This is a genomic window from Gymnodinialimonas sp. 57CJ19 (assembly GCF_038396845.1).
Lineage (GTDB): Bacteria > Pseudomonadota > Alphaproteobacteria > Rhodobacterales > Rhodobacteraceae > Gymnodinialimonas.
The window spans coordinates 470,001-693,084 of sequence record NZ_CP151587.1 but is presented as its reverse complement, the minus strand read 5'-3'; the positions used below and the strand labels follow the sequence as shown (position 1 = coordinate 693,084).

226 protein-coding genes and 2 tRNA genes (2 of these 228 only partly in view) are annotated in these 223,084 nt (G+C 61.6%); 95 read left to right on the top strand and 133 right to left on the bottom strand.

Features of this window, described 5'->3' with window-relative positions:
- A protein-coding gene (gene leuD / locus AADW23_RS03465) for a 3-isopropylmalate dehydratase small subunit (protein WP_341863136.1) crosses the window boundary here: on the bottom strand, positions 1-132 show its 5' portion. It extends 474 nt beyond the left edge of the window; only the first 132 of its 606 coding nucleotides appear in the window; it begins with the start codon at positions 130-132; its stop codon lies off the left edge, out of view.
- A 99-nt stretch (positions 133-231) separates the two neighbouring features.
- Positions 232-1,038, bottom strand: a complete 807-nt coding sequence (locus AADW23_RS03460) for a DUF4198 domain-containing protein (protein WP_341863134.1) — start codon at positions 1,036-1,038, stop codon at positions 232-234.
- 17 nt (positions 1,039-1,055) lie between these two features.
- Between AADW23_RS03460 and AADW23_RS03455 the strand changes: the two genes are divergently transcribed.
- Both AADW23_RS03455 and AADW23_RS03450 read left to right on the top strand, forming a co-directional pair.
- On the top strand, positions 1,056-2,183 hold the full coding sequence (locus tag AADW23_RS03455; RefSeq protein WP_341863133.1) for a HupE/UreJ family protein: 1,128 nt from the start codon (positions 1,056-1,058) through the stop codon (positions 2,181-2,183).
- The gene (locus tag AADW23_RS03450) at positions 2,180-3,403 is read left to right on the top strand and encodes an MFS transporter (RefSeq protein WP_341863131.1); all 1,224 of its coding nucleotides are present in this window, start codon (positions 2,180-2,182) and stop codon (positions 3,401-3,403) included. Before AADW23_RS03455 ends, AADW23_RS03450 begins: the two co-directional genes overlap by 4 nt.
- Before the next feature lie 43 nt (positions 3,404-3,446).
- On the opposite strand, the gene AADW23_RS03445 is transcribed toward AADW23_RS03450, so the two are convergent.
- Positions 3,447-4,466, bottom strand: coding sequence for an extracellular solute-binding protein (locus AADW23_RS03445; protein ID WP_341863130.1), 1,020 nt, complete (start codon positions 4,464-4,466; stop codon positions 3,447-3,449).
- 165 nt (positions 4,467-4,631) lie between these two features.
- Between AADW23_RS03445 and AADW23_RS03440 the strand changes: the two genes are divergently transcribed.
- Positions 4,632-5,807, top strand: a complete 1,176-nt coding sequence (locus AADW23_RS03440) for an MFS transporter (protein WP_341863129.1) — start codon at positions 4,632-4,634, stop codon at positions 5,805-5,807.
- Between the two features lie 24 nt (positions 5,808-5,831).
- Here AADW23_RS03440 and AADW23_RS03435 read toward each other — a convergent pair whose 3' ends face one another.
- Positions 5,832-7,148 (bottom strand): DEAD/DEAH box helicase, encoded by a 1,317-nt coding sequence (locus tag AADW23_RS03435; RefSeq protein WP_341863128.1) that lies wholly within the window; start codon positions 7,146-7,148, stop codon positions 5,832-5,834.
- Between the two features lie 363 nt (positions 7,149-7,511).
- Between AADW23_RS03435 and AADW23_RS03430 the strand changes: the two genes are divergently transcribed.
- Entirely contained in the window at positions 7,512-8,534 is a 1,023-nt protein-coding gene (locus AADW23_RS03430) for an aspartate-semialdehyde dehydrogenase (RefSeq protein ID WP_341863127.1), read from the top strand.
- A 245-nt stretch (positions 8,535-8,779) separates the two neighbouring features.
- Positions 8,780-10,453 (top strand): mucoidy inhibitor MuiA family protein, encoded by a 1,674-nt coding sequence (locus AADW23_RS03425; protein ID WP_341863126.1) that lies wholly within the window; start codon positions 8,780-8,782, stop codon positions 10,451-10,453.
- Here the strand turns inward: AADW23_RS03425 and AADW23_RS03420 are convergent, their stop codons facing one another.
- The 3 genes from AADW23_RS03420 to AADW23_RS03410 all read right to left on the bottom strand — a co-directional run bounded on the left by AADW23_RS03420 (position 10,454) and on the right by AADW23_RS03410 (position 12,337).
- Positions 10,454-10,981 carry a hypothetical protein gene (locus AADW23_RS03420; RefSeq protein ID WP_341863125.1) on the bottom strand — a complete coding sequence of 176 codons (528 nt, stop codon included), beginning with the start codon at positions 10,979-10,981 and terminating at the stop codon, positions 10,454-10,456. It lies immediately after the preceding gene.
- A 45-nt stretch (positions 10,982-11,026) separates the two neighbouring features.
- The gene (locus AADW23_RS03415; protein ID WP_341863124.1) at positions 11,027-11,557 is read right to left on the bottom strand and encodes an SRPBCC family protein; all 531 of its coding nucleotides are present in this window, start codon (positions 11,555-11,557) and stop codon (positions 11,027-11,029) included.
- 129 nt (positions 11,558-11,686) lie between these two features.
- Complete coding sequence (locus AADW23_RS03410; RefSeq protein ID WP_341863123.1) at positions 11,687-12,337, bottom strand: carbonic anhydrase; 651 nt, start codon at positions 12,335-12,337, stop codon at positions 11,687-11,689.
- A gap of 170 nt (positions 12,338-12,507) precedes the next feature.
- On the opposite strand from AADW23_RS03410, the gene AADW23_RS03405 reads away from it, so the two are divergent.
- The 3 genes from AADW23_RS03405 (at position 12,508) to AADW23_RS03395 (ending at position 15,182) form a co-directional block, all read left to right on the top strand.
- Positions 12,508-12,912 (top strand): hypothetical protein, encoded by a 405-nt coding sequence (locus AADW23_RS03405; protein ID WP_341863122.1) that lies wholly within the window; start codon positions 12,508-12,510, stop codon positions 12,910-12,912.
- Positions 12,913-12,975: 63 nt separating this feature from the next.
- Positions 12,976-14,349 carry a leucyl aminopeptidase family protein gene (locus AADW23_RS03400; RefSeq protein WP_341863121.1) on the top strand — a complete coding sequence of 458 codons (1,374 nt, stop codon included), beginning with the start codon at positions 12,976-12,978 and terminating at the stop codon, positions 14,347-14,349.
- Positions 14,346-15,182 carry a C40 family peptidase gene (locus AADW23_RS03395; protein WP_341863120.1) on the top strand — a complete coding sequence of 279 codons (837 nt, stop codon included), beginning with the start codon at positions 14,346-14,348 and terminating at the stop codon, positions 15,180-15,182. Before AADW23_RS03400 ends, AADW23_RS03395 begins: the two co-directional genes overlap by 4 nt.
- A gap of 81 nt (positions 15,183-15,263) precedes the next feature.
- Here the strand turns inward: AADW23_RS03395 and AADW23_RS03390 are convergent, their stop codons facing one another.
- The 3 genes from AADW23_RS03390 to AADW23_RS03380 all read right to left on the bottom strand — a co-directional run bounded on the left by AADW23_RS03390 (position 15,264) and on the right by AADW23_RS03380 (position 17,100).
- The gene (locus tag AADW23_RS03390) at positions 15,264-15,620 is read right to left on the bottom strand and encodes a DUF2794 domain-containing protein (RefSeq protein ID WP_341863119.1); all 357 of its coding nucleotides are present in this window, start codon (positions 15,618-15,620) and stop codon (positions 15,264-15,266) included.
- A 90-nt stretch (positions 15,621-15,710) separates the two neighbouring features.
- Positions 15,711-16,112, bottom strand: coding sequence for a GFA family protein (locus AADW23_RS03385; RefSeq protein ID WP_341863118.1), 402 nt, complete (start codon positions 16,110-16,112; stop codon positions 15,711-15,713).
- Between the two features lie 121 nt (positions 16,113-16,233).
- On the bottom strand, positions 16,234-17,100 hold the full coding sequence (locus tag AADW23_RS03380; RefSeq protein WP_341863117.1) for a branched-chain amino acid aminotransferase: 867 nt from the start codon (positions 17,098-17,100) through the stop codon (positions 16,234-16,236).
- A 169-nt stretch (positions 17,101-17,269) separates the two neighbouring features.
- Between AADW23_RS03380 and AADW23_RS03375 the strand changes: the two genes are divergently transcribed.
- Together AADW23_RS03375 and AADW23_RS03370 are read left to right on the top strand one after the other, a co-directional pair.
- The gene (locus AADW23_RS03375) at positions 17,270-17,779 is read left to right on the top strand and encodes a MarR family transcriptional regulator (RefSeq protein ID WP_341863116.1); all 510 of its coding nucleotides are present in this window, start codon (positions 17,270-17,272) and stop codon (positions 17,777-17,779) included.
- Positions 17,776-18,486 (top strand): response regulator, encoded by a 711-nt coding sequence (locus AADW23_RS03370; protein ID WP_341863115.1) that lies wholly within the window; start codon positions 17,776-17,778, stop codon positions 18,484-18,486. Before AADW23_RS03375 ends, AADW23_RS03370 begins: the two co-directional genes overlap by 4 nt.
- A gap of 55 nt (positions 18,487-18,541) precedes the next feature.
- On the opposite strand, the gene AADW23_RS03365 is transcribed toward AADW23_RS03370, so the two are convergent.
- A complete protein-coding gene (locus AADW23_RS03365) occupies positions 18,542-19,915 on the bottom strand; it encodes an NAD-dependent succinate-semialdehyde dehydrogenase (protein WP_341863114.1) in 1,374 nt (457 codons plus the stop codon).
- Positions 19,916-20,036: 121 nt separating this feature from the next.
- On the opposite strand from AADW23_RS03365, the gene AADW23_RS03360 reads away from it, so the two are divergent.
- The 4 genes from AADW23_RS03360 to dxs all read left to right on the top strand — a co-directional run bounded on the left by AADW23_RS03360 (position 20,037) and on the right by dxs (position 24,149).
- Complete coding sequence (locus AADW23_RS03360) at positions 20,037-20,960, top strand: histone deacetylase family protein (RefSeq protein WP_341863113.1); 924 nt, start codon at positions 20,037-20,039, stop codon at positions 20,958-20,960.
- Complete coding sequence (locus tag AADW23_RS03355) at positions 20,950-21,192, top strand: exodeoxyribonuclease VII small subunit (protein WP_341863112.1); 243 nt, start codon at positions 20,950-20,952, stop codon at positions 21,190-21,192. Before AADW23_RS03360 ends, AADW23_RS03355 begins: the two co-directional genes overlap by 11 nt.
- A 39-nt stretch (positions 21,193-21,231) precedes the next feature.
- Positions 21,232-22,062 (top strand): polyprenyl synthetase family protein, encoded by an 831-nt coding sequence (locus AADW23_RS03350; RefSeq protein ID WP_341864268.1) that lies wholly within the window; start codon positions 21,232-21,234, stop codon positions 22,060-22,062.
- A 167-nt stretch (positions 22,063-22,229) separates the two neighbouring features.
- Positions 22,230-24,149: a 1-deoxy-D-xylulose-5-phosphate synthase gene (dxs, locus tag AADW23_RS03345; protein ID WP_341863111.1), complete on the top strand. Its 1,920-nt coding sequence runs from the start codon at positions 22,230-22,232 to the stop codon at positions 24,147-24,149.
- Between the two features lie 30 nt (positions 24,150-24,179).
- Here dxs and AADW23_RS03340 read toward each other — a convergent pair whose 3' ends face one another.
- From AADW23_RS03340 to AADW23_RS03310, 7 genes are all read right to left on the bottom strand, one after another.
- Entirely contained in the window at positions 24,180-24,968 is a 789-nt protein-coding gene (locus tag AADW23_RS03340; RefSeq protein WP_341863110.1) for an ion transporter, read from the bottom strand.
- A 17-nt stretch (positions 24,969-24,985) separates the two neighbouring features.
- Entirely contained in the window at positions 24,986-26,212 is a 1,227-nt protein-coding gene (locus AADW23_RS03335; protein ID WP_341863109.1) for a class I SAM-dependent RNA methyltransferase, read from the bottom strand.
- Positions 26,213-26,352: 140 nt separating this feature from the next.
- On the bottom strand, positions 26,353-28,209 hold the full coding sequence (locus tag AADW23_RS03330) for an ABC transporter ATP-binding protein (protein WP_341863108.1): 1,857 nt from the start codon (positions 28,207-28,209) through the stop codon (positions 26,353-26,355).
- Positions 28,206-30,062, bottom strand: a complete 1,857-nt coding sequence (locus tag AADW23_RS03325) for an ABC transporter ATP-binding protein (RefSeq protein WP_341863107.1) — start codon at positions 30,060-30,062, stop codon at positions 28,206-28,208. The genes AADW23_RS03330 and AADW23_RS03325 overlap by 4 nt, the downstream gene beginning before the upstream one ends.
- Before the next feature lie 80 nt (positions 30,063-30,142).
- Positions 30,143-31,255: a CCA tRNA nucleotidyltransferase gene (locus tag AADW23_RS03320; RefSeq protein WP_341863106.1), complete on the bottom strand. Its 1,113-nt coding sequence runs from the start codon at positions 31,253-31,255 to the stop codon at positions 30,143-30,145.
- Between the two features lie 20 nt (positions 31,256-31,275).
- On the bottom strand, positions 31,276-31,875 hold the full coding sequence (locus tag AADW23_RS03315) for a CoA pyrophosphatase (RefSeq protein WP_341863105.1): 600 nt from the start codon (positions 31,873-31,875) through the stop codon (positions 31,276-31,278).
- Entirely contained in the window at positions 31,859-32,860 is a 1,002-nt protein-coding gene (locus tag AADW23_RS03310) for an Hsp33 family molecular chaperone HslO (protein WP_341863104.1), read from the bottom strand. The genes AADW23_RS03315 and AADW23_RS03310 overlap by 17 nt, the downstream gene beginning before the upstream one ends.
- 172 nt (positions 32,861-33,032) lie before the next feature.
- Here AADW23_RS03310 and AADW23_RS03305 point away from each other — a divergent pair, with 172 nt between their 5' ends.
- A complete protein-coding gene (locus AADW23_RS03305) occupies positions 33,033-34,283 on the top strand; it encodes a glycosyltransferase family 4 protein (protein ID WP_341863103.1) in 1,251 nt (416 codons plus the stop codon).
- 64 nt (positions 34,284-34,347) lie between these two features.
- Here the strand turns inward: AADW23_RS03305 and AADW23_RS03300 are convergent, their stop codons facing one another.
- Positions 34,348-35,469 carry a polysaccharide biosynthesis/export family protein gene (locus AADW23_RS03300; protein ID WP_341863102.1) on the bottom strand — a complete coding sequence of 374 codons (1,122 nt, stop codon included), beginning with the start codon at positions 35,467-35,469 and terminating at the stop codon, positions 34,348-34,350.
- A 218-nt stretch (positions 35,470-35,687) separates the two neighbouring features.
- Here AADW23_RS03300 and galE point away from each other — a divergent pair, with 218 nt between their 5' ends.
- From galE to AADW23_RS03280, 4 genes are all read left to right on the top strand, one after another.
- Positions 35,688-36,713: a UDP-glucose 4-epimerase GalE gene (galE, locus tag AADW23_RS03295; RefSeq protein ID WP_341863101.1), complete on the top strand. Its 1,026-nt coding sequence runs from the start codon at positions 35,688-35,690 to the stop codon at positions 36,711-36,713.
- Positions 36,710-37,708 carry an NAD-dependent epimerase/dehydratase family protein gene (locus tag AADW23_RS03290; RefSeq protein ID WP_341863100.1) on the top strand — a complete coding sequence of 333 codons (999 nt, stop codon included), beginning with the start codon at positions 36,710-36,712 and terminating at the stop codon, positions 37,706-37,708. The genes galE and AADW23_RS03290 overlap by 4 nt, the downstream gene beginning before the upstream one ends.
- A gap of 51 nt (positions 37,709-37,759) precedes the next feature.
- On the top strand, positions 37,760-39,064 hold the full coding sequence (locus AADW23_RS03285; protein ID WP_341863099.1) for a UDP-glucose/GDP-mannose dehydrogenase family protein: 1,305 nt from the start codon (positions 37,760-37,762) through the stop codon (positions 39,062-39,064).
- Between the two features lie 194 nt (positions 39,065-39,258).
- Positions 39,259-39,561 (top strand): hypothetical protein, encoded by a 303-nt coding sequence (locus AADW23_RS03280; protein WP_341863098.1) that lies wholly within the window; start codon positions 39,259-39,261, stop codon positions 39,559-39,561.
- Between the two features lie 67 nt (positions 39,562-39,628).
- Here AADW23_RS03280 and AADW23_RS03275 read toward each other — a convergent pair whose 3' ends face one another.
- Positions 39,629-40,594, bottom strand: coding sequence for a KpsF/GutQ family sugar-phosphate isomerase (locus AADW23_RS03275; RefSeq protein ID WP_341863097.1), 966 nt, complete (start codon positions 40,592-40,594; stop codon positions 39,629-39,631).
- An 80-nt stretch (positions 40,595-40,674) separates the two neighbouring features.
- Between AADW23_RS03275 and AADW23_RS03270 the strand changes: the two genes are divergently transcribed.
- On the top strand, positions 40,675-41,118 hold the full coding sequence (locus tag AADW23_RS03270) for an NUDIX hydrolase (protein ID WP_341863096.1): 444 nt from the start codon (positions 40,675-40,677) through the stop codon (positions 41,116-41,118).
- Here AADW23_RS03270 and AADW23_RS03265 read toward each other — a convergent pair.
- Positions 41,115-42,404, bottom strand: coding sequence for a fused response regulator/phosphatase (locus AADW23_RS03265; protein WP_341863095.1), 1,290 nt, complete (start codon positions 42,402-42,404; stop codon positions 41,115-41,117). The two genes, AADW23_RS03270 and AADW23_RS03265, sit on opposite strands and share 4 nt — an antisense overlap.
- A gap of 150 nt (positions 42,405-42,554) precedes the next feature.
- On the opposite strand from AADW23_RS03265, the gene AADW23_RS03260 reads away from it, so the two are divergent.
- Positions 42,555-42,881: an Hpt domain-containing protein gene (locus AADW23_RS03260; protein ID WP_341863094.1), complete on the top strand. Its 327-nt coding sequence runs from the start codon at positions 42,555-42,557 to the stop codon at positions 42,879-42,881.
- Positions 42,882-42,887: 6 nt separating this feature from the next.
- Here AADW23_RS03260 and ilvA read toward each other — a convergent pair whose 3' ends face one another.
- Complete coding sequence (gene ilvA, locus AADW23_RS03255) at positions 42,888-44,135, bottom strand: threonine ammonia-lyase IlvA (RefSeq protein ID WP_341863093.1); 1,248 nt, start codon at positions 44,133-44,135, stop codon at positions 42,888-42,890.
- Positions 44,136-44,187: 52 nt separating this feature from the next.
- Positions 44,188-45,003 (bottom strand): hypothetical protein, encoded by an 816-nt coding sequence (locus AADW23_RS03250; protein ID WP_341863092.1) that lies wholly within the window; start codon positions 45,001-45,003, stop codon positions 44,188-44,190.
- 80 nt (positions 45,004-45,083) lie between these two features.
- Between AADW23_RS03250 and AADW23_RS03245 the strand changes: the two genes are divergently transcribed.
- The gene (locus AADW23_RS03245; protein WP_341863091.1) at positions 45,084-46,304 is read left to right on the top strand and encodes an argininosuccinate synthase; all 1,221 of its coding nucleotides are present in this window, start codon (positions 45,084-45,086) and stop codon (positions 46,302-46,304) included.
- A gap of 251 nt (positions 46,305-46,555) precedes the next feature.
- Here AADW23_RS03245 and AADW23_RS03240 read toward each other — a convergent pair whose 3' ends face one another.
- The 5 genes from AADW23_RS03240 to AADW23_RS03220 form a co-directional block, all read right to left on the bottom strand.
- Positions 46,556-46,927: a hypothetical protein gene (locus AADW23_RS03240; protein WP_341863090.1), complete on the bottom strand. Its 372-nt coding sequence runs from the start codon at positions 46,925-46,927 to the stop codon at positions 46,556-46,558.
- A 30-nt stretch (positions 46,928-46,957) separates the two neighbouring features.
- Entirely contained in the window at positions 46,958-47,731 is a 774-nt protein-coding gene (locus AADW23_RS03235; protein WP_341863089.1) for a DUF6478 family protein, read from the bottom strand.
- Positions 47,732-47,797: 66 nt separating this feature from the next.
- Positions 47,798-48,514 carry a hypothetical protein gene (locus tag AADW23_RS03230; protein ID WP_341863088.1) on the bottom strand — a complete coding sequence of 239 codons (717 nt, stop codon included), beginning with the start codon at positions 48,512-48,514 and terminating at the stop codon, positions 47,798-47,800.
- Positions 48,501-50,234 carry a dihydroxy-acid dehydratase gene (ilvD, locus tag AADW23_RS03225; protein WP_341863087.1) on the bottom strand — a complete coding sequence of 578 codons (1,734 nt, stop codon included), beginning with the start codon at positions 50,232-50,234 and terminating at the stop codon, positions 48,501-48,503. Before ilvD ends, AADW23_RS03230 begins: the two co-directional genes overlap by 14 nt.
- Before the next feature lie 123 nt (positions 50,235-50,357).
- The gene (locus tag AADW23_RS03220; protein ID WP_341863086.1) at positions 50,358-50,654 is read right to left on the bottom strand and encodes a hypothetical protein; all 297 of its coding nucleotides are present in this window, start codon (positions 50,652-50,654) and stop codon (positions 50,358-50,360) included.
- Between the two features lie 146 nt (positions 50,655-50,800).
- Between AADW23_RS03220 and AADW23_RS03215 the strand changes: the two genes are divergently transcribed.
- The 5 genes from AADW23_RS03215 (at position 50,801) to AADW23_RS03195 (ending at position 55,368) form a co-directional block, all read left to right on the top strand.
- Positions 50,801-51,682 (top strand): CPBP family intramembrane glutamic endopeptidase, encoded by an 882-nt coding sequence (locus AADW23_RS03215; protein WP_341863085.1) that lies wholly within the window; start codon positions 50,801-50,803, stop codon positions 51,680-51,682.
- A 73-nt stretch (positions 51,683-51,755) separates the two neighbouring features.
- Positions 51,756-52,730, top strand: a complete 975-nt coding sequence (gene accD, locus AADW23_RS03210; RefSeq protein WP_341863084.1) for an acetyl-CoA carboxylase, carboxyltransferase subunit beta — start codon at positions 51,756-51,758, stop codon at positions 52,728-52,730.
- A 121-nt stretch (positions 52,731-52,851) separates the two neighbouring features.
- Positions 52,852-54,117, top strand: a complete 1,266-nt coding sequence (locus AADW23_RS03205; protein WP_341863083.1) for a folylpolyglutamate synthase/dihydrofolate synthase family protein — start codon at positions 52,852-52,854, stop codon at positions 54,115-54,117.
- Positions 54,118-54,187: 70 nt separating this feature from the next.
- Complete coding sequence (locus AADW23_RS03200) at positions 54,188-54,742, top strand: hypothetical protein (RefSeq protein ID WP_341863082.1); 555 nt, start codon at positions 54,188-54,190, stop codon at positions 54,740-54,742.
- Positions 54,742-55,368 (top strand): chloramphenicol acetyltransferase, encoded by a 627-nt coding sequence (locus tag AADW23_RS03195; RefSeq protein WP_341863081.1) that lies wholly within the window; start codon positions 54,742-54,744, stop codon positions 55,366-55,368. Before AADW23_RS03200 ends, AADW23_RS03195 begins: the two co-directional genes overlap by 1 nt.
- A gap of 10 nt (positions 55,369-55,378) precedes the next feature.
- Here the strand turns inward: AADW23_RS03195 and zapE are convergent, their stop codons facing one another.
- On the bottom strand, positions 55,379-56,464 hold the full coding sequence (gene zapE, locus AADW23_RS03190) for a cell division protein ZapE (protein ID WP_341863080.1): 1,086 nt from the start codon (positions 56,462-56,464) through the stop codon (positions 55,379-55,381).
- 142 nt (positions 56,465-56,606) lie between these two features.
- Here zapE and AADW23_RS03185 point away from each other — a divergent pair, with 142 nt between their 5' ends.
- Positions 56,607-57,854, top strand: a complete 1,248-nt coding sequence (locus AADW23_RS03185; protein ID WP_341863079.1) for an MFS transporter — start codon at positions 56,607-56,609, stop codon at positions 57,852-57,854.
- Positions 57,855-57,960: 106 nt separating this feature from the next.
- On the opposite strand, the gene AADW23_RS03180 is transcribed toward AADW23_RS03185, so the two are convergent.
- The 4 genes from AADW23_RS03180 to AADW23_RS03165 all read right to left on the bottom strand — a co-directional run bounded on the left by AADW23_RS03180 (position 57,961) and on the right by AADW23_RS03165 (position 61,364).
- The gene (locus tag AADW23_RS03180) at positions 57,961-58,869 is read right to left on the bottom strand and encodes an ornithine cyclodeaminase (protein ID WP_341863078.1); all 909 of its coding nucleotides are present in this window, start codon (positions 58,867-58,869) and stop codon (positions 57,961-57,963) included.
- Positions 58,866-59,489 carry an HAD family phosphatase gene (locus tag AADW23_RS03175; protein WP_341863077.1) on the bottom strand — a complete coding sequence of 208 codons (624 nt, stop codon included), beginning with the start codon at positions 59,487-59,489 and terminating at the stop codon, positions 58,866-58,868. Before AADW23_RS03175 ends, AADW23_RS03180 begins: the two co-directional genes overlap by 4 nt.
- The gene (gene fghA / locus AADW23_RS03170; RefSeq protein ID WP_341863076.1) at positions 59,489-60,322 is read right to left on the bottom strand and encodes an S-formylglutathione hydrolase; all 834 of its coding nucleotides are present in this window, start codon (positions 60,320-60,322) and stop codon (positions 59,489-59,491) included. The genes AADW23_RS03175 and fghA overlap by 1 nt, the downstream gene beginning before the upstream one ends.
- A 103-nt stretch (positions 60,323-60,425) precedes the next feature.
- Complete coding sequence (locus AADW23_RS03165; protein WP_341863075.1) at positions 60,426-61,364, bottom strand: AEC family transporter; 939 nt, start codon at positions 61,362-61,364, stop codon at positions 60,426-60,428.
- Between the two features lie 142 nt (positions 61,365-61,506).
- On the opposite strand from AADW23_RS03165, the gene AADW23_RS03160 reads away from it, so the two are divergent.
- Positions 61,507-62,127 carry a TetR/AcrR family transcriptional regulator gene (locus AADW23_RS03160; protein ID WP_341863074.1) on the top strand — a complete coding sequence of 207 codons (621 nt, stop codon included), beginning with the start codon at positions 61,507-61,509 and terminating at the stop codon, positions 62,125-62,127.
- On the opposite strand, the gene AADW23_RS03155 is transcribed toward AADW23_RS03160, so the two are convergent.
- The 4 genes from AADW23_RS03155 to AADW23_RS03140 all read right to left on the bottom strand — a co-directional run bounded on the left by AADW23_RS03155 (position 62,124) and on the right by AADW23_RS03140 (position 64,154).
- Positions 62,124-62,579 (bottom strand): GNAT family N-acetyltransferase, encoded by a 456-nt coding sequence (locus tag AADW23_RS03155; RefSeq protein ID WP_341863073.1) that lies wholly within the window; start codon positions 62,577-62,579, stop codon positions 62,124-62,126. The two genes, AADW23_RS03160 and AADW23_RS03155, sit on opposite strands and share 4 nt — an antisense overlap.
- Positions 62,579-63,298 (bottom strand): NYN domain-containing protein, encoded by a 720-nt coding sequence (locus AADW23_RS03150; RefSeq protein WP_341863072.1) that lies wholly within the window; start codon positions 63,296-63,298, stop codon positions 62,579-62,581. Before AADW23_RS03150 ends, AADW23_RS03155 begins: the two co-directional genes overlap by 1 nt.
- Before the next feature lie 54 nt (positions 63,299-63,352).
- Positions 63,353-63,535, bottom strand: a complete 183-nt coding sequence (locus AADW23_RS03145) for a hypothetical protein (RefSeq protein WP_341863071.1) — start codon at positions 63,533-63,535, stop codon at positions 63,353-63,355.
- 190 nt (positions 63,536-63,725) lie between these two features.
- A complete protein-coding gene (locus AADW23_RS03140) occupies positions 63,726-64,154 on the bottom strand; it encodes a hypothetical protein (RefSeq protein ID WP_341863070.1) in 429 nt (142 codons plus the stop codon).
- A gap of 583 nt (positions 64,155-64,737) precedes the next feature.
- On the opposite strand from AADW23_RS03140, the gene AADW23_RS03135 reads away from it, so the two are divergent.
- The 5 genes from AADW23_RS03135 (at position 64,738) to infB (ending at position 70,781) form a co-directional block, all read left to right on the top strand.
- Positions 64,738-65,112, top strand: a complete 375-nt coding sequence (locus tag AADW23_RS03135; protein ID WP_341863069.1) for a hypothetical protein — start codon at positions 64,738-64,740, stop codon at positions 65,110-65,112.
- A gap of 152 nt (positions 65,113-65,264) precedes the next feature.
- Positions 65,265-65,864 (top strand): ribosome maturation factor RimP, encoded by a 600-nt coding sequence (rimP, locus tag AADW23_RS03130; protein ID WP_341863068.1) that lies wholly within the window; start codon positions 65,265-65,267, stop codon positions 65,862-65,864.
- A 3-nt stretch (positions 65,865-65,867) separates the two neighbouring features.
- On the top strand, positions 65,868-67,640 hold the full coding sequence (gene nusA / locus AADW23_RS03125) for a transcription termination factor NusA (RefSeq protein ID WP_341863067.1): 1,773 nt from the start codon (positions 65,868-65,870) through the stop codon (positions 67,638-67,640).
- A gap of 22 nt (positions 67,641-67,662) precedes the next feature.
- Positions 67,663-68,295 carry an RNA-binding protein gene (locus AADW23_RS03120; RefSeq protein WP_341863066.1) on the top strand — a complete coding sequence of 211 codons (633 nt, stop codon included), beginning with the start codon at positions 67,663-67,665 and terminating at the stop codon, positions 68,293-68,295.
- On the top strand, positions 68,292-70,781 hold the full coding sequence (gene infB / locus AADW23_RS03115; RefSeq protein ID WP_341863065.1) for a translation initiation factor IF-2: 2,490 nt from the start codon (positions 68,292-68,294) through the stop codon (positions 70,779-70,781). Before AADW23_RS03120 ends, infB begins: the two co-directional genes overlap by 4 nt.
- A gap of 146 nt (positions 70,782-70,927) precedes the next feature.
- Here the strand turns inward: infB and AADW23_RS03110 are convergent, their stop codons facing one another.
- Positions 70,928-71,254: a hypothetical protein gene (locus AADW23_RS03110; RefSeq protein ID WP_341863064.1), complete on the bottom strand. Its 327-nt coding sequence runs from the start codon at positions 71,252-71,254 to the stop codon at positions 70,928-70,930.
- Positions 71,255-71,636: 382 nt separating this feature from the next.
- Positions 71,637-73,580: a lytic transglycosylase domain-containing protein gene (locus AADW23_RS03105; RefSeq protein WP_341864267.1), complete on the bottom strand. Its 1,944-nt coding sequence runs from the start codon at positions 73,578-73,580 to the stop codon at positions 71,637-71,639.
- Positions 73,581-73,730: 150 nt separating this feature from the next.
- Between AADW23_RS03105 and dapA the strand changes: the two genes are divergently transcribed.
- The 7 genes from dapA to arfB all read left to right on the top strand — a co-directional run bounded on the left by dapA (position 73,731) and on the right by arfB (position 79,321).
- On the top strand, positions 73,731-74,603 hold the full coding sequence (dapA, locus tag AADW23_RS03100) for a 4-hydroxy-tetrahydrodipicolinate synthase (protein WP_341864266.1): 873 nt from the start codon (positions 73,731-73,733) through the stop codon (positions 74,601-74,603).
- 59 nt (positions 74,604-74,662) lie between these two features.
- Positions 74,663-75,139: an SsrA-binding protein SmpB gene (gene smpB, locus AADW23_RS03095; protein ID WP_341863063.1), complete on the top strand. Its 477-nt coding sequence runs from the start codon at positions 74,663-74,665 to the stop codon at positions 75,137-75,139.
- A gap of 159 nt (positions 75,140-75,298) precedes the next feature.
- Positions 75,299-76,162 (top strand): 3-mercaptopyruvate sulfurtransferase, encoded by an 864-nt coding sequence (gene sseA, locus AADW23_RS03090; RefSeq protein WP_341863062.1) that lies wholly within the window; start codon positions 75,299-75,301, stop codon positions 76,160-76,162.
- On the top strand, positions 76,159-76,716 hold the full coding sequence (locus AADW23_RS03085) for a GNAT family N-acetyltransferase (RefSeq protein ID WP_341863061.1): 558 nt from the start codon (positions 76,159-76,161) through the stop codon (positions 76,714-76,716). Before sseA ends, AADW23_RS03085 begins: the two co-directional genes overlap by 4 nt.
- The gene (locus AADW23_RS03080) at positions 76,713-77,900 is read left to right on the top strand and encodes an amino acid aminotransferase (protein WP_341863060.1); all 1,188 of its coding nucleotides are present in this window, start codon (positions 76,713-76,715) and stop codon (positions 77,898-77,900) included. Before AADW23_RS03085 ends, AADW23_RS03080 begins: the two co-directional genes overlap by 4 nt.
- Positions 77,901-77,984: 84 nt before the next feature.
- On the top strand, positions 77,985-78,602 hold the full coding sequence (locus AADW23_RS03075; RefSeq protein ID WP_341863059.1) for a queuosine precursor transporter: 618 nt from the start codon (positions 77,985-77,987) through the stop codon (positions 78,600-78,602).
- A 299-nt stretch (positions 78,603-78,901) separates the two neighbouring features.
- Positions 78,902-79,321 (top strand): alternative ribosome rescue aminoacyl-tRNA hydrolase ArfB, encoded by a 420-nt coding sequence (gene arfB / locus AADW23_RS03070; protein WP_341863058.1) that lies wholly within the window; start codon positions 78,902-78,904, stop codon positions 79,319-79,321.
- Positions 79,322-79,328: 7 nt separating this feature from the next.
- Here arfB and AADW23_RS03065 read toward each other — a convergent pair whose 3' ends face one another.
- The 3 genes from AADW23_RS03065 to AADW23_RS03055 form a co-directional block, all read right to left on the bottom strand.
- Entirely contained in the window at positions 79,329-81,014 is a 1,686-nt protein-coding gene (locus AADW23_RS03065; protein WP_341863057.1) for an AIPR family protein, read from the bottom strand.
- 27 nt (positions 81,015-81,041) lie between these two features.
- Complete coding sequence (gene pncB / locus AADW23_RS03060) at positions 81,042-82,334, bottom strand: nicotinate phosphoribosyltransferase (RefSeq protein ID WP_341863056.1); 1,293 nt, start codon at positions 82,332-82,334, stop codon at positions 81,042-81,044.
- A gap of 61 nt (positions 82,335-82,395) precedes the next feature.
- Positions 82,396-83,115 carry an NAD(P)H-dependent oxidoreductase gene (locus AADW23_RS03055; RefSeq protein WP_341863055.1) on the bottom strand — a complete coding sequence of 240 codons (720 nt, stop codon included), beginning with the start codon at positions 83,113-83,115 and terminating at the stop codon, positions 82,396-82,398.
- Between the two features lie 232 nt (positions 83,116-83,347).
- Between AADW23_RS03055 and AADW23_RS03050 the strand changes: the two genes are divergently transcribed.
- Both AADW23_RS03050 and AADW23_RS03045 read left to right on the top strand, forming a co-directional pair.
- Positions 83,348-84,469: a class I SAM-dependent RNA methyltransferase gene (locus AADW23_RS03050; protein WP_341863054.1), complete on the top strand. Its 1,122-nt coding sequence runs from the start codon at positions 83,348-83,350 to the stop codon at positions 84,467-84,469.
- 59 nt (positions 84,470-84,528) lie between these two features.
- Positions 84,529-85,527 (top strand): mechanosensitive ion channel family protein, encoded by a 999-nt coding sequence (locus AADW23_RS03045; protein ID WP_341863053.1) that lies wholly within the window; start codon positions 84,529-84,531, stop codon positions 85,525-85,527.
- Here AADW23_RS03045 and AADW23_RS03040 read toward each other — a convergent pair whose 3' ends face one another.
- The 5 genes from AADW23_RS03040 to AADW23_RS03020 form a co-directional block, all read right to left on the bottom strand.
- Positions 85,528-86,052 carry a YetF domain-containing protein gene (locus AADW23_RS03040; protein ID WP_341863052.1) on the bottom strand — a complete coding sequence of 175 codons (525 nt, stop codon included), beginning with the start codon at positions 86,050-86,052 and terminating at the stop codon, positions 85,528-85,530. It abuts the gene before it with no gap.
- A 121-nt stretch (positions 86,053-86,173) separates the two neighbouring features.
- On the bottom strand, positions 86,174-86,746 hold the full coding sequence (locus tag AADW23_RS03035) for a DUF2585 family protein (protein WP_341863051.1): 573 nt from the start codon (positions 86,744-86,746) through the stop codon (positions 86,174-86,176).
- 8 nt (positions 86,747-86,754) lie between these two features.
- The gene (locus AADW23_RS03030) at positions 86,755-87,864 is read right to left on the bottom strand and encodes a serine/threonine protein kinase (RefSeq protein ID WP_341863050.1); all 1,110 of its coding nucleotides are present in this window, start codon (positions 87,862-87,864) and stop codon (positions 86,755-86,757) included.
- Between the two features lie 66 nt (positions 87,865-87,930).
- The gene (locus tag AADW23_RS03025; RefSeq protein WP_341863049.1) at positions 87,931-88,350 is read right to left on the bottom strand and encodes a group III truncated hemoglobin; all 420 of its coding nucleotides are present in this window, start codon (positions 88,348-88,350) and stop codon (positions 87,931-87,933) included.
- Positions 88,347-88,502, bottom strand: a complete 156-nt coding sequence (locus AADW23_RS03020) for a hypothetical protein (RefSeq protein ID WP_341863048.1) — start codon at positions 88,500-88,502, stop codon at positions 88,347-88,349. Before AADW23_RS03020 ends, AADW23_RS03025 begins: the two co-directional genes overlap by 4 nt.
- An 81-nt stretch (positions 88,503-88,583) precedes the next feature.
- On the opposite strand from AADW23_RS03020, the gene AADW23_RS03015 reads away from it, so the two are divergent.
- Complete coding sequence (locus AADW23_RS03015; RefSeq protein ID WP_341863047.1) at positions 88,584-89,027, top strand: Rrf2 family transcriptional regulator; 444 nt, start codon at positions 88,584-88,586, stop codon at positions 89,025-89,027.
- On the opposite strand, the gene pncA is transcribed toward AADW23_RS03015, so the two are convergent.
- Positions 89,024-89,626, bottom strand: coding sequence for a bifunctional nicotinamidase/pyrazinamidase (pncA, locus tag AADW23_RS03010; protein WP_341863046.1), 603 nt, complete (start codon positions 89,624-89,626; stop codon positions 89,024-89,026). The two genes, AADW23_RS03015 and pncA, sit on opposite strands and share 4 nt — an antisense overlap.
- Positions 89,627-89,705: 79 nt before the next feature.
- On the opposite strand from pncA, the gene AADW23_RS03005 reads away from it, so the two are divergent.
- Positions 89,706-90,605, top strand: a complete 900-nt coding sequence (locus AADW23_RS03005) for a rhodanese-related sulfurtransferase (RefSeq protein ID WP_341863045.1) — start codon at positions 89,706-89,708, stop codon at positions 90,603-90,605.
- A 75-nt stretch (positions 90,606-90,680) separates the two neighbouring features.
- On the opposite strand, the gene AADW23_RS03000 is transcribed toward AADW23_RS03005, so the two are convergent.
- From AADW23_RS03000 to mutM, 12 genes are all read right to left on the bottom strand, one after another.
- Positions 90,681-91,859 (bottom strand): MFS transporter, encoded by a 1,179-nt coding sequence (locus AADW23_RS03000; protein ID WP_341863044.1) that lies wholly within the window; start codon positions 91,857-91,859, stop codon positions 90,681-90,683.
- 229 nt (positions 91,860-92,088) lie between these two features.
- Positions 92,089-92,454 carry a hypothetical protein gene (locus AADW23_RS02995; protein ID WP_341863043.1) on the bottom strand — a complete coding sequence of 122 codons (366 nt, stop codon included), beginning with the start codon at positions 92,452-92,454 and terminating at the stop codon, positions 92,089-92,091.
- A gap of 81 nt (positions 92,455-92,535) precedes the next feature.
- Complete coding sequence (csgH, locus tag AADW23_RS02990; protein ID WP_341863042.1) at positions 92,536-92,946, bottom strand: curli-like amyloid fiber formation chaperone CsgH; 411 nt, start codon at positions 92,944-92,946, stop codon at positions 92,536-92,538.
- Between the two features lie 162 nt (positions 92,947-93,108).
- Positions 93,109-93,543, bottom strand: a complete 435-nt coding sequence (locus AADW23_RS02985) for a hypothetical protein (RefSeq protein WP_341863041.1) — start codon at positions 93,541-93,543, stop codon at positions 93,109-93,111.
- Between the two features lie 778 nt (positions 93,544-94,321).
- A complete protein-coding gene (gene gyrB, locus AADW23_RS02980; protein WP_341863040.1) occupies positions 94,322-96,739 on the bottom strand; it encodes a DNA topoisomerase (ATP-hydrolyzing) subunit B in 2,418 nt (805 codons plus the stop codon).
- A 73-nt stretch (positions 96,740-96,812) separates the two neighbouring features.
- Positions 96,813-97,439: a LysE family translocator gene (locus AADW23_RS02975; protein ID WP_341863039.1), complete on the bottom strand. Its 627-nt coding sequence runs from the start codon at positions 97,437-97,439 to the stop codon at positions 96,813-96,815.
- Between the two features lie 22 nt (positions 97,440-97,461).
- Positions 97,462-98,553 carry a DNA replication/repair protein RecF gene (gene recF, locus AADW23_RS02970; RefSeq protein WP_341863038.1) on the bottom strand — a complete coding sequence of 364 codons (1,092 nt, stop codon included), beginning with the start codon at positions 98,551-98,553 and terminating at the stop codon, positions 97,462-97,464.
- A gap of 47 nt (positions 98,554-98,600) precedes the next feature.
- Complete coding sequence (gene dnaN, locus AADW23_RS02965) at positions 98,601-99,719, bottom strand: DNA polymerase III subunit beta (protein WP_341863037.1); 1,119 nt, start codon at positions 99,717-99,719, stop codon at positions 98,601-98,603.
- A gap of 125 nt (positions 99,720-99,844) precedes the next feature.
- Positions 99,845-101,266: a chromosomal replication initiator protein DnaA gene (gene dnaA, locus AADW23_RS02960; RefSeq protein WP_341863036.1), complete on the bottom strand. Its 1,422-nt coding sequence runs from the start codon at positions 101,264-101,266 to the stop codon at positions 99,845-99,847.
- 539 nt (positions 101,267-101,805) lie between these two features.
- Complete coding sequence (gene rpsT / locus AADW23_RS02955) at positions 101,806-102,072, bottom strand: 30S ribosomal protein S20 (protein ID WP_341863035.1); 267 nt, start codon at positions 102,070-102,072, stop codon at positions 101,806-101,808.
- A gap of 185 nt (positions 102,073-102,257) precedes the next feature.
- On the bottom strand, positions 102,258-103,034 hold the full coding sequence (locus AADW23_RS02950) for an enoyl-CoA hydratase (RefSeq protein ID WP_341863034.1): 777 nt from the start codon (positions 103,032-103,034) through the stop codon (positions 102,258-102,260).
- A 65-nt stretch (positions 103,035-103,099) separates the two neighbouring features.
- Entirely contained in the window at positions 103,100-103,951 is an 852-nt protein-coding gene (gene mutM / locus AADW23_RS02945; RefSeq protein WP_341863033.1) for a bifunctional DNA-formamidopyrimidine glycosylase/DNA-(apurinic or apyrimidinic site) lyase, read from the bottom strand.
- Positions 103,952-104,039: 88 nt separating this feature from the next.
- Between mutM and ubiE the strand changes: the two genes are divergently transcribed.
- Together ubiE and ubiB are read left to right on the top strand one after the other, a co-directional pair.
- Positions 104,040-104,786: a bifunctional demethylmenaquinone methyltransferase/2-methoxy-6-polyprenyl-1,4-benzoquinol methylase UbiE gene (gene ubiE / locus AADW23_RS02940; protein ID WP_341863032.1), complete on the top strand. Its 747-nt coding sequence runs from the start codon at positions 104,040-104,042 to the stop codon at positions 104,784-104,786.
- Positions 104,787-106,316, top strand: a complete 1,530-nt coding sequence (ubiB, locus tag AADW23_RS02935; protein ID WP_341863031.1) for a 2-polyprenylphenol 6-hydroxylase — start codon at positions 104,787-104,789, stop codon at positions 106,314-106,316. It abuts the gene before it with no gap.
- A gap of 3 nt (positions 106,317-106,319) precedes the next feature.
- On the opposite strand, the gene AADW23_RS02930 is transcribed toward ubiB, so the two are convergent.
- Complete coding sequence (locus AADW23_RS02930) at positions 106,320-106,988, bottom strand: flagellar hook capping FlgD N-terminal domain-containing protein (protein ID WP_341863030.1); 669 nt, start codon at positions 106,986-106,988, stop codon at positions 106,320-106,322.
- 10 nt (positions 106,989-106,998) lie between these two features.
- Positions 106,999-109,020 carry a flagellar hook-length control protein FliK gene (locus AADW23_RS02925; protein ID WP_341863029.1) on the bottom strand — a complete coding sequence of 674 codons (2,022 nt, stop codon included), beginning with the start codon at positions 109,018-109,020 and terminating at the stop codon, positions 106,999-107,001.
- Positions 109,021-109,132: 112 nt separating this feature from the next.
- Between AADW23_RS02925 and AADW23_RS02920 the strand changes: the two genes are divergently transcribed.
- Positions 109,133-109,435: a rod-binding protein gene (locus AADW23_RS02920; RefSeq protein ID WP_341863028.1), complete on the top strand. Its 303-nt coding sequence runs from the start codon at positions 109,133-109,135 to the stop codon at positions 109,433-109,435.
- The gene (locus tag AADW23_RS02915) at positions 109,432-109,776 is read left to right on the top strand and encodes a hypothetical protein (protein ID WP_341863027.1); all 345 of its coding nucleotides are present in this window, start codon (positions 109,432-109,434) and stop codon (positions 109,774-109,776) included. The genes AADW23_RS02920 and AADW23_RS02915 overlap by 4 nt, the downstream gene beginning before the upstream one ends.
- Before the next feature lie 53 nt (positions 109,777-109,829).
- On the opposite strand, the gene AADW23_RS02910 is transcribed toward AADW23_RS02915, so the two are convergent.
- The 10 genes from AADW23_RS02910 to AADW23_RS02865 form a co-directional block, all read right to left on the bottom strand.
- Positions 109,830-110,084, bottom strand: coding sequence for a hypothetical protein (locus AADW23_RS02910; protein WP_341863026.1), 255 nt, complete (start codon positions 110,082-110,084; stop codon positions 109,830-109,832).
- A gap of 54 nt (positions 110,085-110,138) precedes the next feature.
- The gene (locus AADW23_RS02905) at positions 110,139-111,077 is read right to left on the bottom strand and encodes a cyclic nucleotide-binding domain-containing protein (protein ID WP_341863025.1); all 939 of its coding nucleotides are present in this window, start codon (positions 111,075-111,077) and stop codon (positions 110,139-110,141) included.
- Positions 111,078-111,143: 66 nt separating this feature from the next.
- Positions 111,144-113,384 carry a molybdopterin cofactor-binding domain-containing protein gene (locus tag AADW23_RS02900; RefSeq protein ID WP_341863024.1) on the bottom strand — a complete coding sequence of 747 codons (2,241 nt, stop codon included), beginning with the start codon at positions 113,382-113,384 and terminating at the stop codon, positions 111,144-111,146.
- 3 nt (positions 113,385-113,387) lie between these two features.
- The gene (locus AADW23_RS02895) at positions 113,388-113,846 is read right to left on the bottom strand and encodes a (2Fe-2S)-binding protein (protein WP_341863023.1); all 459 of its coding nucleotides are present in this window, start codon (positions 113,844-113,846) and stop codon (positions 113,388-113,390) included.
- 69 nt (positions 113,847-113,915) lie between these two features.
- Positions 113,916-114,485 carry a TetR/AcrR family transcriptional regulator gene (locus AADW23_RS02890; RefSeq protein WP_341863022.1) on the bottom strand — a complete coding sequence of 190 codons (570 nt, stop codon included), beginning with the start codon at positions 114,483-114,485 and terminating at the stop codon, positions 113,916-113,918.
- A 54-nt stretch (positions 114,486-114,539) separates the two neighbouring features.
- Complete coding sequence (locus AADW23_RS02885) at positions 114,540-114,896, bottom strand: Lin0512 family protein (protein ID WP_341863021.1); 357 nt, start codon at positions 114,894-114,896, stop codon at positions 114,540-114,542.
- Positions 114,893-115,243, bottom strand: coding sequence for a Lin0512 family protein (locus tag AADW23_RS02880; RefSeq protein WP_341863020.1), 351 nt, complete (start codon positions 115,241-115,243; stop codon positions 114,893-114,895). Before AADW23_RS02880 ends, AADW23_RS02885 begins: the two co-directional genes overlap by 4 nt.
- Positions 115,244-115,320: 77 nt before the next feature.
- Positions 115,321-115,809, bottom strand: a complete 489-nt coding sequence (locus tag AADW23_RS02875) for an isoprenylcysteine carboxylmethyltransferase family protein (RefSeq protein WP_341863019.1) — start codon at positions 115,807-115,809, stop codon at positions 115,321-115,323.
- Positions 115,806-116,870: a type III polyketide synthase gene (locus AADW23_RS02870; RefSeq protein WP_341863018.1), complete on the bottom strand. Its 1,065-nt coding sequence runs from the start codon at positions 116,868-116,870 to the stop codon at positions 115,806-115,808. Before AADW23_RS02870 ends, AADW23_RS02875 begins: the two co-directional genes overlap by 4 nt.
- A 121-nt stretch (positions 116,871-116,991) precedes the next feature.
- Entirely contained in the window at positions 116,992-118,230 is a 1,239-nt protein-coding gene (locus AADW23_RS02865) for an NAD(P)/FAD-dependent oxidoreductase (protein ID WP_341863017.1), read from the bottom strand.
- A gap of 21 nt (positions 118,231-118,251) precedes the next feature.
- Between AADW23_RS02865 and AADW23_RS02860 the strand changes: the two genes are divergently transcribed.
- The 4 genes from AADW23_RS02860 to AADW23_RS02845 all read left to right on the top strand — a co-directional run bounded on the left by AADW23_RS02860 (position 118,252) and on the right by AADW23_RS02845 (position 121,893).
- Positions 118,252-118,386, top strand: coding sequence for a hypothetical protein (locus AADW23_RS02860; RefSeq protein WP_341863016.1), 135 nt, complete (start codon positions 118,252-118,254; stop codon positions 118,384-118,386).
- Positions 118,387-118,812: 426 nt separating this feature from the next.
- Entirely contained in the window at positions 118,813-119,607 is a 795-nt protein-coding gene (locus AADW23_RS02855) for a methyltransferase domain-containing protein (RefSeq protein ID WP_341863015.1), read from the top strand.
- A complete protein-coding gene (locus tag AADW23_RS02850; RefSeq protein WP_341863014.1) occupies positions 119,600-120,289 on the top strand; it encodes an acyl-homoserine-lactone synthase in 690 nt (229 codons plus the stop codon). Before AADW23_RS02855 ends, AADW23_RS02850 begins: the two co-directional genes overlap by 8 nt.
- Positions 120,290-120,480: 191 nt before the next feature.
- Positions 120,481-121,893, top strand: a complete 1,413-nt coding sequence (locus tag AADW23_RS02845; protein WP_341863013.1) for a HAMP domain-containing sensor histidine kinase — start codon at positions 120,481-120,483, stop codon at positions 121,891-121,893.
- Between the two features lie 253 nt (positions 121,894-122,146).
- On the opposite strand, the gene AADW23_RS02840 is transcribed toward AADW23_RS02845, so the two are convergent.
- From AADW23_RS02840 to AADW23_RS02820, 5 genes are all read right to left on the bottom strand, one after another.
- Positions 122,147-122,551, bottom strand: a complete 405-nt coding sequence (locus tag AADW23_RS02840; RefSeq protein WP_341863012.1) for a response regulator — start codon at positions 122,549-122,551, stop codon at positions 122,147-122,149.
- Between the two features lie 327 nt (positions 122,552-122,878).
- A tRNA-Thr gene (locus AADW23_RS02835) sits at positions 122,879-122,954 on the bottom strand.
- Between the two features lie 44 nt (positions 122,955-122,998).
- Entirely contained in the window at positions 122,999-124,522 is a 1,524-nt protein-coding gene (locus AADW23_RS02830) for a heme biosynthesis HemY N-terminal domain-containing protein (RefSeq protein ID WP_341863011.1), read from the bottom strand.
- A gap of 55 nt (positions 124,523-124,577) precedes the next feature.
- Positions 124,578-125,978, bottom strand: coding sequence for a hypothetical protein (locus AADW23_RS02825; protein WP_341863010.1), 1,401 nt, complete (start codon positions 125,976-125,978; stop codon positions 124,578-124,580).
- Positions 125,979-126,079: 101 nt separating this feature from the next.
- Entirely contained in the window at positions 126,080-126,775 is a 696-nt protein-coding gene (locus AADW23_RS02820; RefSeq protein ID WP_341863009.1) for a uroporphyrinogen-III synthase, read from the bottom strand.
- A 63-nt stretch (positions 126,776-126,838) separates the two neighbouring features.
- Here AADW23_RS02820 and tsaD point away from each other — a divergent pair, with 63 nt between their 5' ends.
- From tsaD to AADW23_RS02800, 4 genes are read left to right on the top strand one after another with little or no spacing between them, the layout of a single operon-like run.
- Positions 126,839-127,903: a tRNA (adenosine(37)-N6)-threonylcarbamoyltransferase complex transferase subunit TsaD gene (gene tsaD / locus AADW23_RS02815; protein WP_341863008.1), complete on the top strand. Its 1,065-nt coding sequence runs from the start codon at positions 126,839-126,841 to the stop codon at positions 127,901-127,903.
- Positions 127,900-128,823: an NAD(P)H-dependent glycerol-3-phosphate dehydrogenase gene (locus AADW23_RS02810; RefSeq protein ID WP_341863007.1), complete on the top strand. Its 924-nt coding sequence runs from the start codon at positions 127,900-127,902 to the stop codon at positions 128,821-128,823. Before tsaD ends, AADW23_RS02810 begins: the two co-directional genes overlap by 4 nt.
- Before the next feature lie 7 nt (positions 128,824-128,830).
- Entirely contained in the window at positions 128,831-129,103 is a 273-nt protein-coding gene (locus AADW23_RS02805; protein ID WP_341863006.1) for a YciI family protein, read from the top strand.
- Positions 129,103-129,516 carry an EVE domain-containing protein gene (locus tag AADW23_RS02800; protein ID WP_341863005.1) on the top strand — a complete coding sequence of 138 codons (414 nt, stop codon included), beginning with the start codon at positions 129,103-129,105 and terminating at the stop codon, positions 129,514-129,516. Before AADW23_RS02805 ends, AADW23_RS02800 begins: the two co-directional genes overlap by 1 nt.
- Positions 129,517-129,674: 158 nt before the next feature.
- On the opposite strand, the gene AADW23_RS02795 is transcribed toward AADW23_RS02800, so the two are convergent.
- The 6 genes from AADW23_RS02795 to ahcY all read right to left on the bottom strand — a co-directional run bounded on the left by AADW23_RS02795 (position 129,675) and on the right by ahcY (position 134,288).
- Entirely contained in the window at positions 129,675-129,983 is a 309-nt protein-coding gene (locus AADW23_RS02795; protein WP_341863004.1) for a hypothetical protein, read from the bottom strand.
- A 435-nt stretch (positions 129,984-130,418) separates the two neighbouring features.
- Entirely contained in the window at positions 130,419-130,616 is a 198-nt protein-coding gene (locus tag AADW23_RS02790; RefSeq protein WP_341863003.1) for a DUF1272 domain-containing protein, read from the bottom strand.
- A 69-nt stretch (positions 130,617-130,685) separates the two neighbouring features.
- On the bottom strand, positions 130,686-131,027 hold the full coding sequence (locus AADW23_RS02785) for a DUF2853 family protein (RefSeq protein ID WP_341863002.1): 342 nt from the start codon (positions 131,025-131,027) through the stop codon (positions 130,686-130,688).
- Positions 131,028-131,208: 181 nt separating this feature from the next.
- Positions 131,209-131,952: a hypothetical protein gene (locus tag AADW23_RS02780; RefSeq protein WP_341863001.1), complete on the bottom strand. Its 744-nt coding sequence runs from the start codon at positions 131,950-131,952 to the stop codon at positions 131,209-131,211.
- Positions 131,952-132,827 (bottom strand): hypothetical protein, encoded by an 876-nt coding sequence (locus tag AADW23_RS02775; protein ID WP_341863000.1) that lies wholly within the window; start codon positions 132,825-132,827, stop codon positions 131,952-131,954. Before AADW23_RS02775 ends, AADW23_RS02780 begins: the two co-directional genes overlap by 1 nt.
- A gap of 75 nt (positions 132,828-132,902) precedes the next feature.
- On the bottom strand, positions 132,903-134,288 hold the full coding sequence (gene ahcY, locus AADW23_RS02770; RefSeq protein WP_341862999.1) for an adenosylhomocysteinase: 1,386 nt from the start codon (positions 134,286-134,288) through the stop codon (positions 132,903-132,905).
- Positions 134,289-134,568: 280 nt separating this feature from the next.
- On the opposite strand from ahcY, the gene AADW23_RS02765 reads away from it, so the two are divergent.
- Entirely contained in the window at positions 134,569-135,165 is a 597-nt protein-coding gene (locus AADW23_RS02765) for an HD family hydrolase (protein WP_341862998.1), read from the top strand.
- Positions 135,162-135,641 carry a GNAT family N-acetyltransferase gene (locus AADW23_RS02760; protein ID WP_341862997.1) on the top strand — a complete coding sequence of 160 codons (480 nt, stop codon included), beginning with the start codon at positions 135,162-135,164 and terminating at the stop codon, positions 135,639-135,641. The genes AADW23_RS02765 and AADW23_RS02760 overlap by 4 nt, the downstream gene beginning before the upstream one ends.
- A 72-nt stretch (positions 135,642-135,713) precedes the next feature.
- On the opposite strand, the gene AADW23_RS02755 is transcribed toward AADW23_RS02760, so the two are convergent.
- On the bottom strand, positions 135,714-135,875 hold the full coding sequence (locus AADW23_RS02755) for a hypothetical protein (RefSeq protein WP_341862996.1): 162 nt from the start codon (positions 135,873-135,875) through the stop codon (positions 135,714-135,716).
- Between the two features lie 95 nt (positions 135,876-135,970).
- Between AADW23_RS02755 and AADW23_RS02750 the strand changes: the two genes are divergently transcribed.
- Together AADW23_RS02750 and AADW23_RS02745 are read left to right on the top strand one after the other, a co-directional pair.
- A complete protein-coding gene (locus tag AADW23_RS02750) occupies positions 135,971-136,876 on the top strand; it encodes a LysR family transcriptional regulator (RefSeq protein ID WP_341862995.1) in 906 nt (301 codons plus the stop codon).
- A 14-nt stretch (positions 136,877-136,890) separates the two neighbouring features.
- Positions 136,891-137,286 (top strand): hypothetical protein, encoded by a 396-nt coding sequence (locus AADW23_RS02745; protein ID WP_341862994.1) that lies wholly within the window; start codon positions 136,891-136,893, stop codon positions 137,284-137,286.
- On the opposite strand, the gene AADW23_RS02740 is transcribed toward AADW23_RS02745, so the two are convergent.
- From AADW23_RS02740 to regB, 10 genes are all read right to left on the bottom strand, one after another.
- A complete protein-coding gene (locus tag AADW23_RS02740) occupies positions 137,283-137,651 on the bottom strand; it encodes a hypothetical protein (protein ID WP_341862993.1) in 369 nt (122 codons plus the stop codon). The two genes, AADW23_RS02745 and AADW23_RS02740, sit on opposite strands and share 4 nt — an antisense overlap.
- Positions 137,648-138,208, bottom strand: coding sequence for an ActR/PrrA/RegA family redox response regulator transcription factor (locus AADW23_RS02735; RefSeq protein ID WP_341862992.1), 561 nt, complete (start codon positions 138,206-138,208; stop codon positions 137,648-137,650). Before AADW23_RS02735 ends, AADW23_RS02740 begins: the two co-directional genes overlap by 4 nt.
- A gap of 154 nt (positions 138,209-138,362) precedes the next feature.
- The gene (trxA, locus tag AADW23_RS02730; RefSeq protein ID WP_341864265.1) at positions 138,363-138,710 is read right to left on the bottom strand and encodes a thioredoxin; all 348 of its coding nucleotides are present in this window, start codon (positions 138,708-138,710) and stop codon (positions 138,363-138,365) included.
- Between the two features lie 36 nt (positions 138,711-138,746).
- Positions 138,747-142,127, bottom strand: coding sequence for a double-strand break repair helicase AddA (gene addA / locus AADW23_RS02725; protein ID WP_341862991.1), 3,381 nt, complete (start codon positions 142,125-142,127; stop codon positions 138,747-138,749).
- On the bottom strand, positions 142,120-145,095 hold the full coding sequence (gene addB, locus AADW23_RS02720) for a double-strand break repair protein AddB (protein WP_341862990.1): 2,976 nt from the start codon (positions 145,093-145,095) through the stop codon (positions 142,120-142,122). Before addB ends, addA begins: the two co-directional genes overlap by 8 nt.
- Positions 145,085-145,765: a nucleotidyltransferase family protein gene (locus tag AADW23_RS02715; RefSeq protein ID WP_341862989.1), complete on the bottom strand. Its 681-nt coding sequence runs from the start codon at positions 145,763-145,765 to the stop codon at positions 145,085-145,087. The genes addB and AADW23_RS02715 overlap by 11 nt, the downstream gene beginning before the upstream one ends.
- Positions 145,762-146,688: a phosphotransferase gene (locus AADW23_RS02710; RefSeq protein WP_341862988.1), complete on the bottom strand. Its 927-nt coding sequence runs from the start codon at positions 146,686-146,688 to the stop codon at positions 145,762-145,764. Before AADW23_RS02710 ends, AADW23_RS02715 begins: the two co-directional genes overlap by 4 nt.
- Positions 146,685-147,203 carry a tRNA (adenosine(37)-N6)-threonylcarbamoyltransferase complex ATPase subunit type 1 TsaE gene (gene tsaE, locus AADW23_RS02705; RefSeq protein WP_341864264.1) on the bottom strand — a complete coding sequence of 173 codons (519 nt, stop codon included), beginning with the start codon at positions 147,201-147,203 and terminating at the stop codon, positions 146,685-146,687. Before tsaE ends, AADW23_RS02710 begins: the two co-directional genes overlap by 4 nt.
- A gap of 56 nt (positions 147,204-147,259) precedes the next feature.
- Positions 147,260-148,912, bottom strand: coding sequence for a PAS-domain containing protein (locus AADW23_RS02700; protein ID WP_341862987.1), 1,653 nt, complete (start codon positions 148,910-148,912; stop codon positions 147,260-147,262).
- Between the two features lie 120 nt (positions 148,913-149,032).
- The gene (gene regB / locus AADW23_RS02695; protein WP_341862986.1) at positions 149,033-150,457 is read right to left on the bottom strand and encodes a sensor histidine kinase RegB; all 1,425 of its coding nucleotides are present in this window, start codon (positions 150,455-150,457) and stop codon (positions 149,033-149,035) included.
- Positions 150,458-150,557: 100 nt separating this feature from the next.
- Here regB and AADW23_RS02690 point away from each other — a divergent pair, with 100 nt between their 5' ends.
- Positions 150,558-151,190, top strand: a complete 633-nt coding sequence (locus tag AADW23_RS02690; RefSeq protein ID WP_341862985.1) for an SCO family protein — start codon at positions 150,558-150,560, stop codon at positions 151,188-151,190.
- An 85-nt stretch (positions 151,191-151,275) separates the two neighbouring features.
- Here AADW23_RS02690 and AADW23_RS02685 read toward each other — a convergent pair whose 3' ends face one another.
- From AADW23_RS02685 to AADW23_RS02675, 3 genes are all read right to left on the bottom strand, one after another.
- Positions 151,276-151,455, bottom strand: a complete 180-nt coding sequence (locus tag AADW23_RS02685) for a CsbD family protein (protein WP_341862984.1) — start codon at positions 151,453-151,455, stop codon at positions 151,276-151,278.
- A 197-nt stretch (positions 151,456-151,652) separates the two neighbouring features.
- On the bottom strand, positions 151,653-152,960 hold the full coding sequence (locus tag AADW23_RS02680; protein ID WP_341862983.1) for an ammonium transporter: 1,308 nt from the start codon (positions 152,958-152,960) through the stop codon (positions 151,653-151,655).
- A gap of 27 nt (positions 152,961-152,987) precedes the next feature.
- Positions 152,988-153,326, bottom strand: a complete 339-nt coding sequence (locus AADW23_RS02675; RefSeq protein ID WP_341862982.1) for a P-II family nitrogen regulator — start codon at positions 153,324-153,326, stop codon at positions 152,988-152,990.
- Between the two features lie 306 nt (positions 153,327-153,632).
- Between AADW23_RS02675 and AADW23_RS02670 the strand changes: the two genes are divergently transcribed.
- A complete protein-coding gene (locus tag AADW23_RS02670; RefSeq protein ID WP_341862981.1) occupies positions 153,633-155,927 on the top strand; it encodes a transglycosylase domain-containing protein in 2,295 nt (764 codons plus the stop codon).
- 67 nt (positions 155,928-155,994) lie between these two features.
- Here AADW23_RS02670 and AADW23_RS02665 read toward each other — a convergent pair whose 3' ends face one another.
- The 3 genes from AADW23_RS02665 to AADW23_RS02655 all read right to left on the bottom strand — a co-directional run bounded on the left by AADW23_RS02665 (position 155,995) and on the right by AADW23_RS02655 (position 158,890).
- Positions 155,995-157,563, bottom strand: coding sequence for a gamma-glutamyltransferase family protein (locus AADW23_RS02665; protein ID WP_341862980.1), 1,569 nt, complete (start codon positions 157,561-157,563; stop codon positions 155,995-155,997).
- A gap of 433 nt (positions 157,564-157,996) precedes the next feature.
- A complete protein-coding gene (locus tag AADW23_RS02660; RefSeq protein WP_341862979.1) occupies positions 157,997-158,464 on the bottom strand; it encodes an ATP-binding protein in 468 nt (155 codons plus the stop codon).
- Positions 158,465-158,542: 78 nt separating this feature from the next.
- A complete protein-coding gene (locus tag AADW23_RS02655) occupies positions 158,543-158,890 on the bottom strand; it encodes an STAS domain-containing protein (RefSeq protein WP_341862978.1) in 348 nt (115 codons plus the stop codon).
- An 88-nt stretch (positions 158,891-158,978) separates the two neighbouring features.
- Between AADW23_RS02655 and AADW23_RS02650 the strand changes: the two genes are divergently transcribed.
- Both AADW23_RS02650 and AADW23_RS02645 read left to right on the top strand, forming a co-directional pair.
- On the top strand, positions 158,979-160,142 hold the full coding sequence (locus AADW23_RS02650; RefSeq protein WP_341862977.1) for an acetyl-CoA C-acyltransferase: 1,164 nt from the start codon (positions 158,979-158,981) through the stop codon (positions 160,140-160,142).
- A 33-nt stretch (positions 160,143-160,175) separates the two neighbouring features.
- Positions 160,176-160,628 carry a GAF domain-containing protein gene (locus tag AADW23_RS02645; RefSeq protein WP_341862976.1) on the top strand — a complete coding sequence of 151 codons (453 nt, stop codon included), beginning with the start codon at positions 160,176-160,178 and terminating at the stop codon, positions 160,626-160,628.
- Between the two features lie 88 nt (positions 160,629-160,716).
- Here the strand turns inward: AADW23_RS02645 and rmuC are convergent, their stop codons facing one another.
- From rmuC to AADW23_RS02600, 9 genes are all read right to left on the bottom strand, one after another.
- Positions 160,717-161,880 carry a DNA recombination protein RmuC gene (gene rmuC / locus AADW23_RS02640; protein WP_341862975.1) on the bottom strand — a complete coding sequence of 388 codons (1,164 nt, stop codon included), beginning with the start codon at positions 161,878-161,880 and terminating at the stop codon, positions 160,717-160,719.
- Complete coding sequence (gene mutL, locus AADW23_RS02635; RefSeq protein ID WP_341862974.1) at positions 161,877-163,721, bottom strand: DNA mismatch repair endonuclease MutL; 1,845 nt, start codon at positions 163,719-163,721, stop codon at positions 161,877-161,879. The genes rmuC and mutL overlap by 4 nt, the downstream gene beginning before the upstream one ends.
- Before the next feature lie 153 nt (positions 163,722-163,874).
- On the bottom strand, positions 163,875-165,221 hold the full coding sequence (locus tag AADW23_RS02630; RefSeq protein ID WP_341862973.1) for a pitrilysin family protein: 1,347 nt from the start codon (positions 165,219-165,221) through the stop codon (positions 163,875-163,877).
- Positions 165,218-166,603 (bottom strand): pitrilysin family protein, encoded by a 1,386-nt coding sequence (locus tag AADW23_RS02625; RefSeq protein ID WP_341862972.1) that lies wholly within the window; start codon positions 166,601-166,603, stop codon positions 165,218-165,220. Before AADW23_RS02625 ends, AADW23_RS02630 begins: the two co-directional genes overlap by 4 nt.
- 202 nt (positions 166,604-166,805) lie before the next feature.
- The gene (locus AADW23_RS02620; RefSeq protein WP_341862971.1) at positions 166,806-167,315 is read right to left on the bottom strand and encodes a DUF3035 domain-containing protein; all 510 of its coding nucleotides are present in this window, start codon (positions 167,313-167,315) and stop codon (positions 166,806-166,808) included.
- Positions 167,316-167,384: 69 nt separating this feature from the next.
- Entirely contained in the window at positions 167,385-167,858 is a 474-nt protein-coding gene (gene lspA / locus AADW23_RS02615) for a signal peptidase II (protein ID WP_341862970.1), read from the bottom strand.
- Between the two features lie 73 nt (positions 167,859-167,931).
- Positions 167,932-169,518, bottom strand: a complete 1,587-nt coding sequence (gene purH / locus AADW23_RS02610) for a bifunctional phosphoribosylaminoimidazolecarboxamide formyltransferase/IMP cyclohydrolase (RefSeq protein ID WP_341862969.1) — start codon at positions 169,516-169,518, stop codon at positions 167,932-167,934.
- Positions 169,519-169,551: 33 nt separating this feature from the next.
- A complete protein-coding gene (locus AADW23_RS02605; protein WP_341862968.1) occupies positions 169,552-171,195 on the bottom strand; it encodes a heparinase II/III family protein in 1,644 nt (547 codons plus the stop codon).
- Positions 171,196-171,342: 147 nt separating this feature from the next.
- On the bottom strand, positions 171,343-172,575 hold the full coding sequence (locus AADW23_RS02600; RefSeq protein ID WP_341862967.1) for an RsmB/NOP family class I SAM-dependent RNA methyltransferase: 1,233 nt from the start codon (positions 172,573-172,575) through the stop codon (positions 171,343-171,345).
- A gap of 74 nt (positions 172,576-172,649) precedes the next feature.
- On the opposite strand from AADW23_RS02600, the gene AADW23_RS02595 reads away from it, so the two are divergent.
- Positions 172,650-172,823, top strand: a complete 174-nt coding sequence (locus tag AADW23_RS02595) for a DUF1674 domain-containing protein (RefSeq protein WP_341862966.1) — start codon at positions 172,650-172,652, stop codon at positions 172,821-172,823.
- Positions 172,824-172,928: 105 nt separating this feature from the next.
- Here AADW23_RS02595 and dapB read toward each other — a convergent pair whose 3' ends face one another.
- Entirely contained in the window at positions 172,929-173,750 is an 822-nt protein-coding gene (dapB, locus tag AADW23_RS02590) for a 4-hydroxy-tetrahydrodipicolinate reductase (protein ID WP_341862965.1), read from the bottom strand.
- A gap of 114 nt (positions 173,751-173,864) precedes the next feature.
- On the opposite strand from dapB, the gene rbfA reads away from it, so the two are divergent.
- The 4 genes from rbfA (at position 173,865) to AADW23_RS02570 (ending at position 176,618) form a co-directional block, all read left to right on the top strand.
- The gene (gene rbfA, locus AADW23_RS02585; protein WP_341862964.1) at positions 173,865-174,293 is read left to right on the top strand and encodes a 30S ribosome-binding factor RbfA; all 429 of its coding nucleotides are present in this window, start codon (positions 173,865-173,867) and stop codon (positions 174,291-174,293) included.
- Positions 174,290-175,045 (top strand): phosphodiester glycosidase family protein, encoded by a 756-nt coding sequence (locus tag AADW23_RS02580; protein WP_341862963.1) that lies wholly within the window; start codon positions 174,290-174,292, stop codon positions 175,043-175,045. The genes rbfA and AADW23_RS02580 overlap by 4 nt, the downstream gene beginning before the upstream one ends.
- 33 nt (positions 175,046-175,078) lie before the next feature.
- Positions 175,079-175,984, top strand: coding sequence for a tRNA pseudouridine(55) synthase TruB (gene truB, locus AADW23_RS02575; RefSeq protein ID WP_341862962.1), 906 nt, complete (start codon positions 175,079-175,081; stop codon positions 175,982-175,984).
- A 124-nt stretch (positions 175,985-176,108) separates the two neighbouring features.
- Positions 176,109-176,618 carry a DUF1643 domain-containing protein gene (locus AADW23_RS02570; RefSeq protein ID WP_341864263.1) on the top strand — a complete coding sequence of 170 codons (510 nt, stop codon included), beginning with the start codon at positions 176,109-176,111 and terminating at the stop codon, positions 176,616-176,618.
- Positions 176,619-176,651: 33 nt separating this feature from the next.
- On the opposite strand, the gene AADW23_RS02565 is transcribed toward AADW23_RS02570, so the two are convergent.
- A complete protein-coding gene (locus AADW23_RS02565; protein ID WP_341862961.1) occupies positions 176,652-178,280 on the bottom strand; it encodes a calcium-binding protein in 1,629 nt (542 codons plus the stop codon).
- A gap of 456 nt (positions 178,281-178,736) precedes the next feature.
- On the opposite strand from AADW23_RS02565, the gene rpsO reads away from it, so the two are divergent.
- Positions 178,737-179,006, top strand: a complete 270-nt coding sequence (gene rpsO / locus AADW23_RS02560) for a 30S ribosomal protein S15 (protein WP_341862960.1) — start codon at positions 178,737-178,739, stop codon at positions 179,004-179,006.
- Positions 179,007-179,109: 103 nt separating this feature from the next.
- Here the strand turns inward: rpsO and AADW23_RS02555 are convergent, their stop codons facing one another.
- On the bottom strand, positions 179,110-180,354 hold the full coding sequence (locus AADW23_RS02555) for a sodium:proton antiporter (protein ID WP_341862959.1): 1,245 nt from the start codon (positions 180,352-180,354) through the stop codon (positions 179,110-179,112).
- 174 nt (positions 180,355-180,528) lie between these two features.
- Between AADW23_RS02555 and AADW23_RS02550 the strand changes: the two genes are divergently transcribed.
- Entirely contained in the window at positions 180,529-181,248 is a 720-nt protein-coding gene (locus AADW23_RS02550) for a sterol desaturase family protein (RefSeq protein ID WP_341862958.1), read from the top strand.
- Positions 181,249-181,255: 7 nt separating this feature from the next.
- On the opposite strand, the gene AADW23_RS02545 is transcribed toward AADW23_RS02550, so the two are convergent.
- Complete coding sequence (locus AADW23_RS02545; protein ID WP_341862957.1) at positions 181,256-182,407, bottom strand: HWE histidine kinase domain-containing protein; 1,152 nt, start codon at positions 182,405-182,407, stop codon at positions 181,256-181,258.
- A 327-nt stretch (positions 182,408-182,734) separates the two neighbouring features.
- Here AADW23_RS02545 and pnp point away from each other — a divergent pair, with 327 nt between their 5' ends.
- Complete coding sequence (gene pnp / locus AADW23_RS02540) at positions 182,735-184,855, top strand: polyribonucleotide nucleotidyltransferase (RefSeq protein ID WP_341862956.1); 2,121 nt, start codon at positions 182,735-182,737, stop codon at positions 184,853-184,855.
- Positions 184,856-184,936: 81 nt separating this feature from the next.
- On the opposite strand, the gene ftrA is transcribed toward pnp, so the two are convergent.
- Positions 184,937-185,938: a transcriptional regulator FtrA gene (gene ftrA / locus AADW23_RS02535; RefSeq protein ID WP_341862955.1), complete on the bottom strand. Its 1,002-nt coding sequence runs from the start codon at positions 185,936-185,938 to the stop codon at positions 184,937-184,939.
- A 67-nt stretch (positions 185,939-186,005) separates the two neighbouring features.
- Here ftrA and AADW23_RS02530 point away from each other — a divergent pair, with 67 nt between their 5' ends.
- The 3 genes from AADW23_RS02530 to AADW23_RS02520 all read left to right on the top strand — a co-directional run bounded on the left by AADW23_RS02530 (position 186,006) and on the right by AADW23_RS02520 (position 187,695).
- Positions 186,006-186,452, top strand: a complete 447-nt coding sequence (locus tag AADW23_RS02530; protein ID WP_341862954.1) for a rhodanese-like domain-containing protein — start codon at positions 186,006-186,008, stop codon at positions 186,450-186,452.
- A 36-nt stretch (positions 186,453-186,488) separates the two neighbouring features.
- Entirely contained in the window at positions 186,489-186,869 is a 381-nt protein-coding gene (locus AADW23_RS02525) for a VOC family protein (RefSeq protein WP_341862953.1), read from the top strand.
- A gap of 205 nt (positions 186,870-187,074) precedes the next feature.
- Positions 187,075-187,695, top strand: a complete 621-nt coding sequence (locus AADW23_RS02520) for a L,D-transpeptidase (RefSeq protein ID WP_341862952.1) — start codon at positions 187,075-187,077, stop codon at positions 187,693-187,695.
- Between the two features lie 128 nt (positions 187,696-187,823).
- On the opposite strand, the gene AADW23_RS02515 is transcribed toward AADW23_RS02520, so the two are convergent.
- On the bottom strand, positions 187,824-188,477 hold the full coding sequence (locus tag AADW23_RS02515) for a peroxiredoxin (RefSeq protein ID WP_341862951.1): 654 nt from the start codon (positions 188,475-188,477) through the stop codon (positions 187,824-187,826).
- A gap of 218 nt (positions 188,478-188,695) precedes the next feature.
- On the opposite strand from AADW23_RS02515, the gene AADW23_RS02510 reads away from it, so the two are divergent.
- Complete coding sequence (locus AADW23_RS02510; protein ID WP_341862950.1) at positions 188,696-190,129, top strand: aldehyde dehydrogenase family protein; 1,434 nt, start codon at positions 188,696-188,698, stop codon at positions 190,127-190,129.
- Positions 190,130-190,204: 75 nt separating this feature from the next.
- Here the strand turns inward: AADW23_RS02510 and AADW23_RS02505 are convergent, their stop codons facing one another.
- The 10 genes from AADW23_RS02505 to AADW23_RS02460 all read right to left on the bottom strand — a co-directional run bounded on the left by AADW23_RS02505 (position 190,205) and on the right by AADW23_RS02460 (position 198,421).
- Positions 190,205-191,200 carry a porin gene (locus tag AADW23_RS02505; RefSeq protein ID WP_341862949.1) on the bottom strand — a complete coding sequence of 332 codons (996 nt, stop codon included), beginning with the start codon at positions 191,198-191,200 and terminating at the stop codon, positions 190,205-190,207.
- Positions 191,201-191,322: 122 nt separating this feature from the next.
- Positions 191,323-191,979, bottom strand: coding sequence for a pseudouridine synthase (locus AADW23_RS02500; protein WP_341862948.1), 657 nt, complete (start codon positions 191,977-191,979; stop codon positions 191,323-191,325).
- Between the two features lie 5 nt (positions 191,980-191,984).
- On the bottom strand, positions 191,985-192,182 hold the full coding sequence (locus AADW23_RS02495) for a hypothetical protein (protein ID WP_341862947.1): 198 nt from the start codon (positions 192,180-192,182) through the stop codon (positions 191,985-191,987).
- A 165-nt stretch (positions 192,183-192,347) separates the two neighbouring features.
- Positions 192,348-193,061 carry a methyltransferase domain-containing protein gene (locus AADW23_RS02490; protein WP_341862946.1) on the bottom strand — a complete coding sequence of 238 codons (714 nt, stop codon included), beginning with the start codon at positions 193,059-193,061 and terminating at the stop codon, positions 192,348-192,350.
- Positions 193,062-193,169: 108 nt separating this feature from the next.
- Positions 193,170-193,835: a ChrR family anti-sigma-E factor gene (locus AADW23_RS02485; RefSeq protein ID WP_341862945.1), complete on the bottom strand. Its 666-nt coding sequence runs from the start codon at positions 193,833-193,835 to the stop codon at positions 193,170-193,172.
- Between the two features lie 24 nt (positions 193,836-193,859).
- Positions 193,860-194,414 carry a sigma-70 family RNA polymerase sigma factor gene (locus AADW23_RS02480; protein ID WP_341862944.1) on the bottom strand — a complete coding sequence of 185 codons (555 nt, stop codon included), beginning with the start codon at positions 194,412-194,414 and terminating at the stop codon, positions 193,860-193,862.
- A 151-nt stretch (positions 194,415-194,565) separates the two neighbouring features.
- Positions 194,566-195,621 (bottom strand): saccharopine dehydrogenase, encoded by a 1,056-nt coding sequence (locus AADW23_RS02475; RefSeq protein ID WP_341864262.1) that lies wholly within the window; start codon positions 195,619-195,621, stop codon positions 194,566-194,568.
- Positions 195,618-195,779, bottom strand: a complete 162-nt coding sequence (locus AADW23_RS02470; protein ID WP_341862943.1) for a hypothetical protein — start codon at positions 195,777-195,779, stop codon at positions 195,618-195,620. Before AADW23_RS02470 ends, AADW23_RS02475 begins: the two co-directional genes overlap by 4 nt.
- Before the next feature lie 33 nt (positions 195,780-195,812).
- Complete coding sequence (locus AADW23_RS02465) at positions 195,813-196,514, bottom strand: response regulator transcription factor (protein WP_341862942.1); 702 nt, start codon at positions 196,512-196,514, stop codon at positions 195,813-195,815.
- Positions 196,511-198,421: a PAS-domain containing protein gene (locus AADW23_RS02460; RefSeq protein WP_341862941.1), complete on the bottom strand. Its 1,911-nt coding sequence runs from the start codon at positions 198,419-198,421 to the stop codon at positions 196,511-196,513. Before AADW23_RS02460 ends, AADW23_RS02465 begins: the two co-directional genes overlap by 4 nt.
- Positions 198,422-198,620: 199 nt before the next feature.
- On the opposite strand from AADW23_RS02460, the gene AADW23_RS02455 reads away from it, so the two are divergent.
- The 8 genes from AADW23_RS02455 (at position 198,621) to AADW23_RS02420 (ending at position 207,702) form a co-directional block, all read left to right on the top strand.
- Positions 198,621-200,594 (top strand): AMP-binding protein, encoded by a 1,974-nt coding sequence (locus AADW23_RS02455; protein ID WP_341862940.1) that lies wholly within the window; start codon positions 198,621-198,623, stop codon positions 200,592-200,594.
- 81 nt (positions 200,595-200,675) lie between these two features.
- Positions 200,676-201,494, top strand: a complete 819-nt coding sequence (locus AADW23_RS02450; protein WP_341862939.1) for an ABC transporter ATP-binding protein — start codon at positions 200,676-200,678, stop codon at positions 201,492-201,494.
- Positions 201,487-201,966: a hypothetical protein gene (locus AADW23_RS02445; RefSeq protein WP_341862938.1), complete on the top strand. Its 480-nt coding sequence runs from the start codon at positions 201,487-201,489 to the stop codon at positions 201,964-201,966. Before AADW23_RS02450 ends, AADW23_RS02445 begins: the two co-directional genes overlap by 8 nt.
- A gap of 3 nt (positions 201,967-201,969) precedes the next feature.
- On the top strand, positions 201,970-202,956 hold the full coding sequence (locus AADW23_RS02440; RefSeq protein WP_341862936.1) for a branched-chain amino acid ABC transporter permease: 987 nt from the start codon (positions 201,970-201,972) through the stop codon (positions 202,954-202,956).
- Between the two features lie 3 nt (positions 202,957-202,959).
- Positions 202,960-204,045, top strand: a complete 1,086-nt coding sequence (locus AADW23_RS02435) for a branched-chain amino acid ABC transporter permease (protein WP_341862935.1) — start codon at positions 202,960-202,962, stop codon at positions 204,043-204,045.
- Between the two features lie 107 nt (positions 204,046-204,152).
- A complete protein-coding gene (locus AADW23_RS02430) occupies positions 204,153-205,433 on the top strand; it encodes an ABC transporter substrate-binding protein (RefSeq protein WP_341862934.1) in 1,281 nt (426 codons plus the stop codon).
- Positions 205,434-205,556: 123 nt separating this feature from the next.
- Positions 205,557-206,393 (top strand): ABC transporter ATP-binding protein, encoded by an 837-nt coding sequence (locus AADW23_RS02425; protein WP_341862933.1) that lies wholly within the window; start codon positions 205,557-205,559, stop codon positions 206,391-206,393.
- Between the two features lie 94 nt (positions 206,394-206,487).
- On the top strand, positions 206,488-207,702 hold the full coding sequence (locus AADW23_RS02420) for a phenylacetate--CoA ligase family protein (protein WP_341862932.1): 1,215 nt from the start codon (positions 206,488-206,490) through the stop codon (positions 207,700-207,702).
- Positions 207,703-207,726: 24 nt separating this feature from the next.
- Here AADW23_RS02420 and AADW23_RS02415 read toward each other — a convergent pair whose 3' ends face one another.
- Positions 207,727-208,035 carry a hypothetical protein gene (locus AADW23_RS02415; protein WP_341862931.1) on the bottom strand — a complete coding sequence of 103 codons (309 nt, stop codon included), beginning with the start codon at positions 208,033-208,035 and terminating at the stop codon, positions 207,727-207,729.
- A 230-nt stretch (positions 208,036-208,265) separates the two neighbouring features.
- Between AADW23_RS02415 and AADW23_RS02410 the strand changes: the two genes are divergently transcribed.
- Positions 208,266-209,984 (top strand): peptidoglycan-binding domain-containing protein, encoded by a 1,719-nt coding sequence (locus AADW23_RS02410; RefSeq protein WP_341862930.1) that lies wholly within the window; start codon positions 208,266-208,268, stop codon positions 209,982-209,984.
- On the top strand, positions 209,981-210,520 hold the full coding sequence (locus tag AADW23_RS02405; protein WP_341862929.1) for a DUF4329 domain-containing protein: 540 nt from the start codon (positions 209,981-209,983) through the stop codon (positions 210,518-210,520). The genes AADW23_RS02410 and AADW23_RS02405 overlap by 4 nt, the downstream gene beginning before the upstream one ends.
- A 3-nt stretch (positions 210,521-210,523) precedes the next feature.
- Here the strand turns inward: AADW23_RS02405 and AADW23_RS02400 are convergent, their stop codons facing one another.
- From AADW23_RS02400 to AADW23_RS02390, 3 genes are all read right to left on the bottom strand, one after another.
- Positions 210,524-210,673 carry a hypothetical protein gene (locus AADW23_RS02400; RefSeq protein ID WP_341862928.1) on the bottom strand — a complete coding sequence of 50 codons (150 nt, stop codon included), beginning with the start codon at positions 210,671-210,673 and terminating at the stop codon, positions 210,524-210,526.
- A 202-nt stretch (positions 210,674-210,875) separates the two neighbouring features.
- The gene (ykgO, locus tag AADW23_RS02395) at positions 210,876-211,001 is read right to left on the bottom strand and encodes a type B 50S ribosomal protein L36 (RefSeq protein WP_008562923.1); all 126 of its coding nucleotides are present in this window, start codon (positions 210,999-211,001) and stop codon (positions 210,876-210,878) included.
- A gap of 238 nt (positions 211,002-211,239) precedes the next feature.
- Positions 211,240-211,314 (bottom strand) — tRNA-Val (locus AADW23_RS02390).
- A 168-nt stretch (positions 211,315-211,482) separates the two neighbouring features.
- Between AADW23_RS02390 and AADW23_RS02385 the strand changes: the two genes are divergently transcribed.
- Positions 211,483-212,340: an N-formylglutamate amidohydrolase gene (locus tag AADW23_RS02385; protein ID WP_341862927.1), complete on the top strand. Its 858-nt coding sequence runs from the start codon at positions 211,483-211,485 to the stop codon at positions 212,338-212,340.
- A gap of 131 nt (positions 212,341-212,471) precedes the next feature.
- Here AADW23_RS02385 and AADW23_RS02380 read toward each other — a convergent pair whose 3' ends face one another.
- Positions 212,472-213,764, bottom strand: a complete 1,293-nt coding sequence (locus tag AADW23_RS02380) for a DNA polymerase IV (protein WP_341862926.1) — start codon at positions 213,762-213,764, stop codon at positions 212,472-212,474.
- A gap of 96 nt (positions 213,765-213,860) precedes the next feature.
- Between AADW23_RS02380 and AADW23_RS02375 the strand changes: the two genes are divergently transcribed.
- Positions 213,861-214,166: a hypothetical protein gene (locus AADW23_RS02375; RefSeq protein WP_341862925.1), complete on the top strand. Its 306-nt coding sequence runs from the start codon at positions 213,861-213,863 to the stop codon at positions 214,164-214,166.
- On the opposite strand, the gene AADW23_RS02370 is transcribed toward AADW23_RS02375, so the two are convergent.
- Positions 214,146-214,604 carry a GNAT family N-acetyltransferase gene (locus AADW23_RS02370; RefSeq protein ID WP_341862924.1) on the bottom strand — a complete coding sequence of 153 codons (459 nt, stop codon included), beginning with the start codon at positions 214,602-214,604 and terminating at the stop codon, positions 214,146-214,148. The two genes, AADW23_RS02375 and AADW23_RS02370, sit on opposite strands and share 21 nt — an antisense overlap.
- 125 nt (positions 214,605-214,729) lie before the next feature.
- Here AADW23_RS02370 and AADW23_RS02365 point away from each other — a divergent pair, with 125 nt between their 5' ends.
- The 3 genes from AADW23_RS02365 to AADW23_RS02355 are packed head-to-tail and all read left to right on the top strand — an operon-like array spanning position 214,730 to position 216,673.
- Complete coding sequence (locus AADW23_RS02365) at positions 214,730-215,620, top strand: SPFH domain-containing protein (RefSeq protein WP_341862923.1); 891 nt, start codon at positions 214,730-214,732, stop codon at positions 215,618-215,620.
- Positions 215,620-215,892, top strand: a complete 273-nt coding sequence (locus AADW23_RS02360; protein WP_341864261.1) for a hypothetical protein — start codon at positions 215,620-215,622, stop codon at positions 215,890-215,892. Before AADW23_RS02365 ends, AADW23_RS02360 begins: the two co-directional genes overlap by 1 nt.
- The gene (locus tag AADW23_RS02355) at positions 215,885-216,673 is read left to right on the top strand and encodes a hypothetical protein (RefSeq protein WP_341862922.1); all 789 of its coding nucleotides are present in this window, start codon (positions 215,885-215,887) and stop codon (positions 216,671-216,673) included. Before AADW23_RS02360 ends, AADW23_RS02355 begins: the two co-directional genes overlap by 8 nt.
- 2 nt (positions 216,674-216,675) lie before the next feature.
- On the opposite strand, the gene pyrF is transcribed toward AADW23_RS02355, so the two are convergent.
- Together pyrF and AADW23_RS02345 are read right to left on the bottom strand one after the other, a co-directional pair.
- Positions 216,676-217,365 carry an orotidine-5'-phosphate decarboxylase gene (pyrF, locus tag AADW23_RS02350; RefSeq protein WP_341862921.1) on the bottom strand — a complete coding sequence of 230 codons (690 nt, stop codon included), beginning with the start codon at positions 217,363-217,365 and terminating at the stop codon, positions 216,676-216,678.
- Between the two features lie 55 nt (positions 217,366-217,420).
- A complete protein-coding gene (locus AADW23_RS02345; RefSeq protein WP_341862920.1) occupies positions 217,421-217,618 on the bottom strand; it encodes a hypothetical protein in 198 nt (65 codons plus the stop codon).
- A gap of 412 nt (positions 217,619-218,030) precedes the next feature.
- Here AADW23_RS02345 and clpB point away from each other — a divergent pair, with 412 nt between their 5' ends.
- From clpB to msrP, 3 genes are all read left to right on the top strand, one after another.
- A complete protein-coding gene (gene clpB, locus AADW23_RS02340) occupies positions 218,031-220,646 on the top strand; it encodes an ATP-dependent chaperone ClpB (RefSeq protein WP_341862919.1) in 2,616 nt (871 codons plus the stop codon).
- Between the two features lie 226 nt (positions 220,647-220,872).
- Positions 220,873-222,363 carry an FMN-binding glutamate synthase family protein gene (locus tag AADW23_RS02335; protein ID WP_341862918.1) on the top strand — a complete coding sequence of 497 codons (1,491 nt, stop codon included), beginning with the start codon at positions 220,873-220,875 and terminating at the stop codon, positions 222,361-222,363.
- A 172-nt stretch (positions 222,364-222,535) separates the two neighbouring features.
- Positions 222,536-223,084 carry the 5' portion of a protein-methionine-sulfoxide reductase catalytic subunit MsrP gene (gene msrP / locus AADW23_RS02330; protein WP_341862917.1) on the top strand. 357 nt of this gene lie beyond the right edge of the window, so only the first 549 of its 906 coding nucleotides appear in the window; it begins with the start codon at positions 222,536-222,538; its stop codon lies beyond the right edge, outside the window.

Genomic DNA, 223,084 nt, shown 5'->3' with positions numbered 1-223,084 from the left:
GTCGAACAGGTTCACCCCAAGGCCCGAACGCTTGATCGTCTTCAGGAATTGCTTGGGAATAATCATGTCGGTATCGACGTTGATCAGCGGCATAGGTGCTGCGATGCCAGTCAGTTTGGTGAACTTGTCCATGGGCGCTCTCCTTCGTTCAAAGGACGGATTAGCGCCTCGCCCCGGTCAGGGCAAGGCGTAGGGCCGGAGTTCATCGGCCGTTTGCAGCGCCGCCGTGGTTCATGGCGCGGTGGAGAACGTCATATTGGCCCAGTGGGTGACCCAGATGGCATCCCCGTCCTCGGCAGGTTCGACAGCTTCCAAAAAGACCGCGTCGGCCATGTAGCTCATGCCCGGTTCAATCGGCAGAAGCACGACGCCGTCGGCATCTGTGCGGTGATAGGTGATTGTCACCTCGCCCTCGGCGTTCTCTGCAAACAGTTCGACCTGATAATCGGCCTGTAATGCGTCATCGTACCAAAGCTGCATCGGCATCCCCCCAGAGATGTCGTCCGTATAGGGATTGGCCAGCGCCACCAGTTCCGTGCGCATCCCCACGCGACTATCTGCGCCGGCGCCATCGCCGATGGCGACCAGGGACTTGGCGTAGCGGATGTAATCTTCGGTCACGTTTTCCTGGCTCAGGCCCCGCTCTGCGTGCATCGCGGTGACATCGCCCAGATCTTTGTGGACGGCGAAGTTCAGGAACCGTTCCCACGTGGACCACGTAAGTTGGTTGGCTGTTGTCTGGTGCACGATGACGGCAAGCCCTTCGGCCAGATCGCCCATCCGCAATGCAGGGATATCGCCGAAACGGCCTTCCGCCTGTAGTGCCTGGCCGCCGTTCATCACCTCGAAACGATCAAAATTGCGAGGCAGAAAGCTCATCGAGGCGCCTGAAAACTCTTGCCCGACCCGAAGATCCGCCAGAAGTGCCTCCCCAATTTCGACCGTGAAATCTTGCGGGTCGATCCAAAATTCGTGAGCAAAGCCCTTGCCGGGGATGGCCAGAGCCGCAATTGTCGCGAACAGATATACGGGTTTCATCAAGAGGGTCCTTCAATATGATTGGTTTAACCATGGTCCGGCGCATCGCGCTGTCAATGGCGCTTGTCTTCACGGTTCTGCCAGCTTGGGCCCATGAGATACGCCCAACCATCGCAGATATCGAAGTGGGCGAGACGGAAGTCACCATGGCCCTGCGTGCGACGTTAGAGGCGTTGATCGCTGGCATCGACGTCAGCGCGGTGGAAGACACAGACGCCGCGCCGGAAGCAGAAACCTACGACCGCTTGCGGGCAATGGACCCGGCAGAACTTGAGGCCGAGCTTCGCGCGGCGTGGGACCGTATCGCCCTTGGCTTCATCATCGAGGTGGACGGAGAACGGCTGGAGTCGCAGATCATCGCCGTGGACATCCCCGAGGTGGGCGACCCAGAGCTACCGCGCGATTCCCTGCTGACCGTGGGCGCGACCTTGCCCGAAGGGGACGCCGGCGTGCAGGTCGGTCTGTCGCCGCAGTTCGGCACATTCGTTCCGCGCCAGGTGGGCGGCGGCGATGATGCCTACGAGGGCTTCCTTGATGGTGGTGAGTTGACGCCAGAACTGCCCCGCGCGGAAATCCTGACCGAAGGCGCGATGGAGGTCTTTGTGCGCTACGTCGTGTCGGGTTTTGATCATATCATTCCCAAGGGGCTCGATCACATCCTGTTCGTACTTGGCCTGTTCTTCTTTGCCACCCAGATGCGCCCCCTGCTGTTGCAGGTCACGGCCTTTACGGTGGCCCATACGATCACCTTGGCCTTGGCGGCCACCGGCGTCGTTTCCATCCCCGGTAGCGTGGTGGAGCCGCTGATCGCCGCCTCCATCGTCTATGTCGCGGTGGAAAACATCCTTGGGATCGGCAACACCAAGTGGCGCACGATATTTGTGTTCGGTTTCGGTCTGCTGCACGGCTTGGGCTTCGCCAGCGTTCTGGGTGATTTCGGCATCGCCTCGGGTCGGTTCATCGAGGCGCTGATCGGCTTCAACATCGGCGTCGAACTGGGCCAATTGGCCGTGATCGCCATCGCCTTCGCTTTGGTCGGCTGGTTCATGAAGAAGGACTGGTATCGCACCGCTATCGTGATCCCGGCGTCCTTGGTAATCGCCGCGATCGGCGCATGGTGGGTGGTTGAACGGACCCTTCTTTGAGCTTCGTCCGAGAGAATGCCCGGTGGCTCGCCACCGGGTTGCTTCTCAGTCTCGGATCGTCGTTTGGGCAAACCTATTTCATCTCGATCTTTGCGGGTGAAATTCGGCTGGCCTATGGGCTGACGGATGGTCAGTGGGGGGGCATCTACACGGTTGCAACGGTGTCGTCGGCCTGCCTGCTGATCCTGTTCGGAGGGCGTGCCGACACCGTGCCGCTGTCGCGGCTGGCGCTGATTGTGACCAGCTTCTTGGCGCTCGCCTGCGTCTTGATGGCGTTCAACTCATCGGTTTGGGTGCTGCTGATCACGGTCTTTCTGCTGCGCTTTTGCGGCCAAGGCATGATGACCCACATAAAGGCCACCGCGATGGCACGGTGGTTTGTGGCGACAAGAGGCCGCGCCATGGCGCTGACGAACCTTGGCTATCCCGTGGGCGAAGCAACGCTGCCCATCGTCACCATCCTGATCATCGCGGGCATCGGGTGGCGGGCCACATGGGCCGTTGCGGCGGCGGTCATTGTGCTGGCCCTGATCCCCGCGCTCATGTGGCTTCTGGCCCAAGACCGTGCGCCCGCCGGATCAAACGGTGGCCAAGGCGCGCCGGGCATATTTGGCAAGCATTGGACCCGAGGAGAGGTGCTGAGCCATCCATTGTTCTACGCCCTCGTGCCCCTGCTTCTGACGCCGGGGTTCATCGGCACTGTGGTCTTCTTCCACGCCGTTCATGTGGCCGAGGTGAAGGGCTGGACCCTGACCGCCATGGCCCCGAGCTATGCGGCCTATGCGGCGGCCAGCGTGGCGACGGGGCTTGTGGCGGGATGGGCCTCGGACAGGTTCGGACCCGCTCGGCTGATGCCGATTGTGCTGGTGCCCATGGGCCTTGGCATGTTCCTCATCGGCCCATCGGAAACGCCCCTTGGATGGGCTGTGGCATTGGCTCTGGTGGGGGTGACCCAAGGCACGGCGGCGGCGCTATCGGGCACGCTGTTGCCCACCTTGTTCGGCACCAATCACCTTGGCTCTGTCCGCTCTATTGCGACCGCAATCATGGTGTTCGCCACGGCGATCGGGCCGGGGATTACCGGGTGGTTCATTGATCGGGGTGTCACTTACCCGGAACAGGGTGTCACCCAAGGCGTTTGGTGCCTGGTGCTGTCGCTGGTCTTGGTGCCGGTAATGCTGTGGTCCGAGCGGTTGCAAACGCAAAAGGCGCCCGGTTAGGGGCGCCTTTCAGTTGTGCATTCAGAGAGGGGAGGACGAGAGATTATTCCCAGCCCGCCTCGTTGAAGATCTGCTGAGCAAGGGGCAGGTTACCCGCCACTGCGGCAAGGCTCACGTCGTCGGCTTCAAACGCGCCCAATTCCTGTGCCGAGGCCGCAATCGCCACGCCTTCCACAACGGGATATTCGTCGTTGCCGGCGCTGAAGTATTCCTGCGCTTGGTCAGAGGCGAGGTATTCCATGAACGCAATCGCTGCATCCAGATGCGGCGCATTTGCCGCCACACCGCCGCCGGACAGGTTCACGTGGGCGCCGTTGCCACCTTGGTCAGGGAAAACCCAACCGATGTTTGCACGGTCTTCCGCGCTCAGGCCTTCCACATCGCGGCGGATGGAGCGTGCCATGTAGTAGGTGTTCGAAACAGAGATATCGCATTCGCCGGAAACCAAACCGCGCAGCTGGTCGGTATCGCCGCCCTGTGGATCACGCGCCATGTTGGCCACAACGCCTTCGGCCCAATCGCGCGCGGCTTCCTCGCCGTGGTTCTCGATGAGAGAGGCCAGAAGCGTCTGGTTGTAGGTGTTTGTGGAAGACCGGATACAGATCATGCCCTCGTAGGCAGGATCGGCGAGGTCAAGGTAGTTTAGGGGCGGATTTTCGACACGCTCGGTATCATAGAAGATGATGCGGGCGCGTTGCGAGAAGCCAAACCACATGTTGTCGTCGTCGCGCAGGTTCGCGGGGATGCGCTCGGCCAGCACGTCGCTTTCAATCGCCTGAAGCACGCCCATATCGGCGGCCCGTTGCAAGCGCGAGGTATCAACCGTCAGGAACACATCAGCAGGAGAGTTCGCACCCTCGGCCGCCATCCGCGCGATCAGCTCGTCGGCATTACCTTCGATGCGGTTGATGGCGATGCCGGTCAGTTCCGTGAAGTCGGAATAGAGGCGTTCGTCCGTTTCATAGTGGCGCGAGGAATAAAGGTTCAACTCTTGCGCCTGAGCGGCCAGAGCCGTGGACATGAAGATGGTGGTGCCTAGAAGGGCGGACAGTGTGCGAGTCATCAGAGGCTCCTTGGATAACCTTACTAAAACAGTCAGGTGCTTTCAATCGGAGACTCCCCCTGCCGTCAAGATGTATCCGACAGAAACTATCAGAAACGGAGCCCCTTGCGGCTGCGAGGAGGGAGCGTAAGGTCCCGACGAGTGGTGAGAGGGAGGAAGCTAACCATGCGCGCAGGCTTGTCTTTTTTGATCGTCGCCTACTGCCTCAGCCAATTTTTCCGCGCTTTTCTGGCGGTCTTGGCTCCGGTGCTTCGGGGTGAACTTGGCATGACGACTGAAGATCTCGCCACGGCCTCGGGCCTTTGGTTTGCGACGTTTGCCGTGATGCAGCTTCCCGTTGGATGGGCGTTGGATACCCTTGGGCCGCGCCGAACCGCTGCCAGCCTGTTCCTGCTTGGGGCGGCGGGTGGTTGCGTTGTGTTTGCCTTGGCGCAGGGTCCGGGCGGCATCATTCTCGCCATGGGCCTGATCGGCATCGGCTGCTCGCCCGTGTTGATGGCGACCTATTATATTTTCGCCCGTACCTTCTCTGCCGCGATGTTCGGCACCTTGGCGGGCGTCACTGTTGGCGTCAGTTCCCTCGGCAACCTCTTGTCCGCCGCGCCGTTGGCCTGGGTTGTTGAGGCCGTGGGCTGGCGCGAAACCCTGTGGATCGCCGCCGCTTTCACCGGCCTCATCGCCGTTGGGGTTCTGGCCTTCGTGCGCGACCCGGCCAAACCCGACGGCGAGGCGAAGGGCAGCTTCCTTCAACTTCTGCGCATTCGTGCTCTCTGGCCTATCTATGTGGGGATGCTGGTGTGCTATGCGCCCACGGCGGGTATCCGAGGGCTATGGATCAGCCCCTATGTCAGCGATGTCTTCGGGGCCACGTTGCAACAGATCGGGGTCGCGACACTGGCGATGGGTCTGGCGATGGTGGCGGGTAACTTCTTGTACGGTTTCGCGGATCGGCTGTTTGCCAGCCGCAAATTGACGGTTCTGGTGGGGAATGCGGCCGTTGCCCTGCTGTGCCTCTCGTTCTTCCTGCTTCCGCCCGTAAGCTACGCAATTTCCGTGGCTCTGTTCGTGGCCATCGGCACGTTTGGCGCATCCTATCCGGCGGTCATGGCCCATGGCCGCACGTTTCTGCCCCACCACCTGACAGGGCGTGGGGTGAGCTTGATGAACCTGTTCGGAATTGGCGGCGCGGGCGTCATTCAGTTCGCTTCGGGCCCGATCCACGGCGGGTTAAGCACCACCATGGGGGCAAACGTGGCCTATGGCGCGTTGTTTGCGATTTTTGCGGCGGCGATCCTTGTGGGGCTCGCCGCCTACGCGTTTTCTAAAGAACGGCCTGATTAGGCCGCTTTACTATGGCGCGACAGATTAGGCCGCTTTGCTGCGGCGGGGCCGCCGAGGTTTGCGGGCCTGGCCATTGCCGCCGCCGCCACCATTGCCGCCGCCGCTTTTGCCCTGAGGCTTGCGACCGCCGCCGCCACCGCCACCGGGACGACCACCACCACCGCCGCCACGACGCCGCCCACCGCGCTGAGGTTTCTCAACCTTCACCGCTTCGGGCCGTGTGCCAGAGGCTACGGGGATAGTGATCTTCATCAGCTTCTCAATCTGCACCAACAGATCGACTTCTTCGGCGGAACAGAACGCAATCGCTTCACCCTCACGACCGGCACGGGCCGTCCGGCCAATGCGGTGCACGTAATTGTCGGGCGTGTCGGGAAGCTCATAGTTGATGACATACGCCACGCCGGGGATGTCGATGCCCCGTGCGGCCACATCGGTCGCCACAAGGATCTTGATCTGACCATCACGGAACGCCTTGATCGCGCGGTCGCGCTGACCTTGGCTTTTGTTGCCGTGGATGGAGGCGGCGTTGTAGCCGTCTGCCACAAGGCCCTTCATCAGCTTTTCACAGCCATGCTTGGTGCGACCGAAGACCAGCACCAGCGCATCGGGATCCTGGTCCAGCACTTCGCGCAGCTTCGCAGGTTTCGCGGGCTTGGGCATGAAATGCACCGACTGCGTGACCTTGTCCGCGGCCTTACCGGGAGGTGAGACCTGAACCCGCTTGGGGTTGTTCAGATAGGCACCGGCAAGTTCTTCCATCTGCTTGGGCATGGTAGCCGAAAACAGCATGGTCTGGCGTGGTGTCCCAAGAGCGGGCGCAATTTTGCGCAGGGCATGGATGAATCCCATGTCGAGCATCTGGTCCGCTTCATCCAGCACAAGGTGCTTCACGGTCGAAAGATCAATCGCGCGACGGTCCATCAGGTCCATCAGGCGGCCGGGTGTGGCGACAAGAATATCGGTGCCGCGTGACAGAACGCTGATCTGGCGGCCAATGCTTTGGCCCCCCACAACGGTCGTGATCTTTACCGGTGTGCTGTTGGAGAACACGCGCAGGTTGTCGGCGATCTGGTTCACCAGCTCTCGTGTCGGAGCAAGGATCAGGGCGCGGGCCGTCTTCGGCTCGGGCTTGCCGTGCAGAGACAGAAGATGCTCCATCAACGGAAGGCCAAATGCCAGCGTCTTGCCGGTGCCGGTTTGGGCAAGGCCCATGATGTCGTGACCATCCAGGGCGATTGGAATGGCTTGGTTCTGGATTGGTGTAGGCTCTTTAAAGCCGGCCTCTTTCAGGGTCTTCGCAAGGATCGGCTTCAAGCCGAGCATATCAAAATCGAACAAATCGTATCCTTCGTAACGCGAACCGAAGGCACGCGCGGAATGCACCACAGAACTGTGGCGCGGCTAGGGTGCGACCGGGCGGCTCATCCGCCGATCGTCAGAGCCCTGCGTGATGGGGGTCTTGGAAAAGTATGTCGGTGCTGTGGGCCCGTTTCCCGCGAAGGGCGTAGGCGACTGCTCACGCGGCAGTGCAGCATCCGTAGGGTGCAGATGGGGCAGTTGGCCCCTTAAGTCAAGCTTTGTGAACATCGGGCCAAATCACGGGCAATGATGCAACCGTTCAATAAACTTCACGCCAAGTACCCTTCCCTTGAGATTAGGCATCCATTATGTGCCGCAACATCCAACCAAAGGATTAAGGCAATGGGTTATAGAGTCGTCGTTGTGGGTGCCACCGGGAACGTGGGCCGCGAAATGCTGAACATTCTGGACGAGCGCCAGTTTCCAATTGAGGCGATCGAGGTTCTGGCCTCCCGTAAATCTATCGGGACGGAATGCTCTTTCGGCGACAAGACCCTGAAGACAAAAGACCTCGACACCTTCGATTTCACCGGCTGGGACATTGCGCTGTTCGCCGTGGGTTCGGAAGCCACGAAGAAATACGCACCCGTCGCCGCCAAGGCGGGCTGTATCGTGATCGATAACTCCTCGCTCTACCGCTACGACCCCGACGTGCCACTGGTGGTGCCAGAGGTGAACCCCGAGGCGGTTCATGATTATGCCAAGAAGAACATCATCGCGAACCCCAACTGCTCTACCGCGCAGATGGTCGTGGCGCTGAAGCCCCTGCATGACCGCGCCAAGATCAAGCGCGTCGTGGTCAGCACGTATCAGTCTGTCTCCGGCTCTGGCAAAGAGGCGATTGATGAGCTGTGGAAGCAGACCAAGGGCATCTACGTGCCCGGCCAAGAGGTCGCGCCCGAGGTCTACACCAAGCAGATCGCCTTCAACGTGATCCCGCACATCGACGTGTTCATGGACAGCGGCGACACGAAAGAAGAATGGAAGATGGTGGCCGAGACGAAGAAAATCGTCGACCCCGCCATCAAGGTCACGGCCACCTGCGTGCGTGTCCCGGTTTTCGTGGGGCATTCCGAGTCTATCAACATCGAGTTTGAAGACTTCCTCGACGAAGATGAGGCCCGCGATATCCTGCGTGAAGCCCCCGGCATCATGGTTGTCGATAAGCGCGAAGACGGCGGCTATGTCACGCCGATCGAATGTGTCGGCGACTTTGCCACGTTCATCAGCCGTATCCGTCAGGACGTGACGATTGAAAATGGCCTGAACCTGTGGTGCGTCTCCGACAACCTGCGCAAGGGCGCGGCCCTGAATGCGGTGCAGATCGCCGAGACCCTGGGCAACCGGGTGCTGAAAAAAGGCTAACACCTTCAGCCGTTTAGACTGACATCGAGAAAAATTCTGACGCAGGCCCAAGGAATCCCCTTCGGCCTGCGTCTTATTTTGTAGAACTGGCCGGGATCGGTCGGGTTTTCCGCCCTTGGCAGAGGCGGCGTTCCTGAGTGAGATTGGCTGTGACCCATCGTGCAAGGGCGGCCCCCCGTTTGCCCATCTCGTTACTGAAGGACTGACTTCCAGCCCTGTCGCTCCGCCATATGAGGACCAATTTTATGAAACGTATTCTTCTGACCACCGCGCTTTGCGCCACTCTTCCTTTCGCGGCCCATGCCGATGATATCGTGATCCGTGCTGATCTGGCCGAGGCGACAGTCTTTGGTTCCGGCGCCGAGGTGTCGCGGGCTGGCACCGCGGTTATCCCTGCTGGACGCCATCGCCTGCTGATCGCGGTGCCTGATCTGGATTCCATTTCGCTACCGCAGATCGCCGGCACGGACGGCGTGCGTTTCGGGCCGCCAACGCCGCTTTATAACCATCCCATCGCAGAGGGTGCGCTGGATACCGCCGCCCAAGCCACAGCCCGCGAGGCCGTAGAAGCGGCGGAAGACGCCATGGCCGAGGCGCAAGATGCGCTGACCCAAGCCGATGCCGAGCTTCGCGCGATTGAAACGCAACAGGGCTACATTGCCGCCATCTTGCGCGGTGGGGAAAATGGCGTGGCGATGCCCGACGACCCCGCTCAGGTGGCGCTGTTCCTGTCCACCCTGGGCGCAGAGACCGCTCGGTTGGCAGCCGAGGCCCTTGATGCCCAAGTCGCACGCCGGGATTTGGTGGAGGCGCTCACCGACGCGCAGCGCGCCTATTCCGACGCCGCCCGCGCCTTGCAAGCGTTGTCGCCATTCGGCCAGCAGATCAACGCGATTTCCGTGGATATTGTCGCCGCGGAGGAGACTGACATCGACGTGGTGCTGGCGTACTTCACCCCCAACGCCGGCTGGCGTCCAAGCTACGAGCTGGATCTCGATACCGAGGACAGCACCTTGGCGATTGATCGTTTCGTGACCTTGCAAACCTACGGGCCCGCCCGTTGGCAGGACGTTGACGTGATATTCTCCACCGCGTCGCCGGACCGGGCGCGGGAACCCTCTGCTCTGGCGTCTCGTCCAGCGCGGTTACAGGAACCTGTCATTGCGCAAGGCGGGGCCCTCAGCCGCTCGATGGAAATCGCAGATTCGATCCCCATGCCTGCCCCTATGGTGACAGGTTTCTCCGCTGGCGCCCCCGTAGTGACGGTTGAAGAGGTTGCCGTAACTGCCGCTTTTGAAGGGTTGTCCGTGTCCTACGCCTACCCCGAGCCGATCAGCGTATCGGCCACGGGCGAGGTTCTGCTGGCGTTCGATACCGTCGATTTGGTCGTCGAGCAGGAAAACCGCGCAGTTCCGCGGTGGGATGAAACGGCCTTCCGTATTGCGATGGTGGAAAATGACAGCGGCGCCCCGATCCTGCCCGGTGACGCCCGATTCTACCGTGACGGCGCGTTGATGGGCGAAGGGGCCTTGCCGCTGATTCCCGCAGGGGCCGATTCCGAAATAGCCTTTGGGGCGCTCGATCACCTGCAACTGACGTGGATTGATCGGTCTTTGGCCGAGGGGGACAGGGGGTTGTTCGTAACCTCCTCCACCCAAGCGCGTCAGATCGCGTTCGGTGTGGAAAACACCGGGACCGAAGCGGAAAGCGTGCGCATCCTCTATGCCACACCGTTTGCCGAGCAAGAGGATTTGGACCTCGACCTGACCCTCAGCCCGCGTCCGTCTGAAGAAGATATCGACGATCAACGCGGCGTCCACGCCTGGGATATGACACTGGCTTCCGGCGCAGAGCAGTTGATTGAAATGGAAGTGGAGTTCACCTTCCCCGAGGGTCAGATTCTGGACTGGCGCCCCTGATCATTCATCCTCAAACAAGATGAGGTCATCGTCATCGGTGCCCGCAAAATCATCCGAGTCTGAAAACAGGCTTGGGTGTTTTGATGTCTTGGGAACGGTGCGTCTTAGAACCCTCTGCGCCACGTGGGTGTGGGAATGGCCCGGAAAGGGCGCATCGAAACGGCGGATCAGATCGGCGTAGGACCACCCGAGGGAGGACGCCTTGCATATCCGTGTCGCGGTGGTTGTGGAATAAAGCGCCAAGCCGCCGCCCCGCTCGCGGAAAGTGTAGCCGTGAGTTGCAAGACGGTCCTGCAAGTCGGCCCATCCCTTGGCTTGTGAAAGATCAGCTGCGAGGAGCGCCCGCAGGGGCGCGAGGAGGTCAGACGGCTCCTCCGCCCGAAAGGGCGTCTTCGCCGCTTCAAGACGCAGGCTTTTCGATATCAGACGAGCAGCGTGATCCGCCGGTGCCATGCCCGCCGCCCGTGCGCCTTGGCGCAGGGCGTGCAGCATTTCTGGCGGCAGATCAATCACGAGGGGCGCGGTCATATCCATGACCCAAGACTTGCCGATTCTAGTTGATGGAAGGTTAACCTAGCCCTCGACCGTTTCTTGCAGTCGTGCCAACCCGCGTTCGTAATCGGCACCGACCCACTGGTCCATCATCAGACCAAACCAGCGCCCAACCGGCCCGCTGCCCATGTCGGCGGTCAGGCCCCACACAACCCGGGTCCCGTCGCCTTCCGGCGTTAGCCGCCACCAGGCTTCCGCCGTGCCCATGTCCCCAAAATCAAGCGCGGTGCGCACGCTCTCATTCTCCACCACTTCCAGAATCTCTTGCCGCCCGTTGCCGACGTTGGGATGATCGGATTCCCAGACCATCACATTGCCGACGCCTGTCTCGGGGCCCGAATAGGTGACTACCATCTCCGGGTCGATATCGCCCCATGGGGACCATTCCGAAAAGGATTGCAGCGAATTCACGTGGGGGAACACGGCCTCGGGGGCGGCGTCTACAATCACATCCCGTTCCACCGAAACGTAGCGGGGCAAGAACATGCCCACGATGGCTACAACGGCGACAAGGACCACCAATCCAATCAGGATGTTTCGGATCAAGCGCATGGTGTCCTCCGTTTATCGCCACTGTGCAATTGCCCAAAGACTACCACGGATTGGCCGAATCGTTTGGATAAAATTGGCCCTTCGCCCCCGAACGTACCACCTGCGTCGGAGACCAAAGGTCTTTTTGGTTCAGGTTGGCTTGAAGCGGCCAACGCTGCCGTCGACGGTTTCAAGGTCCATATCTGCGATATCGGCCCATAGGCCGTGCAAAGTGAGGGTGCCAGCGTCCACGGCATCCTGGACGAAAGGATAGGTAAGCAGGTTCTGAAGGCTGACGTGGATGCCCTCTTTCTCCAACGCCTTTTGGCGTTGGGCAGATTCTTCGATATGGGACACCGCGTCGAAGCCGGGGCGCAGAACGTCCAGCCAACGACCGATCAGGCTGTCTTGTTCATCGAGCTCGGGCGCGTTGCCTTCACACATGGAAATACACCCGGCCACGCCACCGCAATTGGAATGGCCCATTACCAGAATATGCTGCACCTTCAAGTGCTTGACCGCATACTCTACCGCTGCACCGGTGCCGTGGTGGTTGCCATCGGGCGTGAAGGGCGGCACCAGATTGGCGATGTTGCGGTGGGCGAACAACTCTCCGGTGCGCTGCCCGAAGATGGAGTTGACCGCCACGCGACTGTCGCAGCAGGCAATGACCATTGCGCGGGGGTGCTGGCCCTCCGTGGCCAATTTTCGGAACCAATCCTTGTGCTCTGGAAAGGTGTTAATCTTCCAGTGGTTGTAACGCTCCAACAAATATTCGGGCAGGGAGTGTACGCGATGCATTAATCTACCTTCTGGCTGGTGTGGTTTCCTTCCTTAACCTGCATTCGCCGCGAATTGGAGATGCTTTTGCCTTCGGAGTAAATCACTTCTTCAGCACAACCGCGCATACCCTCCTCCAATATCCCAATGGTGGGCGTCCTGTGGTGGGGGCGAACGAAGTGGAGTGAGAAATGCTGCTTACAGCTAGGGCCGAACTGTGCCCGACGATCGCAACAATTGCGCCCGAAGAACCGGCGCGATTCAATCCTGAATGTCTGGAAGAACTTTGCCTGAAAATAGGGGAGGTCCGTGCCGAGGCGGAAGTCGCCCTTGCGCTGCACCGCATATCGGAAGTGCTGCCGACGCTTGATGCCACGTGCCGCCGCAGCGGGCGGGAATTTGTGGTCGCGTTAGAGCATCTTTGCAAGGACGCGGACCTGATCGGGATGGCAACACTGGCGCGGGTGGCGCGGGATGTGCTGGAGACCTACATCGCCGGGAACGAGGTCGGTTTTTCCGCAACCATGGCCCGGCTGGACCGTGTCGGGGAACGCTCTATCCATGCGGTCTGGGATCTGGAGGATCTTTCCGGCTGATCTGGCCTTGCAGAGCAGGCTCTGACCTATAGGCTGGCGCCAATTAACAACGGTGCGCTCCCTATGACGATGACGTTTGCTCAGGCCAGCTCGGCGGCCCTTCCCATTCTGCTGACCAGCCCGGAAGATTGCGAAGATACCCTGGCTGGATTACCCGAAGCGCAGGCACAATGGGCCGCGTTTCATAACTTCACTGGCGCGTTGGGGCAAAGCCTGGTTCTGCCCGGTGACGCGATGGCGCGTGTCCTGATTGGGACAGGCACCGCCGCTGATCGGGCCCGCAAGCGGTTTGCCATTGGCGCGGCGATTGCCGCCCTGCCAGAAGCGACCTACGCCCTAAGCGCACTGCCCGCTGGACAGGGTGAAGAGATCGCCCTTGGCTATCTGTTGTCCCTCTATCGTTTTGACCGTTATCGCAGCCAGCCGCGCCCAAAGGCTCGGCTTGTGGCGCCCGATGGGATCGACGCCGATCGCCTCTTGCTGATCGCGCAATCCGAGGCCCTGACCCGTGACCTGATCAACACACCGGCGGAAGATATGGGCCCCGATGCCTTGGAAGCCGCCGCGCGCGCGCTTGGGGCTGAGTTCGGAGCCGATGTGCGCACCGTTGAAGGAGCAGACCTGCTAAAGAAGAACTTCCCGTTGATCCACACCGTGGGCCGCGCCGCAGCGATATCGCCGCGTCTGATCGAGATGACATGGGGCGACACCGGTCCAACCCTGACCTTGGTGGGCAAGGGTGTGTGCTTTGATACCGGCGGGTTGAACCTGAAGCCCGGCGCGTCGATGGGGATCATGAAGAAGGATATGGGCGGCTCGGCCAACGTCTTGGGCCTCGCCCGGATGATAATGGCGAGCGGTATGGCCGTGCGGCTGCGCGTGTTGATCCCGGCGGTGGAGAACAACGTCGCCGGCAATTCCTTCCGCCCCGGTGATATCTTTACCGCGCGCAACGGGCTGACGGTTGAGATCAACAATACCGACGCAGAGGGACGCTTGGTTTTGGCCGACGCGCTGGCCTATGCTTCCGAAACGCCACCGGATCTGTTGATCTGCATGGCGACCCTGACAGGCGCGGCGCGGGTGGCTGTTGGCCCCGATATCGCGCCGTTTTTCACCGATGATGACCCGCTGGCCTTGGCGCTCTCAGCGTCCAGCGCCGCTGTCGCGGACCCGTGCTGGCGTCTGCCATTCCACGATGCTTATGAGCCGATGATCGAACCGGGTATAGCGGACCTCGACAATGCGCCGGCGGGGGGCATGGCGGGGGCAATCACGGCGGCGCTGTTCCTGCGACGCTTCGCGCCCGTGCCCCGGTTTGCACATTTTGACATTTACGGCTGGCAACGCACCAACGCCCCCGCCCGCCCCAAAGGCGGCGTCGGCCAAGGTATTCGCGCGTTGTTCAATGCCCTACCCGAGGTTCTGTCCCAATGAACGATCCCCGTACGACCCCCTACAATGGCCGCGTTGCCCACACCTCTTTGAACGGAACGGTCGAGGCCGAACGTTACTCGGAAGGACGCTGGATGATGGTGCAGCAGCCCATTGCCAACCTGACCGACAAACCCCGCGGGGCGCGGGCGTCACAGCTGGTGTTTGGTGAGCGATTTCTTGTGCTCGACACCGAAGATGGTTTCGCCTTCGGCCAATCCGAGCGGGACGGCTACGTCGGCTACATCTTGCAAGGGGCCCTAACGGGAGCGGAGCCTGCGACCCATTGGGTGATCTCCCCCGCGACGCATCTGTATCCAAAGGCGAATTTGAAGGTGTCGCCGGATGTGTGCCTATATTTCGGAAGCCAGGTGAAGGTGACCGGGGAAAGCGGTGACTATAAGCGCATCCACACCGGGCACTTCATGCCGTCGCAGCATCTGATGCCGATCAAGGCACGGTTCGCGGACCCGGTAGGAATTGCGGACCTGTTTCTGGGCACCCCCTATCTTTGGGGCGGCACCAGCCGCTGGGGGATTGATTGCAGCGGGTTGGTGCAGGCCTGTCTGATTGCCTGCGGTGTCGATTGCCCCAGAGACAGCGATCAGCAAGAGGTGGCACTGGGGGAGGACATCCCCAGCGATGAGACATTGAAGCGCGGAGATATTATTTTCTGGAAGGGTCACGTGGGCTTGATGGCCAGCGACCGCATGTTGCTGCACGCGAATGCGCACCACATGGCGACGGCCTACGAACCACTGAAGGACGCTGCCGCGCGGATCGAGGCCAGTGAGTATGGGCCGATTACATCGCGCAAGCGGTTAACGCTGGGGTAGGGTGTTTGCGGCGGGCCGACCCTCCGGGGGGAGGTGTATTTGCCAAGATGAAGGAGGGAGCGCGGTTGCGGTGGTGTGGATTTAATCCACGACCCGGATCATTTTGCGCTCCAGGACCCGAAGGACGGTCTTCAGGTCGTGGCCTCGTTTCAGGATGCGGCCATCCATGCCGATGACAGCGTATTGGCCCTGTTTTTCGCGCAGTTTGGGGCGTTTTTCGATCCGGTAGATCGGGTTTTCAGCCGTGCGTTTGAAGATGGAGAAGACGGCGACGTCTTGCAGGTGGCTGATCCCGTAGTCGCGCCATTCGCCCGCGGCGACCATGCGACCGTAGAGGCCGAGAATGGGGCCGAGTTCGGTGCGGTGGAACGCCACTTGGGTCTGGGTGCCCGAACCTTGGTTGTTTTTCGGCCCGGTGGGCTGGAACTGGATTGCCATGGAGCGATGGTGGGGTTTGGTGCTGGTGGGGTCAAGCGGTGGCGCGTGAAAAACCTGCGTGGCCTAGCGGAAAGGCGGCATCCGCCTACCTCAGTCAGGTAACCCGTCGATGCGGGGTATCACGTGCAACGCATCGTCCCAGCCGGCTCGTGAGCCAGTGCAGATATGCGCCGCGGGCCGCAAGGTCAGCTCTGTATCGATGGCGCCGGCGGGAACCGACAGAAAGCCCTTTTGCATCACAGGCATGGCCGAGCCGCAGCATGTGCAGAATGCCTTCACATGGCGCGTTTTCGGCAGTTGGAAGACCGCGACAAGATCTGCGCCCGCCAGCCATTCGAGCTGTGCCGAGGTGGAGAAAAGGTTCGCTGAATGGGCCGAGCCGCTGTCCTTCCGGCACCGCGTGCAGTGGCACAGGAAGAAATGCTCGAACGCGCCGTCGATACGAAAGCGTACCGCGCCGCAAAGGCATGCGCCATTCGCCGTCTCGCCCATTTCTTGCCTCCTACGTCGGATTGTTCTTGCGTGTGCAGCTTGAACCGACCGGGCGGAGGGCTTCAAACGAAAAAGCCCCACACGGCTGGGTGCGGGGCTTTCGGTGTCCTGGAGTGGCAGTTTACGCCCGCACGAGCTTCTCGTAGCTCTCTGCGATGTCGCGGGTCAGGGCACCGACTTCGAAGTTGTAGTCGGCGATGCTGCCCACGGGTGTTACCTCGGCTGCGGTGCCGGTTAGCCAGCACTGCTCGAAGCTTTCCAGCTCTTCCGGCATGATGTGGCGCTCGTGCACCTTGATCTGCTTCTCTTTCAGCATGCCAATGACCGTCTGGCGGGTGATGCCGTTCAGGAAGACGTCCGCCGTTGGGGTGTGCACCTCTCCGTCCTTCACGAAGAAAATGTTCGCGCCCGTCGCCTCGGCCACGTAGTTGCGGTAATCCATGAACAGCGCGTCGGAGCAGCCCTTGGCCTCTGCCGCGTGCTTGGAAGTGGTGCAGATCATGTAGAGGCCCGCGGCCTTGGCGTGGACGGGGATCGTCTCGGGTGAGGGGCGTTTCCACTTGGAGATGTCCAGCTTCGCGCCCTTCATCTTGGCGTCACCGTAGTAGCTGCCCCACTCCCATGCGGCGATGGCAAAGCGAACAGGGTTGCGTGCCGAGCTGACGCCCATGTCCTCGCCCGCGCCGCGCCAAGCAATTGCGCGGATGTAGGCGTCGGTCAGGTTGTTGGCCTTCATGACCTCATATTTCGCGGCCTCAATTTCATCCACCGTGAAGGGGATTTCAAAATCGAGGCAAGAGGCGGAATAGCGCAACCGTTCGGAATGCTTGCGGCTTTCGAAGATCTTGCCGTTATAGGCGCGCTCGCCCTCGAACACGCTGGAGGCGTAGTGCAAGGCGTGGCTCATCAGGTGGACATTGGCAGAGCGCCAGTCGACGAGATTGCCGTCCATCCAGATCACGCCGTCCCTGTCGTCATATGTTGCCATTGGTCTCGTCCTTCAATGTTGCCCAGATCATAGGCCGTATTTTCAAAAGTTGCGTGATTTGGGTCCGTTTCGGACATAAAGTTACGCAATTCGTCCATTTTGCTAGCAATTGATTCTTGGAAAGTCAACAAGGCTGACTTAAACTGAAGCTTATACGAAAGGGGGGCTCATGTCAGATCGAGGCGCAGCCATGGGGCGTGGGGATAGTTTGCTATTTCTCACCGACGAACAATTGCGCCGCGGCAGTGAGGCGATGTTTTTTGCATATCGGGGGTTTACCGCCGATCCTGACCTGATCCTGGCAGAGCGTGGCTATGGCCGTGCCCACCACCGGGCGATCCACTTCATCAACACGACGCCCGGGACGACGGTGAACAACCTGCTGTCGATCCTTGGGGTGACGAAACAATCCCTGAACCGGGTTCTACGTGCCCTGATCGAAGACGGCTTGGTCGAGGCCCGCGTTGGCACCCGAGACAAGCGAGAGCGGCACTTGTTCCTGACCTCAGAGGGCGAAACGCTGGAACGCGCCCTGAGTGAGGCACAGCGTAATCGGTTAAGGGCCGCTTTTCGCAACGCCGGGCCCGATGCCGTGTCAGGTTTTCGCGCTGTCTTGGAAGAGATGATGGACCCGGACATGCGCCGCCACTACCTTGAGGGTGTGGAACAGAACCAATGACAGATATCGGCGCCCATCTTCTGATCGTCGATGACGACGAGCGTATTCGCACGCTTCTTCAGAAGTTCCTGATGCGTAACGGTTTTATGGCCACAGGCGCCCGCAACGCTGCGCAAGCGAGGGTGCTGTTGGCGGGGTTGAGCTTTGACCTGATCGTGCTGGACGTGATGATGCCCGGCGAGGATGGGTTGAGCCTGTGCCGTGATATTCGCACGACGGCGGCCACACCGATCCTGCTGCTCACCGCCAACGGGGAATCTGGCGACCGGATCGAAGGGTTGGAGGCGGGGGCCGACGACTATCTTGCCAAGCCGTTTGAGCCGAAAGAGCTGCTGCTCCGCATCAATGCAATCCTGCGGCGGATGCCTGCCCCGGTAGAGGATGCGACGGTGCCGCAAGTCCTCCACCTCGGGCCGGTGCGCTATGATATTGAACGTGGAGAGTTATGGCAGGGCAAAGACCCCGTCCGACTTACCGCGACCGAGGCGGCGTTGATGCGCATCTTCGCCCACCAACCCACTGAAGCCCTGTCGCGCGGAGAGCTTGTGAGCCTGCTGAACCGAGACAAGGTCGGTGGAGAACCGGTGCAGGAACGCGCGGTCGATGTGCAGATCACGCGATTGCGCCGCAAGATCGAGATGAACCCGAAGCAGCCTCGCTATCTGCAAACCGTGCGAGGCGCGGGGTATATGCTGGCCCCGGATTGACGCCATTGGGTCTGGTCCCGCAGCAGAGGTCCGGCCCCCGCTGCGGTCTTGACGATCAGGGCAGGAAGACGGCTTTGGCATTCACGAACTCTCGCACCCCAAAGCCGCCGTGTTCACGGCCGTATCCCGAGTTCTTCACGCCTCCGAACGGCATGTTGGGATGTGCCGCACCAAAGCCGTTGATCCGCACCATGCCCGTATCGAAATGGGTGCGTGCCAGCTCGATCGCGCGATCCTCGTCTTTCGAGAAGATCCCGCCCCCCAAGCCATAGCGACTGTCGTTGGCGATGCGCATCGCGTCGGCATCGTCCTTGGCACGGATCACCGCAGCCACCGGCCCGAAGATTTCATCGTCGTATGCAGGCATGCCCGGCGTGACATCGCCCAGAACCGTGGCGGGGTAATAGGCCCCGTCGCGATCCGCGACCTTCCCGCCGCAAAGTAGAGACGCCCCGCATCTCACGCTCTCTTCAACCTGTTCGTGGACTGTATCGAGTTGACCCTGGCTGCTGAGAGGGCCCAATTCGGTTGCCTCGTCGGTCGGATCGCCAAGCGTGATGCCCTCCATCGCCTCCACAAAAGCCGACACGAACTGGTCATAGACCTTGTCAGTCACGATGAATCGCTTGGCGTTCACACAGGTCTGGCCGTTGTTGTAAAGACGGCCCTGAACAGAGGTTTTCACGGCGAGTTCCACGTCGGCGTCCTCTAGGACCAGGTAGGCGTCGTTCGAACCCAACTCCAACACTGTCTTCTTCAAGGCGGCTGCGGCCTTTCCGCCGATATGGCGGCCAGCATCGTCCGAACCGGTCATGGTCACGCCACGCACACGGTCATGGGCAATGATCTCGTCCGAGGTATCGTGGTCGATCACCAGCACCTGAAACAGATCTTCCGGGAAGCCGGCCTCGATACACAATTCCCGCAGGTGCAGGGCGCTGCCGGTGCAGAGGGACGCATGTTTCAGAACGCATCCGTTTCCGGCCATGACGGCGGCGGCCAACACGCGAAGTGGCTGGTAGATGGGGAAATTCCAGGGCTGGATCGAGTAGATCACACCGATCGGCTGATACGTGACCAAACCCTCGGCCCCGTCACCCAGATCGCGCTTTTCGTCCGCGAGCAGTTTAGGGCCGGTTTCGGCGGTGAATTCACAAATCGCGGCGCACAACGCGACCTCGTCTTGCCCGCCCGAAATCAACTTACCCGTTTCGCGGGTCATCAGCTGCGCGAGGTCGTCGGCGTTGTCACGCAGGACTTCAGCCAATCTGCGCAGGACTGGCGCGCGGTCTTCTGGCGATTTCTTGCGCCACTCAAGATGTGCGGCATGACAAGCCTCGACCGCTGCGAAGGCAGTGTCGCGGCTCATCATTTCATATTCGGCGATTTTCTCGGCCGTGGCGGGATTGATGGTCTCGATCTTTGACATTGAACAGGGTCCTCTAGATACACTAACCAACAAACGCCCGGCGCGTGTGCCAAGTTCCCCGGGGGCGTGACCGCACCTCGTGGCGGGCGCCGCGAAACCCAGCAATGACGGATGATCACACATGCTTATCATCAATAACCCCAGCGGCCTTCAGCACGAGATGCCCGACGGCCATCCAGAGCGTATCGCCCGTTTAGAGACTGTTTTCGCCGTCTTGGCTGAAGTAGAAGCCGATCGGGTAGAGGCGCCTTTGGCCACCGAAGACGACATCGCCCTGTGCCACCCGCAAAGCTACATCGACGCCCTGCGCAATGCGATGCCCGAGGCCGGGATGGTTCAGATTGACGCCGACACCAGTGCCTCGGCGGGCACGTGGGAAGCGGCGCTGCGCGGTGTCGGCGGCTGTCTTCTGGCCGTGGACCGTGTCCTGTCTGGTGCCCACAAGCGTGCCTTCGTGGCCACGCGGCCGCCCGGTCACCACGCCGAAAAGACCCGTGCCATGGGGTTCTGCCTGTTCGGCAATATCGCGATCGCCGCCCGTCACGCGCTGGAACGCCATGGGTTGTCCCGTGTGGCTGTGGTTGATTTTGACGTACACCACGGCAATGGCACCCAAGACATCCTGTGGGACGAGGCGCGGGCGTTGTTCATTTCGTCCCATCAGATGCCGCTCTACCCCGGTTCGGGCGCGGTGCATGAGCGGGGTGCCTCTGACAACGTGATGAATCTGCCGCTGTCCCCCGGCTCGGACGGACAAGCGATGCGCTCGCGCTACGAAAGCCATGTGTTCCCGCGCCTGCGCGAATTCGCGCCTGAGTTGATCCTGATCTCTGCCGGGTTTGATGCCCATACCCGTGACCCCCTCGCCAACCTGAACTGGGAGGACGAGGATTTTGCCTGGGTCACGCGCGAACTGGTGAAGGTGGCTGAAGAGGTCTGCAAAGGCCGCATCGTCTCGACTTTGGAAGGCGGGTATGATCTTCAGGGGCTCGGCGACGGCGTGCTTGCCCATGTGACAGAGTTGGAGGACCACGATGACCGATAAACCCATCGAGGAAATGAGCTTCGAGGATGCGATCCGCGAGTTGGAGCAGGTCGTGACCCAGCTGGATCGGGGCGACGTGGCGCTGGAAGATTCCATCAAGCTTTATGAACGTGGCGCGGCCCTGAAGGCCCGCTGCGAAGCGAAGCTGAAAGAGGCCGAAGAAAAGGTCGCGCAGATCACATTGGATGCCAGCGGCCAACCGAAAGGTGCGACCCCAGTTGAGGGTCTGTAACGCGTGTTCGAGACGACCCTGAGCGATGCGCAAACGCGCATTGGCGACTTCCTGACAGAGCAATTGGCGCAGTTCGGTGATGACGATATCGCCCACGGCATGCGTTATGCCGTTGGTGGCGGTAAGCGCCTTCGTGGGTTCTTGGTATTGGAAAGCGCGGCGCTTTTTGACGTGCCCCAAGAGCGTGCGCTTTATGCGGCGGCGGCGGTGGAATGCCTGCACGCTTACAGCCTTGTCCACGACGATCTGCCCTGCATGGACGACGACGACCTGCGCCGGGGCCAGCCCACGGTGCACAAGAAATGGAACGAGGCGACGGCCGTTCTGGTCGGCGATGCGCTTCAGACCTTCGCGTTCGAGTTAATAAGCGGCGAGGACGCCGGCACGGCGGAGGAGCGGGTGGCCCTGTGCGCGAGCCTCGCGAAAGCGAGCGGTGCGCAGGGGATGGTTTTGGGTCAAGCTCAAGATATTGCAGCGGAAACTGCCGGCCGCCCACTGACGCTAGAAGAAATCACCGACCTGCAAGCCAACAAGACGGGCCGCCTGATCGAATGGCCCGCCCTTGCGGGCGCGGTGCTTGGCCACGCTGATTCCGCGCCGTTGCGGGCTTACGCCCGTGCCATTGGCCTCGCGTTTCAGATTGCCGATGACATTCTGGACGTCGAAGGCGATGCGGCGCTTGCGGGGAAGGCTCTGCGCAAGGACGCTGATGCAGGAAAGGCGACGTTCGTGTCCCTCCTCGGGCTTTCCGCGGCCAAGGCCCGCTCCCAAGCCCTCCTCGCAGAGGCCACTGCGGCGCTTCAGCCCTATGGCGATAAAGCGCAGAGTCTTCGCGATTTGGCGCACTATATAGTGACTCGAGATAAGTAACTCCGCTCAAGTAGCCAAAGGCGATAGCGGATAAAGAAGCACCCCGCTCAAGTAGCCGAAGGCGGTAGCGGATAAAGAAGCACCCCGCTCAAGTAGCCGAAGGCGGTAGCGGAAAAAGAAACACCCCGCTCAAGTAGCCAAAGGCGGTAGCGGAAAAAAGGAATGTTATGAGCGAGCGCCCAACGACCCCATTGCTGGACAAGGTGAACTCTCCCCATGACCTCAAGGGGTTGAGCGATGCTGATCTGAAGCGTCTGGCCGATGAACTGCGGGCCGAGATGATTTGGACCGTCAGCCAAACCGGCGGCCATTTCGGGGCAGGGTTGGGCGTGGTGGAAATGACCGTCGCGCTGCACGCGATCTTTGATACGCCCCGTGACAAATTGATCTGGGATGTGTCGCATCAATGCTACCCCCACAAGATCCTGACGGGGCGGCGCGAGCAGATGCTGACGATCCGCCAGAAAGACGGCCTGTCGGGTTTCACCAAACGCTCAGAATCTGCTTACGATCCGTTCGGCGCGGCGCATTCGTCGACCTCGATTTCTGCGGCCCTCGGTTTCGCCGTCGCCCGTGATCTGGGTGGAGATAGCGATACTGGCCATGGGGACGCAATTGCGGTGATTGGCGACGGGGCCATGTCCGGCGGCATGGCGTTTGAGGCGATGAACAACGCGGGCCATCTGGGCAAGCGTCTTATCGTGATCCTCAACGATAATGAGATGTCTATCGCGCCGCCAACAGGCGCAATGTCTTCCTATTTATCAAGGCTTTACGCAGGCGCCCCGTTCCAAGAATTCAAAGCCGCCGCCAAGGGTGCCGTATCCCTTCTGCCCGAACCTTTCCAAGAAGGTGCCCGCCGCGCGAAGGAGCTTCTGAAATCCGCCACGGTCGGTGGCACCTTGTTTGAGGAGTTGGGCTTTTCTTACGTCGGGCCGATTGATGGCCACGATATGGAGAGCCTCCTGTCAGTCCTGCGCACTGTGAAATCTCGCGCCGATGGGCCGATTCTGATCCATGCGATCACCAAAAAGGGCAAGGGATACTCGGAACATCGCGCCGATCGCGGCCACGCCACAGCCAAGTTCAACATCGCCACCGGAGAGCAGGTTAAAGCCCCCTCCAACGCGCCAAGCTATACCAAAGTTTTCGCGCAATCCCTGATTGCCGAGGCCGAAGACGATCCCAAAATCGTCGCTGTCACCGCCGCAATGCCCGATGGAACGGGCCTTGACCTGTTCGCAGAGCGGTTCCCAAGCCGTTGTTTTGATGTAGGAATTGCCGAGCAACACGGGGTGACCTTCGCCGCGGGTATGGCAGCAGGCGGGCTGAAGCCGTTCGCCGCGATCTATTCGACGTTCCTGCAACGGGGCTATGACCAGATCGTCCACGATGTGGCCATTCAACGCCTGCCGGTGCGCTTCGCGATTGACCGGGCGGGGCTTGTGGGGGCCGATGGCTGCACCCACGCGGGCAGCTACGACATCAGCTACATGACCAACCTTCCTGGCATGGTGGTGATGGCCGCTGCCGATGAGGCCGAGCTGCGCCATATGGTGCGCACCGCGCTGGAGATTGACGACCGCCCCAGCGCCTTTCGGTTTCCTCGTGGGGAAGGTGTCGGCGTCGAATTGCCGGAGCGTGGCACGGCCTTGGAGATCGGAAAAGGTCGCATGATTTCAGAGGGTTCTCGGGTTGCGATCCTCAATTTCGGCACCCGGCTGAAAGAGGTGCAAGAGGCCGCAGAAACCCTAACGGCGCGCGGCATCACCCCCACAATTGCCGACGCGCGTTTCGCCAAGCCGCTGGATGAGGAGCTGATCCTGCAACTCGTTCGCCATCACGAGGCGTTGATTACCGTCGAAGAAGGCGCTGTGGGTGGCTTCGGCTCTCATGTCGCGCAATTGCTGGCGGAAAAGGGCGTGTTTGACACTGGAATCAAGTACCGGTCCATGGTGTTGCCCGACATCTTTATCGACCAGGCCAGCCCACGCGATATGTACGCGATTGCGGGGATGAACGCTGAGGATATCGTGGCGAAAGTTCTCACCACTTTGGGTGTGGAAGTGCTGAGCCAGCGGGCCTAATGCGCGCCCCATGGGTATATCAATGGTATATCAATCGGGTTTTGACCGTGCCCGATCCAACTTCTCTTCGATGGCCAGCAACCTCTCCATCACTTCATCACGATAGGCATCCGTTGCGGCATTGCTTTCTTCGGCGTGGGCGTCCTGCATCGAGTTCACGACAAGGCCCACGATCAGGTTCACCACGGCGAAGGTCGTGACCATGATGAACGGTACGAAGAATAGCCAGGCGTAGGGGAAGACCTCCATCACCGGGCGGACGACGCCCATGGACCAGCTTTCCAGCGTCATGATTTGGAATAGCGTGTAGAGCGACAGGCCGATGGTGCCGAACCATTCGGGGAATGGGTCCGCAAATAGTTTCGTCGCCATGACCGCGCCGATGTAGAAGATGATCGACATCAGCAGGAAGACCGATCCCATGCCGGGCAGTGCCGTCAGCAACCCCTCCACCACACGGCGAAGTGAGGGGACGGCCGAAACGACTCGCAACACCCGAAGGATGCGCAACGCCCGCAGGACCGACAGGCCTTGGGTTGCGGGGAACAGGGCGATGCCGACGATGATGAAATCGAACAGGTTCCAGCCGTTGCGGAAGAAGCGAAAGCCTTGGGCCACCAGCTTCAGGGCTATTTCGATGATAAAGATGCTTAGGCAGAGTGTATCGAGAAACTCGATCAGCGGGCCGTAAGACGCCATGATGGGCGCGGAAGTTTCCAGCCCCAGGATGATCGCGTTGAAGATGATAACGCCGATGATGAAATTGCCGACAGAAGGCCGCGCAAGCCAATGTGCAAGGCGGGTGCGAAGGTCGGACATGGGGGCGCTCCTTTGGGTCAGCCGCTCATATGGGCAAGGGAGAACCGCGCTGCAAGTTCCACGTGAGGCGACCAGCGGAATTGGTCCACCGGTTGCACCCAGTCCAGCGTGTAGCCAGCCTCTATCAGAATCGCAGCATCACGGGCGAACGTGACGGGATTGCAGGAAACCGCCGCGATAACAGGGACTTGCGCTTTGGCGAGTTCGATTGTCTGCGCCTCGGCCCCGGCGCGGGGCGGGTCAATCACGATGGCGTCGAACGTTGCCAGTTCGTCCGGCAAAAGAGGGCGGCGAAACAGGTCGCGTTTTTCCCAGGTGATCGGTTTCAGGCCCGTGGCAAACCGGGTGGCGTGGTCGAGCGCGTCCAACAGGTCGGGGGCTGCCTCCACCGCATGAACCGGTGCGGATTGGGCAAGGGGCAGGGCGAAGGTGCCGATGCCGCAGAACAGGTCCGCGACGTTTTTGGCGCCCTGCACGGCCTCGGCCACAGCACCTTGCAGCGCCGCTTCGCCGTCTTGCGTGGCTTGCAGAAACGCGCCCGGAGGCGGCACAGCGCGGGCCGAGCCAAGGGTCAGGCGCGGCGGGGTTTCCGTGAACACAGGCTCGTCCCCCCAAGTCAACCGCGAGAAGCGGCCGCCTGCCACTTGTGGCAAGGCCGCGCGGAGCGGTCCGTCGAGTGGCTTTGCCCCGGTCACCAGTAGGTCGATGCCGGTTTCCGTCAGCGTCACGGACAGGCCCAGAGTGGCCGAGCGCGACGCCCCGGTTTTTACGATCTCCTCAAGTGCAGGGATCGTATCCAGCAGCGCAGGCTCTAGCAATAAACAGTCTCTAATCGGCACGATAGTGCCTGATTTACGAGCATGAAACCCGATCATCGCGCCTTTCTTGGTCCGCGTCCCTGCAAGGGTCGCTCGGCGGCGCGACCGGGGGGCAGATGTCACGATGGGGCGCAGGGGCACGGGGAGATCGTGGGCCTGCAAAGCCTTTGTGATCACATCTTCTTTCCAAGTCGCCACGAAAGGGTCAGAGGCATGCATCAGGCTGCACCCGCCGCAGGATTTGTAGTGCGGGCAGGGGGCTTTCACTCGGTCCGACGATGGCGTGACAATGGCGGGCGCGGCCATTCGGTCGCCGTCCACCTCGCCCGAGACCACTTCGCCGGGCAGGGTGAGGGGCACGAAAACCGGGCCGTCCGCGATGCCGTCGCCATGGTGGCCGAGGCGTTTGATCGTCAGCTCAACCATGGGCCACCGCCAGTCCGCGCGATGCGCGAGGAAGGAAAGGGAAACGATCGAAGTGCGGGCGGCCGAAACGGGCGGCGAAATGGCTGGCATAGGTCATGGGGGAGCTTTGCGACAAAGCACGCGGCGGGACAAGTCCCGCGCTAGGCCGTCGCCGCGTCGTCCAGCCCGATAAACCCGCCCGATTGACGGTTCCAATACCGCGCATACAGCCCGTCCTGCGCCAAAAGCGCCTCGTGGGTGCCGTCTTCGACGATCCTGCCGTTATCGAGCACGATGATCCGATCCATCGCGGAAAGGGTAGACAGGCGGTGGGCGATGGCGATGACGGTCTTTCCCTCCATCACGCTGTGGAGCGTGTCTTGAATGGCGGCTTCAACCTCGGAATCGAGCGCGCTTGTGGCCTCATCCAGCACCAGAACCGGAGCGTCTTTGAGGAAGGCGCGGGCGAGGGCCACGCGCTGGCGTTGTCCGCCCGATAGCTTCACGCCGCGTTCGCCCAAAAACGCCTCGTACCCCTTGTTGTCACGATGGTCGCGCAGGTCCTGGATGAAGTCATGCGCCTCGGCCCGTTTGGCGGCCTCGACTACCTCGGCCTCGGTGGCATCTGGGCGTCCGTACAGGATGTTGTCCCGTGCCGTGCGATTGAACATGGCGGTGTCTTGGGTGACCATCGCAATCTGTTGCCGCAGGCTATCTTGGGTGACGCTGCTTACATCTGTGCCGTCCAGCAAAACACGACCCTGTTCTGCATCGTAGAGCCGCATCAGAAGGGCCACGAGGGTCGACTTCCCGGCCCCGGAAGCCCCGACGACACCCAGTTTTTCGCCGGGGGCAATCGTCAGGTCGATGGCATCAATCCCACCGGTCCGCTGCCCATAGGCGAAAGACACGCCGTCGAACTCGATGGCTCCCGACAGGCGTGGCAACGTGGGGGCATCATCGGCATCGGTCAGCCCATGGGACGGGGTAAGGGTGCGCATCCCGTCCTCCAGCTCACCCAGGTTGGCGTAGATCCCCATCAGGGTGAACGACACCCAGCCTGTCATCTGCGAAATACGCATGGAAATAGCGCCAATCGCGGCAATATCGCCGGGGGTGGCCTGGCCACTTTGCCAGAGCGAGACACCGCTGAGCACCAGAACAACGGGTAGCAATCCGGCGGTGGTCATCAGGGCGAAACGGAACCCGGTCGAGAGGGTCCCGAACCGCAGCGCGGCGGCGCGGTAATTGCCCATCGCCTCGGTCGCGGCGGCGTCTTCGTGGTCGGTATGGCCAAACAATTTGACGGTCTTGATGTTGGTAATCGTATCAACAACCTGCCCCGTCACATTCGCCCGCGTGGCGGCTCGGGCCTTGGCGCGCACCCGAATGCGCGGCAGATACCAGCGGATCATCACCGCATAAATCCCACACCAAGCCAGCAGCAAGACAGCGATCCGCCAGTCGATCGCCACCAGCAAAACCACCGTCCCCATCAGCGTAATGATGGCGTAAGCGGCGGCGTTAATCACCTCGGTCACGATGTTTACAAGCGCGGTGGCCGCCTGCATTTGCTTTTGCGCGATCCGGCCCGCAAAATCGTTATCGAAGAAGCTGATGTCGTGGCCCAAGGTCCAGCGATGCAGCCGGGATTGCACCAATGGCGCGATGTTGGGCGGCAGAACGATGCCGGTAAACGCGGCGGAGGAGCCGAAGAACAGCGGCCGAATCATCAGGTAGAACAGGATGTAGCCCGCGACCAGCAACCCATGGGTGCCAAGGTAGTCCGCCGTGGGCCCGGTAGTCGTGTCGATCAACGCGCCCAGGTACCAAGCGGCGGCGACCTCCATCAAGCCGGCAAAGCCTGAAAATAGCGCCGCGATGAACATGATCGGCCATGCGCCCGATAGGCACCATTTGATGAAAGGCCAAAGGGTTTGGGGCGGCGGGCCATCGGCTTTTGCAAAGGGGGGCACAAGGCTGGAAAGCCAGTCTACAACGCGCGTTAGAGTATTCACTTGGCGGTTTCCTCTGTATCCGTGTCGGCGCCGATGAAGCCACCTGACTGCCGCGCCCAGAAGCTGGCATATAGGCCACCTTGCGCCAAAAGCACCGAATGAGGGCCGTCTTCCACCACGCGGCCGTCGTCCAGCACCACGATCCGATCCATCTGCGCGATGGTCGACAGGCGGTGGGCGATGGCGATGACAGTCTTGCCCTGCATCACCCCGTAAAGCGTTTCTTGAATCTGCGCCTCGACCTCGGAATCGAGCGCGCTTGTCGCCTCATCCAGCACCAGAATCGGGGCGTTCTTCAGGATCACACGGGCCAGCGTCACCCGCTGCCTCTGCCCGCCCGAAAGCTTCACGCCTCTTTCCCCCACATGGGCGTCATAGCCTTTGCGGCTCTGGGGGTCTTCCAGATCAAGGATGAACTCATGGGCCTCGGCCCGTTTGGCAGCTTGGATCATCGCCGCATCCGAGGCACCGGGCGCCCCGTAAAGGATGTTATCGCGGACTGATCGGTGCAGCAGGGAGCTGTCTTGTTGCACCATACCAATCACCCCGCGAAGGCTGTCCTGCTGAACCCGCGCGATATCTTGCCCGTCGATCAAGATACGACCCTGTTCGGCATCGTAGAACCGCAACAACAGCTTCACGAGTGAAGACTTTCCGGCCCCCGACCGCCCCACAAGCCCCACCTTCTCGCCCGGCTTGATCGTCAGCGAGATGCCATCCAGCCCGCCCGCCGCGCGCCCATAATGGTGGCTGATTCCATCCAGCGTGATTTCACCCTGCGTCAAGAGCAGGGGTTTGGCGTCCGGGTCATCGACCAGCTCGATTGGTACGGTAATCGTCTCCATCCCTTCGGCGACAACGCCGAGGGCGCGGAAGAACGTGGAGACCGCCCACATGATCCAACCGGTCATGGCGGACAGCCGCAGCGCCAAGGCCGTCGCCGCCGCGACCACCCCGACAGAGGCCGCACCTTGGGACCACAGCAGAATACCCCACCCCACGACCGCCACGATGAGGAAGCCATTCAGCGTGACCAACATCACGTCCATGGTGGTGAAAATCCGCATCTCTTTGGCGAAGGTCCGGCGGGTGAACTCGATGGCTTCTTTCGCGTAGGCCAGTTCCGAGTCGTTATGGGCGAACAGTTTCACCGAATGGATGTTGGTGTAGCTGTCCACGACCCGCCCCGTGGTCATCGAGCGGGCATCGGATGCGGCTTTGGATGCGGGACCAACGCGTTTCATCGTCCAGCGTAAAAGCAGCGCGTAGAGGGTGAACCAGACCACCAAGGGCAGCGCCAAACGGGGGTCTGATCCCATCAGCAAAATCGCCGCCCCCACCAGATACGCGAGAGAGAAGGTGATCGCGTCAAACACCTGAAAGATCGCGTCCCCCGCACTACCCGGCGTTTGCATGATCCGGTTGGCAATGCGGCCGGCGAAGTCGTTCTCGAAGAAGCCAACAGATTGACGCAGTACCTGTTTATGGGCGCGCCACCGCACCAGTGCGCCGAACTGCGGCAAGATCGCGTTGTTCAACAGCGCCACGTCGATGCCTTGCAAAACGGGCCGGATCGTCAGGATGAAAACAGCGGCCAGCGTCAGTTCCAGCCCGTAGTCGGACAAAACCGTGGCGGGCTCACCTTCGGTCATCAGGTCCACCACACGGCCCATGTACCAGATCAACCCGATCTCGATCGCGGCGACGACGACAGACATGAAAGCGGTCAGCGCAAAGAGCCCCTTGAAGGGCTGCGAATAGTCCCAAAGGAAGGGCCAAAGACGGCGAGGCGGCTGATCCTGGTTGGCGTGGGCTACGTAGGGATCGACCAGATTTTCAAATATCTTGAACATGACAATTCCCGGTCAGGACTGAGGTATAGCGCCCTGTCGGGGAAATGGCCATGCATGGGAGGGCTTGGCAGAGGTGCCCTTCAGGGGCGGAGCAGTTCTGCTTTGGTCAGGGTGAAATCGCTGGCAATCCACCGCGTTTCCAACGCCTTCAGGTGATCGCCCAAGGCTTTGCCCTGCAATGCCGGCAGGTCTGCGGCTTTCACGGGGAATACGGCTTGGGCGCCTTGTTCGGCCAGCCGAAGGGCCTCTGCGCCGGGGGGCTGTTCCGCGATCAACCCACGTAGCAGCAAGATATCACGGGTGGCCACCGCGCCGTGGTGGTACCCCAACGCGCCGGGGGGGGTGAGCGTGCCCATCTCATCGCGGAACAGGGCAAGTTGCTTGGCTTCAGCCTTGGATAGACGAAGGTTACCGGGGTCGCCGCCCAAAGCCGCCAGGCGTCGGATCGCAGCGGGCGCAACGTCGCCTTCCAGCCCCGTCAAAAGGGTCAAAGAAGGCGCATGGGCCCCCGGCAGAACCGCGGCGAGGACGCCTGACTGATCCATCGCCGCGACAGCAGGCGCGGGATCAGGCGCGCGGAGGAGCGTTTTGACCTCGGCCCCGATCCGTTCGCGCGAAAGTTTGGCGATCCCGTCCACCCCGTGCGCACAGGCGGCCAGCCCATCGGCGTCGATACCGCCGGCAGGATCGGCGTACCAAGCGTGGAACCGGAAGAACCGCAAGATGCGCAGGTGGTCCTCGGCAATGCGGGCACTGGCATCGCCAATGAAGCGCAAACGCCGCGCGGCCAAATCTTCCAGGCCCGCGCCATTGGGGTCCAGAACCGTCCCGTCGCGGGTCGCGTAAAGCGCGTTCATGGTGAAATCCCGCCGCGCGGCATCCTGCGCCAGTTCTCGGGTAAAGGCGACAGAGGCATGGCGTCCGTCCGTCTCTACATCGCGGCGTAGGGTCGTAATTTCATAGGGCGTGCCATCGGCCACCACCGTCACCGTGCCGTGGTCGATGCCTGTGGGGATGGTCTTCAACCCGGCCCCTTGAGCCAGTTCCATCACCTGTTCAGGCAGCAGCTCCGTGCAAATGTCGATATCCGCGACGGGAAGACCCAACAGACCGTTGCGCACGCATCCGCCGACAAACCAAACACCATGACCTTGCAGCGCCTCAAATACCGCGACAGTGCCCGCATCGGTCAAACAAGGCGCCTGCAACCGCATTACGCCACCCGATCCGCAAGAGCCTTCAGCATCCGGGCCGTTGCGCCCCAGATGTAATAGGGGCCGTAGGGCACCACAAAGAACTCGCGCCGCATGCCGCGCCATCGGCGACCTTCGACGACGTAATTGGAGGGGTCCATCAGGAATGAGAGCGGGACGCGGAACACCTCGGCCACTTCGCCGGGTTCTGGCTTGGGGGTGAAGTTAGCCTCGATCCGCGCCAGAAAGGGTGTCACGTTGTAGGAGGTGACCGTTTCATGGGGCGACAATTCCGCAAGAATAGTGACGTTTTCCGGCGCCAGTCCGATTTCTTCCTGGGCCTCGCGCAGGGCGGCCTGGGCGGGGGTCTCGACGCCGTCCACCTTGCCACCCGGAAAGGCGATTTGGCCGGGGTGATGCTTGAGGTTGGACGAGCGTTTGGTCAGCACCACCTCATCGCCCAATACCCCGATCAGCACGGCAGCGGGCCGCAAGACACGGTCGGCGGGCAAGGTCACGCCGGGGTTCAGATCATAATCCGACGACCCCGAACCAATGGGCCGCGCCAGAGGTGTCTCCAACGCGGCCGTCATTGTATCTAGATCAAACAGGCGACCCATCGGGGGCCCTTTCGGCCTCGAACCCTAACGAGAGGGGGTCAAAGTCATAGTGGTTGCCGCAGAACTGGCAATCCGCCGTGACCCGGCCTTCCTCGGTCGTCATATGGGCAATGTCCTTGGCCGAATAGATCGACAAAGACTGTCGCACGCGATCCTCGGAACAGGTGCAGCCAAAGCCCACGGGCAACGCGTCGAAGACACGAGGCTGTTCCTCGTGGAAGAGACGCACGAGCAGGTCCGTCGGGGACACATGGGGCCCGATCAGCTCCATCTCGTCGGCGGTATCCATCAGGATGTTGGCGCGGGACCAATCCTCGGCTTTATCGTCGGACACCAGATCGTTAGCAGTCAGCGTGCCTTCATCACTTGTGGGCGGCTCGGCCGCTTCCAGCGAGGATTCCGGCATCACCTGGATCATCATGCCCCCGGCACGCCAGCCCTCGGCCTGACCGGGTTCCTGCGCCTTGCCATAAGACAGCTTGAACGCCGTAGGAAGCTGCTCGGATTGCGCAAAATAAGTCTCTGCACAGGCGGATAGAGACTCCCCACCGATCGGCGTGATGCCTTGATAGGGTGTCATATCCTGGCCCTGGTCGATCAGGATCGCAAAGTACCCAGAGCCGATCTGCGGGAAGGCAGGGGCGGTCAGGTCCAACCGATCTTCATCATAAGAGGCATAGGCGCGGATGCGCGCGGGCTCTCCCTCGGCCTCGGGGGCAAGGAAATCGGTCGCAATCAGGCGGATCGGCCCGTCGGAGCGTACCTGCAACGACAGTTTCCAACGCAGCTTCATGGTCTGCCCGATCAGCGCCGTCAGCAGGGCCATTTCAGCCACCATCGCCTCGATCGGGGCGGGATAATCGTGCTGAGACAGGATCTGGTTCAGCGTCGTGTCCAACCGCGCCACACGGCCACGAATGTCCGAGCGATCCAGTTGGAATGGCAATACCGTGTCGTCCCACGCGAGTTTTGTGGTCATAGTCATGGGGGGCACCCCCTTTTTTGCGAAATTTTCAAAGTCTGGTCCCATATAGGGAGTGCTGTCGCAACACCAAACCCCCCTGTTGCCGCAGTTCTGCCTTGCGCCTGCCGCATGGGATTGGGACATCAGGGTTAATCAGGGGCAAATCCCGAAAAGACACAGGCGTAGCGTGACGATGAAAATCCTTTTTGTGCATCAGAACTTTCCCGGTCAATACCGAGAGCTTTTCACCTGGTTAAGAGAGCAGGGAAAGCATGAGCTGGTGTTCCTGACCCAACGCAAGGATGTCCCGGGGATGGAAGGCGCGCGGGTCGTGACCTACAAGACCCACCACAAGCCCGCCAAGGACGCCTACGCCCTGACCCAATATTGGGAGGAATGCACTGGCAACGGGTTCGGTTGTGCTCAAGCGGCCGCCAAGCTGCGGGCAGAGGGGTTCACCCCCGATATCATCATCGGTCACGTGGGTTGGGGAGAGTTGACGTTCCTGAAAGAGATTTGGCCAAACGCGCCGATCATCGGCTATTTTGAGTATTACTTCCTCGCCAAGGGCGGCAGTGTCGGGTTTGACCCCGAATTTCCCGCCAGCCCCCATGCGCCGTTCACCATGCACGCCCGTAACGCGGTGAACTTTGCCAACATCCAGACCGTGGATCAGGGCCATTCCCCCACCGGCTGGCAACGCGACACGTTCCCTGACAGCTTCAAGGAAAAGATCTACGTCAAGCACGACGGCATCCGCACCGACAAGTTGATGCCCGACCCGAAGGCCGAAGTTGCCTTGGGGCGTCTTGGGCGATCCGTCACCAAGGACGATGAAATTTTCACCTATATGGCCCGCAACATGGAGCCGACACGCGGCTTCCACAGCTTCATGCGCGCGCTGCCCCATATTCTTGATGCACGCCCCAACGCACGGGCACTGATTATCGGTGGATCGGATGTGTCCTACGGCAAGAAATCAGGCTCTGAAGGCGGGTATAGAGCCGAAATGGAGAGGGAAGTTGGCGACGCCGTTGACTGGTCCCGCGTCCATTTTCTGGGGCGGGTGCCCTACGAGGATTACCAGAAGATCGTTCAAGTCAGCCGCTGCCACATCTACCTGACGGTACCGTTTGTGCTGTCGTGGTCGTGTCTGGAGGCGATGTCGATGGGGGCGACGATTGTGGCGTCCGATGTGGCCCCGGTGCGCGAAGCGATCGAGCACGGCAAGACCGGCTTGCTTGCTGATTTCTTCGACCCCAAGGATATCGCCCGCAAGGTTGTGGATGTGTTGGAACGCCCCGGCACCTACGCCCACCTTGGACCGGCGGCACGGGCCCATGTGGTGAAGAACTACGATTTCCAGAAGGTGTGTCTGCCCGAACATCTGCGCCAGATTAATGCGCTGGTCCCCAAGGCAAAGCGGATGGCCATCCCGGGCTGAAGCCCGGTCTACGATGCCCCTTCCCCGGTAGACCGGGCTTCAGCCTGGGGCCGGACCGCGTCGCCTAGTCCGCGATGTTGCTGGCCGCGCCCACCAGTCCAAAGGCCGAGCCGATCAGGCCGAATATCGTTTGCACGCCTGTCACCGGGCTTTCTGTTACCAACACCAGATCACCGGGAAAGATGCGAAAATTGCGGGCCGAAAACAGCCCATCGGCATTGGTCATGTCCAGCGCGAACACAACGCGCGACTGATCCGGCCCCCGCGCGTCGGCCCGCACGGCCGAGGCGGGATATTCCCGCAGCACCAGGATACCGCCCGGATCACCCCGACGGCTTTCCACCCCGCCGATCAGCGCCATGGCATCCAGCGCGGTCACGCGATCGTGCGGGAAGGCGTGTTGGTTCTGTTCCCCCGCCGCCCCCAGAGACAGGAAGTAGCGACGGTCTTCCTCGACGATCACCCGGTCTCCGCCCCGCAACAGGGTATCCAGCCCCGGTTCCGCAAACAGCCGATCAATCGACGTGCCATAAATGGCGCCCGCCCGGATCAGCCGGATCTGTGGGTTTTCCAGCCCCGCGCTGACCCCGCCCGCATCGGCAATGGCGTTGAGCACGGTGTAGTTCCGGTCCGGCATCGGCAAGCGTCCCGGCGCGCCCACACCGCCCACCAGATCGACGGAGTTCGTCCGCCCCTCGACCAGCTCCAGCTGAACCTGTGCGGAAGGGGCGACCACGTCGATTTCCTCTTGCAAGCGTTGCCGCGCCAGCTGCGTGGTCATGCCGGACACCTGCACATTGCCCACATAGGGCACGAAAATGGTGCCGTCGGGGGCCACCGTCAGGGCATCAATCACGGTAGAGGCGTTGTTTTCCGTCAGGAGGCTGTCATTGGCGCTGTCCCATACGGTCAGCTCCAACCTGTCGCCCGTGGCGATCACTTGCGTCCGCGCACCGCCCGAGGTGGGTATCCAGTTCAGGTGACGCGCGCCGGTGGCGGGCCATTGGGCAACCGTGGGAAGAAAGGCGCGGGTCACGGGGTAGACCGAGAAATCTGCGATCTCGCCACTGGCCACTTCAACCACTTCACGTTCCACCGGAGCGCTGCGGGGCAGGGCATCGCAAGCCGCCAAGGCAAGCATCATCGCGGCAAGCACCACGGCATTTCGAAGCGGCAAACGGGCCATTTGTGCCAAAGATCCCCCCAGATCAGGTGACAAATCCATTTCCGCGAGAGGTTTACAGGGTGCTTGCGTTGCGTCAACGCGCCTGACGCTCTTTCACCAAGGGGCGGTGCATATTTACCCAAGGCAAGCTTTCTGAACATGGGCTTTGACGTCAGGGGCCGTTCCGTGGCAATCGGGGGACCAACGGAAGACGGCAAGTCGAGCAAGGCACACCGCGGATGGCAGAGCATATTCTTTTGACAGGCGGGGCCGGGTATATCGGGTCACATACCTATGTGGCTTTGATCGAGGCTGGATATGACGTCACCATCCTGGACAATTTCCAGAACGCCAGCCGTTCAGTCGTGGACCGGCTGGAAAAACTGACCGGCAAACCCGTGAGCCTGGCTGAAGCCGACGTGCGCGATGCCACCACCCTTGGCAGCCTGTTTTCGGAACATCAGTTCGACGCAGTCGTGCATTTTGCGGCTCTGAAAGCGGTGTCAGAGTCGGTTGAACGCCCGCTCGACTACTTTGATGTGAACATCAGCGGGCTGATCAACCTGCTGCGGGTCATGGATGCGGCAGGGTGTCGGAAGATCGTGTTTTCCTCTTCGGCCACGGTCTACGGCGTGCCAGATGAGACGCCGACGCCAGAAACCGCCGAGTTCCGGGCGATGAACCCCTATGGCCAGACCAAGATTTCCGGCGAGCAGATCCTCAACCAACTGGCGGCCGCCGATGACCGGTGGAACATCGGCATCTTGCGCTACTTCAATCCCGCCGGCGCCCACGAGAGCCACCTGATCGGGGAAGACCCACGCGACATTCCCAACAACCTGATGCCATATATCGCCAAGGTTGCCGCCGGAGAGCTGGATGAGTTGCAGGTCTTCGGCGACGATTATGACACCCCTGACGGCACTGGGGTGCGCGACTATATCCACGTAGAAGACCTTGCCCGCGGCCATGTCCTGTCGCTTGGGGCGCTGTTGGGGGATGACCAAAGCCACTTGGTGAACCTTGGCACCGGCGTCGGTAATTCCGTGATGGAAGTTGTGGCCGCGTACAAGCGGGCCTCCAACCGCGATATCGCCCACCGCATTGTGGAACGGCGTGCCGGGGATGTTCCGATCTACGTGGCGAAGGCCGACAAGGCCGAGGAAATTCTGGGCTTCCGCACGGTAAAGGCCTTGGACGATATGTGCGCCTCTAGCTGGGGTTGGATCGTCGGGCCGCATTCATCGGAGGAGCCCGAGCAATGAGAACGGCGCTTGTCACCGGCTCTGCCGGGTTCATCGGCTACCATCTGTGTGCCCGTCTTCTGGCGGATGGCTGGCGGGTGGTCGGCATCGACGCGATGACCGATTATTACGAGGTCGCGCTGAAGGACTCGCGCCTTGCGATGCTGATGGAACACGACACCTTCGCCCCCGTAAAGGCAAGGATCGAGACGCCCGGCGTGCTGCACGACCTGTTTGAAACCCACCGCCCCGCGGCGGTCATCCACCTCGCCGCACAAGCCGGTGTGCGCTATTCAATCGAGAATCCGGAAAGCTATGTGGAAGCCAACCTGATCGGCACCTTCCGCCTGCTGGAAGCCATGCGCGCCTTCCCGCCCGCCCATTCACTTCTGGCCAGTACATCGTCCGCTTACGGCGCGAACACGCAAATGCCTTACGCCGAAACGATGCAGGCCGATCATCAGATGTCGTTTTACGCGGCCACGAAGAAATCGAACGAGGTTATGGCCCACTCCTACGCCCACCTCTACAATCTGCCGATAACGATGTTTCGCTTTTTCACCGTTTACGGCCCCTGGGGTCGCCCGGACATGGCGCTGTTCAAGTTCACCAAGGCGATCCTCAACGACGAGCCGATCGACGTCTACAACCACGGCGATATGAAGCGTGACTTCACCTATGTAACGGACCTTGTGGACGGTATCTTGCGTCTGATCGAGGCCGTGCCGGGCTCCGACGGCGTGGAAGGCGATAGCCTGTCCCCCGTCGCGCCGCACCGGATCGTGAACATCGGCAATTCCAACTCGGTGCAATTGCTAGACTATATCGAGGCGATTGAGGCGGCCACGGGCCGCACCGCCGAGAAGAACATGATGCCCATGCAACCGGGCGACGTGCCTGCCACATGGGCCGATGCCAGCCTGTTGCAGCATCTAACCCAATATAAGCCGAAGACCCAAGTCACCGAGGGCGTCGCAAATTTCGTCGCGTGGTATCGCGATTATTACAATGTCTAGACCCGCCTCTACGCGGTGCGAAGCGCGGTAGGGCAAGGAAGGGATTTCTCCATGCGTATTACGATGATTGGCACGGGCTATGTTGGTCTTGTCTCTGGTGTTTGTTTCTCGGACTTCGGGCACGACGTGATCTGCGTCGACAAGGACCCTTCGAAGATCGAGATGCTGAACGCGGGGCAGGTTCCGATCTATGAGCCGGGCCTTGATGCGTTGATGGCCAAGAACGTGGAGGCAGGGCGCCTGTCTTTCACCACCGATCTGGCCAGCGCCGTGGATGGAGCCGATGCGGTGTTCATTGCCGTCGGTACGCCGACGCGCCGGGGCGATGGCCATGCGGACCTGACCTATGTGATGGCAGCCGCCGAGGAAGTCGCCCTCGCGATGACGGGCTATGGCGTGATCGTCACCAAATCCACCGTTCCCGTGGGCACCAACCGCAAGGTGAAACAGGTCGTCCACAAGGCGCGCCCTGATCTGGAATTCGACGTCGCCTCCAACCCCGAATTCCTGCGCGAAGGGGCGGCGATTGACGACTTCATGCGCCCTGACCGCGTCGTTGTGGGTGTTCAGACGCCCCGCGCGTCCGAAGTGATGGACGAAATCTACCGCCCGCTTTTCCTGCGTGATTTCCCCGTCGTGACGACGGACCTCGAATCCGCGGAGATGATCAAATACGCCGCCAACGCCTTTCTGGCGACGAAGATCACCTTCATCAACGAGATCGCGGCGCTGTGCGAAAAGGTCGGCGCGGATGTGAAAGAGGTCTCCAAGGGGATCGGCATGGACGGGCGTATCGGCAACAAGTTCCTGCACGCGGGCCCCGGCTATGGCGGCTCTTGCTTCCCGAAAGACACCAGCGCGCTGGCCCGGATCGGCCAGGATCACGCCGTGCCGCAAAGCATCGTAGAGACGGTCATTCGCGTGAACGACGGCGTGAAGGCCCGGATGATCGAGAAGCTGCGCGACCTTTGCGACGGCTCATTCAATGGCAAAGTGATCTCGGTCCTTGGCGTCACCTTCAAGCCCAACACCGATGATATGCGGGATGCCCCCTCGCTGACCATTGTGCCTGCTTTGGTCGGCGGCGGGGCGAAAGTGCGTGTCGTTGATCCGCAAGGCTTCCGCGAGGGAGAGGCGCTACTGCCCGGCGTGAACTGGGTCGATGATCCGTACAAATCCGTGCAGAACGCCGATTTGGTGGTGGTTCTGACCGAGTGGAACGAGTTCCGGGCTCTGGATTTGAGCCGTGTCGCCAAGAAGATGGCGACGCCCCGCATGGCCGACCTGCGCAATGTCTACAGCCCGCGCGATGCCAAACGCGCCGGGTTCGAGGCCTACGAGGGCGTCGGGCGGTAAAATTCGCCGTCCGGTGCGGTCGTTTCCAAGGCGTCGGAGGAAAAATTTGGCCACCCGGATTCGGGCGTAAGACCCAATTAAATTAAGAAAAATCTGCGCTCTGACCGGCGACAGATTTGAATTTATTACACTTTTTTTGCAACCATTTCCTTCGGCGTCCCGTTGTTTAACCAATGCAACCGAAAGGAAACAACATGAAACGCTTTACAACAATCGCCGCCGCTACCGTCATGCTGGCCGCCCCCGCTTTCGCCCAAACCACGACCGAAGTTGCGGACGAAATCTTCAACGCCAGCGAAGATATGCCAATTGAGCAAGCTGACTCCACGCCCCTGTCGGGCGAGGTCGATTGCATGGATCCGGTGGCTGAGGTGGTCAACGAAAGCGCCGACTCTGAAAGCGAAGAGATCGGCTGCACCACCGGTGTCTCGGGTGAGCCCGAATTCGGTGAAGAGATCTTTGAAGACCTTGAAGAAGCCGACGACGACAACAACTAATCGGCTCAGCCCTTAGTAATCGAAAGCCCCCGTAGCCATCGCTGCGGGGGCTTTTCGCATCCTCGGTCTATGCCAGTCCCGCACGAAGCAAGTCGTGCAGATGGATGATCCCAATCGGGCGCCCGTCCCCGTCCAGCACGAAAAGCGCGGTGATCTTGTTGGTGGCCATCATGCCCATCGCCTCGGCCGCCAATAGGTCCGGCGTGATCGTGCGGGGCTGCTTGGTGGCCACTTCGCCGGCTGTCCGCTCGGTCAGGTGGGCGATGTTTCGGCGCAAGTCGCCATCGGAAATGACACCCACAAGGCGGCCATGGGTAACCACACCGGCGATGCCAAAGCTCTTCTCGCTCATCACCACAAGAGTTTCAGCCATGGGCGTGTTTGCATCCACAAGGGGCAGGGCCTCGGGGCCGTGCATCAGTTGCGCGGCGGTGGAAAGTTGCGCCCCCAGCTTGCCGCCGGGGTGGAAGGTGCGGAACTGTTCGGGCTGGAATTCGCGTCGTTCCATCACCGCGACGGCCAGGGCATCGCCCAAGGCCAGTGCCAAGGTGGTCGAGGTCGTGGGCGCCATCCCGAGCGAGCAGGCTTCTTCGGCCGCCGGAAGGGTCAGGCGGAAATCGGCGGCGCGCATCAACGTGCTGTCGGGTTTCTTGGAGATGCCGATCATCGGGATCGAGAAGCGGGCGACGTGGGCGATGATGTCGCTCAACTCCGACGTTTCGCCGGAGTTGGAGATCAAGATCACCAGATCGCCCGGCATCACCATGCCCAGATCGCCGTGGCTGGCCTCGGCGGCATGAACAAAGGCTGACGGTGTCCCGGTAGAGGCGAAGGTGGCGCTGATCTTGCGGCTGATGTGGCCAGACTTGCCGATGCCGCACAGGATTACGCGGCCCGTTGTGGCCAATATCGCCTCGGCGGCGGGGGCGAAATCCACGGGCAAGTCATCGGCAAGGGTCGCGACCGCGCGCGCCTCGGTCCGTAGGACGCGGGCGCCTGTGTCGCGCAGGGATTGTGCTTGGTTCTGGGTCATAGGGCCGTTTAGCGGAGCATCGCGCCCTTGGCGAGAGGATTGGCTTTCCGCCTCCCCGGGGCCGTGGCACAAAGTGGGCCATGAACAGACGTTTTGGACACTGGCCTGACCCGGCCCAAACCTACCGCCCGCGCCCTGGCATCTATGCGATTATCGACGCCGGAGATGGTCTTTTGGCCAGCTTTCAGGATGCGCCGACGCCCGAGTTGCAACTGCCCGGTGGCGGTATTGATCCCGGCGAGCAACCCCTTGCCGCGCTGCACCGAGAGGTGATGGAAGAAACCGGCTACCGCATCCATTCTCCCCGGCGATTGGGGATGTTCCATCGCTATACCTTCATGCCCGATTATGACCGCTACGCCCACAAGCAATGCCACATCTATGTGGCCCAGTTGGGCAGGCGGTGGTCTGCCCCGACCGAGCCGCATCATACGGCGGTGTTCCTGCCCTGGGATGTCGCGTTAGAGAAACTGGCCGTATCGGGGGACCGTTATTTTCTGTCGCAATATCTGGCGGGCGCTTAACTGCGACCAGAGAAGGTGAACAGCAGTGCTGACAGGTCATCGGGGAACTCGTCAGTGCCCGCAAAGGTGACAAGCCCGTCGTGCAGCGCGTCCAGAAACGATAGACCGCCGTGGCGCTTGTGCCGCATCATCAAGGAAATCAGCCCCTCATCGTCCAACATGGTCGCACTGGAATCGGGACATTCGGTCAGGCCATCTGAATACAGTAGAAGCCGGTCGCCGGGGTTCATCTGCACGTCAAATGCGGTGAAGGGCATATCCGGCAGCAGGCCGACGGGCGGCCCGCCATCGCCGACCATGTCCACCTTTCCATTTGCACGCAACACCATCGGGTTGGGGTGCCCCGCCTGAACCATGCGCACGCCGCCCGTGGTCAGATCGGCAATGGCGATGCAGATGGTGAAGTAGCGGTCCGTCTGCACCTCTTTCAGGAGCAGGTCATTCATGCGGCTGGCGGCAATTTCGGGGGAAAGAGCGGTGAATGTGCCTTCCGCGCCACGCGTCATGGCGATGTTCTGGTCGGGAGAGGCATCGGACAGCATCCCGGCAACACGGGCCGCTAACATGGCCGAGGCGACGCCGTGGCCGGATACGTCAATGCTGTACAGCGCGACGATATCATCGCTAACCGTGAAGTGGCCCACCATATCACCGCCGACATGACCGCTCGCCTCCAGCAAAAGCGCCACATCTGCCCCGTTGAACGCGCAATGGGTGTCTTGCAACGAGCCCATCTGAAGCCGCCGCGCTTCATCCAGATCACGATCAATGGCCCCGTACAGAAGCTGCAATTCGTCCAACGTACGCTCCAGCAGGCCGTTCTTGCTGCGCAATTCGCGCTGCATGTCCACGATCCGTGCACCCGCGTTCATCCGTGCCTGAAGTTCGGGCGGCCGGACGGGTTTGTTGAGGAAATCATCCGCCCCCGCCGCCAAGCCTTCCGCCACGGCGCTGCGTTCCTGGTTGGAAGTCAGCAACAGGACATAAGGGTAGGTTTCCGTCACCTCCGCCCGGAGGCATCGGCAAAACTCCGGCCCGGTCATTTCGGGCATCATCCAGTCACATAGGATCAATGACACATCCGGGTCCCGCGCCATGGTCAAAGCTTCCACCGGGTCACCCGTTTCAATGGCGACGTGGCCCCATTTGCGAAGGAGGGCGCTGACCATATTGCGCTGTGCCGGGCTGTCATCCAGCACCAACACGGTCAACGGCGTTGCGCTGACACCCGCGGTTACTGGCTGCGCAGGAATGCCCCTTTGGGGGTTGGAAATCACTGCGCCCATTGCTCGCCCTCGACCTGATTCACTGGCAGCTTCGAAGATTTTCTTTAACGTCTGGTGAATCATACAATTCGAGACGTCCGCCCCCTCCAGCCCATCATTTGTTAATGAACTGCGCCTATAGAGGCCGCTTCGACGGTTAGGAGTGTGACGATGACCCACGTGGATTGGACCCGCCTGAATGAGCTGCGAGAAGACATCGGGGAAGAAGATTTCGCCGATGTGGCCCTGCTGTTCGTGGCAGAGCTTCAGGAAACCCTGGGCAGCCTTGCGTCCGACACCGCCAAAGCGGCCGATTTCCACTTTCTGCGAGGATCTGCGGCGAACCTTGGCTTTGTGAGCCTGGTGAAAGCCTGCGCGGTGGCTGAGGCTGCTTGCAACGGCGGCGACACCCCCGATCTGGCCGCAATTCGCGACACCTTCGCTGCCGCATTGGCCGAGGTTGCGCCGCAAGTGCCCGAGTTGGCCAGCGCTGCTTAACCCACCCTAGATCAGGAAATCCGCAAGGATTTGATCGTCGGTAATATCGCGGAACCCAAACCCGCGCGAGGCGACCCGCTCCTCCAATTCAGGAAAACTGCCCGCCCGTTGTGATTCGATCCCGATCAGCACAGACCCGAAGTTGCGGGAGTTCTTCTTGAGGTATTCAAACCGGGTAATGTTGTCGTCGTCCCCCAACATATCCAGAAAGTCGCGCAACGCGCCGGGGCGTTGTGGCAGGCGAAGGATGAAGTACTTCTTCAAACCCTGCCATTTCTGCGCCCTCTCTTTCACCTCGGGCAAACGTTCAAAATCGAAGTTGCCGCCAGAGGTGACACAAACCACTGTCTTGCCCGCGATCTGATCGCGCAGGTCTTCCAACACGTTGATCGACAGTGCGCCGGCCGGTTCCAGCACGACGCCTTCAAGGTTCAGCATTTCCTGAATCGTAACGCAAATACGGTTCTCTGGCGCGATCAACACATCGCGGGGGGACACACTGCGCAACACCTCGAAGTTGCGGTCCCCAATGCGGGCCACGGCCGCGCCATCGACGAAGGTATCGGTGATCTCAATCGTTTGCGGCGCGCCGATTTTCAGCGCGGCGGTCAGACTGGGCCCGCCCGCCGGTTCTACCAAGGTTGTATGGGTCTCGGCGCCTACGGCCCGCAGATACGACAGCATCCCGGACGACAGCCCGCCGCCGCCCACAGGCAGCACCAAATGATCCGGCGCGCGGCCCAATTGGTCGATCATTTCCACCGCGACCGAGGCTTGGCCCTCGATCACGTCGGGATCGTCAAAGGGCGACAGAAAATGCGCGCCAACTTCATCGCAATAGGCCTTCGCGGCAGATTGGGTTTCGTCGAAGAAATCGCCTTCCAGCACGATCTCAACCGCATCTCCGCCAAAGGTCCGGGTCTTCAACACCTTCTGTTCAGGCGTCGTGACCGGCATGTAAATCCGCCCTCGCACCCCGAAATGCGCGCAGACAAACGCCATGCCCTGCGCGTGGTTGCCCGCGCTGGCACATACGAAATCCATCTGATCCGGCTTTTCCGTCCGCACCTTCCGCATGGCGTTGAACGCGCCGCGCAGCTTGTAGGATCGGACGGGGGAAAGGTCTTCGCGCTTCAGCCAAATATCTGCCCCAAAGCGTTCGCTTAGGTAGGCGTTCTTCAACAAGGGCGTCGCAGGAAACAAATCCCGCAGGGCGGATGTCGTGGTTTTGGCGGCGGTGGCGAAATCTTTCATGGCAATGGCTTGGCGCGTCTTGCCTCGCGTGTCCAGCTTCAGTTGGCAGAAATCAGTTCAACTGACGCCCTTGGATCAGGTTGCCGTATAGTGTCGTCATCAATGCGAGGTTTATCAGCATCTGCGCCCACCCCACCGCAACGCTTAGCACGATGCCGATTGTGGAAAAGGTCACCTGCTGCTGCGGCCCGATGGGCGTCATAACCTCGACCGAGTTGCCAAAGGCCGCGACGATCCCCTGGTTCAGGATTGTCGAGACGAGGGCGATCACGATGATTGGCAAAATGATCTGTCCCGACACCGGCGCGGTCGCTTTCCAGCTTTCGCTGATCTTCAACGACTCCCCAATGGCTGCCGCAGGCAGGATCAACCCGACACGGGTGGCAACCCAGGACAGGCCGAAGACCAACCCAACCCCCAGTGAAACTGCCACGGCAGGGCTTTGGGATACGGCAACCGCAACCCCCACAACAATTCCCGCAGCAATTCCGGCGCCAACCATTATCAGGAAAACCAGCACCGCATTGCCGAAGTAGTTGGCGATCTGCGACCCCTTCCAATTGGGAAACAGGCCGCGTGGGTATTCTTCCAGCAACACAAAGCGATGCCACGCCACGGCGGCCCATAGCCAGCACACAAGCCCGGCGATCAAGGTCAAAAGCCCGCCGAGCAGGTTCAGGGCCGCGAAATCTGCCAGCCCGGTGGTCGGGTCCACATGGAAGGCGCTGCCGTCCAGTAAGCTGGGGTTTGTGGCAAAAGCGATCACCAAAGGAACCGCCAAAAGCACCAGTGTAATCCGTGCCGCCTGGGGCAGATTGCCGAACACCTGCGCGAAGGCGTGGCGAAGTAGCTGATAGCCGTAGTCCATGGGAAGCTCCACTTGCTTGCTCCGCCCTTGAAAACCCGGTATCGCCGCCTGCGTCAACTGTGCATCACGGAGTACCTTTCATGTCAGCGCCAAAGAAGGTTGTGCTCGCCTATTCCGGCGGCCTCGATACCTCGATCATTTTGAAATGGTTGCAAACGGAGTATGGCTGCGAGGTCGTTACCTTCACCGCCGATCTGGGCCAAGGCGAAGAGCTGGAGCCTGCCCGCAAAAAGGCCGAGATGATGGGCGCCTCGGACATCTACATCGAGGACCTGCGCGAGGAATTCGTGCGCGACTTCGTTTTCCCGATGTTTCGCGCCAATGCGCTTTATGAAGGGCTTTACCTTCTGGGCACCTCCATCGCGCGCCCGCTGATCTCCAAACGACTGGTCGAAATCGCCGAAGAAACCGGCGCCGACGCCGTCAGCCACGGCGCGACCGGCAAGGGCAACGACCAGGTCCGGTTCGAGCTGTGCGCCTATTCCCTGAACCCTGAAATCCAGGTGATTGCACCATGGCGGGAATGGGACCTTGGCTCGCGCACCAAGCTGATCGAGTTCGCTGAAAAGCATCAGATCCCGATCGCCAAAGACAAACGCGGCGAGGCGCCTTTCTCGGTCGATGCCAACCTTTTGCACACGTCTTCCGAAGGCAAAATGCTGGAAGATCCCGCCGAAGAAGCCCCCGATCACATCCTCCAGCGGATCACCCGCCCCGAAGATGCGCCCGACACCCCGGAAATGGTGGAAGTCACCTTCGAGAAGGGGGATGCGGTCGCCATCAACGGCGAGGCCATGAGCCCGGCTTCGATCCTGACCGAGCTGAACCGCTTGGGCGGCAAACACGGCATCGGCATCCTCGATCTGGTAGAGAACCGATTCGTGGGCATGAAGTCCCGTGGCATCTACGAAACTCCGGGCGGCGCGATCCTCTTGGAAGCCCACCGTGGCATCGAACAAATCACCCTCGACGGCGGCGCAGGTCACCTCAAAGACAGCATCATGCCCCGCTACGCAGAGCTGATCTACAACGGTTTCTGGTTCTCGCCCGAGCGTGAAATGCTGCAAGCCCTGATCGACAAAAGCCAAGAGCATGTGACAGGCACCGTGCGCCTGAAACTCTACAAAGGTGCGGCCCGTACCGTGGCCCGCTGGTCTGACCACTCGCTCTACTCCGAGGCTCACGTGACCTTCGAAGAAGACATGGGTGCCTACGATCAGACCGACGCCCAAGGCTTCATTCAGTTGAACGCCCTGCGCCTGAAACTGTTGGCCGCCCGGAACCGCAAGTTCACCAAGTAACCCGCGCGGCCCCGGCCCCGTGAACGACAATAGCCCCCTCCCCAAGACCGGAGGGGGCTTTCTTACACCCACAGACACGCACGTCGCCATTCCCAACACGCGCGCCGCTCCCTCCTTCATCTTGGTAAATACACCTCCGGGGGTCTGCGCATCCCTTGGATGCGCAGAGGGGGCTGGCCCCCTTCAACAGAAGACCAAGCGCGCGCACCCTGCGATTTTTCCCAATAAGAAATGAAAGACCCCAGACAGACCTAGTCCTGCGCGGTGTCCACGCAATGGCGGCGAAACGCGCGTTTGAGCATTTCCAACTCTTCGCGCAGCAACGTCAATTCGCCTCGGATGTCGTCATCCATGGCCGAGCCGGACATCAGCGTCAGCCGGTCCAGAACCTCGCCCGTTGCCGTGGACCGCAGGCCCACCACTTGCACGCCGTCACTCAGCACATCGGTGGGCAGGTCCAGCGCCACATGCATCGCGCCCGCTTCAGTGGGGTGCTCGGTAATCTGCGCCACACCCACGATGCGCCCCTTGTGGAGCGCTTCAATCTCTGTCTGTCCGGCACCCGTCAGCACGCCTTCATAGCGCCCTGCTTGCAGTGTCGTGCGCACCAATGCTTCTGCCATAATCCGTCAGTTCCTTAAGGTTCGGGCGTCCTAGAAATCGGCTCTGGGCGCGCGCAGCAGGACCATGTCCCAAAGGGCGATCCGGGTCATTTTGGGCCCTTCCACGATCAAATCCAACCAGGCTTTTTCAAGCCGTTTCTCGTTGATCTTGCTATAGGCGAGGTCAAATTCGGCCTGCCCCGTGGTCCCATCAAATTCAATCTGGCGGACCATTTGTTCCACATTCGGCCCGTGCTGAATGTTCAGGCGCGCATATATTTCCACCGGCTGTTCGCGGTCCGCCACAAGATTGACCGCGATGAAGTGGTTGCGTGTCAGCCCCACCATCGCCTCAGGCGGGAGGTCTTGCACGAAGGAAACGAAGGACCCGTCCGAGCGATACACCTCTAGCACCAAACCGAAGTTTGCCCCCCGTGCCCAATGGGGGGCGCGTTCCTGCCGAAGGCTCATCTCGGCGTGGTTGGCATCGTGGAAAACTGTCGCCCCCCCGCTCAAGGGCTGCGGAGAGTTGAGCCCGACAATGCCCTTCGGCCGCATTTCTTCGCGCCAAACGGCAGGTCTGGTCGCCCAATCACATTGGTCCGGGCGGTCGATCCCGTCATCGCCCACAGCGCGTGACAAAATGGCGGAACGCGATTGCGCCGCCATCTTGTCCAATCGATCCCGCATGCCCTGAATATCGCCATTCATGCGCTTGAGTTCCGCCAAGGACAGGTCTTTTGGTTCGCGCAAGGCACGTTGCCAGCGCTTCAGGGTCTGACCCAGGCCAAACCCTCCAAAAATTCCAGGAAATTCCTGACCCATACCCGCTGTCCCTTGCACCCTCACCGCGCCGTGGCATCCTTGTAGCAGATGTCTCTTGGCAATCGGTTACCGGAATATCCGCTGAAAAAGGCCCGCACGGAAGGGGGTTGTTAACTCTTCGTTAACACCCTGTGGCACCTCTGCCGCGCCACTGGCGGCGTTGGCACCCTGCACGGCAGCGGCAAATTGCGTTAAAGTTGCAAGTGCTTGGGCGTCATCAACCGGAGCATCCTCCAAGGAAAGGACCGACAAAGTCGCCAAGCGAGCCCCGATCGACATATAGGCGCGCCAGTAGTCCGAGGCCGTGCCGACCATCTCTCCGGCGCTGCTGTCACGGGCATGAAGCAGGAACATGCCCGACTGAATACGCGTGTCCAGAATCTGCACCGATGCCGCATCCCCGGACCGGCTTAACAAGGCGCGGCCATCCTCGGACAGGAAGAACACTTCTAACGCGGCAAGGTTGGCGGTCAGGTTCGCGCCGGAAGATGGCGTGGAAACCGCGGCCGTCAGAAGGGCGGGCACAACCGGTTGCGCCGCGCGAGCAGAGCCCGAAATGGCAGCACAATTACCCAGAAGCACAAAGCCCGTGTCATCGGTGTTGCGCGTCGCGGTTGGATCTACGCAGAAGCCAGCGGGCCCGGTAATCGTGACCGCATCCGCTGTAACCTGCACCTGACGGGGCGCGTTCTCATAATTGCCGCCCCCGCCAAGACCCAATCCGCCAACACAGCCCGCCAGCGCCAGAAACACCAGCGGGCTGAGCCATTTAGATATCCGCATAAACGTGCTTTTCCGCTTTGCCGCCGGGATGAGTTACAGCGCCGTAGCGGGCCTCGCCTACCAGCTGTGCGTATTTCCACAACGCGCCCGAGGCGTACATCGTCTCACGCGGGCCTTTCCAATTGGCGCGGCGGGTTGCCAGCTCATCATCGGACAGGGCCACGGACAACTCGCCGGTCAGCGCGTTGATGGTGATGACATCGCCATTCTCTAGCAGGCCAATCGGCCCACCCACGGCGGCCTCTGGCCCCACGTGACCGACGCAGAACCCCCGTGTCGCCCCCGAGAAACGGCCATCGGTAATCAGCGCCACCTTCTTGCCCATGCCTTGGCCGGACAGCGCCGCCGTCGTGGCCAGCATTTCACGCATGCCGGGGCCGCCTTTGGGGCCCTCGTTGCGGATGACAATCACTTCGCCTTCCTCATAGCCCCGTGCCTTCACGGCCTCGAACGCATCTTCTTCGCATTCAAACACACGCGCAGGACCCGTGAACACTTGCTGTTCCTCGTCCATGCCCGCGACCTTCACGATCGCGCCTTCTTCGGCAAGGTTGCCGCGCAGGCCCACAACGCCGCCGGTGGGCGTCAGGGGATTGGCAACGGTGTGGATAACACGGCCGTCGGCCTCGCCCTGGATACGGTCCAGCGCCTCGCCCATGCTTTCGCCATTGGCGGTCATGCAATCTTCGTGGATCAGGCCCGCTTTGCGCAGTTCCTTCATCACAACGGGCACACCGCCGACCTCGAACAGGTCTTTCGCCACGTATTGCCCGCCGGGCTTCATGTCGACGAAGTAGGGCGTATCCTTGAAGATTTCGCACACGTCAAAGAGGTCGAAGTCGATCCCCGCCTCATGGGCAATCGCGGGCAGATGCAGGCCCGCGTTGGTGGAGCCACCGGTACAAGCCACAACACGCGCGGCGTTTTCAAGGCTTTCGCGCGTCACGATATCACGGGCGCGGATGTTCTTTTCCAACAGGGTCATCACGGCGCGACCTGCGGCTTCGCCATATTCTTTGCGGCCCTCATAGGGGGCGGGCATCCCGGAAGAGTTCATCAGCGCAAGGCCAATCGCCTCGGACACACAGGCCATCGTGTTGGCGGTAAACTGGCCGCCACAAGCGCCAGCGCTTGGGCAGGCGACACGCTCCAGGATCGCCAGTTCAGCATCGGACATCTGGCCCGCCTGGTACTTGCCCACGGCCTCGAACATATCTTGAACCGTGATGTCCTTGCCTTCGTGCTGACCCGGCAGAATCGAGCCGCCGTACATGAACACCGATGGCACGTTCAAACGCACCATCGCCATCATCATGCCGGGAAGGGATTTGTCGCAGCCCGCAAGGCCCACCAGCGCGTCATAGCAATGGCCGCGCATCGTCAGCTCCACCGTGTCGGTGATCGCATCGCGTGACGCGAGCGACGAGCGCATGCCCTCGTGGCCCATCGCAATGCCGTCGGTGACGGTGATCGTGGTGAATTCGCGCGGGGTGCCGTTTGCTTCTTTCACGCCGCGCTTTACCGATTGCGCTTGCCAGTTCAGGGCGATGTTACAAGGCGCGGCCTCGTTCCAGCAGGTGGCAACGCCGACGAAAGGCTGGTCGATCTGCTCTTGCGTCAGGTCCATGGCGTAGAAGTAAGACCGATGCGGCGCGCGTTCGGGCCCCTCGGTTACATGGCGGCTTGGCAATCTGGATTTGTCTGGCCGATTGGCGGTCATGGCGCGTCTCCCTGAAACTTGGCGTTGGCTTGGGCCGAGATTTGGCTTTGCCATGGGATAGAGCGCTGCGCGAAAAGGGGCAAGAGAGGCAGGCACCGGTTCTTCGACGCCTGCCCGTGTTGTTCAGGCCAAGGGCGACCCGTCCGAGCCCAGAAAGCTCACGTTCGTGACCTGCCCGGACGATGTGACCATGCAAGACCAGATGCCCGTGCCCCCGACTTGCAACGTGTAATCCCAAACGCCGCCGGTCGGGTCGGATCCCAAAACCACCACGTCATGGTTGTTGGTCTCCATCTCTATGGTCCGAATGCAGGCAGAAGACATGGTGGCCTCTGCGTTTGCCACGGGCGCTTGGGTCGTGACACATCCTGCAGCGGTAAGCGCCAAGGCAATCGCGCCGAGTGTCCTGAAAGACGTCATGAAATATCCCCTCCATCTTCTATAATTCCCTGTGGAGCAGGCTGCCGCGCTTCCCCTTCCCGGTCAACTGCGGTGCCTCGGTAGATTGCGAAGCCGTATCGGGCGCGGTAGGCTGCGCACAACCGCCGAAACAACAAGGCACCCCGATGCAGTACCCCGCCCATATCGAGTTCGTGGCCCCGGCCCGATCCTATCCGCAAATCTGGCGGCTCCTGCTTGGGTTGTTGCTGGCACTGGCCATCTATGGCCTTGGTATCGCGCTGGTTTTTGGTGGCATCTTCCTGGTGTCCGGCCCCCAGGGGATGGAGCAATGGGCCTCGGAGATGGTCGAGGCGACAGGCCCGACCGGCACGCTCTTGGTGATGGCCACCTTCGTTGGCATGGCGGTCGGCCCGATGATCGCCGTTCTGGTGTTCCACCGTCGCCGCATCCGAAGCCTGTTCGGACCGCTGCCAAGGGTGCTGCGCCACTTCCTGGCCGCGGCAGGCGTCTGTGCCCTTGTCTATGGGGCGTCGTTTCTGATCCCCAATGACGTGGCCATAGAGCCGGCGATGGAACGGGCGCTGTGGCTTTCCTTCCTGCCGATGGCTCTGGCAGGGGTCTTCATTCAAACCGGCGCGGAAGAAGTTCTGTTTCGCGGTTACCTCCAGCAGCAACTGGCCGCGCGGTTCAAATCGCCGCTTTGGTGGATGGTTCTGCCGTCGATCCTGTTTGCGTCGCTGCATTATCAACCCTCCGTCATGGGCGACAACGCGCTCTATGTCGTGGCCGCCGCCGGGCTGTTCGGCCTTCTGGCGGCTGATCTGACCGCCAAGACAGGCTCCATCGGCGCGGCTTGGGGCTTCCATTTCGCGAATAATGTCGTGGCTATCCTGATTGTTGCCCTCGATGGCCCGCTCTCGGGCCTTGCGCTCTATGTGGCACCAATTTCAGCGGCGGCTGCTGAAATCAGGCCCCTGATCCTTCTGGATATGGGAACGACGGTGGTCACATGGATCATCATCCGCGCCGCCGTGGCCCGCGCATGACCGATGGGCATTTGCAATTCGGCCAATTGCACAATATCTCGACATTAAGCCCAATGACCGGATTTTTGCGACCATGAACTGGATTTCCAACTACGTCCGCCCTCGGATCAATTCCATCTTCTCCCGTCGTGAGACGCCCGAGAACCTGTGGTCGAAGTGCAGCGAATGCGGCACGATGCTGTTCCACCGGGAACTGTCGGACAATCTGAACGTCTGCACCAACTGCGATCACCACATGGCACTGTCCCCGCGTGACCGCTTCACGGCACTGTTCGACAACGGCATCTTCACCGAGATCTCCGTGCCCGAGCCGGTCGCCGACCCGCTGAAGTTCCGTGACCAAAAGAAATACCCCGACCGCATGAAAGCCGCTCGCGCCAAAACCGCCGAGGCCGAGGCGATGCTGGTTGCCGAAGGCGAAATGGGACGGACGCCGATCGTCGCCGCCGCGCAGGATTTCTCCTTCATGGGCGGCTCCATGGGCATGTTCGTGGGCAACGCCATCATCGCCGCAGCCGAACGCGCCGTGGCCCTGAAACGGCCCCTGATCCTGTTCTCCGCCGCCGGTGGCGCCCGGATGCAGGAAGGCATCCTGTCGCTGATGCAAATGCCCCGCACAACCGTCGCGGTGCAAATGCTAAAGGAAGCGAACCTTCCCTACGTCGTGGTCCTCACGCACCCCACTACGGGCGGCGTTACCGCGTCTTACGCGATGCTCGGAGATGTCCATATCGCCGAACCCAACGCGCTGATCTGCTTCGCAGGCCCCCGTGTGATCGAACAAACCATCCGTGAAAAACTGCCTGAAGGCTTTCAGCGCGCTGAATACCTCCTCGACCACGGCATGCTGGATCGCGTCACCCACCGGGCGCAGATGCGTGAAGAACTGATCACGATCACCCGGATGCTCATGGGCCATCCCCCCGCTGTCGTCGGTGATCTGCCCGCGCCCGACGAAACCCCGGCCGCAACCCCAGTGGCCGCGGCTGACACAGCGCCAGATGACACCCCTTCACCCGACGCCGATACCCCCACTGCGCCCGATTAACACGCGCCGCTCCCCCTTCATCTTGGCCAATACAACTCATGCACCCCGCCTGAGCCCCGTATGACGCCAATGGGGGAAGCCTCACGTCCCTCCCATCGGTGCCTTGCCCGCAGGATTTGCCATGACGCCTCAATCGGATCACCTGCTCGCGCGCATGATGGCGCTGCACCCCAAGATCATCGACCTGACCCTTGATCGGATGTGGCGCATCCTCGCCGCGCTCGACCATCCCGAACGGCGTATTCCCCCCGTGATCCACGTGGCGGGCACCAATGGCAAAGGCTCCACCCAGGCGATGATCCGGGCGGGCCTCGAAGGCGCGGGCCTCTCCGCCCATGCCTATACGTCACCCCACCTTGCCCGGTTCCACGAACGCATCCGCCTTGCCGGTTCCCTGATCGACGAGGATCACCTCTCCGCCATTCTCGACACCTGCCTCAGCGCCAATGGCCCCGATCCGATCACTTACTTCGAGATCACAACCGCCGCCGCCTTCCATGCCTTCGCCACCACGCCGGCCGATTACACGCTGCTGGAAGTGGGCCTCGGCGGCAGGCTCGACGCCACCAACGTGATCGACACGCCGGCCCTCACCGTCCTCACCCCTATTGACCTGGACCATCAGCAGTTCCTCGGGGATACGCTGGCCGAAATCGCCGGCGAAAAGGCGGGCATCATCAAACGTGGCGTGCCGGTTATCGTCGGACCGCAGAAAGACGCCGCCCTGGAGGTGATCGAGGACAAAGCCGCCCGCCTTGGCGCGCCGGTCGTCGCCCATGGCCAGCACTGGCAAGTTTCCACCGAACGCGGTCGCCTGATCTTCCAGGATGAAACCGGGCTGCTCGATCTGCCCATGCCCGCCCTCGCCGGGCCGCATCAAATCCAGAATGCGGGCACGGCCCTGGCCGCCCTGCGTACCCTTGGCGTTGGAAACCCCGATGCCGCGATGGAGAACGCAAGCTGGCCCGCTCGGATGCAGAAACTCCGCTCTGGTCCCCTGACGGACGCCGCCCCCAAGGCCGAGCTTTGGCTCGATGGCGGCCACAACCCGCACGCGTCCCGTGCCATTGCCGCCACGCTGGAAACCCTTCCCGAACGTCCAACCTATCTGATCTGCGGGATGCTCAACACCAAGGACGTGACCGGCTACATGGCCCCCCTTCGTCCTTGGGCCAAATCCCTGACGGCGGTCTCCATTCCGGGCCAAACGGCAACGCTCAGCGCCGAAGACACAGCTTCGGCCGCCCAAGCCGCGGGGATCCCGACCCACGTCGCGCCGAGCGTGGATGAGGCGTTGGCCCAAATCATCGCCACCGACCCAACCGCCCGTGTCCTGATCTGTGGCTCTCTCTATTTGGCCGGTGAGATCCTCAGGACCAACGGCTAATGCCAACGGCTGACGCCAACGGCTGACGCCAACGGCTGACGCCAACGGCTGACGCCAACGGCTGACGCCGATGGTTGACCTGCCCCGACGTGCAGGCCACCTTTGCCTCATGGTACACCGCGCCTCCCTTTTCGCCGCCCTTCTCCTCTCCGCCGCGCCCCTGAATGCGGCGCAGTTTCAGTTCTGTTGGGTCGGAGCCAATGGCTACACGATGGAAGGCCGCATCGGCTTTCCCGATGCCCTTCTAAACACCGGCCTCATCACCCAAGACCAAGTCACCGATTTCCAGATCATCGGCCATATCGACGGCGTCGCCATCGGGTCTTGGAACCTGACAGAGGCCACGAACGGCACCTCTTGGCTGCTGCGGTTCGACACCACCACCCTGCAATTCCCCACCGGCGGCATCCGGGCGGAAAATTCCTATCAGGAATGGAACGCCAACGGTCAGGTGAACAACTGCGGTGCGCAGGCGGGTTTTGGCTGGAACGGCGGCAATTACGCCCAGGACGTGTGCATCAATAACCTCTGGATCGAAGACAGCTCGATCGACCCCAACACGCCGCTTTTCGTGCAACCGATGGATGTCGCGCTTAGCTGTGAAACCACAATTCCGGTAAGCTGATGGAACACCCCGTAGACCTGTCCACATGGCCCCGTGCCGCGCAGTACCACTTCTTTCGCAGCTATGATCGCCCCCATTTTGCCGTCACCTCCCGGATCGACGTGACCGATCTGATGGTGCGCTTGAAACCTTCCGGCGTGTCACCCTATCGTGCCAGCCTCTTCGCCATTGGTGCAGGCATCCACGCAGTGCCCGAGTTGTTGATGCGGTTTCGCGGCGATCGTGTCATCCGCCACGATGCCGTGGAAATGTCGATGACCGTGCCCACGGAAACGGGCAGCTTCACCTATGCCTATGTGCCCTTCGATCCCGATTTCACCCGCTTTAACGCAACGGCCAAATCCCTGATCGACGCTGCGGCGAAGTCCGGCAACCTCGCGGCCAATGCCAACGAGCGCGATGACCTGTGCTACATGTCCTGCCTGCCTTGGCTCGATTATTCCTCGATCAGCAATGCGATGCCCGGCCCCGAAGACTGCATCCCCCGTGTCAGTTGGGGCAAGATCGTCGAGAACGGCGGGCGCTGGTCCATGGCCATGACCCTGGAGGTGCACCACGCCTTGGCCGATGGCGCCCATGTCGGTGCCTATTTCACGGCAGTTCAAGCGGCATTGGACGGGCTGTAAAGCGCGGGTATTACCCCGCTGACCCTGCGCCCCAGTCCGCACCCTGCATTTCGCGCAAACGGCTGGCGGTGCGTTCAAATTCAAAGGCGCCCGTGCCTTCAACGTAAAGCGCCTCTGGCTCGGCCTCGGCGCTGGCGATCAGGCGCACATTGCCTTCGTACAACGTATCAATCAACGTCACGAACCGCTTCGCCTCATTGGCATTGGCCGGACCCATCTGCGGGATATCTTCCAGAACCAACACATTGGCCGCCCCCACCAAGGCAAGGTAGTCAGCTGGCCCCAAAGCGGTGCCACAAAGCGCTGCAAAACTGGCCCTTGCCTGCCCCGCCCAGAACCTTGGGATCACCACATCGCGGCCCTTGACCTCCAGCGTCAACGGCTCATCCCGCCCGCCGGTCAAGTCGCGCCAGATCAGGTCAATGGCCCGCTTGGCATTAGCATCGGCAGGGGTGAACCAAACCTGCTCTCCCGACAATCGGTCTTGGCGATAATCAGTCTCTGCATCGAGCTGATAGACCTCCATCCGCTCTTCCAGAAGCTCGATGAAGGGCAGGAACAACTGCCGGTTCAACCCATCCTTATAGAGGTCTGCCGGCGGCCTGTTCGAGGTCGTGACAACCACAACTCCGGCCTCAAACAATCTCTCAAACAAGCGCCCGACGATCATCGCATCGGCGATATCGGTGATCTGCATCTCATCGAAACACAGTAACTTCAGGTCGCGGGCGATGTCTTCGGCCACAGGCTTGATCGCGTCGTCCACGCCGGTCTTTCGCGCTTCATGCAAAGCGGCCTGAACCTCTTGCATGAAAGCATGGAAATGGACCCGTCGCTTCTCGGCAATGCCCGCGTGCTGAAAGAACAAATCCATCAACATGGATTTTCCGCGCCCCACGCCGCCCCAAAGGTACAGCCCCCTCAGGCCCGTCGGTTCTGCCTTGCGGAACCTTGCCAGAAAGCCCTTGGACTGCGGCACATCAAGGGTGGCACGTACCTCCTCCAGACGCGCCATGACAGCACGTTGCGCAGGGTCAGGGCGCAAAAGCCCCTCAGAGACACGGGTATCGTAAAGCAGGGTAAGCGGCTGAGACATGGCGTCGTTCTATCGGAAACCTGGGGCGTTTGCCCATAGAGATCAGCACCTTCAAGGAATGTGAACCAATAGGTCACAAGGCCTGATTTGACGCGCCACCCCCGGCCCGTCACAGTCGCCTCGAAACCCGGAAAGTGACCCCATGGATCGCCAAAACAGCTTCTTCACCCCCGTCCTGATCGGCGGATGTGCCATCATCCTGATCAGCTTCGCGATCCGGGCCAGCTTCGGCGTGTTCCAGATCCCCATCGCAGCAGAGTTCGGCTGGCTAAGGGCAGAATTCAGCATGGCGATTGCGGTGCAAAACCTCGCTTGGGGCATCGGTCAGCCGATCTTCGGCGCGATTGCCGAGAAGTTCGGCGACCGCAAAGCGATCTTTCTGGGGGTCGCGCTTTATGTGGTGGGCCTGGTGGTATCGGCCTATGCGATCACCCCTGGCCAACACCAATTGCTGGAGGTGCTGGTGGGCTTTGGCATCGCAGGCACAGGTTTCGGCGTCATCCTTGCCATGGTCGCCCGTGCCGCGTCCGATAAAAACCGCTCCATGACATTGGGCGTAGCGACCGCCATGGGCTCTGCCGGGCAAATCATCGGCCCCCCGATCGCCGAGGCGCTTCTGGGCGCCTTCCCCTGGCAAACCGTGTTCCTGATCTTCGCGGCACTGGTCTTCGCTTCGCTCCTGTTCCTGCCGCTCCTCCGCGCGCCAGAGCGCCCGTCCTCGCCGCAACTGGAAGAGACGTTGACGCAAATTCTTGCCAAAGCGATCCGCGACCCCTCTTTCACCCTGATCTTCATCGGGTTCTTCTCTTGTGGCTACCAACTGGGCTTCATCACTGCCCACTTCCCCGCCTTCATCACCGAATTCTGCGGCCCCATCACGCCGGGGGGACTCCTGCACTCCATCGGCGTCACCACGACCTCTGCCCTCGGTGCCATGGCCATCGCGGTGATCGGCGCGGCTAATATCGGCGGCACACTCCTCGCGGCCTACCTCGGGAACACCTACTCAAAAAAGAACCTGCTGGCCGCCATCTACACAGGCCGCACCATCGCGGCCGCCGCCTTCATCCTGCTTCCGATGACACCCACATCTGTGCTTATCTTCTCTGCCGTGATGGGGTCCCTCTGGCTCGCGACTGTCCCCCTCACCAGCGGTCTCGTCGGCTACATCTACGGCCTCCGCTACATGGGCACGCTCTACGGCATCGTCTTCTTCAGCCACCAGTTGGGCAGCTTCATGGGCGTCTGGCTTGGCGGAGAACTCTTCGATGCCTATGGCGACTACACCGCCGTCTGGTGGGTCGGGGTCGGCGTCGGTGCTCTAAGCGCCATCATTCACTTGCCAATCAAGGAAACACCCCTCGGCCAACGCGCGGCCTTCTCAGCCTAGCCCCCTTCATCTTGGCCTTACACCTCCGGGGGGTCTGGGGGCAGCGCCCCCCAGTTGCCGGGTCTGGCCCCCCCAATCGGTCGTGCGCAGCGCGGGCGAAACAAGCCTACCCAGCGCGTACCGCGTCCAGAATATAACGGGCCACCATCAAATCCAGATGCGCCCCCCCACCATTCTTGCACAGGGTAATTTCGTGGTCCGAGGTCCGCGTCACCGCTTCCATCTCGTAGAAATCCGCCACCACGTCGCTCTCAAAAAACACCCCCTCCTCCAAGGGTATCTTCAGCTCCCCGATATGCCCCAGCGTCGTGGCCCGGCTGTCCACAAACACCCGAGACCGCCGCAAGGCATCATCGTCAGCTTCCCGCATATCAGGCCGATACGCCCCAATCAGATCCAGGTGCGTGCCCGGTGACAGCCACTTGCCCATAATCACAGGCTCCGTCGCCATCGTGCCGGTGCCGATGATCTCGGCCTCGCCCACGGCCGCCTCCAGATCCCGGGCAATCGCCATGTCCTCATAGCGTGCTGCAAAGGCGGCGGCTTTGGCGAGGCTTCGGTTCCATATGGTGAACTGAGCGTCAGGGAACGCCGCCGAATAGGCATGATACAACGACTCCGCCACGCTGCCCGCCCCCACAAGCAGAATGCGTTTCGCGTCCGGCCTTGCCAACTTCCTCGCCGCCAAAAGGCTGTCGCCCGCTGTCTTCCACTTCGTCAGCAAATGGAAGTCTATGATCGCTTCCAGCGTGCCGTCCCGGTCCGAGAACAGACACACGCCGCCGTTGATCGCCGGTTTTCCCAGATCCTTGTTGCCCGGAAAGATCGTGGCGGTCTTCACCAATTGGCCCAACCCGTCGATCCATGCGGCGCGGCTAAGCAGCGTATCTTCTCCGCGATACAGGAACGTGTCGTCGATCTGCGCGCGAGGCAGCCGGTGGCCCGCCTCAATCGCGTCACTCAAGGCAATCCAATCAAGCGAGGCTTCCGCCTCAGGTCCGATAATCAACGTCATAAACCCGCATCCTCTTTGCTCAACAGCCCTTCTTGCACCAGCCGGTCGGCCCATCCTTCGGGGCCGTCAAACAGGTGCGTTTGCCATCCGCGTTTGGCGGCGGCCTTGATATTATCGACCCGGTCGTCAGCGAAAAGCAGGCTCTCGGGGGATAGGCCACAATCCGCTTCTACCTGAGCATAAATCTGCGGATCGGGCTTCGTGATCCCCATGTGACCCGAAATATAGGACCGGTCGAATTCACCCAGAAACGGATACTCCGGCAGGGCGATCTCAAAGGTCTCCACCCCGAAATTCGACAGCGCAAACACGGCCACGCCACGGCGGCGCAAATTGCGCAGGAGCGTCACCGACTGCGGTATAGCGGGAGAGGCCATGTGCAACCAATCGTCGTGCCACAGCATGATTTCATCGTGAAACGCGGGGTAGGCGGCGGCGCATTCCTGCACCATCGCCAGAAAGTTCTCTCCCTGATCCACACGGTCGTTCATGGCGTGCAAATCCACGGCGGCGAACATCTCGCGGCGGCGGGCCTCTCCGATCACGCGGTCATAGTGGCGCTCGGGTTGCCACTCGATCAGCACATTGCCGATGTCAAAGATGACGGCCTGAACCGCCATCAGGCGGAATACAATGCTTCGGCGTGGAAGGTGATGTGGTCTTCCATGAAGCTCGACACGAAGAAATACGAATGATCGTAGCCCGGCTGCATCCGCAGTTGGATTTCCTGGCGGCGGAGGGCCGCGGCGTGGGCCAGTGCTTCGGTCTTCAGCAGGTCGCCAAACTGGTCGTTTGTGCCCGTGTCGATCAGCATCGGCCCGTCAAAACCGGCGGCATGCATCAAAAGCGTGGCATCATGGGGCGCCCATGTTTCCTGATCATCGCCCAGATAGGCGGTCAGCTGTTTACGGCCCCAGTCACTTTCCGTCGGGTTGCAGATCGGCGCGAAGGCGGAAACCGACGCGAAGCGATCGGGGTGGCGCATGGCAATCGTCAGCGCGCCGTGTCCGCCCATGGAGTGCCCGGTAATCGCCTGGCGGTCCTGATCCAGCGCGAAGTTCTTGAACACCAGCGACGGCAGATCATCGACGATGTAATCCCACATGTTGAAATGCGGGGCCCAAGGTTTCTGGGTGGCGTTTACATAAAAGCCCGCGCCTTGCCCAAGATCATAGGCCGGATCATCGGCCACATCGTCCCCGCGCGGCGAGGTGTCTGGGAAAATCACCGCGATGCCCTGCTCGGCGGCCCACCCTTGGGCCCCGGCTTTGCTCATGGCGTTTTCATGGGTGCAGGTCAGGCCCGACAGATACCAAAGGATCGGCACCGGGCCGTCCGCGGCTTCACCGGGCATGAACAGACCAAAGGTCATGTCCCCGCCTGTGGCGTCGGATTTATGGGTGTAGACGCCCTGCGTGCCGCCAAAGGCTTTGTTCTCAGAGATGGTTTCCATGGCTCGGTGCCCCCAGTTGTTTTGAGTGGGTTAACGCGCCAGCGGGTCGTGGCGCAACGGTTTCATCGTGTTTGCCGCAGTTTACGTGCTCGTAAGGCCGGGATCACACACCAGAGATCGGCGCCAACCACGCGATGACGGCAGACACGGTCAGAATTGACAAAGCGGTAGACACAAGGATCGCGGCAGATACCCGTTGCGGGGCCACGCCATAGTGCTGCGCGAGGATGTAGACGTTCCCCGCCACGGGCAAAGAGGCGGCGGCAATCATGACGGCGGCGTCATAGGGCGGCACATCGAAGATCAGCAGTGCGGTGACGGCCACGGCAGCGGGGTGCAGCACCAGTTTGCAGAACGTCAGCCACCCCGCGACAGACATCCGCTCGGCTGACTTGCCGGCCAGTGACGCGCCAATGGCGAACAAGGCGCCCGGCGTCGCGGCTGCGCCAAGGATCGCGGTGAACTCATCCACAGGGCCGGGCAATGTCCAACCGGAACTGGACCACGCCAGCCCCAGAACGATCGACACGATCATCGGGTTTTTCAGCAGGCCGATCCCCACAGTGCGCAGCACCCCAAGGGACATCCGCCCATCGCGGCTTCCTGTGACGATGATGACAATCAGGCTGGAGAACACGATCAGGTCCAGGGACAAAACCAGTAACACCGGCCCCGCCGAAGCCTCGCCCAACAGCACAACCAGCATCGGCACGCCGAGGAAACCGACATTGCCGATCACGGCGCATTGCGCCTCGAACGCGGCCTCTGTCACGGGGCGTTTGCGCACCATCGCGACGGCGGTGGCAATGAAATAGACCACGAAGCAGGCCGTCAGATAGGCGCCCACAAACTGCCAGTCGAATATCTCGGCCAGCGATAGGTTTGCTGCGAACCGAAACAGCATCGCCGAAAGGGCAAAGTAGAAGACGAACTTGGTCAGATAGGCCGCGCCTTCCGAGGTGAAGAACCCCGTACGACAGGCTTGGAAACCCAAGGCGATGAGGGCAAAGAACGGAAGCGTCTTCAGAAAAATTTCAAGCATGGCAAAGGGCTAAGCCAAGCGCTTGGAACTGTCCAGACTGCGCGGCGCGGGGGACCCTTTCCCTCAGGTCCAACTTGCCGAAACTAAACTATTCAGTTTACAATATCTGTCAGGAGAGAGACGCAACCCCCATGCAAAAATCATGAACGCCGAGATGCAGATCAAGAAAGGTCGCAAGTACGACCAGGTGATTGGCGGCGCCCGCGCCGTCTTCATGCGTGAGGGTTTTGAAGGCGCGTCCGTGGATGAAATCGCCCGCGATGCCGGCGTCTCGAAGGCGACGCTTTACAGCTACTTTCCCGATAAGCAGCACCTGTTCCTGGCAGTTCTGAAGATGGAATGTGCGGCTCAATCCGAGGTGGAAGTGTTGTTCGAACAATCGGGCTTGAGCGTGGAAGAAAAGCTGGTTGTGATCTGCAAAAAGCTGGTCACGTTTTTCCTGAGCGATTTTGGCCAGGACATGTTCCGCGTCTGCGTGGCCGAGGCCAAGCGCTTCCCGGAATTGGGCGAGACCTTCTATGCCAGTGGTCCCAAGAATTGGGGCGAAAAGATCGCGGGTTTCCTGTGCACCGAAAAGGCCCGCGAAGTTCTGGACATCGAAGACCCGCTGCTTGCCGCTGACCAATTGGCGCAGCTTTGCCGCTCGGACTTGATGCTGAAAGTCATGTTTGGCATCGAAAGCAACCCCACCGAGGATGAACTTTCCCGCGTCGCCGATGAGGCCGTGCGCACCTTCCTTGCCCGCTACCGCCGCGTTTCCTAGGCCACGCTGAAGCGGTAATCTCGGGCCACGTCATCGTCCCGGTAGCGCAATTCCGCGACCCCCAGGCGGGACAGCGCCTTGGGCCAGAAGCCGTTCCCCATGGCGTTTGTGTGCAGTACCGATGCCTCCCACCGTCCGGAATGATCCGCAAAGATCAGGCGAAGCGCCGCGGTGCCCAGACCTTGCCCCCTGAAAGCAGGATAGACGCAGAACTCTGCCATCTCAAAATCCAGATCGGGGTCTTCAAGCGCCTGCACAAAGGCGAAACCCTGTGCATGCTCTTCGCCGAAAAGGTAAGGAATGCGCCGGCCGGGTTCTTGCCAATAGCTGTCAAAGTAGGCGGCGCTTTCGGCGGGGTCGTCTTGGGGGACGATCTCGGCCATATAGGCGGCGTAAGTCTTGAAAAGCGCCGCCCGTTTCCGCGCCGGGGCCTGCCAGACCCGCAACCCCATCAATCCAGCCTGCGCACCAAAAGCTGGTTGCCCTGTCCCCGGGTGACTTCCAGCATCTTCAGACTTTCCACCAGATCGCTCAACTTGCGAACGCCATAGGTGCGGGTGTCGAAATCTGGATTGGCGGCGGTCATGTATTGGCCAAGTTGCCCCAGAGAGTACCAGTCGTCGTCCTGCTCGATCGCCTCCATCGCGCGGAAAATCAGGTCGCGGGCCTCGTTGATCGGCCGCGCCTTGGGCTTGGGATCGGCTTTGGTGGCTTGGGTGTCTTTGGGCTGCTCGGGCAGGATGTTCTCGATGAAGATGAACCGCTTGCAGGCCTTGCGGAACGCCTCGGGGGTTTTTTGCTGGCCGATGCCGTAGACGTCCAGACCCTGCTCGCGGATGCGGCTGGCCAACCGCGTGAAGTCACTGTCTGACGACACCAGCACAAAGCCATCAAAGCGGCCCGAATGCAGCACATCCATCGCGTCGATCACCAGCGCGATGTCGCTGGCGTTCTTGCCGACGGTATTGGCGGGTTGGTGAAACGGGACAATCCCGTATTCCGCCTGAACCCCGGACCAGCCCTTCATGTGGGTGGAGCTGAAATCCCCGTAAATCCGCCGGACAGAGGCTTCGCCAAAGCGCGCAATCTCATCAAAGATCGCTTTGGCGTGCTTGTGGGATGTGTTGTCGGCATCAATCAGGACGGCAAGTAGCGGCGTATCATTAGCCATGGCGTTTCCCCTTTTTTCCTTGTGTGGCACATCGAGACGGGAAGGGGAACGCCGCTAATCCTCATAGGGGATATCGCCCCGAATACGGGCGGCCAAGGTCTCGGCCTCGGCCATGTTGCAAGAGCCACTGATCGAGATCGTGCCGCCGGTTGTGGCTTCCATCACGTGCGGCGCGGTGATGACCTCTTGGCAGATGGAAAGCTCAATCTGCTCCCCGATATGTTGGCTCGTTGCCATCGCCAACCACGCGGCAAGGCCAGCGCTGGGTCCTGAATGTGCAAAGGCCCCTCCAATTGCGCTGCGGCGATAGGCGGGACACCTGCGAGGAGCGCAGCGAGGAGGGGGTGGAGCTGCGAATTGGTCTCTCCGAGCCAAGGAAAAAGGGCCACCCGCAAGGGTGACCCGGATCGCTGCAAAGCAGGGGGGCTTACTTGGTGCCGCCGGTCGTGGGTAAGGGCTGTGGCACGGACGCGCCGGGCACGCCGTTGCCTTCCACGACTTCGTCCCAGATATCGCCCAGGCGATCCGCAATCGTTTCACGGGCGTCGCTGTCGTCATCGACGTTGTAGACCACCAGAAACGGCGCCACGAGGCCCGATTCGTCGGCGCAGATGAACAACCCGTCCACCACTTCGCCACGCAGGTCATAGCCGCCAATGGTCCAGTTCGACCGTCCGGTAAAGCCGTCACCGCCAAAGCGCGCGCGGTAGGTATCAAACGTTGTTTCCGCGTAGTTCATGCAGGTGTCGCGGTCCGAGATCGAGGAGAAATCCGTCACGGTCCATCCCTCGGCCTGCGCCGCGCCTGCGGCCGCAAGCGTCAGGGCTGCGGCTGTCATCATAGGTGTGAGTTTCATGTGGGGGTCCTTCCTTTGATCATTCGCGGGCAATCACGGAACAGACACATGGCGCCTGATCGGATTTTCCTCCGGTAGTTAGGGGCGACATCTCGCCGATACGCCTTGCTTGTCGTTTCCAGCCAACGTGGCTCCTGAAAGAGATTGTGACAATCTTGGTTACAAAGCAACGGAGGATACCATGACCTTCCGAACCAACATCGGACCCGCCACATGCTGCGCCTTCGCTGCGGCGCTCGCCGTCGGAGCGATGCCTTTTGCCGGTCAGGCGCGGGAGACTGACGCTTGTAACTGAACACCGATGGAAGAGGTGATTGGCCAAACGTCCATCTTTGCCATGAATGTTGCCTACGAAATTGCCCCATATACCCCGGCGCAGATCATCCGCATTCTGCGGCCCGGCGAAGATTCGGGGTTCGGTGGGCCCACGCGGATGACCATTGACCTCGGAAGCGAGGGCCGGGTCCGCGACATGCGTTGCGATCAAGGTTGACCTACGGGATTCCTACAGGGAAGGCTGGGACACTTTGGGGTAAGGTAGGGGCCATTATCCAACGCTCTTTTCCCCTTCGGAGTAATTTTCATGTCCCTCACCACCAAGGCAATTTTCGCCGCCCTCACCCTGACCCTCGCGCCCGCAATGGCGTCTGCGCAAAGCTTTTCCTTCACCAGTCCCGGTGGCGGTTACGGGATCAACCTTGGCATCAATCCCTATGCAGGCATCCCCGGCGTGCCAATGCGCCCGCCGATTCCGGTGCAGCCAGTTCAGGCCGAGGATTGTGGTGCGCAACAGTATCGGAGCCTTGTGGGCCACCATGTGTCAGTGGCCCATAGCTATGGTATTCAGGCCCGGTATTTCACGCCCGACAGCCCCTATGGCACGTTGAATTTCCTACCCCGGCGCCTGAATATCAACACCGATGACAACTACATCATCGACCGGGTTTATTGCGGATAATCGCCGCTGCGGGCGGGCGGCCTTGCGTCGTCGCCCGATTCCCCCTATATCCCCCTCAACAGCGGCGCCGACACGATGGCACCACCGACATTCTCAGCGGGCCGCGTGGCCCGCTTTTTTGTTTTTAAGGGCCCATTTTCTTGAGGGGACGCATGTCTGATCTGATCGCCAAGACCTCCATTGACCGCCGGATGGCGGAAATCGTCTCGCCCTCGATTGAGGCGCTGGGGTTCGAGGTCGTGCGCATCCGGGTGATGGGCGGCAAGACCAACACCCTGCAAATCATGGCCGAGCGCCCCGATGGCGGCATCGACGTGGACGAATGCGGCCAGATTTCCGACGCGATTTCTGTGTTGCTGGATGTCGAGGATCCTCTGGAAGAAGCCTACGCCTTGGAAGTTTCCAGCCCGGGCATCGACCGCCCCCTGACACGGCTCAAGGATTTTGAGACGTTTGAAGGGTACGAAGCCAAGCTGGAAACGACCGAGATGATCGGCGGTCAGCGTCGTTTCAAAGGTGTGCTTGCTGGCGTGGAAGATGGCGAAGTTCTGATCAATCTGGAACAGGGCAATGAAACGGTGACTGTCGGCCTCAACTTCGAATGGTTGAGCGACGCCAAGCTGGTCCTTACGGACGAGCTGATCAAAGAAATGCTGAAACAACGCAAAGATGCAGGCCTCATCAACGAGGCTGACTTTGACGATATTGAAGAAGAGCCCGGCGACGATGACGCCGCTGGCGCGAAGGAGTAAGACATGGCCATTACATCAGCCAACCAGCTGGAATTGCTGCAAACCGCGGAAGCGGTCGCACGCGAGAAGATGATCGACCCCGGCCTTGTGGTCGAGGCGATGGAAGAATCCCTCGCGCGGGCGGCGAAGTCCCGCTACGGCTCCGAAGTCGATATCCGCGTCTCCATCGACCGAAAGACAGGCCGCGCCACCTTTACCCGTGTGCGCACCGTGACCGATGCCGATGAGATCGAGAATGAAAAGGCCGAGCTGTCCCTGAAAGAGGGTATCTCGACCGTGAAACTGGAGCGTCCGAATGTTGTGGTCTTGAACGCCAAGGCTCACACCTACGACGAAGATGGCGAGGTCGTGGAAACCCGCGACGTGCGCCGTTTCGTGCTGCGCAAGCCCAACGACAACGACCGCATCATGATGGAAGGTGTCGATCAAACGGCCGACCCCGTCGTGGGCGACTTGATTGCCGACGAAGTGCCGCCCGTGGAAATGGGCCGGATCGCCGCGCAATCGGCCAAGCAGGTCATCCTGCAGAAGGTGCGCGAAGCCGAACGCGATCGCCAATACGCCGAGTTCAAGGACCGCGTGGGCGAGATCATCAACGGCGTCGTCAAGCGCGAGGAATACGGCAACATCATCGTCGATGTGGGTGCCGGTGAAGCGCAACTGCGCCGCAACGAAAAGATCGGCCGCGAAGCCTACCGCAACGGCGACCGTATCCGCTGCTACATCAAGGATGTGCGCCGCGAGAACCGCGGTCACCAGATCTTCCTGTCGCGCACCGCGCCCGAGTTCATGCGTGAGCTGTTCAAGATGGAAGTGCCGGAAATCTATGACGGCATCATCGAGATCAAGGCCGTCGCCCGTGATCCCGGCTCTCGCGCCAAGATCGCCGTTATTTCCTACGACAACGGCATCGACCCCGTGGGTGCCTGTGTCGGTATGCGCGGCTCGCGTGTGCAGGCTGTGGTGAACGAGCTTCAGGGCGAGAAAATCGACATCATTCCGTGGAACGAAGACGCGCCGACCTTCCTGGTGAACGCGCTTCAACCTGCCGAGGTCTCCAAGGTTGTTCTGGATGAGGACGCCGGCAAGATCGAAGTCGTGGTTCCCGACGAGCAGCTTTCGCTCGCCATTGGTCGCCGCGGTCAGAACGTGCGCCTGGCCTCTCAGCTGACCAACCTTGATATCGACATCCTCACCGAGGAAGAAGAATCCAAGCGCCGTCAGGCCGAGTTCGAAGAGCGCACGAAGCTGTTCATGGACAGCCTCGATCTGGACGAGTTTTTCGCACAGCTTCTGGTTTCCGAAGGCTTTACGGCCTTGGAAGAAGTCGCCTACGTCGAAGCGGACGAGCTTTTGGTCATCGACGGTGTGGACGAATCCACTGCCGAGGAATTGCAGGCCCGTGCCCGCGATTACCTGGAAGCCCAGAACAAAAAGGCGCTGGAAACCGCAAAAGAACTGGGTGTCGATGAGACCCTCATTGCATTTGACGGTCTGACACCCCAAATGTTGGTTGCTCTTGGTGAAGATGGCGTGAAGACGCTGGAAGACTTCGCCACCTGCGCCGACTGGGAACTGGCCGGTGGCTGGACGACCGACGGCGGTGAGCGAATCAAGGATGACGGTGTTCTAGAGCCCTTTGAGGTCTCGCTTGAGGAGGCGCAAAACATGGTAATGACGGCACGCCTGCAACTGGGTTGGGTCACAATCGAGGAATTGGAAGCCGACGCCGCCGCCGAATCTGAAGCAGCCGCTGAGGAGGGGGCAGAGGGCTAAGGCCCTCGGCCCGGATCCGCGAATGTCTCGTGGTGGCCAACATAAGGACCGAAGTGACGGTCCCGAGCGGAAGTGTATCGCAACCGGGGAAATCGCGCCAAAGCGCGGTTTCATCCGCTTTGTGGTGTCTCCCGATGGGCAGGTTGCAGCGGATACGCTGGAAAAGCTGCCCGGCCGTGGCATGTGGGTCAGCGCGGATCGTGCCGCGCTGGAACTTGCCGTGAAGAAGAACCTGTTCTCGCGCGCCGCAAAACAGCCTGTGCAAGTGTCCCCGGACCTTGTGGAGCTGGTCGAAAAGCAATTGACGCGCCGCGTAACCGATTTGATCGCCTTGGCTCGCAAGAGCGGGAAAGCGGTCGCAGGTTTTGAGAAAGTGAAGGACTGGCTGGCGAATGAAAACGTCGGCGTGCTGCTTCAGGCCTCCGATGGGTCGGAACGCGGCAAATCGAAACTGTGGACCCCGGAAGGGGCCAGATACTTTGGCATTCTGACCGCCCAGGAATTGGGTTTGGCTTTCGGACGCCAAAGTGTGATACATGGCGCGCTTGCCGCTGGTGGCTTGGCCCCTCGTGTTGTAGAGGAAGCCCGGAAACTCCAGGGACTGCGCATCGCAGACGGTGGCCAGACCACCGAGAAGGACAGACGGAACGCATGAGCGACGAAGATGGAAAAAAACCCCTTGGCCTCTCCGGTGGGGCGCGGTCAGGCCGCGTAAACCAGAGCTTTTCACGGGGTCGCACCAAATCTGTGGTGGTCGAAACCAAACGCAAGCGCGTGATGGTGCCCAAACCCGGTGCGCCCTCTGCTGCGATGCAAAACGCCGAAGGCGGCAAACGCAACAAGTCGGTGCCCGACGCCGAGATGGAGCGTCGTCTGAAGGCGTTGCAGGCCGCCAAGGCGCGTGAAAGCCAGGAAGCCGAAGAACGTGTGCGGGCCGAGCGGGAGCGTGAAGAAGAACGCAACCGCCGCCGCGCCGATGCCGAAGCCAAAGAGCGTGAAGAACGCGAGCGCGTCGAAGCGCTGAAGGCCAAGGAAGAAGAAGACGCCCGCCGCAAGGCCGAAGAAGAAGCCCGCCGCAACGCGCCGCCCGAACCGGCTGCACCTGCTGCGGTTGCCGCTGATCCAGCGGCCGCGCCTTCCGGTCCCCGTGGTGGTGGCAAAGCCGCCCCCGCCCGCCGCGAGCCCGAGCGTGACAACAAGCGCAACGACCGTGGCAACCGGGGCAACGACGCCGGTGGACGCCGCTCTGGCAAGCTGACCGTCAATCAGGCGATGTCTGGTGGCGAAGGTGGCCGTCAGCGCTCCATGGCGGCGATGAAACGGAAACAGGAACGTCAGCGTCAAAAGGCGATGGGCGGCTCCGTTGATCGTGAAAAGGTTATCCGCGACGTGCAGATCCCAGAGACGATCATCGTCTCGGAACTGGCCAACCGGATGTCCGAGCGTGTCGCAGACGTCGTGAAGGCGCTGATGAACAACGGCATGATGATCACCCAGAATCAACCGATCGACGCCGATACCGCGGAACTGATCGTCGAGGAATTCGGCCACCGCGTTCAGCGTGTGTCCGATGCTGACGTGGAAGACGTCATCGACACGATCGAGGACGATGAAGACAAGATGGTCACGCGTCCCCCGGTCATCACGATCATGGGTCACGTCGACCACGGTAAAACCTCGCTTCTGGATCGTATCCGGCAGGCCAACGTCGTTTCTGGCGAAGCGGGCGGGATCACCCAGCACATCGGTGCTTATCAGGTGACAACCGAATCCGGCGCGGTTCTGTCGTTCCTCGACACCCCCGGCCACGCGGCGTTCACGTCGATGCGGGCGCGTGGTGCTCAGGTCACGGATATCGTGGTTCTGGTTGTTGCGGCGGACGATGCCGTGATGCCCCAGACGATCGAGGCGATTGCCCACGCGAAAGCGGCAGAAGTGCCGATGATCGTGGCAATCAACAAGATCGACCGCCCTGCCGCCGACCCGCAGAAAGTGCGCACGGATCTGCTGCAACACGAGGTCATCGTGGAAGCAATGTCTGGCGACGTGCAGGACGTGGAAGTCTCGGCCATGACTGGTCAAGGCATGCCAGAGCTGCTGGAAGCCATCGCGCTTCAGGCGGAACTGCTGGAACTCAAAGCCAACCCCGACCGTGCCGCTCAAGGTGCCGTGATCGAAGCACAACTTGACGTGGGCCGTGGTCCTGTTGCCACCGTTCTGGTGGAAAAAGGCACGCTGCGCCAAGGCGATATCTTCGTCGTGGGTGAGCAGTGGGGTAAGGTCCGCGCATTGGTCAACGACCAGGGCGAGCGGGTCAAGGAAGCCGGTCCCTCGGTTCCGGTTGAGGTGCTCGGCCTCAACGGTACGCCCGAAGCCGGTGACGTTCTCAACGTTGTGGAAACCGAAGCGCAGGCCCGTGAGATCGCAGAATACCGCGAGCAGGCCGCCAAGGACAAACGCGCCGCCGCCGGTGCCGCTACAACCCTCGATCAGTTGCTGGCGAATGCCAAGGCGGATGAGGGTGTGCGCGAATTGCAGGTGGTGATGAAAGCCGACGTGCAGGGCTCTGCCGAGGCGATCGTCCAGACGCTGGAGAAAATCGGCAACGATGAAGTGCGCGTGCGCGTGCTGCACTACGGTGTTGGCGCGATCACGGAAAGCGACATTGGCTTGGCCGAGGCGTCCGGCATCCCGGTGATCGGTTTCAACGTTCGGGCAAATGCACCTGCGCGAAACGCCGCGAACCAAAAGGGCGTGGAGATCCGCTATTATTCGGTAATCTACGACCTCGTGGATGACGTGAAAGCAGCCGCTTCCGGCCTTCTGGGCGCGGAGATCCGCGAAAACTTCATCGGCTACGCCAATATCAAAGAGGTCTTCAAGGTCTCGGGTATCGGCAACGTTGCGGGTTGTCTCGTCACCGAGGGCGTCGCCCGACGCTCTGCCGGGGTGCGCTTGCTGCGCGACGATGTGGTGATCCACGAAGGTACGCTCAAGACGCTCAAGCGCTTCAAGGACGAGGTCAAAGAGGTCCAGTCCGGTCAGGAATGCGGCATGGCGTTCGAGAACTATGAAGATATCCGTCCGGGCGACGTGATCGAAATCTTCGAGCGGGAAGAGGTCGAGCGGTCGCTCTCCTAATCCCAGCACTTAATTATAAGAAAGGGCGTCCCATTGGGGCGCCCTTTTTTGTTGGCCGGCCGCACAGCACGGCCCGTCTCACGACAAACGAAAAGGGCGCCCCAATGGGACGCCCCCGATCTGGGAGAGATCAATTTCGCTACGACTTAGTTGTCGTCGTCAGCCGCGGACAGACGGTCGAAGATGTCCGAGCCGTAGGAAGGTGTGCCGGAAACAACAGTCGCGCCGTTTTGGCCTGTCAGATCATCCGCGGAGTCTGCGGATTGGTTGAAGATTGCGAAGGCTTCGGCCAGCGCGGAAGTACCCTCGGTGGAGACGCGAGTGCTGTCGTTGCCACGGAAGTCTACAACGTCAGAAGCAGAGGCAGCCGACTCGTTGAAGTGGGCGATTGCGAAGGCGGTCGAGGTCGACTGCGCTACAGCAGGAGCGGCGATGGAAGCGGCGAGGGCGGCGATGATTGCGATATTTTTCATAACGTTAGTCCTTTTTCTGGCTCATGTGGGTCGCGTTTATTCGCGGCCCTTGGGTTGGTTTGTTTTAGGGGAGCGAAGCGTTGTGCTCCGTTCCGATGACACAGATATGGACCTTCCCGCCGAGTGTTTCCATACACGTAATCGGGAGAATTGCGTAATATTAGTGCGTGAATGCACAGTCCTGTTTCCCCCATGCACCAATCCCACGGACCCGTGAAGCCTCGTCTCGCGGCCGTGAAAAAAGCAGAGATTTCTGCAACATTTGCCCCGTTCGGCCCAACGTGGGGGATTCGGACAAGGACCGCCGAAAACAAAAAAAGGGGACACCCAACGGCATCCCCTTGATCACTTCTTCGCCTCACTGCCCAAGCGTGGGCACGTCTTATTGCAGAAGCCGCTCGCTCATCCCCAGGGTTGGAAGCTCCCCGGTGAGTTGCGCCTCATAAATCGGCAGGCTCTCAATCACGCGCATGATGTAGTTCCGGGTTTCGGTGAACGGGACGTCTTCGATCCAGTCGAGGATATCGTCGGCCTCCCTTGGGTCGCCAAACCGCTCTACCCATTGCCGCACCCGACCGGGGCCCGCGTTGTACCCGATCGACACCAGAACGGGGTTCCCGTCATAGGCCTCTAACAACCCGGCGATATAGTTTGACCCCAGCAGCACATTGTAAGCGGGGTCGTTGCGCAGGCGGTTTTCCGAGAAGTCGATGCCCAGATCACCGGCCGAATCGCGTCCCGTGCCGGGCATGACCTGCATCAGCCCAATTGCCCCGGCACCCGAAACGACAACGGGGTCAAACTCGCTTTCGCGCCGGGCAATGGCCAAGGCGAAGGCACGCGGGATCGGCAGTGAGACATCCTCCAGATCCGCAAGGGGGTAGTAAGCAGGGAAAATTTCGTGGCCCGATTGCGCGGCCCGTTTGGCGACCAGAAGCGCGTAGTGCGGCTCTCCCAGTTCCAGCATCAAGCTGCCCATCATCCCGGCCTCGGTCTCGTCCAGCCGCTCGGTGATGTGGGTGAAGAAGCGTTCAGCCAGGTTCACTTCCCCGGCCTCATGCAAGAGCATCGCGGCGTGGAAAACATCGAGGTCGGCAAAGCTGGAGTTCCGCCAATCGCCGTAATCGCGCGTGCCAAGGAACTCGGGGTCCACGGGAAGCCCGCCACGTTCCTGCGCCAACTGGCCGTAGAAGCTGGATTGATACTCGGCCCCAAGGGCATAGCCCGCAGCGGCGGCTTCGCCATTGCCTGCGGCTTCATGGGCACGCCCCAGCCAATAGCCTGCCCGCCCGACCGAGATCGGAGAGAACACAACCTCGCGGAACTGTTGAAAATGCATCGCGGCAATTTCAGCCCGGTCCAGTTGCAGCGCGCAATACCCCGCTATCCATTCCAGATCGGCGTAGCGGATATAATCTTCATCGGGATCAATATGGTGGTTGGCGGCATAGGTGTAACAAGTCTCGTGATCGCCTTCTCGCATCACGTCACGGGCCAGATCGGCGCGACGGCGGCCCCACTCCGCGGGGCGTCCCAAGCTGGCCGCAGAGGTAGAGCGTTCGGCCATCAGCTCTCCGGCGGTGTCCCAGTAGCCTTCGCGCATGCGCCAGATAAAGCGCTCATAGGCAAGGCCCGGGTCCCCTTGAAGGGCGGCAGGTATCGCGTCGATCAGGGCGTTCACGCCGGGGGCCTGTTCGCGCAGGGCCAGACGCGCCTCGGCCAAGGGAATGTACTCTTCGGGGACAAGGCCAAACATCGCACGGGCGCGGGTCTCGGAATTTTCCCACAGCAGGTTGTCGAGCCGCGCAATGTGGTGTTCTTCGGTCAGCCAATCGCCGAAAGCGCCGTTCAGAGCCTGCGCGTTGGTGCCCGTCATCACGAGAGAGGTCCAGGCGTTGACCACCACAGCCTCGGCCACCACCGGGTTGTTGGTGTCGGCCAGGGCCTGCGCCAAGGCCAACGCGCCAGCGCCCGTTTGGGGCAAGACATCGGCGAAATAATCCAGCACGGCGGCGGCTTCGCTGCCCACGGGAATAGAGGGTTCTCCCTGACGGCGAAGATAGGGCAAGCCGGGCCAATCGGGGTTTCGGTCCAGGAACGAGATATATTCCTCGAAACTGCCTTGCCCGCGGCGCAGGCGCGTCCAGGCCAGAATATCCAGCGCCACGGGGTCGGTCAGCCTGTGGGCGGCCTCGGACCCTGCGGCGAGATCACCGGCGCTGTAAGCCGCGAGAGCTGTTGAAAGCGCCTCTGGGGCGGATTGGGCGAGGGGGGCGGTCGTGCTCGCGAAAGAACACAGGACAAGGCTCGAAATCAGGCGTCGCATGGTCACGCGGCGTCTCCTACTTTAGTTGTCCCCAGAGCACCAAGATAGGGGAGTTGCACAAAGACGCAACTCACGAACTTGGCAATCGGGCGCGTGGCTTGTATTGGAGCGAGAAATTGCCACTCAAACCCCTATGTAAGGACGCGAATGATGTTCTATGGCTCGATGCCCGCTCTGGTCACTCCGATGACAAATGGTGCTGTGGACTTTGACGCGTTGAAACGTCTGGTGGACTGGCACATTGCCGAGGGGTCCAACGGGTTGGTGCCTGTGGGCACGACCGGCGAAAGCCCCACCCTGACCCATGAAGAGCACGAGCAGGTGATCGAGACGGTGGTGAAGGCCGCCGGTGGCCGTGTGCCCGTGATTGCCGGTGCCGGGTCCAACAACACCGCCGAAGCGATGCGCCATGTGGAACACGCCAAGGCTGTCGGGGCCGATGCGACGCTGGTGGTGACGCCCTATTACAACAAGCCAACGCAACGCGGTCTGGTCGCCCATTACGCTGCCTTGGCTGAAGTCGGCATCCCGATCTTCATCTACAACATCCCGCCGCGCTCCGTCATCGACATGACGCCTGAGACGATGGGTGAATTGGCCAAGCTGCCGATGATCGTGGGTGTGAAAGACGCCACCGCCGATTTGGCGCGGGTGTCCAAGCAGCGGGCGAGCTGCGGCACGGACTTCATCCAGATGTCCGCCGAGGATGCCAGCGCCCTGGGCTTCAACGCCCACGGCGGCGTTGGCTGCATCAGTGTTACGGCCAACGTGGCCCCGAAGCTCTGCGCCGAGTTCCAAGCCGCCATGCGCACGGGCGATTTCGCCACGGCCTTGCAGTATCAGGACCGTCTGATGCCCTTGCACGAGGCGATTTTTGCAGAACCCGGCGTGTGCGGCGTGAAATACGCCATGTCGGTGCTGGGGCTATGCTCGGACGAGGTGCGCTTGCCGTTGGTGGGTGTGGAAGACAGCACCAAGGCCGCGATTGAGGCTGCGTTGCGCCACGCAGGGCTGATTAACTAAGCCCACGACCGTAGCGACGGGCCTAGCAACGGGGCGCGGGAACGCCTATATCCCGCCCCATGGCCAAGAAACCCGAGAACCCGAATTACAAAGTGATCGCCGAGAACCGGCGTGCCCGCTACGATTATGCAATCGACAGCGATCTTGAGGTCGGGATCATCCTTGAGGGGTCTGAGGTCAAGAGCCTGCGCCAGGGCCAGTCCAACATCGCCGAGAGCTATGCCGAGGTGAAGGAGGGCGAGTTGTGGTTGGTGAACTCATATATCGCGCCCTACGTGCAAGCGAAGACCTTTGGTCACGAGGAGAAGCGACGCCGCAAGTTGCTGGCCTCGAAAAAAGAGCTGTCCAAGATGTGGAATGCCACCCAACGGGACGGCATGACGCTGGTGCCGATCGTGATGTATTTCAATCACAAGGGTTTGGTGAAGCTGAAGCTCGGCATCGCCAAGGGTAAAAAGGCGCAGGACAAGCGCGAAACTTCGGCCAAGCGCGATTGGGATCGCCAGAAGGCACGGTTGTTGAAGCACAACGGGTAACGCTGGCCGGGCGTGGTCTGCCGAGAGGGCGGTGCGGGCCTCGGGCGAGGGATTGAGTTGTATTTGCCAAGATGAAGGGGAGCGGTGCGCCCCCAAGGCTTGCGTGGCTTTTTGGAGCGGCGTAGGACACTTGGAGTCTATGAATTAGGAGTGCGCGACATGGCCGGAGTGATTAATGGCGACGACCCGAAGACGCTGGTCTCGACCGAGTGGCTGGCGGCGCATTTGAATGATCCCGATCTGCGGATCATCGACGCCTCGTATTACCTTGCCGACATGGGGCGCGATGCCCGAGCGGAATATGAAGCGGGACACATTCCCGGCGCCCGGTTCTTCGACATTGATGAGATTTCCGACGCGAGATCAGACTTGCCGCATATGCTGGCGCCGGTGGAGAAGTTCATGTCGCGGATGCGGGCGATGGGCATTGGGGATGGGCATCAGGTTGTGGTCTACGACGGGATGGGACTGTTTTCGGCGGCACGGGTTTGGTGGAACTTCCGCCTGATGGGGAAGTCGGACATTGCGGTTCTGGATGGCGGCTTGCCCAAGTGGATTGCCGAGGGCCGAGAGCTGGAGGATATGGCGCCGATCGCGCGGGATCGTCATATGACGGTGCAGCGGCAGGCGCATTTGGTGAAGGATGTCACGCAGGTCGCTTCGGCCAGCAAGTTGGGGGATTGGCAGATTGTGGACGCGCGTGCGCCGGCGCGGTTCCGAGGTGAGGAGCCTGAGGCGCGTCCCGGTTTGCGGGCGGGGCGGATTCCGAACTCTAAGAACGTGCATTATGCGACGTTGTTCAACGCCGATGGCACGATGAAAGAGGGCGCGGCCCTGCGTGCGGCGTTTGAGGCCGGCGGCGTGGATGTCGATAAGCGGATCATCACCACCTGCGGGTCGGGGGTGACGGCGGCGATCTTGATGCTGGGGCTGATGCGTTTGGGGCAAGAGGATGTGTCGCTTTATGACGGATCCTGGGCTGAGTGGGGCCAGTTTGAGCAGCTGAAGGTTGAAACCGGATGAGCCGCATGATCCCGGCGGGGACGACCGTTCCGTTCACTATCACCTATCTGGAAATGCCCGAGCGGCCGACCTACGGCCCCGCGCAACTGCCCGGCGATATTCGGCTGGAGCGGGCGATTGATCCGCCGGTCTGGTACTTCCTGTCGCTCTATGATGCGGTGGGGCGCGAGTACGAGTGGCAGGACCGGTTTGAGCAAGCCGAGCAAGACCCAGAGGCGTTGCAAGCCTTTGTGCGCAGCCCCGACGTCGTGATCTGGACTGCCATCAAGAATGGCTGGCCGCACGGGTTCTTCATGCTTGATTGGCGGGAGCCGGGGGAATGTGACCTCGCGTATTTCGGACTGGTGCCGCAGGCTGTTGGCGACGGCCTTGGGCCCTTGCTGGTGCAAACCGCGATTGCCACGGGGTGGGCGAGGGAGGGCGTTGAGAAGATGACAGTCAACACCTGTACGTTGGACCATCCGGCGGCTCTGCGTCTGTATCAAAAGATGGGGTTCGAGCCGGTCCGCCGAGAAGAGCGCGAGCGTGTCTTGACCTTTGATCGGGTCGAATGATGTTTGAGAATCTGACTGCTCCGGAGGCCGACAAGATCCTGCGCCTCATGGCGATGTTCGCGGCTGACACAAGGCCCGACAAGGTGGACCTTGGCGTGGGCGTGTACCGGGACCCTCAGGGGATCACCCCGGTGATGGATGCCGTACGCCAGGCCGAGGTGTTGATCGCCGCGCGGCAGCGGACGAAGGCTTACATTGGTCTTGCCGGAGATCCGGCCTTTGCCAGAGCCCTGGGCAACCTTATTCTGAGCGACACGGTGCCAGCGGACCGGTTGGCCACCTGTGCCACCCCGGGCGGTACCGGAGCCGTGCGGCAGGTGTTGGAGATGACCCGTCGGATTGCGCCCGATGCGGTGATCTGGGTGCCTTCGCCCACATGGGTGAACCACAACGCGATCATTGGCCACTTGGGGCAGACCGCGCGAAATTACCGTTACTATGATGCGGCCACGGGTGGGCTGGATCGTGGGGGGATGCTGGCCGATCTGGCGCAAGCAAAGGCGGGCGACCTGGTGCTGCTGCACGGCTGCTGCCACAACCCTACGGGCGCTGACCTGTCGCCTGATGATTGGCGAGCGGTTGGCGATATGCTGGAGAAAACCGGCGCTATCCCCTTTATCGACATCGCCTACCTCGGCTTTGCGGAGGGGTTGGAGGAGGATGCCTTTGGCACCCGCCACCTTGCCGCCCGTCTGCCCGAGGTGCTGATCGCGGCCAGTTGCTCCAAGAACTTCGGCCTCTACCGTGAGCGTGTGGGGCTTTGCATGGCGGTGACCACAGGCCCCGCCCCGAAAGAGGCGGCCGCCGGGATCATGGCGCACCTCAACCGGCAATCCTACGCCTTCCCGCCGGATCATGGCGCACGGGTGGTTCAGGTCATTCTGGATGATCCAGAGCTACGGGAAATGTGGGCGGATGAGCTGATGCTGATGCGCGAAACGATGAACCTCAACCGGGCTGTTCTGGCCAAGGCCTTGCGGGATGAAACGGGATCGAACCGGTTTGATTTCCTCGGAAATCAGCGGGGTATGTTCTCTCTCATCGGGGCCACGCCGGATCAGGTTGAGGCCTTGCGCAAGGATCACGGCATCTATGTTGTGGGCGATGGGCGCATGAACGTGGCCGGGTTGACGACGGAGACTATTCCGAAGGTGGCCCGTGCCGTGGCGCACGTGCTGGCTTGACGCAAAGCCCGTAGCAGCGTAGCCAGCGCGCCTGTCCAGAACGGGCCAAGTCTCCGACTACCTTGTCAAAACGGAAATGAAATTATGACCAAGCTTCTGCCCGGCATTCTTGCCATGGCGGCCATCGTGGTGGCTTCCAACATCCTTGTGCAATTCCTGTTCGGCCAATGGCTGACCTGGGGCGCATTTACCTATCCTCTCGCCTTTCTTGTCACCGATGTGATGAACCGCGTTTACGGCGCCCCTACCGCTCGCAAGGTGGTTTTCGTGGGGTTCGTCGTGGGTGTCGTCTGCTCTCTGATCGGGACGCAGATCATGGGCGAATTCGGCCCGCTTGTGACCCTTCGCATTGCGCTCGGCTCTGGCATCGCCTTCCTGACGGCTCAGCTTCTCGACGTGGCGATCTTTGACCGTCTGCGCGGCGGCGCTTGGTGGCAAGCCCCTGTAATCTCTAGCCTTATCGGGTCCAGCATCGACACGGCGCTGTTCTTCTTCATCGCCTTTTCCGCCGCCCTTTCCCCGCTTCTTCCCGGTGACGTGGCTTGGGCAAATGAGGCGCTTCCGATCCTTGGCGTGGGCCCTGAAGCCCCGCTCTGGGCCTCTCTCGCGATCGCAGATTGGGGTGTCAAACTTGCCCTCGCTTTAATCGCTTTGCTGCCTTTTCGACTCATCACACGGAAAATTATCGCACATCCTGCGTAAAAAGTTTTGACATCCACCAGATGTGTGCCAACCTGTGGATAGTTGAAACAAATCGGAAGGAGGTGATCCAGTGTCTAGAGGATTATTGGAGAATGGTGTCGGGACAACTTGGGGGGTCTGCCGTTAGGCAATCCTAGGGCCAACGCCCAACCCAGGTGAGCCGTAGCTCTCTACCGCGCCCACCTCCTGATTTCTCGAAAGGGCTGCTCACCTTGGGCAGCCCTTTTTAGTGCGTGATCCATCGGGTCACACCCTGTACACCGGGGCGTACACACCCCGTACATACGAAGATGAGGCCGATGCTGCGGATCACGGACGACATCACCATCGAAGATTGGGAGATCACCGAAAGCTTCGTACGGGCCAGCGGGCCGGGCGGGCAGAATGTGAACAAGGTGAGCTCTGCCGTCGAGCTCCGGTTCGAGGCGGCGCGATCCCCGGCACTGACGGATGCCGTGAAACGGCGGCTGCAACGGCTGGCGGGCAGGCGCTGGACGAAAGAGGGCGCATTGGTGCTGTTCGTGGCAGAGGAGCGTTCTCAGGCCCGTAACCGAGAGGTGGCCCGTGAGCGTCTGGCCGAGCTGATCCGCAAAGCCCTCGTCGCGCCAAAACGCCGGGTGAAGACGCGAGTGTCGTTGAACCAAAAGCGCAAGCGCGTGGACGCGAAGAAGCGGCGGGGGGAGATTAAGGCGTTGCGGGGTGGGGTTGGTGAGGAGTGAAGGGCGCCTAACCGATAAAATGGCTCTTGATATTTGCCTCGAGCGTTTCAATCAAAGTACTTTTAAATTCCGAACCTTTCGCCAATTGATCAGTGCCACCAGCCGCAGAAAAGAGCTCAGCAACGCTGTCGATGCCGAGTTCAATATCTGCTTCAGTCACTTTGCCTTTAAGTGAAGCGATTTGAGATGCGCTTATGCTGGCCGATTTGGCTGCCCAGCTCGCTACCCAGAGAAGACAATAGAAGCGAAGGTTATTGCGATCCCTCGCAGCGAGCTCGGATCTCAGTTTCAATGCGGTCTCAATTCGCCTTGTCACATCTGCGGCAACAAGGTAGGCGTCGATTGGATAATCCTCTGAAAACAAAGAGTTGTATACGGAATCTTCTTTTATAAGCGAAGACGGTCTAGCACGTGCGTTGTTTGGCTCCTGCCTAAGTAGTGTCATCATCGCCTGAGAGAGCAACGGAATGCTGATGATGCGAGACGCCGGACGCCCTTGATTCTTGTAATAGTTCTTTCTTCTGTCGTAATAATAGCCGCCCATCTTCAGAACATGCTCAATATCTCGCTGTATTTTGTCGGTTGCTCGCAGCGATGCCCTAGGAACCGCATTTTGACTATTTGTGGCCTTGATGATTTGATCTCTAACGGCTTCATCCTCAGATGACACAATCTTAACCATCAATAATCGACCGTTGTCTACACCGTGGCCATCGAAGAACGCTGATATTTGTGAACTAGTTTGAAGTCCGTTGACAATTTGCGGATTTTGAATGGTTACGCTATTTCCAGTAAGTGTAGCTTGGCTTCCAAGGATTGTTACGCCATTGTTGAGCCACCAAAAGTCAATACCGCCACTTTCCTTTAGAGTTTCGCTGATGTCGGTATTAACCTCTGTGGTGCCTTGATAGTCTCGAACATTTGACTCAAATAGGTCATGCCGAACAACATCGCCACCATTTCGAAGAAAAGAATTGAAATCAGCCAATTCGCAAAGGACTACATATCCGTTTTCACTGGTGAGAGATTTGGATAACCCAAGTTGGAAAGTTTCATTCGGCTGTTGTCGAGCAAGTTCTAATAGTTCATTCGCGCCCAAAAAGGAAAAGTTGACTGTGGCTTCGGAAAACAAGAGCTTCACAGCCGAAATTAATTCGTCGCGCTTCTTGGTTAGGTTTTCGTGAATGTCGCTATCGGCGCCAAGAGACGCATAGTTCATTCGTATGCTGAGCTTGGGAAACCTAGCGGCCAGCTTCCTGTACGTGTTTCGAAATATATCTAGCTTTTCTCTTACAATATCGTTGTATTGCGTGAGCGTCTCATAGTCTGCATTGAGCTCAAGCATTGCAGTAAGTGAAGATTTAATTCTGTTTATTGGGTCTTCCGAAAATCCGCCAGATGATTTACTTTGGATGATGATGAGATCAATTTCTACATTTTTTTTGTAAGCAGACAGTTCAGAGTCCTCATGAACGATATCACCATTAACAAAAGTGAATACAGAGTCGATGCCGCCATCGTGCTCTCCGTCAACTACTGCTGATTCCAGTTCTTCAAAGGTCGGCGAGAAATCCTTGGTGATTTGCTCTGCAGAGAATATCTCAAAATAATCCGGCAAGGATAATTCAGGCATACTTTCTTGGCGGCGCTGTTCGACAACTTCACCGAGAATCTGTTTAGCATTGTCAGACATTGAGCATCCTATTCTCGAAACGATTTTTTAAACAACTACGGCAACCGCTTCCTGCTCGCCAACCCCGAACACCCGCTTATAGCGCTCAATCTCCTCCGCTGGCCCCATGGCCTTCTCGGGGTTGTCGCTCAGTTTCACGGTGGGGCGTCCGTTGGCGCTCACAGCTTTGCAGACCAGCGAGAACGGGGCGAGGGCGTCGTCTTCCACGAGGCCACGGAAGTCGTTTGTCAGGAGCGTGCCCCAGCCGAAGGACACGCGGACGCGGCCGGCGAATTGTTTGTGGAGCGTCTCGATCTTGTCGACGTCGAGGCCGTCGGAGAAGATGATGAGTTTTTCGCGGGGGTCCTCACCTCGGCTCTTCCACCAAGCGATGGCGTTTTCGGCGCCCGTCGCCGGATCGCCTGAGTCGATGCGGATGCCTGTCCAGCCCGCCAGCCAATCCGGCGCGTTTTCAAGGAAGCCCGGGGTGCCGTAGGTGTCGGGCAGGATGATGCGGAGGTTGCCGGAATGCTCCTCATGCCAATCGGAGAGCACGTCATAGGGGGCATTGGCCAGCGCGGTGTCACCCTCGGCCAGAGCGGCGTAGACCATGGGGAGTTCGTGGGCGTTGGTGCCGATGGCCTCCAGATCCCGGTTTTTGGCGATGAGGCAGTTGGACGTGCCGGCAAAGCTGTCGCCCAGACCTTCGCGCATGGCCTGAACGGCCCAATCCTGCCACAGGAAGGAATGCCGCCGCCGGGTGCCGAAGTCGGCGATGCGCAGGGTGGGGTCGCCTTTGAGGCGTTCGATCTTTTCCCAGAGCTTGGTCATGGCACGGGCGTAGAGGACCTGGAGTTCAAACCGGCCCATGGTGTCCAGAACGGCACGGCCGCGCAGTTCCATCAGGATCGACAGGGCGGGGATTTCCCAGAGCATGACCTCGGGCCAGGCGCCCTCAAACGTCAGCTCATACTGATCGCCGACGCGTTCAAGGTGGTAGGCGGGGAGTTGCAGGTTCTCGAACCACCCCATGAAATCGGGGGAGAACATGGAGCGTTTGCCGTAGAAGGTATTGCCGCGCATCCACGTCGACTCGCCGCGGGTCAGGCGAAGGGAGCGGACGTGGTCGAGTTGTTCACGCAACTCGCCCTCGTCGATGAGGTCGGCGAGGGGGATGCGGGTGGAGCGGTTGATCAGCGAGAAGGTGACGGTTGTGTCGGGCTTGTTACGGAACACCGACTGGCACATCAGCAGCTTGTAGAAGTCGGTATCAATCAGGGAGCGGACGATCGGGTCGATCTTCCATTTGTGATTCCAGACGCGGGTGGCGATATCGACCATGGCTCTCTCTCCGTTTGCGGATTGGTTAGAGCAAGCCGGAGGCCGGGGCGCAAGGTGAAGCTCAACTGCGGTATTCGGGGTTCTCGAAGCCGAAGCGGGCCCCGGCGTCCCAGGCGGTGCGGTCGTTGCCCTCATTCGGGTAGCCGCCGGCGGACTTCAGAATTCGCGCGAGGTGGATGAGGTTCCAGGTCATGATGGTGGTGTTGCGCTTGGTGAAGTCATTGTCGAAGCCCACGCGGGAGCCGTCGTCTTTTTCGTCGCCGTATGAGGGGCCGGGTCCGGCCTCGCCGATCCAGCCGCAATCGGCTTGGGGCGGGGTGGTATAGCCCAGGTGGTTCATGGCATAGCCCAGTGTCATGGCGGCGTGTTTGATCCCGTCTTCGTTGCCGGTAATCACCGAGCCCGCGACCTTGTTGTAGAACACCGATTGGCCCTTGTCGTTCAACTCTCCGGACATGCCGTAGAGACGCTCGATGAGGATGCGACAGACGGAGGATTCCTCGCCCAGCCAAAGAGGCGTGCCGATGACGAGGATGTCGGCGGCGAGCACCTTTTGCCAAAGCGCGGGCCAGTCATCGCGGTCCCAGCCGTGGTCGGTCATATCCGGGTAGATGCCGGGGGGAACCTGGTAGCTGAGCAGGTGCAGATGTTCGGTCGTGACGCCTTGGGATTCCATGATGTGGGCGGAGGCGTTGAGCAGGAGTTTTGTATGGCTCTCGCTTGGGGTGCGTTTGAGGGTCGTGTTGATGAACAGGGCGCGGAGGCTTGGCGTGTCGGTCATGGGGGGTCCTTTGGGGCGGCTTTGGCGGGGTGCCATAGAGGTCAACGTGGTGAGTGGGGGTACGGTTCCCCCTAAGTTTGTTGTGCCCGGCGTTGAGCGGCGGGGGCATCTTGAAGGCGGCGCTTTGGGGCGGGGTTGGGGAGAGTTGTATTTGCCAAGATGAAGGAGCGGCGTGGGGAGGGCTGTGTTGTGGCCCCTCGTAAAGGGGGCGGATACGGGGTAGATCAGCGGGATGCAGAATAGAGAGCTTTTTCTTGTGGCGGTCCCCGGGTTGGAAGCCGCCTTGGCCACCGAGGCGCAGGCCTTGGGGTATGACCATGTCATGCAGGTGTCGGGCGGGGTGACTTGCGGCGGCGGGTTGGCGGAGGCAGCGCGGGCGAATGTGCAACTGCGCTGCGCGGTGCGGGTGCTTTTGCGCGTGGCCGAGTTTCGGGCGATGCATTTGGCGCAGCTTGATAAGAGATCCAAGAAGGTGCCGTGGACAGATTGGTTGCAGCCGGGCGTGTCGGTGCGCGTCGAGGCGGTGTGTCGGAAGTCAAAGATCTACGTGAACAAGGCGGCGGTTCAGAGGGTCTCGGGCGGGTTGGAGGCGGCGGGGATTCCGGTGGCCCGGGATGGTGAGATCAGCGTGAAGGTGCGGATCGACGATGATCTGTGCACCATATCGCTCGATACCACGGGAGAGGCGCTGCATCGGCGGGGGCACAAGGAGTTTGTCGGCAAGGCTCCGATGCGGGAGACCATGGCGGCGGGGTTTTTGGCGGAGATGGGTTTTGACGGGACGCAGGCGGTCGTGGACCCCATGTGCGGGTCGGGGACGTTTGTGTTGGAAGCCGCAGAACTGGCGCTGGGGTTGATGCCGGGACGGTCGCGGGGATTTGCCTTTGAGCAGATGGTCGGCGGCAGCGCGCTGGGCGGAGACAGGAGCCTCCGGCGGGGATATTTGAGGAACGAGGAATCGCGGGAGGGTGCTGCTTTGGCGCCCGCGTTCTTTGGGTTTGACCGCAACGATGGCGCGATCCGGGGGGCGGTGGCCAATGGGGAGCGGTCGGGCGTGGCGGAGGTTGTGAGATTCGAGCGCGGCGCGATCAGCGATCTGGAGCCGCCCGAGGGCGTGGCGCCGGGGATTGTTATAGTGAACCCGCCTTATGGGGGGCGGATCGGGGAGCGAAAGTTGCTGTTCGGTCTGTACGGGGCGCTGGGCGCGGTATTGGCCGAGAAGTTCGTCGGCTGGCGCGTGGGCATCGTGACAAGCGACGGCGGGCTAGCCAAAGCCACGGGGCTGGCGCTGGAAGGCGGCGGGCCGGTGGATCATTCCGGCACCAAAGTGCAGTTGTGGCAGGTCGCCCTTTGACGGGAACCATTGCGGCATCCATGCGTTAACAAGCGATTGCTGACGAAGGATGATCCCCGATGGAAGAAGTGAACGCGAACCCCGGTCTGATTTTTGACCGCATTGATGCCTGGCTTGACGGGTTGTTCCGACTGTTGCCGAATATTGCCGTCGCCGTGGTGCTGTTGGTCGTGTTCTGGTTCGTCGCCAAGGGTGTTGGCACCCTCGTGCGGCGGGCGGCCAAAAGCCGCGATCGCGAAAGCCTTGGCGAAGTGGGTGGGTCGCTGTTGCGCTGGGCGCTGGTGGTTGTGGGCTTCATGCTGGCGGTGACCGTCGTCGCGCCGACGATCACGCCGGGTGATCTGATTGCGGGGCTTGGTGTGTCCTCGGTCGCCATCGGTTTCGCGTTCAAGGATATCCTTCAGAACATGCTGGCGGGCGTATTGATCCTGCTGCGGCAGCCTTTCGAGGTGGGTGATCAGATCGTCTCGGGCGGTCATGAGGGCACGGTGGAGAAGATCGAGACGCGAGCCACGATGATCAAGACCTACGACGGACGTCGCGTGGTGATCCCGAACTCGGACATCTATACCGACAGTGTTGTCGTGAACACGGCCTTCGAGACGCGTCGGTCGGAGTACGATATCGGCATCGGTTGCAATGACGATTGGGACAAGGCGCGCCGGATCATGGAAGAGGTCTGCGCAAACACGGACGGCGTGGTGAGCGACCCTGCCCCCGAGACCATCCCCGTGGAGCTTGGCGATTTTGCCAACGTCGTGCGCCTGCGCTGGTGGACGAATTCGGACCGTGCGTCGCAGATCCATACCCACGGCCGGGTGCTGCAAAACGTTTACAAGGCGCTGGACGACGACGGGATCGACATGCCCTATCCGACGCAAGTGCACCTGTTCCACGATCAGACCGAGGAGACCGACGGCGACCGCGCCAAGCAGCGGGAGGGTTGGCCCGCCACGGGCGATGACCCGCGCCCAGCGAGAGAGCGGGACCGGGAGGCGCAGAAGTCAAACGGCAACGGCGGTGCGTCGGAGCAATCCGAGGGCCGAGCGGAGGGGTGATCAGCTTGCGTCAATCCGCGTGACACCGAAAAGCAGATCATCGTTCAGCTTTTCGCCGTGCAGCACGGAGATGTCGCCCGTCGTCTCAAGCACCACGGCGCGCACCTCGGTCACGTCCAACACGTTGGCCTCGCGCAGTTTGGCGAACAGGTCGTCGCGGGTGACGCGCGTCTTAGAGAGGGCGGCTTCGTTGACGATGCCGTCCTCCATCAGGATCACCGGCGCGTTCTGCAGAAAGGCGATGGCCGATCCGTCGGAGATGCGCAGTTTCGCAATTGCGAATTGCGTCCCGAGCAACGCCGCGATCGCAATCACCGCCTGCCAGAAGCCCGACCATCCGGTCGCCTGAGCCGCGCCTGCCAGAAGGGAGCCGGTGGCAACGGTCGCCACGAAATCAAAGGCGGTCATTTTGGAGAATGTGCGAAGGCCGATGATGCGGACAACAAGGATCACCCAGGCCAAGCCCACGATCGAGAGGATGATGGCACGGGCCAGGACGTCGAGCGTCGTGGAGTCGAAAAACATGAAAAACGCTCACTGTCTTTAAGAGGGTGTCGCGACCCTAGGGGGCACGAGCGGCGATGTCACGGCACTGGCAGAGCATCGGAGGTCAATGCAGAGGCCGCTTTGGGCGTGTCGCAGGAATTCAGGGCGTATCCGGGTTCAGCTCTTGCTGCCAATCAGAAATCGCCTCGACCGGATAGACCAGTTGCAGGGTGGATAGCGTGAGGTTGTCACGGCCAATCAGGCCCGCGGTCAATTCCAGAAGCGCCACCAACGCCAGCGTCACCGAGACGCGCAGGGACCAAGCGGCGAAGAAACCGGCCAGCATCCACAGGTAGTCAGCCACGGCGTTCAGGATCGAATCGCCCACGTATCCCTGATTCACGGTGGTGGCCCGGAATTGGCCCAGGACCCAATCGGTATGCTCGATGATTTCCCACCCGACGCCGGTGACGATGGCTGTCGCAAAGAGCCAGTTGAACGGCACGCGGGGCAACAGCGCGCGGCCGATCAATGCGATCAACACGCCGTGCAGGATGTGGCTGAGCGTGTACCAGTCGGCGATGTGTTGAGAGTTGCCGGTATCCCAGATCGACCCGACCCAGAGCCGCACGGTGCCACAGGTGCAGATCCACGGCTGACCCCAGAAAGCCAGGGTCAGCGCGATGAGTGGAATGCCGGCGGCAGCGGCGAAGTAGAGGGCGCGGCGGGTCATGGGCGGACCTACTGCACCGGGAAGTAATCCTCGCAATCGCCCTCGCGGTAGACGTCTGCGGTGCAGCAGTGCAACCCGCCGCCAAAGGCGTAGGCGTCGCGCAACTCCACGGGGATCACGTTCATGCCCAGTTTGTCCATCTGCTCGGCCTGATAGACCTCGGACTTCTCGACGCAGACGGTTTTCGGGTCCAGCACCAGCACGTTCATGCTGAGCCAGGTGGAGGAGTAGCACAGCGGCGGTGGCGCGTTGTGGGCGGGCTGGGCGGCATCGACGATTTCCCAGCCGTTCTTCTCGTACATCGCACGCTGATCCTCGGGCAGGCGGCGCTGCGGGTTGTTGAGGATCAGGCCGGGGCGCAGTGGCGTGAAGGTGGCGTCGATGTGGATCGGGTAGGGATCACCGGGGAAGTTGACGGTATGCACGCGGTGATCGGGGAAGTGGCGGCGCAGCCATTCGATGCCCTTGAGGTTGGTGGTGAAGCCATGTTGCACCACGAGGTCGCGGCCAAAACGCAGGACGTCGGCGGCGTCGAACAGCGGCTCTTCCTCGGTGGTGACGAAGAATTTCTCCTCGGCCCATTTCAGCCGCTGCGCATTGCCGATTTTGTCCGAGAGGTAATCGGGGTGGTAATCGGCATCCGTCAGGCGCGGCTTGGGCGCGGACTCGTGCCGGAAGTTCGGATCCTCGTCGAAGTACTTTTGCATCAGGGGGCGATAATTGAGGTATTCGAACCAGCGGCAGCGATAGGACATCGTCGCCTCCAGCATCTCGGAGCCGACGGTCAGCAGCACGTCACGGGGCGGCATGCAGCCGAACTGGCTGTCGGTGTGGAAGTCCGGCGTGGTGACGGGCTTGGAATGGTCGATGGAAGTGGGACGGTCCACACGGATGCCGCGGTCTTCCAATTGCTTTGCGAAGTTGTCCAGAAGCTCGTTGGCGCGATCAATCGTCTCTTGCGGGCGCTTGCCCCACTGACCGCGCATGTCGCTGTCTTCGGGGACCTTGGCGTCCAGCGCCGGCTCCTCAGGAGGGATGTGGCAATCATCGGCGCGGCCCACGATGACGTGACGCAGAGGGTCCCATTCGTTCCAGCTGTTAACGATAGTATTGGTCATGGGGGTCCCCTCCTGAACCTAGGTTTACGACGGTTTAGGAGGGCACGTGCGCCGGGGCAAGAGGGCCTAGAGGCGAAGGTCTGGAATGTCGCTTTGGCGGGCGCGCGCGGCGCGCAGCCCCAGGGACAAGCCACGCCCGATGCGGTGCGCCACAAGGGACCAGCGGGCGGCCACATCGGGGGGCAGAACCTCGGTCAGGACGTCGTCGAAAATGCCAAGCCAGATGGCAAAATGTTCGGGCTGGATGGCTGCCACGCCTGCGTGGGCCAACATCGGATTGCCGTCATAGACCGGGTCGCGCAGCAGGGCATTGCGCCAGAACCGGGCGATCTTGGCGATATGCGCCTCCCACACCTGGGGGTCGGTGCCGACGGTATGATGGAAGATTGGCGCCAGGTCGGGATTTTCCCGGACGCGCGCATAGAAGCGATCCAACACAAGGCGAATTTGCGCTTCGGTCACGTCGACGCGAGCAAGCGTGTTCACCACATGAAAGCCCACATCGCGAAGAGAATCACGGTCGCATAGACCAGCATGTTAAACATCGACCGGATCAGGCCCATGTCCTTTTCAGGATCAATGCCAAGCATCTGGCAAATCTTGGTGCCGGGCCAAAGAATCAGATCAACCATCGCCATCGCAGGGAATCCCTATTTAGCATTTACAATGCGCATTATATAGCATTGCATAATCCGCATTGTAAATGTTAAATATACGCCATGCAGTTGGGCAAGTTCACAGACTATGGATTGCGGGTGTTGGTGCACCTGAGCGCGGCCGCGCCCGAGAGGGTCTCGGTCGCGAAGGTGGCGGCAACGTTCGAGTTGTCCGAGCACCATCTGGCCAAGGTGTGCTCGCGCTTGGTGCGGGGCGGGTTCCTGGTGTCGGAAAGGGGGCGCAACGGCGGTCTGACCCTGGCGCGCGATCCGTCCGAGATCCGCCTGGGCGCGGCTGTGCGCTGCCTGTCGCAAGATACGGCGCTGGTCGAATGTTTCGGAAGCGGCCCATGCAGTTGCCGTCTGCTGCCCATGTGCGGCGTGAAGCAGCCGTTGGCCGAGGCGATGACCGCGTTCTTCGCCACGCTGGACCGCTACACTTTGGCCGACATCAGCCGCAACCGCGCCGCCTTGCGCGATCTGTTGGGCGTGGAGGCGGGCGTCTAGGACAGCACCACACCCGCCGCCGCCATGCCCGCACGGGCCGCCGTCAGAGACCCGTCGAAATCAATCGCGCGGCAGAGGTCTTCGCGGACCGTCACGGCAAACCCCAGTTTCGCCGCATCCACCGCCGAGAAATTCACGCAGAAATCCGTAGCAAGGCCCACCAGCGTCAGATCGGTGATGCCCCGCGTGCGCAGGTAACCTTCTAGGCCCGTGGGCGTCGTATGGTCATTTTCAAAGAACGCGGAATAGCTGTCGATTGCGGGGTTGAAGCCTTTGCGGATCATCAGGTCAGCGCGGTCCGTTGCAAGGTCGGCGTGGAATTGCGCCCCAATGGAGCCCTGGATGCAATGGTCGGGCCAGAGCACCTGCGGGCCATAGGGCATCTGCATCAGGCTCATCGGCTCTGCGTCATGGGAGGAAGCGAAAGAGGAATGGCCCGCCGGGTGCCAATCCTGGGTCAGGATGACCGAAGCAAACTCGGCCATCAGTGCGTTGATACCGGGCACGATGGTGTCGCCACCGGATACAGCCAATGCGCCGCCGGGGCAGAAATCATTCTGAACATCAATGACAAGAAGGGCGTGGTGGGCTGGCTGCATTGGGGCGCTCCGCAGGGTCAGGGGTAAAAGGCCACCCTACGACTTGAGGCGGCGCACGCAACGGCGTATCTGATCGCCCATGTTTACCATTGCCGCGCTATATCATTTCACCCGGTTCGATGATCCCGACGCCTTGCGCCTGCCGTTGCAGGATGTGGCGCAAGGGGCCGGCGTGACCGGTTCCCTGTTGCTGGCCCCGGAAGGGATCAACGGCACCATCGCCGGCACGCGAGAGGGAATTGATACGGTTCTGGCCCATGTGCGGGCCTTGCCGGGATGTGCTGGGTTGGAGTGGAAAGAGAGCTTTGCGTCAGAGCCGCCGTTCGGTCGCCTGAAAGTGCGCCTGAAGAAAGAGATCGTGTCCATGGGCGCGCCGGGGCTGGACCCGGCCAGCGTGGGAACGCACGTTGATGCGGCGGAGTGGAACGCCCTGATCCAGGCGCCCGACGTGGCGGTGATCGACACGCGCAACGCCTATGAGGTGGAGATCGGCACGTTCGAGGGGGCCGTGGACCCGGAGACCGAGACCTTCCGAGATTTCCCCGCCTGGTGGGAGGCCAACAAGGATCGTTTCGCCAACCAGCGCATCGCGATGTTCTGCACCGGCGGCATCCGCTGCGAGAAATCCACCGCCTATCTGAAAGAGCAGGGCGTAGAGGATGTGTTCCATCTGAAGGGCGGCATCCTGAAGTATCTGGAAGAGGTGCCGGAGGAAGAGAGCCTTTGGCAGGGCGGGTGTTTCGTTTTCGATGAGCGTGTGGCCGTAGGCCATGGGTTGGAAGAGATGCCCTACGAGCTGTGCCGCGCGTGCCGTCATCCGATCAGCTGCGAGGAGAAGGCGGATTTAGCCTTCGAGGAGGGGGTCTCGTGCCCTCGGTGCATTGATGTCCACACCGATGCGGACCGGGAGCGGTTCCGGGAGCGGCAAAAGCAGATTGCGCTGGCGAAGGCCCGGGGTGAGGTCCATTTCCGCGGATAAACTGCGCTCCGGTGGGGAGGGCAGCAGTCGGGGCGGCGGTGGGATTCGATATTTGTAAAAAGGTGAAAGGGCGGGTCAGCGCGCCCCGCGACGGGCGTGGAGGATGCCTGCCGTGAGAACGAGGGCAGCGAGTGCTGCGCCGATGGACGAGATCTGGATTACGGTTTGGAAGCTGGTGGCTTGGGCGATGAGGCCCACGGCGGGGCCGGAGAGGAGCCCGGAGATCATCAGCGTGTTCCAGTAGATGGCCGTGGCTTGGGCGGGGCGATCCTGGGCGAAGCTTTGCACGTAGCTGATCCCGAGGCTGGCGAAGAGGCCATAGTAGAGCCCTTCGAGGGCCGAGCCGAGCATCATTTGCGGAAGGGTTGTGACGGTAGACAGCAGAAGGATTGCGCCGATGGCGATGCAGCTTGTCACGAGAAGCGGGCCACGCAGGCCGAAGCGGGCCATGAGGAAGGGCGTGGAGAAGATCGCAAAGACCTCCACAAATGTTTTGACGGTGAAGGCGAAGCCGGGGGCGAAGTCGGGCAGGCCGACCTCGGTCACGAAGAACAGCGGCAGGGCGGTGAAGGTTAGGCCGTGGGCCACGGACATGGCGAAGATGAAGCCCGCCGCCAGCCAGAGGCCGGTGTCTTGCGGCACCGGGTGCGGCGCGTCAGCGGCTGGCGCGGGCGCTTTGGCCTGAACGTCTCGGGGTAGGGTGACGTACCACATGGCCAGCCAAGCCAAGCCCAGGACGGCGGCGCCTTTGAACACCACCTCATTGCCGAAGTGTCCGGCGGCCAGAAAGCTGAGGGCGGGGCCGATCATCCAGGCGGTTGAAGTAGTCGCACGCATGATGGCGTTGAAGCGGCTGCGTTCGACGCCGTGACGCTCGGCCATGTGGCCGCCGAGGCTGAACATGGTGGAGATCGCAGAGGCACTGCACCCGTAGCCGATCACGCCGACGGTCAGCATCACGGGAAGCGTCGGGGACACAGCCATCGACAGCGACGCCAGCGCATAGCCCGAGGCGGCAAAGCCGATCAGCGGAAATACCGCGACGCCCGCGTCGATGCGGCGACCGAAGGCGCGGTTTGCGGTGACGGTCAACACGATGGCGAGGAAGGAATAGACGCTGAGCATCCAGTTCGGCTGCCCCAGCCCATCAATCAGGAAGAACCCCATGAACGGCACCACGGCGGAATTGCTGAGGGTTCCGGTGAACAACAACAGCAAAAACGGGACGAAGCGGCGGGTGGATGTGGGGGCCATGGCAGAGACCTCGCACGGGGGAGGGAGGAGGCCAACACGAAAAAGCCCCCGGCCGGAGCCGAGGGAGTTTGGGACACGCCTGAGTGATATGTTCGTGTCGGGACTAGGAGACGAAAGGAGAGAAGTGCCGGACACCCAACCCGTCAGGGGAAACGGGGGCTAGGGAAGGGTTGAGTGTCCGGGATCTCGGCCAGCGGACTGGCCGATCAGGAGAGGCTGGTTTCAGGGACTACCAGCCGAATACGAAGACGAGGTCACCGTCGTTGCCGTTCTGGGCCAGGTGGGCGTCGGTGTTTTCACCGAACTGGAAGACGCCGCCGGCATTGCCGCCGCCACCTTGGGCGAGGGAGCCGTTATGGCCGTTGCCTTCCTGGTGGATGACGCCAACCGAGCCGCCCTGGGCTGCTTGGGTCAGAACCTCGACCGGGTCACCACCGTTGGCGATCTGGTACAGCACGAGGGCTCCGGCGATGGCGTCACGTTCCTGCTGGTTACCAGCGGTGATGCCGAAGCTGATCTGTTGAGCGGCAACCGGAACAGCGGTGGCGGCAGTGGCAAGAACGAGGGCGGCGGCGGTAAAGGTTTTCTTAAACATGGCAGTGTTCCTTGGATAAATGGGTTTTGAAAAAGGGTCGGATAAAAGAGGTCTTTGAAAAGGTCTTGGTCTTGAAAGGTCTTAGAGAGAGGTCGGGCAGCTATAGGTGCGGCCGTCGATCGTAAGGGTCATTTCAGCATCGAGGCTGGCGGCGGAGCCGCTGGTCATCATGCGACCCAGCTCCAGGGTCTGACCGGCACGAAGCGAGAAGGGCCCGCCTTGGTTCATCCGGGTGCCGGGGCCTTCGACGCGCAATTGGTAGATGCCGGAGGTCGCCTCGGTCGCCTGGATCACCGGCTCTAGCTGAAGCAGACCGTTGTTGGTGCCGATGGAAAGGGCGCAGGCCACGGGGGCTACGGATTGGGCGTGGGCTTCGCGGGTTACATCTGCGGTTTCAGCAGAGATCGCGGTGCAGCCCAGGACGGCCGTGGAGATCGCGGCGACAGTTGCAGCAACTTTGGGGGCCGTGTGAATTTTGGAAAACTTGGTCATTGGCCTGTCCTTTGAATGAATGGGGTCGAGTGGGTGAATGAAAATCGGGTCTGGGTAAAAAGGTCTTGGAGGTAGGTTACTCCGGGAGCGGGGCGAGGGGGAGAAAGGGAATCCCGCCCCCGGAGGGGTCCGGGCTGAAGGGGCAGCCCGGATATTTGCGGCTTAGTTGGCCTGGATGATCAGGGCCGTGTTGCCGACGCCGTTCTGGTTCAGAACACCGGTGTTACCAACGCCGGACTGGATCACTGCGCCAGTCTGGAAAGCGCCGTTCTGGACAACTTCACCGTAGTTGAAAGCACCGGCCTGCTGGACGGCACCAGCGTTGAAGGAACCGTTCTGGCCAACGACGCCAGTGTTGAATGCGCCGTCCTGGCCAATAACCACTGTGTTGAAGTCACCGTTGGAGATGCCGGCGGCAGTGTTGTTCCAGCCGTTCTGGCCGATGGCAGTGTTGTTGCAGTTACCGAACTGCTGAACGCCAGCCTGGTTGTCCCAGCCAAACTGAGTGGCCGTTGCGAGGTTACAAGCGGAGGCGGCGCCAACGGTAGCGATCAGAGCGATGGAAGCGGCAGCGGTTTTGATGATTGCGAGTTTCATTGTGTGAATTCCTATAAATATAAAGTTTTGGTTTAGGTGTGTGTTTCAGGTTCGTGTTGTGCAGCTCGTATTTGGGTAATGCCCTGTGAGCCGATGACCAACTTTTGGCCCATTCCGCCGCTGTCAGACAATTTCCAAGAGAAGAAAGGTCATAACAGGGCGATGTTATCGGATGTCATTGATGTAACGTGTTGATTTACAGGAGTTTTAATGCGTGATAGCCAAGAGTGACGCTACGTCGGAAAACGATGCGATAGCAGTCTGACAAAGCCCCGTAGAGGCCGTGTTATCGGGTGTCAGAGCGGCAGGTAAGGTTTCCCCGCAGTTTTCCGAGAGGGGCCGAGAAACGGGATTCGGCGAAAGATCTGCTTAAGGTAAGGCTGCCCTTACCCTTGGCGCTGTGATTCGAATCAATCGGGCAGAGAGGGGGGAGGCCGGGAAAGGATTCATCCCGGATTTCCTGAACTGGAAGGAGCGGGAGAATCATCTGGTTGAGGGGTTTGAAGCTGCCTGACGTGGGCGCGCCTTATGGAGAAAGGGGGCGGCGGAGAGGGTAGAGGGGGGCCAGCCCCCCACGAGACTTTTCCCAGAGGGAAAAGGTCCCGTTCCCCCCGGAGGTGTATGGGCCAAGATGAAGGGGCGGCCGGGGGCTCGGTTTCGGAGTGCGAGAGAGGTCGCGCGGATTTGGGGGGGGCGGCGCGGGTTGATGGGGAACATCGGCGGGCGCGGAGAGGGGGCTTTGGCCCATGCGGGTGGCACGGGCCGAGGCGGTGGGTGATTAGAAGTCCAGGTTTTCGACGCTGAGGGCGTTGTTCTGGATGAATTCCCGACGCGGCTCGACCACATCGCCCATGAGTTTGGTGAAGATATCGTCGGCGTCGGCCAGATCGGAGACTTTGACCTGCAAGAGCGTGCGCGCGTCCGGGTCCAGGGTGGTTTCCCAGAGCTGGTCGGGGTTCATTTCGCCCAAGCCTTTGTAGCGCTGCATTTGCTGGCCCCGAGCCCCTTCTTCAAGGATCGCGTTCAGAAGCTCGGTCGGGCCGTGGATCAGCTGTTCGCGATCCTTGCGGGAAAGCGTCGCCGGATCCTGGTAGATCGTGCGGCTGTCTTGGGAGACCTCGGACAATTTGCGGGCCTCGCCCGAGCGCAAGACGGCCCCATCGAGGGTGCGGATTTCCTCGACCCCGCGCAAGACGCGGGACAGGCGGATGCCGTGATCCTGGGTGATGCGTCCGTTCCAGCCGCGTTCATATTCTACCGCCACCAGATCCAGCCGCTTGGCCACGGTGTCGGCCACGCCTTGCAGGTCGGCGTCCGCTTTGCCGGCATCAAATGCGCCTGCAAGTGCGGCTTGTTCCACGATGTGGCGCGGGTAGTGAGTGGGGAAGGCATCGAGGATACGTTTGAAGTTACGCGCCCCGGTGACGACGCGGGCAAGGTCTTGCCCGGCGATTTCTTCGCCCGAGGGCAGGCGCAGGGTTGCGCCTTCGATGCCTTGGGCAACCAGATAATCTTCGAAGGCGGGTTCGTCCTTCAGGTAGACTTCGGACTTGCCACGGCTGACCTTATAGAGCGGCGGTTGCGCGATATAGAGATAGCCGCCTTCGATCAGCTCCGGCATCTGGCGGAAGAAGAAGGTCAGCAGAAGTGTGCGGATGTGGGCGCCATCCACGTCGGCGTCGGTCATGATGACGACCTTGTGGTAGCGCAGTTTGTCGATGTTGAACTCATCGCGGCCAATGCCGGTGCCCAGTGCCGTAATCAGCGTGCCGATTTCCTGGCTGCCCAACATCCGGTCAAAGCGGGCCCGTTCGACGTTAAGGATTTTACCCTTCAGAGGCAGGATCGCCTGATTGTGGCGCGAGCGTCCCTGTTTGGCGGAACCGCCTGCGGAGTCACCCTCCACCAGGAAGATTTCAGACTTGGAGGGGTCTTTCTCTTGGCAATCGGCCAGCTTTCCGGGCAGTGAAGCGATATCCATCGCCGTCTTGCGCCGGGTCAGTTCACGCGCCTTGCGGGCGGCCTCGCGGGCCAGAGCGGCCTCGATGATCTTGCCGACGATCTGCTTGGCCTCGTTCGGGTGCTCCTCGAACCATTCCTGCAATTTCTCGTTTACCAAGCCTTCGACGGCGGGGCGCACTTCGGACGAGACCAGCTTGTCCTTTGTCTGAGAGCTGAACTTCGGGTCCGGCACTTTCACCGACAACACGCAGGTCAGACCTTCGCGGGCATCATCGCCGGTAAAGTTCACCTTCTCGCGCTTGGCGATGCCGCTGGACTGGGCATAGAGGTTGATGGTCCGCGTCAACGCGCCCCGGAAGCCGGCCAGGTGCGTGCCGCCGTCGCGTTGAGGGATGTTGTTGGTAAACGGCAGCACGTTCTCGTGGTAGCTGTCGTTCCACCACATGGCGACTTCAACGCCGATGTCGTCCTTCTCACCGGTGATGAAGATCGGCTCTTCCATGGCCGTGGTTTTGGAGCGGTCGAGGTAGCGGACGAATTCGCGCACGCCGCCTTCATAAAACAGTTCGCTTTCCAGTGCCTCGGCAGGGCGTTCATCACGCAGGATGATGCGCACGCCCGAGTTCAGGAACGCCAGTTCCCGCAAACGGTTCTCCAGCGTGGTGAAGACGTAATCAAGATTGGAGAAGGTGTCAGTGGAGGCCATGAAGCGCACTTCGGTGCCGGTCTTGCCACCGGCGTCGCCGACTACCTCCAGATGCTTGGCGGTATCGCCGCGCTCAAACCGGGCGATATGTTCTTTGCCATCGCGCCAGATACGCAGTTCCAGCCAATCGGACAGCGCGTTCACAACCGATACGCCCACGCCGTGCAGACCGCCCGAGACCTTGTAGGAGTTGCTGTCGAACTTACCGCCCGCGTGCAGTTGGGTCATGATGACCTCAGCCGCGGACACGCCTTCTTCCTCGTGGATGCCCACCGGAATGCCGCGCCCGTTGTCGTGCACGGAAACGCTGCTGTCGGCGTGGATTGTGACGGTTACGGCGTCCGCATGGCCCGCCAGCGCTTCGTCGATGCCGTTGTCCACGACCTCATAGACCATGTGATGCAGGCCCGAGCCATCGTCGGTATCGCCGATATACATGCCGGGGCGCTTGCGAACAGCCTCCAAGCCTTTGAGAACCTTAATAGAATCGGCGCCATAGTCTTCGCCGTTCGCGGGTGTATCGCTCATGTCTTTTTTATCCCGTTCTGTTGCCCAAGATATACGCATTTGGGGCAGCATTGTCACGGGATGAACACAAGATTTAGGGGGCCGTGACCGCGATGATCACGGCGACCAGAATAAGCAGGATACCGGCCACCCGATTGATCCGCGCCAGCCGTTCCGGAGACGAGAATTTCCGCCGCGCCCGGTCCACGAGCCAGGCAAATCCGGTATTGCCCAGAAAGGGCACGGCAATAGACACGAGCGCAATGGCAAGGATGTCGGCACGGGTGATGATGCTGAGGTCAAAGAAGCCCGGCAGCAGGCCCATGTAGAACAGGATCGCCTTGGGGTTGGCGAGGATGGCGGCAAGGCCCGCAAGAAACCCCGTCCAGGCCCCGGCGCGATTGAGGGAGCTGTCGCTTGCGATCGGGCGCGCTGCAAAGCGGATCAGCAAAGCCCCCATCAGCGCGAAAACGGCCACGGCAATCCAGCGCAATGCCACCATGATCCAGGGGTAGAGGCCAACAACCCAGGCCAGCCCGAAGACCGCCAGCAGCGACCAGACCAGATCCCCGAAGGCCACGCCCAGGATCAGCGGAATCGCGGCGACCCACCCATGGGCCAACGTCCGCGCCGCCGTGGCCAGCCATACGGGGCCCGGCGTCAGGAACATCACGAACAGGGCGCCCGCATAAAGCGTCAGTTGGCTGAGGGTGAGGGTCATGGCCGTGGCTCCGGTTGAGCGCTCATGCGACCACGCTTTCGCCGTCTGCTTCCGTCACCTCAAACTGCTGCGCCCTCTCGCCCAGTTCCGTGAACAACTCAGGCCCCGTGCCGGTCATCCAAGCCTGAGCCTCCAACGCGCAGATCTCATCAAACAGCGCGGCGCGGCGGGTCGCGTCCAGATGCGCGGCCACCTCGTCCAACAACACCAAGGGGGCGGCCCCGGTGTCCGCCTTCAACGCTCTCGCATTCGCAAGGATCAAGGAGATCAGCAATGCCTTCTGCTCCCCGGTGGAGCATTGCTTCGCCGGCACGCCCTTGTCTCGATAGATCGCCGACATATCCGCCCGATGCGGCCCCACAAGGGTGCGCCCCGCCGCCAAGTCCCGTGGGCGGCTCTCTGCGAAAGCCAGGGTGAAATCCTCTACACTCTCGCAAGATACCTCGGTCACAATTCCCAGATCGGCCGCTGGAAAAGCCGTCGCTGCCCCCTCCTGCGCCGCACTGATCCGTTGCAACGCGTCTTGCCGGCCCGCCACAATCCGTGCGCCCGCTTCCGCCATCTGCGCCTCCAACGCGCGATACCAGGCGGGATCGCGTACGTCATCGCGCAACAGCCGGTTCCTTTCCCGCATCGCCTTCTCGTAACTCAGCACGGCTTCCGCATGGGTGGGCAGAAAGCTCAACGTGATCCGGTCCAAAAACCGCCGTCGCCCCTCGGCCCCTTCACTCCATAACCTGTCTTGGGACGGCACCAGCCAAACAATCCGCAACAACTTCGCCAAAGCCACCTGCGGCGCGCTCTTGCCATCGACCTGAGTTGCCCTCGGCTGCCCCGGCTCTGCGGTCAATGCGATCTCGTGGCCAACCCCCGGCCCCGCGACCTCCGCTGCCACCTTCCAGCCTATCGCCTCGGGCCTGCGAATGATCTCTTCCGCCTGCGCCCGCCTCAACCCGCGCCCGGGTGACAGCAACGAAACGGCTTCCATTAGATTCGTCTTGCCCGCGCCATTGGGGCCGAACAACGCCACCGGGCGCCCATCCAATGCCATGCGCGCGCGCCGGTGCGACCGGAAATGCGACAACACCAACGACGAGACAAACACGCGGCTCATCTCGCTCCCTCATTCATCTTGGCAAATACAACTCAATCGGACCGATGTTACACGCGCATCGGCATGACGACGTAGATCGCGCTGTCATCATTGCCTTCGCGCATCAGCGTCGGTTCGGCTGGGCTGGAGAACATGAAAACTGCGTTCTCCCGGTCCACTTGGCTGGCGATCTCCAGCAGGTACTTGGCGTTAAAACCAATCTCCAGCTTCTCGTCGGCATAGGCCACAACCAGCTCCGCTTCGGCGTTTCCGCTATCAGGGGCATTCACAGACAGAACCAAACGGTCCTCATCCAAGGCCATTTTCACCGCGCGGGAACGCTCCGATGACACCGTGGCCACCAGATCAACCGCCTTGGCAAAATCGCCTGCGTCCACTTCCATGCGGCGGGTATTCCCGGTGGGGATCACGCGTGTGTAGTCGGGGAAGGTGCCGTCAATAACCTTGGACGTCAGGGTGATTTCAGGCGTGGCAAAGCGGATCTTTGTTTCCGACACAGACACGGCGATCTGGGCGTCGTCGTCGTCCAGCAGCTTGCGCAACTCACCCACGGTTTTGCGTGGTACGATCACGCCGGGCATCTCTTGCGCCCCATCGGGCAGCGCGGAATCGATCCGCGCCAAGCGGTGCCCATCGGTGGCAACGGCCCGCAAAGCCTTGCCGTTGTCGCCATCGGCGATGTGGAAATAGACGCCGTTCAGGTAATAGCGTGTCTCTTCCGTGGAAATTGCGAACTTGGACTTGTCGAACAACCGCCGCAGCTCGGGCGCTTTGGCCGAGAAGTTGGCGGTGTAATCGGTCGATGCCATCACCGGGAAATCTTCGCGCGGCAGGGTCGCCAACTGGAACGAGGAACGCCCCGCCTCAATCGTCAACCGAGCGGCGGTCGAATCTTCTGTCAGCGATACCAATGCGCCGTCGGGTAGTTTCCGCACAATCTCGTGCAGGGTCACGGCGGATACCGTGGTGGCACCGGCGCGTTCCACTTGCGCGGGGGCTTTGTCGACGACCTCGATATCAAGGTCCGTGGCGCGGAAGCTGACGGTGTCGCCTTCGGCCTCGATCAGCACGTTGGCAAGGATCGGAATGGTGTTCCGACGCTCCACCACGGATTGCGCCTGAGAGACAGCGCGCAGCAAAGTGGCGCGTTCGATGGAGAGTTTCATAGCTTCGCTCCGACAGAGTGTGGGGCCGCGAGATTACTCGGACCCCAGATATTCACAAGTTGAATAAGATACTGCGCCCCCGCGTGCCAGCGTCAAGTGGCAAGCGGGCAGCAAATAGCGAAACCTCAGGCTTCCAGCGTGCGGCGCAACAGTTCTGCATCTTCTGCAATCTGGCTGTCGGCCTGCATCAGTTCTTCAATCTTGCGCACGCCATAAAGGATCGTGGTGTGATCGCGTCCGCCGAACTTCTTGCCGATCTCGGGCAGGGAGCGGGTGGTCAGCCGCTTGCACAGGTACATCGCCATCTGGCGCGGCCGCGCAATCACCCGCTGGCGGTTCTGGCTGATCATGTCGACCTGGCGGATTTTATAATACTCGCAGGTCTTTTTCAGGATCTCGTCCATGGTGACCTTCTTGTCGGTCGCCCGCAAAACGTCGGTCAGACATTCCTTGGCCAGATCAACCGTCACTTCGCGGCGCACCAGGTCGGCAAAGGCATAAAGCCGCGTCAGTGCCCCTTCCAGAACCCGTACGTTCGACGAAATTTTCTGGGCCAGATATTCCAGCACGCCATCGGCAAACGTGATGTGCTGATACTTCGCGCCCATGATCTCGGCCTTGTGCTGCAAAACGCTCAGGCGGAGTTCATAATCGGTGGGGTGGATATCCACGACAAGGCCACATTGCAGGCGTGACGCGATCCGGTTGTCCAACTCTTCCATATCAACGGGGGCGCGGTCGCCTGAGATGACGATCTGTTTGCCCATTTCGACAAGGGCGTTGAACGTGTGGAAGAATTCCTGCTGGGTCGAGGTTTTGCCGGCGATGAACTGAACGTCATCGACCATCAGAATATCGACCGAGCGGAAGGTTTCCTTGAAATTGAACGTATCCTGTTCCCGCAGGGCGCGCACGAAACGGTGCATGAATTGCTCTGCCGAAAGATAGAGTATTTTCGCATCGGGGAATCGCGACTGAAGATCCCAGGCGATTGCGTGCATCAGGTGCGTTTTACCAAGGCCGACGCCGCCATAAAGAAACAGCGGGTTGAATGTGACGTCCAGCGTTTCGGCGACGCGACGGGCGGCGGCATGGGCCAGCTCGTTCGGTTTGCCGACAACGAAGTTGGCGAAGGTGAAGTTCGGGTTCAGATTGGTGCCGGAAATTTCGCGCGCGGCGGTGGTCGCCGGGGCAGGGGTTGGCGCCGCCACAGGTGCAGGCGCCGCGACGGGAGCGGGGGCTGCAACAGGCTCAACCGGTGTGGGGGCTGGGGTGTTCGCCGGTGCCGCTGCCGCAGCCGAGCCACGCGGAGCCACGGTAAACACGACACGGTCGGCCGAGGCACCGTGGGCGGACAGATGGCGCAGAATCAGGTCGCCAAAGTTGTTCGTGACCCAGGAGCCAATGAAGTTCGTGGGAACGTGGAAATGTGCCGTCCGCTCATCAACGCGATCGAATGCGATCGGTTCAATCCATGCCGAGAAGTTGTTCTTACCGACAACCTTCAACAGCTCTTGGCGCACATTATTCCATGTGTCGTTCGTCATGCCTTTGTCCCGTCCTATTCTCGCCCGGCGCCTTTTCGTGGGCCGGTTCCTCACCAGTATCTGCGTCGCAAGGCATCCTACCCGTAACATTGGGCATGATCATGGCGTCAAACGCGTTTCGGCCCACCGGTTTGCCAGCGGTGCTGAAAGCACGTCCCACAGGGTATGATCACGAGGTGAAGTTAAAGCACCGTTAATGGGCGGCGGCACATTTTCGATGTGCGTTTCCTCCCGTTTGGCCTCCATTTGATATGCACTGACGAAACCGCCAATGGCACCGGATGTGTCCGCATCCGGGCCGCGTCGCATATCAAATAGAGGCTTGGTGCCTCTCATCCACCCCCAAGGCGTATGACTCGCAAGAACAAGTTATCGGGAGTCGCTCTTACGTCGCAACAGGTCTTCGCGCTTGACTCGCAACCTTCCCGAAATCGAATCTCTCCCGCCCAATTATGGCGTTGAGACCGTTAACTATTTAGACACGAAAAAAGGCGCCCCCGTGAAGGAACGCCCCTAATTTACAGACCTTCGAAAGGCCCTTACGCGCCGAGCGCTTTTACCCGAGATGCCAAACGCGACATTTTCCGGGAAGCGGTGTTTTTGTGCATCACACCTTTGGTGACGCCGCGCATCAGCTCGGGCTGAGCCGCTTTCAAAGCTGCCGTAGCGGCAGCCTGGTCGCCAGATTCGATGGCTTCTTCAACGGAACGCAGGTGCGTGCGGATGCGCGAACGACGTGCTTTGTTGATTGCGAATCGACGCTCGTTCTGGCGAGCGCGTTTTTTAGCTTGGGGCGAATTTGCCATGGTGTGATCCTTTCGGGGCCCTGACTTGGGCGTATACAATATCTAACGCGCGGGGGGTCCCGTCTCCGGGTTCTGTACCGGACGAATCTGGCCAAAGCGGGCCTCTCACGCATGTCTGTTCGGGGATTTAGGGAAAGAGCGCCCGAAAGGGAAGACTCTTTATCCCTAAATCACCCAAATTGGTCTTACTTGTCTCGGAACTGAGGTTCGCGCTTCTCAACAAAGGCGTTCATGCCTTCTTTCTGGTCGTCTGTCGCAAAGAGCGAATGGAACACGCGGCGTTCAAAGAGCAGCCCTTCAGAAAGAGAGACTTCCTCGGCCCGGTTCACAGCCTCTTTCGCGGCCATGGTGGCGATGGCGGATTTCTCGGCGATCTTGGCAGCGGCGGCCATCGCCTCTTCCACCAGCTTCTTCACGGGCACGACCCGCGACACGAGGCCAGAACGCTCGGCTTCTTCGGCGGCCATGAAGCGGCCCGTCAGGTGCATGTCCATCGCCTTGGATTTGCCCACCAACTTGGTCAGTCGCTGGGTGCCGCCCATGCCGGCAATGACGCCCAGATTAATTTCGGGCTGGCCGAACTTGGCGTTCTCGGCGGCGATGATGAAATCGCAGGCCATGGCCAGTTCGCAACCGCCGCCAAGCGCATAGCCTGCAACGGCAGCGATGATCGGCTTGCGGACCGCACCAATGGCGCGCTCGTCCTTGGCGAACATGTCCTCAAACACGACGTCGGCAAAGCTCTTGCCTGCCATCTCGGTCACATCAGCGCCAGCGGCGAAGGCCTTGTCGGACCCGGTCAGCACGATGCACCGCACCTTGTCGTTTGCGTCAGCGGTCCGCAGGGCTTTGCCCAACTCCTCCAGCAGTTGCCCATTGAGCGCATTCAGCGCGTCGGGACGGTTTAGTTTTATGAGGCAGATATGATCTTCAACATCGACGATCAGGGTCTCATAGGCCATGGAATGTGCTCATCCGCTGTTTCATTAGACCCCCGAGGGTTAGCACCGCCATCGGAGGGTTCAAGTTATCTCTGACAGGCCGGGCAGTAGAAGCTGGAACGGCCCGATTGCACCTTGCGGTTGATTTTCCCTGCACAGTCTGGGGCTTGGCAGGGTTCGCCCTCTCGGCCATAGGCCCTAAAGGTGTGTTGAAAATATCCCAGTTCGCCACTTGCTTGCCGATGATCGCGCAGGCTGGAGCCGCCCGCCTCGATCGCTTCCCTTAGGACATCTCGGATAATCGGCACCAGTTTCGCGACTCGCGGGGCGCTGATCTTGCCCGCTTGACGCAGCGGCGAAATCCCGGCGCGCCACAGGGCCTCGCACACGTAGATATTGCCAAGGCCTGACACGATGCGCTGATCCAGAAGCGCCGTTTTCACCGGGGACCGCTTGTCTTTGAACGCGGCAATCAGATGCGCTTCGTCAAAGCCGTTGCCAAGCGGTTCTGGCCCCAGATCACGGATCAACCAATGTTGGTCCTGTGTCGCTGTGTCCATCAGGTCCATCGCGCCAAAGCGGCGGGCATCGTTGAAGGTGATCCGTGCCCCCGCGTCCGTATCCAGCACGACATGATCGTGCTTCTGCGCGGCGGGGTGCGTATGATGAAAACTGCCCACCACCTCGCCCGATATCTGCATCCGCCCCGACATGCCCAGATGCACCAGCAGTGTTTCCCCGGTGCTCAGATCCGCCAGAATATATTTCGACCGCCGCCGCAGCGCCTTGACCGTCGCCCCCTCTAGCCGTGCGGCCATGTTTTCGGGGAACGGCCAGCGCAAATCGGGGCGGTTTACCGCTGCTTTCACGATCCGCGCGCCCTCGAGAACCGGGGCCAGGCCGCGACGCACTGTCTCTACCTCTGGAAGTTCGGGCAAATCGCTCTTTCCTTATGGGGCGAAGGGGTGCTGTAACCTCTTGGCTACGCCCTATAAGAGGGGGCAGCGCGACAAAAGGACAAGCCCTATGGCAGACGATCAAACGACTCACTTCGGTTTTCAGGATGTGGCCGAAGATCAGAAGGCCGGGATGGTGCACGGTGTGTTCACCAATGTCGCGTCAAAATACGATGTGATGAATGACGTGATGAGTGTCGGCATCCACCGCGTTTGGAAAGACGCGATGATGGATTGGCTGGCCCCGCGTGATGACCAGAAGCTGCTGGATGTGGCGGGCGGCACGGGCGATATCTCTTTCCGGTTCCTCAAGCGGGCGCCCGGTGCCCATGCCACCGTTTTCGATATGACCCAGTCGATGCTGGATGAGGGCGAAAAACGTGCCGAGGCCGAGGCTTTGGCAGATCATCTGGATTGGGTCTGCGGTGACGCCATGGCGCTGCCCTTCGCTGACAATTCCTTCGACGTTTACACGATTAGCTTCGGCATCCGAAACGTGACCCGCACAAACGAGGCCCTGTCCGAGGCTTACCGCGTCTTGCGCCCCGGCGGACGCTTGATGGTGCTGGAGTTCAGCCAGCTTCCCAATGACGGGATGCAAAAGCTGTATGATCTGTATTCCTTCAACGTGATCCCGCGCATGGGGCAGCTGATCGCGGGGGATCGCGACTCGTATCAATATCTGGTCGAATCGATCCGTAAATTCCCCGATCAGGACACCTTCGCCGGGATGATTCGCGATGCGGGCTTTGAGCAGGTGAAATACCGCAACCTGTCGATGGGCATTGCAGCCCTGCATTCGGGATGGAAAATCTAAGTGCGCGGCCCTCATAACATTTGGCGGCTGGTCCGCACCGGCGCCACGTTTGAACGCACCGGTGCCATGGGCGCAGTGCTAGAGGCGTTGGACGCGCCGCGCCCGATCCGCGTGGCTGCCCGTGTGGTGGGGTGGCCGTTCAAATGGTTGGGACTGAAGGGTGACCCGAACGTGCCGCCGGTGCCCCGCGCCCTGACGGCGTTGGGACCGGCCTACATCAAGTTCGGGCAAATCCTGTCCACCCGCCCCGACGTCGTCGGCCCGGATATGGCGCTGGAATTGCAGGTCTTGCAGGACAAGCTGCCGCCCTTCCCGGTGGAGGTCGCCCGCAAGGTCGTGGCCGAGGAATTGAATGGCCCGCTGGAGGCCACCTTCAGCGCCTTCTCTGATCCCATCGCGGCGGCCTCTATCGCGCAGGTTCACCGCGCTACGCTGGCGGAAACGGGCCGGGAAGTGGCCGTGAAAATCCTGCGTCCGGGGATTGAGCGGGCGTTTCGCAAGGACGTGGACGCCTTCCACCTGATCGCCTCTCTGGTGGAAACGCTGTCTCCGGCGTCGCGGCGATTGCGTCCGCGCGATGTGGTCGATCACTTCGAAGGGGTCGTGCTGCAAGAGCTTGACCTGCGGATCGAAGCCTCGGCCGCGGGGGAATTTGCGGCTAACACCCAAGAGGATGACGGGTTCACTGTGCCAGCCGTGGAATGGAGCATGTCCACCCGCCGTATGATGGTGCTGGGGTGGGCCGAGGGCCTGCCGCTGTCAGACCTGACCGCGATTGACGCAGCGGGTCATGATCGTCGCAAACTTGGTGCAACGGTGTTGCAGATGTTCCTGCGCCACGCCCTGCGTGATGGGTATTTCCATGCGGATATGCATCAGGGGAACCTGAAGGTGGCGCCCAACGGCGATGTGGTGGCGCTCGACTTCGGGATCATGGGGCGGATTGATGAGTTCACCCGCCGAGTCTACGCCGAGATCCTGATGGGCTTTATCCGCAAGGATTACCGCCGCGTGGCAGAGGTGCATTTTGAGGCGGGCTACGTCCCCGCTGACCGCGATATCGGAGAGTTCGCCCAAGCCCTGCGCAGTGTCGGAGAGCCGATTTTCGGCATGGAAGCCTCTCGGATATCCATGGGGCACTTGTTGTCGTATCTGTTTGAAGTGACGGAACGTTTCGGGATGGAAACGCGGACCGAGCTGATTTTGCTGCAACGCACCATGGTGGTTGTGGAAGGCGTAGGCCGATCCCTGGACCCGGACCTGAACATCTGGGCCGTGGCGCGACCCGAGGTAGAGACCTACATTGCCAAGTCCATCGGCCCGCAAGCCATGATGCGCGATCTGGCGCGCACGGCGATGGTGCTGTCGCGCTTCGGTCCACGCTTGCCGCAACTGGCCGAAGCCGCGCTGATCGCGCAGGCCCATCCGGTAAAGCCAATCCCACCGAGCCGTTGGCCCGAACGTATGGCCGTTGGCCTAGGTGGTCTGGTGATTGGCTTGGGTGTCGCCGGGGTTCTATCGCTGTTCTAGGGCCTACGGGATGCGACGCAGGCCTTGGACGTTTTCTGCGGGCAGGCTGACGCCGTTTTCCATGGTGACCCAAACCTCTCCCGCCAGGGTCTGCGCTTCGGTTATTTCGCCGTAAACGAAGGCGGAGCGCTCTTCGAGGATGTCCTCCCCGCTCCAACTTTGGACGGACAGGGAATAGGTGTCATGGGGAAGCGGGGTGCCATCGCCGCCCTCACCGTTCCAGGCGAAGGGTTCATCGCTTAAAACGGCGGGCACGTTGGCCACCACGTCGCCCGCGGCGTTGCGTACGATCAGTTCCATCCGGTCGGCCAGGGCATGGGGGGCAACCTGCACCATGGTGGTCTGCCCGGTGAAGTTCACCGGCACTTCTGCCCGCGCCTCCATCCCGATCCAGCCCGAAAGCTGGCCCATGTTCATGGAGGCGAAACTGGCCTGCAGGTCACGCAGGAGATTGTTGGTTTCCACCTGCTGTTCGACCCCCGAAAAGGTCGCGAGCTGCGCGGTGTATTCCGTGGAATCAGCCGGGTCCAAGGGATCTTGATTCTGCATTTGCGTCGTCAGAAGTCGCAAGAACATGTCGAAGTCCGAGGTGATCGACGCGATGCTTGAGGTCTGCTGTTCCGGCACGGCAGCGGGGGTCGCGGCGCTTTGCAGCGCAGAGAGGATTTCCATGGGGTGGCTCCTATAATCTAAGGTCTAAGCCGCCAGCGGCGGTACGGCTTGGCCGAGGCAAGGCCTCGTCATCCGGTGTAGAGGCGGTGGGGGCGGCAGAAGCCTGAGTTGGGGTATCGCCGTCATCGCGCCCCTGATGTTCCGCCCCATCCTGCGAGATGTGGACGGAAGGCGAATCAAGGCCGGCGTCCGAGAATTCCTGCGCCAAAAGGTCGAGGTGGCGGCGCATCAGGTCAGCGGTTTCGGGCCGTTCTGCTTGAATGGTCAGGGTCATCACCCCCGCGATTTCTGCCATTTGCATCCGCACGCGCCCTAATTCCGGCGGATCAAGCGCCAGTTCCAGTGGTGCGTCACCCTCAGCCGAGGGGTTGGCAAGCGCCGTGGCGATCTGCTGCGCGATTACCTGCGCGGTGGTAGAGGGCGCATGGGCCAAAAGCGATGTTGTGGGCGTAAGCGCGGTGGAAGAGGCGGGCGTCAGCAGCGGCTGAAGGGCGCTATCGAAATCGGGTAAAGCATCCATCGGTAAATCTGCACCGCCCGTCAGCGTTTGCGGCGCCGCGGGTGTTGTGATTGCGGCTTGCTGCGGAACCACAACGTAGGGTGAAGGCGTACGCGCGGCGGGAACTGTCCAACCGCCCACGCGGATTGTGGCCGCTTCCTTGGGGGATTCTTGGCCGGTTAGGGTTGTGGGAACCGAGGTGGGGGCTCCGGTTGGGCTGGTCAGTGGCGCGGCCTGAGACGCGAGTGTGACGGTGGCCGCCGAATAGCCGCGCTGGATGGCGGCGGGCGCCATCTGCTCAATCGGTTGCATTGGTTGCGGTTGGACATTGGGCGGAGGCGCCGTCCGGCTTTGCGACAGGCTCTGGGGCAGGCTCTGCCACCTCATCGCCTCAGCGGGCTGCGCAGATGGCGCCTGCTGTGGCGGGCTATAGGTTTGCGGCCCCGAGGATTGAGGCGGCAAAACGGGTGCCGGGTGATTGCGTAGTACGGCAGGCTGTTCCGTCGTTGCGGGACGCGCCTGCGGGCCCGAAATCACAACAGCGGTTCGTTCCGATTGAGGGATTGGCCCGGCAAAACCGGGCGCACGATGGTCGCGCGGAGCGGGGTCTGCAACGGGATGCACGAGGGGAGGGTTCTGTAGCATTGTGCTTCTATCCGCGGGCAGTGTCTGCGGCATGACTTGCGGGGTCGAACGCTCCACACCGGGTAGCGTTTGCGGCCCCGGTTGCACTGCCTCCCGGGCCGCGGGGGGAACCGTGAGCGGTGCCGTCTGAGGGCTTACCCGTGCGACATCAGGGATCGTCAGCGGCCCCGTCATAGTCGCGCGACCAGGGCGTTCCGGCCCGACGGGGAGGGTTTGAGGTTCAGGCGATGCCGCAGCTGGCAGCCCCTGCGCGTTGACCTGCGGCGCACGTGTGGCCTCAGTCGTGGTGGGGGCCAGGGGCGGCATTTGGCCGGTTGCTTTAGCCACCGGCACCGCCTGAGAAAGCTCAGCCACATGAGGGGCGGCAACGGTGTTACTGCTCGTCGGAGGAGGTTGGTTCACAACACTCTGCACGACGGACACGGGTTGATGTGGCGCAGGACTAGCGGGAATGACAGGCGCAGCCATCGGCAGTGTGCGAAGGGGCGCGTCACCTGTGTCGGCGACGAACGCTCCCCCAGCAATCTGCGCGTTGAAGGCGAGATCAGCCGCCGTCGCGCCTTTCAGGATGGGGTCGGTGGCAGGATCAACCGGAACGCCCATCGGAAGGATAGGCGTCTCGTCGGATGCCAGGGTCGTTCTTTCGGAAGCCAACATGAGCGGCGTTTCAATCGTGCCCTCCGATGGTCCCGGCGCAGCGACATCCAACTGAGGATAAAGCGCGATCGAGTCCGGGAAATGCGGAACAGGCGCGACGGGCCCTGTAAGCAGTGCATCGAAAGTCGCCCCAAAGGCCGCGCCTTCAAGGGCGGTGACCTCAGAATCAGGGCGGGTGAAGGCAAATGTACCTTGCCCCGACATAAGGGGGCTTTGGAGCAGATCATCCATTCTGGCTGTCCGTCATTGTTGTTGACGTCCCCTGTCTACGCCCAATCCCCTTACGATTTGTTTACGCGCATCTGCCAACTTCAAAGAAATCCCTCGAATGCGAGATACTTCCATGACCCTACCGATTCCCTCTACGACACTGACACCGCAAGAAATGCCCGCCGCCGTGGACCCCCACGCAGAATTGCGAACCGTGGCCGAAGATCTTGAAGCGGCCTTCCTGGCCGAGATGTTGAAACACGCGGGCTTTGGCGAAGCGCGAGACGACAACAGTTTTGGCGGCGGTATAGGGGAGGAGCAATTCAGCTCCATGCTCCGTTCCGAACATGCCAACGCGCTGTCGGCGCAAGGCGGGCTTGGCTTGGCGGAATCCATCTTCGACTCTCTCGTTCGCCGTGCGGAGGCTGCCCAATGATCGGCCTTCGCAAGAATGCGGCCAAAACGGTCGCGGATATGTTGGACCAGCAACACCATGCGCTGTTGGCCGGTGACTTGGACGCCTTGGGGAAGATGGCGCCGAAGCTGTCTCGCGCGTTTGAGCGATTGCGCCGGGAAGGCGGTGATCTGGAAGTTGTCACAGGCATTCAGGGCGCAGCTGCCCGCAACGCGCGCCTTCTCATGGCGGCACAAGCAGGGGTTGCGACGGCGCGCGCGCATTTGCAGTCGGCCCGATCGTCGCAGCTCACGACTTATGGCGCTGATGGCCAAAGCCAGAAGGGTGCTCCGGCGCCCTCCGGCTCGGTCGTGCGGCGCTAGATCGAAGTCAGTTCAAATCGTTTGCAATGGGGGCAGGGCGATTAGGATGTTGTTTAGTCTTTGCCCCCAAAAAGAACCCGCACCCAATGAGGTGGCGTGGTCCAAACCACCGGGCCACACCCGTCAGAATGACGTTTCAATCGATGCCCCAAACTGGGCGTCGGATCGTGAACAGCGTGAAAAACGCACGCTATTGAATCTAAGGAAAGGGACGTCATGGCAACTTTCCACGCGCCACCATGGTGCCCCCCGCCAGAGATCACCTTCTTTTTCTTGATGATAATCGGGCGAAGGTCGTCGTCCGCCATGGCCATGCTCCTCAAAGGTCAGAGAAGGCTTACGACATCGACGTGAACAGAGGTTTAACCGCTCCCAATTTCCGCATCGGAAAGTGCCGTCAGAATCAGGGGCACTGACAAGCCAAGCTCGGGCAAGGGCGCGTCGGGACCGCTGCGCTGGAACCCCAAGGCGAAATAATGGGCCTCGGCGCCGGGGGGGCAATCGGCGCAAAGCCGTGTCGCGTCAGAAGCCTGCGCGAAGGTCGCGATGGCGGCAATGAACTGGCTGAAAAGTTCTGCGTTTTTATAGGCTTCGTGGATCGCACTTGCCGTGATGATCGTGCTGTTTTGTGCCGCATCGGCATCGTGGGAAAGCCCGTGAAAACGTCGCAACGACTCATCACAATCCGGCCCCGCGTTCACCCGCATCATCCCGATCGCCTGGACCCCGGTGAAGGCAATGAAAGACGTGCCCGTTACATCAAACGCGTCGGTGATGATCCCCTCTGCGTCATCGGCCGATGCACAGGCCAGCCCCCGTTCCAGACAATGCACATCATAGCGCACCCTTTGCGCTGTGCGCCGTTGATCCAGCGTCGAGCAGCGCACGACCTCGATCTTGTCAGAGCCACCTTCAACCTCTGCAATCAACGCCTCGTTCTGGGCGGCGCGTTCTTGCAGAAGCGTTGCAAGATGGCGCAGAACCTCGGCCGCTATGGTCGGAGAGTTCTGGCGGAGCCGTTGCAAGGACCGCGCGTTCAGCGATAGCGCCTTGACCGGGCCGACAGCGCGCAGCGTGGCGGTGGCCCCTTGCCCGGTCAGAAACCCGATTTCTCCCACAATCGTGCCGGGACCGACCGTGTAATGAACCGCGTCCGCCTCGGACACGACGCAATCGACCTGACCGCTGGTAATCAGCAGCATATCGGGCACGAAAGCACCCTTTTCGCGCAGCAGGTCGCCGTCGTTGAAGGCCACGGCGCACCCGACGGATTGCAGCGCCGTGCGAATTTCTGGCTTCATAAAGGTCCCGTTGATTGTCCCAACAGCAGCCTTACAGACAAGTCGATTCGGGCAAAGCTAAAGCGTTCAGACGAAATCGACGTGGTTCCAGAACGGCATTTCCCGCAACCTCTGCCCGGTGGCGGCAAAAATCGCGTTCGCCAGGGCAGGGGCAGCAGGCGGAACAGGGGGTTCTCCGATCCCGCGCACACCGCCGTTTTCCAACCCACGCACGAAGATTTCGGGCACCTGATGCATCCGCATCCCCTCGTGAGAATGGAAATTCGTCTGATCCGCAATGCCGTCAGTGTAGGTGATCTCGCAGTTCATCGCGTGGCCAAGGCCCCAGATGACGCCGCCCTTCACGATGTTTTCGAAGTTCACCGGGTCCACGACACGGCCCACATCTGCGGCGACCCAGACGCGGTCCAGGCGGATGCCGTTTTCGGTGTTGGTCACCTCGACCACCTCGGCGCAGGGAACGCCGAAGGAATGCACCAGAGCAACGCCGCGGCCCGTGCCTTCGGGCAGTGCCTCGCCCCAGTTGGACATCTCTCCGACGGCTTCCAGAACGCGGCGGCTCACGTCGTCCAAGGTGCAAAGACGTATGCGTTCTGCCAGCGGGTCGGCCCCGGCGGCGTGGATCAACTCATCCAGAAAGCCTTCGCCGACAAAGCCGTTGGCCGAGGCCCCGACCGACCGCCACGACGAGACGGGCGAAAGCCCCTCGACCGCGTAGCCGCGCATGCGCACATTCTCAAACCCGTAGGGCTGCTGCCAGATACCAGCAGCAAGCTGGCCATCAGGCCCGGGCAGCGGCTGGCCGAGGCGGGCCATCTGCGAGCGCATGGCAGAAGGGGCCGCGATCTGCGTGTCGTAGCTGATGACCTGCCCATCGCGCACCGCACCTCGGGCACGGCCCATGGTGATTTGCCTTGGAAAATCTTGTGCGAAATCCGATTCTCGACTGTAAATAATCTTAACTGGGGTGCCACGTAGCTGCATCGCAACACGGGTGGCCTGTTTGACGTAGTCAAACTCCAGTCGATGTCCGAACGAGCCGCCCGCATATTGGTTGTGGAATACCACTTGGTCCGCGTCATGGCCGGTAATGGCGGCCACCTGTTGTTGCAGGAAGCGGGGCATCTGGTGGCCGGTCCAGACCTGCACGCTGTCGTCTTCCACCAGCACGATGGCGTTCAGCGGCTCTAGTGGTTGGTGTGCCACATAGGGGGCGCGGTATTCGGCCTCCAGCACCTCGGCGCCGGGCATATCGGCCTCCACATCGCCGCTGTTGAGCCATTCCTTGTCGAGGGTTTCCTCGGTGAAACTATCCTCCAGAGCTGCCCAATGGGCGGCTTGCTCTGCCGGATAATCAGCAGGGCCCCAGTCGTAGGAAATCGCATCGAGCGCCTGCATGGCGTACCACGTATTGGTGGCAATCACCGCAACGCCGCCGGGGATCTCCAGGATCTGCTCCACGCCGGGCATCGCCTCGGCCGCCGTGGCGTCAAACCCGTTCAGGGAGCCCCCCTTGCGCGGGTTCACCCGCACGCTGGCCCGCACCATGCCCGGTAGCTCCAGGTCGATGCCATACATCGGCTGGCCGGTGGATTTCGCTTCAATATCAAGGCGCGGCATATCATGGCCGATCAGGCGCCACGTGGATGGGTCGCGCAGCGGCGTGTCTTGCACCGGATCAATCTGCGCGGCTTCAGCGGCAAGGTCGGTATAAGAAATCGCCGTGCCGTCGGGCAGGTGAACCGCCCCCGCTTCGGTGCGCAGATTAGCCACGGCAACGCCCGTGCGCGCGCTGGCCGCGCTTTTCAGCGTCTCGCGGGCCATCGCGCCAGCTTCACGCAGTTTCACGAAACTATCGGGCGTAGAGGACGAGCCGCCGGTGCCCTGCATCCCCATAACCTTCAGCAGACCGCCCATCGTAGATCGCATGGCACGTGCGCCAAAGCTGTCATCCCAAGGCAGAACCGGCGCGCCATCTGCGGCCATGGCCGTGTTCCAATAGGCCGGGGCAGGGCGGCCGAAATCGACATTGAACCCGCCCCATTCCAGATCCATTTCTTCGGCAATCAAGGCGGCCTGCATGGACACGGCCCCTTGCCCGATATCGACGTGCGGGGTGATTAGCGTCACGCCAGAGGCGTCAATGCGCACCCATGGATTGAACGACGCGGCCCCCTCGGGCAGGTTCTGAAGGTTTGGGTTTTCTGGATCGCGAACAACCAGATACGCGCCAAAGGCGACGCCCCCTGCAACAGCGGCAGAGCCGACAAGGAAGGCGCGGCGGGTGAAGGTCTTGAGCTTGCTCATCCCTTAACCCTCCATCGCGCGGGCGGCGGCGTGGATCGCAGCACGGATACGCGGGTAGGTGCCGCATCGGCACAGGTTGCCGGACATGGCGAAATCAATATCTTCGTCGGTCGGGTTCGGCGTGGTGGACAGCAGGTCGGCGGCCTGCATGATCTGCCCGCTTTGACAGTAGCCGCATTGGGCCACCTGATGGTCAATCCAGGCCTGTTGCACGGCGTGCAGCGTGTCGGCCTGTGCCAACCCCTCCACGGTGGTGATCTGCGCCCCTTCCAGGTCGCCCACTGGCATCTGACAGGACCGCATGGCTTGCCCGTCGATATGAACCGTACAAGCGCCACATTGCGCGACGCCGCAGCCATAGCGCGTGCCCGGCATGTTCAGTTCTTCGCGCAAGACCCACAGAAGCGGCATGTCTGGCGCGACATCGACCTCTTTTACCTCACCGTTCACGTTCAAGCGCATATCGACCTCCAAAAGTTGGCGCGATATTGCCCGATTTGGACAAATAGTCAAGAAGTGTAAAATTGCTTGTCAGGTGGTGGAGAGTACGACCAGGGCCTTGAACGCCGCCAGATTTTTCAGGAGGGCATCGCGGTCCCTCGTCTTGTGTTTGAACCCCATCAGGACCGCGCGTACGAACGGGGCGAAATCCGCCACGTTCTGCCCATTCCGCGCCAAGGCGTCGGCATGGGGGGCGAACAGATCGGCCAGCATGTTATCAAGCGCAGCTTCTGCGGCGACCATGGCCCGCTCGGCCGCTGCGTGAGAACCGGATTCGAGGTCTCCGGCGTCGGGCGTCGCCCGGACCGCATCCCAAGATGCGACGATATAATGCTCGAACAATAGGTCGAGCTTGATTGAAAGATCGCTTTCGCCCTTCCAGGCGTCCAACGTCGTTTTGCGGAGCATTTCCGTGTAATACAGCAACGTCCCGTGGATCACTTCGTCCTTATTCGCAAAGACGTTATAGAGCGTCTGGCGCACAACACCGGCTTCTTCCGCGACATCGCTCATCGTCGTCCGCTTCAGGCCATAACGCGTGAACACACGCAGGGCGGCGGCGGCAATCTGGCGTTCTTTTTCGGACAGTCTGGTGGTCATGGGCGACATATTCACGCCCATTGTCGTTCTGTCAACAGGCGCGGCTTCCCCCTCTCAGGAGGCCTTCTCGGCCTGTTTCGGCAAGAACGCCTCTACCGCGGCAGAGGCGATGACCAACACCTTGCCGGTGTCAGGGTTCGTCACGTCCAACCCACCTTGCACCGCTGTCACCGTCGCTTGGCCCCGTGGCAGGTTCTCGGCCAGCGCCGCGCAATCGACACGCTCGGGCGCCTGCACCCCCACCGTGACCTGCACCCGCATCTGGTCCGACGACAGGCCCGTTGCCTCGAACATCGGGATGGCGGAATGGCGGATGGCATCTTCAATCGCGCGGGCGGCAGCCTTGGTGTAATCTTGGCCATATTGATCGTTGCCCATGCCCATTTCGATGATGAAACGCTGCTCGCTCATGGGGTTTCTCCCAGTTCCAAGGCAACAGAGATCGCGACGTTGGCGATGACCGTTGGTTTGCCGCCATCATTGCGGGGCACGTCCAACCCGCCCTGTCTTGGAATGACTGTCACCTGCCCATAGGGGAAGATCGCGGCGATCTTGTCGGTCTCCAACGCATCGGGGTTCTGAACGCCGACTTCTACGGTGATCTGCATCTCTTCCTTCTGCTTCCCGAACAGCTCTGCCAGATTGATGGAGTTGTGCCACAAAGCACCTTTGACAGCGCGTTCAGCGGCTTGGGTGTAATCTTGGCGGCGCAGCGAACTGCCCATGCCAAATTCCGTCAGCAATCGTTTTACAGCCATGCGGTGTTCCCTCCCCTGCGGTGTCGTTGCTTGTTTGCGGCAAAGCCCGCGCCCGTGCAACGGCGCATCGCGCGTCTCTAGCGTAGGGGCGCGAGGGCCTTGTGCTCCACCCCGATCCGCACCCACAGCATCGCGGCGTTCAGAACGGTGAACACCAGCGCTACCCATGGCAGGCCCAGTACCATCGGTGCGACGATGATCTCGGCCACCACAAGCATGTAGTTGGGATGCGACACGTATTTGAACGGCCCGCGCACGACCAATGGCTCTTCCAAGATGATGACCCTTGTGGTCCAGCGACTGCCCAAACTGCCCAAGATCCACACCCGCAAGACCTGTAGCACCGCGAAGATGGCCAGCCAGCCGTAAGCCACCGAATTGTCATAGCCAAAGACAACAAGGCAGATGATCCAGGCCGAATGCATGGCGACCATGGCAGGGTAATGCGCGGCCCCCACTTCATAGGCGCCTCGTGCCAGAAGACGCGCGGTATTGCGTTTGGCGATGAACAGCTCGCTCAGGCGTTGCAGGATGATGAAGCCGAGGAACAGATATGTTGCGGTCACGCGGCGGCCTCCACCTGAAACGGCAGGAATGACGCCGTGAAGCCGGGGCCCAACGCGCAGGCCATCATTTGCCCCGTGGTGCCAGCGTCCAGCACCGATTGCAGCACGAACATCACCGTGGGCGCCGACATGTTTCCGGCAGCGCGCAGAGTCTCCCGCTCCGCCACCAGCGAGCCTTGTGGTAAGTTCAACGCGCCCTCAATGGCCTCCACGACCTTCGCCCCGCCGGGGTGGCAGACGTAGCGGTCAATCTGATCATGGGTCAGGTTTGCGGCGGTCAATGCGCCCTGCGCGGCTTCGGCAAATTCCTCGGTCACGAAACCGGGGATGGAGCGGTCAAAGACCACGCCAAAACCAGTTTCGTCCACGTCCCACCCCATGATTCCAAGCGTGTCGGGCCACATCGTCTGATGCCCCTGCCCAAGCGCGATAACGCTGCCGTTCTTTGGCTTTTCCGTGCTGACGCAGGCCGCCGCAGACCCGTCGCCAAACAGGACCGCCGCGATGATGTCTGCCTTCTGCAATCGGTCCGCCCGAAACGAGAGAGAGCAGGTCTCGACCACCACAAGCAGCACCCTTGCGCCGGGCTTTCCCGCCGCGATGGATTGCGCCACCGACAGGCCCGAAACGCCCCCCGCACAGCCCAGGCCAAATAGCGGCACGCGCATGATATCCTGGCGAAATCCCATGTCTGAAAAGACCTGAGCGTCCAGCGTCGGCGTGGCCAAACCGGTCGAGCATACGGACACGACGCAATCCACATCCGCACCCTGCCAGCCCGCCGCGTCAAGGGCGCGTCGCGCGGCCTCGATATACATTGCCTTCGCCCCAACCATGAAAGCGGCATTGCGGTCCTCCCACCCGTGATCCTCCGAGAACCAGTCGATCGGAACGACAGAGTGGCGCTGGTCAATGCCCGCCGTCTCGAAGGATTTCGCGAGGCGGTCAAACTGCGGGTATTTGCCGCCAAAAATAATCGCAGCGCGTTCGCGCACATCGTCTTGCGACAGGCAATGGGGCGGAAGTGCGGTAGAAAGGCCGTGCAGATAGGGTGTCGTCATGAAGGGCCCTTCGTGGGGTTCGGGTCGCTTGGGGAAATGCCCGTTACCCTTCAAGCGTTAACAGCAAATCGAAAATTAGCCAGCTTTCCTTGGGTCTTGGCGGGTTCTGCATCCGGGCGCCCTATCGCAACACGACGCTGAGTAACCGATGAGCCAGCTTGAAAGCGGGCACCCCGATACCGCCGGACCTGCGCCCAAAGACATCGCCGGCCAGCAGGCTGATGACCTCTCTGCGCATGTTCAGGGGGTTGAGACGCGACATGAAAAGTTTCCGCGTCGCAGGCGTGTTGAACTTGTAGATAAACCACGACAACCGCCCCAAGCCGCGCTCCATGCTGATGACATGCGCGTCGAGCTTCAGGCGACCTGTTTCGGGCTCTGTCAGGAAGGTATGCACGGCCTCTGCCCCCCGCATCGCGCTTTCCATCGCCAAATATACACCTGTGGAGAACATCGGGTCCAAGAAGGCGTAGGCATCGCCGATCAACAGGTAACGGTCTCCATGCATCCTATTGGATTTGTACGAAAAGTTGCCCGCCGCTTGCGCCATGGAGATCGGATGTGCGTCGGCCATCCGGTGGCGCATCTGCGGGCAAGAGGCGATGGTTTCAGACAGAAACTCGTCCAAGGGGCCTTTGCGGGTCCTCAGGAATTCCGGGTCACACACGACCCCCACGCTATCGACACCTTCCGACAGCGGGATCGTCCAGAACCACCCGTTCTCAAACCAGGTGACACTGGTGTTGCCTGCGTCGGTTCCGGGGCGTCTTTGCACGCCTTGGTAGTGGGCAAACACGGCGGCGCTGTTGTGGTTTGGGTCGCGCTCTTTCGTCTTCATGCGTGCGGCCAGAAACGTGTCCCGCCCGCTGGCATCCACCACGAACCGCGCCTGCCAAACGGGCTTGGCCCCATCTACTGTCACGTTAACGCTTTCAGCCGGCTCAAAGTTAATGTCCTTAACCCGAACCCCTTCCATGACCCGGGCCCCGGCCTTGCGGGCGTTTTGCAGCAGCAGGTGGTCAAACTCTGCCCGCTTGACCTGAAAAGCGTGGGGGTGACTTGGGTTGGCCTCGGCGAATTCGAACTTTCGGTAATCTTCGCGGTCGGGCAGGGCAAGGTCGGCCCCAAACTTCTTGACCGCGATCGCCTCGACCGCGTCTAGCACGCCAAGCTGCGAAAGAATCGGCAGGTTTCGGGGCAAAAGGCTTTCGCCAATGTGGAACCTTGGGTGCACGTCTTTGTCGAACAGCACGACATCCAGCCCCATTTCCGCCAGTCGGGCGGCCATGGTCGACCCAGCCGGACCGCCGCCAATAATGACGACATCGCAGGTCTGGGGCGGGTTTGGTGGGTCTTCCATTGACCCCGATTAGAGCCTGTCGTGATCGCTTCTGTAAAGTACGCCGCGCATCTGGCGCAGAATTCTTTGGCGAAGGGCGCGACCTATTCCTTCGCGGCCTTGCGGCGCATTGCATGTATCACGCGGTTGGAAGGGGCGGCGTTGACGTTGTCATGAGGGGCGAAGCCCACGAAATGAGCGATAAGATACAGAGTGACCGGATCCCCATAGATAGATTCGACTTTCATACCGACTCCAACGTTGCTGCGCCCATCGCGCTGCCTCATTGCTCTCCGATAAATGGGGCTGTTTTCCGGCCCGTCGATGAAAATATTGCCTAATTTTTGACAATTTTGCCATTTTTACGCCACGTTTTGCGACGTCGAGGTCCGCGCGTCTTTTCCTTCGAAAACACCAGGAAACGCTGTGATATTTGCGGGTTTCCTATTTTGCTGACTCATCATTTATTGAGTAAAATCAGCGACCAAAAGGACGCGCGCCCCTGAAATGGCCTTGCAAATGTGGCAATCTGAAGGCACATTTTGGGCAGGGTAACGAGTCGCATATTCATTCGCACGCAGTTGAATTTTGGAGACTCTTCCCATGCCGTCACGCGCTCACGCTGACGGGGCAATGCCCCTTGACGTCTATCAATCAGAAACAGCAGACCAATCGGTGCGGGCCGATTGGAGCGCCTATGCCACGGCATATGATCTGCTGTCTGAACACAATCCAGAGTATCAGGCGATCCTTGCATCGTTCGATACATTCCTCGCCTCAATTGAAACGCCAAAGCTGATTTATGACATTGGCGGGGGCACGGGAAATTACACCGAAAGGGCGGCGATTGCCTGCCCCGACGCCGAAATACATCTGGCCGAACCCGATCCCGGCATGATTGCCGCGGCAAAAGCCAAAATGTCGGCGCATCCAAATATCACCTACGACAATGTCGCGCTCGAAAGTTATTCGCCATCCCATCAGGCGGACCTGATCGTTTGCGTTCACGCGATCTACGCGATGCCAAATCCGCAACAGCGCCTGAAGGATCTGCGCCGATTGCTCCGGCCCGGCGGTTGGCTGTTCCTTGTGGACCTGGGGCGCGACATGGATGTGGCCGATTGGCGCCGCTACCTGTTTCGCAGCATCAAGGCCAAGCACGGCTTGTTGGGCGCTTTGCGGATTTTCTGGCAAGGGCGCGAAATCGCCAAGCAGAATTCCGCGATCTACGACGCGCAACAAAAGGGTGTCTACTGGACCCATAGTGCGGAAGAACTCGCGTCGGCTGTCACGGCGGCGGGGTTTGAAATCCACCGCGAAGACACGGTGTATCGCGGCTACAGCGACCTTTTGGTGTGCCGGGCACCGGTAGGCACGGGCGAGGATGACCATGAATAATCAAGTCATCGAAGCACTCAAACGCGCTCGCTACCGGGTGCTGAGCTCGGACCAAGACCTCGAGGACGTGTACCGCCTGCGCTACAATTGTTACCGCGCCGAAAAGTCCATTCCCGCGAATGAGCGGCAGATGATGACGGACCCGTTCGACGAAACCCCGAACTGCGTCCACGTCGCGGTTGAATACGACGGAGAGATCTTCGCCGCTGTCCGGCTGCATCTTTTGTCCCAGCTTTCCTATGCCTCTCCGACGCTGGAAGTCTTCCCCGAGATCATGGACGACATCAATCTTAGTAAAACGGCGCTGGATTCGACCCGTTTCGTGATCGACCCTGCCGCCCGCAAGCGCCGCGTTCCGTTGCACTTTCTTGCGCTGCGCATCCCGTTCCTTGCCACGATGTTCTATGACATCGACCTGGCCCTTGCCCCTGTGCGGGCCGAGCATTCGGCGTTTTACCGTCGGTACCTGGGGTACGAGATCGTGTCAGAACCTCGCAGCTATCCGGGCCTGAAGAAGCCGATCCAGCTTCTCACCGCCAAGGTGCGAGAGCAGCGCGCGGCCGTTCTTGCCCGCACCCCGGTGTTCGGCCCGGTGGACGAGGTGCCCCATGCCAACATCGCATTCCCCGAGCTTGCCGGGATCTATCCTTCCTTCAGGATCGCGAATCCAAAGGCTGCCTGATAGCCTTGGCGTTCGCCTTTCAAGGCAAAGTCATGGCCCCGACCGGGGCTGTGCTTTGCCTATGTCTCGTTGATTTATCTGCCACGCCTCTGCCCCAAACGGGGTAAAAAGGCGCTGTCCCGCCGCGCGAATGAACAAATTTAGTCGCATTTCTCAGGTACTTCTAACCCTACGAAAGAGGTGGAAGCATTATGCAGCAGTTGAAAACAATGTGGGCAAACAGGGGCGATTGGTTCAACTCTGAAGGCCGTGAGCAGCACATCAAGGACTATATCACCCTTGCAAACCAACTGGTTTGGCAGCGGCAGGTCAGCTTTCTGGGGGCGGCAATTCTTACGGCGCTCTACTTTGACCCCTACGCGATCTTCACCTGCTACGCCTTGGTGGCGATCACCGAAATGCTTGATGTGATTCTGGGGCGTCAATCCCGGTCATGGGACGGCGAAGATCCGGTCATGGGAGGGCGCATTCTAAGGCGCATCGCCCGCAACACGGTTTTAAGCAGCGTCGCGATTGGCCTGTTCATCGTGAACATTGCATTCCTGCAAACGTCGCCCGGTCATTTCACGCCTCTGTTCTTCCTGTTCTCGGCCTCTGTCTTTGCGGCGATGTACAACAGCCAAATGGTTGGCATTCTTCTGCTTCGCCTGTCGGTCTATGCCGTTGCTTTCCTATGTATCGCGTTCCTTGATGTGGTGCGTTTCATGCCGTCTTTCGATTCCTCGATCTGGTTGGAATTCTTCACGATCATCTTCGTGCTCTACTTTATCGCCGACATTTCGGCGAAGTTTTACCTTAGCTACAAAGAGCGGCTTCAGCAGATGAAGCTGATCCGGGAAGAAAACGAGCGCACCAAAGCGGCCTTGGAGGTAAAATCCCGGTTTCTCGCGACTGTCAGCCACGAATTGCGCACACCTTTGACGTCGATCATCGGGTCGCTTGAATTGATCAACAACGACAAGCTCGGCACTTTGCCCCCCAACCTCAAACCCGTTGTGGGTATTGCGACCAAGAACGGCCAACGCCTTGCGGCCCTGATCGAAGACCTCCTCGATATGCAGAAGATTGAAGCAGGAGAACTGAAGTTCCACTTCAAACCAGTGGATGCGAACGACCTGGTGCAAGATGCGGTCGAATCCACGGAAGGGTTTGCCAGCAAACTGGGCATTCGCGTCACAACTGACTTCTGCCAAGAGGATTGCAAGATTTCCGGCGACCGAATCCGTCTGATCCAGGTGATGGGCAACTTGCTGTCCAATGCCGCGAAGTTCTCGGAAGAGGGGGACGTGGTGCAGGTGCGGGTGGAGACCATCGACGACCGTGTCCGCATCTCGGTGCAAGACGAAGGCTCGGGCATTCCAAGCGGCGCTCGGGATTGCGTCTTTGGCAAGTTCAGCCAAGTGGATTCGTCCAACATTCGCCGGGTAGGGGGCACGGGTCTTGGCCTTAATATCAGCAAGCAGATTGTCGAGAGGCACAACGCGACGATCGACTACGTCAGCAAGTTGGGGGTCGGGACCACGTTCTTCGTGGAGTTTGACCGCCTGCACGTTGACAACGCTACGGACGACCCTTCAGGGAAACCGCTGGACCACGCCGCCTGACGGTTTTGGCGTGGTCGCACTGCGGTGCGCCTGGTCTGGCCAAACAAGATCGCAAAATGCAGGGCCCGTCGCCAACGCGCGACCGGGCCTTGATGCATTGGCACGTTGCTGCCTGTGCTCTCTTGTCAGGGGGGAGGGGGAGGGAAAGCAGGTCCCACGCAGGGCTGCGGGGATCGTTGAAGGCGGCGCCGCGGGGCCGCAAAAAAGGCCCCTCTCAACCAAGGAAGGGGCCTTCGGTGGTGGTTTACAGCGATCAGGCGGCGGCGATGCTCTGGCGCGAGTTCTGCCACAGATCGACAATCTCGTCCGCCAAGGTCATGGGATCGAAAGGCTTTTTGATAACCGACACCGCGCCACATTCAAGCAGGGCGGCAATGTCATCGGGCGAAGCCTTGGCCGTCATGAAAACCGCCGGGGTGCCGCTGAACTCCGGTATGCCGCGGAGCTTCTGCAACGTCTCGATCCCGTCAATTCCGGGCATCATCACGTCCAGCAAGAAGAAATCCGGGTGAAGGGTCGTAGCGTTCTCCACCGCTTTGTAGCCGGAAGAAAACTGAACAACTTCCAGACCGCCGACGGTTTCCAACGCCAACCTGGAGACTTCCAGGATGTCGAGGTCATCATCAACGTGAAGAACCTTTGGCAATGTATTGGTCATCGGTTTGAACCTCGGACAATGAGTTAAGCTTCGGAAGTTACTTTCAGTATCTGAACGGCTCCCAAACGGGTTTGGCCGTATCGGATGCTCTCGTTACGAAGTTACATGGCGCGTCGGCAAATGCTCGGACGGGCCCTCGTTCATTAATGTCTAGGTGGGAACTATGGCGCTTTTCAGATGGGAACGGGGCGTTGTTTAGGCACAGCAGGGCGCGCGCACAGCATCAGTCCCTGCAAGCGACCCCGACGCCGCCGTTGTATTTCGATACACTCGGGCACCCGCGCGGCGGACCCATGGGATGTCTCTGACCATGTCCGGAGTGGAAAGTGGTGCCGCAGAAGGGACTCGAACCCCCGACCCCATCATTACGAATGATGTGCTCTACCAGCTGAGCTACTGCGGCGTATCGCGCGCGCTGATAGCAAGGCGCACGGCGATTGAATAGACCTAATTTCGCGATTCTACGGCTTCGGTATCCGGATTTTCGGCCACTTCGGCGTCTTCCGCGTCAAACAGGGCAGGGTCCTGGGGGGCAGCGGGCTCCTCTGCCAGGACCTCAGCTTCTTCTTCGTCTTCTTCCTCGCTACGGTCCTCCAGCGCCCCCACGATCAGGGGCAGCATCTGGGTTGGCCCCGCGAGGGAGGCCTCCGACTGACGCGCCTCGGCCCATTCCAGCGTGTCGAAGCTTTCGCAATTGGCGCAAACCGGGGTCCAGTCTTCGTGGACATGGCCACAGTTGTTGCACATCCATTGGTTGCCGCGCGGCGCCGTCACGGCGCGGGCAAGCCAGCCGCGCACCACCCGGTCGGGGGCGCCTTCGCCCCGCTCAACGGCGGCCATGATCGTCAGGGACCGCGCCGTAGGGGCAGTTTCCGCCAGATCACCCAGCGCCTTGCGAGCGGCGGGGAAATCCTCGTTCGCGATGTGCAACTCGGCCTCCAGCATCCGCACTTCGGCGTGGCCCTGGTGCTTGTTCAGCAGCGGGCGGAAGCGGCGCAGGCGCAGGGCCGGGGTCTCGTCCGGCTCGATCAATGCGAAAGCGGCAGCGAGGTCCGGGTGCGGGGCCTGATCCCAGGCCTTGCGGATGGTTTTTACGGCTTGGCGTTTGCGCCCGGCTTCCACGTCGATCCGGGCCGACATGACGGCGGCTGGCACAAGGCCGGGGGCCAGACGGTTGGCTTCGGCCACGTCGCGGGTGGCGGTGACAACCTGACCTTCGGCCATGGCGTCACGGGCATGGGCCAGCGCCAGCACCGCATCGCGGCGGCGGTGCAGGTCACGCGGCACGTTGCCCGCTTTCAGGGCAGCAGCCAGCGTTCCACGGGCGCCTTGCCAGTCTTCGGAGCGCGATTGCAAAGAGATCAGCGTCGTCTGCACATCGGCGTTTTTGGGACGCAGCACCAAGGCCTTTTCAGCCAGCTTCAACGCCGTATCCGTGTCGCCCTCGTCCAGCTTTTGCTGCATCAGACCGCGCACGCCGACAAAGCGGGTGCGTTCGTCAGTGACCATGGCCTTGAACGTTTCGGTCGCCAGCGCCTTGTCGCCCACCATCTGCGCGCCCTGAGCCACCACAAGGTTCGTCAACTCGGGTCGCCCAAGGTATTTGCCCGCGCGTTCGGCCTTGCGGATTGCCAGGCGGCCTTCGCCGGCGGCCAACGCCATCATGCCGTCGCTCAACGCCTCATACCCCTTCCGCTCCGAGCGGCGGTCGAAGTAGCGACTGACGGCGGTTTCATCGCCGTTCAGGAAACGCAGGGTCGCGACGATCAGGCCGACAACCTTGAACAGGATCCATACCGCAAGAAGCAGCACCAGCGCGCCCACCACCGCAAGCAGAGGTGTGATGACAAATTCCCGCCCAAGGACGATGAGCAGGCCAAGGTTATCCAGCTCTGTCAGGTAGGTGATGCCGAACACCGCCCCCACGACAATGAGGATGAAAACCATGATTTTTAGCAGCGACCAGAGCATTCGGCGCGATCCTTCATTGGGCCCCTGAGGGCGCGGGTGGCCTGTGGAAGGGCCCTTAGTTTTCAAGCGCGGCAGAAAGCTCCGCCAGCGCAGCATCAGCGGCAACGCGGGTTTCGACCTGCGCAACCCAATCGTTCATCATCGCCTGCGCCCCTTCTGGCAGCGCGGTCAACTCGGACAGGGCCGCTGGCAGATCCCCGGCCGCCACGGCGGCCTCCGCGCGGCTGAGCACGGCATCGGGGTCATCGCCCTCGCGCGGCTCGACCGAGCGTCCGCCGATCTGGCCCATCAAGAAGGCGCCGACCCGGTCCGTGGTGCTATCACCAGCGGTTTCGCGCAGCGCAATCGGCAACGCGGCACGGGCCGCGGCGGGGTAGCTGGCTTGCAGGTCTTCCAGCGTCGGCACCCCGGTCTCGGCCACGGAAGACAGCGCCTCGGGCACATCGGCCGGGATGTCGGCCAAGGCATCGGCGAACGGCCCCCCGGCGGCCATGGCAACCTGGACCCGGCTAAGCGCGGCCTGCGCCTGGGTCGCGGCAGCGGTGGCGGCGGCGTTAGCCTCGGCCTCTGCCACGGCGGCGGCGGCTGCATCGGCGGCGGCTTGCGCCTCTTGTGCGGCGGCGGCTTGCGCGGCCTCTGCGGCGGCAACGGCCTCTGCGGCGGCGGCTTGCTCGGCGGCAACGCGGGCTTCCAGCGCCTCAACCGCTTCGGTCATTGCGGCGGTATCTGCGGCGACTTCACCGGTGAAAATCGGCCGTTCCTCCAAGGCCACGACGCGGCCTGTCAGCGCCTCGACCCCGGTGCTTAAACCCGCCACATCACTGGCCACGCCCGCAATCGCGCCTTCTACACCCGAAAGGTCAACCTCTGGGACAGCCGGAGGCTCCGCTGCGGCAAGGGTTGCGACTTCCGCCTGTAGCGCGGTGATCGTGTTTTCTTGGGCATCAATCGCAGCCAAAGCCTCGGCCAGGGCCGTATCGGTGGCGCTGGTGTCCATGTTGCCGATGTAGCCGTAAATCGCGGCGCCATAGCCCAAAGCCGCGGTGACCACACCGCCAAGCAGCAGGGCAAAGATACCCGGTCCGCGTTTGTGGATGACGGGGGCAGGCACGGGGGCCACGTCCGTATTCGGGGCGGTATCGGGCGCCGGATCAGAGGCAGCCTCTGCCGCCGGTTCCGGCTTCGGTTCCGCATCGAGGATCTCGGTTTGTGCCGGGTCGTCAGCATCGACCTCTGCCGCTGTCGTGTCGCCGGGTTCAATCGTGACCTGGTCGCCGGCCGCAGGTTCAGCCGCGACACTGTCTTCGCCCAGGGTGTCATCGCCCACCAAGACCGTATCGCCACCCATTGCGCCCGCGCCCGCACCCGCGCCATCGGTTTCCGCGCCATTTTCTGGCGTTACAGTCTCGTCTTGGGATTTCTCGCGTCCCGTACGGGTAGACGATTTTTTCGCCATAGGTGGTGGCCCCCTGCTAAATGTTACTCGCACTCGCATACTTAGCGTGGTGAAGGGGCCGAGTCAGCCCGGTCCAAACTGTCATGACGCCGCGGAGGCTTCTAGGGGGAATTCCTTTGCACCCCATATCGTTCCATGACCCTAAGCATTTCCGCGCCCGTAGGGTGGGCGATCACATGGGTTTGGTCCTGCATGGACGAGGGCAAAGCCTCGGCCACCGCTTGGCTGAGGGCAAGGATCTGCGTGTCGCTGCGAAGCTGCACTGCGGCCTCCGCAAACAGGCCCGCGCTGCGCGGTGAAAACAGCGGCACAACCAGCGCCGGTTGCGCCAACGCCTTATGGAACGTGGGCAGCGGCTTTGTGGCGCGTTGGTCGTAGGCCGCGATCCCGGTCACGACCAATCCGTCAGAGGTCAGCCGCCCGGCGATATCGCCTCGGGTATGGGTGCCGTGCACATGCACCAAATGCCCCTTCAGGTGCCGATTGCGCAAAGCGTTCACGAGCCCCTCGGCATCGGGGCCGCAAACCTCGGCCGCGAGTCCAACAGCCTGCGCGGCGGTCGCGGTGCGGGGGCCTACACAATAGGCGGGAAGCCGCGCGGGCGGCAGAAAGGCTACTGCCGCCTCGGACGTCAGGATCACGCCTTGCACCCTATCCAACGACACGCTCTCCCCGGTGGCAACGATCTCCATCAACGGGGCAATCACGACAGTCGCGCCCTGCAATCCCTCGGCAAATCGCTCGGAAGCGGCGCGGGGGCGGGTCAGCAGGAGCGTGGGCGTCTGGTGGACTTGCATGGGCCGCAGTGTTACCTCGCAGGCAACGGCCATACAATCGGGCCAATTAGTCGGACGAGCGTCATGGCACTGACCATTCTAGGTATCGAGAGCAGCTGCGACGACACTGCCGCCGCGATTTTGCGTGGCACGGGGGGCGATGTGGCGATCCTGTCCAACGTGGTGTCCTCTCAAACCGATCTGCACGCGGCCTTCGGCGGCGTGGTTCCCGAAATTGCAGCCCGTGCCCATGCCGAAACGCTCGATCTGGTGGTGGAAGAGGCGGTAACGACGGCGGGGATTGCCCTGCACGATGTGGATGCCATTGCCGTCACAGCAGGGCCGGGGCTGATCGGCGGCGTGTTGTCCGGGGTGATGGCGGCCAAGGGCTTGGCCTTGGGTCTGGGCAAACCGCTGGTGGGGGTGAACCACCTGGCGGGACACGCCCTGACGCCGCAACTCACCGATGGGTTGGCGTTTCCCTACCTTCTGCTTCTGGTCTCGGGCGGTCACTGCCAGTTCCTGCGCGTGGAGGGGCCTGAAAGCTTCACGCGCCTTGGCGGAACCATCGACGATGCGCCGGGAGAGGCGTTTGATAAAGTCGCCCGCCTGTTGGGCCTGCCGCAACCCGGTGGCCCTTCGGTCGAGAAAGCGGCGCTTGAAGGCGACGCGAAACGGTTCAAACTGCCCCGTCCCCTGTTGGATCGTCCGGGGTGTGACCTTAGCTTTTCGGGCCTGAAAACCGCTGTCTTGCGACTGCGTGACGGGTTGGTCGCCGAAAATGGCGGGCTGACCGAACAAGACCGCGCCGATATCTGCGCCGGGTTCCAGGCAACCGTGGCCCATGTGCTGGCCGAGAAATCGCGCCGTGCCCTCGCGATGGGAGAGGTCACAGCCTTCGCCGTGGCGGGCGGCGTTGCGGCGAACCAAACGCTCCGAGCCGCGCTGGAGGCCGTCACCGACCTGCCCTTCGTCGCACCGCCGCTGGCGCTGTGCACCGACAATGCCGCGATGATCGCCTACGCGGGTCTTCTGGCATTTGAAGGCGGGCGGGTGGATGGGATGGACCTGTCGGCCCGCCCGCGCTGGCCTCTGGATACGGATGCCGCGCCGATGATCGGCTCGGGCAAGAAGGGGGCCAAGGCATGAGGCTGGATGTCTTCGGGGCAGGGGCGTTTGGGACCGGGCTGGCGATTGCCTACGCCAAAGCGGGCCTTGAGGTGGCGCTTTGGGCGCGGGATGCGACCGCGTTGTCGGCGGGCGAAAGCCCTCGGCTGCCGGGGCAGAAGTTCCCGGACAACCTGCGGGTAACGGGGGATGCGGGCGCCTGTGACGCCGACATCGCGCTGATCGCGGTGCCAACCCAAAGCATGGGCCGCTTCGCGGCTGAAACGCCCCTGAAGGCAAAGGTTGCCGTCTCCTGCGCCAAGGGCATCGACCGCTCCTCGGGCCGTGGTCCCACGGCCCTCCTCGCAGATGCGGCGCCCTTTGTGGCGCAGCTGACCGGGCCGAGCTTTGCGGCGGATATCGCCAGCGGCCTGCCGACCGCCCTGACGATCGCTTGCGCTGACACCGCCCAAGGCGAACGCCTGCAAGAGGCGCTGAGCACGCCCGCCTTGCGCCTTTACCGGACCGAGGATGTGGTCGGGGCCGAGCTTGGCGGTGCCTTGAAAAACGTGATCGCCATCGCTGCCGGAGCCGTTATCGGCAAGGGGTTGGGCGACAGCGCCCGCGCCGCCCTGATTGCCCGCGGCTTTGCTGAAATGACGCGCTACGCCACCGCCAAAGGCGCCCTGTCCGAGACGCTGACCGGCCTTTCCGGCCTTGGCGATCTGGTGCTGACCTGCGGCTCCACCCAGTCGCGGAACTTCCGCTTTGGCCACGCGCTCGCCACCGGGGAAAGCCTGGCTGAAGGCACCACGGTCGAGGGCCTTCACACGGCCCGGCAGCTGGCTGCCTCGCCGGAAGATACGCCGATTGCCGATACCGTCGCGGCGCTGGCTGACGGCACCCTCGACATTGACGGCGCCCTCAGCCACCTTCTGTCACGACCTTTGAAACCGGAGTAACCCCCCGATGCTTTGCGCCCTGATCGCCACCGACAAACCCGGCCACCTGCAAACCCGCCTTGATAATCGTGACGCCCATCTGGCCTATGCCAAAGACAGCGGTAAACTGGTCATGGCCGGGCCGTTCATTGACGAAAACGGCGGCATGTCCGGCACGCTTCTGGTGATCGAGGTCGAGACGATGCAAGAGGCCTACGACTTCGCCGACAACGATCCCTACGCCAAGGCGGGCCTGTTCGAGAAGGTGCGGATCGAACAGTGGAAAAAGGTGATCGGCTAATGGCGTACTGGCTGTTCAAATCCGAGCCCGGCGTCTGGGGCTGGACCGACCAGGTTGCCAAGGGCGATGTGGGCGAGGAATGGGACGGCGTGCGCAACTACCAGGCCCGCAATTTCATGCGGGACATGGAAGTGGGCGACCTCGGGTTCTTTTACCACTCGCAATCGGAAAAGGCCGTGGTGGGGATCGTGGAAGTCATCGCCGAGGCCCATCCCGACAGCACCACCGACGATGACCGATGGGACTGCGTGGATATCAAAGCGGTGAAGGCCCTGCCCACGCCCGTCACGCTCGATCAGATCAAGGCGCGGGAGGAGTTGGCCGAGATGGTGCTGGTTAAGAACTCTCGCCTATCGGTTCAGCCGGTGACCGACGCCGAATGGGCGCTGGTTTGCGCAATGGGTGGGTTTTAGGGAGGGCTTCTAGCCCGCCGCCCCCCTTCGGCTGGCTGCTATCGCAAGGTGGCAGTTGCAAACAAGACGCTGAAGTCCTCGCACCAGATCACGACACTGCCGTAGGTGCTGGCGTCAACACTGGCGGGAATCTCATAGGTCTGGGTGCCGTTTGGCGACTACAACGACCCAAGCGAGACCCACTCGCTGGCCAAAACCGCCGCCGAGGTGCCGGGATTTTCGGCGGCCACCAGCCACACCTCCAGATCGGGGCCGGGGGTGACCGAAAAATCCGCGAATTGCAGGATCGTGCGCCCATCTGCGGTTTGGGCGAGGGCCGCGATGCCTGCCCCTTGATGGCGGGCGTCGGCGTCTTGAAGCTGGCCGGAGCTCAAGACCGTCGCTGTGGTTTGGGCATCGGCTGGCGCTGCCAAGCCGGCAAGCCCTGCAAGACCCATGCAAAAGGTAAGGACGGGAAAAATGCGCATTGGTCTGTCTCCATAGGACTGATCTCCCGAAGGCTACCCCAGCACCTTTGCCTGAGGCTACTCACATCTACGGCAGACGCGCGTGATCCTTTTAGGACGGACAGACTTCTATTGGACCAGACAGGCTCGCAATTGGAACAGACAGGCTCGCAATGAAAATGGGGGATCCCGACCCCTCAGGACCCCCCATCCACCCACGCGCGGCCTCGCTCCGCTCGTGTATCAGAATATGGGTCCGCCGTGCTGGCCAGACATTGGGGTGATACGCTGTGTGTGCGCGGAAACGCAAAAGAATTGCCCAGAGGATTTTAGGCAAAGTCTAACGCTGGTCCGGCGGCGTATCAGCCAAACGGTCACATAGCGTGCGAAGCTCTGGCTCGGACCAGCGCGAATGTTTGCGTGTGGTGCTGGCGGGGTGATGCCCAAGCCAAAAGCTCAACCCGTCGCGATGGGCGTGTTTCGGGCGGATGGGCCGGGGCACAAAACCGCCGCCGCAGGTGGGGAGACGTTGCGCAGCACGGCCGCCACGCAGCGGGCGCAATAGGTGAATTCATAGTTGCAAATGCGGGTGTCGGCGCTGTCGGGCGGCAAATCCACATCGCGCCATTCGCAATGCGGGCGCAGCTCTAACATGCTGTCTTCCCTACGAAAAAGGCCCGCCCCACTCTCGGGCAGGCCCTTGCCTTGCAACGCCGTCAGGCCTTAGCCGTAGACGGATTCCTTGCCGAAGTGCTTGGTCAGCATGTAGTAGACAACGGCGCGATATTTATTGCGCTCGGATTTGCCATAGGTCTCGATGACCGAGTTGATGCCGTCCATCAGGTTTGGCCCGTCGGGCAGGCCAAGCTTCTTCATCAGGAAGTTCTTCTTCACGGTCTCCAGCTCTGCCGGCTGGCTGCCTGCCACCGTGGACGCATCCGCATTGTAAATCGCCGGGCCGCAGCCTTTTGTTACTTTTTCGAGCAGAGCCATATCAGGCTCCATGCCACATTTGTTGCGCAGGTCGTCGGCGTATTGCGCGATCAGATCGTCACGTTTTCCCATAAGACTGTTGTCCCCCATTGGTCGTTTAGGCCCTTCGCCCGGCCTTCGGGCGGGGCTCGGGCAGAGGTTAACCTTAGGCAGCGGTTGCAAGAAAGGGGAAGTTGCAGGGAAAAGCCTGCTCTGCCTCCCCTGCGGTTATGGGGCAACAAGTGTTGAGTACACGCAATCGGTTTTGACCGAGCTATCCTTCTATCGCGGCGATATACGTAGCGGGCGCGGTTAGTTCAAAAGAATCAAATAAGGTCTTGGGGCCATAGTCAGACAGCTCCGTACCCTGAAATGCGCCGAGAATGTCTGTCTCGGCATCGAACAAAACGCGATTATTCGGATCCAGATTCCGCACAACCAGCAGACCAGTCTTAAACGCGCCGATGACTTCCAGAGTTAAGTCCGGACGCCAGCGTTGAAGGATTGGGATGATCTTCCAAACATCACCCGTCCACGCGTCCAGCTTGTCCAAGGCAGTCAGGTCACGGGTCGTCATACGAGTATTGAAGGGCAAGATATCATGTAATGCAATCACACCATCTGAAGACATCGAAGCCTCCGCATTGCGGAAGTCACGAAGAATGTATTCGATTAAGTGCATACCATCGACAAAGGCAAGTTCAGGGACAATTTTGTTGATGCTCAAAAAATCTCGGGCAAAGAACTTGTCGCTTTCCTCTTGGAAGAAAAACTGAGTTTCCGATTTGTTAAAGACATTGTTACCCAGTGAGAAATCTGGGTCCACAGCGATGAAATTACAGGTCCGGTCCGCTAAAGACGTCCCGGTTCGGGAGCCAATTTCAAGGTACCACTCTGCTTGCAATTGCATTTCCAGAGCGCTCAGAACGGCGCGATAACTTGGACGCTCCGCAGTCGGGAAGCCTTCAGAGTAAAGCATTTTTTCGCGCGTCGCGCGTTGTTTTTTGAACCAAGCCATCAAGCAGCAACCTCTCTTACAATATTTTCTAATTCGACTGCCAGGTTTTGAGGGCTGACACGATCTGCCAAAGTTCTACCTCGATCCAACGCTTCCAACCACTCAGGACCGCCCACGGCGTCTTCCATATGCTGAATCCCTTCGATGATGTCCTTGTCGGATGGGGTGTCGATCATAAACGGGTAGTCGGAACCAAGAAGGAGCTCGGCGTCGTCGACAGAGCGGTTCACAAGCATTGAGGCACCACACCAAGCCGCTGTAAAGCCTTTCGTGAACGGCTTGTACTTGCGGCTAAGAAGGTGGCTAGGATCAGGGCGCACGCAGAAATGTGCATTCGCTTGTGTAAGCGCCATGCGCGCCGCGGCGAATTCTTTCGGCGTGCCCCCCTCTAGCACTCGCATCTTTGTTCGGGCGGCGTCGGGTAGATGGGTAGAGCGTGGGCTGCCAACATAGAGAATTTCCAGGCTGGCCGCGTTGTTCTTCGGTGGTAGGCGTTGCAATCGTTCATCTACATTGTGAAGCAGAGTGCGCGCTACGCCAGAGGCATTGGTTTGAGCTATCCACTTTGTTAGAGCCTGCTCTCCAACAAACGATGTAGATAGATGTACGTCGATGCCACAGGCGTGCATCGCGTCGATGTTGCTGTCAACGTAGTCCACGATTACAGCGCGTGCCTTGGCGTGCAGTTTCTCGAAATCTGCCTCTGTCCAGTACCAAAGAACTTGCTTGGGCACCATAAACACAACATCGTTCGGTAGAGCAGATATGGACAGCGCCCGGAGCGCGCGATTGTGAGTGATCACCGATCGAGAAATAACCTGCAGGGCATCACTACTATGAGCGGACATAATGCGCGCCAGTTGTCTGGCGCGCATTAGATGTGACCCTGACTCGGGGGGCTCCAGCTTTCGCAAAAAGCATAGAGTTAGAGAGCGTCCCATATCCGCCTCTTAGTAGCGATAATGCTCGGGCTTGAACGGGCCGTCCTGCGGCACACCGATGTAGTCGGCCTGCTCTTTATCCAGCTGGGTCAGCTTCACGCCGATCTTCGCCAGATGCAGCCGCGCGACCTTCTCGTCCAGCTTCTTGGGCAGGATGTAGACCTGGTTCTCGTACTCATCGCCGCGCAGCCACAGCTCCATCTGCGCCAGCACCTGGTTGGTGAAGGACGCCGACATCACGAAAGACGGGTGACCGGTGGCGTTGCCGAGGTTCAGCAGGCGGCCTTCGGACAGCAGAATCAGACGGTTGCCCGAGGGCATCTCGATCATGTCCACCTGTTCCTTGATGTTGGTCCACTTGTGGTTCTTCAACGCGGCAACCTGGATCTCGTTGTCGAAGTGGCCGATGTTGCCCACGATCGCCATGTCCTTCATCTCGCGCATATGCTCGATGCGGATCACGTCCTTGTTGCCAGTGGTGGTGATGAAGACGTCCGCGTCCGCGACAACGTCTTCCAGCAGCACGACCTCGAAGCCGTCCATGGCGGCCTGCAATGCACAGATCGGATCGGCTTCCGTCACCTTCACGCGGGCACCGGCACCGGCCAGCGACGCGGCAGAGCCTTTGCCCACATCGCCATACCCCATGACGACGGCAACCTTGCCGGCCATCATCGTGTCCGTGGCGCGGCGGATGCCGTCCACCAGCGATTCCTTACAGCCGTACTTGTTGTCGAACTTCGACTTGGTGACCGAGTCGTTCACGTTGATCGCAGGGAACGGCAGCTGGCCGTTCTTCTGCAGGTCATACAGACGGTGCACGCCGGTGGTCGTTTCTTCCGACACGCCAACGATCTGCTCGCGCATCTTGGTGAACCAGCCGGGGCTTGCTTCCAGACGCTTCTTGATCTGCGCCTTGATCGCCACTTCTTCTTCCGACCCGGGAACGGGAATCACTTCCTCCCCCGCTTCCGCACGGGCCCCCAGAAGGATGTAGAGCGTCGCATCGCCACCATCGTCGAGGATCAGGTTCGGGCCATCCTCGAACTGGAAAGAGCGGTCCAGGTAATCCCAATGCTCCTCAAGGCTCTGCCCCTTGATCGCGAAAACAGGCACGCCCGACGCCGCAATCGCCGCCGCCGCGTGATCCTGGGTCGAGAAGATGTTGCACGACGCCCACCGCACATCCGCGCCCAATTCGACCAACGTCTCGATCAGAACCGCCGTTTGGATCGTCATGTGCAAAGAGCCAACGATCCGCGCACCCTTCAAAGGCTTCTCCGCGCCATATTCCTCGCGCAGCGCCATCAGGCCCGGCATCTCGGTCTCGGCAATGTCCAGTTCCTTGCGGCCAAAGTCCGCCAGCGCGATATCCTTGACGATATAGTCGTCCATGTCGTTGCCTCCTCGGGCATTCATCAAAAGCAATGTTTGGCGCTCCCATACCAGCCCCCTTGCGTCCCGGCAATGCGGCGTGCCTGGGCACCCTTGCCCGCCCCAAACCAGAACATACACGACCCAGATTACCCTGCGCTCAGACCCCAAGAAGCACATGTCCCTGGAAACTCTCGCGCCCCGCCCCTTTTCACCTTGGCCATACACCTCCGGGGGTGTGGGGGCTGGCCCCCGCAGCAACACTTGCTACAACCACCCCACCAACAAGCCGGAGCACCCCATGCCCAAATCACAACCGAGAGCTTGGCAACGTATGCTCTCAGGCCGCAGGCTAGACCTGCTGGACCCGACGCCGATGGATATCGAGATCGAGGACATCGCCCATGGTCTCGCCTTCGTGGCCCGCTGGAACGGTCAAACCCGCGGAGATTTCGCCTATTCCGTGGCCGAGCACTCTATCCTCGTTACCGACATCCACGCCCGCCTTGCCCCCAAAGGCCCCGCCAAATGGCAACTCGCGGCCCTGCTCCATGATGCGCCGGAATATGTCATTGGCGATATGATTTCCCCCGTGAAGGCCGCCGTCGGCCCCGGCTACGGCGCGTTGGATGACCGCCTGACCGCCGCCATTCACCTGCGCTTCGGCCTACCTGCCGTGCTGCCCAAATCGGTGAAAGCCCTGATCAAACGCGCCGACAAGATCTCCGCCTGGCTCGAGGCCACTCAACTCGCCGGTTTCGACCCGGCCGAGGCCGACAAGTTCTTCGGTCACCCCGACCCCACCATCATCGACGGCCTCCACCTCCACCTTCGCCCGCCCTCGGACGTCCGCCAGGATTTCACCGCCCGCCACAAAGCCCTGCTGGAGTCCCTATGATCATTCGTCCCGCCCATGACCTAGACGCCGGTGAAATCGCCGCTCTCCTGCGTGAGGTGATCGCCATTGGCGGCACCACCGCGATCACCGGTGACATAAACCGCGAAGACATCCTTGGATGGATGAGCCGTCCGAACGGCGCGTGGCTGGTCGCCGAAACCGAGGAGGGTGAGATCTTGGGTTTCCAATACATCGCGCCCGGCGGAGATTACCTGCCGCCCGAAGCCGCCGAGATCGCCACCTTCGCCAAACCGGGCCGCCAAGGCCTCGGCATCGGGTCCAAGCTGTTCAACGCCATGCGCGAAACCGCCAAAAACCTTGGGTACACGTGGATCAACGCCAACATTCGCGCCGATAACACCAGCGGGCTGGCCTACTACCAGTCCCGCGGGTTCGAGGATTACGGCAAGATCGAAGGCTACCAAATGGGCGACGGCACGATCGTCACCAAGATCCTCAAACGGCACGACCTGTGACGCGCCGCTAAACGCCCCTTTTGCACGGGGGGCAGGCATCGCGCGGTCGCTCCGCGCAATGCCATTTCAAACTTACATGATACCTGTCTGCCGCAGCCACCGCCGCTGGTCCTGGCTGTCGCGCTCCTTCTGGGCGCGGCTGCGGTGGTCGTGCTCCACCCAATGATTGGGTGCGCCCCAGGGGCGGTCTGTGCGGCTTGCGACTTTCAGGCTTTTGGCGAGAATTCCAAACATGTCACGTTCCTTTCTAAGGTTGTGCCATCTTGATACGCTCTTGCGGTGTCATCTCCGAATCCGCAATACTGATGATATGTTATCTGAGGTATCATATGGACTGGCGTGACATCCCCTCCCTCTCGGCCCTTCGTGCGTTCGAGGCCGCCGCCCGCCTTGGCTCTCTGTCCGAGGCGGCCCGGGCGCTCAACGTGACCCATGCCGCCATCGCGGCCCATGTTCGCGCCTTGGAGACCGAATTCGGCCACCCCCTTCTGCGCCGCTCGGGCCGGGGCATGGTGCCCACGCAGATGGGCGCAGAACTCGCCCGTGACCTCGGCGCGGGCTTCGCGGAAATCGCCGCAGGTGTCAGGTCGCTCAGGCGCGGGCGCGAGGATCGCCCCGTCACCCTCTCCACCACGCCGAGCTTCGCCGAAAACTGGCTGATGCCCTGCCTCGCCGCTTTCTGGTCCGCTCATCCCGACGTGCCGCTCAGCGTTCAAACCTCGCAAGACGTTGTGGACCTGCGCCGCGAAGGAATCGACCTAGTCATTCGCCACGGCACCGGACCCTGGCCGGGCCTGGAAGGGATTGTGCTGACCCATGCGAAAATGGTCGTTGTGGGCCAGCCCGGCCGCTTTGGTCCAAGCCCTTCGGACCTGTCCAGTCAGGCGGCCTGGGACCGGGTCCTGACTTTGCCGTGGCTGATCGACCAATCCCATACAGAGTTCAACAAACGCCTGCTGAACCTTGGCATCGACCGAGAGACCCTCGTGACCACCGAGCTTCCGTCAAACGCCCTGCTCCTGCCCGCCTGCCGCGCCGGGGCCGGGGTGTCGGCGCAACCCCACGCGTTGGTGGAAACCGACATCGCCGATGGCCGGTTGGAGGTTCTGGCAGAGGAGGAGAATACCGACTACGCTTATCATCTGCTGCATCTGCCCGGCCCCCTTAGTCGCCGGGCGCAAACCTTTGTCACTTGGCTGCGCCGCGATTGCGGCGGCATCGCCAGTGCCAGCTAGATCAAGGGTTTTCCATGTCTCGTTTCAACGGCTTCACCCGTGTCGCGGCCAGCTTTGACCCGATGGAGATCCGCATGGCCCTTGCCGCGCTGGAGGGGGCGGATTTCACCGTCATCGCGCCGGGGTTAGAGACGACCTCGACCCTGCCGATGAACTCTTTGGCGTTCGGGCCGTTGGAAATCTACGTGCTGGATCGGCAATACGACGATGCTATCGCCCTGTTGGATGCCATCGCTGAAGGCACCATCATCCCCCACGATCAGCGCGACTTGGTGGATGACCCTGAAGACGATTACCAACAGCCCCGCAAAAGCTGGTTCAGCAACCTGTTCGGCTTCCTTCTGGCGGGCGTGTCATCGCCGCTCAAAGGTCTGTCTGTGGAAAAACGCGCCCCGCGCAGGCGGGATTAACCCAAAGGCACGCAGGTCTGCCCGAATTGGGTAGAGCCATCAGCCGATTGCGCGGGGTCAGGAATACTCCACCCGGCGAAGGCGCCGTTGCGAAACACCAGAAGCGGGCCATCGCGCCAACGGAACGCAGTGTTTGCCGAATGGTCGCAGGGCAGCGCTACGGGCGCGCGGCCTTGCAGGCGGGTCATGGTTTCCAGAACGCCCGCCTGATCGCGGCCAAAGTCGATGCGCTGGCCGGTGCCAACCGCCTCAATCCCGCCGCTGTCAAAGCGGATCGGCACCACCGGCCCCTCGGCCACGGGGGCCGCGCCTGTGCCGACACAGCCCGCCACCAAGGCGACGGCCAGCAGCGACAGCGCCCTCACCGGGGGCTGCGCTTTGCAAGGATGCGTTGCAACGTACGGCGATGCATATTCAACCGTCGCGCCGTTTCCGAGACGTTGCGATCGCACAGCTCATACACCCGTTGGATATGTTCCCACCGGACCCGGTCTGCGGACATGGGGTTTTCCGGTGGTGGCGGCATCTCCTCTTCTTCGGCCAGCAGGGCCGAGGTGATGTCATTGGCGTCAGCAGGTTTGGACAGATAATCCGTCGCGCCCATTTTCACCGCCGCCACAGCCGTCGCAATCGCGCCGTAGCCTGTCAGCACGACGATCCTCGCATCGGGGCGTTTTTCACGCAGGGTTTCCACCACGTCGAGTCCGTTGCCGTCCTCCAGCCGCAGATCAACCACCGCGTAGGCGGGGGGACGGGCCGTGGCGATGGCGGTGCCAGCGGCGACAGACCCTGCGGCTTCAACCTCGAACCCGCGTTTCTCCATCGCGCGTTCCAGACGGCGCAGAAACGGTTCATCATCATCAATGAGAAGCAGAGACTTGTCGGGCCCGATTTCCCGGAGGTTGCGATCATTCGTGGCCATATATGTCGTCTCCTGAGGGGTCTGACCCCAAGTTATAGGAATAATGGAGAAATGGTCAAACCGTCGCAGGTGTACAAACAGGCAATTCACAACAAAAAAGGGCGTCACCGATGCAAGATCAGGACGCCCTTCAAGAATATTGCCGAAACGGGCCTTAGACGGCCTCGTCGATCCATTTTTGCAAGGCGGCTTTGGGGGCGGCACCTACTTTGTTGGAAACGACCTCTCCGCCGTTGAACATGAACAGCGCAGGAATGCCGCGCACGCCCAGTTGCATGGGAGAGTTGGGGTTTTCGTCCACGTTGATCTTCACGATCTTCACGCGGCCTTCATATTCGTCGGAAAGCTCTTCCAGAGCGGGGCCGATCTGTTTGCAGGGGCCACACCATTCGGCCCAAAAATCAACAACAACGGGGATGTCGGACTGCTTCACTTCGGTGTCAAAAGTGGCGTCGGTAACGGCAGTGGTAGCCATGGCTTTGTGCCCTCCAGGCGGGGTTATGTCGGGCACTGAACCTATGGACGGTCCCCCGGAGCGTCAAGCACTGCTTGCGCGTTTGAGCGCGTCAGACACGATATCGTGTGGCAGTGCCATCAATGTGCCGCTGCGCGACCAAAGGATCGCGGTCGCGATTTCGCGGTCGGGGTAGATCGTGGCCAGCAGCTCTGCATAAGCGCCCATCTGGCGCAGCACCCCTTCGGGCGTGTCACTCGCGCTGGCGGGCACCGTGGCGTTGGTTTTGAAATCCACCGCGGTGATCTGCTCGTCCGTTACGATCAGCCTGTCGATGATGCCGATCACGTCCGATTGCAGCGCGTCGGAATATCCCGTGACCTCCACCTCCGCGAGGGAGGCATCGGTAAACAGATGCGACAGCGCCGGGTCGGTCAGCACGCGGGTGGCCTCTTCCAACATCGGAGAAAGCGCGTCCGGCGTCAGGTCCGGGGCTTCCAGCGCCGCGATGCCGGGGGCGGCGGCGGGCCAAGCGGGTTCGGGCAGGCGGGGCAGGTGTTCCAGCAGCAAATGGGTGATTGTGCCGCGCAACATGGCGGTTTGCGTGTCGTCGCCCACGCCGGGCAGCGCCTTGGCCCCGCCCAGGTCCGAGGGTTTGCGTGCGGGCTTGTCCTTGACCGAGGGCGGCGCGTCAGCGGTGGCATAGTCGGGCAACACGGCACGGGTCCGATCGCTGGCCTCGGGCTTCTTACCGTCGGGCCAAGCGCCCGATTGCAGGCGCAAGCCTGTCTCGGGCAGGCCCGCGATATTCAGCGGCACCGCCCCCATCCCGTCCATCGCGTCGGCCACGATCTTGTACCAGCACGAGGCCGGTTTGCTTTCGGCCCCAAGCTGCCCCGACGCGGCCACGATCAGCCAGCTTTCGGCCCGTGTCAGCGCCACATAGAGCAGCCGGTTCGCCTCTTCCGTTTCGCGGAGGTTTTTGGCCTCCACGGCTTCCAGAACGGCATCGGTTTCGTTGCCCTTACTTGGCTGCCAAACCACCGGCCCGCCCTCGGGTTCCAACAGCCGCACGCCTCGGCCCCCGCCGCCACTGGGTTGCGCACAATCGGGCAGGATCACCACGGGCGCTTCCAGCCCCTTCGCCCCATGAACCGTCATCACCCGGATTTGCCCGGTGGCTTGCGACAGATCACGTTTCACCTGCACGTCGCCCGAATCGAGCCAGCCCACGAACCCCGTCAGCGAGGGCACCTCGGTCGCCTCATAGGCAAGGGCTTGGGCCAGCATCGCGTCCATGGCGTCTTCGGCCTCGGGGCCGAGGCGGGCAATCAGGCGGGTGCGTCCCTTGTGCCGGATCAACGCGCGTTCCAGCAGGTCGTAAGGCTTCAGGAAGTCGGCGTTGTCGCGCAGGTCTTTCAGGATCGCGTGGGCCTGGGCGAAGTCGGCGGCGCGGTCGCGCATCGCTGACCAAAGGAAGCCGGGGCGATTGTGGGCAAGGTCGTAAAGCTGCGCCTCCGACAGCCCACACAGGGGTGAGCGTAACACGCAAGCCAGCGACAGATCATCCTCGGGCGTGGCCAGAAACCGGCACAGCGCCATCAGGTCCTTCACCGCCAAGGGCGAGGTGAGTTGCGACCGATCAACCCCCGCCACAGGCAGCCCCGACCGCTTCAACTCCGCAATGATCTTGTGAAACAGCGGCGAGCGGCGGCGCACGAGGATCAGGATATCGCCCGCTGTGACCGCGCGCGTTTCGCCATCCACCTCGATCATTGGCGGCGTGTTGATCATCGCGCCAATCTGCTCGGCCACGGTCTGCGCCAGAACCGAGGAATGGTGATCCTCGCTGACCAAATCCTGCGGGTCGTCCCACGCGGGCTTCTCTCCGCCTTTGATCTGCTCGATCGCGGGCCAAAGGTCCACGCGCCCCGGCTTGGTGTCGAAGAACGAGCGGTGTTCAACCAGGTCCCCCAACCCCGGTGCGCCAAGGCCTGCCGCGACCCGGTCCACCAGCGCCAGGATCGGCGCGGCAGAGCGGAACGAATGGATCAATGCAGCGTCTTGAAAGGGGGCATTGATCTCTTGCAGGCGGGCTTCGAAATGGTCGCGCATCCGGTCAAATTCCGACGGGTCCGCGCCTTGGAACGAATAGATGGATTGCTTCTTATCGCCGACCACAAAGATCGTGCGCTGCACGTCTTCCCGTGCGCCTTCCCCGGCGGCGAAATCTTCGGCCAAGCGCTGCACGATTTCCCATTGCCGCGGCGAGGTATCTTGCGCCTCGTCCACAAGAATATGGTCAATGCCGCCGTCCAGCCGATACAGCACCCATTGCGCCACCTTGGAATTGTTCAGCAGATTCCGGGTCTTGTCGATCAGGTCATCAAAGTCGAGCCACCCCCGCGCCTCTTTCGCGCGGGTGTAGAGGGGCAGGAACCGAGCCGCGAATTGGTGCAAGGCGTGGGTGTTTTGCGCCGTCACCAGCCCGGTGCGCAGGGGGCGGGCCTCTGCGATGCGCTCCATCAAAGCGTTCAGCGGTTCCATCGCGCTGCCGATGGCCTTGCGGGTTGCCGCATTGCCGATCTTGTCAATTTTGGGCGCATAGGGGGTTTTGGTTTTGGGCCCCATCAGGAACGCGCTTTCTAACTGCGCGAGGTCCGCAAGGCTCGGCGCGTCCCAATTGACCTGCGACAAGACCCGATGCGCGGTCCCGGTAGAGCGGCTTCCCGCCTCCAGATGCGGCAGGACATGGGCGGCCAGTTCGGCCTCCTCCCCGGCAATCACCGCGCCGATGATATCGGCCTCGGTCAGCCCCGGATCAATCCCCGCGAAGTCACAGATCGTATCCCAATCGGCGGGGTGTTTCAGGGCCTCGGCCTTGCCGGCAACGGCGCGGGCCAAGCTCATCGCGCCATCGTCGCCCGACAGATACGGCGCGACATGGCCAAGCGCTTCGCGGCCCTCGTCGGTTTCCGCCATGTCGTCCAGAAGGTCGGCCAACAGGCGCACTTGCACGCGGTCGTCGATTTCGGTGAAGGCGGGGCTGACGCGGGCCTCTAGCGGGAAACGCCGCAGGACCGAGGCGCAGAACGAATGGATGGTCTGGATCTTCAGCCCGCCCGGCGCCTCGATCGCGCGGGCAAACAGCGTGCGGGCCTCGTCCAGAAGCGTGGGCTCCAGCCGAGCGTCCGGCACGCCGATTGCGGCCAGCATCGCGGCCAATTCCGCGTCATCCTTCATCGCCCAAGCGCCAAGACGCGAGAACAGGCGGTTCTGCATCTCCATCGCGGCGGCCTTGGTGTAGGTCAGGCACAAGATGCGTTCAGGCGGCACCCCGTCGAGCAACAGCCGCGCCACGCGGTCGGTCAGCACGCGGGTCTTGCCGGACCCGGCATTGGCCCCCAACCACGTGGAGGTGCCGGGATCAGCGGCGCGGGTCTGGGCGCGGGTGGCGTCATCCATTGGCACGCTCCCCTTGTTGTTCGCCGACGCGGATTACCTCGGCCTCTTTGGTTTCGTCCCATTCCCCCAATCGGGCGAGGTGGTCGTAATCGCCGCCGTAGGTGGTTTTCTTAGGCGACCGCCGCGACGGGAAACCGGCGTCGGGTTGCCGGTAATGGGTAATCAACTCGGTCAGGCCTTTCTGGGTCTCGGCCAAAAGGGCGGCGTCAAACGCCTGCACCCGCACCTCGGGCTTGGTCCCAAGTCCCACGTAAGCCAGCCGCGCCACGTCCAGCGAACGCTCGGCAAAGGCACCGCCCTGACCCATCAACGCCAAGAGCAACAGTTGTTTGTTATAGGCGATTTCCATGCCGTCGGTGGGCAAGTTGCCAGTCTTGTAATCGTAAATCGCCACCGACCCGTCGGGCAATGCATCGATCCGGTCCGCGATCCCGCTGAGGGTTAGCGACAGACCCGGCACATTCCATGTTTTGCGTTCTTCCAGCAGCCAAGGCTCGGCAATGTCTCGGAAATCGGCCTCTTGCATTAGATACCAAGGCAGAAGCCGCTGCATCCGTTGATGCCAAAGATAGCGGGCGGCGGGCCAGGGGGCCTGTTGCTCCAGCACCTCGGTGGCGATCTCCATGAACACGGCGCTCGCGTCGGGGGGGAGGGTCTCGGGCGTGGCTTTGACGAATTGCTCTAGGATGCTGTGGAACACGGTGCCGCGCAGGCGGGCGTCGGGGCTGGCCCGCAGCGGGTCCAACGGCCTGAGGTGCAACATGCGGGCGGCGTAGATGGCGTAGGGGTCGCGGGTCAAACGCTCGATATCTGTGACCGACAGCGCGGTGAGGCGGGTGATGTTCTGCGGCGCCGGAGCGGGGCGTGGGGCGGGGTTCACCTTCTCATCCGGAGTGGTGAGGGTTTCAGACAGCGCGAGCCACTTGTCGCCCCGTTCGCGCATATCCTTCAACGCTTGCGCGGCCGTCGCGCTGGCCCCGCCAAGCAGGTTCATCAACCGGTTCAACCAACGCGACGGGACCGTGTCCGTTTCGTCATCGCGCTTGGCGCGTGAAAGCCAGACCTCTCCGCCCGCGATGCCTTGCTGGAAATCATGGGCTGACAGGCCGATCACCCGGTCGGGCAGACGCATGCCCGCCTTGTCGCGCAGGGGCCGGTTGAGCCAAGGATCGGCGCTGGCGGCTTGCGGCCATGTGCCCTCGTTCAACCCGGCAAGGATGGTGACATCGGCCCCTTGAACCCGCGCCTCCTGCGTCCCCCAGATCAGCACATCGGCATGGGGCCGCAGGGCAAAACGGACTTCCCGGTCATGGGCGAGAGAGGTGAAGAAATCGGCGTAGTCCCGCGCCGACATTGCGCCCGCCGAAGGGGCATCGGCTTCCAGATTGCGCAGGAGTTTCGCGGCCTCAACGCCCGGTTCCTTGTCGTATAGCTCTCCGGCGTCGGGCTGCCCTGTGCCCGCCGCCAAGGCGTCGGCGCGGGTCTTGTGCAGGGCCAGACGCTCGGCCAAGGGCAGGGGGGTGCGGTCCACCTCGGCCAGCAAATTGGTGGCCAGCCAGTCCACCCAAGCCACCGCGTCGGGGTCTTTGTCGCGGGCACAGGCCCAGTCCATCAACGCATCGCGGGTGGGAAAGGCAAGGCCACGGCGCAACACTTGCAGCTCCAGATCCTGGGTGCGGCGCAGATGTTCGCCCCGCTCCGTGCCGGAATGACACAGGGGGTGCTTCAATAGCGCCACCATCGCTTCGGACGTGACAGGGCTGTGCATCGCCTCGGCCACCTGCCGCAGAAAACGCCCCGGTGCGGTCTGTGCCAAGACCTGCCCGGCGCTGTCATCGGGCGTGATATTCCAGCGGTCCAATTGCGCCGTGACCTTGCGGGCCAGCCGCCTGTCGGGGGTCACCAAGGCGGTGCGCTGCCCGTCCTGAACCGCCTTTCGCATCCGCAACGCGATGGCCGTCGCCTCCATCTGGGGGGAGGGCGCCTCGAGCAGTGTCACCCCGGCCATGGCCCCGCCCACATCGGCAAGCCTCGGCCCCTCTGTCCGCCATTGGTTGGTGACGGGCGCCGGGCGTAGCGCCAGCGAGACAACGGCGTTTCGGTGCGGCTCGGCCGGGGTTTCCTGCCCCCAAACCGGCACCTGTGACGGGTCCAGCCCCATGGCATCAAGCAGTTTCGCCAGCCGGAATTGAGGGTGATCTTCGCCCGCCAAGCCCTTGCGCCGCCCGTCCAGCAAGCCGTTCCAAATGGCGCTTGGCATGTCGCGGTCGATGCCTGGCAAAATCACCGCCCCTTGGGGCAGCTTCGCCACCGCCTCCATCAGCCGGAACGTGGCGCGGCGTGATCCGGTAGAGCCCGCAACGATCACCGGATGGCTTGGCGGATTGCGCCGCCATTCGGCAATCAGGCGATCCACGACCATGGCTTGGCGTGCCTCGGGCGTGGGCCTGTCGCCCGCCGCGATCACCTGTTGCGCGATGCCAAGAAAGTCCCGCGCACGGGTCCAATGTTCGGAATGGTCGCCCATGTCGAGGTTGGCGATTTCGTCAGGGGTAACGCCCTCTTCCACCATCTCGCCCATGAAATCCGCCAGACTGTCGGCAAGCTCATAAAGCGCCGCGCGGGGGGCAAGGTCGGGGTTGGCGTCGATCAGTTTGGCGATCAGCTGCGCCAGTTCCAGCCGCAATGCCAGGGGCGTCATGGCGGGGGCCAGCCCTTCCAGATCAGCGGTTTCGGCCAGCGCCAACACCGGGCGAATGCGGGGCAGGAACCCCGGCCCCTTCAACGCATAAAGCGCCTGCAACCGGCGCTGCATCCGCGCGTTGGCCACGTGAATTTCGATCCGCGCAATCGCCTCGGGCCCTTGGCCGTGCAGCAGCGCGTCCAACCCTGAGATGAGCGAGGCGCAGAAATCCACGCCAAGGGGCGTCGCAAAAACGCGGGCATCGGGAGTTGGCTCAAACAACATGCTGCATTTCCTCGGCCAAGGTGATCCCGTCAGGGTGTCCGACATCGGCCCATCGGCCCTTGTGGATCAGTCCATACAAGCGCCCCTGCGCTGCGTATTCCTGCCAGATATCGCGCAACGAGAAGACATCGCGCGGGTCCGATAGGCAAGGGCCGGGGTCCAGGATTTGCGCCCCCACATAGACGTAAGTATCCGGCGATTTGTCGAAGCTCAGCCGCCCATCAGGGTCCATGGCGAAATCCCCGCCGCCGATGCGGCCCACGGCCTCGGCGCGGGGAACCAGTAGCAACAGAGCGCCCATCCGGGCGGGGTCAAAGGCGGCTTCGAGCTGTTGGATTGGGGCCTCTCCGGTCCAGACGTTGTCGGCATTGAGCGTTGCCAGGGGGCCGTCGGCCATCTGCTGCGCGGCCCGTTTCACCGAGCCGCCGGAGTCAAGAATATGGGGCGTTTCCAGTTGTAGCGTCACGTTTTTGCCCGCCAGATGCGCGGCGATCTGATCGGCGTGGTAGTGGGCGTTCACCGTGATCGGGCCACTGCCCCTTGCGGCGTCCAGCGCGTGATCCAGCAAGCTGCGCCCCGCGACCTCGATCAGGGGTTTGGGACGCGTCGCGGTCATCGCCCCCATTCGCGTGCCAAAGCCCGCGGCGAGGATCAGGCAAGGCAGGCTCATGGGGCGGTCCAATGGGCTGTTCGGTCGAGCAACTCGGCCACAGGTTTCCGGAGGGTGGGCAAGGTGTCGGCGGCCCGCGCCACAAGGGTGCGGGTGCGTGGCAGATAGGTGGCGTAGGACGGCTTGCCATAGACGGTGGAAAGCCGCCGGAAGATGCCCAGAATGCGCAGGTTGCGTTGCAACGAAAGCGTGGCGATGCGGGTGGGGGTGCTGTGGGTGGCGATCAGCTCGGCCCGCCACGCTTCGGGAACTACGCGGCGCGGATCGTCAAGCAGAGAGGCAAGGTCATACCCCTGCGGCAGCAACATCGCGTCCTGGAAATCAAGCAACCCGACCCGCGCGTCACCGGTGCGACCCGGCAACCACATCAGGTTATCCGCATGGACATCGCGCAGGGACAGGGTGCGCGCGCCCGCTGCATGGGTCTTCAGCGCGTCGGTCAGCCCGGCCAATATCGTTTCGCGCAAACTGTCGCTGTTCTCGACGAAATCAAAGGTAAGCGCGGTCATCTGCGCCATGGCCTCGGCGTCGGGCGCGGCTAGGTTTGCCGGCGTTTCAGACGAAAGGCGGTCGATCAGGATCGCGGTCGCCTCATAGGCCGCGCGGGCTGCATCGGGGGTGTTTTCCAGCAGGCGCGACAGGCTGAGGTCGCCCAAATCCTCCATCAAGATGAGGCCCTTGGCGGGGTCCGCGTGAAACTCTTGCGGGGCGGACAGGCCGATGCTGCGCAGGTGCGCGCGGATGGTGCGAAAGGCGACGTAGCTGGCGCGTTCCGCTTCCGTGGCGGTGGGTGCGTCCATCAAGATGGCGGTCTTTTCCGCGAGGGTCAGGCGCAGGTAGCGCCGGGTCGAGGCGTCGCCCGCCAAGGGCACAGACGTGGCGTCCGCCCACCCGGCGCTTGCAAGAAATGGGGCGTGGCTCATCCCGGAAGCACCGCCGCAAGTCGCCGTGCGAGGTCCGCGCCCTCAGGCCCATAAAGCGCTGCTTCGCGGGTGTCATCGCCGCGCCGATCAAGGTGTACTAGCGCGGCAATCTCGGGCCAGTCGGGGGCCAGCCTGTCCGGCCATTCGATCAGGCAAATGGCATCTTCCATGGCCTCCAGCAGGCCCAGTTCGTCGATCTCGGAAGGATCGCCAAGACGGTAAAGATCAGAATGCCACAGGGCGGCGCCCGCGCCTTCGTAGGTTTGCACCAAGGTGAAGGTGGGGCTCGGCACCGGCTCCAGCGGGTTGCCCAGATAGGCCCGGATCAAGGCCCGCGCGAGGTGAGTTTTCCCGGCCCCCAGCCCGCCCGACAACAGCAAAGTATCGCCCGCATGCAGGCAGGCCGAGAGCCGCGCCGCGAGGGCATCGGTGGCATCGGGAGAGGGCAGATCAACCGAGGCGATCACGGCCCAATCGGGCAGCGTGGGGGCATCGGTTTCCGGCAAAGAGATCATGGGCTGCGTCATCGGCCACAGCCTAAACCGGTTCGCAGGGGATTTGAATCGAAACCCTACGCGCGGCGTTTGGTGTCTTCGGGGACCTGTGATCTTGCGGCGTCCAGCAGGGGCGTGACTGTGTCAGGGGCCAACTCGGCCAGGGGGTCCGTCAGGCTGACGTCCAAGGGCAGGAACTGGACCACCGTGGCCCGGCCGCGTGTCGGCGCCATGCGCACCGCCAGCCTCAGGCCAGCCTTTGTTTCAACCTCTTCCACCCAAGGGGCACGCTCTACCTCATGGCCGACAAACTGTCGGATATCGCCCCAAACCGGGCTGGGTTTACAGCCGTCCGCCCATTCCTGACAGGCCTGGTTCAGATGTGGCATCTGCGCGAGGATTTGCGGATCCTGGCCCCACAACCTGCCATAGCCTTCATTGGCGCCGATCATTGCGCCATCGGCTTGGAACACAGCGATCGCGGCGGGCACGGCATCCAGGACGGCTTGAAACATTTCCAGATCAGCGCGGAATTGCCGGGTCAGGGTGACCTCTGCGCTGATGTCCTCAAACATGAAAGCAATCGCGCCGTCAGGATGCGGGCGCCCCATCACGCGGAAGGTTTTGCCTTCGGGAAGTTCCCACAACTGGCGGTAGGTGCCATTTTCGGCGTCCTCTTCAAGTTGGGCAATCTCATCGCGCCAACTGCGGTAATCGCGCGGCTCGGGCATCCGCTTTTTCTCACGCAGTTGATCGAGGAATGAGCGCAGATCGGGCCGCGCCGACAAAAATTCCGGCCCCGCCTGAGTAAGCGCCACCAGCGCGGGATTGAACGTCACAAGCTGACGTTTGCGGTCAAACACGGCAAGGCCCACGGGCAGAGCGGCGAAAGTCTTGGTGGTGGTTTGCAGGAACTGCCGCAGGCTGCCTTCGGCCCGCACAAGGCGGTCGGCAGGTTGCGCGGTGAACAGGGCAGAACCGCCGGGCAACCGATCACGGCTGACTTCGTACCACGTCGGCTCATCCCGGTCCGGCATTGCGATCTTGCATCTTCGAACGGTGCCCTCTGCCGGGGTAACATCCAGCTCCGAGGCAAAGACGCGGGGCAGCGGCCAACCCGGAGCTTCCCCATCGCGGAGCCGTTCGACCAAGTCAAAATACGGCGCGTTCGCCCAGATGACACGGGCGTTATCATCCTCTTTCCACATCGGGACAACGCCCGTGTCGAGGGACGCGCGCAGGTCTGAGAGCTCGGACTTGAGGGCGTGCAGTGTGGCAGCTTCAACCGTATGGCGGCCGTCCTTCTCATCGGCGGGCCCGATGGAGAGGGTGAGAACGTCGTCGTCCTCCATCCGGCCGCCGATCAACACGGCATCCTTGCCAATGCGCCCGTCAATCAAGAAGGGATCACTGCGATCGTGCAAGGCAGAGAGGTGAGATTTCAGGTCCGGGCTCAGGGGCAAAAGCGCGGCAACAAGCCGTTTATAGGCCGCGGTTCGATCAATGCCAGCTTCAAGGAAGGCATCGTCGGCGTCCACATCGGAAAGCAAATACCCCTCTCGGAACCGATAACGGCGCAGTACGTCGGTGCCGCTCGTCGCGCCTTGAGACGCCCCAACCGGGGCGGGCGTACGCCCATATCGGGCCAAGAGCCGGGTCGTCAGCGCCACGGCCGTGGCGGCAGTGACAAAGGAAATCACTATAAAAATAAGAGTTGTCGCGTTGTCCAACACATGTACCCCGTTCTTTGCCCCGAGGGGTAGCTTGGCGCAAAACGGTTAACGGCAAGTTAATTGCTGAACGGCGGATCAGGCACGGCGTTTCGAAAATGGAAACAATGCCCTTATAGTTCAGTCTATTATGGGTACATTGGGCCCCAATGCGCCGCTGGCCTGAGCGCTCTCGGCAAGAATCGTAGCGTTGGGCCAAGTCACCTGAACCCGCGCACCCGAGCGCCCCTTTGTGTCGTCCGAGGTCAAAAACGGGTCCGCGGCATTGATGAAGCGCACACCTGCGCCCGAGCGTTCCAGAAGCGTTTTCGCAATGAAAAGCCCCAGCCCCATCCCCTGATAGCCGGGGCGCAGATCTTTATGGGCGCGGTCGCGCCGCCGCAGGAACGGATCGCCCAGGCGGCCAAGCAGATCGGGGGGGAAGCCGGGCCCATCATCGGTGATGGAAACCATCAGGTAGTTTTCATCCCAATCGGCCTCGATCCAGACCTGCTCTTCCGCGAAATCCACGGCGTTCTGCACAAGGTTGCGTAGGCCGTGAATCACCTCGGGCTTGCGCCAGATTTGCGGCTGGAGCGCGGGGGTGGAATCGTCGATGTCGCCCACTGGATCAACGTCGAAATGCAGGGCAATCCCGCGATCGGAATGGGGTTCGGCGGCCTCTTGCAGCACGGCTTCCAGGGGCGCACGGCGCATGTGGATATCGTCTTTGCCCGCCCGCCCCATCGAGCGCAGGATATCGCGGCACCGATCTGTCTGATCGCGGATCAAGGCCACGTCTTCGGCCAACAAAGGCTGGTCCGACAGGTCGTCCATCAACTCGGTCGCTGTCAGTTTGATCGTCGCCAGGGGCGTGCCCAATTCATGGGCGGCCGCGGCCACAACGCCGCCAAGGTCGGTCAACTTCTGTTCCCGTGCCAGCGCCATTTGCGTGGCCAGCAGGGCCTGGCTCATCCGGTGGGTTTCCGACGCGACCCGGCGGGCGTAGGCGGACAGGAACAAGATGCCGATCACCAGTGACACCCAGAAGCCGACGGTGAACAGGCCGGGCAGCACCAAGACCTCTCCGGTCAGGCTGACCAGCGGCAGATGCCACAGGGCGAGGCAGGTGATGAGAAAGATCGCCAGAAGGCCCAGGATCACCGTGGAGCGCATGGTCAGCGCCGTGGCCGAAATCGTGACGGGCGCAAGGATCAGCAACGAGAACGGGTTGTTCAGCCCGCCCGTCAGAAACAGCAGGAACGACAGTTGCGCCAAGTCGAACAGCAGCGTCAGCATCGCGTCCCGGTCGCTGAGGCGTTGGTTTTCGGGGAACACATACATCGCCACGAGGTTCGACGCGACGCTGGCTCCGATGGCCAGAAAGCACAGGCCAAGCTCCACCCTCAGGCCCAGATAGAACGCCGCTGTCACCACGGCCACGGTTTGTCCCAGGATCGCCAACCAACGCAAAACCAACAGCGTGCGCAGGCGTACCCAATCGACGCGGCTGTCTTGCTGGACCAACCGCAAGGCTGGGTCTAATAGGGGTTCACTGATCGCCATTGGGCAGGGCATCCTGTCACATCTACGCGCTTGTGAATTGTTAGGCGCGTCTGGCTAGGTAATCAACGCGATGACTTCTCCTTGCACGAGGCTTTTTGATATGACACGGAACTTTGCCCTCGCCTCTGCTGCGCTGATCGGCGTGCTTTTGGCTGGAACAGGCGCTGCTATTCTTGTGGCGAACGCCGGAGATGACGACCAATTCGCGCAATGCCGCCAAGGGGTTGTTGCAGGGGGCGGCGGCACCATTGGCGGCCCGTTTGAATTGGTCTCAGAGACCGGAGAAACGGTGACAGATGCGGATGTCATCACCGAGCCTACGCTGATGTACTTCGGCTATACGTTCTGCCCCGATGTCTGCCCCCTCGACGCGGTGCGCAACGCCGAGGCCGTCGATATCCTGGAAGAGGGCGGCTACAGCGTCCTGCCCACCTTTGTGACCGTCGATCCAAGCCGTGACACGCCCGAGGCATTGGCCGCCTTCACGGAAAACGTCCACCCCCGCATGGTGGGGCTGACCGGCACAACCGAGCAGACCCACGCAGCCGCCAGCGCGTACCGGGTGTACTATCAGGTCCATGATGACGGCAGTGATCCCTACTACCTCGTGGATCACACGGCCTTCACCTACCTGATGCTGCCCGAAACCGGCTTTGCGGAGTTCTTCAACCGCGACGTGACCCCCGCCGAGATGGCCGAGCGCACCGCCTGCTTCATCGACGCGGCCCGCTGAACCGCGCAGCCGCTTTGACACAAGAAAAAAGGCGACCCTGCCGGAAGCGAGGTCGCCTTTTCAATTTCGATATAGCGCGGGGAGACTAGGCGTCGTCGATGGCGCCTTTGACCTCACCTTTGGTCTGCTGCGCTTCGCCTTTCAGCTTCTGCGCCTTGCCTTCGGCCTGCAACTTCTCGTTGTCAGTCATGTCGCCGACCTTGTCCTTGACGGAACCGGCGGCTTTGTTGGCGGCACCCTTGGCCTTGTCTGCAAATTCACCCATGGGAATTCTCCTTGTAGATCGCGGCGCTTCTGCACGTCCGCGGCAAACCGATGAGCGGCATCGGCACCGTTGGTCTGTCGTTCATGGGAGTAACGCGGGCTGCACTCGAAAGGTTCCGAAACGCCTGCCGGCCGCCGATGAGAAATGGAAAGGGGCGCCCCGTTAGAGACGCCCCTGGCCGTACTTTATGGTCGAAATCAGCCCTTGGAGAACTCGGGATAGGCCTCCATGCCAAGCTCTGCCAGGTCGAGACCGTTGATCTCGTCCTCTTCGCTGACGCGGATGCCCACGGTCGCTTTGAGGATCGCCCAGACAGCGGCGGAGATCACGAAAACGAAGAGGCCGATAGCTGCGATACCCATGATCTGTGCGCCCCAGTTGCCGGTGTAGAAGGCCACGGCCAGCGTGCCCCAGATACCAGCGAAGAGGTGAACAGGGATCGCACCCACAACATCGTCGATCTTCAGTTTGTCGAGCAGTGGCACCGTGAAGACAACGATCACACCGCCAACAGCACCGGTAAGAAGCGAGGCAAACAGCGATGGCGCCAGAGGCTCAGCGGTGATGGAGACCAGACCGGCAAGCGCGCCGTTCAGGACCATCGTCAGGTCAACCTTGCTGTACATGATTTGGGTCAGGATCAAGCAAGCGACAGCACCGGCGGCGGCAGCCATGTTGGTGTTGGCGAAGATACGAGAGATGTCCGCCACGTCTGCAATCGTGCCCATCGCCAGTTGCGATGCGCCGTTGAAGCCGAACCACCCAAGCCACAGGATGAACGTACCCAGAGTTGCCAGCGCCAGATTGGAACCGGGAATCGGGTTTACGCGGCCATCTTTGTATTTGCCCAAACGGGGCCCAAGGATGATGGCACCGGCCAGCGCTGCGAAACCGCCTGCGGCATGAACCAGCGTGGAGCCTGCGAAGTCCGAGAAGCCCGCCTCGGACAACCAGCCGCCGCCCCACTGCCAGGATGCTTCGATCGGGTAGATCAGGCCTGTCAGAACAACCACGAAGATGAGGAAGGGCCAAAGCTTGATACGCTCAGCCAGCGTGCCGGACACGATGGAGGCCGTCGTGGCGCAGAACATCAGCTGGAAGAAGAAGTCCGAACCCACGGAGGCGTAATCCAGCGCGGTTTCCGTGTCGGCAAGGCCAACAGGCTCCAGCGAAGTGATGGCAAAGAAGGGACCCAGCCAACCTTCGATCAGCCAGTCGGCCGGATACATGATGCCGAAGCCGATCAGCCAGTACATGATGGCCGCGATTGAGAAGAGGGCGATGTTCTTGGTCAGCTGCATCGCCACGTTCTTGGAACGCACAAGGCCCGCCTCCAACATCGCGAAGCCCGCGGCCATCCAGAACACCAGAAAGCCGCCGATCAGAAACAGCAATGTGGTGAAGATATAAGAGGTGTGTAGCGCGGCCTCATCCTGGGCCGCTGCCATGGTGGGAAGCGCAATTGCTGCTGCCGCCATGGCTGGAAAAAGATACTTGGTTTTCATAGGTTTGGTTCCCTTACCCGTCAGCACTTACAGCGCGTCGTCGTTGGTTTCGCCGGTGCGCACACGCATGGCGCTTTCCACGTCGAGCACGAAGATCTTGCCGTCGCCGATCTTGTCGGTCTTGGCGGTGGACCGGATCGTTTCCACAACCTGGTCGGCCATGGAGGCCACGACGACGATCTCCAGCTTCACCTTTGGAACGAAGTTCACGGCGTATTCCGCGCCGCGATAAATTTCGGTGTGGCCCGATTGAGAGCCGAAGCCCTTGATCTCGGTCACCATCATGCCGCGCACGCCGATGGTGGTCAGTGCTTCGCGGACCTCCTCCAGCTTGAACGGTTTGATTGCTGCAATGATGAGTTTCACTGTCTGTCACCCCTTTACGGTTGTTGACTGTCCCTCACGCCCGCGGAAGCGGGGCGCTTATGGGGATAAGACAGGGCCTATGACCCAACGAGGGCAATGAAACGGGCCGCTCCCAAGGGGGCTGAGCGCGGGTTTTGCATTTTTTTTGCTCGATATTGTGGAGATGCCCTTTATTTGTGCAGCGCAATAATGGGCAGGGTTCCGCCACCCCTTCGCTTTCCCCGAGAATTTGACTATCGTCATGGCTAAATGAGGTAGGCCCCAGCGAAAGCGACAATCGGGCCCCCGATACGAGGCAAGAGTGATATGAGCCCTTCTGGTAATGGCAGGCGGCGACTGGTGGCCGACCGACGTGCGAGCGCAACTCCGAAGCGCAAAAGCAGCAACGGAGGTGGCGGCGCGCGAAAGCCCCGAAAACGTGCCGCGCCGCGTCGCAAATCGCCCCAACGTGGCGGTATTCTGGGCTTTTTCGCCCGGATCATTCGCTTCATCTTCCGCCTGATCTGGAGCGTGATCTGGCGCAGTGCGGTCGTGGTGGGTCTGATCCTCGCCGTCGCGACGGGCTACTACTATACGCAACTGCCCGAGGACGTGGGCGCGCTGCAAGATGCCCGTCAACGGGGATCGGTGACCATGCTGGACCGCTACGGCGAGACCTTCGCCTGGCGCGGAGAGCAATTCGGCGGGGCGATTGCGCCCACTGATACCTCATTACATCTGGTCAATGCCGTTGTTGCCACGGAAGACCGACGCTTCTTTCGGCATCTGGGCGTCTCGCCGCGCGGCATCGCGTCGGCCATCCGGATCAACCTGCGCGAAGGGCGGGGGCCCCTGTCGGGCCATGGCGGCTCCACCATCACGCAGCAGGTGGCGAAACTTCTGTGCCTCGGTCACGGCTATGACCCTGAAGAATTTGAGACAGAGGCCGAGTATGAGGCCGATTGCCGACGCACGACCCTGTGGCGCAAGATCCAGGAGGTGCCCTATAGCCTTGCGCTGGAACTGCGCTATTCCAAGGCGGAGATCCTGTCGCTCTATATGAACCGTGCCTACCTTGGCGCCGGCTCGCGTGGGTTTGAGGCCGCGTCGCAACGCTATTTCGGCATTTCCTCGACCGAGGTGAACCCGCAGCAATCGGCGATGTTGGCGGGTCTTCTGGCCGCCCCGTCCCGGTTCGCCCCCACCCGCAACCTTGAGCGCAGCCAGGAACGGGCCAATGTGGTGCTGAACCTGATGGAGCGCGAAGGCTACTTGAGTGCAGCGTCTGCGGACCGCGCCCGTGCCAATCCCGCGACCCTGTCGGCGGCAGCGACCCAAGACACCGGGGGGTACTTTGCCGATTGGATCATGTCCGTGGGCCCCGATTTCCTGACCGGCGACACCACCGAAGACGTGATTATCCGCACCACCTTCGACCCCGCCATTCAGGCGGCGGCAGAAGCCTCGATCCAGAACGTCTTTGCCAACCAGGTGCGCGAAGGATCAGAAGCCGAAGCCGCGATTGTGGTGATGAGCGCGGACGGCGCGGTGCGGGCCATGGTCGGTGGCCGCGAGCTTTCCGGCGGCGGCCTGTTCAACCGGGCAGTGCAAGCGGTGCGGCAACCGGGCAGTGCGTTCAAGCCGTTCGTCTATGCCACCGCCCTGGATTTGGGCTGGCGCTTTGACGACATGATCCTTGATGCGGAGCTTTGCCTGAACGTCCCGGGATCTGGGCAATATTGCCCCGAAAACTACACCCGTCAGTTCTACGGCATGGTGACGCTGACGGAGGCTTTGCAAAGCTCCCTCAACACCGCCGCCGTGCGCCTGTCCGAGGAAGTGGGCCGCGATCTTGTGCGCCAGGTGGCAAGCGATTTCGGCATCGAAAGCGACCTTGCCGCAGGCCCCGCCCTGGCACTGGGCGCGTCCGAATCCACCTTGATCGAGATGACGGGCGCTTATGCCGGTATCCTGAACGGCGGTTCCGCCGTGCGGCCCTACGGCATGACCGAACTGCGCCTGATGGGCGAAAGCGAACCGATGTTCGAGCAGGAAACGGGTATCCGCGAGCGCGTGATCTCGGAATCCTCGGCCCGGCAACTGACCTATATGATGAGCCGCGTCGTCGCCGATGGCTCGGGCCGACGTGCGGCGCTGCCGGATCGTCCCGTGGCGGGTAAAACCGGCACCACCAACAGCGCGCGGGACGCGTGGTTTGTGGGCTTCTCGGCGGATTATGTGGCGGGTGTCTGGATGGGCTACGACGATAACCGCCCGCTGTCTGGCGTGACCGGCGGTGGCCTTCCGGCGGAAATCTGGCGACAAGCGATGGAGCAAATCCATGAGGATCTGCCCGTGCGGCCCCTGCCGATGATCGACCCCATCGCCGAGGCCCGGACCGATCAACCCGACTTCTTTGTTGATGGCAACGGCCAGCAGGTTCCGATCAACCCCAATACCGGAGAGGTGCTAAGCACCGACGCCGATGGTGTGATCCGTGGCCCGATCACGCCGCAAGGCACGCGGGTGCCGATTGGTGGTGGTGGCCAAGGCCAAGGCCAAGGAAACATTGGGGATGCGGTGAACAACGTGCTGAACCGACTGTTCGGCCCGCGCCAGTAAGGCAGCCTGACAGCATTTTACCACAGGGCGGGTTGGTTCCCGCCCTGCGGCTATTGAGACGACGTGCTCAATACCCCAGCGCGATGCCGTCCTTGCGCGGGTCCGAGCCGCCCTCCAGCAAACCATCGGGATGAATACGGATCGCCTGCGCCCCGCCGATAGGTTGCACCGGCGTCATCAGCTTGTGGCCTTTGCCCTCCATCGCGCTGCGCATCTCGGGGCCGTAGCCGCGCTCCACCTTGACCTCTCCGGCTTCGGCAAAGGCGCGGGGGGCGTCGATCGCCGCTTGTGGGTTCATCCCGTAGTCCACCACGTTGGACACGAATCGCGCGTGGCCCGTGGATTGCCACGCGCCGCCCATGACGCCGAACGGCATGAGCGAGCCATCGGACAGCTTCAACATGCCGGGAATGATCGTGTGCATCGGGCGTTTGCCCGGCCCGGCCTCATTCGGGTGGCCCTTCTTCAGGGTGAAGCCGCCGCCCCGATTCTGGAACAGAATGCCGAACTTGTCCGAGGCAAAGCCCGACCCGAAGGAATGGAAAACCGAATAAATCAGGCTCACGGCGCGGCGGTCCTTGTCGACCACGGTGATATAGACCGTGTCCTTGTGGATGTTGTCCGAGGCGGCGCGGGGATCGTCCATCGCCTCATCGGGGTCAATCATCGCGGCAAGGCTCATGGCGGTGTCTTTGGACAGCATGTGATCCAGCTTGGTGACGTGACCGGGATCGGCCAGAAACCGGTCGCGGGCGTCGTAGCCGAGTTTCGTTGCTTCCGCCTCCAGATGCGCCCGTTGCGCGCCGAAGGGGTCATCTTGCGGCGCGTAGGTTTCCAGCATGTTCAGAATCAGCATCGCCGCCGCCCCTTGGCCGTTTGGCGGCAGCTCGATCAGTTCCGCGTCGCGGTAGGTGGAGCGTAGCGGCGTCACGTATTCGCAAGCGGTCTTGGCGAAGTCTTCGGCCGTGTGGGTGCCGCCGAGTGCCTTGAGGCTGCTCAACATGTCGTCCAGAACCTCTCCCTCATAAAATCCGGCGCGTCCCTTGGCGGCGATCCGGCGCAGCACCTCGGCCTGACCGGGCGCCTTGAACCGAGCGCCCATCGGCAGGGGTTTGTCGTCTTGCAGAAAATGCTTGCGGCCCGCGCCCTGCAACACCTCGCCCGAGGTTGCGTAATCAAGGGCCACACGCGGGGCAATCGGCACGCCGGCGTCAGCGTAATGGATGGCAGGGGCAAGAACGTCGGCCAAAGGTAGCTGGCCGTGATCGGCGTGAAGGCGGCAGAACCCATCTACCGCGCCGGGGATGGTGACGGCGCTGATATCATAGAGCGGCATGGTGTCGTGATGGGCGCGGATAGCGTCTGCATCCAGCCCCGCAGCCGCACGCCCCGAGCCGTTGAGGCCAATGATCTCTCCGTCCGGTTGCGCCACCAGCGCGAACATATCACCGCCGATGCCAGTGCTTTGCGGTTCGCAAATGCCAAGCAGCACCGCGCCCGCAATCGCGGCATCCACAGCGTTACCGCCCTTTTGCAGAACGAAAATTGCAGCTTGTGCGGCCAGGGGATGCGACGTGGCACACATGCCTTGGTCGGCGTAAACGGCGGATCGTCCGGGTTGGTGAAAGTCGCGCATCTTGGCCCTCGTGTTGTTGGAACCCCGAACCCTAAGCCGACAGGCGTGGGGGGCAAGGGGGCGTTTCAGCGGAGGGGGGGATGTGGCTGCAGAGGGCCTCGGCATCGCGCACTGGGTGGGGGCATTAATGCTCGGCACCGAGGGAAGCCTCTGCAGCTACAAGAACAGATATGATAGTCCAACGGGGCGTCGGTTGGGAGAAAATGAGGCACTTGTGTGGCGGAGAAGCCTGACACCGTGGAAAATGTGCGAGGGCCTTTGCAAGCTCAGAGGTTTTTGGCCGGTGGACGGCCAAAGCCATTCTACGGCTCTTGCAATTCTGCGGCGAGGGGCCGGTAAGTGTCTGTGAATAAATGAGGGTCAGCGCGTTCGATCTACGCGCAAGTTTCGCAATGCGAGAGGGGATCGGACAGGCCAAGCCAGCGCTACACCCCTATGTCCCGCCAGTCCCCGGCCAAGGTTGCGTATGGGGGATCAAAAAAACCAGTTCATTAGTATCGTTTGCGCGCCGATAGTTCAGGTCTTGGGTTAATTCACGGACCATCGCCCAACCGAATCCCCCTTCGGGCAGATCGTCCCGATTCTCGGGAACGAACTGTGCACGTCGTCCGGCGGGCGCCACGCCGTCGGGCATCGGGCCGCCGTGATCCAGAATTTCACACCAAAGCCCGTCGTCGCGCAGCCAAATCGACATCTCGATCGGGTGGCCTTCCTCAAACCCATAGGCGTGTTCGACCACGTTATTAAGAACCTCTCCCAGAATGATCTGAGACGTGTCGCAAGTCACAGAATCAACCTTTGCCGCGCGCACGTCATTTCTGGCACGGTCCAGAGCATGACGCACTTGCACCGTCCCCGATTGGAATCGGTGAAAAACGTCAGGCGCTTTGGTGTGTGTCATCGGACTGTCCTTGATTGCGACGAACCCAGTGCCCCGTGGGAAGATTCGGGCATTCGGCGGCTGATACAGCTTCCAAGACTATTCTGCGGCAGTGGGTCCGGCCGCCGCCAGTGCTGCATCCAGGCTGGCGAAGATCGGGAACACCGAATTCATCCGGGTCAGCAGCATCACCTTTTCAACAGGCGATTGCAGACCGGCAAGGGCCATGTGCCGGCCCGAGCCCAACGCCTTGTAGACGGCCACGATGGCGCCAAGACCGCTCGAATCCAGAAACTCGACTTCACTCAGGTCAAGAATCACGTCCCCCCCGGCGGCAGTGAGCGTCCGAAAAGTTTCCTTGAACTGAATCGCAATGCTCGCGTCGAGGCGCTGCTCCGCGATGTGAACAACACCTACGGTGTCGTGTTGGGTGTAGGTCAAATTCATCGCATGTTCCTCGTGCTCGGCATTTGCTACGAACCTAGGCAACAAGTCTTACTATTTCGTTTTCGCACCGCTGCGATTTGGAGGAACGATGGAACAGATTGTCATTACCGGAGCCGCACGCACGCCCATGGGCGGTTTCCAAGGCGCACTTTCACCCGTGACCGCAGCCGAATTGGGCGGCGCGGCCATCAAAGCGGCGCTGGGAGGCGCACAGGTGGATGAGCTGCTGATGGGGTGCGTTCTTCCCGCAGGCCAGGGCCAGGCCCCCGCACGGCAAGCAGGTTTCCACGCGGGACTGGGCGAAAGCGTCCCCGCGACGACCCTCAACAAGATGTGCGGCTCGGGCATGAAGGCGGCAATGATGGCCTACGATGCGCTGGCCCTCGGGCAGGCGGATGTGATCGTGGCAGGCGGGATGGAATCCATGACCAACGCCCCTTACTTGATGCCCTCCATGCGCAACGGCGCGCGCATCGGCCATCAGAAGACCCTGGATCATATGTTCCTCGATGGTCTCGAAGACGCCTACGACAAAGGCCGCCTCATGGGGACTTTCGCGGAAGATTGCGCGGAAGCATTCCAGTTCACCCGTGAAGCCCAGGACGCCTACGCGCTCGGCTCCCTGGAAAACGCGCTGGCCGCACTGAACTCTGGCGCCTTCGCCAACGAGGTCACCCCGATCACGATCAAGACCCGTAAAGGCGCGACCGAGGTCACAACAGATGAACAGCCGGGCAATGCGCGGCCTGACAAGATTCCCCAACTCAAACCGGCCTTCCGCGAAGGTGGTACGGTCACTGCCGCCAACTCCTCTTCGATCTCCGATGGCGCCGCTGCCCTCACCCTGGCGCGTGCCTCCGCGGCCAAGACCCAAGGCCTGCCCGTGCGTGCTCGCATCCTTGGCCACGCTTCCCATGCCCATGCGCCGTCCCTCTTTCCAACGGCCCCGGTCCCGGCCACTCAGCAACTGCTCGACCGTATCGGCTGGACAACCGAGGACGTGGACCTATGGGAAGTGAACGAAGCCTTTGCCGTCGTCCCTATGGCCTTCATGCACGAAATGAACGTCCCTCGGGAAAAGCTAAACGTAAACGGCGGCGCCTGTGCCCTGGGCCACCCCATCGGCGCCTCTGGCGCGCGGATCATCGTCACGCTGCTCCACGCCCTGGAGGCACGTAACCTGAAACGAGGCATCGCCGCCATCTGCATCGGCGGCGGCGAAGGCACCGCCATCGCAATCGAGCGCGACTAACCCTTCACCTTTTCTCAAATATCGAATCCCACCATGGCCGACTACGCAACGCTTACCAAAACGATCGCCTCCCTCACCGAAGGCGAAACCGACACCGTGGCCCTCATGGCCACGGTGGCGTGTGAGCTGCACCACGCAGACCCCCGCTTCGATTGGACCGGATTCTACCGTGTCACGGAACCGAACCTGCTCAAAATCGGTCCTTACCAAGGTGGTCACGGCTGCCTGCAAATCCCGTTCTCCAAGGGGGTTTGCGGCGCGGCGGCCCGGACCGGTGAAACGCAATTGGTCGCAGACGTTGATGCTTTCCCAGGCCACATCGCCTGCGCCTCCTCCACCCGTTCTGAAATCGTCCTGCCGGTCCGCGACGCCTCCGGCACCATCATCGCGGTCCTCGATATCGACAGCAATCAGCCCGATGCCTTCAAAGCCGAGGACGCAACCGCCCTCCAAGCAATCCTGACCGACACCTTCTCCTGCCCCTGACCGCGCCATGGAATTCCTTGCAAGGAATTCCCCAAAACTCTTGCAAGAGTTTTCCCAGAGTTTTGCAAAACTCTGGGCCGCCACCCTGTCATCCTCTCGGCAAGGGCACCACACCTGCGCCATCGGGAGCCATCTCTTCAAAGTCAAAGTTATCCAGCCGCTCCGCCCGCTTCCCGGCCCGGGACGACGCGGTCAAAATTCCGGCCACGTCGTCCCCGGCCTGCCGCAAATGCGCTTCCAGCTTTCCCGCCCGCTCGCCGACAATCTCCACATCGCGGTGCAATTGCTTCAAGGCTTTGCGGATCTCTCCGGCCTGCTCGCGCATCCTTGCGTCCTTCATCACCGCCCGCATTGTGTTCAGCGTGGCCATGCAGGTGGTGGGCGATACGATCCAGACCCTTGCGTCAAACCCCGCCCTCACGACCTCGGGCAGGCGTGCGTGTAACTCGGCGTAGACAGCCTCTGAGGGCAGGAACATCAGCGCCCCGTCGGCGGTCTCTCCCTCGATGATGTATTTCTCCGAGATCGCCTTGATATGCACCCGGACCGCCGCCCCAAACTCTCGCAACGCCCGTGCTTGAGCCTCGGCGTTGGGGGCTCTCATCAACGCCTCATAGGCCTCCAGCGGGAACTTGGCGTCGATCACAATCGGCCCCGGTGGGTTCGGCAGATGAATCAACACATCTGCTCGCTTTCCGTTCGATAGCGTCGCTTGCAGCGCGTAGGCGTCCGGTGGCAGGGCGCCGGACACGATATCGTTCAGTTGGATTTCCCCAAACATCCCGCGCCGTTGCTTGTTCGACAGGATATCCTGCAACCCCAATACATCGCCCGAGAGCTTTTCGATCTTCGCCTGCGCCCGGTCGATCTGCTCCAGCTTCTGCTGCAATTCCCCAAGGCTCCGCGCCGTGCGCGTTGACGTCCCGTGCAGCGTTTCGGACATGCCCTTCTGCACCTCCTCCAACCGCCGCTCCATCGCCTCCTGCAACGAGGCCTGTGCTCTCGCCTGATGGTCCGACACCGCGGCCAAACCACCGGCCAGCCGCTCCTGTCCCTGACCTAACGCCTGCACCGTCTTTCCCAATGCCGCCATGTGGTGCGCCAGCGGCTCCACCGCCAAGGCGGATCGTTTTGCGGCCTTCAACCCCGACAGGATCAGCACCATCAACAAGACCAACGCCACCGCGCCGCCCACAACGGCCCATACAACCGGATCGCTCAGATCCACCGAAATCTCGCCAAGAGTAATCACGTGCGCCCGAACAGCCGCTCAATATCTGCCAGTTTCAGCTCCACATAGGTGGGCCGCCCGTGGTTGCACTGGCCCGATAGCGGCGTGGCCTCCATCTCGCGGAGCAGGGCGTTCATCTCATCGGCCCGCATCTGCCGCCCTGACCGGATGGAGCCGTGGCAGGCCACGCGGCTCAACACCGCCTCGACCCGGGCTTGTACCGTCTGGCTGTCGCCCAGATCGGCCAATTCATCCAGGATATCGCGCACCATCGCTTCGGCATTGATCTCCCCCAGAATGGCCGGGGTTTCGCGTACCGCCACGGTGCCCGGCCCGAACGGTTCAATCACCAGGCCAAACCGCTCCAACTCTGCCGCGTGATCCAACAGACGGTCCGCATCGGTGCCAAGGGTGATGATCTCGGGGATCAGCAACGCCTGCCTCGCCACACCGTTTTCGGCCATCTGAGTCTTTAACCGCTCGTACACCAACCGCTCGTGGGCCGCGTGCTGATCCACCACCACAATGCCGCCGGGGGTTTGCGCGATGATGTAATTCTCGTGGACCTGTGCCCTTGCGGCGCCCAAGGGACCGTCGCTGTCGATCACCGCTTCATCGACGCGGGCCGAGGGGGCGGACCAAGACGGGGCCGCTTCCTCCATGCCCCGGATCGGCGCGAAACCGCGCTGCTGGCCCGTCCGGTCCATCTGATAGACGCGCGGCGAGGAAAGCGGCTCCGCAGGAGGCGCTTGAGGAGCCGTCTGAAACGCCTGCAACGTCGCGTCAGCGACGGTGGACGACGCGCGATGCCCGGCTTCGGCCAAGGCATGGCGCAACCCCGTCACAATCAACGACCGTGCGGCGGTAGGCTCCCTGAACCGCACCTCGGATTTCGCCGGATGCACGTTCACATCCACCCTCTCGGACGGGCAACCGATGAACAGCACGGCCGCCGGATGCCGGTCTCGGCTCAACACATCCATATAGGCCGCCCTCAGCGCCCCGATCAGCAGCTTGTCCCGCACAAGCCGCCCGTTCACGAACAGGAATTGCGCCACGGCGGAGCCGCGGGAATAGGTGGGCAGGGCGGCGTAGCCCCTCAGGTGCAGCCCTTCGCGCTCGGCATCAATGGCCAGCGCATTGTCGGTGAACTCTCGGCCCATGATCGCCGTCAATCGCCCACGCAACGCATCGAACAGATCGCCGCTTTCGGGATCGACGCGGAACGTCACGCGCTCCACCTCCGTCACATCCTTCAGCGTGAACCCGATGGAGGGTTCGGCCATCGCCAACCGTTTCACCACATCAGAAATCGCCTGCATCTCGGCCCGGTCCGTGCGCAGAAACTTGAGCCGCGCTGGCGTGGCAAAAAACAGATCACGCAATTCAACCACGGTGCCCCGGTTCAACGCTGCGGGCTTCACCGCCTCATGGGCTCCGCCCGTCACACGGATCATGTGGCCCGCGTCCGAGGCGCGGGACGTAATACAGAGCCGTCCGACAGACCCGAGGGAGGGCAGCGCCTCTCCCCTGAACCCAAACGAGTGAATGTTCAGAAGGTCCGTGCCGTCGATCTTTGACGTTGCATGGCGCGACAAGGCCATGGGCAGGTCATCTGCCTCCATCCCGCAGCCGTCATCGGAGACGCGGATCAGCGTTTTGCCGCCATGGGCGACCTCTACCACGATGCGCCGTGCGCCCGCGTCAATCGCGTTTTCCACGAGCTCTTTCACGGCGGACGCTGGACGCTCCACCACCTCACCCGCGGCGATACGGTTAATGGCAGCTTCATCCAGTTGCCGGATGACAGGGCGGCCAGAATCGGCAATGCCTGTGGATATGTTGGGGGTGGGATGTGCCATGGCGCTACCTGTAGCACAGGCGGCCTTGGGGTGGGAACCGATTCCGCGCCTCACCAGGGACTAAGCTGGGTAGGTTGGTTAACGGGGTGACAGACGCTTCGGCCAGCTTAGGCCAGGTCGGGCGGGCCTCGGCCCGCCGCCCCGTTGCCGCCGTCAGTTGGAGGCTTCAAGCCCCTCGGGTTGGCCCACCACCACGAAGCGCAATGCGTCACTATCAACAAGCTCTGCGGCGACCCGTTGGATATCTTCCACTGTCACGGCCCGCACATTGTCATTGCGGCTGGCGATATAGTCGATCGGCATATTGTCGGCCTGCATCGCGGCCAGAATGCCCGCAATCGTGCCGTTGCCGTCGAAGCGCAGCGGATAGGCCCCGGTCATATACTGCTGTGCGGCCTCCAGCTCGGCCTCGGTGATCCCGTTGGCGGCGATCTCGGCCCATTGCGCCTGCACCACGTCAATCGCCTCGGCCACCAAAGCGTTGGAGGATGAGAATCCGCCCTGCATCATGGGGGCGGATCGGCTGAGGCCGAGCCATGTGCTGATCCCATAGGTCAGCCCGCGCTGTTCGCGCACTTCTTCCATCAGCCGGGACCGATAGCCCCCGCCACCCAGAACCTGGTTCATCACGAAGGCCGCGAAGAAATCGGGGTCGTCACGGGCAATACCCGCGTGGCCGAAATAGACGGAGGATTGCGGCGTCTCGAAATCCACCACGGTAATGCCGCCCTCGTCTGACACCTCTGCCGCCTCGGGCAGGGGCACATCAGTCAGCGGCAGATCGCCCAGAAGCGTATCAAGGATCGGCCCAAGGTCTTCGGCGGTCATGTCGCCTGCCACACCGACCGACACGCGGTCGCGCACCAGTGCGCTGCGGTGGGCGGCCAGCAGATCGTCGCGGGTCAGGCTGGCGACGCTTTCCGGCGTGCCCTCAAGACGGGAGCCATAGGGATGATCGCCAAAGGTCAGCGCGTTGAACTCGGCACCGGCAATCGTATCGGGGTCATTGGCGTCGCCTTCAAGGATCGACAAGACCTGTCCGCGTACCCGTTCAATCGCGCTTTCGTCAAAACGCGGGGCAATCAGCACGTCATGCAGAAGCGCCAGAACCTCGTCACGGTTCTGGGTCAGCATCTGGACTGAAATGACCAGCTCATCGCGGTACACGTCGAAGCTGAAAGAGGCGGCAAGCCCTTCAAGTTCAGCGGCGAAAGTGGCCGCATCCATGTCCCCCGCGCCCTCTTCCAGAAGGGCCGTCATCAGATGCACAGCCCCACGCGCATCCGGCGCGTCGATGGAGCCGCCGCCGGTGAACCAAAGATCAAGCGCCACGAAGGGGATGGAGGTATCTTCCACCAGCCAGGCATCAATCCCGCCCTCGGACGTGACCGATTGGATATCCACGATATCGGCATGAAGCGGTGCGGCAAACGCCAGCGCCACGGCCAAGGGGGCAAAGATCCGCGCGGTCAGGCGGGTCAGCTTCAGGCGAGCGCTCATTGGGATGCCTCCTCTGTGGCGGTGGCGGTTTCATCTTGGGGTGGCTGCATCAGGTAGCCGATGGTTGTGGCGTCTTGGCCGAAAATCTCTCGGGCCGCGTCCATGACGTCTTCAATCGTCGTGGCGGCCAGCACATCGGGCCAAGCCTGCACATCGGCCACGGTCAGCCCCGAGGTCAAAGCCCGCCCATAGGCACGGGCAAGGCCCGAGGCATCGTCTTCCTCGTAGATGCGAGAGGCTTCGATCTGGAACCTGATCCTCTCGAACTGGGCGGGGTCGATGCCTTCCTCCAGAAATTCCTCAATCTCGGCCAGAAGATCGGCCTCGGCCTGTTCCAAAGAGGTGCCGGGAAGGGGCATGTTGATCAGGGTAAAGGTCGTCTCATCAAGGCTGGTGCCGCTGTAATAGGCCCCCACGAAGAGCGAGCGTTCATCATCCAGCTGCATTTCCCGTGGCAGAACCGAGGTGAAGCCCGAGCCTGCAAGGATTTCCGCCAGAAGCGTCAGCGCTGCCGCCTCTTCCTGATCGCCCGCGTTGCGTTCCGGCGCGAGGTATTCGATCGAGACATAGGGGTTGGCGACACGGGCGTCCTCGTAGGTCACGCGCCGCTGCGCGATGTGGGGCGGCTCGGTGGGGCGCTCGCGCGATTCGGCGGCTGCGATATCGGGGTTCGCGGGGATCGGGCCGTAATGTTCTTCGGCCAGGGCGCGAACCTCTTCGGGGGTGGCGTCGCCCGCTACCACAAGGATCGCATTGTTGGGATGGTAGTGCGTCCCGTACCAATCGCGGGCGTCTTGAAGGCTCAACTCTTCCATCTCGTGGCGCCAGCCGATGATCGGGCGACCGTAGGGATGGTTGAGGTACGTGGCCGCCGACAATTGTTCGTTGAACAAGGCGCCGGGCGAGGTGTCGGTTCGTTGGGCGCGTTCTTCCAGAATCACCTGCCGCTCGGTGGCGACTTCATCCTCATCAAAGACCAAATCACGCATCCGGTCGGCTTCCATCATCATCATCAGACCCAGACGATCCGCGGCGATGTGCTGATGATAGGCGGTATAATCCCAGGAAGTGAACGCATTGTCCGACCCGCCGTTTTCTTCAACGATGCGCGAAAATTCACGGGATTCCAGATCGTCGGTGGCTTTGAACATCAGGTGCTCAAGAAAATGAGCGATCCCCGATTGGCCCGGCATTTCATCGGCAGAACCCGCGCGGTACCAGACCATATGGGTCACAGCAGCGCTACGGTGATCTTCGATCACAACCACCTGCATCCCGTTATCAAGGGTGAATTCGGTAACTTCACCGGCGGCATTGGCCGCAAGCGGCAGGGCTGTAAGGCCGAGAGCAAGGCCGAGGCCTGCCAGATGGGGGCGGATCATGAAGGAGGTCTCCGGGGCTTTGGATCGTTGGGAGTGAATGTATGGGGTTTCACGGGCGCATCAACACTCCTGACGCAGACGTGACGCGGAAGGCAGTAAGGAATGCCGTAGGCCACGGTCGATCTTTGCCGTTGGATCAGCGCAAAAGAGCCCTTTGGCGGGGGCCAGAGGGGGCATTGGGGGCGGGCGATATCCGGGGGCGTCAGAGGCCGGGCGGCGGGGCGCTTGGGGTTTGCACACCGGAACGGCGCAACCGCTCCAGCTCGGCGTAGCGATCCAAGGCTTGGCGGCGGTAGGCCCGGAAGTAGACGTTGTTCTGGAACAGACGCTCCAGCACACGGCCACCGTTATTCTGCCGGAACGCCAGATCTTCGGCGGCAAGGGTGCCGCGAATGTCGGGGGCAACGCCGAAGCGGGACGCGTGGTTGATCAGCCCGCCTGCGTTGGCATTGGCGCGCGCGATATTGCCGCCAAGGGCTGCGATAGCATCGGCCTCGGGCGTCGGATCAGCGCGGTTGGTGCCACCCAAGGTGGGCGTTGGCAGAGTGCTGCGATCGGCGGGCAATTCCAGATCATTGGTGGGGACGATGGCAAATTCATCGGGCCCGGACTCGGTGTTGCGCAGGTTCATAAGCGTGGGCGTGCCGTTCGAGCAGGCGGTCAGCCCGATCGTGGCGGTCATCAGAACCAGAAGTGTTGCGCGCATAGCCATCGAAGTCTCCTTGGCGCTTGGTCTAGCGCATCTTCAAACGCCCGTCACGGGGTTATCTCCATCCCGGCATTACGCCGCCTTTTTTGCCGGATCTGCGAACAGGAGCAAGCCAATGGCCCCGACAACCACGCCGATATCGGCGATATTGAAGGTATAGGGGTTCTGGAACCCGCAACACGACATGTTGAGAAAGTCGATCACCGCCCCGTGGATCACCCGATCCAGCGCGTTACCAAGCGCTCCGCCAATCACCGCGCCCGCGCTGATCAGCGCCAAAGGCCGCGTCAGCCCGGTCTTCGCCCAATAAAGCAACCAGCCGCAGATCAGCAGCGCCAGCACCACAAGCCCGTAACGCGTCACCTCGGGCCCGCCCGCAAGGATGCCAAAGTTGATCCCCGTATTCCAGCCAAGGTGGAACACCAGAAACGGCGGAAACACCTCCATATGGATGCGCTCAATCAGGTTGAGGCCATAGAGCACGCCATACTTGGACCCCTGATCAATCACGAACCAGAACGCCGCGCTCAATATCACAAGCCTCATCGTTTTATCCTATCTCTCCCCGCCGCACCGGCGAGGAGGCATGAGCCGAGGCGCCGTTGCGCCCCAAATGCCGTTAGTGCCGGAAGTGGCGCATACCTGTAAACACCATCGCCAAGCCCGCGTCATCTGCCGCGGCGATCACCTCGTCATCGCGCATCGAGCCGCCGGGCTGGATCACCGCAGTGGCGCCCGCCTCTGCCGCTGCCAGCAAGCCATCGGCAAAGGGGAAAAACGCATCAGATGCGACAACCGAGCCCTTCGCGGGCGTGTCCGCCATGCCGCATTCCGTGCCCATTCGGGCCGCCTTCAACGCCGCGATGGTCGAGCTGTCAACGCGGCTCATCTGGCCCGCGCCGATCCCCACCGTCGCGCCGCCTTTGGCGTAGATGATCGCGTTGGATTTCGTGTGCTTGGCCACGGTCCAGGAAAAGCGCAGGTCGGTCATTTCCTGATCGGACGGCGTGCGTTTCGTCACCACCTTCAAATCATCCGCCGCCACGAACCCGGTGTCCTTGTCTTGCACCAACAAGCCGCCCGCGACCTGCTTGTAGGCCACCATCGGCGCACGAGGGTTGGGCAAGCCGCCCGTGGTCAACAGGCGCAGGTTCTTCTTGGCCGCGAAGATCGCCTTGGCGTCTTCATCGGCATCGGGGGCGATCACGACCTCGGTGAAGATCTGCACGATTTCTTCCGCGGTTGCGGCGTCCAGCTTCTGGTTCAGGGCCACGATACCGCCGAACGCGCTGGTCCGGTCGCAGTCAAACGCTGCCCGGTACGCTTCGACCAGAGTGGCACCCCGCGCCACGCCCGAAGGGTTGGCGTGCTTGATGATCGCCACGGCGGGACCGTCCGCCGGGGCGAACTCGGACACCAGCTCAAACGCCGCGTCGGTGTCGTTGATGTTGTTATAGCTCAGCGCCTTGCCCTGATGCTGCGCTGCCGTGGCCACGCCGGGGCGGGCCGAGCCGTCGTGGTAGAACGCTGCCTTCTGGTGCGGGTTCTCGCCGTAACGCATTTCCTGCGCCAAGGTGCCCGCGAAAGCGCGATGCGGGGGTGTCTCGATCCCGGCCGCGCCCGCCATCCAAGAGGAGACCGCCGCGTCATAAGCCGCCGTGCGGGCGTAAGCCGCTTGCGCCATGCGCTGGCGGAACGGGAACGACGTGCCTTTCTCGGCGTCCAACTCTTCCAGCAGGCCCGCGTATTGCGCGGGGCTTGTCAGGACCGTCACCGCGCCGTGGTTCTTGGCTGCCGCGCGGATCATCGCCGGGCCGCCGATGTCGATGTTCTCGATGCAGGTGTCGTAATCCGCGCCCTTGGCCACGGTTTCCTCGAACGGATAGAGGTTCACCACCAACAGGTCGATCGCGCCAATGCCATGTTCCTGCATCGCCGTTTGGTGATCCTTGTTGTCGCGCAGGGCCAAAAGGCCGCCGTGGATCATCGGGTGCAATGTCTTGACGCGGCCATCCATCATCTCGGGAAAGCCTGTCACCTCGGACACATCGCGCACCGGCAGGCCCGCTTCACGCAACGCCTTGGCGGTGCCCCCGGTGGACAGCAAATCAACCCCCCGCGCAGCCAGGTCACTGGCGAATTCGATCAGGCCGGTCTTGTCAGACACGGACAGCAGGGCACGGTTCAGGGGGGCGGGGTTCGTCATGGGCAATCCTTCAAGGCAGCGTCCCCGTGGTCTTCACAAGGACAGGTCTGGGGCTGGCAGCAACGCAGAGGGGCGGGCGATGGACCAGCTGACAGCCGCTCCATACCCCCTGACCCGAGACGTTAAAACGATCTGTTTTGTCGCGCGGGGCCTCAGGCGGGTGTCGTCGAAATAAATCGAGGGCATGATCGACATCTCGGCCTCGCCGCCGTGGCGGAAGACCCAGACCTCATCGGTGGGCAGTGTCAGCGAGATCGCCGCGCCGCCCATGTCCAATTCCACCACCACATCGGGGTGCAAATGAAACCTTGCGGCAAAACGCAGGCCCACGTCCGAGGGCAGGTTGCGATTGACCCGGGTGAACCGGTTGCGGTCATCGCCGTCCAGCGCCGCCAACCCATCTTCGCCGCGCAACAGGTTGCCGTTGTCTTCCAACGTCAGGGACCGCAAATGCACCAGCCCATGGGTGCGTCGCCAGCCGTCGTGGGACAGCACGATGCCTTCTCCCCCGGCGATTTCCGACACTTGGATCGACACATCGGTCGGCCCTTCGGCAAAACCCTGCCGCTCGGGCGGGACGTCTGAGGCTTTGTGAGCGAACCGGGACGAGGAATATCCCTCAAGCGACACGGTGGAATGGCTGACCGTTGCCCGTCCGGCCCGCCGCCAGTCGGCCCCGAACGCCGCGCCAGAGCCCGCGTTCACGATAACGGGGTGATTGGCCGAGGCCATTTCAAACGCCAAGGTGCCCGCGTGGGCATTGGTTGATCCCGGTCCCATCATTGGCGGCGCGGCATCGGCGATCACCGTCACCCGGCCCGAGGCCATGCGGGCATAGCCCATGGCTAAGCCCTTGATCCTCGCAGGCCGGACGCCCGATTGCACCAGCGCTCCGATCAGGCGCCCCGGCGCGCCACGCCCGCCACCGTGGGCCCGCACGAGGCTACCATCGGCATGGCGCATGGCCCGCAGCGTCGGCGCGATACGCAAGATCGCGGTATCCACGGCCGGATCGGCCCGCTTGCCGGTTTCTTGCAGGATCTGCGCGATCCACGTGAGCAGAACAAAGACCTCGAGCAATTCTTCGGGGTTGCGCGTGACGATGCCGCCTTGTGCGTCAACCTGCGTGGCGCATTCCTGCGCCAACCCTTGCAGCGCGGGATCAAGAACCGTTTCCATCCCGATCAAGGCGCAGGCCGAATAGATCAACCCGGTCAGGGCCTCGAACCTTGGCAATCCCGGCGAGGCGCGGTGCCAGCGTTTCGCCAGAAAGTTGGTCTGCCGAGACAGCGTGCGGTGGAACAGCTTGGTCTCAGGCGGGCGCTGACCGTTCATCAGGAACAGCGCATGGGTGATCCAGCGGATTTGCCGACGCCCAGTTAAATCGGCGCTCCACCCCGGCCCCTGGCCCTTGCCGTAACGCTCTACCCATTGCGACAGCCAAAGCTGCGCGGTATCGCGGCCCGCGCCGTCAGGGACAGCGGCCAGATCGTCGAGCCAATAGAACCCGTGCAACGCGGCTTCGAAATCATCATTGGGCGCGGCAATGTCCCAAGGGCTGGTATCGGGCGCTTCGATCAACGCCCCGCCCAGGCGGAAGTTACCGGCCATCAACTGCCGACCGCGGGCGGCAGAGCCGGGGAAGCGCACCTCGGGTTGCCACAGGAAACCCTGCATCCGGGGCCCCCAGCCAGCGGCCCGGGCGGCCCACCGATGGGTTAACCGCGCACCCCTGCCCTGCGGCGGGCGCGGCCTTGCGGGGGACGGAGGGACGGGTGCGGACATAGGGTTGGGCTGCCTGTTTGCGGGGTCAGCGGGGCAATATCACGACAGGCGCAGTGCGGCCATATAGAAGCCGTCCATCCCGCCTTTATCCGCCCAAAAGGACGGCCACAGGCGCAGCCCCCCTTCTTCGCTCGCCCAAGCCGCATCGCCACCGATGGCGGTGGGATCGGTTGGGATGATCGAGAGGGCGTCGTGCCGTTTGAGGGCGGCCTTGATCTGGAACTCGCCCTCGACGGGCAGCAACGAGCAGGTGCAATAGACCAGCGTGCCGCCGGGTTTGAGCAGGGTCAGGGCATGGTCGATCATCTGCATTTGCAGCTTGGTCAACGGCTCGATCTCATCGCCGGATTTGACGAAAGGCAGATCGGGGTGGCGGCGAATCGTGCCAGTGGCGGAACAAGGCGCATCCAGAAGAATGGCGTCGTAGGTGCCTTGATGCTGAAAGGCATCCCCTGTGACGAGGCTTGCGGAAAGCTGCGTCCGGGTAAGGTTTTCGGCCACCCGCTTCATGCGCGGGCCAGAAATGTCGAGCGCGGTGACCTCGGCCCCGGCGGCGGCCAGCTGCATGGTCTTGCCTCCGGGCGCGGCGCAGATGTCGAGCACTTTCTTGCCCTTCACGTCACCCAGCAGCTTTACCGGAACGGCGGCGGCGGCGTCTTGAACCCAGAACTTGCCCTCGGCATATCCGGGCAAAGCGCTGACCTGCGGGTGATTGTGCAGTCGCAATGAGCCGGTCGGCAGCACATCCGCCCCCTCCAGCGCGAAATCGGCATCGCGTGGGGTCAGATCAATTGGCGGCGTCTGCGCTTGTGCGGCCTCGATCGCTTTGATCCCCTCGGCCCCGATCCGCTTGCGCAGCGCCTTGTCGAGCCAGGGTGGCAGGCGCTGCGGCTGGGTCTTGGCCCAAACTTCGGGCCCTTCCGTGGCGACCTTGCGTAGAATCGCGTTCACCATGCCCTGCGCTTTGCGGGTGTGGGGCTGGGTCTTGGAGATGCCGACCAAATCACTCACGACGCCGTGGGCGTCTTCACCGTTCACCAACAACTCCACCGCGCCGAGACGCAGGATGTTGTGCACCCCGATCTGTGGCTTGCGTTGGGTGTAAGGCTTTAACACCGCGTCCACCGCGCCCAGATTGCGCAGAACGGCCAGCGCCAAACGGCTTGCCCGCGCAGCTTCGGCCCCTTCGGCAGGCACGTCGACCTGACCCAGGATCTGACGATCCCTCAGGACGGCGTTAAGCAGGATTAGGGCAGCGGGACGCGCTTTCATGGGCGGATTTCCTTGTTCCAAGAGCTTTGCCGCGTATATCAGGTGGCAATGACACACAAGCCGGAGGCCCCGCCATGAGCGATCCCAAGGACCTGACCCCAGAAGCGGCCCGTGCCCTCGCCGAGGCGGAAGAGCGCCGCGCGAAGACGAAAGAGGCCACGCTGCCGACAGAACTTGGCGGCCGCGACGGGCCCGAGCCCGTGCGCTACGGCGACTGGGAGCGCAAAGGCATCGCCGTCGATTTCTAACTGCGCCGTCGGACCAGATCCTTGCAAGGATCTGCGCAATCCCTTGCAAGGGATTGGGGAAAACTCTTGCAAGAGTTTTCGACCCCGCCCCGGCAGCGCGCGACCTCAGGCCAGCCCCAGCACCGACATCATCGAGTAGTGCCCCGGCGCGCGTCCTTGCCCCCAAAGCGCGGCCTTCAGCGCCCCGCGAGAGAAGATCGCGCGGTCGGTGGCCAGGTGGCGCAGGACGATCCGCTCTCCATCGGCGGCAAAGATCACGTCATGCTCGCCCACGACATCTCCGCCGCGAATCGCGGAAAAGCCGATGTCGCCCCGGGTCCGTGCGCCGGTGATCCCGTCCCGCCCGCTGTCTTTCACGTCGCCCAAGGCCACGCCGCGCCCTGCGGCGGCGGCTTCACCAAGCATAAGTGCCGTGCCCGAGGGGGCATCAACCTTGTGGCGGTGGTGCGCCTCCACGACCTCGATGTCGAAATCCTCGTCCAAGGCGGCGGCGACCTGTTGCGTCAGCCGGACCAGAAGGTTCACCCCAAGGCTCATGTTTCCTGCCCGCACAATGCAGGCGTGGCGGGCGCAGGCGTCCAGCGTATCGATATCCGCCTCGGACATGCCCGTGGTGCCAATCACATGCACGGCCCGGGCCTGCGCCGTTAACTTCGCATGGGCGACGGTCGCCTCGGGGGAGGTGAAATCAATCACCGCCTGGGCTTTCACGATGGCCTCTAGGGGATCATCCACCACCGGCACATTGTTGGCCGCGCCGCCCAGGGCCTCTCCCAGATCCGCGCCGACCCAATCGTGGCCGGGCCGTTCGGTCACGGCAACCAGATGGGCCCGGTCCGAGGCAGAGATCGTTTCGATCAACATTCGCCCCATGCGGCCCGATGCGCCCATCACGGCGATGCCTACGCTTGCTTCTGAATTGGCCATTCTCGCCTCCATCCGGTTCCGGCTTGGTCGTAACGGAACCTGGCCGAACAGGAAAGCGCCAGCTTGCGGGGGACGCGTTCATGGCCTACCTCTGGGGCAAGGGGAATTCGAGCCATGGCACGTAGTAAGAACCAGAACGGCCCAAGCAAGTCGCAACGACAGCTTCGGGTCGGTGAATTGATCCGCCGCACATTGTCCACTGTGCTGGCGCGGGCCGAGGTGCATGACCCGGTCCTGAACGCGATGTCGATCACCGTGGGAGAGGTGCGGACCTCATCCGACCTGAAGATCGCCACGGTCTACGTGATGCCTTTGGGCGGATCGGGCAAGGACGAGGCGATCGAGGCGTTGAAGCGCAACAAGGGCGAGCTGCGGCGGCTTCTGGGCAAAGACCTGAAGCTGAAGTATCTGCCGGACCTGCGCTTTGTAATTGATCAGACGTTCGACCAGATGGACGCGACCCGCGAAATGCTGTCGCGTGCCGAAGTGCGCCGCGATGTCGAACTGGTGCGGGATGAGGATGACGAAGAGGGGGGCGCATGATCCGCACCCTTTTGTTGGCGACCTTCCTTTTTGCCCCCACGATCAGCGCCGCTCAATGTGAAACGGTGCTTTTTGACGACGCAGAATTCACCGCCTGCGAGGTCGCGTTGACCGATGCGGATGTGCGCCTGTTCCTGCGCGATGAAGCCGGCGAGGTGCTTGGCACCTTTGGCCGCGTGGAAAGCCTTCTGCCGGAAGGGGCGCGGCTGGATGTGGCCATGAACGCGGGCATGTTCCACGAAGATCGGTCCCCCGTCGGGCTCTACGTGGAAAACGGGGAAGAGGAGATGCGGATCATAACCTCGGACGGGCCGGGTAATTTTGGCCTTCTGCCCAATGGCGTGCTGTGCCTGGAGGACGGCCAAGCCGCGGTTGTTGAGAGCCGCACCTTCGCGGAAAACCCTCCGCCCTGCCGCCATGCGACGCAATCGGGGCCGATGCTGGTCATTGACGGGGAATTGCATCCACGCTTTCTGCGCGACAGCGATAGCTACAACATACGCAACGGCGTCGGCGTGAGTGCCGAGGGCGACCGGATGTGGATGGTGATCTCGGACCAAGCCGTAAACTTCCATCACTTCGCGCGGTTCTTCCGGGATTATCTGGAGACGCCGAACGCGCTTTACTTCGATGGCCGAGTCTCGCGCCTTTATGCGCCCGAAATTGGACGCTCGGATCTCGGGTTTCCGGTGGGGCCGATCCTGGGTGTCGTCGTGGATGGGGCGGTTGACGCAGGCCATGGCGACGGGTAGCCCGCCATCCTGATTTTAGACGGGGTTACTTAGATGGCACGTAGGAAAAAAGGCCGCGATATTTCGGGTTGGGTCCTGGTGGACAAGCCTGCGGGGCTGACCTCGACCGCGGTGGTCAACAAGGTGCGCTGGTGCTTTGACGCCAAGAAGGCCGGTCACGCAGGCACCTTGGACCCGGACGCGACCGGCATGTTGCCGGTGGCGTTGGGCGAGGCGACCAAGACCATTGCCTATATGGGAGATGATCTGAAGGCCTATGATTTCCGGGTCCGTCTGGGTGTTTCCACAAAGACCGATGACGCCGAGGGGGAGGTGATTGAAACCTCTGACGCGCGGCCCAGTGATGCCGAGATTACGGCGGCCTTGCCCGCCTTTGTGGGCGATATCCAACAAGTCCCGCCGCAGTTCTCTGCTGTGAAGGTGGATGGGGAACGCGCCTATGACATTGCGCGCGGCGGTGGCGAGATGGAACTGGCGGCCCGCGATTTGTATGTGGAAAGCCTGAAGGTGATCGGGCGCCCCGATGCCGATCATGTGGATCTGGAGTTCGTTTGCGGGTCGGGCGGTTACGTGCGCTCGATCGCGCGGGACCTGGGGCAGGCATTGGGCTGCTTGGGCCATGTCTTGTGGTTGCGGCGCACATGGGTCGGGCCGTTTGATATAGAGGAGGCCGTGGGCCTTGACCGGGTCGAGGCACTGGCGCGGTCCGAGGAGATCGACGCGTTGTTGCACCCCGTGGGCATGGCGCTGCACGCATTGCCTGAGCTGCGAGCGACCGAGGCGGGTGCAGCAAGGTTGCGCAATGGCAACCCCGGCGGCGTGTTGCCGGGAAACGTGGAATATGGCGACTTGGCTTGGGCAACGTTGAATGGCGTGCCCGTTGCCGTGGGCCGCTACCGCGCGGGCGAGTTACACCCTGAGCGCGTGTTCAATTTGTGAGGTTGGGACGGGCAGGGCGGCAGCGCCCACCCACCCACCCCGCCGCCGCCCTGCCCGGCGTTTCAATGGAGCGGGCGATGCGCGTGGATGGCGCGGGATTCGATATTTATGAAAAGGTGAAATGATGATCGAGCGTCAGCATTTGAAGGGGGATGCGGCCTCGGTCGCGGTCTATTCCGATTGCGAGGCCTATCGTTATTCCTTGACCCGTGTGTGGGATGAGGCCGGGGAGAGGGGGTTGTTCATCATGTTGAACCCATCGACCGCGACAGAGGTTCAGAATGATCCCACGGTGGAGCGTTGCGAGAGACGGTCACGGGCGCTTGGCTATGGGGCGTTTCGGGTTCTGAATATCTTTGCCTATCGCGCCACGGATCCAAGGGACATGCGCCGGGCGGAAGACCCGGTCGGGCCTGAAAACGATGCCGCGCTGTTGCAGGGGCTGGATTGGGCTGACCGGGTGATTTGCGCCTGGGGCACCCATGGAGAGCACCGGGGGCGCGGGCCGGAAGTGGCGGCGTTGTTGAAGGGGACGGGGCGGGAGTTGCTGCATTTGGGGTTGTCGAAGGCAGGGCACCCGAAGCATCCGCTTTATATCGGCTACAAGGTGCAGCTGCAGGTTTGGGAGGCCTGAGCGGCCACGTCGGAGGCGGATGGCCCCGACGTGTCAGGCGACGGCCTGGAGGACGACCATATTGGGATCGAGCCCTTGGGCGCCTTCCACGGAGAGGATGATTTCTCCATTCAGGATGATGTTCGCCCCGCTTCCGTCAGCGAAATCCTGGACTTCCAGGGTTGGATCGGGGTTCACGGAGGGGTCGAAGATAACTTCGATGCGGTCCTCGGAGGGATCAAAGTCTGCCACGCGGCCCGCGACTTCGGCGCTTTCGATGTAGGAGCCGCCGGTGAATGTATCGGAGCCGGCGCCACCAACAGCAAGGTCACCTTGCCCCAGAATGATGTGATCGTCGCCAGAGCCTCCCCAAAGCACATCGGCGTCGTCCTGGTCATTGGAGCCTTCGCCAAAGGTGCCATCCAGCGTATCGTCACCGGAGCCACCGTTGAGGGTATCCATCCCCAGCCCCCCTTGCAGGAAGTCGTTGGCGCCGCCGCCGTGCAGAACGTCATCCCCTTCGCCGCCGAACAGGAGGTCACGGTCACTGCCGCCGTCGAGGGTGTCATTCCCCTCTCCTCCGTTCAGGAAATCAACGCCGGTTTCGCCTTGCAGATCATCGGCGCCGGAGCCGCCGTAAAGCTCATCATTGCCGCCACCGGCGTACAGCGTGTCGTTGCCTTCATCACCATACAGCGTCCCGGCGCCATCGCCGCCCGAGAGTTCATCACTGTTGAACGTGCCGGTCAGGGCATCATCGCCGCCGGTGCCGAAGGCCGCATCAATATCGACGCGGGCTTGCAGCATCTCGTCGGTGCCACCAATTCCGGCAAGGTCCTTGGTGATCTGGTCCAGAATCGTGTCGAGCTCATTGGCTTCCAACGGATCTTCGTTGGCGGGTTCTGTCACCACGACGGAGGGTTCATCGGCACGGGGGAGCGGGTCTTCAATCTGGATCAAGGGGCCATCACTGCCCGGATCGCGCCCCTCGGTGGAGGAGGGTGTTTCGCCGAGAGGGAGAGTCTGCGGCACGTCTGGCGTTTGCGCGCGATCGCCTGTTTCATCGGTTGCCGCGGGCGATGTGGCCGGGGTGTCGGCCGCGTCAGACATCACAACACGGACGTGATCTTCTGTGAGGGGGGTCGTGCCATCAACCAAGGTGACGGGAAGGCCATTGGCGAAGACCAGCGTGGCGTCCTCTTCCGGGTCATGTTCGACATCAATGGCGGGCGCGTTCTCGGCGGTACCGTCAAATTCCAGCACCAGCGTGTCGGTGTCGGTGCTGAAATACTCCACATAGGCGACGGTTTCGCCTTCGATGTCTGCGGTGGCGCTGATTTCCACGAAGGCGCTGTCGTCCTCGGCAGGTTCTGCCCGGGACCAGTCGGAATCGGCGGTGGCCTCTGCGGTTTCGGCGGCCTCAAGTTCCGCCGCTTCGGCGCGGGCGCTTTCGGGGGCGTCGTCCGCGGTCTCTTCTTCTTCGGCGTTTGCGGCGTCCATCGCGGCCGCGTCGGCGTCCAGAAGGTCTGTCAGCCCGGTGCCCGTTTCGGGTGTTTCCAGATCGTTCGCACCGGGGTCGTCATCGGGCGACGAATCGTCAGGGCTTCCTTCGACGGGGTTCACGAACCCATCAAGGGCAAGCCCCATAAGGAGCAATGCAAGTAGACTTCCTGCGACGATCATGATGGATCCCTCGGGCTTTCCGGTCCTGGCGTTGACAGCGGGCGTTGAAGTTGCGGGCGTGAAAGTAGGTGGCGGGCCGCGAACATTGTGCGGCGGGCCGGGCCCATGCCTTCTGGCAACAAACTGGATGATCGCGCGGGTGGGTGGCCGAATCCGGCTGTCCCTAAACGCAGGTCGGATCACCTGACGGTCCATTTCTATGGACAAGGCATTGCTGAAAGCTAAAGCCTCGGCTGCTTCATACCCAAGATTTCTGGAAAATTCGCGGTGATTCTGTCGGACTGGTTAACAGCAGGCGTGGCGACAGGGCCTTTCACAGAAGGGGTTCCCTCAGCCCGCGATTCGGTGTAGCTGCGCGCATCTGTGCCGGGGTTCGCCTCGGCCGGACCCTCCATGGGCCTTGCTGGACGACATCCCGGCCTGCGCCATAACCCTTAATCCTTAAAGGAGACCCCGATGTCGATTACGCCTGAAGAAAAAGCACGTCTGATGAAAGAGTTCGCCACCAAAGAAGGCGACACCGGTTCCCCTGAAGTTCAGGTTGCCATCCTCACCAGCCGTATCACGACCCTGACCGAGCACTTCAAAAGCCACAAGAAAGACAACCACTCTCGTCGTGGTTTGTTGATGATGGTTGCGCAGCGCCGGAAGCTTCTGGACTACACACGCGCCAAGGATGAGGCCCGCTATCAGGACCTGATCAAGCGCTTGGGCATCCGCCGCTAAACCGCGGTTTGATGCAAAGTTGGGAAGGGCTGCCTTGGGGCGGCCCTTTTTGTTTGTGTGGCCTCGGGCGCCTGACATGCCAATCACGAGCGGGCGGGGCGGCCTACATCAGGTCCGGTTCTCGGCCCACTTTGTTTGCCAGGCGCGCCACGGTCAGGCCCTGCACAATGATCGAGAAGATCACGATCACATAGGTCACGGTCAGGATCAGCGGTTTCCATTCGCTATCGGGCAGAGACAGCGCCAGCGCGACGGAAATGCCGCCCTTCAACCCGCCCCATGTCATGATCTGGATCACCCCCGGCCCGAATGTGCGGAACGGCTTGAGCATCAGGACCGGCACCGCCACGGCGGCCAAGCGGCCCGCCAAAGCCAGTGCGATGGACAGGACGGCGGTTGTCAGGATGTCGGTGTCCAACACCACGGCGAACACCTCGAACCCGATCATCAGGAAAAGGACCGCATTCAGGATCTCATCAATCAGCATCCAGAACGCATCGACATAGCGGCGGGTATCTTCGGACATGCCATCGCGCGCGCCGACGTCGCCAATCAGAAGGCCGGCGCAAACGGCCATGATCGGGGCCGAGACATGCAGGTAGATCGCCAGTTCGTACCCGCCGAAGGCAAGGCCAAGGGTCAGCAGGACCTCAAGCGAAGGGTCATCAATGTGGCGCATGACCCGGAACACAAGCCACCCGAGGACGAGGCCCAGAACCGCGCCGCCCGCGGCCTCCTGGAAGAACAATTGCGCCGCTGCGGCCACGCCACTGCCGTGGTGATCGTCGCCGGGAAAGGCCAGCCCCACGAGGACAAGGAACACGACGTAACCGACGCCATCGTTGAACAGGCTTTCGCCCGCGATCTGTGTCTCCAACTGCTTGCGCAGGTTCGCTTCTCGTAACACCCCAAGCACCGCGACCGGGTCGGTGGGAGAGATCAGCGCCCCGAAGACCAGCGCCACCAGAAGCGGCATCCCTGTCAGCCACGAAAACCCCACGCCGATGATAGCGGTGGATAAAACCACCCCCATCGTTGCCATCAAGAGCACCACCGGCCAGACCTTTTGCAGATCCGACAGTTTCACATGCAACGCGCCGGCAAACAGCAACAGGCCCAACATCCCCTCCAACAGCGCGTCGGAGAAGTCGATGCCAAGCACAACGCTGCGCACCTGATCCGCGATCAACAGGTCGAAGGCCCAATCCACCCCAAGGATGGCGAAAGAGCTGAATAGCGCCACCACAAGGATGCCGATGGCCGAAGGCAACTTCAGGAACAGATAGTTAATCGCCCCAAAGGCGCCCGCCAGTACGATCAGCAAGGAGGTGATTTGGAGAATATTCATAACTGGCCTGTCCGTTTTCGGTTTTGCGCGGTCTACCACGGTTGAACCGGTAATTCGTCCAGAAAGTTTCAGGGTGGGGGCTTTGGTGCCGTGCTGTGTGACGCTGCGGCCTGAATTGACCGTTGCGCTGCCGCCTCTTAGCGTTTGAGCGACTTAGCCAAGGAGACCACAGCGATGATCCCGACCCTGCGCGTTTTGATCCACATGGGCGGCTTGCAGCGGCTATTTCCGTTCTGGCTGGTGGCCGTTGTGGCGATGGCCGTGTTCTGGACGCCGTGGCTGTTGCTGGCGCTGGCTTACGGGGTCGTGGTGCAATTCATCGTGGAGTACGTGTTGCACCGCTTCGTCTATCACCGGGCGCCGCCCGCCGATCAGGGGCTGTTCAATGACCTTTACCGTGCCCATATCGGCCATCACGAATTCCCTACCAATCCCGAGTTCTTTACCGGGGGAGATAATTGGTTTGCGGTGCGTTTTGGCGTCGCCTCGGTGGCGCTTCATACGCTTCTACTCTGGCCGTTCATGGGCTTCGCGCCTGCGCTGTTGTGGGCCTCGACCGCGCTGTTCGTGGGCTCGATCACGGCGTTCACCTTCTACGAATATTGCCACACCCTGGCGCATTTGAAGGTGCCCAAGGGCTGGTTCGGCACCCGCGTGACCCATTCCCACCTGCGCCACCATTTCAACGACCATGACAGCAATTTCCACGTCAGCTTTGGCATGGGCTGGATTGATCGACTGTTCGGCACCCCCTACCGCCGCGACACCGCCAAAGCCCGCTTTGATCGTGACACCATTATGTCCCTTGGGATGGACCCGGAGGACCTGCGCCTTGTCACCGCGCGTAAGGCGTGGGGGCTGCCGTCCATGCCGCACCGGGGTCGGGCGCGGTAGGATCGGATCAAGCCTCCGATACGTTGTTGAGCACGGTTCCCGGCAGGGTAATCCGGTAATGTATCCCGGTTTCCTTCAGGTCGCGCTGAAGCTCTCCGCCAAGGCCGAACTGGACCGCATCGTTCAGAAGATCTGACCCGAAGCCTGAGGATGCTTTGAGGTTCTCGACCTCGGCGCGTTCCTCCCAGAACAATTCGATGCCTTCGTCGGTCTGGTTCCACGTCACGTGAAGCGCACCGCCGGGACGGCTCAGCGCCCCGTACTTGGCGGCATTCGTGGCCAGCTCGTGGAAGGTCAGCGCAATGTAGGTCACGGCCTCTGGCGACAGGTCAAGCGGGGGACCGGACAGTTGCACCTCAAGCCCTACAGCATCGGCATAGGGCGCAAGGGCTGCGTTCAACAAAGCCTTCAGACCATTTGTGTTATCACGTCCCTTGCCAAGCGCCAGGTTGTGGGACCGGGCCAATGCGGTGATCCGGCCCTCCAGCAGTTTGACCATGCTGGCCTTGTCTTCGGCCTCGCGTGCCGACAAGCGAAGAAGGCTGCTCGACACCGTGAAGAGGTTCTTCAGCCTGTGGCTCATTTCCTCGACCAGCATCAGGTTGCGCCGGGCGTTTGCCTGCAACCGCATCTGGTCTTCGGCAAGGCCCGTGACGTCGCGCAGGATCTTGCGGTCCTCGTCCGTCCATGTGCGGGGTTGGTCGCTGATCGCGCAGAAAGAGCCGATGACCGCCCCGTTCGGGGCGTGAAGCGGCTCGCCCAGATAGGCGATGACGTTCAGGTCCTTGATCGCGCCATTGTCGGACAGCAAGGGATGCTCGCGCGCATCGACCACAGAGAGGCTCTGTTCCGTAGTGACGACGTATTGGCAGAAAGAATGCGACAGCGGCGTTTCGCGTGATTGCGCGACCGGCCCCTGCAAACCTTCTTCTGCCTTGAAGAACTGTCGGTTGTCATCGACGAGAGACACGAGGCTGACCGGCACGTCAAGCAGACGGGATGCCAGCCGCGAAAGGCGGTCAAAGCCTTCTTCCTTGTCCGAATCCATCAAACCGGTTCGCGCCAGACTGCTCAGACGCTGGATGTTGCCGAGAATCTGTTCGTGATCCTGAGGGGTGACGCTCGGAAAGTCGCCCTCGTTCTCAAGTGGTTTAGGCATTCTGCAACTATCAGGCCGCATGGAAGTCCCCCAATCAAGCATTCCTCGGGCTCAAAGAATGTTATTTAAAGTAACAGATTGGTTCGGCTTGGATAGCTGTTATTCTGATACGGCAATGCACGGCGTTTCGGCAGCTAGTTCGCCGTTCGCGCGTCTCTATGCGCGAGACGGTTTCCAAACAAGAAAAATTACTGTAAGGGCACCACATCTGAGACGTGACGCCCTGACCCCGGCGCATGGAATGATAGGGGGGTCGGCGGCAATGGGGCCGCCATTTTGATGAGGGACCGCGCAGGGGCGCGGAGTGCCCTCGTATAGGAAACGCATATGTTCAACATTGTGAAGAAAGAGATCCAGTGGGGCGAAGAGACGCTGACACTGGAAACGGGCCGTGTGGCGCGTCAGGCCGATGGGTCTGTAATTGCGACGCTGGGTGAGACCAGCGTTATGGCGAACGTCACGTTCGCAAAAGCTCCGAAGCCGGGAATGGATTTCTTCCCGCTGACGGTTCACTACCAGGAAAAATATTACGCGGCCGGTAAAGTGCCCGGCGGTTTCTTCAAGCGTGAGGCCCGCCCCACCGAAAAAGAAACGCTGACAGCACGTCTGATCGACCGTCCGATCCGCCCTCTGTTCGTCCCCGGTTTCAAGAACGAAACCCTGGTGATGTGTACGGTCCTGTCCCACGATCTGGTTAACGATCCCGACATGGTCGCGATGATCGCCGCCTCTGCCGCGCTGACCATTTCCGGCGCGCCGTTCCGTGGCCCGATTGCCGGTTGCCGCGTTGGTTTCGAGGATGGTGAATACATCCTGAACCCAGAGATCGACGACATGCACGATCTGCGCAACAACCCCGAGCAGCGGCTCGATCTGGTTGTGGCCGGCACCAAGGACGCCGTGATGATGGTCGAGTCGGAGGCCTATGAGCTTTCCGAGGCCGAGATGCTGGGTGCGGTGAAGTTCGCCCACGACAGCATCCAGCCCGTCATCGACCTGATCATTGATCTGGCCGAAGACGCCGCGAAAGAGCCGTTCCACTTTGAAGCGCCCGACTATTCCGAGCTGTTCGAAGTTGTCCGCGCCGCTGGCGAGGAGAAGATGCGCGAAGCCTATGCGATCTCTGACAAGCTGGAGCGTCAGGCAGCGGTTTCCGCCGTCAAGGAAAGCGTGAAGGAAGGCCTTTCGGAAGAGCAGTTGGAGGATCCGAACCTCTCCGCCGCCCTGAAGAAGTTGGAATCCACGGTTCTGCGTTCCGACGTGGTGAAGAACGGTCGTCGCATCGACGGGCGTGCGCTGGATGAAATCCGCGACATCGTCTCGGAAACCAAGGTTCTGCCCCGGACCCACGGCTCTGCCCTGTTCACCCGTGGTGAAACGCAGGCGCTTTGCGTGACCACTTTGGGCACCGGCGACGATGAGCAGTTCATCGACGCGCTGCATGGCAACTTCAAATCCAACTTCCTGCTGCACTACAACTTCCCCCCCTACTCGGTGGGTGAAGCGGGTCGCGTGGGCCCTCCCGGTCGTCGCGAAATCGGTCACGGCAAGCTGGCATGGCGTGCGCTTCAGGCGGTTCTGCCTGCGGCAACCGACTTCCCCTACACCGTGCGCATGGTCTCGGAAATCACCGAATCCAACGGCTCGTCCTCCATGGCGTCCGTTTGCGGTGGCTCCCTGTCGATGATGGACGCGGGCGTTCCGCTGAAGGCACCGGTTGCTGGTGTGGCCATGGGTCTGGTGCTGGAAGATGACGGCTCTTATGGCATCCTGTCCGACATTCTGGGTGACGAAGATCACCTGGGCGACATGGACTTCAAGGTGGCCGGTACGGAAGCGGGCATCACGTCCCTGCAGATGGACATCAAGGTCGCCGGCATCACGCAGGAGATCATGGAAAAGGCGCTGGAGCAGGCCAAGGCTGGCCGTCTCCACATCCTCGGCGAGATGGCGAAAGCCGTGACCGAAGCGGGTGAGTTCTCTGAGCACGCGCCGCGCATCGAGACGATGCAGATCCCCACCGACAAGATCCGTGAAGTGATCGGGTCCGGCGGCAAGGTCATCCGTGAGATCGTGGAAGTGTCTGGCGCCAAGGTCGACATCAACGACGAAGGCATCATCAAGATCGCCTCGCCAAACGGTGAAGCCATCAAGAAGGCCTACGACATGATCCACTCGATCGTGGCAGAGCCCGAAGAAGGCAAGATCTACAAAGGCAAGGTCGTGAAGATCGTCGACTTCGGCGCCTTCGTGAACTTCTTCGGCAAGCGCGACGGTCTGGTGCACGTGTCCCAGATCAAGAACGAGCGTCTGAACCACCCTTCCGATGTCCTCTCCGAGGGTCAGGAAGTCTGGGTCAAGCTGCTCGGCTTCGACGATCGCGGTAAGGTTCGTCTGGCCATGAAAATGGTAGATCAGGCGACTGGCGAAGAAGCAGCGGCTGAATAAGCGCTCCTTCCACAGAATAGGAAAAGGCCCCGGCGGAAACGCTCGGGGCCTTTTTCATGGGCTCAGCTTTAGCGTTCTGCTTTATGCGCTCAACCGGTGCGGTGTGCTGAAGCTTTTGCGATGCTGAGAGGGGGTAATGCCCCGGATCGTGCGGAACACACGGCGGAAGGTTTCCTGGCTGGCGAATCCGGCGGTCATCGACAGGTCATCAAGGCTAAGCTCTGTGGTTTCCAGCATCTCTGCCGCAAAGGCCACACGCTGGCGCATCAGCCATTTCTGCGGCGTCTCTCCGGTCGTTTCCACCATGCGGCGCAGTAGCGTCCGTTCGCTCAGGCCCGCATGGTTGGCCATATCGGCGATGGACCAAGGCCGGTCCAACTGTGCCCTGACCGAATCCAGCAGCGCAGAGATCTGGCCCCCGCGTTCCGGCGGGACGGGAGCGGGGATGAACTGCGACTGCCCGCCTTCGCGCATCGGGGCCATGACCAACCGCTTGGCCACCACATTGGCCCGCGCCGCGCCGTAGTCTTGCCGGACAACATGCAGGCACAGGTCGATCCCCGCCGCGGACCCGGCCGAGGTCAGGATGGTGCCGTTATCGACGAACAGGACGTCAGGGCGCACGTTGATCTGCGGATACCGCGCGGCCAATGCATCGGTATAGCGCCAGTGGGTCGTGGCCTCGGCCCCATCCAGCAACCCGGCGGCAGCCAGCACGAAAACGCCTGAACAAATGGAGGCGATCCGCGCGCCGTTGGCGTGGGCCTTGCGCAGCGCGTCACACAGATCATCGGGGACGGGAGTGTCTATCCCGCGCCAGCCGGGCACAAGGATCAGGCTGGCATCGTGCAGCGCCGGAAGGTCGTGCTCTGCCGCGATGGCGATGCCGCCCGTGGCGTGAAGCGGCCCTGGCTCGGCGGCCACTACCTTATGGCGATACCAATCGGGGAACTCGGGGCGGGGCAGGGCGAAGACCTCTAACCCGATGCCGAACTCGAACATGCACAAGCCATCGTAGGCAAGAACACACACGAGCGGGCGGTCATCGGTCACTTTGGCGGATTTTGACTGTTCTTTGTCCATTCCGCCAATATGCACATCCCTGCGCATTTGCCAAGTTAGGGACAGAAACAAACTTGGAGAGCCTGACATGACACCGACTTCCCCTAGCCCCGTCGCCGCAACCCCTGCCGCAAACGCGCAGGACGCGCTGGCCCATTTCTCGGCGCGCCTGACGTTTGAGACAGACTGCTGGGATACCAACGCAGCGCTCAGCGCCGGGGCCACGGACTTTGTTCTGATCGACGTGCGCAACGCCGAATTGTACCGCGCGAGCCATGTGCCCACGGCCATTCACCTGCCCGTGGGCAAGATGACGGAACGCAAGATGACCTCTTGGCCGGAAGGCACTTTGTTCGTCGTCTATTGCGCCGGACCGCATTGCAACGGCGCGAACAAGGCCGCCGTGCGCCTCGCGTCCCTTGGCCTGCCGGTAAAGGAAATGATCGGCGGGATCACGGGCTGGATCGATGAAGGGTTCACCTTGGACACCGCCGAAACCGTTCCAGCCACAGCCCCAAACATCGCGGCTCAATAAGCCCCGACACCTGAGAAACAGAAAAAGGAAAAGACCATGAGCAACATGAACGCCATCGTTTGGTTCGACATCTACGTGGACGACCTCGACCGGGCCGCCGCCTTCTACCAAACCGTCCTTGGCCGTCCGTTAGAGCCGATGGAAGACCCCACCGGCGAAACCCAGATGAAGAGCTTCCCCGCCGACATGAGCGCTTACGGTGCTGCGGGCGCATTGACCAAAGCGCCTTTCGCCTCGCCGGGTGTGGGCGGCACGATCATCTACTTCGCGTCGGAAGATGTGGCGGTGGAAGAAGCGCGGGTGGCTAAGGCAGGCGGCGTGGTGATCCGCCCCAAATTCTCCATCGGAGAGTTCGGTTTCGTCAGCCTTTGCCAAGACACCGAAGGCAACATGTTCGGCATGAACTCGATGAAGTAGCGCAAGTTCGGGCGGTTCTCTGGGGCCGCCCGATTCTGTCTTGTCCCCCGAATAATCGGCGATTTGATGCCGGAATTGGCCATTGGGCTGGGAATCCTTACGCAGATGTGACCAAAAGCAACCGGTTAGGGACTTGTCCGCAAGCCGTTGGATTGAAACATTAGGGTTAAGTGATTCCACACGATCTCCGTTAGGATAGACTGCCATGCTGACCCGCCGCCACTTCATCATTACCACGACCACGCTGTTTTCCGGCGCGATTGCCGCGCCCGCGCTTGCGCAAGATGCCGTGGGGATCGAGATTGACGAAGCCGCAGATACCGCGGGCGGCACCGGGCCGAACCCTTGGGGCCTGCACCAGCGCTTCATGCCGACGCGCGTAGCCGCCAATAGCGGGCTGAGCGCGGGGGATATCCACGTCGATCCGACGGCGCGGTTCCTCTACCACATCGAAGAAGGCGGCACCGCCATGCGCTATGGCGTGGCCGTGGGCCGCGCTGGCCTGTATCAGCCCGGCAACTTCCGCATTCAGCGCGTGGCCGAATGGCCGTCCTGGACGCCCACCGCCAACATGATCGCGCGCGAGCCAGAGGTCTACGGCCAGTATGCGGGCGGTGTGCCCGGCGGCCCGAACAACCCCCTTGGCGCCCGTGCCTTGTACCTGTTTGCCGGTGGCCGTGACACATACCTGCGTATTCATGGCACCCCGCAGCCCTGGTCCATCGGCACCTCGGCCTCTTCCGGTTGTGTGCGTCTGGTCAATGACCATGTGATTGCGCTGGCCGAAAACGTGCGCACTGGTAACCGCGCCATTTTGCACAGCTAGGATCAAAACGACATTCCATGAAAAAGCCCCGAGCAATGCCGGGGCTTTTTTGGTTTTGATGGGTAGACCGGGCCTTGGCCCGGCCTCCGCCCCCCGGGCCAAGGCCCGGATTACGGATATCGGTCAGGTTAACCGGGCAGTTTTGCCATACGCAGGTACGGCAGCTTGGTGTCGATGGAGCCATATTTGGCAACCGCATCTTCATCGGAGACAGCCACGGGCACGACGACATCCTGGCCGGGCGTCCAGTTGGCGGGGGTGGCGACGTTCTCTTTCGCGGCGGTCTGAAGACCATCGAGGGCGCGCAGGACTTCGGCAAAGTTACGGCCCACGTTCATCGGATAGGTCATCGACAGTTTCAGCTTCTTGTCTGGCCCGATGATGAAGACAGCGCGCACGGTGGCGGTGTCGTTCGGGGTGCGGCCATCGGGCAGGTACGCCTCGGCCGGGAGCATGTCGAAGGCTTTCGATACGGCCAGCTCGGTGTCTGCGATGATTGGGAAAGTCGGCTCTGCATCCGCGAAGGACTGAATGTCCGACTTCCAGCGTTTATGTTCTTCCACACCATCGACGGAAACGCCGATGACCTTGGTGTTACGCGCGGCCCATTCATCGGCCAATTGCGCCACGGCACCGAATTCGGTCGTGCAGACGGGGGTGAAATCCTTGGGGTGAGAGAACAGGATCGCCCATTGGTCACCCACAAAATCGTGCAGCGACATGGAACCGTGGTCGGTTTCTACTGTGATGTTCGGGATCTCATCGTTGATACGCAGGCCCATAGTGTAGCTCCTTTGTTGCGTGCTGTGTGTCTGACGCAAACCTAAGCATTCTGAGCGCGGTTAACAGTGACAATATCACAGATCAGGTGTGCTGTTCGGGGCCGACCGGAGGGCGGAAAACGGTTGTTCCAATGATTGGGGGGATGTTGGTCCGGTGGGTCTTGCGAAGACCTACGCGCCCTGTCACGGTTCCCCCCGACATCTTACAGGAGGCGACCATGAGCAACGCAAAGAACTTCTACATCGACGGCAAATGGGTGGCGCCCGCCAAGCCCCGCGACATGGACGTGATCGACCCGTCGACCGAGGAAGTGTGCGAGACGATCTCGCTTGGCGATCAGGCTGATACCGATGCCGCCGTTGCTGCCGCCCGCCGTGCCTTTGCATCGTGGAGCCAGACGTCCCCGGCTGACCGCATCGCCGTGGCTGAAAAGCTGCTGGAGGTCTATAACGCCCGTTCCGAGGATATGGCCCAAGCCATCAGCCGCGAAATGGGCGCGCCGCAGGATTTGGCACGGGCGCAGCAAGTGGGCGCGGGCTCGTGGCATTTGGGTGGGTTCATCAAGGCCGCCAAGGATTTCGTCTGGGACCACCCCTTGGGCGATTGGGCGCCGACCGAGCGCACGGTCTATGAGCCGATTGGCGTTTGCGCCCTGATTACGCCGTGGAACTGGCCGATGAACCAGATTGTGTTGAAGGTGGTGCCCGCGTTGTTGACCGGTTGCACGATGATCCTGAAACCATCGGAAATTTCGCCCCTGTCGGGCATCTTGTTCTCGGAGTTGATGGATGAGGCAGGCGTGCCTGCGGGTGTCTACAATATGGTGAACGGCGACGGTCCGGGCGTCGGCAGCCAGCTGTCTGTCCACAAGGACGTGGATATGGTGAGCTTTACCGGCTCCACCCGGGCGGGACGTCTGATCTCGAAGGCGGGGGCCGAGACGATCAAGCGGATTTCGCTGGAATTGGGCGGTAAAGGCGCGAATATCATCTTCGCCGATGCCGATGAGAAGGCCGTGAAGCAAGGCGTGATCCGCTGTTTCCGCAACACGGGCCAGTCGTGCAACGCGCCGACGCGGATGCTGGTGGAACGCGCGCGCTATGACGAGGCGGTAGAGCAGGCGGCGGAAGCGGCGGCAAAAGTGACTGTCGGTCCGGCGTCCGAGGAAGGTCGCCACATTGGCCCGGCGGTGAGCGAGTTGCAGTTCAACAAGATCCAGGACCTGATCCAGGTGGGAATTGATGAAGGCGCGCGTCTGATTGCGGGCGGCACAGGGCGGCCTGAAAACCTGAACCGCGGCTACTACATCCGCCCGACGGTCTTTGCGGATGTAACGCCGGATATGACGATCTACCGCGAAGAGATTTTCGGGCCGGTTCTGTCGATCATGCCGTTTGACAGCGAGGAAGAGGCTATCGCGATTGCCAATGACACCGACTACGGCCTGACCAACTATGTGCAGACGGGCGATGTTGAGAAGCTGCGCCGGGTTGGGCTTCAGCTGCGCTCGGGCATGGTTGAGGGCAATGGTCAGGGCTTTGCCCAGGGCTCTCCTTTCGGGGGGTACAAGCAGTCGGGCAACGGGCGAGAGGGCGGACGATTTGGCCTGCACGAGTTCCTTGAGACCAAGGCGATTTCCGGCTGGGGATGAAGTCACTCCACCGATGGAATCGCAAAAGGCGGGCCGATGATCGGCCCGCCTTTTTCATTCTGCGGATCGCCCCGATCAGAAGGAGAAGCTGAAACCCAGTGAATACTGTTGAATGTCCACAAAAGGATTTCCAAAAAGCTCTGAGGTTGATGAGTTGTAACCCGCCAGCACGGAAGCGCCGCCGCCAAGATCGTAGCCGGCGCTAACGCCCAAACCGGTGCTTCTGAAAAAGTCATTGGCTAGTGCAGCCAGCTCCGCGTCGAAAATGCCGTAGTTAGCGTGGAGGCTGTAGGGACCAGACGTCAGGCCGAAGCCGATTGCATGATGGTAGGCTTCCAATGGAAAGCCTGTAATGCGCGTGGCTTGCACCCCAATGCCAATCGTGTCCACCGCACTGCCCTGCAACGTCCAAATGGCTGAAAGACTACCGCCAAACTCCGCGCTATCGAGAAAGCCGACAGTCCAGAATGGTGACCCGACAAATTCGAAGTTTTGCACGAAATAATCGGACTCTCCTTGATAGCCGACACCGGCGCGGATGTTCAGGTTTCCGTAGTCGCGTTCGTAGCTGAGGCCAACCGCATAGACCGGATCCAACATTCCGCCCGAATCGTCATCGTCCATTTCCACCGACAAGTGCCCTGTGAATGCATCATAGGCGTAGCTAAAGCGTGCGATCTGACCGTCATGTGTACCGTCTAGATACGAGCCCCGATATCCCCAGTGGCTTGTTGAGTCGTCGTTGATCGAGCCTGGGTTGAGGATGTCGCCAGCCTCGGTCAGCGCGGCATCAAGTGCACCGTCGGTGTCACCCAATGTCAGGGTGGCATTACCCCCAGAGATGAAAACGGAATAACCGAAGTCGTCGTCTGTGTCGCCGCCAGCCCCTCCGGCAACTTCATCAAGATCGACGGTCGCCCCAAATACGAGGCCGTTGTCGGCCTCGCCAGAAAGCGTGAAGGTTACGTCAATGTCCTGAAAGAACTGATCTTCAAGTATTCTAAAGGGATTTCCGGCTGGGGGTGACCCTGTCCGAGGGGGGAGACGCTGGCCCGCGATTTTGCGGGGCAAAATGCGAGCATCGCCCCTCCCACCCTCCCGCGGGGTGGGGAACGCGGGCGCATGTGTGCGTTGTGGGACGCGGGAGCCTCCGGCGGGAGGTGTAAGGCCAAGGTGAAATCACGGCGTTGCCTCTAGAACGGCACCTTGGCGCGGAATGTCATGCCGATGCCGCCATCGGGGTGGCGCAGTTTCAGGCTTTCAGCGTGGAGCATCAGGCGCGGGAAGTCGCGGGCCGGGCCTGTGGCGTAGAACGGATCACCCAGGATGGGATGGCCGATTTCCAACATATGGACGCGAAGTTGATGGGAGCGCCCGGTTTTAGGGTATAGCCGCATGCGCGTCGTGCCGTCGTCTTCCAACCGCATCCGCCGCCAATCGGTTTGCGCGGGTTTGCCGGTCTCGAAGTTCACATGTTGCAGGGGGCGGTTGGGCCAGTCCACGATGAGGGGGAGGTCGATGTGGCCCTCTTTCTCGGCGACATGGCCCCAGACGCGGGCGACGTAGGTTTTCTTGGTGTGCCGCTTCTCGAATTGCAGGCCGAGGTGGCGTTGCGCGTGAGGGGTGCGGGCGAAGACCATGACGCCGGAAGTATCCATATCCAAGCGATGCACGAGGAGCGTTTCGGGGAAGGCCGCTTGCAGGCGAGAGATCAGGCAATCGGCCAGGTGCTCTCCTTTGCCCGGCACCGAGAGGAGGCCCGCAGGTTTGTTAACGAGCAGAAGTTCGTGATCTTCGTGGATGATATCCAGCGGGGTGTCGGGCGGCGCATAGGTGAAAGTGGGGTTCAAGGGAGCTACCGCGCTGAAATGAAGAACAGGATATTCAGGGCAATAAGTGCGATGGTCAGGGCAAGCAAGATGTGGCGCTCTGTCCGGTCTTCGGCGCTGGAAAGCCAGTATTTCGCTTGGGTGATGAAATTGCCCGTGGAGGGGAACATCCGCCCGGTTTGATCGACGCTACGGCGGCGGAAGCGGAAGAGGGTACGGAACATCATAACCGCCCAGGCGATGAAGATGAGACCTTGGAGGCTGAGAAAGACGATTTGGATTGCGGACATCTGCGAGGCTTGCCTTTTTGCCGGGTCGTGATCCGGGGTGCGCCGGTGCAGGGTAACGAAAGCGCAGTAGGGTGCATAGGCAGGGCCAAGGGATCGCTGCTAGGAGGCCTTTTGAGCGCGGATGTACCAGCCCGGGGCTGAAGAGCATACGGTTTCACCACGCCGCCCGGAATAAGTGCCTTGCTTGCCGAAACGGACTCTGGCCTCGGCAATATCAGAGAGCGCGGCGCGGGTTTCGACGATACCTCGGATTGCCTTGTCTCCGCGTCCCCGGACCGTCAGGGCCGAGGTGCGTCGCCCGAACACAAGGGGGAGTAACGATGTATGAGAGTAGTTGAGGTGTGCCAGCGTTGCGCCCCACCAGCTGGGGGTGTGGCGGTTGAAATCATCGGGGTGGCCGTGAACAGGATAAATCCAAGGCACGATTATATGCAGTGTACCACCTGGCTTCAGCACGCGGGTGATGTCTTCGAGTGCGGCCACATCATCGTAGATATGTTCTAACACATTAAGCGTGATAGCGGCATCGAAATGGCCATCGGCATAGGGAATCGGATCGCCGAATTCTATCAGATCGGTTGGTTTGAATTCGTCAGAAATGTTGACGGATCGAACCACCGCCCGCGTATCCAGAAACGGTACGTAATTGGCGGTCGTTCCGCCGCCGAAGTCTAAGACCGTCCCGGTCAGTTCAAGTTTTGAGATCAGATCCAGCTCCATCCGGCGCAGCATCGTTTTTGAGGCGCCATAGGCCCGTAGCTTGCGGTACATGGCAAGACTGGGGAGAGGCGGGTCTTGTATCGAAAGGGACATGGAGAACACCAAATAGAATGTCGTATTTTGGTCGCGCAAAATCCACGTTTTGACAAGGGCCAAGAAAAAGAGGGCCCCGCACAACTTCGATGCAAGGCTGACCCTGTATCAGATCCCGATGAAGGGTTGCGCCAAGCGGGGCAGGAGGCTTTGGAACTTGAGCTTTGCGTCGGTGGCAACAAGGCAAATGCAATCTTCGCCGGGGTCGGCGATGGGTTGGTGGGTGACCTGGGTGTCGGCGACCTCTAGATCGCCGCGGGCGAACACACCGCCGTCATCGCGGAATGACCCTTTCAGCACCAGCGTCATTTCGGCTCCGTTGTGGCTGTGCACCGGCATGGCGCGGCCTGCGGGGATCAGCAACAAGCGGGCCGTGCCGCCGTCGTCTGAATGCAGCACGTATTGCTTCACGCCGCCCCCAAGCGACCGCCATTGCAGGGCGTCCTCATCGCCGCCTACGACGTTTCGCAGCGGGGTTGGGAAGGTGCCTGCGATCGCGCCGGTGGGGGCCGTTGGCTCGGACGCGGGGGCGCTGATGATCTTGGCCATTGTCTGTTCGAAGCTGGCCTCTTCGACGGGGGCGGCGTCCAGATCGTCGGCGTCCATATTGTCCAAGACGGCACCGCCCAAGGCTTCGAATGTCTCTAGCCGCGCCCGCGCGTCGTCGCTGAGCGAGACATGCGTCGCCAGCACCAGATCAAAGGCTTTCGCCAGTGTTCCGGTCGCGTAGCCCATCAGCACATCGTCAGGGGCGGAATGGTGAGTATCTGTCATCAAGGTATCAAATTTCGGTCTGTTTCAGTTCATTGCGTGTCGGAGCCGTTCAAGCGCTAACCTAATTCGCGACTTGATCGTGCCAAGGGGCAGGCCGGTTTCCAGTGAAATCTCGGCGTGAGAGAGATCGCCAAAATAGGCCCGCCTGATAAGTGTGCGTTGCTTGTCAGGCAAGTCCTGCAACGCTTTGGCAAGGCGCGCGCTGTCTTGCTGGAAGGCGATCACATCGGCCTGGTCGGGCGGCTGATCGGGGCCCCAGGGAAGCTCTTCCGGGTCGGGGCGAGCGGACCGGCGCAACAGGTCAATCTTGCGGTTTCGGGCAATCGTGAAGATCCACGTCGCCACGGAGGCGCGTGTCGGGTCGAACATATGAGCCTTGCGCCAAAGGGTGGCCATGACGTCCTGCATACAATCCTCGGCGAGGCTGGGATCAGCCCCGGATTTGATCAGAAACGCCTTCACCCGAGGGGCGAATTGCCGAAAGACCTCGGCAAAGGCGTCTTGATCTTGGTTCTGCGCAATGGCGGCCACTTTGGCGGCCCAATACGCGGGAGAGGGTTCTTTTGCCGTCACGATCATTCCACGCGGTGTATCCGTTAAGCACGCCTTACTCGGCGTCCTTCGCGAGACCAACGCTTAAACATAGTGGTCGCTCGTAAACAGCTTATGCATGTTACGGCGCAGCGCCTAGAGTGGATCACTCTTTCTTGGCGAAAGGTTCCGTTGCGGCCTACAGCGTCGAAAGCGCGGTGCGGTAGGTTTCATGGGCCCGCGCCCAAACGCCTCGGCCAATATCTGGCAGGCATTGCAGGTGGGGCAGCAGCTGGTCTGCGAAATCTTCAGAGCTTTCCAGCGGCAGAAGTGAGGGCAGGTTATCAATCGCCATCACGTCAAGGGGCGGCTCGGGCGCGGCCCGAAGCAGCGGCTCTGCCCAGGTGGTGATGCGGTCATAGACTTTCACCGGAGAGAAGTCCGAGGTCGGATCACAGGCGATATCGCCGATCACCCGCAGGGCGCGGGGCGTCTGCGGCGCATCGGCGGGCACGAAGACAGGCACGCCGTCCATCGCCAGAATGCAGTTGAGGAAGATATTGTGGGCCAAGACCTCGGGGAAGGGGCCGCCGCCCGCCGTCTCTGCCATGTCCCAAGCGGTTGGGGTGACGCCGATCTGGGACAGGAACGACGTGGCGCCTGTTCCGGTGCGCCCCAACGCGCCGATGATCAAAGCCGTGGGGCTGGGGGCATTGGCGGCGGCAAGGCGATCCTGGATATCGGCCACCAGACTTTCCTGGTTGTCCCATGGGGTGACGGGGCCCATGGCGCTGCTGCCGTGTTGTGCGGCCCATGCCGCAACGCTAAGCGCGGCCCCCACAAAACCCGCCCAATAGCCGAAGGCCGCAACCCGGCGTTGCCGGTCATCGACGAGGTATTCCAGATCATAGAGCGCGCCGCCCCCCGCCTTGAACCGCGCCAGTAGGTCCAGCCCATCGGCTTGGCCCTTGAAGGCATGGCCAAACAGAATGTGGCGATGGCGCAAGGGGCCGGTATTGAAGGGCAGCTCTTTCAGGCCGAAGATCACCGCATCATCTGGCGCATCACGCCACGACCCGGCAGCCGCAATCGCCGCGCCCGTCTGGCGGTAGCCGTCAATCGGTAGGACGCGGGTGGGGCTGTCTTCCACCGTGACACGCATCCCCTCGGCCATCAGCCTTGCGACACCGGCCGGCGTGATACCCACGCGGCGTTCATTGGCGCGTTCTTCCGCGCGAACCCAAAGATGCATCAGTACCCCACCGTGCTGCGAATGAAGGGCAGGGCCGCTGCGGCGGCAATGCCAACGCCCGCGCCAACCGCAAGGCGGATACCGGGCGTGCCAAAGGCCGGGGCCGCAAGGGACAGCAGGCCACAGATGGCGGCGTAAAACGAGAGTGCGATCATATCCATAAGCGCAACGCTAACAGGCGTTTCCCGGTCGCGCTAGGACCAGCTTACATCGCCAAGAAAGATGTATCCCGCCCCGTAGATCGTTTTTATCAGGCGCGGGTTCTTGGGGTCTTCGCCCAATTTCGTGCGCAGCCGTGAAATCCGCACATCCATGGCCCGGTCAAAGCTATCGCCCGCAGCGCCGCCAAGGCTTTCCTGCATTTGTTGCCTGGAGATCAATCGCTTGGGCGCGTTGAGGAACAGGCGCAACACCTCTCCTTCCGCATGGGAAAACGTGGTTTCCGCACCGCTTTCATCGGTCAGCACATAGCTTTCAAACTGTGCCGTCCAACCGTTGAAACGCGCCGTGTTCTGGGCGCGGTCGGGGGCTTTGGGGCTGCGCAGGCGGGCGCGGACGCGGGCGATCACCTCGGCGGGATCAAACGGTTTGATGATGTAATCATCGGCCCCCAACTCCAACCCCGTCACCCGATCCTGCACCTGCGCACGGCCCGAGATGATGATAATCGCCGCCCCGGATTCAAGCGCCAGACGGTGGACCACGGCAAGGCCATCGCGGTCCGGAAGACCCAGATCCACAAGGCAGACGTCGGGGGTCGTGTGGCGCAGAGCGGCCTCAAATTCGGTGGCGCGGCCAAAGGTGGCGGTGCGAAAGCCTGCGTCTTGCAGGGCTTCCGACAGCATCGCGCGGATCTGCGGCTCATCATCAAGGATGGAAACGAGGGGCTCGGTCATTGCGGGGCCTCCAAGGCCAACAGGTGCATCAATGCCGCGGAATCGAGCGGTTTACGCAGTACGGGCCAGTAATCTGCCCCGGCACTATAGCGCGGATCATCGGGCGGGAGCGAGGTCATCAAAGCCAGTTTCAGCGCCGGTTGGCGCATCGAGATGGACCGCAACAAGGCGACCCCGTCGGTGCCTCCAAGATTGATATCAGACAACACCCAATCAAGGCCCGGCAGATCGGCCAGGGAATCAGCCTCTTCCGACGACGCGGCCTCGATCACTTGATGGCCCAAATCCGTCAACAGATCGCGGACGTGGGTACGGATGTCGGGGATGTCATCCACCAGAAGGATCAGACGCGGACGCGCCTCGGCCTCGGCGGGGCGCAGGGGCAGGCGCAGGGTCACGCAGGCCCCATCGCGGGTGTTCGAAAGCCGCAAGGTGCCCCCCGCCAGCTTCACCAGATCATAGACCATGGTCAGGCCAAGACCCGACCCCTCATCCCCCTTGGTGGTGAAAAACGGATTCAGCGCCTGTTCCAATGCGTCTTTCGAAAAACCGCGCCCGGTGTCGCTGACGGTGATTTCCAGCCAGGTATCCAGCACGCTGCGAGCCTTCAGCGCGATATGCCCCGGCGCGATGCCAATCGCGTCACGGGCGTTCAACACAAGATTAAGCAAGCCATCCTGCAAGGTGCCGGCATCCAGCATCAGCGCCGGGTGGGGCAGATCATTGGTGACCGAGATCGACACGCCATCGGGCAGCGTCGCTTCGGCCAGAGGGGTAAAACTGTCCAGAAAATCCTGCACCACAACGGGGGCGGCCCGCATGTTCCGCGCGCCGGTCATATTGGCGATCTTGTCGAGCAACGACCCGCCGCGCCGCACCGCCATGCGCGTCGCACCGGTCAGCTCATGGGCGCCGTGGGGCAGGGGCAGTTTTTCCAGCCTTGCCTGAAGACCAAGGATAATCGTCAGTAGATTGGCAAAGTCGTGGGCAAGACCGCTGGTCAATTGCACCGCCAATTCGCGTTTATGGGTCTGTTCCAGCGCGGTGCGGGCCTGGGTTTCTTCGGTCACATCGGTGGACAGCAGGTAGACGCCGCCATCGGCATGTTCATCGGGGGTGAAGGCCGTGCGGATACGGCGGCCCGACTCCGGGTCCGTGAACTCCTGCACCGACGGATCGCCCCCACTGGCACGGGCAAGCGCGGGGCGCAGGAGGGCTGCGACCTCGGCCCCCAAGGCCTGTTCAAACGATTCGCCAATAATGTCGTTGGCCCGCCCCGGCAAAACCACCGACAGGCGTTTGTTGGTAAAGGAGTATTTCCCGTTTCCATCGAGGTGGCCGATATGGGCGGGGGTCATTTCCGTGACCAGACGGGTGCGGGCCTCCATCTCGGTCAGGGCGGCTTTGGCCTCTTGCAGCTGGCTGATGGTGGCGGCCAGGCGGCGATTGGTCAACGCCAGTTCCTCGGTATGGGTCAGGACTTGATCCGACAATTCCTCGGACCGGGCCCGAAGCAGCATTTCCTGCCGTTTGGTCGCTGTGATATCCGTGTACACCGTGACCCAGCCACCGTCGGGCAAGGGGGAACCTTCGACGCTGATCGCCCGCCCATTGGCGCGGATTCGTTCAACATAATGCGGCAGAAACGCCAATGCCTGATCGACGCGGACCTGCACGAAAGCCTCTACATCATCGACCTCACCGTATTCGCCTTGGCGCACCAGATAGGTGAGCGTTTCATCAAAACGAGCGCCGGGGGTGACAAGGTGGGGCGGCAGGCCGAACATCTCCTGAAACGGACGATTGCACACGGCCAGCCGCAGATCCGCGTCGTAAATCGACAAAGCCTGTTGGATCAGGTTCAGTCCTGCGCGGGTAAAAGATTCCGTTTTTCGGTCACGTGCCATGGCCTTATGGCTAACGGTCCAAGGCGCTGCCGCCAAGGCCGCCCGAGGCGCTGTTACAATTTGATAGAATTGCGACAAAGTCACGTAACTCTTGACCGACAACTCTTTTGTGCCACGGTGGTGCTGTTCGCGTAACGCTCCGAACCAGAGAGCGTACAGAACACATGTCGGCCGGGAGGGTCGGCGAAGGGAGGATAGTTTGGCTGATACAAAACCGTCGACAGGCGCGCTGCAATCCGTGCCTGCGCTTCTGCGCCGCAATGCGGCTGAATTCGCGGGCCGCGCGGCGTACCGCGAAAAGGAATACGGAATCTGGCAAAGCTGGACCTGGAGCGAGACGCTGGAAGAGATCGAGGCATTGTCCCTCGGTCTGATCGGCCTTGGTCTGAACCGGGGCGACTATGTCGCCGTCATCGGCCGCAACCGTCCCGCTTTATATTGGTCCATCGTGGCCGTTGAAATGGCTGGCGGCGTGCCGGTGCCATTGTACCAAGACGCCGTCGCGGAAGAAATGACATACGTGCTGGAGCACTGCGGTGCCCGCTTCGTCATCGGCGGCGATCAGGAACAAGTCGATAAGGTGATTGAGGCGCAGGAATCCCTGCAAGGGATCGAGCAGATCATCTACCTGGACCGGCGCGGGATGCGCAAATACGACCACACCATGATGAATGCGCTGGACGACGTGCAGGCCGAAGGCCGCGCCGCGCGTCAGCGTTTGCTGCCTGAATTGCAGGCCCGTGAGGCCGAGCTGACCTACGACAGCACCTGTGTGATGCTTTATACCTCGGGCACCACGGGCAAGCCGAAGGGCGTTGTGCTGTCGAATCGCAACATTATCGAGACCTCCAAGGCGTCGTGCGAGTTCGATAACCTGCGGATGGAAGACGAGGTTCTGGCCTATCTTCCAATGGCTTGGGTGGGGGATTTCATCTTCTCCATCGGGCAGGCCTATTGGTCGGGCTTCTGCGTCAATTGCCCCGAAAGCGCGGAAACGATGATGACCGACCTGCGCGAGATCGGGCCCACCTATTTCTTCGCGCCGCCGCGTGTGTTCGAGACGCTGTTGACCAGCGTGATGATCCGTATGGAAGACGCCGGCAAGCTGAAGAAAGGCATGTTCGATCGCGCCATGGCGCGGGCCAAGATCATCGGGCCAAGGATTCTGGACGGCAAGCACGTGACCCTTGGGGACCGGATTGTTTACGCCATCGACACGGCGCTGGTGATCGGGCCGCTCAAGAACACCCTGGGCATGAGCCGGGTCCGCGTGGGTTACACAGCGGGCGAAGCCATTGGGCCGGAAATCTTTGATTTCTATAGAGCTTTGGGCATCAACCTGAAACAGCTCTACGGCCAGACCGAAGCCAGCGTGTTCATCACACAGCAACCCGACAGCGAAGTGCGCCCCGATACGGTTGGCGTGCCGTCGCCGGGGGTGGAGCTGAAGATCGGCGAGAATGGAGAGGTGTTCTACCGCTCTCCGGGCACCTTCGTGGAATACTACAAGAACCCCGAAAGCACCGCTTCGACCAAAGATCCCGAAGGCTGGGTCGCGACCGGTGACGCGGGCTTTATCGAAGAAGGCTCGGGGCATCTGCGTATCCTCGACCGGGCCAAGGATGTGGGCAAAATGGCCCAAGGCGGGCTGTTCGCGCCGAAGTTCGTGGAGAACAAGCTGAAGTTCTACCCTGACATTCTGGAAGCCGTTGTTTTTGGGGCGGAAAAAGAGTTCTGCACTGCCTTCATCAACATTGATCTGAGCGCCGTCGGCAATTGGGCTGAGCGCAACAATATCGCCTATGCGTCTTATCAGGAATTGGCGGGGCATCCGCAGGTCCTGTCCTCGCTCAAGGGGCATGTGGAAGCGGTTAACAAATCCGTCGCCGAAGACCCGATGCTGGCCCATTGCCAGATCGCGCGGTTCCTTGTGTTGCACAAGGAACTGGACGCCGATGACGGTGAAATGACCCGTACGCGCAAGGTGCGCCGTCGGATCGTGGAAGAGAAGTTCGCTGACCTTCTGGATGCGCTTTATGGTGGAAAAACAGAGCAGTACACCGAGACGGAAGTGACCTACGAGGATGGCCGGAAGGGCAAGATCACGGCCACTTTGCAGATCATTGATGCAGCGACGGTTAACGTGGGCAACCCCCAGATGGCGGCGGAATGATGGGTGGGTTTGCTGCGCAAAACGCGCGTGCTGAACGCACGACGCCCCACCCACCATCCCACAGGGTCGGAGATTTGAATAATGCTTGATCAGGCAGAAGGTCACGTAACCGCAGATGGGCGCAAGATTGGGCCTGTGGTTTTGGAGATGCGCGAAATTACCCTTAGATTTGGGGGGGTTGAGGCGATCAAGAACATCTCGTTCGACGTGCGCGAAGGCGAGATTCGGGCGATCATCGGCCCGAACGGGGCGGGGAAATCCTCGATGCTGAACGTCATCAGCGGCTTCTATAATCCGCAAGAAGGCCAGGTCATGTATCGCGGGGCGCAACGACCCTCGATGCGGCCCTATCAGGTGGCGCGCCAAGGCATCGCCCGCACGTTCCAGAACATCGCGCTGTTCGAGGGGATGAGCGTTCTCGACAACGTCATGACCGGGCGACTGAACCACATGAATTCGGGCCTTCTGGGCCAGGCTATGTGGTGGGGCAAAGCCGAAAAGGAAGAGGTTGCGAACCGTGCGAAGGTTGAGGAAGTCATTGATTTTCTTGAGATTCAAGCCATCCGCAAAACGCCCGTGGGCCGCTTGCCCTATGGTCTTAAGAAGCGGGTCGAACTGGCCCGCGCCTTGGCGGCCGAGCCGCAGATTCTGCTGCTGGATGAGCCGATGGCGGGCATGAACGTGGAGGAGAAAGAAGACATGTCGCGCTTCATCCTCGACGTGAATGATGAGTTCGGCACCACCATCGTTTTGATCGAGCACGACATGGGCGTGGTGATGGACCTTTCCGACCGCGTCGTGGTGATGGATTACGGCAAGAAGATTGGCGACGGCACGCCCGATGAGGTGCGCAACAACCAAGAGGTGATCGACGCGTATCTGGGCGTGGCCCATGACTGAATCGGCTGTACACATTCTGTACACACGGGGCGCACTTTTCGTGCATACGGCGGCCGTCGCCGCGTTTGCGCTGGCGGCCCCGGCCTCGGCGCAGATCGAAGGCAGTTTCGAGGCGTTCCAAGCCCGTTGCCTGACGCCGATGCTGGAGGTCCGCGAAACCGATGTGACCGGGCTAACCCGCGTCCCGCACCGCGCGGCGTGGGAGACTTGGCGCCCAGACGACGCGGCATGGGAATTGCAACGGGCCTTGCCCGGTGCAGTCGTCCAATATTGCGCCATCAACGGCCCGATCGAGGCGCAAGTCGTGCCCTGGGCCGAAGCGGCAGTTGCGTCGGGCGATTACATTCGCATCGATCGTCAGCCCCCCACCCTTCAAACGACGACGCTGCGAGAGCCGCGCCTAGAGATCGAAATCGACCGGGAAGCCACGCCGATGCACCTGACCGTCATTGAAACGAATTTGGAGAGCTGAGACATGCCTGACCAGTTAATTTTCGCGATGGAGGTCACGCTCAACGGGCTGATGACCGGGGTGATGTATGCGCTGGTGGCGCTTGGGTTTGTCTTGATCTTCAAGGCGTCCGGCATCTTCAACTATGCCCAAGGGGTCATGGCGCTGTTTGCGGCGATGACGTTGGTGGGCATTCAGGACGGCAGGGTGCCCTTTGCGCATCTGATCAACGAGATCTTCGGCACCGACATCCACCACTTCGGCTGGCACGTCCCGGCGCTGGGGGCGATCTTGCTGACGGTGCTGGTGATGATCGCCTTTGCCTATCTGGTGCAACGGTTCGTGTTCAAACATCTGGTGGGCCAAGAGCCGATCATTCTGTTCATGGCCACGATCGGGCTGGCCTACTTCCTTGAAGGCGTGAGCGACCTGATGTGGGGCAGCGAGATTCGCAACCTCGACGTGGGGCTGCCGCAGGGGATCAACGATTGGATCGACATCACCACGTTTGAAGTCTTCGGCTACGGTTTCTTCATCGACAATCTGGATATTGCCGCCACGCTGATCGCCGCGATCCTTGTGATGGGGCTGATTGCCTATTCGCAATACACCAAGAATGGCCGCGCGATGCGGGCGGTGGCGGACGATCACCAAGCGGCGCTGAGCGTTGGGATCTCGCTCAACTACGTGTGGGTTCTGGTCTGGTCGCTGGCGGGAATCGTCGCGCTGGTGGCGGGGATCATGTGGGGCAGCAAGTCTGGCGTGCAGTTCTCGCTTAGCTTGATCGCGCTGAAGGCGTTGCCGGTGCTGATGCTGGGCGGCTTCACGTCGATCCCCGGCGCCATTGTCGGCGGGCTTATCATTGGCGTCGGAGAGGCGCTGTTTGAATTCTCGGTCGGTCCGATGATCGGCGGAGCCACGGAAAACTGGTTCGCCTACGTATTGGCGCTTCTGTTCCTCGTCTTCCGGCCCCAGGGCCTGTTCGGCGAAAAAATCATCGAGAGGGTCTGAGCCATGTTTTACCGGGAAGCGGGCGATTTCAAAACGTCCTACAGCGAAGACAGCCAGACATTTCCGATCCTGTTTGATCGCTATCGCTACTACTTTGTGTTGGTCGTCGGGGCCTTGGTTATTCCGTTCGTTCTGAACGATTACTGGGCGAATTCGATCCTGATCCCGTTCCTGATCTATGCGATCGCGGCGATCGGGCTGAACATCCTGACGGGCTATTGCGGGCAGGTCAGCCTTGGCACCGGCGGGTTCATGGCGGTGGGGGCCTATACGTCCTACAAGCTGATGACCGCGTTTCCGGGGCTCGACATGATCTCGGTCACGTTGCTGAGCGGCGTGATGACGGCGATGGTTGGCGTGGCGTTTGGCTTGCCGAGCTTGCGGATCAAGGGGTTCTATCTGGCGGTTGCGACGTTGGCGGCGCAGTTCTTCCTCGTTTGGTTGTTCAACAAGGTGCCGTGGTTCTACAACTACTCGGCCTCGGGCCAGATCAGCGCGCCAGAGCGGGATTTCTTCTACTTCATCAATGTGCCGGTCACCGGCCCGAATGCGGAATCCTGGGCGAAGTACCTGTTCTGCTTCCTGTTCGTCTTCGTGCTGGCCTGGGTCGCGCGGAACCTGACGCGGGGCAGTGTGGGCCGGCAGTGGATGGCGATCCGCGACATGGATATCGCCGCCGAGATCATCGGGGTGAACCCGTTGAAGGCAAAACTGACGGCCTTTGCGGTGTCGAGCTTCTATGTGGGCATCGCGGGCGCGCTGCTGTTCACCGTCTATCTGGGCGCGGCGGAAGTGGGGGAAGCCTACGGCATCACCAAGAGCTTCCTCGTGCTGTTCATGATCATCATTGGCGGCTTGGGAAGCATCTTCGGCAGCTTTGCGGGCGCGGCGTTCATGGTTCTGCTGCCGGTCGTGTTGAAGGTGTTGCTGGTCGATACCTTCGGGATGGACACGGCGCTGAGCGCGCATTTCCAGTTCGTGATCGTGGGCGGGTTGATCATGTTCTTCCTGATCGTGGAGCCCCACGGGCTGGCCCGGCTGTGGGCCTTGGCAAAAGAGAAATTGAGATTGTGGCCGTTCCCGCACTAGGGGGCGCCGTGAGGAGACCGACCAAAGAGCGGTCACATTGAAGACCCCGGCGCTGGGAGGCGTGGGGAAGGAATAAATCGGAACTAATCCATGGGAGGAATGACCCGATGAAAAAACTGACACTGCTGGCTGTGACCAGCGCAATGGTGGCTGGTACGCCCGCGATGGCGGACCTTGTGTTCCCCGACCTCAGCTACCGGACGGGCGCCTATGCGGCAGGCGGCATTCCGTTCTCGGACGGGTATCAGGACTACTTCGCACTGCTCAACGCCCGTGACGGCGGCATCGGCGGCGTCGAGGCCCGCGTGGTGGAGTGCGAGACCGCCTACAACACCGAGCGCGGCGTGGAATGCTACGAGAGCACCCGCGACGAGGGCGCGCTGGTCTATCAGCCGCTGTCCACCGGCATCACCTACCAGTTGATCCCGCGCGCCACCGCCGACGGCATCCCGCTGCACACGATGGGCTATGGCCGGACTTCTGCCGCCAATGGCGACGTCTTCAGCCATGTCTTCAACTACCCGGCGAACTACTGGGACGCGGCCTCGGTGATCGTGAACCAGCTGCTGGAAGAGAACGACGGCTCCCTCGAAGGGCAGACCATCGCGCTGCTGTATCACAACTCGGCCTATGGTCGCGAGCCGATCCGCACGCTGGAAGAGTTGAGTGCAATGCACGGGTTTGAACTGACTCAGCTGGCTGTGGATCACCCGGGTCAAGAGCAGGGCAACCAATGGCTGCAAATCCGCCGGGAGCGTCCCGATTACGTCGTGATGTGGGGCTGGGGCGTGATGAACCAGGTTGCCATTCAGGAAGCCATCAATACACGCTACCCGATGGAGAACTTCATCGGTAACTGGTGGGCTGGTGCCGATCATGACGTTGAATCGGCGGGTGCAGATGCCGCGGGCTACCGGTCCCTGAACATGAACCGTTTGGGCGATATGCCCGTGTTTGCTGAAATTCAGGAGATGGTGATCGACGCCGGTCTGAACGCGGGCGACGGCAGCAACCTGGGCAACGTGCTTTACACGCGCGGCATGTATGCGGCGATGTTGGCAGCCGAAGCGGCGGCCATGGCGCAGGAGATCCACGGCGTGGCAGACATCGACGCGTCTATGATGCGCGACGGCATGGAAGCGCTGAACATCACCAACGCGCGTATGGAAGAACTGGGCATGCCCGGTATCGGGCCTGAGTTCTCGGTTTCTTGCGAGAACCACGGTGGCAGCGGCATGGCGATTATGCAGCAGTGGGACGGATCACAGTGGGTCACGCTGACTGACTTTATCGCCCCCGATGATAGCGTCATTGATCCGCTGGTTGCGGAAGATTCCGCGCAATATGCGACTGAGAACGGGATCGAATCTCAGTGCGGCGAGAGCTGATCTGAAAACTCCGGCGGCGGCGTTTGGGTCGCCGTCGGAATTGAGTTGTATTTGCCAAGATGAAGGAGCGGGTAGTGCCAAGAGAGGCCGCTGCGCGCATCCGATGGGACAAGGACGGACGCGATGTTGGATCAGGTGACTGATGTTGATGCACAGGCAGAGACGCTGCTGGAGGTCAACAATATTGAGGTGATCTACAACCACGTGATCCTCGTGTTGAAGGGCGTGTCATTGAAGGTGCCCAAGGGCGGGATTACCGCGCTTCTGGGCGGCAATGGCGCGGGAAAGACCACGACGTTGAAGGCGATTTCCAACCTGCTGCATTCCGAGCGCGGGGAAGTCACCAAGGGCGCGATTTCGTATCGCGGAGAGAAGGTGCAGGATCTGAACCCCTCGGATCTGGTGGAGCGGGGCGTTATTCAGGTCATGGAAGGACGCCATTGTTTTGAACATCTGACCGTTGAGGAGAACCTGCTGACGGGCAGCTACACGCGCAAGGATGGGCGCGGGGCAATCGCGGCGGATCTGGACCTTGTTTACGAATATTTCCCAAGGCTGAAGGAGCGGCGCACCTCGTTGGCGGGCTATACCAGCGGCGGAGAGCAGCAGATGTGCGCGATCGGGCGGGCGTTGATGTCGCGGCCCGAGACGATCTTGCTGGACGAGCCGAGCATGGGTCTTGCCCCGCAGTTGGTGGAGCAGATTTTCGGTATCGTGAAGCGGTTGAACGAAGAGCAGGGGGTGACCTTCCTGCTGGCCGAGCAGAACACCAATGTGGCGCTGCGATTTGCCCATTACGGCTATATCCTCGAGAGCGGTCGCGTGGTGATGGACGGCCCGGCGGCGGAGTTGAGGGAGAACCCCGACGTGAAGGAGTTCTATCTGGGCATGTCCGATGATGGGCGAAAGTCGTTCCGCGATGTCCGGTCGTACCGGCGCCGCAAGCGCTGGTTGAGCTGAGCTGTTGGGCGCGCGGGTGCTGCGCCGGGGGCGACCCACCGTTTTTGCCGAAATGATGTGATCGCCTGAGGGCGCGCGTGAAAGGACCAAGGAAATGCCAGACAAGAGCCAGCCGCATTTCGACACGCTAGAGACGCGCAGTGCAGACCAGCGAGCCGCAGAGCAATTGGTCGTCGTGAACGCGCAATTGGCCAGGCTGCGCGAGGCCGAGGCCCAAGACGGTGGCCTGGTGCCCGGCGGCGCCTTGGATTCGTTGGACGACTTGGCCCGTCTGCCGGTTCTGCGAAAGTCCGATCTGGTGGCAAGGCAGGCCGAGAACCCGCCATTCGGCGGCATGGCGGTCAGCAATGTGGCCCATGTATTCCAATCCCCCGGCCCGATTTATGAGCCCGGAGGCGTCAGCCACGATTGGTGGCGGATGGGGCGCTTCCTGCACGCGGCGGGCATCGGCAAGGGTGATATCGTCCAGAATTGTTTTGGGTATCATCTGACCCCGGCGGGCATGATCTTTGAGAGTGGCGCAAGGGCCGTGGGCGCGGCCGTTCTGCCCGCGGGCGTCGGCCAGACCGAGCTTCAGGTACGCGCCGCCAAGGACATCGGCTGCACCGCCTACGCGGGCACGCCGGATTACCTGAAGGTGATCCTCGATAAAGCCGAGGAGATGGGAGAGACGTTGAATTTCACCCGCGCGGCTGTGGGCGGGGGCGCATTGTTCCCGTCGCTACGGCAGGAATATGCGGATCGCGGCATCGCCTGTTTGCAGTGCTATGCGACGGCGGATCTGGGCAACATCGCCTATGAGAGCGCGGCGATGGAGGGAATGATCCTCGACGAGGGGGTGATCGTGGAGATCGTGCGCCCCGGCACCGGAGATCCGGTGGCAGAGGGCGAAGTGGGGGAAGTCGTTGTGACCTCTCTCAACCCCGATTATCCGCTGATCCGTTTTGCCACCGGCGATCTGAGCGCGATCATGGCGGGGCAGAGCCCCTGCGGGCGGACCAACAAGCGGATCAAGGGGTGGATGGGCCGCGCCGACCAGACGACGAAGATCAAGGGCATGTTTGTGCGCCCTGAACAGGTGGCCGACCTGGTCGCCAAGACGGGCGTGGAAAAGGCCCGCGTCATCGCGCGCCGGGACGGCGAGAAAGACGTGATGCACGTGCAGGTCGAGGCCACGGGGACCGACGAAGCCGCGCTGGCCGAGGCGGTGAAAGCCACCTTGAAGCTGAGCGGGAGCGTCGAGGTGCTGGCCTCTGGCAGCTTGCCCAACGATGGCAAGGTGATCGACGATCAGCGCAGTTACGACTGAGGCAGTTACGACTGAGGGAGCAAATCAGTTCCGGCTTTCGGCGGCGCGGAGTTCAGCGGGCGTGGCGAGGCCGTCACCGTTGGTGTCCACCTGAGCGAACGCGACGCGGAACGCGGAAAGGCGGTCGATGCGCACCGACATCGGCGCGCCGGCGTCGGCCATCAGGCGAATGAAGGTGCGAAACTCGTCAAGCGTCAAACGCTCATCCCCGTCCACATCGGCGGCAAGAAAGAATTGCACGCTTTGCTGCTCAAACTGTGCCGAAGCTGGCGCGGCGGGAAACATCGCGGCAAGGGACAGGGCCGAGGCGGCTGCAAGGGTAAATCTGGACATCTTCGACGCCTCCTTAAAGGGCGGGTGGTCTGGTTCGTTTCATTAGATGGGCGCTTTCGGCGGTCGTACTAGGCCCCATCGCGACAACGTGTGGTTTTCGGCAGTTCAGCGCCGCTTGCTATTGAATGACGGCCATTTGCGGCCCGTTCCCGGAGTTTCGTTATCCGTTAACGGCGCATGACCGTGGTAGCGTTCAAAAGTTAAACGATTCTGATCCGGAGATTGTTCCTATGCTTTTACGCCCCCGCGCCCTGTCTGCGGCGCTTCTTTCTACGCTGATCGGTGCGCTATCCGCGCCGCTGGCCCATGCCGATACGGCGTTGTTGATGGTGAACGACAGCTATCGCCACGCGCAAAACCTGCGCAACGCGCAGCCGGTGGAGCAGCTCCGCTCGCGGCTGTTGGATGCGGGGTTCAACGTGATTACGGTGACCGATGGTAACGGGGCTGACCTGCGTGAAGGCTTGTCGCGACTGCTGGAAGCCGGAGAGGACGAGCGCATCTTGATCGCGGCGGTGGGCCATTTTGCCCGCTCCGACAGCGATAGCTGGCTGCTGGGGTCGCAAGCGAACGAGACCTCTCTGGCGACGGTGGGGGGCGATGGCCTGAGTGTCTCGGTTCTGATGGAGGTCGCCGCCAATGCGCCGGGCCGATCCGTCGTGATGCTGGGGCTGGAGCGCCGCAGGATTGATCTGGGCACCGGCCTTGGGGCGGGCGTCGGGCGCATTGATGCGCCCCAGGGCGTGACCGTTCTGGCGGGCGATCCGGAGGATCTGGCAAGCTTCACCACGGCGCATTTGATGATGCCGGGGACCGATCTGGCGCAGGCGGTGCGCGATGTGGGCAACCTGAGGGCCTTCGGGTTCGTCTCCTCTGCCGTGCCGTATTTCCCTGCGGCCACGGCCGGCCCGGCGCCGCAACAGCCGCCCACGACGCCACAAAACCCGACACAGCCCGGTGCCGATGAGGTGGCGCTATGGAATGCGGCGGTAGAGTTGGACACTCTGGGCGCCTACCGCGCTTACCTGGCGCGGTATCCTAGCGGATTTTACGCCAGCGATGCGCAGGCACGGGTCAATGCGTTCGAGAACGACCCCACCGCCATTGCCCGCGCGGCAGAGGAAGCCTTGGGGCTGAACCGCAACCAGCGCCAGCAAATCCAGCGCAGCCTGTCGATCCTGGAGTACGACACGCGCGGCATCGACGGCATTTTTGGCACCGGCACGCGCAATGCGATCCGTGGCTGGCAGACATCCCGAGGCTACTCGGTCACCGGGTATCTCGATGGGCCACAGGTGAACGCGCTGGCGCAGCAGGCCAACGCCCGCGCCGCAGAGCTGGAAGAGGCCGCCCAAGAGGCGCGAGAGGCTCGCGAACGGGCAGACCGCGCTTATTGGCAGGTAACCGGGCAGGGCGTTTCCGAAAGCGGATTGCGGTCCTATCTGGAGCGTTACCCTGACGGGCTGTTCGCCGAGGAAGCCGAAGCGCGCCTGGACGAGATTGAACGCGCCGCCCGCGCCGAGGCCGAAGCCCGGGACCGCGCCGCATGGGATACGGCCCGTGGCAACGATACGGTGCCCGCCTATCGCGGCTACCTGAACGACTTCCCCAATGGCGCGTTTCGGCAGCAAGCCCAGGGGCGGATCAACCAGCTAAGCGGCAACGGTGGCGGCTTCACCCCGCAGCAGATCGCGCAGCTGGAGGCCCGCGAGGCGGCGTTGAACTTGCCGCCTGTCACCCGCTCTCTCATCGAGCAGCGCTTGCAGGTGTTGGGTCTTGAGCCGGGACGTGTGGATGGCCGTTTTGATAACCGCACCCGCCGTGCGATTCGCCGGTACCAGCAAGCGCGGGGGATGGACGTGACCGGCTATCTCGCTCAGAACGTTGTGGTGCGTCTGCTGGCCGAAACCGTGGGCGGTATCTTGCAACTGAACGGAGTCGTTGAGTGAAAGTACCCACTTTGGTGGCCGCAGCGATTGCGGCCACGATCCTCTTGGCGGCCAGCCAGGCGACGGCGCAAGATGCCGCCGAACTGGCCGCCGCCCGAGGCGCGTTGCTGCAACTGCAAGCCCGCAGCTTCGCAGAGAATCGAGAGTATTGCGGCTATATCGGGCGCTTGCCCGGCGGTCAGTTGACCGCAACGGAAGTGACCCGTGGCGACACTTGGGGGTGTCTGAGCCGTGCCGACGAGAGCCGTTTTGTCGAGGTCGTTGCCAGTTTCCACACCCACGCGGGCTTTGACCCTTCCGCCGACAGCGAAGTGCCAAGCACGGACGATATGCGCGGCGACATTGCCGAACAGGTCAACGGCTATATCGCCACCCCCGGCGGGCGGTTGTGGTTCGTGGATTATCGCCGCGCCGTGGCGGTGCAGCTTTGTGGATTGGGGTGTGTGGGGCAGGACCCTCGGTTCATCCCCGGCGATGCGGGGCCCATCGCGCAGAGCTATACCATGCAACAATTGCAGGCCCGCGAGGGGCGATAGGGCTTAGGGGTCGACGTTCACACCCGCCGTGCCGCCCGCAGTGGGGCTGGGGCAGGAGGTGGTGGAAGGATCACAGGTGGGCGTGTTTTGCGCCAAGGCAGCCACGGGTGCCGCGGCCAGAAGGGCAGCAAAGAGAATCGGGCGTAGGGTCATGGCGCGGGCCTTTCGGTGATCGTGTCTTGAGGCTTTTTAGCGAAGCCGGGGCCGCGAGGATATGGCGGAGAACCTGACCCCAAGGTTTTGGCGGTTTGCAGCCGGAGCGGCTTATTGCCGGGCACGTCGCACGGAGTTATCGGCCAAGAAAAAAGCCGCCCGAAAGGGGCGGCTTTTTAAATTCTGGGTCGCTCAAATGACCTTAGCCCTGGCGGGCTTTGAACCGGCGCTGCGTCTTGTTGATGACGTAGACGCGGCCCTTACGGCGCACAACGCGGCAGTCGCGGTGGCGGTTCTTGAGCGAGCGGAGTGAGTTCTTGACCTTCATGGGTCTCTCCTTCGTCGCGGCGCGTCAGCTGCGCCTGGTTTCGGTCTGAACGCACGAGGCGTTCGGTGAATTCTTGGCGGACCGTGATGGCCCTTGTCGTCTTTCCGATTTCAGACTTTCTTGCGGAAAGTCGAAATTCGGCTGCACAGATTTTTCGAAGAAAAATCGTGCTTGGTAAGCTGACATTTTTCAAAGAAAAATGCAGCCGCCGCAGACTTTTCAAAAGAAAAGTCGCGGTTGGTGGGCGATACTGGGATCGAACCAGTGACCCCTTCGATGTCAACGAAGTGCTCTACCGCTGAGCTAATCGCCCTTACCCCTTTGGATCGCGCCATTTGGGCTAGTCTGACGACATAGACCGGGCGCGGGGACCGCGTGGGTGAGTGGGCGTATAAAAGGTTGCCCCCCCACGCGCAAGGGCTTTTGGAGCGGCAAAAACTCAAGCTATACTGAGAGGTGTCTTTTTGTGGCCGGAGCCCCCATGCACCCCGCTTATCGTCTTGAGTTGCCGCGCGAAACAACCAGCGCTGTTGTGGTCGCCTCGCCCCATTCCGGGCGCCACTACGCGCCGGCGTTTTTGGCGGCATCGGTGCTGGATGAGCGGGTGATCCGGTCCTCGGAGGATGCGTTCGTGGACTGTCTGGTGGCCGATGCGCCGTCGTTGGGGGCGCCGTTGCTGGCCGCGGAATGGCCCCGCGCCTACCTTGATTTGAACCGAGACGCCAACGAGTTGGACCCGGCCCTTGTGGAAGGAGTGGCCCGGGGCGCGCAGTCGCCAAGGATCAATTCGGGCTTGGGCGTGGTGCCGCGCGTGGTTGCCAATGGACGCGCGATTTACCGCGGAAAGCTAACAAGGGCTGAGGCTGAGGCGCGGATTTCCCAGATTTGGACGCCCTATCACGCCAAGCTGGACGGGTTGATGGAGGAGGCGAGGGCAGAGTTTGGGCAGGCGGTGTTGCTGGATTTCCACTCCATGCCCCACGAGGCTTTGGACGCCGTGACCCGCCCCGGCATCCCCCGCCCGCAGATCGTTCTGGGCGATCGGTTCGGCGCATCGGCTGATGGTGACGTGGTGGATGTGCTGGAGCAGGGGTTTCTGGACGCCGGGTTGATCGTGAGCCGCAATGCGCCGTTTGCGGGCGCCCACATCACGCAGCGCTATGGGCGACCGTCGAGGGGCCATCACGCGGTACAGGTCGAGATTGATCGGAGCCTCTACATGGAGGAGCGGATGGTGCGGCCCAACGGGAATTTTGACGCGATGAAGCAAACGATGGCGCAGGTTCTGGCGCGGGTGATCGGCGCAATGCCGGGCCGGGTGCCCTTGGCGGCGGAGTGATTCTTCAGAGAATTGCCCGCTGACGCGGATTTCCATTTTCAAGAGGAAGGGGCGCTGCCCCTTGGTGCCCTTTTCGGGGAAAAGAGCACCTACCCCGGAGGTGTATGGCCAAGGTGAAGGGGGGAGGCGGTCTAGCGGAGGGCGCGGCCTTTGAGGATGGCGTCGGCGCCGAAGCGGTTGCGGATGGCATCGGTGGCGCGTTCGGCCTTGAGGCGGGCGGCCTCTTGCGGGTCGAGCAGGTTGCCCTCGCGGTCGGCCAGGTGTTGCGGGGCGAGGTCCGAGACGCCGACGCCCAAGAGGCGGTAGGGCCCCACGCCGGGGTGGCGTAAGTCCATGGAGGGGTGGTCCATATGGTCGAAGAGGGCGCGCGCGGTGGCGTAGATACGGTCAGCAGTTTGGGTCGCATCGGGCAGGGTGGCGCGACGGGTGATCAGTTTGAAATCGGCGCGTTTGAGTTTGAGGGTCACGGTGCGCCCGGCGATTTCCTTGGCTTTGAGGCGGTCGGATACCTTCTCGGCCATGCGCCAGATGTGACCATCGAGCAGGTCAACGTCTGAGATGTCGTCGTTGAAGGTGGTTTCATTCGACACCCCTTTCACCGCGCGGTCGCGTTTGACGGGGCGGTGATCTTCGCCCCGCGCGAGGTGCCAGAGACGTTCGCCCATGGTGCCGAAGCGGTCGTGCAGGGCTTGGCGGTCCCATCGGTGCAGGTCGCTGAAGGTATGGATGCCGGCCTTGTTGAGGGAGGCTTGGCCCACGGCGCCGATACCCCAGATCAGGCGCACGGGTTTGTCGTGCAGGAAGTCTTGGGTCTGGGCCGCGCCGATCACCGAGAAGCCCCGGGGTTTGTCGAGGTCGGAGGCGATCTTGGCGAGAAACTTGTTGTGAGACAGGCCGATGGAGCCGGTGATCCCGATCTCATCGCGCATGCGTTTGACGAGGCGCGCCAGCATCGCGGCGGGGGGCTTGCCGTGGACACGGGCGGTGCCGGTGAGGTCCATGAAGGCCTCATCCAGGGACAGCGGTTCGATGGCGGGGGTGAGTTCTTCCATCAGGGTGCGAATCTGTTTGGAGACTTCCACGTAGGTTTCCATTCGGCCCCGCACCACGACGGCTTCGGGGCAGAGTTTCAGGGCGTGGAACATCGGCATGGCCGAGCGCACGCCCTTGATCCGGGCGATGTAGCAGGCGGTCGAGACCACGCCGCGTTTGCCGCCGCCGATGATGACAGGCTTGTCACGCAATTCCGGGTTATCGCGCTTCTCGACCGAGGCGTAGAACGCATCGCAATCCATATGGGCGATGGACAGGTCGAACAGTTCCGGATGCGTCACCACGCGCGGAGATCGGCACGCCGGGCACCGACGCGTCGGGGGACGCGCCTCATCAAAGGTTTCCAGGCAATCGCGGCAGAGGCTTGGCATGGGGGGATGATACGCCCATTCGGAGCGCGTCGAAAGATGGGGGAGGCGGGCTGCTGCCAAAAACAATAGGGTTCGGGAAGATGGAGGAGACAGCAGATGGCGCAGGAACCAAGGGTCGCTTGCCGAACACCGGCAGAAGGGCGCGACGGGACCACGAATATCCCGGCGTGGAAGTTTGACCTGATGCGCGAGGCGATTTTGAAGGTTGTCGGCGCGGCGGGGCCAGAGGGGATGGCCAACAAGGACCTGCGCGATGCGGTGGGGGCCGAGTTAAGCGGGGATCAGCTGGAGAGCCTTGGGAAACTCGGCTGGCACGTGGTCACGGTGAAGCTGGAGCTGGAAGTGCGCGGAGAGATTGCGCGGATGCCCGGCAAGGGGCCGCTACGTATCCGGCTGGCTTAGGCGTTTTTCCATATAGACGCGGTTCAATCCACGCTCTGTCACGCGGTGCGTAATGGCGTAGCCGTGGCGTTGATAGAGGCGGATATTGGCGGCCATCCCTTCGTGGGTATAAAGCCGGATACGGTCAAACCCTTGGGAAATCGCGGCCTGTGCCGCCACGCCCATCAGATACGTGCCGTGGCCTTTGCCTTGGGCGTCCGGGTGCACGGCCAGGTTGTCGAGCAGCAGGGCGTCGGGTTGAGGGATCAGGACCAGCAACGCCTCGACCCCGCGATCGGCCTCAAACACTTGCACCAAACCCTGTGCGATTGCGTCTGCGTAGTCGTCGTTCAGCGGGCCGGGGGTGGCGTTGATCCGGGCAATCCAAGGGGTGTAGGCCGCGCGAACAAGAGCCTCGACCTGCAAGAGATCATCGGGATTTGCGGCGCGAAGTGCCATGAAGCGCCCCTTTGTCGGCTGAAATGCGGGTTTCCCTTAGGTCGATTTGGGCTGGCTGTAACGCCGCCAATGGCCCATATCGTTATATTATGAAGCCTGAAGATCAAATCAGAGGTATTTTATCCATGCTGGAAGACATTCTAAGCGGGCTTGGTGGTGGCGGCGTGCTGACCATCGCAATCGCCCTATTCATTATTCTATGTATCTATCTGGGCATTCGGATTGTTCCGCAGTCCGAGAAATATGTGGTGGAGCGTTTTGGCCGCCTCAAGTCGGTGCTTGGGCCGGGGATCAACCTGATCGTGCCATTTCTGGACCGGGTCGCCCATAAGGTGTCGGTGTTGGAGCGTCAGTTGCCCAATGCGGAACAAGACGCGATCACCAAGGACAACGTGTTGGTGAAGATCGACACATCTGTTTTCTACCGCATCCTGGAGCCGGAAAAGACAGTCTACCGTATCCGTGATGTGGATGGCGCGATTGCCACAACCGTGGCCGGTATCGTCCGGGCCGAGATGGGCAAGATGGACCTCGACGAGGTGCAATCGAACCGGTCTGCCCTGATCGCCTCGATCAAGGCGCAGGTGGAATCTGCGGTGGACGATTGGGGGATTGAGGTGACGCGCGCCGAGATTCTTGACGTGAACCTGGACCAGGCCACCCGCGACGCGATGCTTCAGCAGTTGAACGCGGAACGCGAACGCCGCGCTGCGGTGACCCGTGCAGAAGGCGAACGCCGTGCGGTGGAGCTGGCCTCGGACGCGGAGTTGTACGCCGCCAAGCAGGAAGCCGAAGCACGCCGGATTACGGCGGATGCGGAAGCCTACGCCACCGGCGTTGTGGCCGAAGCTATCGCCAAGGGCGGCTTGGAAGCGGTGCAATACAACATCGCGTTGGAGCAGGTAAAAGGCATTGCCCAGATGGCATCGGGGGCGGGCAATAGCACGATCGTCGTGCCTGCCGATGCCGCGGATGCCTTCGGCAAGGCGTTCCAGATGCTGAAAGGGCGTGGGTGATGGACCCGCTCTGGTCGCAATGGTGGGTGTGGGGCGTCGCCGCCGTGGCGCTGGCGGTGGGAGAGGTCCTGCTGCCGTCCTACGTGTTGTTGGGTTTCGGCATCGGCGCGGGCGTCGTGGCGGTGCTGTTGTTGGTGGGCGTCCCAATGTCGGTCCCCGCCCTGGCGATCGTCTTCGCGCTTTGCTCGTTGGTGGCCTGGCTGGGGCTGCGCCGCTGGTTGGGCGTGTTCCAGGGGCAGGTGAAAAACTTCGACCACGACATCAATGACTGACTTGAATGACTACGTGTCGCTGTCTGAAAAGGCGGCGGCGCTGACGGCCGATGACGACCTGATCTTCATGGCCGCTGACTTCCCCGACAATCTGGCCGACCACAGTGTCTTTGATGGCTTCGCTGTGGATACCGGCTTCAAGCGGTCCCTTGGGTGGGCGGGCGACGGGGATATGCCCTTCGAGATTGTCGATCAGGCCCCCGGTTTCAACGCTGTCGCCGATCCTGAGGGCTACCGCCGCATCGGGTTGTGGTTGATGCATCTGCTGCTGTCGGACCGCGACTGGGCGGGGCTGACCCTGACTCATCCCGAAAGCCACGTGCAAGTGTTCTACGCCCGCATCGCGCGGCCGATGCCTCGGGATCACAAGCTGAAACAAACCGCGCCGATCACCTTCGCCAGCTATGAATACTGGCCGCAGGAAGTGTGGCGGCATCCCTTTGCCAGCAGCGACATGGCCCCGGTTCACCGGGTAGAGGAGTTGGACCGCCCGTTCTTCGCATTGGGGTGGAGTGACGACGCCGATCGCATGGCGTTTGCCCCGGCCAAAGCGGACCAGTTGATTCTGGAGGCGACGCCCGAAGGCATCGCCGCGATGGCCTGTGTGTTGATGGATATGGCCCATCCCACCTTGGGCCGGGAAGAGATCAACATGGAACCGCCCCGGATCGGCTTCGCCGGAACCCAGCACCGCAGCCTGGAGGCGCGGTTCTGGCTGCCCGACGCGATCTGCTTTGCCGCCGAGAACGTGGCGGCGGTGAAGATCCCGCCGCACGGTTAGGGTCAGGAAAGCTCTGACAGCACCATCTGCGCCGCGGCGCGGGGGTCTTGGTGTTGCCAGATCGGGCGGCCCACAACGATGTGGTCGGCCCCGTCGGCAATCGCCTGGGCAGGTGTCGCGATGCGTTTCTGATCGCCGGACGCGGAGCCTGTGGGGCGCACGCCGGGGGTTACGATCAAGCGGCATTCGGCTTGGGGGAGGGCGCGGATCATGGCGGCCTCTTGCGGCGAAGAGATGACGCCATCGGCCCCGGCCTCCAACGCGCGGCCCGCACGCTCGACCACCAGATCAGGAATGGCGCCGTCGCGGATCAGGCAATCGTCCAGATCGCCTCGGTCCTGAGAGGTCAGGATAGTCACGGCAAGGATCTTGGTGTCGCTGCCGGCAGCACCCTCTTTCGCGGCGCGGACCACATGGGGGTCACCATGGACGGTCAGGAAATCGAGGTTGAACTGCGCCAGCCCGCGTACGGCGGCTTCAATCGTGGCGCTGATGTCGAACAGCTTCATATCAAGGAAAATGCGTTTGCCGTGTTCTTGCTTCAGCTCGTTCGCCAAAGCCAAGCCGCCGCCGGTCAACATACCAAGACCGATTTTATAGAACGACACGGTGTCGCCCAGTTTCTCGGCCAGCGCGAGGCCTTGCACTACGTTGGGCACGTCTAGTGCCACAATTAAACGATCGTCCGACATTCTGCATCTCCCCCTGATTAGGCGCTGATTAAACGCGCCTTGGGGGGAAGTCCACTTAGGCCGGTTTCTTCGTGCTCATGGCAGCGTCGCGCAAACCACCGGTGATGCGCTTGAACTCGGCAGTGAGGGGACCGTGCCAAACGACGCCCCGGCGCTTGATGCCGGTGGCATCGACGTATTGTGCTTCGGCGTGAAAGGCGCGGGTGGCAGCGTCGTAGGCGACGCGGTGGAGGCTAAGGCAATTGATCGTCATGAGCATCACTCCAGCTAGGCGGGTCACAAAGGCACCGACTGTGGGCACTATGTAAGGACGAAACGCTTTATGTCGAGATATGGTTCCCCTTACCCTTTACCAAAGGTAAATGATCCGGGCCGCCGAACACCAAGACAGCGACCCGGATCGACGCGCGCGGAAAATGCCACGGCGTATAGAGTCGGCTGCGCCGGTGTGGGGAGGGCAGCGCAGCCCGAGACGGAAAAGGGAAATAACGTCTCTTGCCCTCGATATGGGGCCGCGCGGGGGTGTTATCGCGGGGAAAAGGATAGCCGCTGTTCCCCTGTTGCGAACCAGCCATCCGGTTCCCATATGATTGAGCGAGGCCCACAGTCGGTATGCCGCTTAAGCGGGTGCTGCGATCCGGGCGCTTAACGTAAGGAGAAACACCATGAACTTAGAAAAGTTCACTGATCGCGCACGCGGCTTTCTTCAGGCCGCCCAAACCATTGCGCAACGCGAAGACCACCAGAAACTGATGCCCGAACATCTTCTGAAGGCTCTGCTGGATGATGACCAAGGCTTGGCGACCAATTTGATTGGCCGCTCGGGCGGCAACCCGGAACGGGTGCGCGAAAGCCTTGATGCGAAGTTGGCGAAACTGCCTGTCGTCACCGGCGACGGGGCGCAGGTCTATATGGACAAGCAGCTTGGCAAAGTCTTGGACGAGGCCGAGAAGGTCGCCACCAAAGCAGGCGATAGCTTTGTGCCGGTTGAACGTGTGCTGACGGCTTTGGCGATGGTCAAATCCGGCGCGAAAGAGGCGTTGGATGAGGGCAACGTGAACGCGCAATCCCTGAATGCGGCGATCAATGATCTGCGCAAGGGACGCTCGGCTGACAGCGCATCGGCGGAAGACAACTATGACGCTCTCAACAAATACGCCCGCGACCTGACCGAGGCCGCGCGTGAAGGCAAGATTGACCCCATTATTGGCCGTGACGAGGAAATCCGCCGCGCCATGCAGGTTCTGTCGCGCCGCACCAAGAACAACCCGGTTCTGATTGGTGAGCCGGGCGTGGGTAAAACCGCGATTGCCGAGGGTCTGGCCCTGCGCATCGTCAACGGCGACGTGCCGGAAAGCCTGCGCAACAAGACGCTGATGTCGCTGGACATGGGCGCATTGATTGCGGGCGCGAAGTACCGTGGCGAGTTTGAGGAGCGGCTGAAGGCCGTCCTGACGGAAATCGCCGATGCCGCCGGAGAGATCATTCTGTTCATCGACGAAATGCACACACTTGTCGGTGCCGGTAAATCCGACGGTGCTATGGATGCTGCCAACCTGATCAAGCCTGCGCTTGCGCGGGGTGAGTTGCATTGCGTGGGTGCCACGACGCTGGATGAATATCGCAAATACGTGGAGAAGGACGCGGCCCTTGCCCGGCGGTTCCAACCGCTTGTGGTGGAAGAGCCGACGGTGGAAGACACCGTTTCGATCCTGCGCGGTATCAAAGAGAAGTATGAACTGCACCACGGTGTGCGGATCAGCGACTCTGCGCTGGTGGCGGCCTCGACCCTGTCGCATCGCTACATCACGGACCGGTTTCTGCCCGACAAGGCCATCGACCTGATGGACGAGGCGGCCAGCCGTCTGCGGATGGAAGTGGACAGCAAGCCCGAGGAGCTCGACGCGCTGGACCGCCAGATCCTGCAAATGCAGATCGAGGCGGAAGCCCTGAAGCAGGAAAGCGATGCGGCGTCCAAGGATCGGCTTGAGACCCTGGAAAAGGCGCTTGGCGACTTGCAGGAACAGTCCGCAGAGATGACCGCGCAATGGCAGGCCGAGCGGGACAAACTGGAATCTGCGCGTTCTATCAAGGAGCGTTTGGATCACGCGCGCGCTGAACTGGATCAGGCCAAGCGGAATGGTGACCTCGCGAAGGCGGGTGAACTTTCCTACGGCGTCATTCCGCAGCTGGAAAAGGAGCTGGAGGCCGCAGAAGCGCAGCCAGAGGATGTGCTGGTCGAGGAAGCCGTGTTGCCTGAGCAGATCGCAGAGGTTGTCGCACGGTGGACGGGTATTCCCGTGGCCAAGATGCTGGAAGGCGAGCGTGAAAAGCTGCTGCGCATGGAAGACGAGCTTGGCAAGCGGGTGATCGGCCAGACGCAAGCGGTAAGCGCGGTCTCTCGGGCGGTGCGCCGGGCGCGTGCAGGCTTGCAGGACGAGGGGCGGCCTTTGGGCAGCTTCCTGTTCCTGGGGCCGACGGGCGTGGGTAAGACCGAGCTGACCAAGGCGCTGGCCGAGTACCTGTTCGACGACGATCAGGCGATGGTCCGCATCGACATGTCGGAGTTCATGGAGAAGCACTCTGTGGCCCGTCTGATCGGCGCCCCTCCGGGGTATGTGGGCTATGATGAGGGCGGCGTGCTGACCGAAGCGGTCCGGCGCCGGCCTTATCAGGTGATCTTGTTCGACGAGGTCGAGAAGGCCCATCCAGAGGTGTTTAACGTGCTTCTTCAGGTGCTTGACGATGGTATCCTGACCGACGGTCAGGGGCGTCAGGTGGACTTCAAGCAGACGTTGATCGTGCTGACCTCGAACCTTGGCAGCCAAGCGTTGAGCCATCTGCCCGAAGGGGCCGACGCGGCGCAGGCGCAAAGCGACGTGATGGAAGCGGTACGGGCGCATTTCCGGCCCGAGTTCCTGAACCGTCTGGATGACATGATCGTCTTTGACCGCCTCAGCCGCGAGGACATGGACGGGATCGTCAAAATCCAGTTGGGCCGTCTTGAGCGCCGTCTGGCCGAGCGTAAGATCCAGCTTTCGTTGGATGAGAGCGCGCAAACATGGCTGGCCGATGAGGGCTATGATCCTGTCTTCGGTGCGCGGCCGTTGAAGCGGGTGATCCAGCGGGCGTTGCAGGACCAATTGGCCGAGATGATCTTGGCCGGGGATGTCCACGACGGATCGGACATCTCGGTCACTGCCGGGGTCGATGGGTTGATCGTGGGCGACCGCGTGGCCCCATCGAACCGGCCCAAGCCAGACGAAGCTGTGGTGCATTAACCCACGCTTCACCAAGATCCGCCCCGGATAGATCCGGAGAAGGTAGATCAATGGTATATCAATCGCCGCCCCACGCCTCTCTGCGTGGGGCGGCTTTTTTGTGGTCAAGCGTTCCGCCGGGCCTAGGTCATGGGCACATCAAGATCACACCACGCCGCGTTCTGGCGCTTGCGAAGGGCCGAACAGTTTGGCCATGGTGCATGGCAGACACTTTGGAGGATACGACATGGACCTACCAACGATGGAGAGCGTTTCGGTCTTCCTTGAAGCCATGGCGATCGCCTTCTGGCTGGCGATTGGCATCGCGGCAGCGGTGGTGGTGGTGCTGTTCATCATCGACCGCACCCAACGCAGCGATGCGATCCGGCGCAACTATCCGGTGTTGGGCCGCTTTCGCAGCCTGTTCAGCACCCTGGGGGAATTCTTTCGGCAATACTTCTTTGCAATGGACCGCGAAGAACTGCCGTTTAACCGGGCGCAAAGGGAATGGGTGAAACACGCGGGGAAGGGGAAGTCATCAACGATGCCGTTCGGCTCTACCCGGAACATCGCGGTGGTGGGCACGCCGCTGTTCGTGCCTTCGGCGTTTCCGCCCCTTGATGACCAGTTTTCCAGTTCGGAACCGCTGATGATCGGGCCCCATTGTGACACTCCTTATATGGCGAGAAGTTTTTTCAATCTGTCGGGCATGTCTTACGGGGCCATTTCCAAGCCCGCCGTCACCGCGCTGTCGCACGGATGCAAGGCGGCGGGATGCTGGATGAACACCGGGGAAGGCGGCCTGTCACCCTACCATCTGGAGGGCGGCTGCGATGTCGTGTTCCAGATTGGCACCGCCAAATACGGGGTGCGTGATTCCGAGGGCGCGTTGGATGACGGGTTGCTGGCCGAGATGGCGGCGAAACCTCAGGTAAAGATGTTCGAGTTGAAGCTGGCCCAAGGCGCGAAGCCCGGGAAGGGCGGCATCCTGCCCGCCGCCAAGATCACCGATGAAATCGCAAGTATTCGCGGGTTGCCAAAAGGCGTCGACGGGATCAGCCCGAACCGGCACCGGGAAGCGTCGAACGTGGAGGAGTTGTTGGATCTGCTTGCCCATATCCGGCAGGTCACGGGCAAGCCTGTGGGGATCAAGACGGTGATGGGCGATCCGCAGGTCTTTGCGGACCTCTTTGCCGTCATCAAGGAGCGCGGGGTCGAAAGCGCGCCAGACTTCATCACGCTCGACGGCGGAGAGGGCGGCACGGGGGCGGCGCCGATGCCGCTGATGGACCTTGTGGGCATGTCGATCCGAGAGGCCTTGCCGATCCTGGCCGATATCCGTGCCAAGGCCGGTCTCAAGGACCGCATCCGCATCGTGGCCAGCGGCAAGTTGGTGACCCCCGGCGATGTGGCATGGGCGTTGGCCGCCGGTGCGGATTTCGTGACCTCGGCCCGCGGGTTCATGTTCGCGCTGGGCTGTATTCAGGCGCTCAAGTGCCACAAGAATACCTGCCCCACGGGAATCACGACCAACAACCCCAGGTTCCAGGAGGGATTGAATGTCGCCGACAAGAAAGTGCGTGTGGCCAATTACGCCAGGAACATGGTGAAAGAAGTAGAGGTGATCGCCCATTCCGTCGGTGTCAGCGAGCCGCGCCGGATGCGCCGACAACACGTGCGGCTGGTGCAACCCGATGGCAGCAGCCTGCCGATGGACCGTTTGTTTCCGGCGGAATGAGTTTCGGCAGACTGCTCCTCAGGCTGCGCCGCGCCATGCGCGCCGGTCCTTCCTCGCCGCGCGAAGGGATCACGCCCGTCTAACCCTTCCGTGATAATCCATGTCACCTATTGGGCGGAGCGCTACTTATGAGGCATCAATACCTGAATGCAGGATAAGGAGACCTTCCATCATGGCGCGCCGCTACACCTCGAAACTGACCTATGACGATGTCACCCCGGAACATCAGTTCCTGAACCGCCGCCAGATCATGGCAGGCGCGGGGGGCTTGTTGGGGGCGGGTCTGATCGGCGGCGCAGCGCAGGCCCAAGACGCGCTGGAGCCCAATAGCTGGGAAGAGATCACCACCTACAATAACTACTATGAGTTCGGGACCGGGAAATCGGACCCCTCAGAGAACGCCCACACCCTGACGACCTCGCCCTGGGCCGTCGAGATTGACGGTCTGGTCGACAACCCCGGCACCTATTCAATGGAGGACATCCTGTCCGAAGTTGAGATCGAAGAACGCATCTACCGGTTCCGCTGCGTAGAGGCGTGGTCAATGGTCGTGCCGTGGAACGGGTTTGAGCTGGCCGATCTGTTGAACCGTGTTGGCGTCCAGTCCGGCGCGACCCATGTGGCGTTTGAAACCGCCAACCGCCCCGAGGAGATGCCGGGCGTCCGGGTGCCGGTTCTGGCATGGCCCTACCGCGAAGGGTTGCGCCTGGATGAGGCGATG

Coding starts and splice junctions, on each gene's coding strand:
- AADW23_RS02415 (WP_341862931.1), bottom strand. CDS start 208,035: ATGTCCAGATTTACCCTTGCAGCCGCCTCGGCCCTGTCCCTTGCCGCG.
- AADW23_RS03160 (WP_341863074.1), top strand. CDS start 61,507: ATGAACGCCGAGATGCAGATCAAGAAAGGTCGCAAGTACGACCAGGTG.
- regB (WP_341862986.1), bottom strand. CDS start 150,457: ATGGCGATCAGTGAACCCCTATTAGACCCAGCCTTGCGGTTGGTCCAG.
- AADW23_RS03370 (WP_341863115.1), top strand. CDS start 17,776: ATGACAGATATCGGCGCCCATCTTCTGATCGTCGATGACGACGAGCGT.
- AADW23_RS03020 (WP_341863048.1), bottom strand. CDS start 88,502: ATGGCGATGGTTGATCTGATTCTTTGGCCCGGCACCAAGATTTGCCAG.
- AADW23_RS03405 (WP_341863122.1), top strand. CDS start 12,508: ATGCTGCTTACAGCTAGGGCCGAACTGTGCCCGACGATCGCAACAATT.
- addA (WP_341862991.1), bottom strand. CDS start 142,127: ATGGATGACGCCACCCGCGCCCAGACCCGCGCCGCTGATCCCGGCACC.
- AADW23_RS02910 (WP_341863026.1), bottom strand. CDS start 110,084: ATGGCGGACGACGACCTTCGCCCGATTATCATCAAGAAAAAGAAGGTG.
- ubiE (WP_341863032.1), top strand. CDS start 104,040: ATGGCAGACGATCAAACGACTCACTTCGGTTTTCAGGATGTGGCCGAA.
- AADW23_RS02825 (WP_341863010.1), bottom strand. CDS start 125,978: ATGGCGAAAAAATCGTCTACCCGTACGGGACGCGAGAAATCCCAAGAC.
- AADW23_RS02800 (WP_341863005.1), top strand. CDS start 129,103: ATGGCGTACTGGCTGTTCAAATCCGAGCCCGGCGTCTGGGGCTGGACC.
- AADW23_RS03145 (WP_341863071.1), bottom strand. CDS start 63,535: ATGGCAACGAGCCAACATATCGGGGAGCAGATTGAGCTTTCCATCTGC.
- AADW23_RS02690 (WP_341862985.1), top strand. CDS start 150,558: ATGACACGGAACTTTGCCCTCGCCTCTGCTGCGCTGATCGGCGTGCTT.
- AADW23_RS03375 (WP_341863116.1), top strand. CDS start 17,270: ATGTCAGATCGAGGCGCAGCCATGGGGCGTGGGGATAGTTTGCTATTT.
- AADW23_RS03200 (WP_341863082.1), top strand. CDS start 54,188: ATGGTTGACCTGCCCCGACGTGCAGGCCACCTTTGCCTCATGGTACAC.
- AADW23_RS02840 (WP_341863012.1), bottom strand. CDS start 122,551: ATGACCAATACATTGCCAAAGGTTCTTCACGTTGATGATGACCTCGAC.
- pncA (WP_341863046.1), bottom strand. CDS start 89,626: ATGCAGCCAGCCCACCACGCCCTTCTTGTCATTGATGTTCAGAATGAT.
- AADW23_RS02755 (WP_341862996.1), bottom strand. CDS start 135,875: ATGTTTGGAATTCTCGCCAAAAGCCTGAAAGTCGCAAGCCGCACAGAC.
- AADW23_RS02380 (WP_341862926.1), bottom strand. CDS start 213,764: ATGCCAAGCCTCTGCCGCGATTGCCTGGAAACCTTTGATGAGGCGCGT.
- AADW23_RS02905 (WP_341863025.1), bottom strand. CDS start 111,077: ATGAAGCCAGAAATTCGCACGGCGCTGCAATCCGTCGGGTGCGCCGTG.
- AADW23_RS02985 (WP_341863041.1), bottom strand. CDS start 93,543: ATGAAACTCGCAATCATCAAAACCGCTGCCGCTTCCATCGCTCTGATC.
- clpB (WP_341862919.1), top strand. CDS start 218,031: ATGAACTTAGAAAAGTTCACTGATCGCGCACGCGGCTTTCTTCAGGCC.
- tsaE (WP_341864264.1), bottom strand. CDS start 147,203: ATGATCTCTTTGCCGGAAACCGATGCCCCCACGCTGCCCGATTGGGCC.
- AADW23_RS02620 (WP_341862971.1), bottom strand. CDS start 167,315: ATGGCTATGCGCGCAACACTTCTGGTTCTGATGACCGCCACGATCGGG.
- AADW23_RS02525 (WP_341862953.1), top strand. CDS start 186,489: ATGAGCAACATGAACGCCATCGTTTGGTTCGACATCTACGTGGACGAC.
- AADW23_RS03105 (WP_341864267.1), bottom strand. CDS start 73,580: ATGCGACGCCTGATTTCGAGCCTTGTCCTGTGTTCTTTCGCGAGCACG.
- AADW23_RS02375 (WP_341862925.1), top strand. CDS start 213,861: ATGGCGCAGGAACCAAGGGTCGCTTGCCGAACACCGGCAGAAGGGCGC.
- AADW23_RS02410 (WP_341862930.1), top strand. CDS start 208,266: ATGCTTTTACGCCCCCGCGCCCTGTCTGCGGCGCTTCTTTCTACGCTG.
- AADW23_RS03120 (WP_341863066.1), top strand. CDS start 67,663: ATGTCTCGTGGTGGCCAACATAAGGACCGAAGTGACGGTCCCGAGCGG.
- galE (WP_341863101.1), top strand. CDS start 35,688: ATGGCAGAGCATATTCTTTTGACAGGCGGGGCCGGGTATATCGGGTCA.
- AADW23_RS02565 (WP_341862961.1), bottom strand. CDS start 178,280: ATGATCGTCGCAGGAAGTCTACTTGCATTGCTCCTTATGGGGCTTGCC.
- dapB (WP_341862965.1), bottom strand. CDS start 173,750: ATGGCCAATTCAGAAGCAAGCGTAGGCATCGCCGTGATGGGCGCATCG.
- AADW23_RS02570 (WP_341864263.1), top strand. CDS start 176,109: ATGATCGAGCGTCAGCATTTGAAGGGGGATGCGGCCTCGGTCGCGGTC.
- AADW23_RS02795 (WP_341863004.1), bottom strand. CDS start 129,983: ATGCGCATTTTTCCCGTCCTTACCTTTTGCATGGGTCTTGCAGGGCTT.
- AADW23_RS02480 (WP_341862944.1), bottom strand. CDS start 194,414: ATGATCGTGACGGCAAAAGAACCCTCTCCCGCGTATTGGGCCGCCAAA.
- AADW23_RS03030 (WP_341863050.1), bottom strand. CDS start 87,864: ATGACCAATACTATCGTTAACAGCTGGAACGAATGGGACCCTCTGCGT.
- AADW23_RS02365 (WP_341862923.1), top strand. CDS start 214,730: ATGCTGGAAGACATTCTAAGCGGGCTTGGTGGTGGCGGCGTGCTGACC.
- AADW23_RS02445 (WP_341862938.1), top strand. CDS start 201,487: ATGACTGAATCGGCTGTACACATTCTGTACACACGGGGCGCACTTTTC.
- AADW23_RS02425 (WP_341862933.1), top strand. CDS start 205,557: ATGTTGGATCAGGTGACTGATGTTGATGCACAGGCAGAGACGCTGCTG.
- AADW23_RS03050 (WP_341863054.1), top strand. CDS start 83,348: ATGCAGAATAGAGAGCTTTTTCTTGTGGCGGTCCCCGGGTTGGAAGCC.
- smpB (WP_341863063.1), top strand. CDS start 74,663: ATGGCCAAGAAACCCGAGAACCCGAATTACAAAGTGATCGCCGAGAAC.
- AADW23_RS03355 (WP_341863112.1), top strand. CDS start 20,950: ATGACCGATAAACCCATCGAGGAAATGAGCTTCGAGGATGCGATCCGC.
- AADW23_RS02810 (WP_341863007.1), top strand. CDS start 127,900: ATGAGGCTGGATGTCTTCGGGGCAGGGGCGTTTGGGACCGGGCTGGCG.
- recF (WP_341863038.1), bottom strand. CDS start 98,553: ATGAGCCGCGTGTTTGTCTCGTCGTTGGTGTTGTCGCATTTCCGGTCG.
- AADW23_RS02850 (WP_341863014.1), top strand. CDS start 119,600: ATGAATAATCAAGTCATCGAAGCACTCAAACGCGCTCGCTACCGGGTG.
- AADW23_RS02915 (WP_341863027.1), top strand. CDS start 109,432: ATGATCGGCCTTCGCAAGAATGCGGCCAAAACGGTCGCGGATATGTTG.
- AADW23_RS03360 (WP_341863113.1), top strand. CDS start 20,037: ATGCTTATCATCAATAACCCCAGCGGCCTTCAGCACGAGATGCCCGAC.
- AADW23_RS03325 (WP_341863107.1), bottom strand. CDS start 30,062: ATGTTCAAGATATTTGAAAATCTGGTCGATCCCTACGTAGCCCACGCC.
- AADW23_RS03400 (WP_341863121.1), top strand. CDS start 12,976: ATGACGATGACGTTTGCTCAGGCCAGCTCGGCGGCCCTTCCCATTCTG.
- AADW23_RS02355 (WP_341862922.1), top strand. CDS start 215,885: ATGACTGACTTGAATGACTACGTGTCGCTGTCTGAAAAGGCGGCGGCG.
- AADW23_RS03410 (WP_341863123.1), bottom strand. CDS start 12,337: ATGCATCGCGTACACTCCCTGCCCGAATATTTGTTGGAGCGTTACAAC.
- AADW23_RS02580 (WP_341862963.1), top strand. CDS start 174,290: ATGATCCGCACCCTTTTGTTGGCGACCTTCCTTTTTGCCCCCACGATC.
- AADW23_RS02880 (WP_341863020.1), bottom strand. CDS start 115,243: ATGGCTGTAAAACGATTGCTGACGGAATTTGGCATGGGCAGTTCGCTG.
- pyrF (WP_341862921.1), bottom strand. CDS start 217,365: ATGTCGGACGATCGTTTAATTGTGGCACTAGACGTGCCCAACGTAGTG.
- AADW23_RS03035 (WP_341863051.1), bottom strand. CDS start 86,746: ATGACCCGCCGCGCCCTCTACTTCGCCGCTGCCGCCGGCATTCCACTC.
- AADW23_RS03305 (WP_341863103.1), top strand. CDS start 33,033: ATGAAAATCCTTTTTGTGCATCAGAACTTTCCCGGTCAATACCGAGAG.
- AADW23_RS03175 (WP_341863077.1), bottom strand. CDS start 59,489: ATGGCGGTTCAGGCCGTCATCTTTGACATCGGCAATGTGCTGATCGAG.
- AADW23_RS03285 (WP_341863099.1), top strand. CDS start 37,760: ATGCGTATTACGATGATTGGCACGGGCTATGTTGGTCTTGTCTCTGGT.
- AADW23_RS02595 (WP_341862966.1), top strand. CDS start 172,650: ATGAGCGATCCCAAGGACCTGACCCCAGAAGCGGCCCGTGCCCTCGCC.
- sseA (WP_341863062.1), top strand. CDS start 75,299: ATGGCCGGAGTGATTAATGGCGACGACCCGAAGACGCTGGTCTCGACC.
- AADW23_RS03270 (WP_341863096.1), top strand. CDS start 40,675: ATGAACAGACGTTTTGGACACTGGCCTGACCCGGCCCAAACCTACCGC.
- AADW23_RS02650 (WP_341862977.1), top strand. CDS start 158,979: ATGGAACAGATTGTCATTACCGGAGCCGCACGCACGCCCATGGGCGGT.
- AADW23_RS02465 (WP_341862942.1), bottom strand. CDS start 196,514: ATGACCGAGCCCCTCGTTTCCATCCTTGATGATGAGCCGCAGATCCGC.
- AADW23_RS03155 (WP_341863073.1), bottom strand. CDS start 62,579: ATGGGGTTGCGGGTCTGGCAGGCCCCGGCGCGGAAACGGGCGGCGCTT.
- AADW23_RS02495 (WP_341862947.1), bottom strand. CDS start 192,182: ATGTTCCGTACCCTCTTCCGCTTCCGCCGCCGTAGCGTCGATCAAACC.
- AADW23_RS03045 (WP_341863053.1), top strand. CDS start 84,529: ATGGAAGAAGTGAACGCGAACCCCGGTCTGATTTTTGACCGCATTGAT.
- AADW23_RS02545 (WP_341862957.1), bottom strand. CDS start 182,407: ATGCCTAAACCACTTGAGAACGAGGGCGACTTTCCGAGCGTCACCCCT.
- AADW23_RS03365 (WP_341863114.1), bottom strand. CDS start 19,915: ATGTCAAAGATCGAGACCATCAATCCCGCCACGGCCGAGAAAATCGCC.
- AADW23_RS03005 (WP_341863045.1), top strand. CDS start 89,706: ATGTTTACCATTGCCGCGCTATATCATTTCACCCGGTTCGATGATCCC.
- AADW23_RS02710 (WP_341862988.1), bottom strand. CDS start 146,688: ATGAGCCACGCCCCATTTCTTGCAAGCGCCGGGTGGGCGGACGCCACG.
- truB (WP_341862962.1), top strand. CDS start 175,079: ATGGCACGTAGGAAAAAAGGCCGCGATATTTCGGGTTGGGTCCTGGTG.
- accD (WP_341863084.1), top strand. CDS start 51,756: ATGAACTGGATTTCCAACTACGTCCGCCCTCGGATCAATTCCATCTTC.
- AADW23_RS03185 (WP_341863079.1), top strand. CDS start 56,607: ATGGATCGCCAAAACAGCTTCTTCACCCCCGTCCTGATCGGCGGATGT.
- AADW23_RS02805 (WP_341863006.1), top strand. CDS start 128,831: ATGCTTTGCGCCCTGATCGCCACCGACAAACCCGGCCACCTGCAAACC.
- AADW23_RS02830 (WP_341863011.1), bottom strand. CDS start 124,522: ATGCTCTGGTCGCTGCTAAAAATCATGGTTTTCATCCTCATTGTCGTG.
- AADW23_RS02750 (WP_341862995.1), top strand. CDS start 135,971: ATGGACTGGCGTGACATCCCCTCCCTCTCGGCCCTTCGTGCGTTCGAG.
- AADW23_RS02885 (WP_341863021.1), bottom strand. CDS start 114,896: ATGAGCGAGCAGCGTTTCATCATCGAAATGGGCATGGGCAACGATCAA.
- AADW23_RS03315 (WP_341863105.1), bottom strand. CDS start 31,875: ATGGGTCGCCTGTTTGATCTAGATACAATGACGGCCGCGTTGGAGACA.
- AADW23_RS02450 (WP_341862939.1), top strand. CDS start 200,676: ATGCTTGATCAGGCAGAAGGTCACGTAACCGCAGATGGGCGCAAGATT.
- AADW23_RS03250 (WP_341863092.1), bottom strand. CDS start 45,003: ATGGACTACGGCTATCAGCTACTTCGCCACGCCTTCGCGCAGGTGTTC.
- csgH (WP_341863042.1), bottom strand. CDS start 92,946: ATGACCAAGTTTTCCAAAATTCACACGGCCCCCAAAGTTGCTGCAACT.
- AADW23_RS02460 (WP_341862941.1), bottom strand. CDS start 198,421: ATGGCACGTGACCGAAAAACGGAATCTTTTACCCGCGCAGGACTGAAC.
- AADW23_RS03195 (WP_341863081.1), top strand. CDS start 54,742: ATGGAACACCCCGTAGACCTGTCCACATGGCCCCGTGCCGCGCAGTAC.
- AADW23_RS02440 (WP_341862936.1), top strand. CDS start 201,970: ATGCCTGACCAGTTAATTTTCGCGATGGAGGTCACGCTCAACGGGCTG.
- AADW23_RS02890 (WP_341863022.1), bottom strand. CDS start 114,485: ATGACCACCAGACTGTCCGAAAAAGAACGCCAGATTGCCGCCGCCGCC.
- AADW23_RS02485 (WP_341862945.1), bottom strand. CDS start 193,835: ATGACAGATACTCACCATTCCGCCCCTGACGATGTGCTGATGGGCTAC.
- rimP (WP_341863068.1), top strand. CDS start 65,265: ATGTCTGATCTGATCGCCAAGACCTCCATTGACCGCCGGATGGCGGAA.
- AADW23_RS03080 (WP_341863060.1), top strand. CDS start 76,713: ATGATGTTTGAGAATCTGACTGCTCCGGAGGCCGACAAGATCCTGCGC.
- AADW23_RS02470 (WP_341862943.1), bottom strand. CDS start 195,779: ATGGATATGATCGCACTCTCGTTTTACGCCGCCATCTGTGGCCTGCTG.
- AADW23_RS02745 (WP_341862994.1), top strand. CDS start 136,891: ATGTCTCGTTTCAACGGCTTCACCCGTGTCGCGGCCAGCTTTGACCCG.
- AADW23_RS02345 (WP_341862920.1), bottom strand. CDS start 217,618: ATGACGATCAATTGCCTTAGCCTCCACCGCGTCGCCTACGACGCTGCC.
- nusA (WP_341863067.1), top strand. CDS start 65,868: ATGGCCATTACATCAGCCAACCAGCTGGAATTGCTGCAAACCGCGGAA.
- AADW23_RS02735 (WP_341862992.1), bottom strand. CDS start 138,208: ATGGCCACGAATGATCGCAACCTCCGGGAAATCGGGCCCGACAAGTCT.
- zapE (WP_341863080.1), bottom strand. CDS start 56,464: ATGTCTCAGCCGCTTACCCTGCTTTACGATACCCGTGTCTCTGAGGGG.
- AADW23_RS02845 (WP_341863013.1), top strand. CDS start 120,481: ATGCAGCAGTTGAAAACAATGTGGGCAAACAGGGGCGATTGGTTCAAC.
- lspA (WP_341862970.1), bottom strand. CDS start 167,858: ATGAGGCTTGTGATATTGAGCGCGGCGTTCTGGTTCGTGATTGATCAG.
- AADW23_RS03000 (WP_341863044.1), bottom strand. CDS start 91,859: ATGGCCCCCACATCCACCCGCCGCTTCGTCCCGTTTTTGCTGTTGTTG.
- AADW23_RS02625 (WP_341862972.1), bottom strand. CDS start 166,603: ATGATCCGCCCCCATCTGGCAGGCCTCGGCCTTGCTCTCGGCCTTACA.
- arfB (WP_341863058.1), top strand. CDS start 78,902: ATGCTGCGGATCACGGACGACATCACCATCGAAGATTGGGAGATCACC.
- AADW23_RS02900 (WP_341863024.1), bottom strand. CDS start 113,384: ATGAGCAAGCTCAAGACCTTCACCCGCCGCGCCTTCCTTGTCGGCTCT.
- AADW23_RS02520 (WP_341862952.1), top strand. CDS start 187,075: ATGCTGACCCGCCGCCACTTCATCATTACCACGACCACGCTGTTTTCC.
- AADW23_RS03075 (WP_341863059.1), top strand. CDS start 77,985: ATGACCAAGCTTCTGCCCGGCATTCTTGCCATGGCGGCCATCGTGGTG.
- AADW23_RS03290 (WP_341863100.1), top strand. CDS start 36,710: ATGAGAACGGCGCTTGTCACCGGCTCTGCCGGGTTCATCGGCTACCAT.
- ilvA (WP_341863093.1), bottom strand. CDS start 44,135: ATGAAAGATTTCGCCACCGCCGCCAAAACCACGACATCCGCCCTGCGG.
- AADW23_RS03280 (WP_341863098.1), top strand. CDS start 39,259: ATGAAACGCTTTACAACAATCGCCGCCGCTACCGTCATGCTGGCCGCC.
- AADW23_RS02420 (WP_341862932.1), top strand. CDS start 206,488: ATGCCAGACAAGAGCCAGCCGCATTTCGACACGCTAGAGACGCGCAGT.
- AADW23_RS03420 (WP_341863125.1), bottom strand. CDS start 10,981: ATGACCGCGCCCCTCGTGATTGATCTGCCGCCAGAAATGCTGCACGCC.
- AADW23_RS03140 (WP_341863070.1), bottom strand. CDS start 64,154: ATGAAACTCACACCTATGATGACAGCCGCAGCCCTGACGCTTGCGGCC.
- ykgO (WP_008562923.1), bottom strand. CDS start 211,001: ATGAAGGTCAAGAACTCACTCCGCTCGCTCAAGAACCGCCACCGCGAC.
- AADW23_RS02515 (WP_341862951.1), bottom strand. CDS start 188,477: ATGGGCCTGCGTATCAACGATGAGATCCCGAACATCACAGTAGAAACC.
- AADW23_RS02780 (WP_341863001.1), bottom strand. CDS start 131,952: ATGGCTTGGTTCAAAAAACAACGCGCGACGCGCGAAAAAATGCTTTAC.
- AADW23_RS03215 (WP_341863085.1), top strand. CDS start 50,801: ATGCAGTACCCCGCCCATATCGAGTTCGTGGCCCCGGCCCGATCCTAT.
- AADW23_RS03455 (WP_341863133.1), top strand. CDS start 1,056: ATGATTGGTTTAACCATGGTCCGGCGCATCGCGCTGTCAATGGCGCTT.
- AADW23_RS02870 (WP_341863018.1), bottom strand. CDS start 116,870: ATGACGACACCCTATCTGCACGGCCTTTCTACCGCACTTCCGCCCCAT.
- AADW23_RS02605 (WP_341862968.1), bottom strand. CDS start 171,195: ATGCAGGGTTTCCTGTGGCAACCCGAGGTGCGCTTCCCCGGCTCTGCC.
- AADW23_RS02430 (WP_341862934.1), top strand. CDS start 204,153: ATGAAAAAACTGACACTGCTGGCTGTGACCAGCGCAATGGTGGCTGGT.
- AADW23_RS02600 (WP_341862967.1), bottom strand. CDS start 172,575: ATGAAAGCGCGTCCCGCTGCCCTAATCCTGCTTAACGCCGTCCTGAGG.
- AADW23_RS02680 (WP_341862983.1), bottom strand. CDS start 152,960: ATGAAAACCAAGTATCTTTTTCCAGCCATGGCGGCAGCAGCAATTGCG.
- AADW23_RS02530 (WP_341862954.1), top strand. CDS start 186,006: ATGACACCGACTTCCCCTAGCCCCGTCGCCGCAACCCCTGCCGCAAAC.
- mutL (WP_341862974.1), bottom strand. CDS start 163,721: ATGGCACATCCCACCCCCAACATATCCACAGGCATTGCCGATTCTGGC.
- AADW23_RS02920 (WP_341863028.1), top strand. CDS start 109,133: ATGACCCTACCGATTCCCTCTACGACACTGACACCGCAAGAAATGCCC.
- AADW23_RS03390 (WP_341863119.1), bottom strand. CDS start 15,620: ATGGCAATCCAGTTCCAGCCCACCGGGCCGAAAAACAACCAAGGTTCG.
- AADW23_RS03385 (WP_341863118.1), bottom strand. CDS start 16,112: ATGGGCGAGACGGCGAATGGCGCATGCCTTTGCGGCGCGGTACGCTTT.
- AADW23_RS03275 (WP_341863097.1), bottom strand. CDS start 40,594: ATGACCCAGAACCAAGCACAATCCCTGCGCGACACAGGCGCCCGCGTC.
- pnp (WP_341862956.1), top strand. CDS start 182,735: ATGTTCAACATTGTGAAGAAAGAGATCCAGTGGGGCGAAGAGACGCTG.
- AADW23_RS03265 (WP_341863095.1), bottom strand. CDS start 42,404: ATGGGCGCAGTGATTTCCAACCCCCAAAGGGGCATTCCTGCGCAGCCA.
- AADW23_RS03430 (WP_341863127.1), top strand. CDS start 7,512: ATGGGTTATAGAGTCGTCGTTGTGGGTGCCACCGGGAACGTGGGCCGC.
- AADW23_RS02385 (WP_341862927.1), top strand. CDS start 211,483: ATGCACCCCGCTTATCGTCTTGAGTTGCCGCGCGAAACAACCAGCGCT.
- AADW23_RS02790 (WP_341863003.1), bottom strand. CDS start 130,616: ATGTTAGAGCTGCGCCCGCATTGCGAATGGCGCGATGTGGATTTGCCG.
- AADW23_RS02360 (WP_341864261.1), top strand. CDS start 215,620: ATGGACCCGCTCTGGTCGCAATGGTGGGTGTGGGGCGTCGCCGCCGTG.
- AADW23_RS03335 (WP_341863109.1), bottom strand. CDS start 26,212: ATGGTTGAGCTGACGATCAAACGCCTCGGCCACCATGGCGACGGCATC.
- AADW23_RS03310 (WP_341863104.1), bottom strand. CDS start 32,860: ATGACTATGACCACAAAACTCGCGTGGGACGACACGGTATTGCCATTC.
- AADW23_RS03300 (WP_341863102.1), bottom strand. CDS start 35,469: ATGGCCCGTTTGCCGCTTCGAAATGCCGTGGTGCTTGCCGCGATGATG.
- ahcY (WP_341862999.1), bottom strand. CDS start 134,288: ATGGACGACTATATCGTCAAGGATATCGCGCTGGCGGACTTTGGCCGC.
- tsaD (WP_341863008.1), top strand. CDS start 126,839: ATGGCACTGACCATTCTAGGTATCGAGAGCAGCTGCGACGACACTGCC.
- AADW23_RS03440 (WP_341863129.1), top strand. CDS start 4,632: ATGCGCGCAGGCTTGTCTTTTTTGATCGTCGCCTACTGCCTCAGCCAA.
- AADW23_RS02370 (WP_341862924.1), bottom strand. CDS start 214,604: ATGGCACTTCGCGCCGCAAATCCCGATGATCTCTTGCAGGTCGAGGCT.
- AADW23_RS03245 (WP_341863091.1), top strand. CDS start 45,084: ATGTCAGCGCCAAAGAAGGTTGTGCTCGCCTATTCCGGCGGCCTCGAT.
- AADW23_RS03180 (WP_341863078.1), bottom strand. CDS start 58,869: ATGACGTTGATTATCGGACCTGAGGCGGAAGCCTCGCTTGATTGGATT.
- AADW23_RS02995 (WP_341863043.1), bottom strand. CDS start 92,454: ATGTTTAAGAAAACCTTTACCGCCGCCGCCCTCGTTCTTGCCACTGCC.
- AADW23_RS03220 (WP_341863086.1), bottom strand. CDS start 50,654: ATGACGTCTTTCAGGACACTCGGCGCGATTGCCTTGGCGCTTACCGCT.
- AADW23_RS03445 (WP_341863130.1), bottom strand. CDS start 4,466: ATGACTCGCACACTGTCCGCCCTTCTAGGCACCACCATCTTCATGTCC.
- AADW23_RS02490 (WP_341862946.1), bottom strand. CDS start 193,061: ATGTCCCTTTCGATACAAGACCCGCCTCTCCCCAGTCTTGCCATGTAC.
- AADW23_RS02925 (WP_341863029.1), bottom strand. CDS start 109,020: ATGGATGATCTGCTCCAAAGCCCCCTTATGTCGGGGCAAGGTACATTT.
- AADW23_RS02400 (WP_341862928.1), bottom strand. CDS start 210,673: ATGACCCTACGCCCGATTCTCTTTGCTGCCCTTCTGGCCGCGGCACCC.
- AADW23_RS03260 (WP_341863094.1), top strand. CDS start 42,555: ATGACCCACGTGGATTGGACCCGCCTGAATGAGCTGCGAGAAGACATC.
- AADW23_RS02765 (WP_341862998.1), top strand. CDS start 134,569: ATGCCCAAATCACAACCGAGAGCTTGGCAACGTATGCTCTCAGGCCGC.
- AADW23_RS02665 (WP_341862980.1), bottom strand. CDS start 157,563: ATGCGCGACTTTCACCAACCCGGACGATCCGCCGTTTACGCCGACCAA.
- purH (WP_341862969.1), bottom strand. CDS start 169,518: ATGACGAACCCCGCCCCCCTGAACCGTGCCCTGCTGTCCGTGTCTGAC.
- dnaN (WP_341863037.1), bottom strand. CDS start 99,719: ATGAAACTCTCCATCGAACGCGCCACTTTGCTGCGCGCTGTCTCTCAG.
- AADW23_RS02660 (WP_341862979.1), bottom strand. CDS start 158,464: ATGACACACACCAAAGCGCCTGACGTTTTTCACCGATTCCAATCGGGG.
- ftrA (WP_341862955.1), bottom strand. CDS start 185,938: ATGGACAAAGAACAGTCAAAATCCGCCAAAGTGACCGATGACCGCCCG.
- AADW23_RS03460 (WP_341863134.1), bottom strand. CDS start 1,038: ATGAAACCCGTATATCTGTTCGCGACAATTGCGGCTCTGGCCATCCCC.
- AADW23_RS02630 (WP_341862973.1), bottom strand. CDS start 165,221: ATGAGCGCTCGCCTGAAGCTGACCCGCCTGACCGCGCGGATCTTTGCC.
- ilvD (WP_341863087.1), bottom strand. CDS start 50,234: ATGACCGCCAATCGGCCAGACAAATCCAGATTGCCAAGCCGCCATGTA.
- AADW23_RS03240 (WP_341863090.1), bottom strand. CDS start 46,927: ATGGCAGAAGCATTGGTGCGCACGACACTGCAAGCAGGGCGCTATGAA.
- AADW23_RS03395 (WP_341863120.1), top strand. CDS start 14,346: ATGAACGATCCCCGTACGACCCCCTACAATGGCCGCGTTGCCCACACC.
- dnaA (WP_341863036.1), bottom strand. CDS start 101,266: ATGACGAACGACACATGGAATAATGTGCGCCAAGAGCTGTTGAAGGTT.
- AADW23_RS02510 (WP_341862950.1), top strand. CDS start 188,696: ATGAGCAACGCAAAGAACTTCTACATCGACGGCAAATGGGTGGCGCCC.
- infB (WP_341863065.1), top strand. CDS start 68,292: ATGAGCGACGAAGATGGAAAAAAACCCCTTGGCCTCTCCGGTGGGGCG.
- AADW23_RS03205 (WP_341863083.1), top strand. CDS start 52,852: ATGACGCCTCAATCGGATCACCTGCTCGCGCGCATGATGGCGCTGCAC.
- AADW23_RS03165 (WP_341863075.1), bottom strand. CDS start 61,364: ATGCTTGAAATTTTTCTGAAGACGCTTCCGTTCTTTGCCCTCATCGCC.
- AADW23_RS03230 (WP_341863088.1), bottom strand. CDS start 48,514: ATGCGGATATCTAAATGGCTCAGCCCGCTGGTGTTTCTGGCGCTGGCG.
- rpsO (WP_341862960.1), top strand. CDS start 178,737: ATGTCGATTACGCCTGAAGAAAAAGCACGTCTGATGAAAGAGTTCGCC.
- AADW23_RS03065 (WP_341863057.1), bottom strand. CDS start 81,014: ATGTCTGACAATGCTAAACAGATTCTCGGTGAAGTTGTCGAACAGCGC.
- addB (WP_341862990.1), bottom strand. CDS start 145,095: ATGTTGTTTGAGCCAACTCCCGATGCCCGCGTTTTTGCGACGCCCCTT.
- AADW23_RS02645 (WP_341862976.1), top strand. CDS start 160,176: ATGGCCGACTACGCAACGCTTACCAAAACGATCGCCTCCCTCACCGAA.
- AADW23_RS02335 (WP_341862918.1), top strand. CDS start 220,873: ATGGACCTACCAACGATGGAGAGCGTTTCGGTCTTCCTTGAAGCCATG.
- AADW23_RS02950 (WP_341863034.1), bottom strand. CDS start 103,034: ATGGCCTATGAGACCCTGATCGTCGATGTTGAAGATCATATCTGCCTC.
- AADW23_RS02435 (WP_341862935.1), top strand. CDS start 202,960: ATGTTTTACCGGGAAGCGGGCGATTTCAAAACGTCCTACAGCGAAGAC.
- AADW23_RS02670 (WP_341862981.1), top strand. CDS start 153,633: ATGAGCCCTTCTGGTAATGGCAGGCGGCGACTGGTGGCCGACCGACGT.
- AADW23_RS02930 (WP_341863030.1), bottom strand. CDS start 106,988: ATGGAAATCCTCTCTGCGCTGCAAAGCGCCGCGACCCCCGCTGCCGTG.
- dxs (WP_341863111.1), top strand. CDS start 22,230: ATGAGCGAGCGCCCAACGACCCCATTGCTGGACAAGGTGAACTCTCCC.
- AADW23_RS02685 (WP_341862984.1), bottom strand. CDS start 151,455: ATGGGTGAATTTGCAGACAAGGCCAAGGGTGCCGCCAACAAAGCCGCC.
- pncB (WP_341863056.1), bottom strand. CDS start 82,334: ATGGTCGATATCGCCACCCGCGTCTGGAATCACAAATGGAAGATCGAC.
- AADW23_RS02865 (WP_341863017.1), bottom strand. CDS start 118,230: ATGGAAGACCCACCAAACCCGCCCCAGACCTGCGATGTCGTCATTATT.
- AADW23_RS02775 (WP_341863000.1), bottom strand. CDS start 132,827: ATGCGCGCCAGACAACTGGCGCGCATTATGTCCGCTCATAGTAGTGAT.
- AADW23_RS03415 (WP_341863124.1), bottom strand. CDS start 11,557: ATGCGCTTGATCCGAAACATCCTGATTGGATTGGTGGTCCTTGTCGCC.
- AADW23_RS03085 (WP_341863061.1), top strand. CDS start 76,159: ATGAGCCGCATGATCCCGGCGGGGACGACCGTTCCGTTCACTATCACC.
- AADW23_RS02975 (WP_341863039.1), bottom strand. CDS start 97,439: ATGACCCTCACCCTCAGCCAACTGACGCTTTATGCGGGCGCCCTGTTC.
- AADW23_RS03110 (WP_341863064.1), bottom strand. CDS start 71,254: ATGAAAAATATCGCAATCATCGCCGCCCTCGCCGCTTCCATCGCCGCT.
- AADW23_RS03340 (WP_341863110.1), bottom strand. CDS start 24,968: ATGTCCGACCTTCGCACCCGCCTTGCACATTGGCTTGCGCGGCCTTCT.
- gyrB (WP_341863040.1), bottom strand. CDS start 96,739: ATGAGCGATACACCCGCGAACGGCGAAGACTATGGCGCCGATTCTATT.
- AADW23_RS02820 (WP_341863009.1), bottom strand. CDS start 126,775: ATGCAAGTCCACCAGACGCCCACGCTCCTGCTGACCCGCCCCCGCGCC.
- AADW23_RS03150 (WP_341863072.1), bottom strand. CDS start 63,298: ATGGCTAATGATACGCCGCTACTTGCCGTCCTGATTGATGCCGACAAC.
- AADW23_RS02785 (WP_341863002.1), bottom strand. CDS start 131,027: ATGGGAAAACGTGACGATCTGATCGCGCAATACGCCGACGACCTGCGC.
- AADW23_RS02760 (WP_341862997.1), top strand. CDS start 135,162: ATGATCATTCGTCCCGCCCATGACCTAGACGCCGGTGAAATCGCCGCT.
- AADW23_RS02855 (WP_341863015.1), top strand. CDS start 118,813: ATGCCGTCACGCGCTCACGCTGACGGGGCAATGCCCCTTGACGTCTAT.
- AADW23_RS03055 (WP_341863055.1), bottom strand. CDS start 83,115: ATGACCGACACGCCAAGCCTCCGCGCCCTGTTCATCAACACGACCCTC.
- fghA (WP_341863076.1), bottom strand. CDS start 60,322: ATGGAAACCATCTCTGAGAACAAAGCCTTTGGCGGCACGCAGGGCGTC.
- AADW23_RS02555 (WP_341862959.1), bottom strand. CDS start 180,354: ATGAATATTCTCCAAATCACCTCCTTGCTGATCGTACTGGCGGGCGCC.
- AADW23_RS03425 (WP_341863126.1), top strand. CDS start 8,780: ATGAAACGTATTCTTCTGACCACCGCGCTTTGCGCCACTCTTCCTTTC.
- AADW23_RS03040 (WP_341863052.1), bottom strand. CDS start 86,052: ATGTTTTTCGACTCCACGACGCTCGACGTCCTGGCCCGTGCCATCATC.
- rpsT (WP_341863035.1), bottom strand. CDS start 102,072: ATGGCAAATTCGCCCCAAGCTAAAAAACGCGCTCGCCAGAACGAGCGT.
- AADW23_RS02715 (WP_341862989.1), bottom strand. CDS start 145,765: ATGAGCCTGCCTTGCCTGATCCTCGCCGCGGGCTTTGGCACGCGAATG.
- AADW23_RS03235 (WP_341863089.1), bottom strand. CDS start 47,731: ATGGGTCAGGAATTTCCTGGAATTTTTGGAGGGTTTGGCCTGGGTCAG.
- AADW23_RS03135 (WP_341863069.1), top strand. CDS start 64,738: ATGTCCCTCACCACCAAGGCAATTTTCGCCGCCCTCACCCTGACCCTC.
- rbfA (WP_341862964.1), top strand. CDS start 173,865: ATGGCACGTAGTAAGAACCAGAACGGCCCAAGCAAGTCGCAACGACAG.
- AADW23_RS03015 (WP_341863047.1), top strand. CDS start 88,584: ATGCAGTTGGGCAAGTTCACAGACTATGGATTGCGGGTGTTGGTGCAC.
- AADW23_RS02895 (WP_341863023.1), bottom strand. CDS start 113,846: ATGCGCTTGAACGTGAACGGTGAGGTAAAAGAGGTCGATGTCGCGCCA.
- AADW23_RS03380 (WP_341863117.1), bottom strand. CDS start 17,100: ATGGCAACATATGACGACAGGGACGGCGTGATCTGGATGGACGGCAAT.
- AADW23_RS02655 (WP_341862978.1), bottom strand. CDS start 158,890: ATGAATTTGACCTACACCCAACACGACACCGTAGGTGTTGTTCACATC.
- dapA (WP_341864266.1), top strand. CDS start 73,731: ATGTTCTATGGCTCGATGCCCGCTCTGGTCACTCCGATGACAAATGGT.
- AADW23_RS02550 (WP_341862958.1), top strand. CDS start 180,529: ATGATCCCGACCCTGCGCGTTTTGATCCACATGGGCGGCTTGCAGCGG.